At 39.7% G+C, this 178,884-nt stretch carries 160 protein-coding genes, 1 tRNA gene and 4 pseudogenes; 91 read left to right on the top strand and 74 right to left on the bottom strand.

The features are described from left to right. Positions 1-388 (bottom strand): photosystem II q(b) protein (locus tag KME09_18720; GenBank protein MBW4535974.1); only part of this gene is annotated, 388 nt, incomplete at its 3' end. Positions 389-584: 196 nt separating this feature from the next. On the opposite strand from KME09_18720, the gene KME09_18715 reads away from it, so the two are divergent. From KME09_18715 to KME09_18705, 3 genes are all read left to right on the top strand, one after another. Further along, the gene (locus KME09_18715; protein ID MBW4535973.1) at positions 585-1,490 is read left to right on the top strand and encodes a metal ABC transporter permease; all 906 of its coding nucleotides are present in this window, start codon (positions 585-587) and stop codon (positions 1,488-1,490) included. A 129-nt stretch (positions 1,491-1,619) separates the two neighbouring features. Next, entirely contained in the window at positions 1,620-2,645 is a 1,026-nt protein-coding gene (locus tag KME09_18710; protein ID MBW4535972.1) for an ABC transporter substrate-binding protein, read from the top strand. Then, entirely contained in the window at positions 2,632-3,849 is a 1,218-nt protein-coding gene (locus KME09_18705) for a substrate-binding domain-containing protein (GenBank protein ID MBW4535971.1), read from the top strand. The genes KME09_18710 and KME09_18705 overlap by 14 nt, the downstream gene beginning before the upstream one ends. Before the next feature lie 69 nt (positions 3,850-3,918). Here the strand turns inward: KME09_18705 and KME09_18700 are convergent, their stop codons facing one another. Together KME09_18700 and ccsB are read right to left on the bottom strand one after the other, a co-directional pair. Further along, positions 3,919-5,262: an APC family permease gene (locus KME09_18700; protein ID MBW4535970.1), complete on the bottom strand. Its 1,344-nt coding sequence runs from the start codon at positions 5,260-5,262 to the stop codon at positions 3,919-3,921. A gap of 317 nt (positions 5,263-5,579) precedes the next feature. Further along, positions 5,580-6,566, bottom strand: a complete 987-nt coding sequence (gene ccsB / locus KME09_18695; protein ID MBW4535969.1) for a c-type cytochrome biogenesis protein CcsB — start codon at positions 6,564-6,566, stop codon at positions 5,580-5,582. 260 nt (positions 6,567-6,826) lie between these two features. Between ccsB and KME09_18690 the strand changes: the two genes are divergently transcribed. The 5 genes from KME09_18690 to glmU all read left to right on the top strand — a co-directional run bounded on the left by KME09_18690 (position 6,827) and on the right by glmU (position 14,545). Beyond that, positions 6,827-8,452, top strand: coding sequence for an iron uptake porin (locus KME09_18690; protein ID MBW4535968.1), 1,626 nt, complete (start codon positions 6,827-6,829; stop codon positions 8,450-8,452). Between the two features lie 206 nt (positions 8,453-8,658). Next, positions 8,659-10,773 (top strand): HAMP domain-containing protein, encoded by a 2,115-nt coding sequence (locus KME09_18685; GenBank protein MBW4535967.1) that lies wholly within the window; start codon positions 8,659-8,661, stop codon positions 10,771-10,773. A gap of 261 nt (positions 10,774-11,034) precedes the next feature. Further along, a complete protein-coding gene (locus tag KME09_18680; protein ID MBW4535966.1) occupies positions 11,035-12,636 on the top strand; it encodes an FAD-dependent oxidoreductase in 1,602 nt (533 codons plus the stop codon). Positions 12,637-12,752: 116 nt separating this feature from the next. After that, a complete protein-coding gene (locus KME09_18675) occupies positions 12,753-13,109 on the top strand; it encodes a hypothetical protein (GenBank protein ID MBW4535965.1) in 357 nt (118 codons plus the stop codon). An 83-nt stretch (positions 13,110-13,192) separates the two neighbouring features. Beyond that, positions 13,193-14,545: a bifunctional UDP-N-acetylglucosamine diphosphorylase/glucosamine-1-phosphate N-acetyltransferase GlmU gene (gene glmU, locus KME09_18670; GenBank protein ID MBW4535964.1), complete on the top strand. Its 1,353-nt coding sequence runs from the start codon at positions 13,193-13,195 to the stop codon at positions 14,543-14,545. Between the two features lie 101 nt (positions 14,546-14,646). Here the strand turns inward: glmU and gor are convergent, their stop codons facing one another. The 4 genes from gor to KME09_18650 all read right to left on the bottom strand — a co-directional run bounded on the left by gor (position 14,647) and on the right by KME09_18650 (position 17,762). Next, complete coding sequence (gene gor, locus KME09_18665; protein ID MBW4535963.1) at positions 14,647-16,005, bottom strand: glutathione-disulfide reductase; 1,359 nt, start codon at positions 16,003-16,005, stop codon at positions 14,647-14,649. 115 nt (positions 16,006-16,120) lie between these two features. Next, positions 16,121-16,402, bottom strand: coding sequence for a DUF4090 family protein (locus KME09_18660; GenBank protein ID MBW4535962.1), 282 nt, complete (start codon positions 16,400-16,402; stop codon positions 16,121-16,123). A 113-nt stretch (positions 16,403-16,515) separates the two neighbouring features. Beyond that, a complete protein-coding gene (gene dps / locus KME09_18655; protein ID MBW4535961.1) occupies positions 16,516-17,019 on the bottom strand; it encodes a DNA starvation/stationary phase protection protein Dps in 504 nt (167 codons plus the stop codon). 215 nt (positions 17,020-17,234) lie between these two features. Continuing rightward, positions 17,235-17,762: a peroxiredoxin gene (locus tag KME09_18650; GenBank protein ID MBW4535960.1), complete on the bottom strand. Its 528-nt coding sequence runs from the start codon at positions 17,760-17,762 to the stop codon at positions 17,235-17,237. 432 nt (positions 17,763-18,194) lie between these two features. On the opposite strand from KME09_18650, the gene KME09_18645 reads away from it, so the two are divergent. The 4 genes from KME09_18645 to KME09_18630 all read left to right on the top strand — a co-directional run bounded on the left by KME09_18645 (position 18,195) and on the right by KME09_18630 (position 23,709). Continuing rightward, positions 18,195-20,210 (top strand): hypothetical protein, encoded by a 2,016-nt coding sequence (locus tag KME09_18645; GenBank protein MBW4535959.1) that lies wholly within the window; start codon positions 18,195-18,197, stop codon positions 20,208-20,210. 163 nt (positions 20,211-20,373) lie between these two features. Next, positions 20,374-21,804: a hypothetical protein gene (locus tag KME09_18640; protein ID MBW4535958.1), complete on the top strand. Its 1,431-nt coding sequence runs from the start codon at positions 20,374-20,376 to the stop codon at positions 21,802-21,804. Positions 21,805-21,889: 85 nt separating this feature from the next. Then, a complete protein-coding gene (locus KME09_18635; GenBank protein ID MBW4535957.1) occupies positions 21,890-22,975 on the top strand; it encodes a TIGR03032 family protein in 1,086 nt (361 codons plus the stop codon). A gap of 35 nt (positions 22,976-23,010) precedes the next feature. Continuing rightward, a complete protein-coding gene (locus KME09_18630; protein MBW4535956.1) occupies positions 23,011-23,709 on the top strand; it encodes a hypothetical protein in 699 nt (232 codons plus the stop codon). Positions 23,710-24,042: 333 nt separating this feature from the next. Here the strand turns inward: KME09_18630 and KME09_18625 are convergent, their stop codons facing one another. Then, entirely contained in the window at positions 24,043-24,924 is an 882-nt protein-coding gene (locus KME09_18625; protein ID MBW4535955.1) for a sugar ABC transporter permease, read from the bottom strand. A gap of 36 nt (positions 24,925-24,960) precedes the next feature. Then, positions 24,961-26,265: an ABC transporter substrate-binding protein gene (locus KME09_18620; protein ID MBW4535954.1), complete on the bottom strand. Its 1,305-nt coding sequence runs from the start codon at positions 26,263-26,265 to the stop codon at positions 24,961-24,963. Positions 26,266-26,812: 547 nt separating this feature from the next. Here KME09_18620 and KME09_18615 point away from each other — a divergent pair. The 3 genes and pseudogenes from KME09_18615 (at position 26,813) to rlmB (ending at position 28,581) form a co-directional block, all read left to right on the top strand. Next, entirely contained in the window at positions 26,813-27,154 is a 342-nt protein-coding gene (locus tag KME09_18615; protein MBW4535953.1) for an STAS domain-containing protein, read from the top strand. A 106-nt stretch (positions 27,155-27,260) separates the two neighbouring features. Then, complete coding sequence (locus KME09_18610; GenBank protein ID MBW4535952.1) at positions 27,261-27,662, top strand: ribonuclease III; 402 nt, start codon at positions 27,261-27,263, stop codon at positions 27,660-27,662. Between the two features lie 187 nt (positions 27,663-27,849). Continuing rightward, positions 27,850-28,581 (top strand): annotated as a pseudogene (rlmB, locus tag KME09_18605) (23S rRNA (guanosine(2251)-2'-O)-methyltransferase RlmB). A gap of 26 nt (positions 28,582-28,607) precedes the next feature. Here the strand turns inward: rlmB and KME09_18600 are convergent. Beyond that, positions 28,608-28,982 carry a four helix bundle protein gene (locus KME09_18600; protein ID MBW4535951.1) on the bottom strand — a complete coding sequence of 125 codons (375 nt, stop codon included), beginning with the start codon at positions 28,980-28,982 and terminating at the stop codon, positions 28,608-28,610. Positions 28,983-29,124: 142 nt separating this feature from the next. On the opposite strand from KME09_18600, the gene KME09_18595 reads away from it, so the two are divergent. The 5 genes from KME09_18595 (at position 29,125) to KME09_18575 (ending at position 34,001) form a co-directional block, all read left to right on the top strand. Further along, positions 29,125-30,111 (top strand): tyrosine-type recombinase/integrase, encoded by a 987-nt coding sequence (locus KME09_18595; GenBank protein ID MBW4535950.1) that lies wholly within the window; start codon positions 29,125-29,127, stop codon positions 30,109-30,111. Positions 30,112-30,391: 280 nt separating this feature from the next. After that, positions 30,392-30,739 carry a rhodanese-related sulfurtransferase gene (locus KME09_18590; GenBank protein MBW4535949.1) on the top strand — a complete coding sequence of 116 codons (348 nt, stop codon included), beginning with the start codon at positions 30,392-30,394 and terminating at the stop codon, positions 30,737-30,739. A 90-nt stretch (positions 30,740-30,829) separates the two neighbouring features. Beyond that, positions 30,830-31,909, top strand: coding sequence for a heat-inducible transcriptional repressor HrcA (gene hrcA / locus KME09_18585; GenBank protein ID MBW4535948.1), 1,080 nt, complete (start codon positions 30,830-30,832; stop codon positions 31,907-31,909). 186 nt (positions 31,910-32,095) lie between these two features. Continuing rightward, entirely contained in the window at positions 32,096-33,187 is a 1,092-nt protein-coding gene (locus KME09_18580) for a glycosyltransferase family 4 protein (GenBank protein ID MBW4535947.1), read from the top strand. Positions 33,188-33,191: 4 nt separating this feature from the next. Next, positions 33,192-34,001, top strand: coding sequence for a class I SAM-dependent methyltransferase (locus tag KME09_18575; protein MBW4535946.1), 810 nt, complete (start codon positions 33,192-33,194; stop codon positions 33,999-34,001). Positions 34,002-34,440: 439 nt separating this feature from the next. On the opposite strand, the gene ahcY is transcribed toward KME09_18575, so the two are convergent. Further along, a complete protein-coding gene (ahcY, locus tag KME09_18570) occupies positions 34,441-35,841 on the bottom strand; it encodes an adenosylhomocysteinase (protein MBW4535945.1) in 1,401 nt (466 codons plus the stop codon). Positions 35,842-36,364: 523 nt separating this feature from the next. Here ahcY and KME09_18565 point away from each other — a divergent pair. Then, entirely contained in the window at positions 36,365-37,816 is a 1,452-nt protein-coding gene (locus KME09_18565; protein MBW4535944.1) for a glutamate--tRNA ligase, read from the top strand. A gap of 279 nt (positions 37,817-38,095) precedes the next feature. Next, entirely contained in the window at positions 38,096-39,412 is a 1,317-nt protein-coding gene (locus KME09_18560) for a homoserine dehydrogenase (protein MBW4535943.1), read from the top strand. A gap of 179 nt (positions 39,413-39,591) precedes the next feature. On the opposite strand, the gene KME09_18555 is transcribed toward KME09_18560, so the two are convergent. Continuing rightward, positions 39,592-41,238 (bottom strand): MFS transporter, encoded by a 1,647-nt coding sequence (locus KME09_18555; protein MBW4535942.1) that lies wholly within the window; start codon positions 41,236-41,238, stop codon positions 39,592-39,594. A gap of 21 nt (positions 41,239-41,259) precedes the next feature. Between KME09_18555 and KME09_18550 the strand changes: the two genes are divergently transcribed. Continuing rightward, entirely contained in the window at positions 41,260-41,772 is a 513-nt protein-coding gene (locus tag KME09_18550) for a phosphoribosyltransferase (protein MBW4535941.1), read from the top strand. Between the two features lie 738 nt (positions 41,773-42,510). On the opposite strand, the gene KME09_18545 is transcribed toward KME09_18550, so the two are convergent. From KME09_18545 to KME09_18535, 3 genes are all read right to left on the bottom strand, one after another. Continuing rightward, positions 42,511-42,873: a DUF72 domain-containing protein gene (locus KME09_18545; GenBank protein MBW4535940.1), complete on the bottom strand. Its 363-nt coding sequence runs from the start codon at positions 42,871-42,873 to the stop codon at positions 42,511-42,513. 68 nt (positions 42,874-42,941) lie between these two features. Next, the gene (locus KME09_18540) at positions 42,942-43,112 is read right to left on the bottom strand and encodes a DUF72 domain-containing protein (protein MBW4535939.1); all 171 of its coding nucleotides are present in this window, start codon (positions 43,110-43,112) and stop codon (positions 42,942-42,944) included. A 31-nt stretch (positions 43,113-43,143) separates the two neighbouring features. After that, positions 43,144-43,464 carry a DUF72 domain-containing protein gene (locus KME09_18535; protein MBW4535938.1) on the bottom strand — a complete coding sequence of 107 codons (321 nt, stop codon included), beginning with the start codon at positions 43,462-43,464 and terminating at the stop codon, positions 43,144-43,146. Between the two features lie 87 nt (positions 43,465-43,551). Between KME09_18535 and cobA the strand changes: the two genes are divergently transcribed. Both cobA and KME09_18525 read left to right on the top strand, forming a co-directional pair. Continuing rightward, entirely contained in the window at positions 43,552-45,069 is a 1,518-nt protein-coding gene (gene cobA, locus KME09_18530) for a uroporphyrinogen-III C-methyltransferase (protein MBW4535937.1), read from the top strand. Between the two features lie 158 nt (positions 45,070-45,227). Then, the gene (locus tag KME09_18525; protein ID MBW4535936.1) at positions 45,228-46,064 is read left to right on the top strand and encodes a carbon dioxide-concentrating mechanism protein; all 837 of its coding nucleotides are present in this window, start codon (positions 45,228-45,230) and stop codon (positions 46,062-46,064) included. Positions 46,065-46,188: 124 nt separating this feature from the next. On the opposite strand, the gene KME09_18520 is transcribed toward KME09_18525, so the two are convergent. Together KME09_18520 and KME09_18515 are read right to left on the bottom strand one after the other, a co-directional pair. Beyond that, on the bottom strand, positions 46,189-46,410 hold the full coding sequence (locus KME09_18520; protein MBW4535935.1) for a hypothetical protein: 222 nt from the start codon (positions 46,408-46,410) through the stop codon (positions 46,189-46,191). A 276-nt stretch (positions 46,411-46,686) separates the two neighbouring features. Next, positions 46,687-47,184, bottom strand: a complete 498-nt coding sequence (locus tag KME09_18515) for a GNAT family N-acetyltransferase (GenBank protein MBW4535934.1) — start codon at positions 47,182-47,184, stop codon at positions 46,687-46,689. 290 nt (positions 47,185-47,474) lie between these two features. Between KME09_18515 and KME09_18510 the strand changes: the two are divergent. Further along, positions 47,475-47,636 (top strand): annotated as a pseudogene (locus tag KME09_18510) (tyrosine-type recombinase/integrase). On the opposite strand, the gene KME09_18505 reads toward KME09_18510, so the two are convergent. Then, positions 47,622-47,927: a helix-turn-helix domain-containing protein gene (locus tag KME09_18505; GenBank protein MBW4535933.1), complete on the bottom strand. Its 306-nt coding sequence runs from the start codon at positions 47,925-47,927 to the stop codon at positions 47,622-47,624. The pseudogene KME09_18510 and the gene KME09_18505 overlap by 15 nt on opposite strands. 239 nt (positions 47,928-48,166) lie before the next feature. Between KME09_18505 and KME09_18500 the strand changes: the two genes are divergently transcribed. Further along, on the top strand, positions 48,167-49,696 hold the full coding sequence (locus KME09_18500) for a glycosyltransferase family 39 protein (protein MBW4535932.1): 1,530 nt from the start codon (positions 48,167-48,169) through the stop codon (positions 49,694-49,696). Positions 49,697-49,935: 239 nt separating this feature from the next. Continuing rightward, positions 49,936-51,270, top strand: a complete 1,335-nt coding sequence (locus KME09_18495; protein MBW4535931.1) for a hemolysin family protein — start codon at positions 49,936-49,938, stop codon at positions 51,268-51,270. A gap of 16 nt (positions 51,271-51,286) precedes the next feature. On the opposite strand, the gene KME09_18490 is transcribed toward KME09_18495, so the two are convergent. Together KME09_18490 and KME09_18485 are read right to left on the bottom strand one after the other, a co-directional pair. Further along, on the bottom strand, positions 51,287-52,744 hold the full coding sequence (locus tag KME09_18490; protein ID MBW4535930.1) for a RecQ family ATP-dependent DNA helicase: 1,458 nt from the start codon (positions 52,742-52,744) through the stop codon (positions 51,287-51,289). Between the two features lie 149 nt (positions 52,745-52,893). Next, positions 52,894-54,081, bottom strand: coding sequence for an extracellular solute-binding protein (locus tag KME09_18485; GenBank protein ID MBW4535929.1), 1,188 nt, complete (start codon positions 54,079-54,081; stop codon positions 52,894-52,896). A 255-nt stretch (positions 54,082-54,336) separates the two neighbouring features. Here KME09_18485 and KME09_18480 point away from each other — a divergent pair, with 255 nt between their 5' ends. Next, entirely contained in the window at positions 54,337-54,714 is a 378-nt protein-coding gene (locus KME09_18480; protein MBW4535928.1) for a hypothetical protein, read from the top strand. Here the strand turns inward: KME09_18480 and KME09_18475 are convergent. Both KME09_18475 and KME09_18470 read right to left on the bottom strand, forming a co-directional pair. Next, entirely contained in the window at positions 54,691-55,797 is a 1,107-nt protein-coding gene (locus tag KME09_18475) for a TIGR00303 family protein (protein ID MBW4535927.1), read from the bottom strand. The two genes, KME09_18480 and KME09_18475, sit on opposite strands and share 24 nt — an antisense overlap. Positions 55,798-55,909: 112 nt before the next feature. Beyond that, entirely contained in the window at positions 55,910-56,659 is a 750-nt protein-coding gene (locus KME09_18470; protein MBW4535926.1) for a hypothetical protein, read from the bottom strand. A gap of 217 nt (positions 56,660-56,876) precedes the next feature. Between KME09_18470 and KME09_18465 the strand changes: the two genes are divergently transcribed. Further along, positions 56,877-57,104 carry a hypothetical protein gene (locus tag KME09_18465; GenBank protein MBW4535925.1) on the top strand — a complete coding sequence of 76 codons (228 nt, stop codon included), beginning with the start codon at positions 56,877-56,879 and terminating at the stop codon, positions 57,102-57,104. Between the two features lie 233 nt (positions 57,105-57,337). On the opposite strand, the pseudogene KME09_18460 reads toward KME09_18465, so the two are convergent. Continuing rightward, positions 57,338-57,526 (bottom strand): annotated as a pseudogene (locus tag KME09_18460) (DUF1493 family protein). A 58-nt stretch (positions 57,527-57,584) separates the two neighbouring features. Here KME09_18460 and KME09_18455 point away from each other — a divergent pair. Together KME09_18455 and KME09_18450 are read left to right on the top strand one after the other, a co-directional pair. Beyond that, positions 57,585-58,319: a hypothetical protein gene (locus KME09_18455; GenBank protein ID MBW4535924.1), complete on the top strand. Its 735-nt coding sequence runs from the start codon at positions 57,585-57,587 to the stop codon at positions 58,317-58,319. Then, on the top strand, positions 58,291-58,776 hold the full coding sequence (locus KME09_18450; protein ID MBW4535923.1) for a hypothetical protein: 486 nt from the start codon (positions 58,291-58,293) through the stop codon (positions 58,774-58,776). The genes KME09_18455 and KME09_18450 overlap by 29 nt, the downstream gene beginning before the upstream one ends. Here KME09_18450 and KME09_18445 read toward each other — a convergent pair. From KME09_18445 to KME09_18435, 3 genes are all read right to left on the bottom strand, one after another. Continuing rightward, the gene (locus tag KME09_18445) at positions 58,765-58,947 is read right to left on the bottom strand and encodes a DUF1493 family protein (protein MBW4535922.1); all 183 of its coding nucleotides are present in this window, start codon (positions 58,945-58,947) and stop codon (positions 58,765-58,767) included. The two genes, KME09_18450 and KME09_18445, sit on opposite strands and share 12 nt — an antisense overlap. A gap of 181 nt (positions 58,948-59,128) precedes the next feature. Beyond that, positions 59,129-60,262: a glycosyltransferase gene (locus tag KME09_18440; GenBank protein MBW4535921.1), complete on the bottom strand. Its 1,134-nt coding sequence runs from the start codon at positions 60,260-60,262 to the stop codon at positions 59,129-59,131. 158 nt (positions 60,263-60,420) lie between these two features. Then, entirely contained in the window at positions 60,421-60,795 is a 375-nt protein-coding gene (locus KME09_18435) for a DUF423 domain-containing protein (protein MBW4535920.1), read from the bottom strand. Positions 60,796-60,929: 134 nt separating this feature from the next. Between KME09_18435 and KME09_18430 the strand changes: the two genes are divergently transcribed. Together KME09_18430 and KME09_18425 are read left to right on the top strand one after the other, a co-directional pair. Beyond that, positions 60,930-61,835, top strand: coding sequence for an amino acid ABC transporter substrate-binding protein (locus KME09_18430; protein MBW4535919.1), 906 nt, complete (start codon positions 60,930-60,932; stop codon positions 61,833-61,835). A 56-nt stretch (positions 61,836-61,891) separates the two neighbouring features. Next, positions 61,892-63,301, top strand: a complete 1,410-nt coding sequence (locus KME09_18425; protein ID MBW4535918.1) for a VanZ family protein — start codon at positions 61,892-61,894, stop codon at positions 63,299-63,301. Positions 63,302-63,303: 2 nt separating this feature from the next. Here KME09_18425 and KME09_18420 read toward each other — a convergent pair whose 3' ends face one another. Beyond that, positions 63,304-63,720 carry a PPC domain-containing protein gene (locus KME09_18420; protein ID MBW4535917.1) on the bottom strand — a complete coding sequence of 139 codons (417 nt, stop codon included), beginning with the start codon at positions 63,718-63,720 and terminating at the stop codon, positions 63,304-63,306. Positions 63,721-64,113: 393 nt separating this feature from the next. Further along, a complete protein-coding gene (locus KME09_18415) occupies positions 64,114-66,120 on the bottom strand; it encodes a Cna B-type domain-containing protein (protein ID MBW4535916.1) in 2,007 nt (668 codons plus the stop codon). A gap of 565 nt (positions 66,121-66,685) precedes the next feature. On the opposite strand from KME09_18415, the gene KME09_18410 reads away from it, so the two are divergent. Continuing rightward, a complete protein-coding gene (locus tag KME09_18410; protein MBW4535915.1) occupies positions 66,686-67,612 on the top strand; it encodes an RluA family pseudouridine synthase in 927 nt (308 codons plus the stop codon). Between the two features lie 12 nt (positions 67,613-67,624). Here the strand turns inward: KME09_18410 and KME09_18405 are convergent, their stop codons facing one another. The 4 genes from KME09_18405 to KME09_18390 form a co-directional block, all read right to left on the bottom strand. Then, complete coding sequence (locus KME09_18405) at positions 67,625-69,445, bottom strand: EAL domain-containing protein (GenBank protein ID MBW4535914.1); 1,821 nt, start codon at positions 69,443-69,445, stop codon at positions 67,625-67,627. 83 nt (positions 69,446-69,528) lie between these two features. Continuing rightward, a complete protein-coding gene (locus tag KME09_18400; protein ID MBW4535913.1) occupies positions 69,529-71,829 on the bottom strand; it encodes a response regulator in 2,301 nt (766 codons plus the stop codon). A 665-nt stretch (positions 71,830-72,494) separates the two neighbouring features. Next, positions 72,495-73,253: a phycobilisome rod-core linker polypeptide gene (locus KME09_18395; GenBank protein MBW4535912.1), complete on the bottom strand. Its 759-nt coding sequence runs from the start codon at positions 73,251-73,253 to the stop codon at positions 72,495-72,497. Positions 73,254-73,405: 152 nt separating this feature from the next. Further along, the gene (locus tag KME09_18390; GenBank protein MBW4535911.1) at positions 73,406-74,005 is read right to left on the bottom strand and encodes a phycobiliprotein lyase; all 600 of its coding nucleotides are present in this window, start codon (positions 74,003-74,005) and stop codon (positions 73,406-73,408) included. A gap of 289 nt (positions 74,006-74,294) precedes the next feature. Between KME09_18390 and KME09_18385 the strand changes: the two genes are divergently transcribed. The 3 genes from KME09_18385 to KME09_18375 all read left to right on the top strand — a co-directional run bounded on the left by KME09_18385 (position 74,295) and on the right by KME09_18375 (position 75,722). Continuing rightward, a complete protein-coding gene (locus KME09_18385) occupies positions 74,295-74,462 on the top strand; it encodes an NblA/ycf18 family protein (GenBank protein MBW4535910.1) in 168 nt (55 codons plus the stop codon). 428 nt (positions 74,463-74,890) lie between these two features. Continuing rightward, on the top strand, positions 74,891-75,160 hold the full coding sequence (locus KME09_18380; protein MBW4535909.1) for an HTH domain-containing protein: 270 nt from the start codon (positions 74,891-74,893) through the stop codon (positions 75,158-75,160). Between the two features lies 1 nt (position 75,161). Beyond that, a complete protein-coding gene (locus KME09_18375; GenBank protein MBW4535908.1) occupies positions 75,162-75,722 on the top strand; it encodes a PD40 domain-containing protein in 561 nt (186 codons plus the stop codon). A gap of 9 nt (positions 75,723-75,731) precedes the next feature. Here KME09_18375 and KME09_18370 read toward each other — a convergent pair whose 3' ends face one another. Next, positions 75,732-76,313 carry a hypothetical protein gene (locus KME09_18370; GenBank protein MBW4535907.1) on the bottom strand — a complete coding sequence of 194 codons (582 nt, stop codon included), beginning with the start codon at positions 76,311-76,313 and terminating at the stop codon, positions 75,732-75,734. Between the two features lie 401 nt (positions 76,314-76,714). On the opposite strand from KME09_18370, the gene pyk reads away from it, so the two are divergent. Then, on the top strand, positions 76,715-78,472 hold the full coding sequence (pyk, locus tag KME09_18365; protein ID MBW4535906.1) for a pyruvate kinase: 1,758 nt from the start codon (positions 76,715-76,717) through the stop codon (positions 78,470-78,472). A 208-nt stretch (positions 78,473-78,680) separates the two neighbouring features. On the opposite strand, the gene KME09_18360 is transcribed toward pyk, so the two are convergent. From KME09_18360 to KME09_18345, 4 genes are all read right to left on the bottom strand, one after another. Continuing rightward, entirely contained in the window at positions 78,681-79,361 is a 681-nt protein-coding gene (locus tag KME09_18360) for a response regulator transcription factor (protein MBW4535905.1), read from the bottom strand. 568 nt (positions 79,362-79,929) lie between these two features. Next, positions 79,930-81,528: a circadian clock protein KaiC gene (gene kaiC, locus KME09_18355; GenBank protein ID MBW4535904.1), complete on the bottom strand. Its 1,599-nt coding sequence runs from the start codon at positions 81,526-81,528 to the stop codon at positions 79,930-79,932. 109 nt (positions 81,529-81,637) lie between these two features. After that, positions 81,638-81,946: a circadian clock protein KaiB gene (gene kaiB, locus KME09_18350; protein ID MBW4535903.1), complete on the bottom strand. Its 309-nt coding sequence runs from the start codon at positions 81,944-81,946 to the stop codon at positions 81,638-81,640. A gap of 111 nt (positions 81,947-82,057) precedes the next feature. After that, positions 82,058-83,020 (bottom strand): circadian clock protein KaiA, encoded by a 963-nt coding sequence (locus KME09_18345; protein ID MBW4535902.1) that lies wholly within the window; start codon positions 83,018-83,020, stop codon positions 82,058-82,060. 739 nt (positions 83,021-83,759) lie between these two features. On the opposite strand from KME09_18345, the gene KME09_18340 reads away from it, so the two are divergent. Further along, entirely contained in the window at positions 83,760-85,826 is a 2,067-nt protein-coding gene (locus tag KME09_18340; protein ID MBW4535901.1) for a hypothetical protein, read from the top strand. A 61-nt stretch (positions 85,827-85,887) separates the two neighbouring features. Here KME09_18340 and KME09_18335 read toward each other — a convergent pair whose 3' ends face one another. Both KME09_18335 and KME09_18330 read right to left on the bottom strand, forming a co-directional pair. Continuing rightward, complete coding sequence (locus KME09_18335; protein MBW4535900.1) at positions 85,888-86,754, bottom strand: metallophosphoesterase; 867 nt, start codon at positions 86,752-86,754, stop codon at positions 85,888-85,890. 173 nt (positions 86,755-86,927) lie between these two features. Further along, entirely contained in the window at positions 86,928-87,083 is a 156-nt protein-coding gene (locus KME09_18330) for a hypothetical protein (protein MBW4535899.1), read from the bottom strand. Positions 87,084-87,343: 260 nt separating this feature from the next. Between KME09_18330 and KME09_18325 the strand changes: the two genes are divergently transcribed. Next, positions 87,344-88,156 carry an SDR family oxidoreductase gene (locus tag KME09_18325; protein ID MBW4535898.1) on the top strand — a complete coding sequence of 271 codons (813 nt, stop codon included), beginning with the start codon at positions 87,344-87,346 and terminating at the stop codon, positions 88,154-88,156. Between the two features lie 82 nt (positions 88,157-88,238). Here the strand turns inward: KME09_18325 and KME09_18320 are convergent, their stop codons facing one another. From KME09_18320 to efp, 4 genes are all read right to left on the bottom strand, one after another. Beyond that, a complete protein-coding gene (locus KME09_18320) occupies positions 88,239-88,889 on the bottom strand; it encodes a GerMN domain-containing protein (GenBank protein ID MBW4535897.1) in 651 nt (216 codons plus the stop codon). Positions 88,890-88,935: 46 nt separating this feature from the next. Continuing rightward, positions 88,936-89,793: a DUF2993 domain-containing protein gene (locus KME09_18315; protein ID MBW4535896.1), complete on the bottom strand. Its 858-nt coding sequence runs from the start codon at positions 89,791-89,793 to the stop codon at positions 88,936-88,938. A 193-nt stretch (positions 89,794-89,986) separates the two neighbouring features. Next, positions 89,987-90,478, bottom strand: a complete 492-nt coding sequence (gene accB / locus KME09_18310; protein MBW4535895.1) for an acetyl-CoA carboxylase biotin carboxyl carrier protein — start codon at positions 90,476-90,478, stop codon at positions 89,987-89,989. Positions 90,479-90,589: 111 nt separating this feature from the next. Then, positions 90,590-91,150, bottom strand: coding sequence for an elongation factor P (efp, locus tag KME09_18305; GenBank protein ID MBW4535894.1), 561 nt, complete (start codon positions 91,148-91,150; stop codon positions 90,590-90,592). 284 nt (positions 91,151-91,434) lie between these two features. On the opposite strand from efp, the gene KME09_18300 reads away from it, so the two are divergent. The 5 genes from KME09_18300 to KME09_18280 all read left to right on the top strand — a co-directional run bounded on the left by KME09_18300 (position 91,435) and on the right by KME09_18280 (position 98,564). After that, positions 91,435-92,553, top strand: a complete 1,119-nt coding sequence (locus KME09_18300) for a peptidylprolyl isomerase (GenBank protein ID MBW4535893.1) — start codon at positions 91,435-91,437, stop codon at positions 92,551-92,553. A gap of 142 nt (positions 92,554-92,695) precedes the next feature. Then, positions 92,696-93,697 carry a thiamine-phosphate kinase gene (locus KME09_18295; GenBank protein ID MBW4535892.1) on the top strand — a complete coding sequence of 334 codons (1,002 nt, stop codon included), beginning with the start codon at positions 92,696-92,698 and terminating at the stop codon, positions 93,695-93,697. A 232-nt stretch (positions 93,698-93,929) separates the two neighbouring features. Continuing rightward, complete coding sequence (locus KME09_18290; protein MBW4535891.1) at positions 93,930-95,912, top strand: GAF domain-containing protein; 1,983 nt, start codon at positions 93,930-93,932, stop codon at positions 95,910-95,912. 102 nt (positions 95,913-96,014) lie between these two features. Continuing rightward, complete coding sequence (locus KME09_18285) at positions 96,015-97,715, top strand: AarF/ABC1/UbiB kinase family protein (GenBank protein ID MBW4535890.1); 1,701 nt, start codon at positions 96,015-96,017, stop codon at positions 97,713-97,715. An 81-nt stretch (positions 97,716-97,796) separates the two neighbouring features. Beyond that, the gene (locus KME09_18280; protein MBW4535889.1) at positions 97,797-98,564 is read left to right on the top strand and encodes a lipase family protein; all 768 of its coding nucleotides are present in this window, start codon (positions 97,797-97,799) and stop codon (positions 98,562-98,564) included. Between the two features lie 180 nt (positions 98,565-98,744). On the opposite strand, the gene KME09_18275 is transcribed toward KME09_18280, so the two are convergent. The 3 genes from KME09_18275 to KME09_18265 all read right to left on the bottom strand — a co-directional run bounded on the left by KME09_18275 (position 98,745) and on the right by KME09_18265 (position 103,659). Then, a complete protein-coding gene (locus tag KME09_18275; protein ID MBW4535888.1) occupies positions 98,745-101,948 on the bottom strand; it encodes an efflux RND transporter permease subunit in 3,204 nt (1,067 codons plus the stop codon). A gap of 96 nt (positions 101,949-102,044) precedes the next feature. After that, positions 102,045-103,379 (bottom strand): efflux RND transporter periplasmic adaptor subunit, encoded by a 1,335-nt coding sequence (locus KME09_18270; protein ID MBW4535887.1) that lies wholly within the window; start codon positions 103,377-103,379, stop codon positions 102,045-102,047. A 133-nt stretch (positions 103,380-103,512) separates the two neighbouring features. After that, a complete protein-coding gene (locus KME09_18265; protein MBW4535886.1) occupies positions 103,513-103,659 on the bottom strand; it encodes a hypothetical protein in 147 nt (48 codons plus the stop codon). 125 nt (positions 103,660-103,784) lie between these two features. On the opposite strand from KME09_18265, the gene KME09_18260 reads away from it, so the two are divergent. Beyond that, positions 103,785-104,420 carry a Uma2 family endonuclease gene (locus KME09_18260; protein ID MBW4535885.1) on the top strand — a complete coding sequence of 212 codons (636 nt, stop codon included), beginning with the start codon at positions 103,785-103,787 and terminating at the stop codon, positions 104,418-104,420. Between the two features lie 8 nt (positions 104,421-104,428). Here the strand turns inward: KME09_18260 and KME09_18255 are convergent, their stop codons facing one another. Beyond that, positions 104,429-104,803: a hypothetical protein gene (locus tag KME09_18255; protein MBW4535884.1), complete on the bottom strand. Its 375-nt coding sequence runs from the start codon at positions 104,801-104,803 to the stop codon at positions 104,429-104,431. A 189-nt stretch (positions 104,804-104,992) separates the two neighbouring features. Between KME09_18255 and KME09_18250 the strand changes: the two genes are divergently transcribed. Both KME09_18250 and KME09_18245 read left to right on the top strand, forming a co-directional pair. Continuing rightward, a complete protein-coding gene (locus KME09_18250) occupies positions 104,993-105,664 on the top strand; it encodes a response regulator transcription factor (GenBank protein ID MBW4535883.1) in 672 nt (223 codons plus the stop codon). A gap of 54 nt (positions 105,665-105,718) precedes the next feature. Then, positions 105,719-107,005, top strand: a complete 1,287-nt coding sequence (locus tag KME09_18245; GenBank protein ID MBW4535882.1) for a HAMP domain-containing histidine kinase — start codon at positions 105,719-105,721, stop codon at positions 107,003-107,005. Between the two features lie 20 nt (positions 107,006-107,025). Here the strand turns inward: KME09_18245 and KME09_18240 are convergent, their stop codons facing one another. Continuing rightward, positions 107,026-107,940, bottom strand: coding sequence for a LysR family transcriptional regulator (locus tag KME09_18240; protein ID MBW4535881.1), 915 nt, complete (start codon positions 107,938-107,940; stop codon positions 107,026-107,028). Positions 107,941-108,070: 130 nt separating this feature from the next. On the opposite strand from KME09_18240, the gene KME09_18235 reads away from it, so the two are divergent. The 6 genes from KME09_18235 to KME09_18210 all read left to right on the top strand — a co-directional run bounded on the left by KME09_18235 (position 108,071) and on the right by KME09_18210 (position 112,611). Next, entirely contained in the window at positions 108,071-108,670 is a 600-nt protein-coding gene (locus tag KME09_18235) for a short chain dehydrogenase (protein ID MBW4535880.1), read from the top strand. Between the two features lie 44 nt (positions 108,671-108,714). Further along, positions 108,715-108,879: a hypothetical protein gene (locus tag KME09_18230; GenBank protein MBW4535879.1), complete on the top strand. Its 165-nt coding sequence runs from the start codon at positions 108,715-108,717 to the stop codon at positions 108,877-108,879. Between the two features lie 21 nt (positions 108,880-108,900). After that, positions 108,901-109,008 (top strand): DMT family transporter, encoded by a 108-nt coding sequence (locus KME09_18225; protein MBW4535878.1) that lies wholly within the window; start codon positions 108,901-108,903, stop codon positions 109,006-109,008. A gap of 133 nt (positions 109,009-109,141) precedes the next feature. Then, on the top strand, positions 109,142-110,137 hold the full coding sequence (locus tag KME09_18220) for a zinc-dependent alcohol dehydrogenase family protein (protein MBW4535877.1): 996 nt from the start codon (positions 109,142-109,144) through the stop codon (positions 110,135-110,137). A gap of 77 nt (positions 110,138-110,214) precedes the next feature. Further along, complete coding sequence (locus tag KME09_18215) at positions 110,215-110,865, top strand: cysteine hydrolase (protein ID MBW4535876.1); 651 nt, start codon at positions 110,215-110,217, stop codon at positions 110,863-110,865. Between the two features lie 156 nt (positions 110,866-111,021). After that, on the top strand, positions 111,022-112,611 hold the full coding sequence (locus KME09_18210) for a glucose-6-phosphate isomerase (protein ID MBW4535875.1): 1,590 nt from the start codon (positions 111,022-111,024) through the stop codon (positions 112,609-112,611). 376 nt (positions 112,612-112,987) lie between these two features. On the opposite strand, the gene KME09_18205 is transcribed toward KME09_18210, so the two are convergent. Then, entirely contained in the window at positions 112,988-114,145 is a 1,158-nt protein-coding gene (locus KME09_18205; protein ID MBW4535874.1) for an LptF/LptG family permease, read from the bottom strand. An 85-nt stretch (positions 114,146-114,230) separates the two neighbouring features. On the opposite strand from KME09_18205, the gene KME09_18200 reads away from it, so the two are divergent. Next, positions 114,231-115,139, top strand: a complete 909-nt coding sequence (locus tag KME09_18200; protein MBW4535873.1) for a homoserine kinase — start codon at positions 114,231-114,233, stop codon at positions 115,137-115,139. A 36-nt stretch (positions 115,140-115,175) separates the two neighbouring features. Here KME09_18200 and KME09_18195 read toward each other — a convergent pair whose 3' ends face one another. From KME09_18195 to hemJ, 6 genes are all read right to left on the bottom strand, one after another. Further along, positions 115,176-115,892 carry a 16S rRNA (uracil(1498)-N(3))-methyltransferase gene (locus KME09_18195; GenBank protein ID MBW4535872.1) on the bottom strand — a complete coding sequence of 239 codons (717 nt, stop codon included), beginning with the start codon at positions 115,890-115,892 and terminating at the stop codon, positions 115,176-115,178. A gap of 136 nt (positions 115,893-116,028) precedes the next feature. After that, positions 116,029-117,261 carry an LL-diaminopimelate aminotransferase gene (locus tag KME09_18190; GenBank protein ID MBW4535871.1) on the bottom strand — a complete coding sequence of 411 codons (1,233 nt, stop codon included), beginning with the start codon at positions 117,259-117,261 and terminating at the stop codon, positions 116,029-116,031. 350 nt (positions 117,262-117,611) lie between these two features. Next, complete coding sequence (locus KME09_18185) at positions 117,612-118,124, bottom strand: hypothetical protein (protein MBW4535870.1); 513 nt, start codon at positions 118,122-118,124, stop codon at positions 117,612-117,614. A gap of 62 nt (positions 118,125-118,186) precedes the next feature. Beyond that, entirely contained in the window at positions 118,187-118,621 is a 435-nt protein-coding gene (locus KME09_18180; protein ID MBW4535869.1) for a hypothetical protein, read from the bottom strand. A 640-nt stretch (positions 118,622-119,261) separates the two neighbouring features. Next, positions 119,262-120,410, bottom strand: coding sequence for a DNA replication/repair protein RecF (recF, locus tag KME09_18175; protein ID MBW4535868.1), 1,149 nt, complete (start codon positions 120,408-120,410; stop codon positions 119,262-119,264). A gap of 60 nt (positions 120,411-120,470) precedes the next feature. Beyond that, positions 120,471-121,064: a protoporphyrinogen oxidase HemJ gene (gene hemJ, locus KME09_18170; GenBank protein ID MBW4535867.1), complete on the bottom strand. Its 594-nt coding sequence runs from the start codon at positions 121,062-121,064 to the stop codon at positions 120,471-120,473. Positions 121,065-121,777: 713 nt separating this feature from the next. On the opposite strand from hemJ, the gene psaK reads away from it, so the two are divergent. The 4 genes from psaK (at position 121,778) to KME09_18150 (ending at position 125,991) form a co-directional block, all read left to right on the top strand. Further along, positions 121,778-122,041 carry a photosystem I reaction center subunit PsaK gene (gene psaK / locus KME09_18165; protein MBW4535866.1) on the top strand — a complete coding sequence of 88 codons (264 nt, stop codon included), beginning with the start codon at positions 121,778-121,780 and terminating at the stop codon, positions 122,039-122,041. Positions 122,042-122,832: 791 nt separating this feature from the next. Beyond that, positions 122,833-123,459: an Hsp20/alpha crystallin family protein gene (locus tag KME09_18160; protein ID MBW4535865.1), complete on the top strand. Its 627-nt coding sequence runs from the start codon at positions 122,833-122,835 to the stop codon at positions 123,457-123,459. Positions 123,460-123,625: 166 nt separating this feature from the next. Then, positions 123,626-125,521, top strand: coding sequence for a molecular chaperone DnaK (gene dnaK / locus KME09_18155; GenBank protein MBW4535864.1), 1,896 nt, complete (start codon positions 123,626-123,628; stop codon positions 125,519-125,521). A gap of 23 nt (positions 125,522-125,544) precedes the next feature. Then, entirely contained in the window at positions 125,545-125,991 is a 447-nt protein-coding gene (locus KME09_18150) for a phosphate-starvation-inducible PsiE family protein (GenBank protein ID MBW4535863.1), read from the top strand. Positions 125,992-126,421: 430 nt separating this feature from the next. On the opposite strand, the gene alr is transcribed toward KME09_18150, so the two are convergent. Continuing rightward, complete coding sequence (gene alr / locus KME09_18145) at positions 126,422-127,600, bottom strand: alanine racemase (protein MBW4535862.1); 1,179 nt, start codon at positions 127,598-127,600, stop codon at positions 126,422-126,424. 192 nt (positions 127,601-127,792) lie between these two features. Between alr and KME09_18140 the strand changes: the two genes are divergently transcribed. The 5 genes from KME09_18140 (at position 127,793) to KME09_18120 (ending at position 133,342) form a co-directional block, all read left to right on the top strand. Next, positions 127,793-128,290 (top strand): HNH endonuclease, encoded by a 498-nt coding sequence (locus KME09_18140; GenBank protein ID MBW4535861.1) that lies wholly within the window; start codon positions 127,793-127,795, stop codon positions 128,288-128,290. Between the two features lie 124 nt (positions 128,291-128,414). After that, the gene (locus tag KME09_18135; protein ID MBW4535860.1) at positions 128,415-129,641 is read left to right on the top strand and encodes a bifunctional oligoribonuclease/PAP phosphatase NrnA; all 1,227 of its coding nucleotides are present in this window, start codon (positions 128,415-128,417) and stop codon (positions 129,639-129,641) included. 271 nt (positions 129,642-129,912) lie between these two features. Next, positions 129,913-130,410: a phosphohistidine phosphatase SixA gene (sixA, locus tag KME09_18130; GenBank protein MBW4535859.1), complete on the top strand. Its 498-nt coding sequence runs from the start codon at positions 129,913-129,915 to the stop codon at positions 130,408-130,410. 64 nt (positions 130,411-130,474) lie between these two features. Next, positions 130,475-130,915, top strand: coding sequence for a DUF29 domain-containing protein (locus KME09_18125; protein ID MBW4535858.1), 441 nt, complete (start codon positions 130,475-130,477; stop codon positions 130,913-130,915). 78 nt (positions 130,916-130,993) lie between these two features. Further along, entirely contained in the window at positions 130,994-133,342 is a 2,349-nt protein-coding gene (locus tag KME09_18120) for an ATP-dependent helicase (GenBank protein MBW4535857.1), read from the top strand. On the opposite strand, the gene KME09_18115 is transcribed toward KME09_18120, so the two are convergent. Next, positions 133,314-133,475 carry a hypothetical protein gene (locus KME09_18115; protein MBW4535856.1) on the bottom strand — a complete coding sequence of 54 codons (162 nt, stop codon included), beginning with the start codon at positions 133,473-133,475 and terminating at the stop codon, positions 133,314-133,316. The genes KME09_18120 and KME09_18115 overlap by 29 nt on opposite strands. Positions 133,476-133,971: 496 nt before the next feature. Between KME09_18115 and KME09_18110 the strand changes: the two genes are divergently transcribed. Both KME09_18110 and KME09_18105 read left to right on the top strand, forming a co-directional pair. Beyond that, positions 133,972-134,619 (top strand): DUF2834 domain-containing protein, encoded by a 648-nt coding sequence (locus KME09_18110; GenBank protein MBW4535855.1) that lies wholly within the window; start codon positions 133,972-133,974, stop codon positions 134,617-134,619. 413 nt (positions 134,620-135,032) lie between these two features. Beyond that, complete coding sequence (locus tag KME09_18105) at positions 135,033-135,251, top strand: hypothetical protein (protein ID MBW4535854.1); 219 nt, start codon at positions 135,033-135,035, stop codon at positions 135,249-135,251. 236 nt (positions 135,252-135,487) lie between these two features. Here the strand turns inward: KME09_18105 and KME09_18100 are convergent, their stop codons facing one another. Together KME09_18100 and KME09_18095 are read right to left on the bottom strand one after the other, a co-directional pair. After that, a complete protein-coding gene (locus KME09_18100; protein MBW4535853.1) occupies positions 135,488-136,300 on the bottom strand; it encodes a pentapeptide repeat-containing protein in 813 nt (270 codons plus the stop codon). A 285-nt stretch (positions 136,301-136,585) separates the two neighbouring features. After that, complete coding sequence (locus KME09_18095; protein MBW4535852.1) at positions 136,586-137,347, bottom strand: ferritin-like domain-containing protein; 762 nt, start codon at positions 137,345-137,347, stop codon at positions 136,586-136,588. 148 nt (positions 137,348-137,495) lie between these two features. Here KME09_18095 and KME09_18090 point away from each other — a divergent pair, with 148 nt between their 5' ends. From KME09_18090 to KME09_18080, 3 genes and pseudogenes are all read left to right on the top strand, one after another. Then, the gene (locus KME09_18090; GenBank protein MBW4535851.1) at positions 137,496-140,966 is read left to right on the top strand and encodes an amino acid adenylation domain-containing protein; all 3,471 of its coding nucleotides are present in this window, start codon (positions 137,496-137,498) and stop codon (positions 140,964-140,966) included. Between the two features lie 15 nt (positions 140,967-140,981). Further along, positions 140,982-141,806, top strand: a complete 825-nt coding sequence (locus KME09_18085; GenBank protein ID MBW4535850.1) for a biotin--[acetyl-CoA-carboxylase] ligase — start codon at positions 140,982-140,984, stop codon at positions 141,804-141,806. A 252-nt stretch (positions 141,807-142,058) separates the two neighbouring features. After that, a pseudogene (locus KME09_18080) lies at positions 142,059-143,420 on the top strand (IS4 family transposase). A 71-nt stretch (positions 143,421-143,491) separates the two neighbouring features. Here the strand turns inward: KME09_18080 and KME09_18075 are convergent. Beyond that, positions 143,492-144,916: a serine/threonine protein kinase gene (locus KME09_18075; protein ID MBW4535849.1), complete on the bottom strand. Its 1,425-nt coding sequence runs from the start codon at positions 144,914-144,916 to the stop codon at positions 143,492-143,494. Between the two features lie 91 nt (positions 144,917-145,007). After that, complete coding sequence (gene mgtE, locus KME09_18070; protein ID MBW4535848.1) at positions 145,008-146,381, bottom strand: magnesium transporter; 1,374 nt, start codon at positions 146,379-146,381, stop codon at positions 145,008-145,010. A gap of 310 nt (positions 146,382-146,691) precedes the next feature. On the opposite strand from mgtE, the gene KME09_18065 reads away from it, so the two are divergent. Beyond that, entirely contained in the window at positions 146,692-146,994 is a 303-nt protein-coding gene (locus KME09_18065; GenBank protein MBW4535847.1) for an RNA-binding protein, read from the top strand. A gap of 124 nt (positions 146,995-147,118) precedes the next feature. Here KME09_18065 and menB read toward each other — a convergent pair whose 3' ends face one another. Both menB and KME09_18055 read right to left on the bottom strand, forming a co-directional pair. Further along, a complete protein-coding gene (gene menB / locus KME09_18060) occupies positions 147,119-147,952 on the bottom strand; it encodes a 1,4-dihydroxy-2-naphthoyl-CoA synthase (protein MBW4535846.1) in 834 nt (277 codons plus the stop codon). A 146-nt stretch (positions 147,953-148,098) separates the two neighbouring features. Next, on the bottom strand, positions 148,099-148,743 hold the full coding sequence (locus tag KME09_18055) for a class I SAM-dependent methyltransferase (GenBank protein MBW4535845.1): 645 nt from the start codon (positions 148,741-148,743) through the stop codon (positions 148,099-148,101). Between the two features lie 197 nt (positions 148,744-148,940). On the opposite strand from KME09_18055, the gene KME09_18050 reads away from it, so the two are divergent. Beyond that, a complete protein-coding gene (locus KME09_18050) occupies positions 148,941-151,109 on the top strand; it encodes a DNA cytosine methyltransferase (GenBank protein MBW4535844.1) in 2,169 nt (722 codons plus the stop codon). Positions 151,110-151,387: 278 nt separating this feature from the next. Here the strand turns inward: KME09_18050 and KME09_18045 are convergent, their stop codons facing one another. The 4 genes from KME09_18045 to cysS all read right to left on the bottom strand — a co-directional run bounded on the left by KME09_18045 (position 151,388) and on the right by cysS (position 154,477). Further along, on the bottom strand, positions 151,388-152,029 hold the full coding sequence (locus KME09_18045; GenBank protein MBW4535843.1) for a PAP/fibrillin family protein: 642 nt from the start codon (positions 152,027-152,029) through the stop codon (positions 151,388-151,390). Between the two features lie 255 nt (positions 152,030-152,284). Continuing rightward, a complete protein-coding gene (locus KME09_18040) occupies positions 152,285-152,491 on the bottom strand; it encodes a hypothetical protein (GenBank protein MBW4535842.1) in 207 nt (68 codons plus the stop codon). A 251-nt stretch (positions 152,492-152,742) separates the two neighbouring features. After that, the gene (locus KME09_18035) at positions 152,743-152,958 is read right to left on the bottom strand and encodes a hypothetical protein (GenBank protein MBW4535841.1); all 216 of its coding nucleotides are present in this window, start codon (positions 152,956-152,958) and stop codon (positions 152,743-152,745) included. Between the two features lie 85 nt (positions 152,959-153,043). Continuing rightward, on the bottom strand, positions 153,044-154,477 hold the full coding sequence (gene cysS, locus KME09_18030) for a cysteine--tRNA ligase (GenBank protein MBW4535840.1): 1,434 nt from the start codon (positions 154,475-154,477) through the stop codon (positions 153,044-153,046). Positions 154,478-154,657: 180 nt separating this feature from the next. Here cysS and KME09_18025 point away from each other — a divergent pair, with 180 nt between their 5' ends. From KME09_18025 to KME09_18005, 5 genes are all read left to right on the top strand, one after another. After that, positions 154,658-155,035, top strand: coding sequence for a single-stranded DNA-binding protein (locus KME09_18025; GenBank protein ID MBW4535839.1), 378 nt, complete (start codon positions 154,658-154,660; stop codon positions 155,033-155,035). A gap of 93 nt (positions 155,036-155,128) precedes the next feature. Then, positions 155,129-156,712 (top strand): glycosyltransferase family 39 protein, encoded by a 1,584-nt coding sequence (locus KME09_18020; GenBank protein MBW4535838.1) that lies wholly within the window; start codon positions 155,129-155,131, stop codon positions 156,710-156,712. 21 nt (positions 156,713-156,733) lie between these two features. After that, entirely contained in the window at positions 156,734-157,879 is a 1,146-nt protein-coding gene (locus KME09_18015; protein ID MBW4535837.1) for a glycosyltransferase, read from the top strand. A 97-nt stretch (positions 157,880-157,976) separates the two neighbouring features. After that, positions 157,977-158,705 (top strand): sugar transferase, encoded by a 729-nt coding sequence (locus tag KME09_18010; protein ID MBW4535836.1) that lies wholly within the window; start codon positions 157,977-157,979, stop codon positions 158,703-158,705. Positions 158,706-158,802: 97 nt separating this feature from the next. After that, positions 158,803-159,648, top strand: a complete 846-nt coding sequence (locus KME09_18005; protein MBW4535835.1) for a lysophospholipase — start codon at positions 158,803-158,805, stop codon at positions 159,646-159,648. Between the two features lie 45 nt (positions 159,649-159,693). Here KME09_18005 and KME09_18000 read toward each other — a convergent pair whose 3' ends face one another. The 4 genes from KME09_18000 to KME09_17985 all read right to left on the bottom strand — a co-directional run bounded on the left by KME09_18000 (position 159,694) and on the right by KME09_17985 (position 162,598). Then, on the bottom strand, positions 159,694-159,933 hold the full coding sequence (locus KME09_18000) for a 2Fe-2S iron-sulfur cluster binding domain-containing protein (GenBank protein MBW4535834.1): 240 nt from the start codon (positions 159,931-159,933) through the stop codon (positions 159,694-159,696). 3 nt (positions 159,934-159,936) lie between these two features. After that, complete coding sequence (gene cobQ, locus KME09_17995; protein MBW4535833.1) at positions 159,937-161,427, bottom strand: cobyric acid synthase CobQ; 1,491 nt, start codon at positions 161,425-161,427, stop codon at positions 159,937-159,939. A gap of 64 nt (positions 161,428-161,491) precedes the next feature. Beyond that, positions 161,492-161,893, bottom strand: a complete 402-nt coding sequence (locus tag KME09_17990; GenBank protein ID MBW4535832.1) for a hypothetical protein — start codon at positions 161,891-161,893, stop codon at positions 161,492-161,494. Positions 161,894-161,953: 60 nt separating this feature from the next. Then, complete coding sequence (locus KME09_17985) at positions 161,954-162,598, bottom strand: phosphatase PAP2 family protein (GenBank protein MBW4535831.1); 645 nt, start codon at positions 162,596-162,598, stop codon at positions 161,954-161,956. An 89-nt stretch (positions 162,599-162,687) separates the two neighbouring features. Between KME09_17985 and KME09_17980 the strand changes: the two genes are divergently transcribed. Both KME09_17980 and ilvN read left to right on the top strand, forming a co-directional pair. Then, positions 162,688-163,029: a GNAT family N-acetyltransferase gene (locus KME09_17980; protein MBW4535830.1), complete on the top strand. Its 342-nt coding sequence runs from the start codon at positions 162,688-162,690 to the stop codon at positions 163,027-163,029. 108 nt (positions 163,030-163,137) lie between these two features. Then, entirely contained in the window at positions 163,138-163,665 is a 528-nt protein-coding gene (gene ilvN, locus KME09_17975; GenBank protein MBW4535829.1) for an acetolactate synthase small subunit, read from the top strand. A 75-nt stretch (positions 163,666-163,740) separates the two neighbouring features. On the opposite strand, the gene KME09_17970 is transcribed toward ilvN, so the two are convergent. Together KME09_17970 and KME09_17965 are read right to left on the bottom strand one after the other, a co-directional pair. Next, positions 163,741-164,547, bottom strand: a complete 807-nt coding sequence (locus KME09_17970) for an alpha/beta hydrolase (protein MBW4535828.1) — start codon at positions 164,545-164,547, stop codon at positions 163,741-163,743. 178 nt (positions 164,548-164,725) lie between these two features. Continuing rightward, a complete protein-coding gene (locus KME09_17965) occupies positions 164,726-165,448 on the bottom strand; it encodes a 1-acyl-sn-glycerol-3-phosphate acyltransferase (protein ID MBW4535827.1) in 723 nt (240 codons plus the stop codon). A 441-nt stretch (positions 165,449-165,889) separates the two neighbouring features. On the opposite strand from KME09_17965, the gene metG reads away from it, so the two are divergent. The 8 genes from metG to KME09_17925 all read left to right on the top strand — a co-directional run bounded on the left by metG (position 165,890) and on the right by KME09_17925 (position 174,586). Next, positions 165,890-167,482 carry a methionine--tRNA ligase gene (gene metG / locus KME09_17960; GenBank protein ID MBW4535826.1) on the top strand — a complete coding sequence of 531 codons (1,593 nt, stop codon included), beginning with the start codon at positions 165,890-165,892 and terminating at the stop codon, positions 167,480-167,482. A gap of 301 nt (positions 167,483-167,783) precedes the next feature. Further along, the gene (locus tag KME09_17955) at positions 167,784-168,377 is read left to right on the top strand and encodes an NYN domain-containing protein (GenBank protein ID MBW4535825.1); all 594 of its coding nucleotides are present in this window, start codon (positions 167,784-167,786) and stop codon (positions 168,375-168,377) included. 347 nt (positions 168,378-168,724) lie between these two features. Beyond that, on the top strand, positions 168,725-169,843 hold the full coding sequence (gene lptC, locus KME09_17950; GenBank protein ID MBW4535824.1) for an LPS export ABC transporter periplasmic protein LptC: 1,119 nt from the start codon (positions 168,725-168,727) through the stop codon (positions 169,841-169,843). A gap of 155 nt (positions 169,844-169,998) precedes the next feature. Further along, the gene (locus KME09_17945; GenBank protein ID MBW4535823.1) at positions 169,999-170,769 is read left to right on the top strand and encodes an SDR family oxidoreductase; all 771 of its coding nucleotides are present in this window, start codon (positions 169,999-170,001) and stop codon (positions 170,767-170,769) included. 11 nt (positions 170,770-170,780) lie between these two features. Further along, positions 170,781-172,106, top strand: a complete 1,326-nt coding sequence (locus tag KME09_17940) for a cytochrome P450 (GenBank protein MBW4535822.1) — start codon at positions 170,781-170,783, stop codon at positions 172,104-172,106. Between the two features lie 191 nt (positions 172,107-172,297). Then, positions 172,298-173,659, top strand: a complete 1,362-nt coding sequence (gene rlmD / locus KME09_17935; protein ID MBW4535821.1) for a 23S rRNA (uracil(1939)-C(5))-methyltransferase RlmD — start codon at positions 172,298-172,300, stop codon at positions 173,657-173,659. Positions 173,660-174,021: 362 nt separating this feature from the next. Then, on the top strand, positions 174,022-174,447 hold the full coding sequence (locus tag KME09_17930) for an anti-sigma regulatory factor (protein MBW4535820.1): 426 nt from the start codon (positions 174,022-174,024) through the stop codon (positions 174,445-174,447). Between the two features lie 67 nt (positions 174,448-174,514). After that, positions 174,515-174,586, top strand: a tRNA-Cys gene (locus KME09_17925). Between the two features lie 142 nt (positions 174,587-174,728). Here the strand turns inward: KME09_17925 and KME09_17920 are convergent. Further along, on the bottom strand, positions 174,729-175,787 hold the full coding sequence (locus KME09_17920) for a radical SAM protein (GenBank protein MBW4535819.1): 1,059 nt from the start codon (positions 175,785-175,787) through the stop codon (positions 174,729-174,731). A gap of 227 nt (positions 175,788-176,014) precedes the next feature. On the opposite strand from KME09_17920, the gene KME09_17915 reads away from it, so the two are divergent. From KME09_17915 to KME09_17900, 4 genes are all read left to right on the top strand, one after another. Beyond that, the gene (locus KME09_17915) at positions 176,015-176,380 is read left to right on the top strand and encodes a hypothetical protein (protein ID MBW4535818.1); all 366 of its coding nucleotides are present in this window, start codon (positions 176,015-176,017) and stop codon (positions 176,378-176,380) included. Positions 176,381-177,165: 785 nt separating this feature from the next. After that, positions 177,166-177,420, top strand: a complete 255-nt coding sequence (locus tag KME09_17910; protein ID MBW4535817.1) for a type II toxin-antitoxin system Phd/YefM family antitoxin — start codon at positions 177,166-177,168, stop codon at positions 177,418-177,420. A gap of 49 nt (positions 177,421-177,469) precedes the next feature. After that, a complete protein-coding gene (locus KME09_17905; protein ID MBW4535816.1) occupies positions 177,470-177,682 on the top strand; it encodes a type II toxin-antitoxin system YoeB family toxin in 213 nt (70 codons plus the stop codon). A gap of 135 nt (positions 177,683-177,817) precedes the next feature. Then, on the top strand, positions 177,818-178,726 hold the full coding sequence (locus KME09_17900) for a glycerol acyltransferase (protein MBW4535815.1): 909 nt from the start codon (positions 177,818-177,820) through the stop codon (positions 178,724-178,726). The last annotated feature ends 158 nt before the right edge of the window (positions 178,727-178,884 follow it).

The raw sequence follows: 178,884 nt of genomic DNA, 5'->3' as shown, positions 1-178,884 counted from the left end.
GACGACCGAGGTATGAGAATACACCGATCAAGAAGTGGAAAATAATCAACTGGTAAGGGCCACCGTTGTATAACCACTCGTCTAAGGATGCTGCTTCCCAAATTGGGTAGAAGTGTAGACCGATTGCGTTCGAGCTTGGTACTACTGCTCCAGAGATGATGTTGTTGCCGTAGATCAATGAACCTGCTACAGGCTCACGGATTCCATCGATGTCTACAGGAGGTGCTGCGACGAAAGCGATGAGGAAACAAGTTGTTGCTGCTAGGAGGGTGGGGATCATCAAGACGCCGAACCAACCGACATAGATACGGTTGTTGGTGCTTGTTACCCACTGACAGAAGCGTTCCCAGCTATTCTGGGATTGGCTTTGTTGTAGTGTAGTTGTCATTTGTTTATGATTGCGTTGTTTATATATGAGTGTTCTAGATTTAGAACAGGACTGGAAACTTTATGAGAATGATGTGTTTCTTTATCCATGTACACACCATAACTAATCTTAAAAACTTTGTCAAGTTATGTAACAAAAATCTTGACGATCTATATCTAAAGTAGTAAAAACATTGAAAATCACTACCATTAATCTAATGTTAGACACAATACTCGAACCATTGCAGTATGCTTTTATGCAGCGATCGCTAATTGTTGCGATTACCGTCGGTGTAATTTGTGCGGTGGTCGGGAGTTATTTGATGGTGCAGAGATTGGCCTTGCTGGGGGATGCCATTAGTCATTCGGTCTTGCCTGGATTGGCGATCGCTTATATAGTCGGTGCAAATATCTTTTTAGGAGCGTTCATTGCGGGAATTATTAGCACGCTTTTAATTAATTTAATCAGCACAAGATCGAATATTAAAGAAGATACGGCGATGGGAATTGTCTTTTCGGCATTTTTTGCTTTGGGAGTAACGTTAATTACAGTAGTGCAGAAAGATAACAAGATTGATTTGAATCACTTTTTATTTGGTAATATTTTGGCGGTCAATGGTAATGAAGTTCGGGATACTCTAATTATTGCGGGAATTGTTTTGACGGTAGTGAGCTTACTCTACAAAGAGCTACTATTTTATACTTTCGATAAACTAGGCGCTCAAGCTGTCGGTTTACCTGTGGGTTTATTAGATTTGGGTTTAATGGTTTTAATCGGCTTAACTATAGTTGCTAGTCTTAAAGCAGTGGGTGTCGTTTTAGTCTTGTCATTATTAATTACTCCTGCCGCCAGTGCCTATCTATTGGTAAATCGTCTGCATTTGGTGATGTTGCTAGGAACTCTCATCGGCGTGACATCTAGCATTACGGGAATGTATCTCAGCTACTACTTTAATTTGCCTTCTGGCCCAGCGATCGTTTTGGTGACATCAGGTATTTTTGTTTTAGCTTTATTATTTAGTCCTAGTCAGGGGTTACTAACCAATCCCAGTAGTAGCTTGGGTCAGTCTACTCTAATCAAAGAAATAAAAAGTTTACTTAGCGATCGCAAATTAAAAGATTAAATAAAGCTCAAGATATACGGTCTTAAATCTAGCTGTTTCCCTTTATAATTTTTAATCATAAACAGTTAATAAAAGCTATTAACCGACTTAGTAGGGAGTAGCCTAATGACGATTGACTTAGGAATGTAAATGGCGAAGAAGATCTGGTTATTGGCTATTTTACTGCTAGTAAGCTTAGCGATTACGACTAACTGGCACAAACTGCCTTGGATCTCTTTAAGCTATTCTGCTCAAACTTTAGAACGTCCGATTGTAATGGGCTACAGTAACTGGGCTGGTTGGTGGCCTTGGGCGATCGCTGAATCAGAAGGCTTGTTTCTCAAACATGGAGTAAATGTCAAACTTCGATGGTATGACAACTATACTCAATCGATTGAAGATTTAGCAGCGGGGCATATTGATGCCAACTGTCAAACTCTTAACGATACGATTAGCTTTATTGAAGATGCTGTAAAGGGAGAGGTTATTGTTTTAGTCAATGATAATTCTGCTGGTAATGACAAAATAATTGCCAGTCAGGAAATTAAAAGTGTTAAAGATTTAAAAGGTAAGCAGGTTGCCGTCGAAGCGGGGGTAGTTGATGACTTTTTACTGACTCTTGCTTTGGAACAGGAGGGTTTAGCCCGCAACGAAGTAAAAATAATCGATCTCGAGACGGGTGCAGCCGTAGCAGCTTTTGTTGCTGGTCAAGCAGATGCGGTAGGAGCATTTCCTCCTTTTTGGTTAACTGCGTTGAAAAAAGCAGGGGCGACAGAAATAATTTCTTCCAAGGCTTTTCCTGGTGCTATCCCCGATCTTTTGGTAGTTACAGAAGAGCTAATTGAGCAGCGTTCAGAGCAGGTTCAAGCCTTAATTAATACTTGGTTTGATATTTTAGACTTTATGTCTAATCAACCCGCTAAAGTCGACCAAATTATGGCAAAGCGGGCAGGAGTCAGTTATCAAGAATTACAGCTATTTAAGGCAGGAACAAAAATTTTTACAGTTGCCGAAAATATAGAAGCATTTAGTCAGGGAAATAATATGAAGTCAATGTATTATGCTGCTCATAAAATTACTGACTATTTAAAAAATGATCTTAAATCTATCGATAAAAATCCCGATTTATCTAGAATGTTTAATCAAAGTTTTATAAAATCTTATGCACTTCAGTAATCAAAATAAAAAAAATTCTATCGCTAAAAATAATAATATTTGTCCTCAATGTAGCTTTAACAATCATCCACCTGCCCTTTACTGTGAAATTTGTTTTCATCCCCTAAATGCGATTGAAGATCAATTTAAGCAATATCAACCTAAAAAATCTATTCCCATTGTCCCACCTCTCAAAGTCTTAGAGGAACAAGTCGTACAGAAAAAATCACCAGATCATCTTTGGCAAGAACTGCGATCGCCAAGTGTAATTAGTGGCTTGTTGGCTTTAGGTTTGGCGATCGCTTTATGGTTCAACTATTTTCTTGAGCGACGACCAAAATATATATCTGCCAATGGGGAAAACAAAATTGCTTTGTATGATTCTATAAGTCAGGTACGGAATGTCCCTTCTGGTTTATTTAACTATGGTGGCGCGCTTTATTTTGCTTCTTTAGTGGCTCATGGAATGAATGATACGATCGCCCAAGATTATCCTGAGTTTAACCTAAGATATACCAAGCCAACTAACCAAGATCCGACTTATGCCCATGGCATTAAAATGCTGCTAGATGGAGAACTGAGCTTTGCCTTTAATGGTCGCCCTCTCACCGATCGAGAATACGTTCAAGCAAAGTTGCGCAATATTGAACTATTGCAAATACCGATTGCGATCGATGGTATTGCCATTTTTGGTAATAATAACCTGGCAGTCAATAATTTAACTCTGGATCAAGTTCAAGATATTTTTACGGGCAAGATTACCAATTGGCAGCAAGTGGGAGGAGTCAATTTACCGATTACTCCCATACTTCTCACTCCAGAAAATCTCGAAATTTTAGCGCTTCACAATCTAAAAAATGTGTCAAAAAAGACTCAATATGCAGCCAACTATACTTTGGCAGTACGCAAGGTCATTGCCATACCAGGTACTATTTCTCTTGCCTCAACCTCTTTAATTCAAAATCAGCAAGGAATTAAGGTGTTTCGTTTAGCAGCAGAAGATTCAGCTAACTACATTGCACCTATGATTAAAAAACAACCAAATTTAAAGTTATTTGAAAATGGTGCTTATCCCTTAACTCGTCGTTTATTTGTAGTAATTCGCCAGGATGGAACTCCCGATCAGATTGCAGGCGAGGCTTATGCCCAAATGCTGTTATCAAATCAAGGTCAGGAAATAGTTGAAGCTTCGGGATTCGTTCCCCTTTACAACAGGAAATTATAAGCGTTGATGAAATATTTATCATTACTTTTCAGCAACGCCAGATTGATTAAATTGATTTAGCTCAACATCTCAAGTGTTTGACAAATGCCTTCTTTTCATCGCCCTTTGCAGAAAAATTAAGACTACTCCAATTGCTGTAAATACCAGTGCCAAAATGTGACTTGATAGAGAAGCGAAGGCAACCAAAATTATATTGAACAATAGTGCGATCGCTGGAATAATATAGGGAACTTTAAAACCGTTAGTTACAGGTTCTCGACGTTTGATCAGCAGCAGTGAAAGGTTAACCAGACAAAACATTGCCAAAATCAAGGTGGCTGTTGTTCCTGCTAAAAATTCTAGTGTCCCAGAAAGCGAGAGAAAAATGGCAATTGGTAAAATAACCAGCAGCGTACGATAGGGCGTAGCTCTACGGTGATGTAATCGTCCTAACCAAGCTGGTAGTAGACCTTCACGAGACATACCAAACAGTAGTCGCGAGGCTGTGACAAAGTTTAGCAGTGTCGTATTAAGTACGGCAAACAGAGCAATAATTGTAAAAACGATCTGAGGAAAATTGGGCTGCGCTCGACGCACTACATCTAGTAACGGAGCTTCTGAAGCACTAATTTCTATGGGATTGAGTACCTGAAGTGCCAGCCAGGAGACAAGTATATAAACTACACCAGCGATCGCTAGTGCCAATAAGATTGCTCTTGGTACATTGCGTTCAGGATTTTTGACTTCCTCCGCAACATTGACAATATCCTCAAAGCCAATGAAGGCATAGAAAGCGAGTGCTGCTCCCTGAATGACTGCCACCAAACCTATTGCTTGTCGATCGGGTACGGCAACAGGATTAGCTGTGCTACCACCACTGAGAAAGAAAAATGCCACCACAATCACAATCAACAGACCTGTCACCTCGACAAAGGTGCAAAAAATATTTAGCGCCGAGGACTCCTTCATGCCTCTAAAATTGATAAATGCCAGCGCGAAAAAGAGTGCTAAGACAATCAGCCAAGCTGGAATAGCTGGTGCAAAAGCATTGAGATAGCCAGCAAATGCTTTCGAGAGCGTCGCCATCGACACTAGGCAAGTACAAAACATTAACCAGCCGACTAAAACTGAGAGCCAGTCAGTGCGAAATGCCCTATGGACAAAGCAAGCAACCCCACCACTTTGGGGAAATCGACTGCCAAGCTCGGCATAACTTAAAGCCGTTAATGCTGCAACAACCATAGCGGTTAAGAAAGAAGCCCAAACCAAAGTGCCAGAAAGTCCAGCTATTTTGCCGATTACTGCATAAATTCCCGCACCTAGAATATCGCCAACTCCATAAATCACTAGGGTTGGTAAGCCAAATACTCGTTTGAGAGAATCTGCTTCAGCTGAATTTACATCTACATCCACATCTACATCATGGGTTTTCATATAACTTCTAATTCATCAGAATGGAAACTAAAATCACAATCCAACAACCTGTAAATTTGATAGATATAAAAAAATATTTACAGCCCATAACTCTTTGCTATCTTTATTGACAAGTAATAGCATCAAAGAATGTCTTGGACTAATCAATTAAAATGAAATAGCCCAATAAAATATTTCTTTATATAACCTTTTTAATTCACAACAATTTTAAATTCTGTAGCATTTGATATCACTTAGATGAAGATTTGTAAGGACAAGATCACAATTAAAGAAGTAAATCGATCAAAAGTTAAAAGCTTTTAAACTGTTCTTGTGGCTCATAAAAACCAACCGTAGGAATGTAAACCCTGCCCCAGTAAATTAACTCCTAAATAGCAAACCCAGACTACTACAAAGCCTACTGCTGCTAAGATCGCTGGTTTTCTACCCTGCCAACCGCGTGTAATGCGAGCATGAAGATAGGCTGCAAATACTAGCCAGGTGATAAATGCCCAGGTTTCTTTGGGATCCCAACTCCAGTATGAACCCCAAGCTTCGTTTGCCCAAACTCCTCCCGCAATAATGCCAATAGTTAAGAGAGGAAAACCCAGACCAATTACGCGATAGCTAATATTATCTAGAGTATCTGCCAGACTCAAACGCTCAGGCGAAAGAGTAACGGTTTCTGTTTGGGGTAAATCGATTACTGCCGTATTGCCAGTGCTGGCATAGACATTATCCGCAGCAGGACTTTTAGTGGTTTTTTGCTTAACGCGATCGCGAAAACTACCAGTCCCTACCGAACTTCCTTTCAACTCTACTTTCTGACCACGGGTAACAATTAAAAAGCCAATGGCGATCGCACTTCCTACCATCAACGTCGAATAACTTAACATCATTACGCTAACGTGCATCATTAACCAATTAGATTTTAAAGCAGGAACTAAGGGTGCTGATGCCTGCATTTCTACAGGTAAACTGAGGGCTGCAAAAGCGGTAATACACATCGCTACAGGGCTTGTTACGACACCCACCAAACGACTACGGCTCATTCTTTCTGCCACAAAGTGAATTGTGGTAACGCCCCAAGCTAAAAAGAATAAAGATTCATACAGGTTGCTCAAGGGAAAATAACCCGCTTCAATCCAGCGAGATCCCAACAGAGTAGCCATACATAAATTAGCGATCGCCATTCCTGTTGTACCCAAGGTAGCCAGAAAGGGCAAATTGGGAAAAGCAGCACCCCCCCAATAGATCAGCATGGTAACTAGCAACACCGCAAAAGAAGTATTGTCCAAAAAGCTTTCGAGTGCAATTAAATCCATAGTTTTTTGAGAGTTTTGCTTAAAATGGTCAAGATGCGATCGGTATATTTTTATATTTTTCTCTATTACTTCATTGTAAAAACAAATCGGTAATCTAAGCGACAATTTTTGCCTGGTGTTGTGCAATCTTGATCCAGCAACGCACATATGAAGATGACAATTTATGTAGTCTAGCAGTAGAAGCGATCGCATAGAAGACTATTACTGTTACTCTACTTTAATTATGATTGATGGAAAATGTCTATTAGGTACAAGAAATAATGTCTAATCGCTCAATTAAGTTGTTTTCTCAGGGAACAGCAATTTTCAGTTTCTTATTATTTTCTTGTAGTTATGCCAGCGCAACACCAATAAATAACTATCAAGATGATTTAGGGCAGGTTACCAACGTCACGACGGGAGTCCTAAAGGATACACCTTCGGATATGGAACATGCCGAAACAAGTTCGGCGTTTCCTCCCGTCAAGCAATTTAGGGATGTTTCTGCTACAGATTGGGCTTACGAAGCTTTCAGAAGCTTAGTTGAGCGCTATGGCTGTATAGCTGGTTTTCCTAATCAGACTTATCGTGGTAGTCAATCTTTAAGTCGCTATGAATTTGCAGCAGGATTAAATAGTTGCTTAAATCAGATCGAACGTTTAATTGCTAGCTCAGAATCAGTATCAGCAGATGATCTTGCTACCGTAGAGCGATTGAGTCAAGAATTTGCCGTAGAATTAGCTAGCTTAAGAGGGAGAGTCGATGAACTTGAAAGTCGCACTGCTATTTTGGAAGATAATTCTTTTTCCACTACTACTAAACTAGATACAGAGATTATTAATTACGTACTAGGAACTTTTGGTGACCAAAAACCAGACGGTAGCGATATTGATAACGAACTAACCTTCAGCAGTCGGGTTCGCCTTAATTTTAATACTAGCTTTACAGGAGAAGATCTTTTAATTGTTCGTTTAGAGGCGTCAAATATTACTAGTCCTGTTGATTCTGGCGGTACTAATTCCTTAGCGCTCAACTTTGAAGGAGACAGTAGTAATAATGTTGAAATAGATCTCTTTTCTTACACTTTTCCCATTACCGAGAAAATATCGGCTGTAGTAGGTACTAATGGTGTTCTAATCGATGATATTTTTGATGTTTACCCAACTATGGGCGCAACTTATGACTCTCTTAGTCTTTTTAGCGCCTACAATAACCTAATTTACGATAATGGTAATCAGGAGGGGGCAGCTTTAGGTTTAAATATCGAGATTTTAGAATCGGTAAATTTAGATGTTGGCTACTGGGCGACTAATCCCGCCGATTCCGAGCCTGGCAATGGACTATTTAACGGTAATTATGCTGCTGGAGCTAATTTGAATCTTTCTTTTTTAGAAGAACGTTTAAATATCGCCCTAGCCTATCTTAGGGCTTATCAAGGGGCAGGAAGTGAATATGATTTGGCTGGCTTTGTCGGTACTGATGCAGCGACAGATCCTTTTGAAGATAGAGCCAACTCTACTGATAATTATGGCTTGGCTAGTAGGTTTCAAGTTTTAGAAAAGCTAGCGGTGGGGGGATATTTTGGTTATGCTACCGCTGGGACAATTGATGATAATGCTGATGCTGACATCTTAACTTGGAGTGGTTACGCAACCTATAGCGATCTACTTAAAGAAGGCTCGACTTTTGTTGTCAGTTTTGGTCAGCCGTCAAGTTTAATTGATTCGAGTGGGGACGCTTTAGAAGAAGACGAGGATACACCCTATCTTTTAAATGTAGAGTATCAATACAACTTAAACGATAACATTCAGTTGACACCTGGTGGTTATGCTTTATTTAATTCTAACGGTGATTCAAATAACGACACTATTTATGTCGGAACTTTACGGACAATTTTTAGCTTCTAATAATGATTATTTTACGTACAATAACAATATTAGTTAACCTAATAATCTCGTTCTCGCTCTTTTCGCTCCTTTCAAAGCAGTACTAATAGACTAGAAAAGGATTATTACCAGTTACTACATTTATTTAGTAAGAGTTAAAAAAAAATTTAATCTCTTTTAAGATCCTTACTTCCCTTATTTATTAAGCCTTTGAGACCAATAGCTCTATGAACCATACTTCTTTAGAGAAAAATAGCCTTAAACTACCATTGCGCTTAATCTTAATTATTCCATTTGTCATACAAATTTTTGCTCTCGTAGGATTAACTGGATATTTATCTCTACGTAACGGGCAAAAAGCGGTCAATGATATAGCCAGTCAAATGCGCTCAGATGCAACCAATAATATCGATCGCCACTTGGATTCTTATTTATCCGTTCCCCATAAACTTAATCAAATTAATCTCCAAGCCGTTAGATTAGGTATTCTCGATCTAAACAATTTTGAGATAATTGGTCATTATTTTTGGGAACAGATGCAACAGTTTGATGTTGGTTATATCAATTACGCTAGTATAGCTGGAGAATTTATCGGCGTAGAAAGACTCGAAAATAATACTTTTGTCATTCATGAAATTCTTAAACCGAATATAGTTGCTTTAACCAGCTACGAAACAGACTCCCAAGGTAATCGTACCACTTCAGAATACGATCCTGAAAGTGGTGATACTCGCGAAGAAGGTTGGTATGCCGATGCAGCTAGAACTCTTCGTCCAGTTTGGAGTGAAATTTATCAATGGCAAGATAAACCAGAAATACTCTCAATTTCTTCTAGTTATCCAGTTTTCAATAGCGAAGAAAAATTTATTGGCGTGATTGGCGTAGATCTAATTCTTTCTCAGATCGGCGATTTTCTTAACCAAATTCAAATCAGCCCTTCAGCTAAAATATACATCATTGAACGAGACGGTTCTCTCGTGGCTGGTTCGGGAACAGACTTGCCATATCAGATGGTTAAGGGAAAACCGCAAAGGATTCAAACCGCTAACAGCTCCGATCCTGTAGTCAGAGCGACTACCCAACACTTGTTGCAAGAATACCAGTCGCTTGACAAGATCAAAAAAGCCAGGCAAACTGAATTTTTTCTTGATGGCGATCGCCAGTTTGTTCAAGTAACCCCTTGGCAGGATGAATTAGGTTTAGATTGGTTAATTGCCGTCACAGTGCCAGAATCAGATTTTACAGCCCAAATTAATGCCAACACTCAAAAAACAATTTTCTTGTGTTTGGGGGCTTTGGGTGTTGCCGTAGTATTAGGTTGGTATACTTCCCGTTGGATTACCCGACCAATTTATCTTTTGAGCGAAGCTTCTCAAGCGTTATCCCATGGGCAATTAGAACGACAGGTGGGCATCAGTGGGGCAAAAGAAATAGTTGTCCTGTCTACAGCTTTTAATCAAATGGCACAACAGCTCAAAAGCCAATTCGATTTTCTAGAAAATATCAATGAAGAATTGGAGAATAGAGTACAAGAGAGAACTATTGAGTTAAAAGCGGCAAAAGAAGCAGCAGAAATAGCCAATCACACCAAAGATCGGTTTTTAGCTAATATTAGCCACGAATTGCGTACTCCCCTCAAAGGAATTTTAGGTTATGCTCAAATTTCGCAACGTAGCATTAGTGAACTTAACTTAGGTGAAATTAATAATTCTGATTGGAAAAAAATTAAATATGACCAACTTCATAACTTAAAAATTATTGAACAGAGTAGCAATCATGTCTCTTCTCTCATCGGCGATATTTTAGATTTTACCCAAATCAAAGCCCATCAAATAGAACTTAGCCCTCAAGAGCTAGACTTTGCTAAATTTATGAATGGCATTATTGATATAGTTAAAATCAGAGCCTTAGAAAAAAATATCAACCTTGAATATCAGTCTTTAGGGGATTTACCTACTTATTTTTGGGCTGATGAAAAACGATTGCGACAAGTATTGATTAGTTTATTAGATAATTCCCTCAAGTTCACCGATCGCGGTCAAGTAATTTTAAAAGCCATTGCGATCGCCTACTCTCCCGCTGAGACTAATTGTCTGGCAAAACAGACTATTAGATTTGAAATCAAAGATACTGGTGTAGGAATTGCTAGAGATGAGCTGGAAAAAATTTTCCAGCCTTTTGAACAAGTTGGAGACAGAGCAAAATATCAAAGGGGTATTGGTTTAGGTTTAGCTATTAGCAAACAAATAATTCAGCTCATGAATAGCAAGCTTCAAGTAAAAAGTAAACTTAATGAAGGTTCTACCTTTTATTTCGATGCTACTTTTTTGGTCATAACATAACTAAGTAGGTGGGTGTAATTAAATTGGAAATGAGGTTAGGGAGTAACAAGTAACGAGTAACGAGTAACGAGTAACGAGTAACGAGTATCTCTAAGGGTAGGGGTTTGATTAATTATTTTGCCTACCTACTTAGCTGTGAATGATTAGACAATTGAAGCTTAATCGAGCTAGTTGTGTTGTCATAACGCAGAATTTTGGGAGTAGACGATATTCTACATATTCGTTTATTATTGCTTGGATCATCAGCATAATTCATTTGAAATGGCACATACGATTTCATTCCAGAAATTTAAACGCACTTTACACAAAGCTCATTGTCAAAATATTAATCAAAATCTTAATACTGTAGAAGCTTCTCGAACATCTCAGTATAAACGCAGAAAGTTTTTAAAAATGGGTGCTTTAGCTGGCAGTGCTGCGATCGCTACAACTGCACTTCCTTTAATCAAAGCAGCCGAAAGCCGAGCAATTCCACCAGAAATCGCTATTATTGGCGGTGGCATAGCAGGTTTAAATGCTGCTTATCAGTTACACAAAGCAGGGTTAGAGGCTACTGTCTATGAAGCTAAATCCCGTGTTGGTGGACGCATCCGTTCTTTTACGGGATTAGTAGGAGCGTCCTTAGTAACAGATTTAGGTGGTTCATTTATCAACAGCAATCATGCAGACATGTTGGCATTAGTCAAAGAATTTAACTTGACCTTGTTTAACCGCGCTGAAGCTACGGAAAATTCACTTTTTCCCGCAGAAGGATATTTCTTTGATGGTAAATTGTACCCAGAAGCAGAAGTAGCTGAGAAATTGCGTCCTCTTGCCCGACAAATTGTTAATGATGCTGGTTTGTTGGAGCAAGATTATGAAAAATATGCCCCTATTTTCGATCGTCTTTCCGTAGCTCAATATTTAGCACAGCACGCGGATAAAATCACCGAACCTTTTGTTCAAGCTTTACTAGAAAGTGCGCTACGAGCTGAATATGGTGCTGAACCCGAATCATCTTCAAGTTTGCAGCTACTTTTCATTCTTACTACTGTTGAGGACAATGAAGTGACAGTTGTTGGTAGCAGCGATGAAGCCTATGTAGTTCAAGGTGGTAGTGGTAAGATCATCGAATCTCTGGCAGCAGTATTTGCCGATCGCATTAAAACTAGCAAGCGCTTAGAAAAAATTATGCCAGATGGTGATGGTTATCGCTTACTTTTTAAAGATCGCTCAGTTATTGATGCAGATTATGTAATTATTGCTATACCTATTTCGATGCTGCGTCATCTAGATTTCCAAGTTGAACTAGAACCTAAATTCAAAAAATTTATTCAAGAAGTAAACCTAGGTCAAAACGACAAAGTAATTGCTGGTTTTAAAAATCGAGTTTGGCTACAAAAACAGGGATTTACGGAAACTGTTTGGTCTGATCTTGGTTTTTGCCAAGCTTGGGATGAAACTCAACGTCAATCAGATCGACAAAATGCTGCATTGACTTTTTTCCTTGGGGGTAATGAGGTAGACGCAATTCAGGCAAAATCTTTATCCACTCTGAAACAGGATTTTCTCGAACATTTTGAACAAATTATTCCCCAAGCAAAATCTACTGCAACAGGTAAGTTTTTTCGGACTAACTGGAGTCAAGATCCTTTAATCAAAGGAGGTTATACTAATTTTCAACCTGGACAATATACTGAATATAGTGAGTTTCGTTATATTGAATCAGAAGTTCCCCAAGAACGTCAAAACGTTGCTTTTGGTAATCTTATTTTTGCAGGAGAACATTTTAGTGATGAATTTTATGGCTATATGAACGGTGGCGCTCAAACTGGCAGGCTGGCAGCACAAGTTATTACCGCTAAAATCAGTGTTAGAAAATAAGTCTACTCAATTGAAAACTGCTGTAATTAGATTTGCTAGATCAACTTTTAAAGGCGCTTTTTTTGCGTTTTATATGTTAAAAACAGGGTGAACAAGTTATCTAAGGATATATTCTGATGTCGTTGGGAAATCCCAGAAGTATAGTAAAGCAGACAATCCTACTGTCTAGTTCTCTCCGTAATTTATTATTAATGATTTCTCCTCGCCACTGGTTTCTCGGCGCTGTTTGCTTAACTACAGCTTTCGGCACATTAATTATGCCATCGTTCTATATGGCGATCGCCCTAGTATTTTGCTTAATAGTTCAGTTGAGCAGCAACTTTAAATTTAACTGGCGTGTCAAAGGCGGAATTAAAGGTACACTTGTGCTGCTAAGTTTAATTGTCATGTGCTTAATAGTTCCCCAAGTAGAGACAAATACAGCGCTATTTACCAGTCCGATTGATAATTTAAAGAATTATCGTCTGAGTTGAACTTTGCATAAGCGCACCCATAAAAGCTATACTCCAATCGGATTTAATCAGTAATTTATTCAAATAATTAACCTCGAAAAAGCATGGTAGCGGTAGCAATCTTAGCAGCAGGACGCGGCACTCGCATGAAGTCCGATTTACCCAAAGTGTTGCATACATTAGCGGGGCGATCGCTAGTTGAAAGAGTACTTGATAGTTGTAGTCTACTCGATCTCGATCGCCAGATTGTGATCGTTGGCTACCAAGGAGATCGAGTTAAGCAAGCGTTGAGTCATCGTCAAGCTGTAGAATTCGTGGAACAAACCCAACAATTAGGCACGGGTCATGCGGTACAGCAGGTCATGTCTGCTTTGGCAGGATATCAGGGAGATTTATTGGTTTTAAATGGTGATGCTCCCTTACTGCGTCCAGAAACTCTACAAAAGCTAGTGGAAGCTCATCAAAGTAGGCAAAATGCGGCAACGTTATTAACGGCTAATCTACCTAACCCTCAAGGATATGGACGGGTTTTTTGTAATAGTGATAATTTAGTTAGTCATATTATTGAAGACCGTGATTGTAATATTGCGCAACAGCAAAATCGTCGGGTTAATGCAGGGATCTATTGCTTTAATTGGCAGAAGCTAGCGAAATCTCTCCCTGAACTATCGACCAATAACGATCAGCAAGAATATTACTTAACGGAAGTTGTTGATTATCTTGACCCTGTAATGGCTTTTGATGCAGAAGATTATCGCGAAACTAATGGTATTAACGATCGCCAGCAGTTATCCGCAGCCTACGATATTTTACAGACCAGAATTAAAGATAACTGGATGAAGGCGGGGGTAACCATGATTGACCCCAGCAGCATTACAATTGATGAGCATGTTGAACTTGAGCCAGATGTAATTTTAGAACCACAAACCCATTTGCGGGGTCGCACTAGAATAGCAACAGGAAGTCACATTGGGCCTGGTAGCTTAATTGATAACAGCCAGATTGGCGCTAACGTTACAGTTTTATACTCGGTGATTGGTAATTCTGAAGTTGCTGCTAATACCACAATTGGCCCTTATGCTCATCTGCGGGTTGGGGTTGAGCTGGGGGAAAGCTGTCGAGTGGGCAACTTTGTCGAACTTAAAAATACTACCGTAGGTGCAAATAGCAATATGGCGCACCTATCTTATTTAGGTAATGCTACTTTAGGCGATCGCGTTAACATTGGTGCAGGAACAATTACCGCTAACTATGACGGTAAGCAAAAACACCCCACTACCATTAAGCAGGGAACGAAAACAGGCTCGAATAGTGTCTTGGTTGCCCCCATCACCTTGGGAGAAAACGTCACCGTAGCAGCAGGTTCAGTAGTGACTCAGGACGTTCAGGATAATGCTCTAGTGGTAGCGCGATCGCGTCAAAAAGAAATCCCCAACTGGCATGAGGCAGAGAAGTAGGGAGATAGGGAGATAGGGAGATAGGGAGATAGGGAGATAGGGAGATAGGGAGATAGGGAGATAATTATTGCCCCAAGTCCCAAAGTCCCAAAGTTCCCAATCTATCTCATGGTGACAAATTCTTCGGCTGAACTTGGATGTATACCTACTGTGGCATCAAAATTAGCTTTGGTAGCGCCCATCTTAACAGCGATCGCCACTCCTTGAATAATTTCTGCTGCGCCGTCTCCTACCATATGTGCGCCCACTACTTTATCGGTATTGGTGTCTACAATTAACTTCATTAAAGTTTTCTCTTCTTTCCCCGCCAGAGTATAGTACATCGGGCGGAATTTACTCCGATAAACCTTAATTGCATCGCCATATTTTTCCTTGGCTTCAGCTTCGGTTAAACCAACTGTGGCTGCTTCAGGAGTAGTAAAAACAGCAGTAGGAATATTTTCGTAGCTCATTTTTCGCGATTGACCACCAAAGTGAGTATCGGCAAAGGCTCTACCCTCGTTGATAGCTACAGGAGTTAGATTAATGCGATCGGTACAGTCACCTACTGCATAGATATGATCTTCGGCGGTTTTATTATATTCATCTACCGCTACCGCATCTTTAACAATCTCTACTCCAGTGTTTTCTAAACCGAGATTTGATAAGTCAGGCTTTCTTCCAGTAGCTGCCAAACTTGCAGCATCCGCAACAATGGTTTCTGATTTACCGTCTTGAGTAGGAACAGTAATTTTTAAACCACTATCAGTTTTCTCAATTACCATGCGATCGCAATCACAATTAGTAACAAACTTAATCCCATGATTTTTCATGCCTGTTTGAATCTCGTCACGAATATCTTCGTCAAAACCGCGCAAGATTTTATCTCCCCGAATAACTACGGTAACTTCAGTACCTAAAGCATTCAAAATACAGGCAAACTCTACGCCAATATAACCGCCACCGATAATCACCATCCGTTTTGGTTGTTCTTGAACGTTGAAAATTTCTCTGGAAGTTATGGCGTGTTCAATTCCTTCAATGTCTGGTTTTACGGGTTTCCCACCCACGGCAATCAAAATCTTTTCCGCAGTAACCTTTTGCTCGCCAATTTCAATCGTATGAGCATCAACAAACTTACCATAACCCCGATAAAGCTTAACTTCGGAGTTATCTAACATTCTCTGATAAATACCGTTTAGGCGATCGACTTCATTATTTACCGCCGTAATCATCTTAAGCCAATCGAAACTGGTTTCACCTACTGTCCAACCATAACCCGCCGATTCTTCAAACTGATAGGGAAAATGAGAGGCATAGACCATCAGCTTCTTGGGGACACACCCGCGATTAACACAAGTCCCCCCCAGGCGATCGCTTTCCACAATCCCTACTTTGGCGCCATATTGAGCAGCACGCCTAGCGGTAGCAATTCCGCCTGAACCCGCACCAATGACAAATAGGTCAAAATCATAGCTCATAATTTTATATCTCCTTATATCTTTTTATTTAAGCTAAACTTCCAATAAAAAGACAGGTTCGCATTACCCTACTGCTCCCTGTCTCTATGTTCTCTTATCTTTTTGACTACTAGGGTTACTTACCAGCGTAATAAAAAGCGATCTCTTTAGCTTTTAAAGGAGGGAATTCCGCATCCAGCAGCATCTGATTGAGTTCAGCTTGAGCTAAGTGTTTTGCACCAATTCTGACGATTCTAGAGCGCATTGTATTGGTTACACCACTCCTTTGCCTTCCTGCTTCAAACCCCATGACTTTGTTATATAGTGACAATTTAGCCTCTGGAATTGGCGAGCCATCTAAATCAAGACCTTGAGCGATCGCCCGATCTACTGAATCTGCACCTTTGGTATCTGTCATAATTTTATTTCTCTATACTCAGTATTGCTTAGACTACAGTTTTATTCGTACAAACACAATCAAAGTCTTAATTGTGACTCTTTAATCTATACTCCAGCTTAGAGCGATTGAAACTAACCAACCAAATGAGCTTCTAAGAACCAAAGGCGCTTATCGATCGCCCGAGAAATTTCTGTGTAAAGATCCGCTGTATCTGCATCCCCCAGCTCAGCGGTAGTGTCAATTGCCTCCCGTAGATGTTTGGCATATAAGCTATAGCGATCGGCTAAAGCAGCAACGTGTTCGGCTCCCGAAACAGCATCAAAAGCATATTCAGGTAAGATAGACTCCCCAGCAGCAATTCTAGCTGTACCCATTGCTGTACCGGCTAAAGCAGTAACTCGCTCGGCAACTAGATCGGTATACTCTTCTAGTTCACCTGCCATCTCATCAAACAGCAAATGCAGCTGATAAAAGTCCATTCCTTTAACATTCCAATGCGCTTGCTTAGTTTGAGTTTTTAAATCTAGTGTTGCTGCCAGGGTTTGATTTAAAGTACTGACTACTTTTGCTCGAAGATCTTCTGGTAAATCAATTCGAGTTACATAAAGCTTTTGCTTAGAAACAGTAGAAACCATAATTTAATTTCCTTTAAGTGTTGATTAAGTGTAGAAAATTCAGTCCAAGATTTTCAACTAAGTAATTATTTGCGAAGCTTATCCTTGAGGAGTAATTACTAATTGTTGTTCATTGTGACGCGAAGCTTATCCGAAGGTGTATACCGCAAGGGTACTAACTCCGTGTCGCCCTTATGCGAAGCGGTACCCTTTAGGGTTAGGGAATCCTTTAGGACTCACTTTGCCCCTTTCAAATATGCCAGCATCGTACCAGCATCAGATACTTCAAACGGATCTGTCAAACAGTTATCGTCAAAGTCTGCTTCGATAAACATCTTTTCGATCTTCATATCGTTAACCAACATCGAATAACGCCACGATCGCATACCAAAACCTAAATTATCTTTGTTGACTAACATCCCCATCTTGCGCGTAAATTCTGCATTCCCATCAGGTAACAAAAAGACGTTCTTGACTCCCTGTTGTTTACCCCATTGGAACATCACAAAAGCATCATTAACAGATATACAGACAATTTTGTCTATCCCTAAAGACTTAAATTCGTCATAGAGCTTTTCGTATTCAGGCAAATGAGTTGAAGAACAGGTTGGAGTAAACGCACCTGGCAGAGAAAAGACGATGACTTTTTTGCCTTTAAAAATATCTGCTGTAGTCACATCTTGCCAGCGAAAAGGATTAGGCCCTTCAACCGACTCATCACGTACTCTAGTTTTGAATACTACGTTAGGTACTGTGTCTCTCATGATCCGTATTTCTCCTTAACTTATTGTGTTTTGATTAGGAATTTCACTAAATAAATCATACTCATAACGACTACGAGTTGTCAAGGTAAGTTGTCAAATAGCAAGATATTTTTTGAGGTTTTAGTAACCTATATGTAACAAAATAATACAAATTAATAACATGGCAAGTATAGCCGTTGCAGTAATCTTCAGCAAGAAAGAGACTTGTAGCATCATAAGTTTTCAACTCATTTAAGCGTTGTCATAATTTCCTGAATTTAGGGATTAAAATAGATGGTCTAAATTTATCTATGATCTGCCGAACAAGCAGATGGAGATCCTACCAAAAATATTTATTTACTAGGAAAACCTCTCTTAACTATTAGAGAGATTGATGTGACCGAATGACCGATTGCTCGATACAACACTATCTCATAAAAAACAATCAAACAAATGGATACCAATTTAGGTGAAGTTGTACTAGTTAAGGATATCAATCCTGGCGTTTTCGAGGGCTATAATGGGCCCGTTCGTCCCATAGATTTTTTTAGGCCTGATGAGGCTGAATCTAACGAAGAGCTTGATTCATCAGCAGACGAATCAACAAGGATTTCTGTCCCGTCTTCTCCCTACCCTGCAAGCTCTTTTCCCAGTAGCTTAGTTGAATTTAACGATAAGCTTTATTTCTCTGCTGATAATGGTGAAAATGGCAATGAGCTATTTGTCAGCGATGGTACTGCTGAAGGAACTCAATTAGTGGCGGATCTTCGCCCAGGGGAAGGCAACTACGGCTATAGTTATGGTTTTGCTCCTAATAATCTAGTTGAATTTAACGACAAGCTTTATTTCGTGGCGAATGATGGTGAAAGTGGTCGAGAGCTATTTGTTACTGACGGTACTGCTGAGGGAACTCAATTGGTAGCAGATCTTCGTCCAGGGGAAGATAATTATGGCTATATTTATGGTTCTAATCCCTACAATTTAATTGAATTCAATGACAAGCTTTATTTCGCGGCGAATGATGGTGAAAGTGGTAATGAGCTATTTGTCAGCGACGGTACTGCCGAAGGAACTCAATTAGTGGTGGATCTTGCTCCAGGGGAAAATAACTATGGCTATAACTATGGCTCTTTTCCGAGTAACTTGGTGGAATTTAACGACCAACTATATTTCACGGCGAATGATGGTGAAAGTGGCTATGAGCTGTTTGTCAGCGACGGTACTGCCGAGGGAACTCAATTACTCGTAGATCTTTATCCAGGGGAAGATAAGTATGGCTATAGCTATGGCTCTTTTCCGAGTAACTTGGTGGAATTTAACGACCAACTATATTTCACGGCGGATGATGGTAAAAATGGCTATGAGCTGTTTGTCAGCGACGGTACTGCCGAGGGAACTCAATTACTCGTAGATCTTTATCCAGGGGAAAATAACTACGGTTTCAACAATGGTTCTTTTCCGAGTAACTTTGTAGAATTTAACGATAAACTCTACTTCTCAGCGAATGATGGTGAAAATGGTAATGAGCTATTTGTCAGCGACGGCACTGCCGAAGGAACTCAATTACTCGTAGATCTTTATCCAGGGGAAAATAAGTACGGTTTTACCAATAGTTCTTATCCGAGTAGCATGGTAGAATTTGACGACAAAATCTATTTCACAGCGAATGATGGTGAAAGTGGTGCTGAGCTATTTGTTACTGATGGTACCGCTGAAGGAACTCAATTAGTGGCGGATATACGTCCAGGAGCCAGTCAATACGGCTATAGCTATGGTTCTGCTCCTTACGAATTAACTGTCGTTGGAGATGAATTATTTTTCAGTGCCAATAACGGTGAAACTGGAACTGAACTGTTTAAGCTAACCCTTGATGATTCAACAGGTGAAACACCAGCATTAATTAATGGTTCCGATGCTTCCGACAATTTATTGGGAGGCGATCGCTCTGAGCAAATTCAAGCTTTGAGTGGTCAAGATACTGTTGATAGCCGTGGCGGAAATGATACTGTTGATGGTGGTGACGGAGACGATCTCCTGAATGGTGGTGCAGGTAATGATAGTCTAATCGGCGGAAATGGTAACGATACCCTCAATAGCAGTAACGGTGATGATGTTCTTTTGAGTGGCAACGGTAGTGATGTCTTAAATGCAGGCAATGGCAACGATCGCCTAACTGGAGGTGGTGATAACGATCTGCTAGATGCTGGGGTTGGTAATGACACCCTTGATGGTGGTAATGGTGACGATGTCTTTGTCTTAAGCTCTAATGCTGGATCTGACACGATTGTTGACTTTAATTTAGGCGGCAACTTAAATATAGGTGGCGATCAGCTTGGTTTAGCTAATGGTTTGCAGTTTGATGACTTAAGTTTTGCTGGTCAGACTATTCTAGTTGGTGAACAAGTGCTGGTGACTCTTGATGGGATTAATACCGAACAACTAACATCTGGTGACTTTAAAACAATTTAAATAATCTGTAAGGGGTTGAAATCTCGACTCCTTTTCTTTATTGCAAGCAAAAAACAATAGACAAAATACTTAAAGTTACTGGCGAAACCTCTCTTGGCTGACGAAAGAAAAATATGACTATAAACCGACAATCAACTCTATCTCTTCAAAAACAATCAAATAAATGGATACCAACTTAGGTCAAGTCGAATTAGTTAAAGATATCAACCCTGATGTCAGCTCTGCTCCCGATAGCTTGGTTGAATTTAACGATAAACTATACTTCAGTGCTTATGATAAAGAAAATGGTTCTGAGCTATTTGTCACTGATGGTACTGCCGAAGGAACTCAATTACTCGTAGATCTTTATCCAGGAGGCAATCAAGACGGCCCTTATAGTTCTGCTCCTGATCAATTGGTGGAATTTAACGACAAACTCTACTTCAAGGCGAATAATGGCGAAAATGCCAATGAGTTATTTGTCAGTGACGGTACTGCCGAGGGAACTGGATTATTCGTGGATCTTTTTCCAGGGGAAGACCAATACGGCTCCAACAATAGCTCTTTTCCTAGTGAATTGGCGGAATTTCAGGACAAACTCTATTTCAGGGCGAATAATGGTGTTAATGGCGATGAGCTATTTGTCACTGATGGCACCGCCGAAGGCACCAAATTAGTAGCAGATATTTATCCAGGGGAAAATCAATACGGTTTTAGTAATGGCTCTGCTGTTAGTGAATTAGTGGAATTTAACGACAAACTCTACTTCAGAGCGGATAATGGCGAAAGTGGTCTAGAGTTATTTGTCAGTGACGGTACTGCCGAGGGAACTGGATTACTCGTGGATCTTTTTCCAGGGGAAGACCAATACGACGGTTTTAGTAATGGCTCTGATCCGACGAACTTTGTGGAGCTTAACGACCAACTCTACTTCACGGCAAATACTGCTGAAACTAATAATGGGCTATTTGTCAGTGACGGCACCGCCGAAGGTACTAAGTTAGTAGCAGATCTCAGCCCAGAAACCGATGAAAATGGCAATGTCATTAGCTATGATCTTAGTTATATGACCGAATTTAACGGCAAACTCTACTTTTCAGCGAATGATGGAGAAAATGGCAATGAGCTATTTGTCAGCGATGGCACCGCCGAAGGGACTCAATTATTTGCAGATATTTATCCAGGGGAAAATGACTTAGGCTACAACAATAGCTCTTCTCCTCGTGACTTTGTGGAATTTAACGATCATCTATATTTTGTAGCGAATGATGGAGAAAATGGCTATGAGCTTTTTGTTACCGATGGTACCACCGAAGGAACTCAATTAGTAGCAGATATTTATCCAGGGAAAGATAGTTACGGCTATAACTATGGTTCTGCTCCTAGTGGATTAACTGTCGTTGGTAATGAATTGTTTTTTAGTGCCGATAACGGTGAAACTGGAACTGAACTGTTTAAGTTGACCCTTGATGATTCAGTAGGTGAAACACCAATTTTAATTCATTGCTCTGATGGTTCAGAGAATTTATTTGGTGGTGAGGAAGTATCAACTACTCTTGATGGGATTAATGCCGAACAAGTAACATCTAGTGCTAGTGACTTTGAAATGATTTAAATAATCGGCAAGGGGTTGAAATCTCGACCCCTTTTCTCATAGTCATAATTAATGAGCTTTAATTTATATTAGACATAATTTATTAATGGTTCAACCTGCTAACAAAATCAATACTGAGGCTCAGGAAAATTTACGCGAAGTAAGTTACGAACACAGTAATAACCTGGCTGAGATTCTTAAACACCTTCAGATATCTCTCTTTTTCTCTACCTATCAAGCGGGTAAATTGGGAGTTGTCACCGTTAAAGAGCAGACGTTAAATATTGCCTTTCATAATTTTGAACGGGCGATGGGTATGGCGGTTAATAAGTCTCGGATGGCAGTCGGGGGAAAGGATTGGGTCTATTTTCTCAAAAACGACACTGACATAGCAGCGCAGATTGAACCTGCTGGTAGCCATGATGCTTGCTTTCTGACCAAAAGTGGACAGTATACAGGAGATATTTCAATCCACGATTTAGCTTGGGGAGGTCAGGAATTATGGATTGTGAATACGCGATTTTCCTGTCTTTGCACCTTAAGTAACAACTATAATTTTCTCCCCCAGTGGCAACCAAATTTCGTTACTGCGATCGCTCCTGAAGATCGTTGTCATCTTAACGGGATGGCGATGGTCAAAGGAATGCCCAAATATGTTACGGTCTTAGGTAAGACGGATACCCCTGGCGGTTGGCGATCGCAAAAAGCTCATGCAGGATGTGTTTTAGAAGTACCTAGTAGTAAAGTAATTACCGAAGGTCTATCAATGCCTCATTCTCCCAGAATGTATCAAGGTGTTTTGTGGGTGCTTAATTCGGGGAAGGGAGAACTAATTACCGTAGATCCTAACTCTGGTAACCAGGAAACGATCGTGGTGTTGCCTGGGTATACTCGGGGGATGGCAATTGTCGGCAAGTATGCTTTTATTGGCTTGTCTAAGATTCGTGAAACCGCTATTTTTGGTAATTTACCCATTAGCGATCACTTTGATCAACTCAAGTGTGGTGTCGCGGTAGTCGATTTACAGGCGAGGCAAATGATTAGCTGTTTGGAATTTAAATCAGGAATAGATGAAATTTTTGATCTGCAAACGGCAGCTTTTTCAAGTACCATAATTTCTGGCCCTTATGCTGTCACTGATGGTGCTAACCCAATTTGGTCGTTGCCAGCTAGCGCTGCGAAAAAATATTGATTTGATTTGAAATTTACAAATTTTTTATAATTTAAATGCCTTTGTTTAACTCTGTCGAGCAAATTATCCGTCGTAAACAGCACGCATTAGATTTTCAGGATTGTCAAGGACTACTAAAACTAAAATTACAGATTAGAAATAAGACTTTATTTAACAATATTTACACCAGAATTGACCAGGTTTTTGTTATTTGGGGTTTAATCACCGCAGTAATTTTTTTGACGGCCCAATTTGCGCCGATTGACTGGGTAATACAGGCTACTTTTTGGTCTGTACTAACGGTAATTGGTACGGCAATCATGACGGTTTTAACTCATTTCTGGGTCAAAGTTGAACGACTACGCTGGGTGCTGTATGTCTGGATAGTGCTGATGCTCAGTGGTGTAGCGATTACCAATTTCGGTATTTACTATGGTTCAGGAATAGTTTTAATGCACCTATGCCATTTATGGCTTGGTTTGAGTTCCGTGGGTTATTTTTGTACGGGAATTGGATTGCGATCGCGTGCCTTTATGATGTCAGGATTATTTCATCTCTTGGGAATAGCCATTTTACCTTTTTGCCTAGGTTGGCAGTTTTTCACAACAGGTTTAGTGATGACTATCAACTTATTGATGTTTGCCGAGACTCAATGGGATATGCGTTCACCAATTGATAATTACGGTGTTTTAACTGAAGAACAAAAAGAATTTAACCGTGAACAATATTTAATCCGTCAAACTGAATCTGTCTAGGATTTTCGTAGGGGCGAACAGCAGTTCGCCCTCTCTGGGTGATGATTTTATAGTTGGGGTTTGCTGAAAAAGTAGCATAAGAACAAGAGTTCTATTGACGAATAATTCGCTCAATTCGTTCAAATAATTTAGTGTTATATTTAGCCCATCAAAACATAATGGTTCATAATCATAGGTCGAGAAAACAGTATTGATTGGAAAAATTGACACAAAAAAGCGATCGAAGCCTCTTTAAGAAGCTGAGAAAGATTAATTACTAAGAAAGTAATCGCAATTGAAGTTAATAATAATCTTTTATATTATTAGTTTAATTTTATCTCAATCAATATAAACTTAAGCGCGAACTTTTTTTAGCAGCCCAGAAATAATTGCCACGGCAAATACTAGTAAGAGAAAAGTTACCACCACTAACGCTGCACCATAGCCAAAATCCAAATAGCGCATTACTGTCGAGTAGATATAGATCGATACGGTTTCCGTAGAACCAGCAGGGCCACCACCAGTCATCACCTGGATTAAATCAAAAATGCCGAAAGATTGAGCAAAACGAAAGAGTAAGGCAATCAAAATTTGGGGCATTAATAACGGGAGCGTAATCTGGGTAAAGCTTTGCCACGAACTAGCACCATCCAGACGATGGGCTTCATAAAGATCTTCTGAGATCGACTGCAAGCCTGCTAATAAGATGATGCTGATAAAAGGGGTGGTTTTCCAGACATCAGCAACAATTAGGGCAATCATCGCCAAAGTCGGCGTGCCTAACCAGTTGATACCTGTATCGATCAAGCCTAATCTGAGTAAAAGATCGTTGACTACGCCATACTGATCGTTAAAAATCCAAGCCCAAGCCAATCCCATCACCGCTGTGGGTAACGCCCAAGGAATGATCGCCACTGTTCGCACGACACCCCGTCCCCAAAAGGATTTATTTAAGACTAGGGCTACCCCTAAACCCAGCAGCAATTCTAAAAACACGCTGATTATAGTAAAGATCGCAGTATTCGAGAGGCTCTGCCAAAATCTGCCATCTCCCAACATCCTTTGATAGTTGCCCAACCCAGTAAAAACTGGTTGTAATTGCGTTCCCAAATTCTCCGTAAACCAACTCAGCCAGAATGCCCTAGCAATGGGATAGATAAATACTAAACCTAAAACTAATAAGGCAGGAAACAACATGATCCAGCCTGTAATTTTTTCTTGTCGATTAAATGCCATCTCTTACCTCTTGCTTTTTACTTTCCTGATGCTTGCTTATCTGCTTAACAAATTCCTCGTTTCTTTAGCTGCATTCTGCATCGCTGCTGCTGAAGTCATTTTGCCAGTAATGGCAGCACTGAGATAACGCTGAAGAATATCTGAGGCTTGAGCATATTGGGAAATGGGGGGACGTAGGGATGAATTTTGAATTACATCTAAGAGTTGAGGATAATAATTGTATTTGGCGACAATTGCAGGGTCATTAAATAACGCCACCCGACTGGGAAGAAAACCTGTTTCTAACACAAATTCTCGTTGAGATTCTTCGCTGCTGAGAAATTCTAATACCTGCCAAGCTGCCTCAAAATGTTTAGTCGTACTAGAGATTCCTAACCCCCAACCGCCAAGAGTAGCACCACTATTTTTGCCGACAGCATGAACCATTGGCTTGATCTCATACTTGCCAGCGATCGCCGAATCTTCTGCCAAACTATATACGAAGGGCCAATTTCTTAAAAAAGCAACTTTGCCATTTTGAAACAAAAGACGGGTTTCATCTTCAGCATAGGTTGTGACTCCAGGAGGAGAAATTTTTTTGGCGATCGTTGTACATAAAAATTCTACTGAGGCGATCGCTTCTGGTCGATCTAAACCCACTTCTAAGGTGTCTGGGTTAACCCAATAAGCACCATGTCCCTCTAAGATTTCCACAAACATGGCTGCCAAACTTTCAGATTGTTTACCCTGCCAGGCATAGCCCCAATCTATTAATCCCTGCTGTTGGAGATCCTGAGAGATAGTCAGTAATTGTGCAAAAGTTTCTGGAGGTTGATATCCTGCTTGCTCAAGCAAATCCTGACGATAATAAAGCATTCCCGCATCAGAACGAAAGGGTAGACGGTAAAACTTATCTTGATACATACCTCCTGCAATATCCTCTGCTAGATACTGTTGCGCTGCTTCTGGGGTAAGGCGATCGCTAATACCTCTCAACCATCCTGCTGCAGCAAATTTGGGAGTCCAAACAATATCCATGTAAACCAGATCATAAGGAGAGTTTCCCAGTAAAAAAGAAGATGTATACAAGTCTTCCACCTGGTTACTGTCACTGGGGGCTTCAATAATCTTAAACTTGATATCAGAATGCTGTTGATTAAATTTGGCGACCAATGGCTGTAGCTTTAGCGCTTCATCAGCCCGAACCAAAGTTGTAATAGCGATCGGCTGCTGTGTCCACACAGGAAGTATTGCTAGCCCGATAACTAAACCGAAAGTCAGCAATCCAATTAACCAACGGTTGATGCTAGAGGATTTAAAGGGATAGTAATTAAATTTGAAGTTTTTTTGAAAAATAGACATTACATTATTTATATTTGTTCATATTTTTGAGCTTTAATTTGCGCTGCTCAAGATATTTCCCAGAACCAAAGACTTATGCCTACTTTATAACGAAGCCTCCATATCTCAAAAAATGAGCGACAAAAAAGTATTTATAAATATCCAAAATATTGCTGGCGATCGCTATATCTCCGTGTTTACACGAATGTATTTATAGTTGGGAAACGATAATATTTCTTCAACCAAAAAAATCTAATCTAACTAATAGTTCATAAATACTAAAAAAACTCCTACAAATAATTCCTCTTGCTCTGCTACCCTGCTTTCACCAAAAAAGTGGGGTTTTTTATGGTCAAATATAAACTTGCTGTCGATCTACCTAAAATTAATCATCAGTAAGACAATTAATGATGTTCACTTTGATAGTTAACATTACCTGTAAAAATGGGCTATACTTTACCATTGATAAAGTTAACAGTGACATATCGTCCTTGTGGCGTAAAATTTACTGTGTAAAACCAAAGATACAGTTGAGGAGGAGATTATTCCTGAGCAGCTAAACCTGACTGTGAGCTTAAGAGGCACTCGTGAAGTCAGGGAAGATCACCAAATATTTCGTCTTACTGGATTACTAGATGCCTTTTCTGAACCAGCATTTCGTAAAGTCATTGGTAATTGTATAGACGAAGGGCCAAACAACATCGTTTTGGTTCTATCACAAATCGATTTTATTGATAGTTCTGGTTTAGGCGCTTTAGTGCAGCTCGTCAAAAAGGCGCAAACTGCTGGTGGAAGCTTGCAGGTTGTCACCAACCCACGAGTTACACAAACCGTAAAACTAGTTCGTTTAGAGAAATTTCTCTCTCTTCAGCCTTCTGTAGAGATCGCACTGGAAAATATCAAAAAATAACGTCCCTGATTGGATGTAGATTTACTAGAGGCAAATAGACAAATAATAAAATAATAGTAATAATGCGCCAACAGACACGGTTCAAACTTGGGCTAATTCAGGGAAAATGGCAGATCTTAGCGTAGCCGATCGCTTAATTGAAATTGAAAGGCTATCGCCGATCGCTTTGGCATATATTGGAGATGCTGTATTTGAACTATACGTTCGGACAAGATTTCTCATGCCTCCCAAACGTATGGCTAGTTATCATAGTCAGGTTGTTACCCAAGTGAGAGCCGAAAGTCAGGCGGTTCATTTGGCATCGTTGTTACCAGATTTAACCGATACAGAGAAAGAAATTTTACGTCGTGGACGCAATGCTTGTGTTACCAAGCCACGCCGTCTATCTCGTCAGACATATCAACAGGCGACAGGCTTAGAAGCATTGATTGGCTATCTCCACTTAACTAATAGCCAGCGGTTACAAGAATTGTTAGCCAAATTAGATTTTGATTCAGTTAGTAATTAAGCCACTTATTCTCTAAGATTAATTGGGGTTGTTCATCATCTTTGGTCATCAATCATCGATTAATTGTTTGTTTGATTCATTCTTGGAGATTATCGATACTGTGAAACCTAAAATTTCTGTTAAGAAAGGAAAAACCAGTAAACCGACATCAGCTTCTACTTCTGATCCAGCATCACAATCGACAATAGAAATCGATTTAACCTATGGTCGTCATGCTGTTTTAGCCGCCTTAAAAGGCGATCGCCAAATCAATCGGATCTGGCTCACGGATAAGTTACTCGCTCATGGACAGTTTTATCCTTTAGTTAAAGCAGCCAAAGCCAACGGTACCATTGTTGATGAGGTTAGTTCTCTGCGCCTGTCTCAGTTGACTCAAGGGGGAAATCATCAGGGTATTGCTGCTCAAGTTGCACCCTATGAATATTGGGACTTATCCGAGTTAATTAATCGGGCAAAACAAACTCCCGATCCTGTAATTGTGATTGCTGACGGTATTGAAGATCCCCACAATCTAGGGGCAATTATTCGTACCGCTGAGGCTTTAGGTGTTCAAGGGATAGTAATTCCTCAGCGTCGAGCAGTCGGTGTTACTTCCACAGTTATGAAAGTAGCAGCAGGAGCTTTGGAAAATATGGCGATCGCTAGGGTAGTAAATTTGAATCAGGCGATCGCTAAATTAAAAGAAGCTGGGTTCTGGATCTACGGTACTACTGCTGATACAGATCAAATGCTCCACAAAACCAACTTTAGTGGTGCTGTAGGCTTAGTTGTCGGCTCAGAAGGTAGCGGTTTGAGCGAGTTAACCGAAAAAAATTGCGATCAGTTGGTGACGATTCCTCTAGTGGGTAAAACCCCTAGTCTTAATGCTTCGGTGGCAGCAGCGATCGCTCTTTATGAAGTATTTCGGCAGCGACAATAATAGGTAATAGGTAATGGGTAATGGGTTTATTTTTCTTTCGCTTTTAGCTTATTAATGATCGAAGTAAGAATTTTAATTATTCTCTCAGTTTCTTCTAGGAGTAAAGTAAACTTTTTTGACGGAACAATATCAGATTTAACCATTATTTTGATCCAATATCTAGTTTCTGATGCCTCTTTTAAAGCAATTGAGTATTTATTAATAAAATCTTTATTTGATTGAGCATAAACTGCCTCAGAAACATTTGCTCCAATACTTGTACCACTTCTTAAAAACTGCTTGGACAAAATTACTGCTGAATCAGTAAAATGCTTTTTACTATTGATTTCACCATAAGCTTTAATAACTCTAATAGCAAAATCTTCTGAACGTTCTTGAATAGGAATTTCATCATAATTCATACATTTAAAATTGATAAGTGATTAATATTCAATTTTAACTTGTAATAAGTGATGTTCTAAGCGTTACCCATTACCCATTACCCATTACCCATTACCCATCATCCCTGTGTTATGATTGTGCGAAATTAGGCGTTCATTATCGATGCTAGCTGCTTCTAATGCCCCACAAATTAGCGCTATTACGACTAACAATTTACTCGTAGTTTTTGCCGAGTTTCTCGATATTGATGTGAGTGCGGGGGATGCTTCTGATGATACCCTCAAAACCTATACCAGACAGCTATATCAGTTTTTGCAATGGTGCGATCGCCGTCAGCTAAATCCTGTCATCGTCGTCAAAGATGATATCAAAAAGTATCGTCATTGGATGATTAAACAGCAACAATACAAGCCAGCTACCATTGCCCTCAAGCTAGCAGTAGTCCGTCGTTTTTACCAGGCTGCGGTAGAAAAGGGTCTAATTGCTATGAATCCCGCAGCAGGAGTTAAGCCACCGCGAGAGAAGTACGATCCTGCGGAAAAGATCACCTATTTGGAGGCAGAAGAGGTAGAAGTTTTATTCGGGACAGTACCTCACGATGGTTCGCTTAAATCTGCTAGGGATCGGCTAATGTTAGGGATCATGGCATTGGAAGGAACACGCACCGTTGAACTGCACCGTGCCGATATTGCCAGCGTTGTCAGACAGGGAAAGAACCTCGGTGTGCGAGTTGAAGGTAAAAGAAGTATTCGGGTTGTTCCCCTCACTCCCGATCTAGCTCATCTGCTGGTGGAATATCTCCATCAAAGGGAAACTAGCGGAGAAGTATTGCAACCGACAAAACCCTTATTTATCTCTACGGGTAATAATTCGCGGGGTCAGCGAATTTCTCGGCGGGGGATTAGAACTATTGTCGATACCTACCTTAAGCTAGCCGACTTAAAACATACTCCTGGTCGGACTATTTCCGCTCATAGTTTAAGACATACGGCGGGAACGTTAGCCTTGCGTTCGGGTGCAGATTTACGTCAGGTACAAGACTTATTAGGGCATAGCGACCCTCGTACCACCAGTATTTATACTCACGTTGGCGATCGCTGGGAAAATAATCCAGCACTCAAGCTCAAGATTGATATTCCTTCGATTTAAAACTGTTACCTTAAAAAGCTGTTAGCTGTTAGCTGTTAGCTTTTAGCTTCCATTCGATTACTTAAATAAAAGGCTAAGAGTTAAGAGCTTGGGCGAAGCCCTTTACTAATTCAATCTAGCCTTCAGATAGTAAGAGCGATGCCTCTGTTCGATCAATTACTTAGTCTTAACCTCTTAACCTAAGCGATCCGTAAAAAAATTAACAGTATATCAGGATCGAACTAAGGGAAGATGAATGATCGACAGAATTTTTTAATAATAGTTAAATAGTATTTAAGTAATCGTGTATTATTCTCCAATCCCCGAAATAGATGTTAATCAGTTGGCAACCTTGTTGGCTTCTAGTAACTCATTGCAGCTAATTGATGTGAGAGAAAGAAGCGAAGTAGATCTTGCCCATATTCCAGGTTTCGCCGTTTATTCTCTAAGTGAGTTTGAACAGTGGTCAGAGCAGATTTTGCTTGATTTGCAACCAGAAATAGAAACGATTGTTATTTGTCATCATGGAATGCGATCGGCTCAACTCTGCCAATGGCTTGCGATGAGAGGATTTAGCGAGGTTAAAAATGTGACGGGAGGAATTGATGCTTATTCATGTTTGGTCGATTCCAGCATCAGACGTTATTAATGAACTGTAATTAATATCTGGAACAGGCTATACTTTAGCCAAAATTTTAAAGTTATTTTAAATAATTATTAACTCAAATAAATATATTTAATGGTTAATCAATCAGAACTGACTGCTAGACATCAAGATATATTAAAAGCCACTATTAAACACTATATTGCCACTGCTGAACCCGTAGCCTCTAAAACTTTGGCACAGCAGTACGATTTTAATGTTAGTTCCGCCACTATCCGCAATGTCATGGGACGTTTAGAATCCGCAGGATTACTTTATCAACCTCATACATCTGCGGGTAGAGTTCCTTCTGATTCAGGTTATCGTACTTATGTCGATCATTTAATTGTTCCTAACGATAATATTGACCAAGCGATTCAAAAAATAGTCCAGCAAGAGTTACAAATTGCCAGAGCTAATTTTGAAGGATTACTACAGCGTGCAGCCAAAATTCTGGCTACTCTGAGTGGCTATATTGCCCTCGTGACTTTCCCGCAAAAACTTAATTGCACTCTGCGTCATTTGCAACTGGTGCGAGTTGCTGCTAATCAGGTGATGTTGATTGTGGTGACCGATTCTTATCAAACACAATCGATCTTAATGGAGTCGCCCCTCTCAGAAGCAGAAATAGACGAATCGAATATTAATCATGAACTACAGCTTTTATCCAATTTTCTAGATCGTGAGTTGAGAGGTTGCTGCTTATCAGATATTACGACAATTAAATGGACTCAAATAGACAATGAGTTTGCTCAATATAGTGACTTTTTAAAACTCCTCTTAGATCAGTTAAAACTGGCTCTACAAAGCAATAGCCCTAGTCCGATGGTAATTCATGGCGTAGCCGAACTTTTACGCCAGCCTGAATTTTCGCAATTACAACAGGTACAAACACTTTTATCTTTGCTAGAAGAACAGCAAGAACAGTTATCCCCGATCATTTTTAGCTTCCCTGAATTAGAATCCCTTAAACGGGTAAGCATTAAAATTGGGATGGAAAATAGCCTAGAACCGATGCAAACCTGTACCTTAGTTTCTGCCAATTACTACCAAGATCGTGTTCCCGTCGGTAGAGTGGGTATTTTGGGGCCAAAAAGAATGCTCTATGAAAATGCGATCGCTTTAGTGAAAAATACTGCTGATTATCTTTCTAATCCCTTTCAGGCTTTTGCCTAGCAGTAAATAGAGTCTAATTAATTTATCTTAAATTATCTTAATTTATCTTTTTGCAAAAAAGGCGATCGCCTATATTTTGCGGAAAGTCCAATGTAGAATTATCTGTGGAACTCAACAAAGAAGATGTGGCAATAGCAAGATCTTTAATTCTTGCTTAGTTTCGATCAACTGTTTTTCACAATCATCATGAAAGATCTACTTAATATACTCGTCGTCTCAACTCCCGTGGGTTCAATCGGTTCTGGTAAGGCGGGAGGTGTTGAGCTAACGATCAAAAATATTGTCAATAACTTATCCGCTAGGGGTCATGGAATTGATGTGGTGGCTCCAGCGGGTTCTAAGATTATCTGCCGCGATCTTCACTTAATCGAAGGAAACTTTTCTGCCCTAGCCCAAGATGATACGGAGCAAGATACCGTTGTAATTCCTGACAATTCGGTATTAGAAAACATGTGGGACTACGCCTATGCCGTGCAACATAATTACGATCTGCTGGTTAATTTTGCCTATGACTGGCTGCCTCTTTACCTAACCCCTTTCTTTGAACGCCCTATTGCTCATTGGATCAGTATGAGTTGTATTTCTCCCGTGATGAATCGCATGGTTAGTCAGACAACGGCAATGTTTCCCCAAACCTTAGCAGTGAATACCCGCGTGTCAGCTAATACTTTTCAAGCCAAGGAAGAGTTGCTCGTTATGGGAAAAGGGATCAATCTGCAACAGTACACTTTTGTTGAAAAACCTAAGACCCAAAATTTAGCCTGGGCTGGTCGCATTTCTCCAGAGAAAGGTCTAGCTGATGCCATTGAAGCAGCTATGCTAGCTGAACAAAAACTTGAGATATTTGGCGTGATTCAGAATCATGATTATTGGCAAGCTATTCAAAATAAATATCCTTCATCGGCTTATAATTACCATGGATTTTTGGCAACTGCGGATTTTCAAGCAAGGCTAGGTAACTGTGCTGGGTTATTAATGACTTCTCATTGGATTGAAGCCTTTGGCAATGTCGTAATTGAGGCTTTAGCTTGTGGAGTACCCGTTGTCGCCTATGATCAGGGAGGGCCAGGGGAAATCATTGACGATGGAGTTACAGGGTGGTTAGTTGAGCCTAAATCGATCGCAGCCCTGGCTGAAGGTTTGCAAAAAATTGAGCAAATCGATCGCTATAGCTGTCGCTTGTCGGTGGAACGAAAATTTTCCCTGAGTGCCTTTGCCGATCGCATTGAGTTTTGGTTTCAAGATGTTTCCCAATCAAAGTTAGCGAATAAAAAATAGATTTATGTTTGAAGGTATCCCTACTGTTGCGACTTTGATCTTAATTGCCTTAAGCTTCAATTTAATCTTGATGGTGAATTTAATTAAGGCACAAAAAAAACTGATTACTCAACAGGATGATTTTCAAGCTGAGGTGAAAAAATCTTTTCAGGCATCTACTCAACTGTTTAATGCTGAACTGAAAAGAGTGAATGAAGTTAGTGTGGCACAAATTGAGTCCCTCTTTTCGATCTTCGCCACCTTGAAACCCCAGTTTCCCCTACCCACCACCAGGGGGTGGGCTGCCTCGCCAGATCTGTTAAAAGAGATTATTTCCTTAACCCATAGCCAAAAACCGCAATTGGTGGTGGAAGCTTCTAGTGGTGTTTCTACCCTAATCATTGCTTATTGTTTGCAGCGACTTGGTACGGGCAAATTGATTTCTTTGGAGCATGAGGAAAAATTTGCTCAGACTACTCAAAATAATTTGTCCCTCCATGGTTTGAATGATGTTGCCACCGTTATTTATGCTCCCCTAGTGGAAGTAGAAATTAATGGCGCTAAATGGCTTTGGTACGATCTGACTAAGGTAGAAATCCCTGGGGCGATCGATCTGTTGATTGTGGATGGCCCCCCAGGAACGACTCAGAAACTGGCTCGATACCCAGCACTACCGATGCTACACGAGAAACTGAGTAAGAATGCAATGGTTCTATTGGATGATGGAGCTAGAGCTGATGAAGCAAAAATTGTTGAGCAATGGATGGAAGAGTTAAAAATGTCTCATGCTGAGTATCTGCCTTTAGAAAAAGGTGCCTACTTAATTCAGATGTGAAGTCTGATATTCGTTAGACTTGGTAGACTTGGTAGGTTGGGTAGAACGATAGTGAAACCCAACAAAATCTTTTAATCGTTGGGTTTCGTGCCTCAACCCAACCTACTAGCGCCTAGCGCGTCCACTCTAACTTGTTGGGTTAAAATAATTAAAATTGGTAGTCGGTAGTGCGAGGCACACCCCACGCTACTTAAATGAACCCAATATTTTAGCCTAGACGCGCTACTACTAAAGCATCTAGACTATTGAAAATTGGTATGAAGTCTAATATCCGTTAGCTAGCATTCAAGTGAAACCTAGAAGTATTTGAGTCGAAAATAACCAAAAAAAAAGGCGAGCTTGACTCACCTTAAATCTAGTAATGTATTTCGTAAAAGCTTAACTAGTTGAATTTAATTAACTTAACCAGCTAAACTAACGGGATTCTTACAACTACTGTTTAATATTTATAAGCATCGGTTTTGAAAGGCCCGTTCACAGGGACATTGATATACTTAGCTTGTTTTTCAGTCAACTGAGTAATCACACCATCAAAACCAGCAACCATATAGCGGGCTACTTCTTCGTCTAGGTGCTTAGGTAGTACTTCGACAGTGATAGCATTAGCTTTTTCTGCGGCTGACTTGTCGGCAAACTTGCGTTCATATAAGAACATTTGCGCTAATACTTGGTTGGCAAAAGAGCCATCCATAATTCTAGAAGGATGTCCAGTAGCGTTACCCAAGTTGACTAAACGTCCTTCAGATAAGAGCAGCAAGAAATCTTGAGGATCGTCACTACGGTATACCTGATGTACTTGAGGCTTAACCTCTTCCCAACGCCATTCTCTGCGCATGAAGGCAGTATCAATTTCGTTATCGAAGTGACCGATATTGCAAACTACTGCGCCTTTTTTGAGGCTAGATAGCATATTGGCATCACAAACGTTGAAATTACCAGTGGCAGTAACAACCATGTCTAAAGTACCCAAAAGGTCTTTGTTGATGCTGTTAGGAGTACCATCGTTGACACCATTGATATATGGAGATACCACTTCAAAACCGTCCATACAAGCCTGCATTGCGCAGATTGGATCGACTTCAGCAACTTTGACAATCATGCCTTCTTGCTTTAGGGAAGCAACAGAACCCTTACCGACATCACCGTAACCAATGACTAACGCTTTTTTACCAGCCATCAAGTGATCGACACCACGTTTAATAGCGTCATTTAAACTATGACGACAACCATATTTGTTATCATTCTTAGCCTTGGTAACCGCATCATTTACGTTAATCGCAGGGATTTTTAACTCGCCATTTTCGATCATTTCCCAGAGACGGTGAACTCCAGTGGTGGTTTCTTCAGTAACACCATGAATTTTATCCAGCATTTGAGGATATTTCTGATGAATATGACCAGTTAAGTCACCACCATCATCCAAAATCATGTTGGCATCCCACAGTTCGCCATTTTGGCTGTAGCAGGTTTGCTCAATACACCAAATATATTCTTCTTCAGTTTCGCCTTTCCAAGCATAGACGGGAATGCCCGCAGCAGCGATCGCAGCAGCAGCATGATCTTGAGTCGAAAAGATATTACAAGAAGACCAGCGTACTTCAGCGCCTAGTTCAATTAGGGTTTCGATCAAAACTGCCGTTTGGATCGTCATGTGAATACAGCCGATGATCTTAGCACCTTGTAAAGGCTTCGCTTGGCTGTACTTGGCTCTAATTGCCATCAATGCAGGCATTTCGCCCTCAGCAATTGAGATTTCTTTGCGTCCCCAAGCTGCTAAAGAAATATCAGCTACCTTATAGTCTTGTTTACTTGTTTCTTTGGTGATAACTTGCGTATTCATAAAATCCTTTAGTTAGCTAAATTACTATGGTCAAAGGGTTTGTACGAGCAATTTCGTCTAAGCTTAACTTAGCAACTCGTCAACTTAAATAGTTATAAACGAACGCTTGCACAGTGGCTATGTCTTGACTTACTCAGATAGCATTTTTGTTGAATCGTGCAGGACTTTACTTTTTCTCTGCTACGAATAACGGTAAACATAGACATGACTACGTCGCCCTAACAATCAATCAAAATGTCTAAATTGCAAACACGATATTGTTTTGCGCCCCATATTTTCTTCAGTAATATAACACAATTATTAAAATAGATTAAGCTGATTCGGAGTATTTACTAACAAATGCTGCAATATTTACCTAATCTTGATTTAACTGATTACTGATTTAGGGAATATTGGACAATTACTAAGAAAATCGAAAATCTGCTCTAAATTGCGAAACTACCTTTAAATGGCAGTTACCTAAATATCGCTACAATAAAGTACTGTCCACAGACAAACATTAGTTTCAGACAAGAGGTATTTTGTGAGTGTTAGAGTCAGGATTGCTCCTTCACCAACAGGTAATTTACATATTGGCACGGCAAGAACAGCAGTGTTTAACTGGCTATATGCCCACCATCATCAAGGAACTTTTGTTCTAAGAATTGAAGATACGGACGCAGCGCGATCGCGTCTTGAATATACGGAAAATATTAAGTCAGGATTAGAGTGGCTTGGTTTAAATTGGGATGAAGGCCCCTTTTTTCAGACTCAACGTTTAGACAAATACCAGCAAGCCGTACAAACTCTACTCGATAAAGGTTTAGCTTATCCTTGCTATTGCACTCCTAAAGAATTGGAGGAGATGCGGGAAACTCAAAAGGCAATGGGTAAAGCCCCTGGTTATGATAATCGTCATCGTCATCTTAGTACTGAGGAAAAACAGGCATTTGAGGCGCAAGGACGCAAGCCAGTAATTCGGTTTAAAATTGATAGCGATCGCACTATTATCTGGCAAGATGCTATTAGGGATTCTGTCAGTTGGCAGGGTAGCGATTTGGGTGGTGACATGGTAATCGCCCGTGCAGCAGAGAATGATGAGCCTTATGGACAGGCACTATATAACCTGGCGGTGGTAGTTGATGATATTGATATGCAGATCACCCACGTGATTCGAGGAGAAGATCATATTGCTAATACTGCTAAACAGATTCTGCTTTATGAAGCCTTGGGTGCAGAAATTCCCATTTTTGCTCATAGTCCTTTAATTTTGAATCAAGATGGGCGCAAGTTATCCAAGCGAGATGGCGTTACCTCCATTGATGATTTTCGTAAAATGGGTTTTCTCCCTGAAGCCTTAGTTAACTACATGACCTTACTAGGCTGGACTTTTCCCGATTCAACCAAAGAGATTTTTACTTTAGAGGAAGCAGCAGCAGAATTTGATTTGGATCGGGTGAATAAAGCTGGGGCAAAATTTGACTGGGATAAGTTAGATTGGCTTAATAGTCAGTATCTCCATGCAATGCCTACCGATCGACTAACCGATCTTTTGATTCCCTATTGGCAAGAAGCTGGTTATGACATTGATAGTAAAGATCGCTCCTGGTTGGAAGATTTGACTGCGTTGACTGCGCCGACTCTCAACCGTTTGACGGACGTAATTAAAGAAACCAGCGTATTTTTTACCGACGGAGTGCAATACAGCGATGAAGCAATGGATTTACTGCAGCAAGAAGGCGTAGCTGAGGTAGTTGGTGAAATAGTGGCAGGGGTTAATAGCACTGATACGGTTACGGCAGAAGATGCCCAAACCTTGATTAAACAGGTGACTAAAAGCCAGAAAGTCAAAAAAGGTTTAGTAATGCGATCGCTGCGGGCGAGTTTAACAGGAGAATTACATGGCCCCGATCTGACTCAAACCTGGTTACTACTCAATCAATTGGGTGCAGATAAAACTCGTTTAGAACAGACTCTGGCTAAAATCTCTGCTTAAATTAGCAGAAAAAAACTTAATTAAAATCGAGCGATCGCTAATTACGGCGATCGCTTTTATAGCCTTTTTTCGTCGTCATGGAATCATACTAAATCCGATTCTCAAAAATAACTTTGTGGTAAGCAGTTTAATTTCCCTGAAACTCTATTACCCATTACCCATTACCCATTACCCATTACCTTTGTTAAATGTTGTATACCAACAGAATTTAGTATTAAGCCCCTTCCTGATATGATAGACTGGCATTCACTTCATGCGGGTACAGTCAGGGTGTAAGTTGTGGCTTTTAAGATTGGTTTACTAGGTTACGGCACGGTTGGTACAGGTACAGCAGAAATTATTTTAGATCCCGAAGGGCGTAATAGTCTGTTGCAGGACATAGAGATAGCTAAGGTAGGAGTGCGATCGCTCGATCGGTCTCGAACGCCTGAATTACCCTCTGGCGTGTTAACTACGGATCTAGAAGCAATTGTTAGCGATCCTGAAATTAAGATTGTTGTCGAACTGTTGGGTGGATTAGAACCAGCGCGATCGCTAATTCTCCAGGCAATAGAACAGGGTAAGCATGTTGTTACCGCTAATAAAGCTGTCATTGCCAGGCATGGAGCAGAGATTTTTACCGCAGCTAACCAAGCAGGGGTATATGTCCTCTTTGAAGCAGCCGTAGGGGGAGGCATTCCTGTAATTAAACCCTTGAAGCAGTCTTTGGGAGTGAATCGGATTCAAACTGTGATTGGCATTATTAACGGCACGACGAACTATATTCTGACTCAGATGACTGAGGAAGGTGCAGACTTTGAGGAGGTGTTAGCCGAAGCACAGCAACTAGGTTACGCCGAAGCCGATCCCACGGCTGATGTGGATGGTTACGATGCAGCAGATAAGATTGCAATTCTCGCGGCGATCGCTTTTAATGGCAGAATTAAACGGGAAGAGATTGCCTGTGAAGGTATTCGTCAGATCAACGCCACTGATATTAGCTATGCCGATGACTTAGGATTTGTAATTAAATTACTGGCGATCGCGAAGCGTGGACAGAGTCCAATCGCTAAATCTAATGCTGACAATGATTCGCTTCAAGTACGAGTTCATCCCACTTTAGTTTCCAAAAACCACCCTCTAGCCAATGTTAACGGGGTCTATAATGCTATTTTGGTTGAGGGAGAACCATTAGGTCAGGTAATGTTGTTTGGCCCTGGTGCAGGCAAAGGAGCAACAGCTAGCGCGGTTGTCTCAGATATTGTTAATATCGTGGGATTTTTGCAGACTAGCAATACCACACGCAAGCTCGATCCGATGTTGAGCTGCCCCCACGAACACTTTAAGCAGCTTACTCCCATTGCTGAGATTAATAGCCGTTTCTATGCGCGTTTTCTCTGCCAAGACGTTCCTGGAGTGATCGGTCATTTAGGCACTAGTTTTGGTAAACATCAAGTTAGTTTGGAGTCTGTAGTACAAATAGGTTTCCGCGATAATTTAGCCGAAATTGTGGTGGTAACTCACGATGTCCAAGAAGGTAACTTCCGCCAGGCACTAGAAGAAATTAAAAGTCTGGCATCGATTGATAGTATTCCCAGTATTTTGAGGGTGCTTTAAATAAGTCTCGCGCAAAGACGGACGCGAAGCTGACGCGAGCTTGCGAGCTAACCCTTTAGGGAATCCTTTAGGACAAAGACGCAAAGACGTAAAGACGTTTATCCCCATCGCATTTGGGGGCAAAGAGGTCAAATCTGAAAATCTGATTTAATGCATTTTCATAGAGAATTGGGATTAGGTTAATTGTCTAATATTTCTTGTTTTCTCTCTTGCAGTTGTCGGCGAATATCCGCGTGGACTTCTTTGGTGATTGGATAGAAATAGGTTAGGACTACGCCAATGATCAGAAAGATAGTCGGTAGAGGCGCAACTGCAATTCTAATTGCTAATAAAGCACTGTCTGGTTGTACAGGAACTGCTCCTCCTGGTGGTTGGGAAATAAATCCAGACCACTCTAGTGCCTGTCCGACTAAAAATAAAGCAAAAGCTAGCCCAAATTTTTGTAATAGCACCATAAAGCTGTAAAAAATGCCTTCTCTTCTCTGGCTTGTGTTCAATTCATCTAAATCAACGACATCGGGAATCATTGACCAAGGAATCAAAAAAGCAACCGACACCCCAAACCCAGCCAAAATTGCGAGTAAATAAAGCTCTTTGATTTGACCTGGCTGAATTAGAAATAATCCGCCTTGAGCCACAATCCAAATGATACTGCCCAAAATAAATACGGTTTTTTTATCCAGCTTTCGACTAATAAAAGTCCAACCAAATAACATAATAAAGGCTGTTGCTTGAACAGTAAGTGGTACTGTTGGCGAGTCTGCTTCATTCATGCCCATCCAACTAACGGAGTAATAAATTAAAATTGAGGCTGTAAGTTGGAAAGCTAACCAAGAACAGAGATAAATGCCAATTACATAAAGAAATGGTTTGTTACTAAAAGCCATTTTTATTTGTTCTTTGATAGGCGTGGTGGGAACATTATTAGCTAAATCCCTCGCTGCCGTTGCTGCGGAATTGTTTAAATGAGGTTCTGTTTTAGCAAAAATTAAAGTCAGCCCAAAAGCAAGTATTTCTATCCCCAGAAGAATGCCCGTAACCCCATAAGAGCTATTACCTGAGCCATTGGTAAACTGAGTTATGCCATAAACCAAAATCACTGTTCCGACAACTCCCAAGCTAAAACCCAAAATCTTTTTGCCCAGTTGGTTGACAATTGGTAAGGCACCTCGTTCTTGAATCCGAATAGCACACCAGAACAAAGCAATAGTGGCAATAATACTGCTAATTACGCCCAAAATTAGATATTGCTGCTGTGGATCATCAGCATAAGTTTGAAAAATAAATCTGGCTAAGACTAAAGATAAAATACTACCCCCAATGGAAAAAGCAAAGCGAAAGCTAGTTAGACTAGTTCGTTCATCATAGTCTTGGGTCAATTCTGGAGTTAAAGCCGTGTAAGGTAAATTGACCGCTGTGTAAGCCAAATTAGATAAAATCCCAATAGCAACATAATAAGTAAATAAACTCCAAGTTTGAATTGTCGAGTCATTACTAAATTGCGGTACGATCCACTGAAGAAATAGCAAAATACCAAAGGGAATAGCACCATACAATATCCAAGGCATACGTCTACCCCAACGACTACGAGTGCGATCGCTTAAAATTCCCGTAATGGGATCGTTAATCGCATCACTGATTTTCCCAATCGCTAAAATACTGCCTGATAAACCCGCAGGTAATCCCGCAACTCGAGTAAAAAAATACAATAAGAAAAATGTCAACAGATTGGCGGCAATTGCTGGCCCTAGATCTCCCGCACCATAGGCAAGTTTGGTGGTAAAGTTAAGCTTTTCTCTCTCTCTGGGCTTCTCGCTAGTATCCAATTTTTTTAAGTTCCTCTTGCTATGACGAATTTATATGTCACCTGGTCAGAATATCATCATAAAATCGAAAGCCTCGCTGTCAAGATTTATCAATCTAATTGGCAGTTCGATCATATTGTCTGCCTGGCTAAGGGTGGCTTGCGCGTCGGAGATATTCTTTGTCGGTTATATGATAAACCTCTGGCTGTATTGTCTACTGCTTCTTATGGTGGAGAAAGTAATCAAGAGCGTGGGACAATTAAATTCTCGGATCATCTCTCAACAATTGCGCCAATCGGCGATCGCATTTTACTCGTTGACGATTTAGTCGATTCTGGCGTTAGCTTGAGCGAATCGATTAATTGGCTCAAAACTAAATATCCAGACAAGATTACGGAAATTCGTACTGCTGTAATTTGGTACAAAAGTACCTCGATAAAAACACCAGACTATTATGTAGAGTATTTGCCGAATAATCCTTGGATACATCAACCATTTGAAGCGTATGAACAGGTTGAAATCTCTGAATTTGCGACTCAGTTAGATGAGGTTTAGATAAAGTTTATGGGCTTAACCACGCAAAAAATCATCAAAGCTTTAAATATGAACAGTTAAAATAACAGTAAAGACTGGTATATTTACGGAGGACATAAGACGGTGTTTCCCACTAACCTATATCTTAGTTAAGTAGACAAGAAAACAAAAAATTAGGAGCGTTGTCAGCCAAACAACACCCCTAATGCCAACCATATAGAACCGTTAAGCAATACTTGAATCAAGTTGTAGACGTTGAGAACGTTAGCTGATCCCTAACTTCCTCATATAACCCCTACCTTGTAAGGTTATACTTAACCATTTTAAGTCCCTCCCAGTCCAAATTTGATTTCTTTGGAGTCTGCAAGCAACCTGTGTGCTGGAAATTGCCTCGGTTGCTAGCTTAAGTAATTGTTAATTTTTATGATGAGAGCCGTCTCAGGTCAAGGAAACTGTAGCTTTTAACCCGATCGATTTGATTAATTGTCGGAATTTTAACGCACTTTTGCCTACGCTTGTCAGACCTGGTAGATTTAATTTAGTACAGACAAAAAAACTGGGAACATAGTCAGCCAAACCATATCCCCACTATTTTTATAGAATTGTTAAGCAATATCTTAATTGAGTCGTATAGATAAGTAGAGCTTCTTCGTAAAATTGAAGTAAGTCGTTTTACCTGATTAAAATCATTATAAACTTAATCAAAATTTAATATTTGGTTTTGGGCAATAAGCTTTACATTTATTAACAATCATCATTTTAAAACAGACTTAGCTGCGTCGGATCGGTCTCTAGGTTATTCCACGGTAAGATAGCTGGGTTGAGGTTAGTATTTTGCTGTTGAAATAAAGAGTATAAATACTTGGCAGTATCAGGAGATCGCCCTTCTTGGGGGCAGTGGACAAAAAAGTAAACAGTTTTGCCTTGACTAAACCAGTAATGTAGTTTACTGACCCATTGTTCGAGGTAAGTTTGGTTATATTGGCGATCGGGGTGACTAATAAAGCGGATAAATGCTGTATTTCCTGTAATTATCTCCTGTAAAGGGACTTGCGGTTTTTTACGAGGTGAACCAATTTGGGGATCGTCGGGACAGTTATAAATTGGTCGTGTGTCGAGCAAAACCCTGGCAATATTTAGTTCTGTCAGCAGGGTATTAAGGCGATCCGAAGGCTACGCGCGACGCGAAGCTAGTCCTTTAGGGGAGCGTAATCGCCTACTTCGGTTTTGAACCAGTCTAGATGACGTACTTCTAGGGCTAAGGGAAGATTAAGCTGGCTACAGGCGTGCAGAAATTCGCTTAAGTCAGCTAGATATTCAGGGCTATAGCTAGGGGGTAGCTGGATGAAAGTTATTCCCAGGCGATCCGAAGGCTACGCGGAGCGTAATCGCCTAAACCTGATATTCTTTGGAAAAAAGCGATCCGAAGGCTACGCGGAGCGTAATCGCCTCAGAAATACGTGGAGTCAGTAAACCTTGATGGGTAATCTGGCGATGCAGTTTAGGACAGAATTTAAAGCCAGGGGGAGTTTGTTCGACCCATTTTTCTATTGTTTGGGCAGAGGGAATAGCGTAAAAAGTAGTATTGCCCTCAACGGTAGTGAATCGCCGACTGTATAGGTTTAAAAAATCTCGTGGTTGGCTTTTAGGCGGATACAAATTACCCACCCAGTCTTTGTATGACCAAACTGCACAGCCTAGATAAAAGTTCACTTGGTTTTTTTGGTTACCAGTTTGAAGTTTATGATTAATTAAGCTATCAGCTATTAGCTATTAGGCACAAGACATAGTTCAAAAGTTATGGTGCAGTCAGGCAAGGTTTATTTAGTTGGTGCGGGGGTTGGTAATCAGGATTATTTAACCGTCAGGGGGAAACAGTTGTTAACTACTGCCCAGGTGCTGATTTACGATGCTTTGGTGGATGAATCTCTGTTACAGTTAGTTCCCCTAAGCTGTCTACAAGTTTGCGTTGGTAAACGGGGAGGGCAAGCTAGTACGCCACAAGCGGAGATTAATCAGTTGTTAGTCAATTATTGTCTTCAGGGCAAACAGATTGTACGGTTGAAAAGTGGCGATCCGTTTATTTTTGGACGGGCTAACGAGGAAATTGCAGCCCTACAACAAGCTAACTGCGATTTTGCCTTAATTCCTGGCATTTCTTCTACTCTAGCTGCACCCTTGTTAGCAGGAATTCCCTTGACGGATAAAAACTTGAGCCGTAACTATGTGGTGTTGAGTGGACATCAACCCGAACACCAAGATTGGTCAGCTTTAGCCAGAATTGACACTCTGGTAATCCTCATGGGGGGAAAATCTCTACCGCAGATTGTGCAGAATTTATTAGCCAATGGGCGATCGCCTGCTGAACCAATCGCGATTATTCGTCACTGTGGTAGACCACAACAGCAGTTTTTTTGGGGTACATTAACCGATATAGTAGACAAAACCGCAAAAATCTCCCTTTCTCCCGCAGTTATTGTTATAGGTAAGGTTGTGCAGCTTAGTAATCAGAATTCATCTCCAACTTCTCTTTCTTTAACCAATAAAACTATCTTGGTAACTCGCGCTGCTGAACAATCAAGTAAGTTTACCTCCTTACTTCAACAACAGGGGGCAACAGTGGTGGAAATGCCTGCTTTAACTATTACGCCTCCCTCAGATTGGACAGCTTTGGATCGGGCGATCGCTAATTTAGCTCAGTTTCAGTGGCTGATTTTGACATCTGCTAATGGAGTTAATTATTTCTTTGAGCGCCTAGAGTATCTGGGCTATGACGCTCGCGCTTTAGGCAAAACTAAAATTGCGGTGGTGGGACGAAAAACGGCTGGGGTATTGCAAGCTTGGAAGCTAAATCCCGATTTTATTCCGCCGAATTATGTAGCAGATTCAATGGTGGAACATTTTCCTGGATCTTTGGCAGGACAAAAACTCTTGTTTCCCAGGGTAGAAACAGGCGGGAGAGACATTTTAGTTCAGGAATTAACCAGTCAGGGTGCTGAGGTGGTGGAAGTTGCTGCCTATCAATCTCAATGTCCAGCCCAGATAGATGAATCAGCATGGCAGGCTTTGAAGCTACAGCAAATTGATGTCATCACCTTTGCCAGTTCTAAAACAGTCAAAAATTTCTCTCAGTTATTACAGCAGCAATTGAAGTCATCAGGCATCACGGATCGTTTATTAGACAAGGTTTGCATTGCTTCCATTGGCCCTCAAACCTCGAAAACTTGTTACGAATTGCTTGGTAGAGTCGATTTAGAAGCAACAGAATATACATTGGAAGGTTTAACTGAGGCGATCGCCAATCATAAATTCAATTAATATTAAACATTTTAGATTTAAACCTGCGTTTCCTGTTTGCCCTCAAGGCGATCGGGTAAACTATAACTGACGCTATAATTCATTTTTCTAACTATATTAAATATAGGGAAATATATGCTTGCTCATCGTGGCACACTTGTAAAGAAAAGAGATACTGAATGTCTAACATAGAACGTAGAAAGGCACAATTAGGCAAAGTTGGCACACAACCAAGTTATGTTGGCAGAGAACCAATCTACCACAACGAACATCCTTTCAAAGACAGTGCGCTAGGTTTAGTATCGACCAAAAGTTTTCCTGCAATTGTCGGCACGGCTGACATGATGCTCAAGTCGTCAGAAGTGACCATGGTAGGCTACGAAAAGATTGGTGATGGATACTGTACAGCGATAGTTAGAGGCAACATTGCCGATGTCCGATTAGCGGTGGAAGAAGGGGCGAAAACCGCCGAAAAGTTTGGTCAGCTTGTGTCTAAGTTAGTAATTGCCCGTCCGATGCCTAATTTAGAAGCTATATTTCCCATTGGTAGTCAGTTAATTGAATTAGCGCAAAAAAGAAGGGGCTATAGTCGTCTAAGTAATCGTTCCATCGGCTTACTAGAAACCAGAGGTTTTCCCGCTATGGTTGGGGGTGCAGATGCGATGCTTAAATCTGCCGATGTGCAGCTAGCTTCTTATGAAAAGATTGGCGATGGCTTGTGTACCGCCATTATTCGGGGTTCGATCGCCAATGTCGCGATCGCGATCGAGGCAGGAATGCAGGAAGCCGAAAGAATCGGCGAACTTCATGCAGTGATGATTATTCCTCGATTACTCGAAGATCTCGAACATACTTTACCTGTGGCTAGCTATTGGCAAGATGAACAAGAGCCTCTACCTGTGTTGTTACCAAAAGAAGTTAAGCAGAAAGAGAAAGAATTAATCGAATTGCCTCAAGGAGAGACGCAACCGCTACGAGTTCCTCTCAAAAGAAAGTTAGAAATTGAGGAACTTTAAAATATACCCTTAATGTGAATTACCTTCGTTAGATCTGGTTTACAAGTTTAAGGCGATCGCTTTTCTAACTGCCTTACAAATTTCAAGCGATCGCGTTTTTAACTCTTATTTCTTCTTCAGAATCTTAACCAAAACCTTTTTCCTCAGTTTTACCTTCTCGTTCTTCAATTAATGCTTTTTGCGCCATTTCTTCGAGAATACCTAGCTCGACATCTGAATTAGACAAACTTTCTTGCCATTTCAACTCATTTTCAATATCTTCGAGTAATTGTTGTGCAAGTTCATCCTGAAGATAGTTTGAGAGCTTTTGTGCTTCTTTGAATGCTTGTTCCAATAATTCAGTCATAGATTCTTTTCTGACTTTCTAAACATATGTGTTTACTTTATCAGTAAGTTTTATTGTTTAGTATAGCGATCGCCCCATATATCTGATTTACAAGTTTAATGCGATCGCAGAAAAAGTTAAGCTTTGTCGATTATCAAAAGCTACTTTTTTTTACAATCGATGTTACTAATTTATGCTTAAGTTGTTTTATTTTCTCATTAACGTTCCAGATGAGCGGCTCGAAGCAACTCTATGCCAATGATAAATCAATATTGTAAGTCCACTCCATCTGGGTTGTTATGTAGCGATCTCTCGCAAATGCTTAACAAACAGTACACGATGCTCCCCCGATCCATCATAGTCTAGATGATACGGCACGCCATCTTCCTGTATTTCACTTGGTTCAGCCTCAAATCCCATCCGTACATGATAAGCAATAGAACTTTTATTAAGCGGAGAGGTGACGCACTTAACTCGGACACGATCAAACTCTTGAGCAACCCGAAAAAACTCCCTATACAAGATACTTCCAACTCCCTGCTTCCTGAAGTTTGGATGAATACCAACGAAATGAATGTAGGCTTCTTCTGGATTAGACTGCGATAAAAATCCAATTAAAAAACCAATAATTTTGCTGTCCAACTCTACAACAAAACTTGTGTCGCAAAAATGAGTAAAAAACAACTTGGGAAGCATAGCACTCATCTGCCTTCCTCCCCACCATTCATCAAGAACAGAAATGATAGAGCTGTAATCGCCTGGAGAAGTATGACGAATCTTAAAAGAGCTGCCCATTTTACTTTTACTAACAGTCTTCCAATATCGCCATGCCAACAATTGAAGCTACATAACTATTTATTAGACTGAAACTTTCTGGATATCCACCCTATGTAGAATGATATCAAAAAACGAGCGGTATATTCGTCGGTGATATCGAGAAACTTTCTGGATATCATACCAAATAAGTGTAATATCCAGAATTTTTCGGGATATCATTCCGTGGAAAAACCGACTAAAAAACTGCTTGAACAAGTCAATGAAGTCATTCGTCTTAAACATTATTCTTACAAAACTGAAAAAAGCCACGTTATAGTTTTGCAACTCATTTACTGCAAAATGGCTATGATATTCGCACAGTTCAAGAATTGCTAAGACATAAAGATGTAAAGATAACCATGATTTATACCCACGTACTAAATCGAAGCGGTAGAGGCGATCGCGTATCTAATTTATTATGCAGCAAGTGATAAAATTTCTACCTTGACTTCCATTCCCGCACGGGACAACATATTAATCAGCTTGTCTACGCTGAATCTGCTAATTTCACCGTTAATTAAATTACTAATTCTTGGTTGTGTTTCTTGAAAAAACTCTGCTGCTTGTTCTTGTGACCAATCTTGAGATTGAATATATTCTTTTAAAGCTAGCATTAAATCTGCTCTGATTTTTAAGTTAGCTGCTTCTGATTTTTCAAATCCCAAATCGTCAAAGATATTTTCGCTGCCATGGGTAACTATAAAATTTTGCTCTCGATCCATTTTTTCACCTGAAGTTTTTGTTTTGTCGATATTCGATTAGTTGTTTGTAACGTTGTTGTCCAACATTAATGTCTTACAGAAACTTTCGGTATATCTACCCCAGATAGAATAATATATCGAGGCGGTAGAGAAGATCGCTCAATTAATTTCAGTATAGACTTACTTAAATAAGGCGATCGCCGATTCGCCAGCTAAGTAGGTTTGATGTTTAATAGGTGAAACTACATAAATGTTTTGCGGTGTTAAACAAAAATATTTTAAATCAGGTAAACTGGACTAAATTTTGCCATTATCTAGCTTTATTCGGCATTGTTTTCGGCGTTTTAGTTCGTACTGTTCAATATCTCCATAATCGATCGCTTTGGGGAGATGAACTTAGTTTAGTTATTAATATTCTTGATCGCTCTTATGGAGAATTATCTCAAACACTAGATTATAATCAGTCGGCACCCTTGGGTTTCCTTTGGCTAGAAAAACTGGCGACGCAATTATGGGGTAATAGTGAATATGCTCTGAGGTTACTGCCGTTTATTTCCAGCATTATTTCTTTGGGGGTATTTTATATCTTGGTGCGCCAATATAGTTCAGTGATGGCTGCACCTATAGCGATCGCTTTGTTTGCCTGTACTCGTTATACGGTTTACTTCTCCACCGAATTAAAACCTTACTCTGGTGATGTTGCGATCGCCTTAATTCTATTTTGGTTAATCACTAAAACCCGACAGCGGATTTTAACAGTTAAAGAGATGCTGGTTTTTGCTGGTTTGGGTAGTTTAGCTATCTGGCTTTCTTATCCTTCTGTGTTAGTTATGGCGGGGATGGAAGGATGGAATTTATTCATAACGCCGAGAAGATCTTGGGGCAAAATTATCCTTAATCGTCTGGGAGTTTATTTAATCTGGCTGATTAATTTCGGTTTGTTTTACATAATTAATATTGCCGATGCTGTAAACAATGAAGATTTAAGTTCTTCCTGGGCAGGGCGATACCCAGATTCCTTCACTGATATCCTGTGGTTATTGGATGTTTTAGCCAAGTTTTTCTATCATCCGATGGGATTTTTGGGCATAACTGATGGCATTGGTATTTTTGCCTTTATCGTTGGCTGTATTGCCTGGTATCGACATAATCAGACGCTCTTTTTTGCCCTAATTGCTCCGTTTGTCGCTAACATAATTGCTGCTTATCTCCATCAATACCCTTTCCAAGATCGCCTGACTCTTTTTTTAGCACCTTTTGGCATGATGATCGTCGCGGAAGGAATTGTCTTGATGCTGTCGTACATTAAAAAGCTCCATCAAGGGGAAAACTCAACAGTAGCTCGGTTAATGGTCATATTGGGAATCATATCTCTGACTGCTTTAACGATCCCGCCAATTTATCAAGCTAGTAACTCCCTCGTAAAACCTGTATTAAAGCAGGAAGTCAAACCTGTTTTGGCATATGTTGCCGAGCAAAATCAACCAGGAGATAAGGTATATGTTTATGCAGAAGGTAATCTAGCTTTCACCTATTACATGAGGCTAAAAAACTATCAGAATCTAGACTATACTCTGGGGACAGTTAACTTTGATAGTGACGATCCCAAGCAAGACTTGCAACAGGATTTGGGTAAAGAGCTACAACCGTTAAGGGGGCGTAGAGTTTGGTTTATTCTGCGCGCCAATTCCGAAAAAGAATCAGAAATAATCGAATATTTAGAACGCATTGGTCAAAAAAGAGACTCGTTTCAGCAGACGGGAGCTTCTGCCTACCTTTATCTGTTATAAACTATTAGCCCGTTTTAACTAGCAATTATCACAAGATCCAAGTGTTTCTTAGAAGTTATGTAAGAGTAAGTAGAGGAAGCCCAGTAGCGATCGCCGATAATCCCTGAGTATGAGCTAAAGGAGCGGTAAGATAGTTAAAGATTCCCCCACTAATGAGCAAAATAAACAAAAGGTTAAACTTTACAAATTAATAGTATTTACGATAAGAAGATACATATCAAGAAACTATGGAACCAGGAATGTCTTCGATCGTCACCGAAATTATTGTAATTTTGATTTTAATTATTGCTAATGGTATCTTTTCAGGTTCAGAGATGGCGGTGATTTCTGCTCGTAAAGTTCGTTTGGAACAGGCGGCTAATCGAGGAAACCGAAAGGCACGAGTTGCACTCAAGCTAGCTAATGCTCCCAATAATTTTCTCTCCACCGTCCAAATTGGAATTACTTCAATTGGAGTTCTTAGTGGTGCTGTGGCAGGGGCAACTATTGCCGAACGGCTAGCATCGGTTTTTGAAAGCAATCCTGTTTTGAAACCTTATAGCGAAGGAATTGGTGTTGGGATTGTGGTCAGCGTAGTTACATACCTTTCCTTAGTAATTGGGGAATTAGTACCAAAACGGATTGCCCTGAATAATCCAGAGCAAATTGCTTGCTCAATCGCCAAACCGATGCGGTTTCTTTCTCGCTTTGTCGCCCCCCTAGTTCATTTACTCAGTATGTCGACGGATTTACTGCTCAAGCTAATAGGAATAAAAGCCTCAGAAGAACCAGCCATCACGGAAGAAGAAATTAAGGTGCTGATTCGCCAAGGGGCTGAATCTGGGATGTTTGAAGAGTCTGAACAGGAAATGGTAGAACGGGTTTTTCGATTGGGCGATCGCTCTGTTAAGTCGCTGATGACTCCCCGCACCAAAATTGTCTGGCTAGATCTTGACTCCCCACTGACAGAAACTATACAAAAGGTTGATGACAGTAGTTATTCTCGGTTTCCAATTGCACGTGGCAGTATAGATCAATGCGTAGGTATCGTTCGGGGTAGCAGACTTTTAGCAACTCAATTGTTTAACCAAAATGCTGAATTAGAATCCTTAATGCAGTCGCCTCTATATGTTGCAGAAAGTACTCGCGCTTTGAATGTCCTAGAACAGTTTAAACAAACTGGAATACATATAGCCTTGATAACGGATGAATATGGTGGAATTGAGGGTTTAGTTACCCTGACTGACTTAATGGAGGCGATTGTAGGGGATTTACCTTTGATAGAAACTGAAGAAGAACCAATGGCAATTCAAAGGGAAGACGGTTCTTGGTTGTTAGATGGGTTACTGGCAATTGATGAATTTAGAGGTATTTTTAGCGATCGATCACTTCCTGAAATGCAAATCCATGCGTATCACACTTTGGGTGGATTTGTGATGCACTCTTTAATGCATATTCCCCAGTCTGGTGAATATTTTGATTGGGGTGGATTACGATTAGAAGTCATGGATATGGATGGTACAAGAGTAGATAAGGTATTGGTTGCTCCAATTCAGCACCAAAACCCAGAGACAGAAAATATCGACAACGAATAAGTAGACAGAAATCAATTTATTTCTGGCAATTATCACAAGATTTGCAAGTAAATCCCTGGGCTGATTGGCTAAAACCAAAAGCCTGGAGCAAATATTGCCAGCGACAATGCTTGGTTCTTAGGTATTGTTGCATCTTTGTCTGATGGCATTTCTGGCTGTTAGCTAAATTATCTAGGGTGATGGACGATGACTGTTTACGGTAATTAAATGGATCTTGCCAGGAAACTATACCCAAACTATGTAAGATGCCTAAAGTGATTTCGCCTTCAGGAAACTGCTCTTTAATCGTGGCAATATTCCCTTGGTTGGGTATTTGTCTAACTAGCTGTTGTGCCTGACGATATTGTTGTGTCAATTTGCGAGTAAAAAACTGACTGCGCTGCTTGTCTTCGGGATCGAGTAATCCCGTGGGTTCACTAATCAAAGTTAGAGCCTGAGCTGGTTTACCGTCTCTTCCCGCTCTACCAATCTCCTGCACATATTCCGCTAATAATTCTGGTGCGTGATAATGGACGACGAATCTAACATTCGGTTTATCGATCCCCATACCAAAAGCAGAGGTGCAAATAACAAATTGAATTTTACCTGAAATCCAGCCTTGCTCAATGTTGCGTCTTGCAGTCGTGACTAATCCTGCATGATAAGCTGCGGTGGCATAACCCAATGATTTAAACCAGGTTGCCAATGTTTGACTATCTTGACGCGATCGCACATATACTAAACCTGACTGATGATTGTGAGCTTGGATAAACCTAAGCATCTGTTGTTTTCTGCCTCTGGGAGTCCAAACTGTCTCGATCTTGAGGCTGAGATTTTGCCGATAGGGACTAATTAAAAATTTTTCAGGCTGTTTTAACTCTAGAGCTTGGGTAATCTCCTGCTGTGCATCAGGATCGGCTGTAGCAGTAAAGGCAGCGATCGCAATTTTTGTGCCTGTTGGTTTATGCTCTAATAAACTACGACGTACTGCACCCAAGCGTCGATAGGCAGGGCGAAAAGTAGTTCCCCATTGAGTTAGACAGTGAACCTCATCTAAGATAATGCCCGTAATCTTAATTTCTGGTTGAATAATAATTGACCAGACGGGAAGACTGAGTAAAGTTTCAGGAGATAAATAGAGCAGACTTAATTGCTGTTTAGCGATCGCCTGTAGCGTCTTTTGTCTTTCACTTCTAGGCAACTCACTATGGAGTAATGCCCCAGATAAACCCAACTGCCGTAGCTGATTAACTTGATTCTCCATCAACGCTACTAAAGGAGAAATCACCAGGGTTAATCCCGTTTGTAACAGTGCTGGTAGCTGAAAACAGATCGACTTCCCACCCCCCGTCGGCAAAATGATTAGTGCATCTTGACCCGTTAAAAGAGTTTGTATAATTTCTCCTTGAGGTGGTCTAAAATCTTCATAGCCCCAAATCTGCTGAAATTTCTCTCTAGCTGACTGTTGTTGTGGATTAATCTCTTTTGAATTCATTAGTTTTTGTTTTTAGCTTTTAGCTCTTAGCTTTTAGCTTTTAGCTCAAGTTCGGATCAGGGCTTGAAATATAAATAGCACTACATAAAACGTTAGGATATCTTTGAAATACTACTTCCTATTTCCTATTTCCTATTTCCTATTTTCCATTACAAAGACTGTCTAACTTTAAGCCATAAATCCCGATATTGCTGCTCTGTTTCAGGCTTGAGGGGTAATAAAAACTCGCTTTTGTCGGAATTCAAAATTGCTGAATTAACAAAAACATTGTCTTGAAGATCTTGGGGTATTTCCTGGCGCGGTAAAGTAGCTAAGATGGGCGAAATGCCATCGGTGAATAAAGATATTTGTTTTGCTGTTTTCGGTTGCCAGCAAAAGTCGATCCATTCTGAGACAATCTTAAACTGCTCTGCGCGATCGCTGGTTAATAAAGCTTGAGGTAATTGAGGCTTAACCCAAAGATCTGCCCAGAGAGATGTTCCCGACTGAGGAATCACAAATTTAATCTCAGGATAACGTTTAAGTAAGGGCAAGATATCCGTTGACCAAGCCAAAGCAGCCCAAGTATCACCCAAAACCAAGGGTTCGAGATAGTGATCTGAACTATACAACTTTGTCTGTTTCTGAAGAGCTAATAATTCAGTTTTTAAATTACTTACAGTATCTAAATTATTTAGATTGTAAGACTGTCCTAGTTTCTTTAAAGTTAAGCCAATCACTTCTCTAGGTGAATCTAATAAAGAAATGCGATCGCGCAATTCTGGCAGCCAAAGATCTTGCCAATCTTTAATAGTGATATTTAATGATTCGAGTTTATCGCGGCGATAAGCAATTACCGTACTTCCCCAGCGATAAGGTGCGCCATAAATCGCACCATTATCTGCTAAATCTCCTTGAGCATTACGCTGTACTAATTTTTGCCAAGTTTTGGGTAATTTATGCCAATTAGGCAAAGATTTACTCGACAAAGGTTGAATCAAATTCTGTTTAATTGCTGTCGATAACCACGCATCTCCTAAAGTAGTCAAACTAGGATAAACTTCAACCTTGTTCAAGATTTTATCGAGAGCATTTTTAATTTTTTGATCTGGCTTTTTATAGTGCCGTAAAGTGTAAAGTGAATCAAAGATTTGGGAAATTTGGGTTTGAGGTTTGAATTCAATTTTTTGATTTTGAGATAATGATTTATTAAAATCTCTGATAGATTGTAAAGGTATAGAGTTTTCTAAAAGTAAGATTTGTGCCGTTGCTTGACCACCACAGCCTGAGAGTAATTGCGATAAAGCCAGAGTAGCACTAGAGCGGAGAAAATAACGGCGCGATAACTGGTAGTTCATTAAGTGTTCTGAACAAAAAAAATGAGAGTACATTTACTGGGAAAAATAGATACTTTTTTCTTCAACAATATACCTATTTATTCAGCGATTTAAGGCAATTATGCCTTGAAATTCATGGTTTTGACTAAGATTAAAATCTTTATCAAAATAAGTTGAGCAATTGTTAAATGAATCAGGAATAGTCGTGATTATTTAGAACAATTCTTCTAGCATGAGAGCAGATCAATTATCTGCCAATTAATTACTTAAAACTATATGGATACATTACAAATACAGATCAGCGAATTGCGTGAAAAGATAGATTGCTTACATCAGCTAATTGAGGAAATTGGGACTCAGGTTAAAGGTTTGAGTAGCCAGTCTCCCCAGCGCGTTCAACAAGAGTCTTATTCTTTGCCTAGTTTTACTTCAAGCTCCAATAAATTTGCCAGACAAGCTAATGAATCAGAATATCAGCTAACTCACAAAGATATTTTGGTGGATGACAATAGTAGTACTAGTAGTACAAGCTCTAACAGCGATAATCTTGCTCCAGATACTCAAATTCGCCGTCTAACAGCACAGCTTACCGCAGCATACAATCGGATCGCAGCATTGGAAGAACAATTATTAACCTATAGAATTCATTCTTAAACTACGATAACGAGCAAATGAACTTTCAATGACAGTGAGTAATTGAGTGGAAGTCCAATTTTGTTTGAGGTGAGTCGCGATCGCGCAGCCTCCTGCACCAACCCCTTCTTTAACATATCCCTGGGTATAAGCCCGTAAGCTGGGATATCTTGAAGTGGAGAAGCTTAAGCCAGTAGCAAGCAAGGGGACTCCACCAACAAGTTTTGCCAACCCTACCGTATTACCTGTGGGATCTTCGCTTACCCAACGAGTTGTCCCCACAACGATTTGAGATAGCCGAGTCGAGAGTTGATGATACTCAGCGATCGCTTTGATTAAGGCAAATACCGCGAGCATTTGCGTTCCCCCCGCCAACATCACACCAATCCGACGGCTAGCAGCGATCGCCATTCCCGCGACGACGATCTGCATCGGATCGCCAATGGCTGCCACTAAGGCTAAAGGATCATCAGATCGATCTAGATCTAGCTTTGATAAGCCAGTTTCCACGACTGACCATTTCTGCTGATGATTACAGCGAGGATGACTACTATTAACCATTCCTTGAGCTTCGATGCCTAAAGCGGTTAACAGAGCTAGGGCTGTAGTTGTCCCCCCAACGACACATTCTCCAATAATTAAATAATCAGCCGTCTGCGCTAGCTTATCGCCCCACTCTAAGCCTTGACTAAATAAATGTTGTACCTTCGGCAACGGCATTGCTTGACTAGAAGAAAGGCATTTAGCCACAACTCCTGATAGGTCGACTGTATCCACGGTAGGGGGGTGGGGTAAACCTGCGTTAAAAATATAGGTTGGGATATTTAAAGCTTCAACCACGGCGCGAGAAATAAAAGTAGGAGAGACTCCTGCTGTCAGAATTGGTAAAGGGTGCTGATAATCTGGCTGCACTCCCTTGGCTAAAAATTCCGCATCAGCGATCGCCGTATATTCACGAGCTTGTGGCGTTGCTCCTGCGGCGGAAATTCCTGGGATTAGTCCTGTCTCTGTAAAACCCAGAACACAAGCAAAACTGGGACTTGCACCGCTATACTGCCTTAACCAACGAAATCCTGACTGTAGCTCGCTATAGACGTAAATCATCAAAAGTCCGATGTAAACCGCTCCAGAATGATACTCCACTTCAGAATTGAAGCTACCACTGGCTGTACAGTCAAATCTTAGTCATGAATTAAGCAGTTAAATCGCTTTGCGTTCACGAACATTTGACTAATTTCATGGTACGCCTCCTCAGCACATCTTCAGGTCTGATTAAAGGGAAGGTTGTTTTCTCAGCTGGCATTGGTCTTTTTGGCAGACGGGCTGGCAGAATTAGGTCTAGAGCAATTAATTTATCTTCAGGGAAAATATCGCTCAAGTAGAAATCGTCTTGAGAAAGAATATCCCAGATATCAGCAAGACGGCGAAACTTACGGGCTTTGTCTCCCATCTTCAGAATCCAGCCACCGACGGTGCGTTTTACATCCATGCAGGCTTGATGGGCTAATCTCATGACTCGTTGGAGACTAAGGCGCATGATCGGCGAAATATCTTTTGCTCTACGAATGATTTGTTTGGCTTGTTCTAGGTCTTTTTTGATGATTTCGTTTTCTTGTCTCAGTTTATGGACTTCTGTTTTAAGGGCGATGATTTCTTTTTCAAGTTGCGAGATAGTTGCTTGGGGTTCATCGCCAAAGGGGATTTCTAGATTTGCCTCGATCGCACTTGATGACTGGGATTGGATTAGGGATATGCGTTCTAGGTTAACGGCTTCGTAACCGCCAGCATCTAGCTCTACTGTCCATTTCTGGGGATAGGTTCGCTCGATTGATCGAATTAGCGTTCCTGTGTATTCGGTGTCGCCGTGGAGGTAAACTTTTTGTCCTGCTTGAAGATTTGTTGGGCTTCGGTGCGATGGTTGTCTGCGTGAGCTTGTTTGGTTTAAACTTGATAGATAATTAGTCATGGTTAAATCTGTGATTTTTTAATGACAGGCGATCGCTTGAATTCCTCCAAGAATTTATAAGGAGCGATCGCTTCAACAAATTTATTTAATACTTACCTAGTTAATATACCGCGTTAACGTGGAAATAGAAAGCTATAAGTTACTTGTTTATAAAAATTAATCCAAAAAATTATCCCAATAAGTTTTAGTTACGACTGTGGAGAGTAGAGAGATAGAAATGCCAGCCAACAAAGGATTTGAACAAGTATCCAAATCGCCCAGAAACAAAGGTCAATTTACTTCTCCTAACAATGAACCTTTGGGGAAACCAATTGGAGTAAGATTGCCACTTAGTTTGGAAGCTTGGATTAGTCAAGAAGCAGAAAAGCAGGGAATTAATAAAGGTAATTTAATTAGACGTTTGCTTGCTGAAACGAAATCCTACCGAACTCAACAATCTGCTTGAAAATAAGCCATCAAAGTTAATACCCTAGCGATATAAATTACTATCATCACTAGTAGTAGCGCGTCTACATTAATTTGTTGGGTAAAAATATTGCGCCTCTTGAATGTAGACAAACATTTTAAGATTTTATTAACCCAGCATTTTAGTCTAGACGTGCTACTACAGATCGGCGATCGCACTAGAGGAATATATAAACAGACTTGTCATCATCTTCCCATTCAAGCTTAAGAAGTTTATTTTTCAATCCACCTTTTCGCCATTGCCGAATTAACTAAATCTTGAACGGTTAATGGTTCCAAGTTAGATATGGGAGCATTTAATAATACTGAAATAATCCATATAATCGGATTAAATCCAGCTTCCATACCAAAATATTTATTAAATTCAAATGTTGATAAATCTACTTGAAATCTTTGGGAGAAATCTCATGGGGTGACAAAGGACTAAAAAGGAAGATAAACAGTAGGGTGTAGCAGTGAAATGGTAGAAAAAAGGGGTCAAGATAAGTTGAAAGACCCCCAAATAAAAATGTTGCCAGAATTTTATCACAAATGCATCTCGCAATTATTAACTCCCAGACAGTATGCAACTCTAAGAATAATTGTTTTGATATTACAGAGCTATAGAACCATTCAAATAGAGAAATTAGCGGCTATCTTACCGATTCCAATCAAATATCAGAGTCGTCGTCGCCATATTCAAAGATTTTTAGTTTTACCACAGTTAACAACCAGATGTATGTGGTTTCCCATAATTAAAAAGTGGTTGAAAATCAATCAAAAAACAAAAAGAGTTTGCTATTTAGCTATTGATAGAACTAGATGGCAAGAACGAAATTTGTTCGTAGCTAGTCTAATTAAAAATAAAAGAGCCATTCCATTAAATTGGATGTTACTAGATAAGAAAGGGAATAGTAATATTGCTGAACAAAAGAGATTACTAAAGTCAACCTTGAGATTATTAAAAGGATATCAAGTAGTCGTAATTGGCGACCGTGAATTTGGGAATATCAATCTGGCTGACTGGCTATCAAAACAAGGTGTTAAATACGTTCTAAGAACTAAAAGTAATAAATACATCCAACCAGAAGGCAAAGATTGTCAGCAACTAATATCTTTAGGATTAAAGCCAGGAACATCTTTTTATTTGAAACAAGTTAAATTTACTAAACAAGTAGGTATGGCGCTTGGTAAATGTTGCTTTTTATTGGAGTAAAGCAACCAAAGGAAAGAAGAAAAATGAGGGGTGGTATTTAATCAATAATTTATCCTGCTTAAAACAAACAATTAAAGCTTATAAAAAACGTATGGGAATCGAAGCAATGTTTAAAGATTGTAAAACAGGTGGTTACAACTTGGAACAATGTCAAGGCAAAGATGAGCGTTTATTATCTCTAATTTTACTGATAGCTATTGCTTATACTTGTGCTGTCAAAAAAGGTCAAGTGATTGGCTTCAAGGGATTAACAAAATATATTTGTAGATTGAGAGAAAATTTGCGAAAAGACAAAAGGCACAGTAATTTCTGGATAGGTTTGTATGGCAGCTTGTGGGTTAAAGCTTTCCAAATGTGTGATAATTGGGTTGTGCAGTTAATGATACTTACTCCTAATAAGCTCCCTTTTTATCAACAGGGTATCAGGGCGAAAATGCTTATCCTTTCATCTTTTTGAACTGTTTGTCACCCCGTGAGGGGAGAAATTTTGCATTAGTTCAACTGCATCATCACCATCAACGCCGAAGTCTTTTGCTAATTCACTTTGCAGAGAAATTTTTTCTAATTTAGTTTCTGTTTTTTGCGATATAAACAACTTCACTTGTTCTTCAACTTCGAGAGACCTCATATTTAAATTAATATTTTTGTACAATACGCCTAATGTGAATTAAAAATTATCCTAAAGGACGACGCGAAGCTAGTGCTTTAGCATACACTCCGTTATAGTGATTTATTTTTAGCTAAAAGCTAGTTAATTTAAACGAAGCTAATTCACACCAAGCGTCTTACATTGAATAGCATTTTTCGCTTTAAGCAGCCGAAACTCCATATTCAGCTTGAAGAACGCTGCGATAGTAACTTTGTAGTTGTTGGGTGGCAGCAGCCCAACCCCACTGTTCAGCTTCATAACGAGCATTACGGCGCAATTCTTCCCGAGCTTGAGTGGCTGCTAATAAAGATTTAGTGGCGATAATTGCTCCCTGGGGATCGTCTGGTTCAAATAAATAACCGTTGACTCCATCAGTAACAATATCAGGAATACCGCCAGAGCGAGCAGCCACCACAGGACAACCCGCAGCCATAGCCTCTAGCAACACTAAGCCTAAAGTTTCGGTGCGCGAGGGAAAGACAAAGGCATCAGCCGAAGCAAACGCAGCAGCTAATTCTAGTCCTTCGAGATAACCGACAAAATTTGTTTTAGTCCCCGCAAAGTGAGCTTCTAAGGTTTCTCTGCTGGGGCCATCCCCCACAATTGCTAAACGAGCCTGGGGAATTGCTTCTAAAACTGGTTTGATTTGATCGATCTGTTTTTCGGCGGAAACTCGACCAACATAGAGCAACAGTGGATCTTGAGGATTTCCTTGAGTCAGACGCGATCGCATTGGCATCGAAGCCAAATGAGGTTGAAACATTTCGGTATCTACCCCTCTTTGCCAGAGATCTACTCGCTCAATACCATGATCTATCAATTCTTTCACCATGGCGCTGGAGGTGCAAAGATTTAACCGCGCTTTATTATGAGCCGCTTTTAATAATTCCCACAGCAGTCCTTCTAATGCCCCTAAACCGTAATGATGGAGATATTGTGGCAAATGGGTATGATAGGAAGCTACTAGAGGTATATTCATTGTTTTGGCATAGTAAATCCCTCCTACCCCCAGAAACGCAGGATTAACGACGTGAATCAAATCGGGCTGGAATTCCTCGATCGCATTTTTAGTCCCCAAAGGAGGTAAAGCCAACTTCAATTCAGGATATAACGGTAAAGGCATCCCTGGGATACCATAGACTTTTGCTCCCTTATATTCTGTTAATCCTCCTTCAGGAGCAACTACGAGGACGCGATCGCCATTACGTTCAAGATGTTCAATGGTGTGGCGTAAACGGGTAACGATACCATCAACCTTGGGCAAAAACGTTTCGGTAAATAAGGCAATGCGCATAATCTGGATTTGCTAAAAACTTTAGAGCTGATCGATTAAAAAGACTGAGAAAATACCTGATAAATATCTTGTTGGCTCGATAATCTATGTAAGATTCTACAGCTAGTTTTCACCATCCTGATGGATTATCTCTCTTTAGAGTTACCTTAACCATTTCTTCATTCAATTCTCCAGGTAGCAAGTGCCAAGCAAAGCCAACCAATAATCAATGCCATTCCCCCAATTGGTGTAATTGCCCCCAGCCACTTCATTCCCGTTAAAGTCAAAGCGTAAAGACTACCAGAAAAGATAAATACCCCAGCAATGAAGGCATATCCCGCTACTGTCAACAACGTCGAATTAGGATAACGAGAAATCAACAAGGCTACCAGCATCAAAGCCAAGGCATGATACATCTGATATTTAGTGCCTGTTTCCCAAATTGATAAAGAATTAGCGCTTAGACGATCTTTCAAAGCATGACTGGCAAAAGCACCAAATACTACTGATATACCGCCTGACATTGAAGCGATCGCTAAAAAGATTCGAGTCACAATTTTTCTTCCTCTAGTTATGAACAAATAATAATATTTTTGGCGAAAATTCTTAAATAACAGTGACTAAACTAGGCATTTTGGCATTTTTGATCTAACACTGTAACGAACCCAATTGAAAAAAGGCACTATTTATGTTGCGGTACTTGTGGGCAAAATCAACGGCGATTTGTTTTCTCAGTCTAGGTTTACTAACTTGGGCTACTCCTAATGCTGTAGCGGAATCAGTAGCGGAAAAAATAACTCGTACAGGAACGTTAACCGCAGGTACAAGTAAAGATGCCTTACCCTTTGCCTATCGTAATGAGCAAGGGGAACTAGTGGGCTATTCCGTCGATATTTTAGAATTAATTACCCGTCAGTTAGAACAAGAATACAAGCAAGAAATCGACCTAGAGTTAGTTGCCTTGGAGCCGAAAAAACGTATTCCTCAACTGATTTCAGGAGAAGTAGACATAGTTTGTGATGCTAGCAGCTTTACTTGGGAGCGCGATCGCATCATTGATTTTTCTTTTAGCTATGGTTCTACAGGAACTAGGCTTTTAACCAAAAGAGGCAATAAGTATTGGGATCCCCAGTCTCTAGTCAATTTACGCATTGGTGCTTTAGCTAAAACTACCAACGAACAGGTTATTAGAACCATTCAACCTCAAGCTGAGATTGTCTTACTTAAAGATCGCGCAGAAGGTTTTGCGGCACTGCGATCGGGAAAAATTGACGCTTTTGCTTCAGATGGAATTTTACTAGAAAGCTGGCTTCAAAACGCTCCAGATCGGCAAAATTGGCAAATTGTTGGCGATTATTCCTTTGAAGGGATTGCCTGTATGGTGCCAGAAAATAACTCTCAATTTCTCAACACAGTTAACTATACCCTCACCAAGTTTATGCAGGGGGTACTAGATGAGCAGCCAGAATACGTCGCCATTTTTGACCAATGGTTTGGTCCACAAGGAGCATTGCCTCTAACCCAAGATCTCAAAAATATTATGATTGACAATATGCAGTTGTTAATTGATTTTAAGGAGCGGATTGCCAATTAGTTGTTACTACTTGTCTCTACATTATTGACAATAGTAATGGGAATTAAATTAATTTAATGAATCTAAGAAATAGATCGCCACGCTGGGGCAACTTATTATTTATTGCCAGTCTTGCTGCGATTGTCATCGCCACAACATCTCCTTTTAACTTCCAGATTCCTGCGGGATTTTCTGGACAATTTCCATTTCTCCTCCAAAAGTTTGAATTTGGCGGCAGTGTTAAGGATTATTGGCAGAATATTTTGTTATTTATTCCTTTGGGCATTAGTTTGGCGAGCATTTCCGCTCGTAAGCAATTAAGCACTCCAGCAATTTTAGCGGTTGCCTGTTTGGGGAGTATCTTGACTTCAAGCGCCGTAGAAATAATTCAGCTCTCTTTATCTAGTCGTGTTTCTAATGTCACGGATATTATCTGTAATAGCTTAGGGGGAACTATAGGCGCATTGCTCTACTTTTGGCGGAGTAATCTTGCTCAGTTACTGAAGGGGATCATTTACAGAGATTCAAATCGCCTTAGTTTAAAATCCCTCTTAATTGCGATCGCCAGCTATTGCTCTCTAGTTCTGGTAATGGTTTTAACTTTACTCGCTAATGTTAATCTGGCGAACTGGGATGACAACTTCCATTTAACCATTGGTAATGAGGTTACAGGCGATCGCCCATGGAACGGACAGATTAGTAATTTATATATCAGCGATCGCGGTTTTAATCAATCACAAGTCCAACAGACATTGATCGAACCTGATACTTTTTTTGCTCAGTCTCCTGACTTGGTAACCTTTGTCAAGTTTACTGCTGGAGCAAGTTCCTACCAGGATCGTAGTCACCATCTCCCTAAGCTTTTGTGGCAAGGTCTTTCAGCTTCATCTGCTATAGAGCGATCGTCAAACGATCAGCAGAGATTAGAGATATTAGAAAATAGTGAAATCTTAGTAAATTCGAGACAATGGCTGAAAACAGCCCAGCCAGCAGCAGCTCTTAGCCAGAAATTAAAAAAAACTGGTGAATTTAGTCTTTATATGGCTGTTGCTAGTAACGATCCCCAGCAATTTGGCCCAGCGAGAATTATGTCATTATCAGCAGGAACGCAAAGTCACAATCTTTTAATCGGTCAAGAAGGAACAGACTTACACCTTCGTCTCAGAACTCCAATCACAGGTAGCGCTGCTTCTCAACCCAGATTTCGGATTCCTCGAATATTTGAAAATAATGATCTTGCTCGGATATTAGTGGTTTTTGCCGATAAAAAGCTTGATTTGTACATAAATAAGCCCGAAAATAAATACTCATTTGAATTTACCCCAGCAACTAGCTTTTTCAGCTATATTCCCTGGTCAAGAGTAGATTGGATAGTTAACCTTGAAGGATTTAGGTCTCTTAAATATCAGTTACTTTTTTATACAATTATCATTACTCCCTTGGCGATACTCGCTGCTTATTTATTTCTTTATTCAATTCGTCAATAAAGCTATTTACTCGCAGGTTTAAGCCGAGTCAGCTTGAGGGTATACTTTCCGCCACTAGTATCACCATAGGCTCTTACTCGCACAATATACTTTCCTGCTTCGGTAATGCGGGAAAAAAGCAAGGAGTTGGTCGAACCATCAGGCCCATCATCATTTTCGGCAACTTTAGCTCCATCTCCTGCAATCAACATGACCATCGCATCAAAATTGTCCGAGTTCAGATCGATAGTTACCTGATCGCCTTTCTCTAACTCCACTAAGTAGTCACGGGCAAATCCACCATCTCCCGTGGGAATATCATCTACCGTTAAGGTATCAGATACTTCTGTTTCTGAGGTGATTACTGTAGGATTATACATTTTCGATTCGGCTTGGGCTGGTAATGACTGTAATCCCAAGCTACATAAGACAATGCCCATTAATAACTTCTCGATTCCCACTGTAAAATTAAACCAATTGTAGGTAAACTGAATAACTATACCAAACCACATGAAATAGTTTTAGTAATTGAGTAACTTTATTATAAGTAGGTAAGCATAATTAGATCTCTTGTAGGAATTATCAATCTTGATAAAGTATGAAGTATGAAGCTGCAAGTCAGCAATTGTCAACTGGCATTAAAAAATATATTCATGTCAGAGGTCTATTGTTTATCAATCATTGCAGCAATTAGCAACTAAAAATGATGTTTTAGAGGATTACTTTCAACTAATCGCTAAATAAATATTAATCAAAAAAGAGTCTGCGATAAATCTACCACAGACCCTTTAATCAAAAATATTCTAAATAAATAATAATAAATCTACTATTATTTAACTCATAACATCAGGCATAACATAAAAGGCAATGCCTTCATCATTAAAGTTCTCTGAGTCAGCCATCATTTTTTCTATTTCGGCGTCACTATGAGTAAATACGTGGACATCTTCAATAGGATTATAGAAACGATGAACGTCAATTGAGCCTGCCACTTCTGCTTCTTCTGTATAAGCAAAAAACAGGTTGTCATCTAAAGTGTAATTATCAAGATTTTCCAAGATAGAATCTCTTTCAAATTCACTAGTTGTATAAAGATGCGATCCTGAAGAAGTATTGAATAAACGGTAGACTTCTTCCGACTCCGTTCCTGTTAGCGGATCGACTTCATCCTCAGTCAGCGTTCTGATAGCTTCTCCTGGTTGAATTTCTTGAAGCTCATAATTATCTAGGGTTTCAGCGATTACACTTTGCTCATACTCATCAACTGTATAAAAATAAGAGCCTAATGAAGGATTAACAAACTGGTATACTTTTGTTTCTTCGCCACCATCAACAGGGTCAACTGGGTCAACAGGATCAACTGGGTCAACAGGATCAACAGGATCAACTGGAGTCAGTTCTTCTAAAAAGTTGTTACCCAGAGAGTCCGCCCCAGCAATTGTGGCTAAAATTTGGTTGAGATCACCACCATCCTTATCAGCCACTGAATCATAACCAGCAGGTTGAGTCTCTTTGATTACATAATCACCATCAGCCAAGTCAGTAAACTCATAGAAACCATTGGCATTAGTAGTTGCAGTCTCAATGACAGTAGTACCATCAGCAGCCAATAGTTGGACTTCTACTCCAGCAATAGGTGCATCAGTATCTTCAATCGCATTACTATCGGGAGCATTAGTGTCGTTATAGACAGTACCTGAAAGTTTATAAAGTACAGGAGGTTCAACTGGAGTAACTTCTTCTAAAAAGTTGTTACCGATAGAGTCCGCCCCAGCAATTGTGGCTAAAATTTGGTTGAGATCACCACCATCTTTATCAGCCACTGAATCATAACCAGCAGGTTGAGTCTCTTTGACTACATAGTCACCATCAGCCAAGTCAGTAAACTCATAGAAACCATTGGCATTAGTAGTTGCAGTCTCAATGACAGTAGTACCATCAGCAGCCAATAGTTGGACTTCTACTCCAGCAATAGGTGCATCAGTATCTTCAATCGTATTACTATCGGGAGCATTAGTGTCGTTATAGACAGTACCTGAAAGTTTATAAAGTACAGGAGGTTCAACTGAATCAACTGGTAATTCGTTACCTGTTGAATCAACTATATTCCCTGCACTTAGAGAAACATTTCCATCTAGCTTAAGTATTGATTCACCGTTTAATAAAAGCTCTCCAGTTTCTGCGTCATAACTTAAAGCTGCATCCCCTTGTCCTGAGATAGAAATCTTATCTCCTACTGACTCAAAATCAGTGATTATGGGAGCATTGCTAGCATCATATTGTTGGGATAAGTCAAGGCGAAATGTATCTGATCCCAAAAGACCTGCAACACTATCACCAGCTCCCATCTCTATAACATCATCCCCATTACCACCGACCATGGTGTCATTGCCAGCTCCACCAACTATGGTGTCATTTCCATCAGCACCAAATATGTTGTCATTGCCAGCTCCACCAATTATGCTGTCATTGCCGATGCCACTATCAAGAGAGTCATTACCTATCCCAGCATCAAGAGAATCATCGCCTGCGCTGCCGAAAAGGGTGTCATCTCCATCACTACCAACAATGATATCGTCTCCTGCTTTACCATCAACATAATCGTTTCCAGCTTTACTATCAATATAATCATCGCCAAATTCACTATCTCCACCGATGATTGTGTCATTTCCTGTGCCAGTAAAAACGGAAATAGGATCGTCACTGACTAATGTTCTAACAGATACATCTTCATTTCGGGTGTTGATTACTAAATTGTTACCAGTAGCAGTTGATTCATCTTTACCGTTTTCGATTTCAACAGCCTCTGGTTTAGGATAATACGTTCTTACAGTTGACATTATATTTCCTCGTTTCAATATAAAATTAATCTATTAGCCATAAACAGTTACTATTAAGAACTTAATATTTACTAGTCAAACTTTTAATAAATATCAGTATTTTTAACTAGAGTAACTAAGCTTATAAACAGCTAAAAATAAAGCTTTCTTTATCAATTGTGTACGTAATAATTGAATTGTCAATCTGATTATATGAAGCTATAAATAATGATTGACTCACGATCTTTGCAACACCAAGTAAATAGCTGCAAAAAAATAATTTAACTATGTTAGTTTACTTAGTAAATTAACAGTTTAAGATAAATAGTTTCTACACGTTAATATAAATAAAACTGCTTATTTTGTATTTATATTATTAATTAACAAAATAAGTAAATAAACAAGTGTAATAAATTTGAAATTCTACTTCCTATTTCCTATTTCCTATTTCTTATTTAAGTAAGTATTAAGTACTAAATAAAAATACTGAGGTTGGGAGCGGAAATTGTCCCTCAATATGTACGGGAAGCTTTAAACTAATAAAATGAATGTTAGTCAAAACTTACCATAATTATCGGTCGAGGGTATTATTCAAGAAATTACACTACAGGTAACTAAGCAAGTCGATCGCCTTGATAGTTGGTTATCAACACAAATAACGGATATTTCTCGTTCTCGCGTGCAAAAGTTGATTGAAAATGGTCATGTAAAGTTGAACGATCGCATTTGTAGTAGCAAAAAAGTAAAAATAGCTCCTGGCGATCGCCTTTTGGTCACTATTCCCGAACCAAAACCATTAGATTTGACTCCTGAAAATATTCCTCTAGATATTCTGTTTGAAGATGAACATTTAATTATTGTCAATAAACCCGCAGGTATGGTGGTTCATCCTGCACCTGGACACTATACAGGTACTTTAGTTCACGCTCTTTTATATCACTGCAAATCTTTAGCTGGCATTGGCGGAGTGGAACGTCCTGGTATAGTTCACCGCATCGATAAAGATACGACAGGGGCAATTGTGGTGGCAAAAAGCGATCGCGCACATCAACATCTCCAGGCACAAATTAAAGCTAAAACTGCCCGCAGAGAATATTGGGGTGTGATCTACGGTTCATTTGCTGATGAGCTTGGGACAATTGATTTACCAATTGGTCGTCATCAAGGCGATCGCCAAAAGATGGGGGTAATTGCGATCGAACATGGTGGTCGAGCAGCCGTGACTCACTGGCAAACTTTAGAAAGAATCGGCAACTATAGTCTGATGCAATTTCTCCTAGAAACAGGACGAACTCATCAAATTAGAGTTCATTGCGCTCATTATGGACATCCGTTGGTGGGAGATAGTATCTACGGCTCAAATCGTTCCTTAAAAGTAAATCTTTCTGGTCAAGCTCTCCATGCCAGACAACTATCTTTAATTCATCCGCTTTCCGAAAAATTAATTACGGCGATCGCTCCTCTTCCCGCCGAATTTAGCAAACTTTTGCAAGTTCTGCGTAACCGAAACTAATTTCTAACACTATTAAAACTGAGGATATTTAGCTAACATTAATTCAATTTCTTTGGGAGCTAAGGGTATGGAAAACAAATATCCCTGAGCAAATTCACACCCTAGACCTTTCAATCGATCTAGCTGAAGAGCAGTTTCTACCCCCTCAGAAATCGTCTTCATACCCAAAGTTTTCGCCAAGGTAATAATTAACCGCACAATTTCAAAGTTCTCTGAATCCAAGTTCATTTGGTTAATAAAAGAGCGGTCTATTTTGAGATTGTCGATGGGAAAACGGCGTAAATAGCTTAAAGAAGAATATCCTGTGCCAAAATCATCAATACTCAATTTAATGTTTCTATTTTTAATCTGTTTGAGGGTGTTTTGGATAGTTCCTTCTGGTTCAATTAAGACACTTTCAGTAATCTCTAGCCTTAAAGAACTACCTTCTAATCCAGTTTCCAGCAGAATTTGATCGAGTTTTTGAATAAATTCAGGCTCTTGTAGCTGTTGACTAGCTAAATTGATACTCATTTTGAGCGAGTTAATCTGAGGAACGGAGGCAAATTGTTGTCGCCAAATTTGAAGTTGTTGGCAAGCCTCTTTAAGTAGCCATTCGCCAATATCTAAGATTAATCCAGTATCTTCCGCGATGGGAATAAATTCCACGGGAGAAATAGCACCCCGTTCAGGATGTTGCCAGCGAATCAAAGCTTCAAAACCCACCAAGTGATTATTATCCAAAGAGATAATTGGTTGGTAGTGCATGGTTAACTCGTTACGTTTGAGCGCAAAACGTAAACTATTCTCTAATTCAACTAACTTGAGAGTTTCATCGTACATCGTCTTGTCAAAAATTGTATAGCGTGCTTTTCCCTTGTCTTTGGCGCGATACATGGCAATATCAGCATCCCGCATCAAATCAGCAGGGTTATGATATTCGGTTGAGCCAAATACAATGCCAATACTGGCGCTGGTAAAAATATTCTGACCCTGTAAGTCAAATGGCGATCGCATTTTTTGCTGAATTCGCTCGCCGATTGAAGTTGCATCCTGAATGCTTTTGATCCCATCTAGCAAAATAACAAATTCATCTCCTCCCAAGCGAGCTACAAGATCGTTTTCTCTGACGCATTCTTGGAGTAGATTAGATACGGCAATTAACAATTCATCCCCAATTGAATGACCCAGACTATCATTGATCACTTTAAAGCGATCGAGGTCGATAAATAGTACTCCATACTTATAATCAGGATTGCGTTTGGCATGAGCAATGGTATATTGAATTCTTTCGATCAACAAAGTTCGATTTGGCAATCCTGTTAAGCTATCGTGCAGAGCATCGTGGATTAACTGCTGTTGTGCTTGCTCTAGTTTTTGCATCGCAGTTTCTAGTCCGATCGTGCGTTGATGAACTCTTCTTTCAAGATCTTGGTTTAGTTTTGTGATTTCAGCCTTGGCTAATTGTAGAGCAATTTGATTTTTGACCCGAACTAAAACTTCTTTAACTTGAAATGGTTTGCTAATATAGTCAACTCCCCCAACCTCAAAAGCTTTAACTTTATCTAAAACATCATCTAAAGCACTGAGAAAAATAACGGGAATATCGCAAGTTTCTTTATTCGCCTTTAACTGTTGGCAAACTTCATAACCATCAATATCAGGCATTTTAATATCTAATAAAATTAGATCTGGCAGAATTGTACTTGCACCCCGTAATGCTGTCGAACCATTTTTAGCACAGCGTACTTGATATCCTTGCTTACTTAAAGTATTTGCCAGAATCTGTAAATTATCAGCAAGATCGTCGACCACTAAAATACTAATATCTTGGCTTGAAGCAGAGATCGTCATTGTTCTTCTTTAGGTGTGTAAGGATGGACTGTCTTAAGGGAGTGAAAAACCCGATCATTTTAATGAGGGTAAGAATTCACTAGTTAATTGCTGTTACTTTTTTTTACTAGACTAATAATCTTATCGAAATCAAAGTCGTTAACCTGTTTTTGCAGGGATTTTTTTAGGTTGTCATGTTCTGGAGGAATTTCTTGTAATAACTGCGTCAGTAAATCTCGATCTAAAACTATTGCAGCCTGCTCTAGATGATTTAACCATTCGCGAGACATGACATTTAGAGTATCCGCTGTCAAGTTAAAATTGCTAGTAGCGGTTGGGGAACTAATTGATTCGTAAACGTATCGTATTCCCAAATGTTGAGCAATTTTGTCAAAAATAACTTTTTCGGAAAAGGGTTTGCCGACAAAATCGTCACACCCCGCTGCTTTAAACAGTGATTTATCTTCTTCTAAAGTGCTAGCACTTAAGGCCACAATCGGCGTGTAGCAGGTTTGGGAATAAGACTTAATTCGTTTTGTAGCCTCACAACCATTCATTACTGGCATTTTTAAATCCATCCAAATCATATGAGGTTGCCAACGCAACCAAACATCAATTGCTTCTTGACCATTAACTGCCTCTTGAATTTTAAAACCGACAGGCTCTAAAAATCTTTTCATAATTGCCCGATTAGTCTTAGAATCGTCCACAATCAAAATTCGATATTCAATTTGGTCTGATTCTAGACCGATAATTCTTCTCAAACTTGATTGAATTTGCAATTTCTGAGCAACAACACTCTCTGTTTGAATTTCTAAATTGAAAATTATGCCCGATTCTGAGAGTTTATTCTTGCTAACGGTAATATCCCCTCCCATTAATTGAGCTAGTTTACGGCTAATCGGTAGGTTTAGGGAACTACCTTCAGTCGATTTCAGTTCTTGTCGCACCGCAACTAGAGGATCGAATAAAGTAGCTAATTCTTGGGTGGTAAGTGATAAATCGGCATTTTCTACCTCAAAAACCAGATGGTACTTCTCAGGTGTATTTTGCTGACTGGTGGTAAGCGTCTTTTGGCGATCGCTACTAGAACTAACTCTAAAGCTGATGTCGCTAGTGGGGGTGGATTGGAGGCAATAATTAATTAAATTCCGCAAAATCTGGCGCAGTCTACGTTCATCTATACAAACCCCGTGAGGTAAATTGTGTTGTCTAATTACCGAAAATTCCCAACCTTGATTGCGAGCCTGAGACCTAAAATTTTGCTCTACATCATCCAGCCAAGCATGAAAGTCTACATGATTATCTTCTAAAGTTAATCGGTTTGTCTCAATTTTTGCCAGATCGACGACATCATTAATAATTGCTAATAGGCGTTCTCCACTACGATTAATAATTGCAATATTCTCTTGACTGGACTGGGTTGTTGGTAATTCTTGCTCCATAATTTGAGTAAATCCGAAGATCGCATTTAAAGGCGATCGCAGTTCATGACTCATATCCGCCAATAAAGTATATGGCTCACAATCAACAGTTGGAGCAGTTGGAGTAGTTGGAGCTATTTTTTCAACGGCTAAATCACTTTGATTGCTTGAGGATTCAGCTACTGTTTGGGGCTTCGTTTCGAGGGTGGTCTGGAAGTTGGGCAAATTATGCTGTTCTTTTTCTGAGTTGTGGTTTCTACTTAATAAGGTCAACCAACCATAGTTCAAGATACCCAAGACGATCGCTGATAATAAATAGATGACATACTGGTACTTGGATTGCCAATAATTTTCGTCTACCGAGCCTATCGCCAACTCCGATTGCGAAATAGTTACCACCAGCCAGCTAGATCCTAGTGTTTGGCTTTGCCAGGGTGTGACTTGTGCCAAAAAACGTTGCTGGTTAACTTTAAAACTGAAGTTACGAGGCTGATTCAGCTTTGAATTGGACTTTGAATTGGACAATGTATCTAATTTGGGTTGAAGATAGCTCCAAATATTTTGGTCAGTAATCACGGAATTAGTACCAGCTTTTCCCAAATTGCTACCAATAATTGAACCATCTTGAGAGATCACAGCAGTTTCGAGTGAATAGCCAAGATTGATTTTTGACAAATAATTATCCAGTCGCTGTTTAAAAGACTGAGCTTGAAGATCGTCAGAATTGGGTTTAATTGCTGATTCGGTGCTATTTAAATGTAGTAATATGCGATCGCTAACTTTTTGGGTGTAATTATTGCCAATCTGATTAATAATTTTGTTCTTATCTTGCGTCAAAGAGTATTCTAAGATACCAAACATAGCTAATGAATTAAAGCTAGTTGTCAGCACAATCAATAGATACAAAGATCGCTTGCTTCTCTTCATTTGTATCTTACTTTTAATATTTTCTAGTTGTTTAATTCTTTTGGTAAAATTCATGTATGCTTCTGCAATAAATGAAAAACAGACGCTTTAACCTGAAAAGTAGCTAATCAACAAATGTTAAAATTAAACTGCAACAGATTCTACAATTAATTAAACGCAATTTAGAAACTAAATAAAATTAATTAATTGTTATACCGATCGTCAAGTTGTATTTTTATTTACTACGGTAAATTTTATGGTGAATTTTTAAGTGCAACAAACCCTAAAGGACTAGCCCTAAAGGATTAGCTCGCAAGCTCGCGTCCTTCGCGTCGCAAAATCAATCGACCTTGATTTGGCAAATTTTGACTCAACCCATATCATAGTAATTTCAACAATTGATTTGATAACCACAAGCATAAGTAATTATAGACATAAATTAATTAGCTGTGACCGCAATTTGCGCAGATTATTATTAAAAAAAAGCAAGGAGTTAGTTGTTGCAAGTGTTTTTCTCCTTAAATACTCATGGTTTTATGCTGCTAGCTACCAAGACTATGATTAACAAAAGATAATTAAAAGGTAATCGACAGGTAATTAAAAAGAGGGAAGTTACAGATCAACAACACAATTCGTTAGAACTATGAAGCTAATTTATAACTTTCCCTCTTTAGTTTTTTAGTCAGACAATAATGTTGACTACAATTCCTGATTTTGCACTACCAATATTTAACGGTAAATTAGGTAGTTTTACGATAAGGAACTTTGGACAGATAGTTTATGTTCGACACAGAGGTTGAACTAGGCGCATTGGCTCTACTAGGTAGGCTACGAGCCATATCTAGATATAAAGCAGGACTTCCTGCTTTGGGTTTTTGTTCTTGAGGTTTGTAAGTACGAACTTCGCTTTGCCAAATAATTTGTGGGAAACCCAAAATGGCACGATAATATTCGTCATAACGAGGAGACGTAATGTTAAAAGGACGTTCTCCCTGATCGCGACTAGCAAGCACTCGACGACGTTGGTAAGGCACGATATCGTAACCAAAGTTCTCCATGTATTCGTCACTGTCTAGCAGTTCGTCAACGAAACCTTCAATACCTTTGGTGGCTACTTTAATCGACCAAGCAATCTTTTCTCTTTCGTTGTAAACATCACGTCCTAAAACTCTTTGGACACATTGTTCGACGAAGCGATAGTTGCTGTTTTTAACGTAGAAGCTATTGTAAAAAGTGTCTGAGAGTAAAAGTCCCCGAATAAAGTCACGTACAGTAATTTGACCATTACGTAACTGAGATTCTAAAAATCTTTCACGATCTGCGCGAAAAGCATGAAAAAAGATTTGACGATAAGCTACTTCGATCAAATCATTCATCTCAGACGAAGAAAGTAAGTTCTCTGCTGAATAAATTCTGGGTTGGTCATCTCCCCCGATCTCGTATCCTTCAACACGAACATTTTGGGAGCTGGGTTTATAACCCAATAAAGGAATAGACAAGTCAAAACCTCCGCCTATTGTAAATTATGTTAAAAATCTTAGTCCCAATCATACGTTAGACAGGGGTGCTAAATAAACAACAGTAACAAAATATTACAGAGTACTGCGTTACTTTTTGTTTGCTTACTGCTCTTTTGGTAATCAGTAATCAATTACCATCCAGAAATCGCAAATGACTTGGCATCAGTACTGGCTGCTGTTGAGGGAGCATCATCTGCTTCACTAACACGAGATTCAGCACAAAAAGTCGCTGTATTAAACCCACCAAACCTTTTAACAGTACTGCTACGTAGCCGTAGATCGGAATTGACAAACCAGAAGCGTTCGATAATGCTCATAGTTTCATATTCAGTAATTAAAACTAATCCGTCCTCATGATCCATGTGGTACTCTCCAGCCACAGGAACGATTTCGGCATAACCTCTTTCTCTGAGTAATTTTCCCTTGCGCAGATCCTCTGAGTCAGGAATTAAAGCAAATACAGTTGTTCCTTGATGATCTTCGTTTTCTTTATCCCAAGCCATTGAACCATCCCAGCTAACAAATGCACCGCCGATCGCACTTTGGGGATCTATTTCGTGCATCGCGCAAATGGCGGCTATCTTCTCATCGTCAGCATCTAGAAATTCGACGTTAATATCCGAGCTACCGCTTTCTGCTCGCCTAAATGGCAAATGATGGGTAGTACGTTGCGATCGCCATCTCCCCGCGCTCTGTTGAAAAAATTCTTTAGCGTCTTTGATTGAGTTCATCTTCGATCTAAACTTAAATTTATTTTTTATCTAGTTACTATTTACTATATCGATAAATTAGTTGCTATTACCTCTGTCTAGTCGATTTTAAAATTTTTTCCGCATCAAAATACACCAAAATTCTAGTTCTTTAATAAGTATTTTATAACTTTTTGTTACTTCGATTAATTATTACTTGACATTATGGACTATTTATAGGGTGGGTGTTAGATTAAGTGCAAATCAACACTTAGCTTCGTAAATAGAATTTCTACAGGCTGAGTACTTATTAGATTAAGGAGTGATGCCCATGGATTTATCAAGTCAACTGAGTATGGAGCAGCAGTTTAAGTTAAAAGTGCTTCAAGAACAAGTGCAGGGGTTAAGCAAAGAACAGGCACAAGAATATTTATTAGAAATGTTTCGTCAAATGATGGTCAAAGATAATTTGGTCAAAAATCTCTTGAAGAACGCCTAATATTTTTCCCTAAATTAATTAAGCAGCTGACTTGTTGTGGTGCAAAGTTAGCGATTGTAACCTTAAAATCATCGCCAATAGATGGTTTTACTTAAATAGCTCGATTCAGGTACTTGGGAACGACAGGAATCGAAACTTATTCAAACACAAGTAGATTTGCACCACCAAAATTTGCGCACCAGAATTTTTGCCTAATCTTGAGTAATCATCTAAAAACGTAGCTCGCTTAAATCCAATCTTATTACTTAAATTAAATACCTAAGTTGGTAACAAAATACTGGTATTTGGTAACTTTGTTTAGCAATTTATCATAAATTTTAATGTAATTATTACGGAATAATTCATTTACAACTTAAAATCTAATTAAGTGGAAACTTTACCTTCTACAATAGGTAAATGTAGTGAGTAAATATACTGGGTAAACCCAAATGGAAGCTGAGAACCTTAGTCAAGAAGCATTATTATCAGCTCGAGAACTAGAAATTGTCGAGCTGGTAGTAACTGGGTTGAGTAATCACAAAATTGCTCAGAGACTAGAAATCAGCAAGAGAACAGTTGACAATCATATTAGTAATATTTTAAAAAAAACTAATGCTGCCAACCGTGTTGAATTAGTCCGCTGGTCTTTACAATGGGGTAAAGTTTGTCTTGATAATGTAAATTGCTGTTCAATAACCGATCTCAAACCAAGTCTCTAAAATGAAGTGGTGTTTAAAACCGCCTTCACTTAAATTAATTCTGGCAATCACGACGTTACTTTTGAGTAGTTGCCAGTCTAGATACATTACCCCTGCTACCCAAGTCATCAACGCTTCCTTAAATTCTTTCGCCGCTGAAGGTGATCCCAATTTTTCCTATAATGGTCGTTATTTAGTTTACACTAGCGATCGCGCAGCTAAACGAAGTGTATATCTCTACGATCTTCAGCGACGGCGTTTAGTTTCTTTACCTGGATTAAATCAACCTGGAAGTATGCAGTCACAGGCAGATATTAGTGCCGATGGACGCTATATTGTCTATCGCTCAGAACAGTTAGGAAAATCTGATATTTACCTTTATGATCGCTCCACCGCAACTAGCAAAAATCTTACGCAAAACTTTATTGGCGAAGTTCGCTATCCTAGCATTAGCGGTGATGGACGCTTTGTCACTTTTGAAGGGAATCGTTCAGGACAATGGGATATTGAAATTTACGATCGCGGAACGGGAATTGATTTATCTGCACCGCCAATCTCCAGCATTGCTCCTGCACCACGATAATTATCGTAATTAATAACTGTTGATTGCCTTTTTTCCTGACTCAGAAAAAGCATAACCTAAGAATGCTTCTGTATCTGGATTGAGTGGTTGCTGGTAAACGTAATATAAAGCGGAATCAGTCTGATTATGCTTAACCTTTAATTGATCGATCTGAATGGCGGTTAAGCCTGCTGCTTGTTCTGCTTGGTTTAAAGGACGATCTAAGGCTAAGAGATCGATATTCCTCGAATACAAAAGATCTAAACCAACATCACTACCATCAGCTTTGGTAATAATTACAGTTCCAGGATATTGCTGGTGAAAACCTTTTCGTAAAGATGTATTAATCTGCGCTAGCTTGTCTGAGCCATTGATAATTACAGAAGTTCCTTGAGGGACGATAGCTGGTACGACAAAATTTGTTTGAGTAGCAATAGAGGGGGATGGATTTACTTGAACATTTGCTGCTTTAAGAATGCTATCTTTATTCAAATTACTTTTGCCAAACCCTGCAATATTGTTCTTGATTAACCAAAAAAAGCCCATGGAGACAATTAACCCGGTTGAAATCAAAGCCAAAATAAAAGGAAGAAGATCATTTTTTTTTAACATAGAGAAAATATTAAAATTGGCAAATAAACAGCTTTATTAAAGGTAGATAAAAGTCAACTAATTGAAAGTAAGTTTAGCTTAATATCTAAAGTAGAGTAAAGCGACTGAAGAAAGTGCAAAAACTGCATCTAAGTTATTAATTTAAGTCAAAAGCTAATTATATTTGAGCTTGCTAGTTAACCATCGATCGCAGCAGCACAATTGATAACGAAGTGTATCCTTTAGGATTAATCAGCGTCAAGTTTGGATCGGCAAAAATAGATCGGCGAAAAAATGTGCTTAGAACAATTAGTTGTGTTGTAAACTAGGCTGGCGACTAGAATTCCTGCATAGCCTCTTGGCTGAAGTCGCGAAGATGCAGCGAACTGAAATAAATCCAGAAAATCGAGAGCAGAAAAGTAATGTCATCGCTAAATAACCCGCGTCGGACAAAAATTGTTGCCACAGTAGGACCAGCCACCCTCAAGCCCGATATTCTAAGACAATTGATTACAGCGGGAGCAACTACCTTAAGAATCAATTTCTCTCATGGTACGCAACAAGATCATCAAAAGGCGATACGTTTAATCAGACAGACTGCTTTTGAACTAGATCAGCCCGTGGGTATTTTACAAGATTTACAGGGCCCTAAAATTCGTTTAGGTAAATTCGTAGCGGGGAAAATAAATCTCAAAAAAGGCGATCGCTATATCTTAACTAGTCGCCAAGTTGAATGTAACCAAGAAATTGGCTGCATCAGCTACCAGAAGCTAGCGTTAGAAGTGCCAGAAAACGCCACTATTTTGTTAGACGATGGCAAAGTAGAAATGCAGGTAGAAAGCATTGATAAAGCTAATCAAGACTTACACTGTAGAGTTGTCGTGGGGGGGGTACTTTCCAGTAACAAAGGAGTGAACTTTCCTGGGGTTTGTCTTTCGGTTAAAGCTTTAACTCAAAAGGATCGCGAAGACCTCATGTTTGGTTTAGATCAGGGAGTAGACTGGATTGCTTTAAGTTTTGTTCGTAACCCGCAAGATATTCTAGAAATCAAAGATTTAATTGTTAGTGCAGGTAAGTCTATTCCCATAATTGCCAAGATTGAAAAACATGAGGCGATCGAACAAATGGATGCCATCCTCTCATTATGCGATGGGGTAATGGTAGCACGGGGAGATTTAGGAGTTGAATTACCCGCCGAAGATGTGCCAATTTTGCAAAAGCGCCTGATTGCTACGGCTAATCGTTTGGGAATTCCGATTATCACGGCTACTCAGATGTTGGACAGCATGGTCAATAATCCTCGACCAACTCGTGCGGAAGTATCAGACGTGGCTAACGCGATTTTAGATGGTACAGATGCCGTGATGTTATCAAATGAAACTGCTGTAGGTAATTATCCTGTTGAAGCGGTGGAAACAATGGCAACGATCGCCTGTAGAATTGAACAAGAACAAGGTACAAACAAGCTTAAACGAACCAAACGCTCGATAACTCATGCTATTTCCGCAGCAGTAGGTGAAATCGCTTCCCAGCTAGACGCAGCAGCGATTATGACCTTAACTAAAACTGGCGCAACAGCTCGTAATGTTTCTAAGTTTAGACCAAAAACACCCATCATCGCGATTACCCCCCATGTCTATGTATCTCGTCGGCTACAGCTCGTCTGGGGAGTCAAACCGCTATTAGTACTAGATTTATCTTCTGCTACGCAAACTTTCCAAGCTGCAATTAATGTAGCGCAAGAAAAAAATTGGCTGGCTGCGGGAGACTTGGTGGTAATGACGGCGGGAACGCTTCAGGGAGTAGCAGGATCGACGGATTTGATTAAGGTTGAATTAGTTAAAGCAATTTTAGGGGAAGGTTCGGGCATCGGACAGGGAGCAATTAGCGGTCGCGCTAGAGTTGCTAAAAGTGCCGCCGAAATCCACGATTTCAATCCAGGCGAGATTTTAGTTACTTCTTCTACTAATGCTCAGTTTGTCGATATTATTCGTCAAGCATCAGGAATTATTACGGAGGAAGATAATATTACCAGTCATGCTGCGGTAATTGGTTTGCGTTTGGGCATCCCTGTCGTGGTGGGTTTTAAAAACGCTACCGAGATAATTCGAGAAGGCGCAATTCTCACTGTTGATGCTAAGCGTGGTGTAGTTTACTCAGGTACAGTTAATAAGCAGTAAGACTAAATCTTGTGGGATTTAGGGGATTTAGGAGATTTAGGAGACTTGGGGACTTGGGGACTTGCCCTAAAGGATATGCGTAGCGGTATCTCCAACTATGCGAGACAAGTGCTTTAGCACTAGCTTCGCGTCGGGGACTTGGGGCAATAATTATCTCCCTATCTCCCTACATAATTGTAATTACTAACTTTTCTGTGGGTAACGTCAGTTAATGATGTTCCATGGCATAGCAAATCAGTTCAATACGGTTATTGAGTTCGGATTTACGCAATAGGCTGCTAACATATTTTTCAATGGTGCGGGGGGATAAATGCAGTTGTTGACCGATTTCGATGTTTGAGCGGCCTTCAATCAGTAGTTTTAAAACTTCTGTTTCCCGTTGAGTTAATTGAAGTTTTTCATACAGCTTACTGAAATCATGATCTTTTTCTGCACTATGAAGTTCGGCGGGTCTAGCAATAACACTTGTTGGCTCAATCTGCTCGGTATGAGGAAATCTTAATTCCGAGTGGATTGCTTGCGATCGCTCTAGTAAATTACGAATAATTGCCCCTAATTCCTCCATTTCAAAAGGTTTTGGCAAATACATATCACAACCCACCTGATAACCGTGAATACGAGCCGTTGTCTCACTGTATTCACTCAATAAGATCACTGGTAATAAACGGTATTGGGGTAGCCGACGAATATTTGTGATTAATTCATAACCGTTTTTATACGGCATTTTAATATCGGAAATTAGCAGATGAGGATGATATTTTTCCAACATCGATAGAGCTTGTTCGCCATTTTCTGCCGTAATGACTGAATAACCATTCAATTCTAAATAATCATTGATTAACAAACGTATTGCTGGGTCATCTTCAGCAACCAAAATAAATAAAGGCATTAACTTTTAGCCTACTTCTGCATCTACCTATGCTTAATCTTAATCGTTATCAGGTTGAAACTGATCTTCTACTATTTAAAATGACTTAGTTCTCTGGTTGTGATTTGAGCTAAAAATTTTAGACTCACAATACACCTTGTGATAGAAGCTACCAGATTAAGTTTCCCATAATATATTTAATGTAATCAAAAACAAATATTGCACTGGATGGGAGTTGTACCGTTGTGACCCATTGCCAAAAGCCGAAGGAGAGCGAACTGGCAGGTTTTTGGACAGTCAAGTATAGCTAGTTAGGTGTGGAGTTTTTATCGCTTCCTCCACTTAGTTACTACCGAGGGAAGGCGCAATCCTTTATCAAAACGGTCTTAGGTAGTAGACGTAATATTAGCTTGCACGATTTAATCATCAATAAATACAGTTATGTGTGTTTTATGTGTTTTTTTCGTCAGGCGATCGCATTTTGATTCAGCTAAAATAACCTGAGTTTGACTTAGTTTGACAAAGCTAAAAAACTCGGAACTCATTTTAAAATAGATTTTTTATTGATTTTTTGATTTTTTATTTATCTTTATTTATCGTCTTTAGCGCCATCAAAATTATCAAAATTGATGTCTTTAACATTTCTGGCAATCCGAGAAAGTTCACTTTTCTCATTGATCGAAACACGGGATGGTGAGCCACTAATAATTCCTTCGTAATTGCGGAAGGATTCTTTGATGTAGGGAATTTCTGGGGCATCGGAGCTAATTTCATATTCCCGAATTCCCTTGTCATGCCAAGAACCACGCATTTTAAATACATTCAACGCCCTCGACATCTCACCACGAATTTCAACATACTGCAAGAGAATAATGGTATCCGTAATGGTGGAAATATGAGATTCCGTGATGGAATTAGCCCCCAAAAATTGATCGGTAGTATTGGTGAAGAAACCTGTAATTTCTTCCTGCTTGGCATAACCTGTAACGCCAATGACAAATTGACGGAAGGCATTATTGGTAACTCCGCGAGCCAAGGCGGAAAGAGAATCGATCGCAATTCGCGAGGGTTTAAAGTCGGTAATCTCTGACTTAATCATTTGCAGGTGATCTTCTAAACCAGCTGATTCTGGATAGCAACAGAGCAATTTTAATAGTCCCTTACGCTCCATTTCCTCAAAGTCCACACCCCAGGAAGAAGCATTACGAGATAGCTGCGCTCTCGACTCTTCATAGGCAAACAAGACCGATCTTTCCCCTTGACGACAACCTTCTTCGAGGAATTTACTGACCAATAAAGTTTTGCCTGTTCCTGTCGCTCCTGTGGCTAGGATAATTGAATCTTTGAAGAAACCTCCACCACATAGTTTATCTAAAGTTTTAACTCCAGAAGAACGACGTACGTTTGAAGAGCGTTGAGTCAGACGCATCGCCCCCAAGGGGAAGATATTAATCCCATCATTATTAATGGTAAAGGGATATTCTCCCTTCATATGGGTTGTTCCCCTCAGCTTAAGAATCTCAATTGTCCGACGGCGACGTTCCCCTTCTAAAACATTACGAATGACAATTACATTGTCAGAAACAAATTCTTCTACACCAAAACGAGCAATTGCTCCATATTCTTCCACTCTTTCGGTGGTCAAAATCGAGGTAACATCTAGCTGCTTGAGACGTGCGACTAAACGAAATATTTCTCGCCTAACTACCGAAGCTGCATCGTATTGCTGAAATACTGCCGTTACTGAGTCGATGGAAACCAACTTGGCTTTATATTTACGGATAGCATACTGAATGCGCTCAATTAGTGCTGATAGATCGAAGTTACCAACTACTTCTTGTCCTTCAGGATCGGGAGAAGCATCGAGAATAAATAGCTTACCGCGATCGATTAGGTTCTGTAGATCCCAACCAAAACTAAAGGCATTCTCAATAATATCTTTCGGCGATTCTTCAAAGGTAACGAAGATTCCTGGACAATCAAAAAATTTAATACCGAGATAAAGAAACTGTACCGCCAGCAGAGTTTTCCCTGTACCTGAAGTTCCACTAACTAAAGTAGTTCTGCCAATAGGTAAACCACCGTGAGTGATTTCATCAAACCCTTCAATCATCGTGCGGGTTTTCTGCACTCCCTGGGGAGCAAGTTCTTCTGGCTGAGGTGGCTCGGTGGAATTTGGTTCGTTCATCTAAAACAGGACTAGCGATGTTCCATGCTTAAAACTGACTAATAATAGCTAATATTAAGCAATATTTAATAATTAGTCTAATATTTTACATCTAATTAACCATTCGATTTTATAATCTTTGCTCGCGAATTTCTTCGTACAGCAAATCTAGACCAATTAATACTTTTTCGCGATCGCTTAAATCACCAATAATTTTGCGCACGGGGGGAGGTAAAACTTTGGATAATGTGGGAGTGGCTAAAATTTTGTCTTCTTCAGCTAACTGAGGATTTTTTAACACATCAATCACCTTGAGAGCATACACTCCTTGAAAATCTTTTTCTAAGATGTTTTTAAGCATCTTTAAGGCTCTGACTGAATTCGGCGTGTTTCCTGCTACATACAGCTTTAGTACGTAGGTTTTTCTAAATTGATCCATAATAACTAACAATTTATCAACTATCGTAAAGTGATAAATTGAAAAACTTGCTTAAGAAACACTAAAATATTGTGAACTACCAAACACTCACTTTAACTTAAAGTTTGGTATTTATTCCACTGTAAATAGCAAATTTAGTGGGGCATCCGATTCAGGAATGGAGCGCCGATAGATTTCGCATAAATGAGAGATGATATCAATCAAAGGTAAGCGATAGTCCAGCAAAATATCATCATTTCGACCCTCTATTTTTAACTGGTGTGAAAAGTCATCCATCAAATCCATGTGTATTTCCAGAATTTGCGAAGTGGAGATGTCGGCAAAAAAAGCGCGATCGACAAATTCATCAATTAACTTATTGATCTCTCCATCATGGGTAAAATACATCAGTAAGATTTGGCGATAGCTTTGACTAATTTTAGCTGCTAATTCTTCTTGCTCTGGTGGAGATAAATTAGGCCAAAAAGAATCAGGATTACGCTTGTAAAAAAAACCTAAATAACCCAGTCTTTCTTTTAGCTTGTCAGTCAAACGTCGTTGCTGGGTAATTAGAGATCTTGGTACTGTTGCATCCTGCTGTTCCTTGCAGGCAAAATATTTACTAGTTTTACTTTCAGGAGCAAGACTAATAAATTTATTAACTGCCAGATTGATGTAGGAGTTTATTTCCTTGAGCTGTTTTGGATACAGTCTAACCTCCGCCTGATGATAGATATTACTGGCTTCTAAATCAAGCAAACAACTAGCAAAATCATTTGCTCGATCGCTTTCTAGACTAATTGAATCTCCTTCCAAAATAACTGTCGGCAACAAAATTTCTGCTTGCCATAGTTGATTGAATAATAAATCTAGCTGTTCATTACAGCTCAATACGAGACAGTCAATCTGCTCATAATTATTAATGACAAAGTCAGTCAAATCTTCCATCAGACTAAGACACTTAAGCTCGTAGCGATCGCTGTTTAATAGTTTGCTGAACCAATCCCATAACTGTGACTGAGTAGAAAACAAGCAGATTTGTAACTTAGTTGGTCTGGTTTCTGACGATAAATGATTATCTTGATGGTCTGACATTGTACACGGCAAAGGTTAATACTTGTGGGAGCTTGTGGGAGAATAATCTTAATTTGATATTTAAGTCTAGCAACAGCTAATGTCAAGCTTGTATATTACTTTTATACAACAGAATGAGGTCACGGAATAAAATCACTATTCGAGTATTATTCTTTAATAGAAATTTAACATTTATTGCGTATTTTTGCAGATTGTAATAAAAAATTACGAAAAACCAATTTATTTTATTGGTAAAAAGTACTATTATGATGTGTATAAAGTTAATTTTTAATTGAAGCAAAGTTTAATTATTAAGAAAATTATTGATTTCAATTAAACTAAATGCTAAGTTAAAGTTCCAGTTTTTACTTAAAGTTACGGCTTAATTCAAAATCAGCAGCGCAAGCAGAAACTAGCGCCATGAAAGTCTATTGTTCATTTTGAAACTGGCTGAACATGGGACTATCTTTTTCAGAGGATAGCTAATTAATTTTAAATTTAATTGAATACTTATCAAGAATTAACTAGACAAGCCTTCAATATTTTTAGTATTGTAAGAACGCGGTTTGAACAAAAAGTAACCGAAGCTTAATGATTATACATCCTATGATTTCGTATGAGTCTGTGATGTTTAATTAATCTTAACTAACTAAAAAGACGATTAAGTCTTATCTAAATTTACTTGGTCAAAACTAAACATTAGTTGAATCTATCTTCAAAGCCAGAAACTCAAATAATATGTTTGATGTTTTAATTACCTATGTCTAATCATTCTTTCTCCCTCAAAGAATTTGTTGAGCCAGTGCCGATCTGTCAAGCAGAAACAGATTTAGGTAATATAATGAATATTTTTCAGCATTCAAATTGTAAAATGCTGGCAATTGACCAAGGTAAATTAGGTTGGGGAGTGATTAACTCCGAAGATTTATTATCATTAGTTACTGAAGTTTGGCTAGGCGATCGCTTAAGCGTAACTAGTCATCCCAGAAATTTCATGTATCAGCAACGCACAAGCTGTCGGTTGATTCCTGATGTAACAACCTTGATCGAACCAGCAATGGTCTACCAAGCTGATACTAAAGTAGATGAATTTTTTAGTCGGCTAAAGTATAGTTGGTTGAAAGAAGAAAGAGTCTGTTTAATTGTCAATCACCAAGGAGAGTTACTGGGAAAACTTGACAAGGACAAAATTATTAAGTACTTAGTCTCAAAACCTGTTGCGCCCGAAAATAGACAATTATCTCCTAGTCTGGATTATCTTACTAGTTTGCTTGAGGCGATCGCTTTACCGAGCAAAATTGAGACAGCAGAAGGACAGGTAATCTATACTAATCAACTTTGGCAGCAATTAATTGCAGAGAATCAAGACGCAGCTTCAAGATCTCCATTAGTATCCTCCCAAGTAGAGCTAAAGGAGATGACAAAATGGTTGATTGATAGGCAGCGAGCATCCTTAGCGCCTCATCCACAAGGGGATAATCGAGCTAATTATCGTCAACCTGATTTAACTAAAGAGTTAGAATTTCGCGAAGATTCTTTGAGCATTGACACACACAGATCGAGCTGGAATTACTTAAAAATACCTCTAATTAGCGATCGCCAGCAGACAGCAGTAGGTGAGTCACATCATTTACCACATAATTTAGTTTTAGCGACTCCGCAGATACAATCTCCTGCAACAACTGATAATCTCACATCAACTTCAGAAGTCTCGACAAATCAGCTTTTAGCTACCGTTAGTCATGAGCTTAAATCACCTTTAACAGGCATCGTCGGCTTAACTAGCTTACTCCAAGGACAAAAATTAGGTACTCTGAATCAGCGCCAGACTCGCTATGTAGAATTAATTTACCGTAGCGGCAAAAAAATGATGAGCGTGGTTGATGATTTATTACAGTTAACCGCCTTGACTAGTGAGCAGCCAAAAGATTTAGAATTGATTAACCTAGAGTCTCTCTGTCGCCAGCTTTACCGAGCAGTTTTGACTAAGGTTCACTCAATTGAAGGGAGATTAAACTCAAGCATCGATTTTGCTCAACCCAAGCTGAGTATTGAGCTAGGCAGTGAAATGGCGATCGCTAACAAATTAGTCCTATCCTCTGTGCTGTCCCATTTAATCTTAGAGGCAATAGCTGCTGGCGAGACTATTGAACCATTAAAGATTCAAATCAAAAGCTTATCAGAGGCGACGGCAATTATAATTACTGGTCAGCCAATTTCGGCGACAGTCAATCCAGGTTTAAACTTGATGATTGCCAAATGCTTATCAGAAATACTTGAGGCTAGAGTAAGTCATGCTTGCTCAACCACAAGTTGTCAATTTACCTTATTTTTACCCACCCAGAGTACTCAATCCTCTCATCAAACCGATACTATTGCACCCAATGCTGCTAATCCAAGCACGACTAAAAACCTAACTATTCTCTGTCTCTATCCAGAATTAGAAGTTATCGATCCTCAAGTTAGCCACAACCAAAGCTTAAACTTCGATCTCAAGAGTTGGTCAGATAGTTACGAAAAGCAAACTGGTTATCAACATCGCATTATTGAAGCCGATAGCTTAGAACAAGCACACAATCTAGCTCGTATTTGGCAACTGGACGCTATTATCTTAAACGGTCATCAAATTGCTCAACCAAGTCTTTATTTGCGATCGCTTCAAGAATCTGAACATCTTGCTACTTTACCCCTCATTACCCTAGACACTAGAATTACCGAAGCTGCCAATCAAATTGAAGGTCTAAATGTCTATCCTTGTTTACTTCCTGCTCAACAGTGTAATATTGCCGATTTAATCCAAGTTATTCAAATTGCCATCAAATCTTGAGCATGATTACTAATTACTGATTACTAATTATTTGCGAAGCTTATCCTTTAGGACTAAGTAATCAAGTTGAACTTTGGAGTGTAAAAACTGTAATTTCTGGACGGCTGCCAATTCGCATCGGTAAGTTAGTCATACCCAAGCCACGGTTAGTATAGACAATAGTATCTTCAACTTGATTTAATCCCGCAAAGTATTTTTGACTCCCAAAGGGTAATACTAAAGGAGCAAAAAAAGGAATTTTAATCTGTCCTCCATGAGAATGACCTGATAGTTGTAGAGCAAATTTATGAGTCGTGGCGCTTTTTTCAATATAATCTGGTTCATGAACCAAAAATATTGTCGGGACTCGATCGGGTAGATGGTCTATGATTTTCTCCAGATTTGGTTCACCCCAATAAGGATCGTCTAGTCCAGCAAAAGCTAGTTGTTTAAAGCCACGCTGGATAATATAGACTTGATTATCCAAATTATTGATTTTACTTTTGAGCAAAGTTTGTTTAAGCAATTTGATTCTTCTCGAATGATCGTGATTGCCTAAAACCGCTACTGTGGCTGATTTTGCCTGAAGCTGACTTAACTGCTGCTGGAGTTTTTGTGCCTGAAAACGGCTGCCTTTGCTGACAAAATCTCCCGTAATCGCGATCGCATCTGGCTGCTGCTGGTTAACTAGCTGAATAATTCTGGCTAACCGTGATTCTGGCATATATTTACCAATGTGCAGATCACTAATCTGAACCAGTTTGAATTGATCGAAGGCGCGATCTAAATGCGGAATTGTCAGTTGAATTGGTACAACCTGAATCCAATTAGGTTCTATTTTTGTTCCATAAATATAGCAACAAAGAAATAAAATAACTGTAGTTAATGCTGATTGTCTGAGCCATCTTCTAACTGTTCGCCGAAATTGAAGATGTTCCGTTACCAGCATGATCGATCGGGTTAAATAAAGAAAAGTGCTATTCCATATTAATCATTAATTTTTGTTTTTGAACTTTGGACAAACAGCAGCGCAAATTGAGCGGCAATAATTAACCTTTAACAGGTTATGCTTTTTCCGCAATGAGTAACGCTAAAAAAATATTACCAAATTGCAAATTTTAATCAACTTCTAGAATGACTAGATAAATTTTGTGAGGAATGTTTCCTCGCTATGACAACTTCCCACACTTCCGACCAACGTTCTTCAATTAAAGCTCTCATTTTTTCTGATTGCCATTGAGGAAGCTTATTTCGATTATTGTTATCAGATGTATTCATAATTGATTGAATTACATAATCTACAGATAAAGAAAAGATACAGAGCAAATTAATATCCTCTGCTATCACAAAACTAACCTATCATTTATCTCTAGTTATTGCAAATTATTATCAATAAACAAACTTAATCTTAAAAGAAGAGGCGACAGATATAGCCGTACAAAATTAGTAGGGGCGATTCGCGAATCGCCCCTACTGCTATATGAGAAAATTGATTGCAGTTTCTTTAAACAAATTTTGACTTTCAAGAAAATATAGCGATGAAATATCTCAATCAACACGCGATGATTACTGGTGGTTCGAGTGGGATTGGTAAAGCAGTCGCTAAGTTACTGGCACAGCAAGGATCAAACATTACTTTAATTGCTCGCGATCGCCAAAAGTTAATCCAAGCACAGCAGGAAATAAAGCAAGTCGTAGTTAATCAGACTCAGCAAATCAATATCGCCACTGCTGATGTAGCAGATCGAGCATCCATCACCTCTGTTTTAGAAGAGGCGATCGCTAATTTAGGCGCGCCAAGCTTATTAATTACCTCCGCAGGAATAGCTCATCCTGGGTATTTCTCAGAAATTCCCTTAGAGGTGTTTGAACAAACCATGGCAATCAATTATTTTGGTTCTCTATACAGTGTTAAAGCTGTCTTACCTGCTATGATTGAGCGCCAGCAAGGGCAGATTGTGCTGATCTCTTCAGGAGCAGGATTAATTGGTATTTATGGCTATAGTGCTTACTGCCCGTCAAAATTTGCCATTAGAGGCTTGGCAGAGTCGTTAAGGGGAGAACTCAAGCCAAAAGGAATTAACTTAACGGTGGTTTATCCTCCCGATACCGATACTCCCCAACTGGCTGCGGAAAATAAAATCAAGCCTCTAGAGACAAAGAAAATTACTGCCTCGGCTAAAATCTTGAGTGCTGAAGATGTAGCCCAACAGATCTTGCGCGGAGTAGCCAAAAAGCAATTTGCGATCGCCCCTGGGATGGAATTAAGAATTTTAAACCGTTGGCATAGTTTACTGTCTCCTTGGCTGAATTGGTACTTTGATAGAATTGTCGATAGAACTAATAAATAGTAAATAAGAGATGATTGATGATTAATAAAGGCAAAACAATAAATTGACGCAACTTGAGACAAGATAAACGCAATCAACCAGTCTAAGAATCAGACTTGTCTACGCTAAAACCTTCAAAATTTTGCTTAAATTTCTGTTTGGTCATTGGCTGACTAACCAGAATCCCTTCTTCTCCTAGGTTTTCTAATGGCTTACCTTCGACACTGATCCAAATGGGTTCATTGTCGCTTGAAGCACTGGCGGTATAAATAATCTGTGCCAGTCGGCTACTCATTGAGGCACTACCTCCTCCAGAAATAAATTCTTGAGATAAATTAAGATGAATTCCTTTTTTATCAGTGGATAAGTCTAGTAACTTAGTGCCTGGGGGTATAGCAGTCGTATATTTAGCATCTGCTGGTGGTTGAGCGAGGAGAGTTTCTAATTTTGCTTTTAAAACTCGCTCTGGCTTAACTGATTTTTGAAAAGTCATAGGTTGAGAAACCAATTCAATACTCTCTCCTGTAGGATTGAGCCAGTAAATTTCTACCATTAGATCTTGTGTAATTGCTGCTGGTGCAGGAATATCAGTTTCAGCTTTTTCAATGGGAGAAGGAACGGGTTGAACATTTTTTGTCTTTTGTTCCAGGTTAGATTTTGTCCACCAAGCAACACCTCCTCCTGCTGCTAAAATAAGTCCTGTGATGGCAGCCATCACGGTGATTGAAAGGCGATTTTTATTACGATCCTGCATGGATTATGCTCCTGATACAAGGAAATGTCTGGGTTGTAACTGAAGATTATGGCATCTTTGTTTCTAGTCTAACGAAACTAATTAGCTGTAATTTATCTTCATTGATTTCTAATTGTAGGATACGGGCTAGAATTCCGTCTTCTGACAAAGTATTTAGATTCAAGCGATCGCTAATTCCTGTGGCAAAACCATTAAGTAGTCTAGATGACATCGGACGACCATTGACAGTTCCTTGGGGATTGAGTATACGAACTTTTTTGCCATTTATAACTTTGAGGGTTAACTCTAGACTAATAGCTAATTCTCTAGAGGGATTTTTCGTCTGATAAGTTCCAGGAGTAGCATTTGATTCTAAATTAAGATTTTTTGGTCTAGGTCTACTTAACTCAAAACTAACCTGAAGGCGATTTTTGGGGCGCAGTTTAAGCTGGATATCTGCTAATTGATAATTAATGTTAGTTGAACCAGCTCTACTGGCTATCAGCCGATTAAGGGTGTTTTGGAGTTGAGCTTGAATCTCAGTTGATTGCAAAGCTTGATTGAGATCCTTTTCTGTTAATACTACCTTCACTGCACCAGCGGCAGGAACAGTTAAAGACTCTCTCAAGCGATCGATGTTGCTTAACTTTAGTTTGGCGAGTTTTACGGCTAAAGGATCGGTTTCTAAATCAACAGAGGCGATCCTAATACCAGGTTTGATTCTAACTCCTCGACTGGCAATTCGGACACGAGCTAATTTTCCCTCAGCTGCGCGATAGTTGGGTTGATTATCTATTCTCACTGCCTGCTGTTCGACACTAATCACCTGGGAGCGAATTTTGCCTTGAGTAATCTTATCCAAGACTATTCCTCCGCTAGAACCTATGCCCAGCAGTCCTGCAAGCACAATCGTCAGAATTTCCATCAGCTTAATTCCTCAATTTTGAGGGTTAAATATTTTCTGAAGTTAGCATTGCTCGATCTTAATGGCGAGGATAGAACTTTTGTTGGTATACAACATTTAAAAGTTGAGCAAAGGTAATGGGTAATGGGTAATGGGTAATGGGTAATGGGTAATAGAGTTTTAAATCTAGAACTTATGCTACATATTTGATATTTTAGCCAGGATTAACTCGCATCAAAACTTGGCCAAACTCTACTGGTTCGCCATTTTGAACCATGATTTCCATAACTTGTCCTGTAACTTCCCCCTCAATTTCATTCATCAGCTTCATCGCCTCAATGATGCATACCGTATCTCCTTTATTGATGCGATCGCCTACTGCGACAAAAGAATCCTCATCAGGAGCAGGAGCAGAATAAAACGTCCCCACCATTGGCGAGGTGATGTCCACCCATTTCTTATCATCCACCGTCAGCGCAGTAGAAGTTTCTGGAGGAGGGGATGTTTTGGTTTCGGGGGGTGTTAGTACAGTGGATGGTACAGCTTCAACAAGCTGAGGCGCAATCGCAGTCGGGGCAACTGCTACCAAGCCTTTTTCTTTACGTACCGTTAATTCAAAATCATCGTTTTTGAGAACCAACTCGGTGATGTCGGTTTGAGCGATCGCCCCTAACAGTTCACGAAGTTCTTGGAAATTTATAGACACAAACTATACAGCCGTTATTAAGAGTAGTTTTTTCTTTCTCAAAGATAGTTGTGTAGTATTTTACGTACCTAAGAGATTTCGGAGATTGCTGATGAATTTCAAGGTAAAAATTTAATTTTCTCGACCTAGATAAGAACCATCGCGAGTATCGACCTTAATCTTTTCACCAATGGTAATAAATAGAGGTACCATGACCTGAGCGCCTGTTTCGACAATAGCAGGTTTCGTGCCACCCGTAGCAGTGTCTCCTTTCACGCCTGGATCGGTGTCAGTGATTTCTAGGACGACGGAAGTGGGTAATTCGATTTCTAGCACCCTGTCGTCCCAAAAAATGACATTAACCTCCATTTCTTCTTTGAGGAAATTAATGCGATCGCCTAAATTGTCACTACTCATGCGCGTCTCTTCATAGGTTTGCATATCCATAAAGACAAATTCTTCTCCGTCTTTATAGGTATATTGCATGGTGCGCTTTTCTAAATTTGCTTGAGGAACGGTTTCTCCAGCACGAAAAGTTTTTTCGATGGTGTTTCCTGTTTGGACGTTTTTGAGCTTGGTTCTCACAAATGCTGAACCTTTACCTGGTTTGACGTGGAGAAACTCCACCACTCGCCAGACATAACCATCCATCTCAACAGTAACTCCTGTACGAAAGTCATTACTAGAAATCATGAAGCTAAAAATATGTGCTTAAAGATCGACATTTAATTGTACCTGATGGCGGGCTTTTGCAAAGGCGTGTCAGTAGGGAGAAAAGATAAAGTAATGATGATGGGATTAATTATTTTGGCGTATTAAAGTCTCTAATCACCTATTTTTCGTGTTCTTAAATTAGAAGCAATTGAGTACCAACAGAAGTAAAGAAATGTTGACAAGAGTGAGCAAATACTAAGAATATACACCTTAGTAGTTTTGGTTTGGCTTAATATTTTCGGGCGACTGTCAAGATTAAATTTATGAACATCAAGAAAAATACCTTTTTAAGAAGACATCAGCCTCTTCATCGTATTACCACCTTTGTTTTAGCAGTGATGATGATGGTTATCGGTTTGGTAGGCTGGCAACCGCAAGCATCGGCTATCCTGGCTCAGGGTGATGCTGTTACCGATCCCCAGGCTATTTTGCGCTATGCGCTACCCATTGATAATGATTCTGTCAGAAAACTGCAAAAAAGTTTAGAAGAAATCTCTAGTAAGCTTAGGGCTAAACGCTGGAAAAATATCGATCGCAACATTACAGATGCAAGTTTTGTCTTGTCTAGTCGGCGTGGACAGTTATTGGCGAGTATTCCTGATGAGCGTAAAGCTCAAGCAGAAGAACTAATTGACCAACTCACTACGGGAACGGCAGAACTAAAAGAGATCGTTAGTACTAAAGATCGTGAAGCAACCTATATCAAAAGACAAGAGCTGCTTAATTTGGTCACTAAATTAGAAGAGTTAATGGTAGTAGGTTATCCGTTTGAAGTTCCTGCCGAGTACTCTTCTTTACCGCAGCTTTTGGGTAGAGCAACCGTAGCAATTGAAACGAATAAAGGCGATCTTCAAGTCGTGGTGGATGGTTATAGTGCGCCCGTTAACGCTGGTAATTTCGTTGATTTAGTCAAACGAGGTTTTTATGATGGTTTAGACTTTAATCGTGCTGAAGACTTTTATATCTTGCAGGCGGGAGATCCACCAGGAGAAGCCAATGGTTTTATTGACCCCAAAACTAATAAATATCGAGCAATTCCCATGGAAGTCTTGGTTAAAGGGGACGATTTACCCGTATACGGTGAGACTTTAGAAGAATTAGGTCGCTACCTAGATCAACCAGTAATTCCTTTTAACTCATATGGTGCGATGGCTTTAGCTCGTCCTGGTGACGATCCTAATGGTGGTTCTTCTCAGTTTTTCTTCTTCAAGTTTGATACGGAAGTTACCCCCCCTGGATATAACCTCATGGATGGACGTTACTCTGTATTTGGCTATCTTACAGAGGGCAAGGAAGTTTTAGAAGAATTAACCGCAGGAGACAAAATTATCTCTGCTAAGGTGATTGAAGGAATTGAAAATCTGAAAGAACCTGAGCAATAAGCAATGAAACAGTAGGGTGGGTAAACGAGCAAATTATACTTGTGTGTTTTCAATGTTCTTTATGCCCACCTAATTAGTAAGATCACAAGGGTATATCCGAAGATGTATCCTTTAGGACAATATCAGTAATCAGTAATTAACCATGACTGACGAACTTCTGGTTAAAGATTTAGGTGAGCATGGTTTATTAGAGAGATTGCAGCGTTTTTGTCCTGCTGATGTGGTGGGGGATGATGGTGCGATTTTGGCGATCGCTCCCCATAAATCTATCGTGGTGACAACAGACGTACTGGTGGATCGAGTTCACTTTAGCGATCGCACTACTAGTCCTTTTGATGTGGGTTGGCGAGCTGTAGCGGCTAATCTTTCTGACCTCGCAGCAATGGGGGCAAAACCGCTAGGAATTACCGTTGGGCTATCTCTCCCAGGCACTAAGTTAGTCAGCTGGGTTGAATCGGTTTATCAAGGCATGAGCGCTTGTCTTCAAGCTTATCAAACTCCTTTAGTGGGGGGAGATATTTGTCGTTCGACGGTGGTGAGTTTGGCAATTACCGCCTTGGGTGAAGTGCTACCCCAGCGTGCTATCTGTCGTCATCAGGCGCGACCAGGAGATGTTATTTTAGTTACTGGCTTACACGGTTTGTCACGGGGTGGATTAGAGTTACTGCTAAACCCCGAGCGAGCAAATAGTTTAACCGCAGCAGAAAGAGAGCGCTTAATTGAGGCGCATCAACGGCCCCGACCGAGATTAGATGTTCTGCCCTATCTGAGAGAGATTCCTGAATCAATTGCAATCGCGGGAATGGATAGCAGCGATGGTTTGGCAGATGCGATCGAGCAGATTTGTCAACGTAGTGGGGTTGGCGCAATAATTGAGCGCTCTAGCATCCAAGTTTTTTCAGGCTTAAGCAAGTTAGCAGGAAATCAGACAGCCTGGTCATGGGTACTTAATGGTGGCGAAGATTTTGAGTTGGTTTTATGTCTTCCTGAGTCCTACGCAATAGAATTGGTGCAGATGCTGGATAATAACGCAGCAATAATTGGCACGATTACGGCAAATAATACCATCAAGATGGTAGATTCCTCTAATTTAGCCGATGAGCCAGAGATTTTAGCTAGAAATGAAGGATTTCAGCATTTCTAGTTGCTAGGGAAAATTTGATTCTGCCAGACATGGTTGAATTTTTTTAGCATAATAAGGCAAAATGAGCTAAATTGAAGCTCTTTTTATTCATTCATACCACGATTAAAATGGTTATCCTGTTATAGATTTGTTAGTTAATAATGGGAATGATAATGCTGTAAGAGAAGATTGTGAGCTATTAAATCAATAATTTTTTTCTCTCGATCATCGGGAGTAGCTCTGTAAAACTGTCATGAATCAACTCGATCGAGGTTCATTAAGATTAATGTCCCGTTCAATTTCTCACCCAAGTATAGAGCAGCGATTGCCTAAGATGATGCAACAAGCCCTAGGTAGCGATCAGTTGGCAAACGCTATTTTGCAGATTGCCCTGAACAATTCAGATGGTTCAAAAATTTTGTTAGATCTAGCAACAACGATTAGTCGCTCGTTTGCTGCGGACGGATGTATTGTCCTGTCGCGGGGGACTGATTCTGTTCAGGTCAATGAAATTGCCTATTGGCAAGAAACAGGCTTACTGATCGAGCCAGTGATTGAGCAGCTATCCCACTTATCAATCCCTCAGAATCACACCCAGTCTTTACTTGAGCCGAAATCTCCTCTATTTAAGACAATTAATTGCTTAATCCAAAATAGTTTACCGACTCAGACTTGGGTGGGGATTACAACCCAGTTTCAAGAGCGAACTAATGGCTTAGTATTGATGTTCAAGTCTGATTCATCATGGACTCATGATGAACATAAATTGCTCACTCAAAACTTAAATCCGCTGGCGATCGCTATTTCCCAAGCTCAACTTCAGCAACAATCTCGCACTAAATCTCGCTATCAAACTCTACTCCAAAATCTTAGTCGAGAAATTAGTCAGGGCTATCGACTCGAATTACTCTTACAAAATTGTCTAAGCGAGATTGGTCATGCTCTGGGGCTAGATCGCAGCCTGATTTTGATGTTTAAGTATCGTAATCCATTGAGAGCCAAAGATCGCGATCGCGACTTGGTTAAGGGTACTGCCAAAATTGATTATCAATGGAGTTCTGATTTGGCAGCTTCATTACCAGCAGAATCTTCATTTAGCCTTAATCATTCAGCTCTGTGTCAACAAGCCTGGCGTAATGCCCCCAACTGTTTGCACATTGACTCTGATGCTTCTTTCCCTGACTTGATTGTGGACTCATTTGCGACCAGAGGTAGCGCCCTAATGATGATGCCCTTGATGGGTAAAAAAACTAGTGAAACCGATTCAGCAATGGTTTTGGGTTTTCTAGTCTTGCAAAGTGATGTTGCGCGCAATTGGTCGCAGGATGAACTGGAGTTAATGAATTGGGTTGGAGTACAGATAAGTACGGCAATTATTCACGAGCAAACCCTTAATCGAGTCCAGCTAGTTGTTGAGGAAAGAACTGCGCAACTGAAATCTAGTATGGATATGCAGGGCAAGCTTTCGACTAAGATGCGTCAGCACATTAAACAGCTGCAAAAACTCAATCAGCTAAAAGATGACTTTATGAATAGCATGAGTCATGAACTCAAGACCCCTCTAACCAGCATGAAAATCGCGATTAAGATGCTGCGTCAGATAGAAATATCTCCACAAATGCGAGAGAAGTATTTAGATATTTTGGAGCAAGAATGGAATCGTGAATATAATTTGATTAAAGATTTGCTGACGCTGCGACAGGTAGAATCAGGAGAGTTAAGTTATCGACCCCAAGAACTGGATTTGGGTCAAACTATTGAAAATTTGCGGCAATCTTTCACAGCAAAATGGCAGTCAGAGCGAAATCTTAATTTAGTTTGTGCTGTCGATCCGCCAAAGTTAAAAATTCATACTGATGCGGAAAGTTTAGAATATATTTTACATGAACTACTTTTGAATGCTGGTAAGTATTGCGATACTCACACGACGATTGAACTATCTGCATCTCATCAGTTAGCTGCCCAACAATCAGAAATTGTCATTGCGGTGGCTAATGTTGGTGCGGGCATTACCGCCGAAGAACTGCCCCATATTTTTGATAAGTTTCGACGTGGCAAAGGAGTTACCGATCGCGCTGTGCCAGGAACAGGTCTGGGACTGACTTTAGTTCAGTATTTAGTGGAACATTTGAACGGTAAGATTGATGTTACCAGTAATCCTGTGGCTGAGGATGAGACAACATTCTTGACTACTTTTGTCTTGAGATTACCACAAATTCAACCATCTATTGGCTAGGCTGATGATCGGCTATTTGATATTAGTCGATCGGTTAATAGCTTGAAATGATCGCTTGAAAAATAATTTTAGTTCTAACTTGGTCGGCTCTCTGATATCTCTATGAAATGGCATAAAAGTAAACAGCCTGCTCCTCAAAAAAGACTGCTATCTCCTCCCGATGGCTATCATTATTCACCATTTCTCAGACAATTTAAAATTTTTGGCATTGCGATTAAACTAGTTTTTTCCCTCTGGTGGAATAAAGTAACGGGTAATAATTCTGCTCGAAGCAGACATCGAATCGCCAAATGGTTGGTTAAAAATATTTTAGAATTGGGGCCGACTTTTATCAAAATTGGACAGTCTTTATCCACCCGCGCCGATTTAATTCCCATCGAATATATCGAAGAATTTGGTCAGCTACAGGATCGAGTTCCGCCTTTTTCTTCCGATTTAGCGATCGCCGTCATTGAACAAGAATTAGGCAAGCCAATTTCGGTGTTGTTTGCCGAATTTAATCCCACACCTCTGGCGGCGGCTAGTTTGGGGCAGGTACACAAAGCCAGACTGCATACGGGAGAAGACGTAGTAGTTAAGGTACAGCGACCTGGGTTAGCTCGTTTGTTTAACCTCGATTTTGAGATTCTGCATCATTTAGTTAGATGGCTCAATCGACTGCTCAAAGGCATCCGCAAGTTTAATTTAGAAGCAATTTATCGCGAATTTTTCGAACTTTTATATCAAGAAATCGACTATATCCACGAAGGAAAAAATGCCGACCGCTTTCGCCAAAATTTTCAGGACTATCAGCGGGTTGCGGTGCCTCAAGTATATTGGCAATACACCACCTCAAAAATTCTCACTCTGGAATATTTACCAGGCATTAAAATTGATAATCGACCAGCCTTAGAAGCCAGTCAAATTGATACCCAAGCAGTGATTCAGTTGGGTATTACCTGTTATTTAAAACAGCTATTAGAAGACGGTTTTTTTCAATCTGACCCCCACCCAGGCAACATGGCGGTTAGTCCACGGGGAGACATTATCTTTTATGACTTTGGCACCATGGCAGAAGTTAAAACCATGGCCAAGGATCAAATGATCAAGACGTTTTTTGCCGTGTTAAAGAACGACACTGATGAAGTGGTAGAAACTTTGATCTATATGGGTTTGATTGAACCAGTTGCCGATATGACTCCAGTTAAGCGCATGATTGCTTTTATGCTGAAGGAGTTTCGGGATAAACCTGTGGATGTGAGAGCTTTTGAGCAGATCACCGAAGAAGTTTACTCTATTTTTGAACAGCAGCCATTTCGTTTACCTCCGCAGATGACTTTTGTGGTCAAATCCTTAACTACTCTAGACGGCATCGCCCGCGCCCTCGATCCGCAATACAATCTTCTAGCAGCAGCACAACCCTTTCTAAAACAGATAGCCTTTCAGCAGCAGCAGGGGAGTATGTTGGGGATCCTGGCTCGACAGACTAAAGACTTTATTCAGTATAAACTTAGACAGCCCAACCGCACCCAAACCTCGATCATGCGTCTCGAATCTCGTTTAGATCTAGGGGAGTTGCAGGTTAAGGTTAAATCCATTGAAAGCGAGCGATCGCTCAAGCAAATTCAATTGGGGATTAAAAGTCTGATCTATACCTGCTTATCGGGGTTTTGCCTCTTGTCAGGTTCAGTCTTGCTAGTTGGTCAAATTAAAGGAGTGGCGATCGCCCTGTTCTGTTTTGCCACCTTTTGGTTTATTCTGCTGATGCGATCTTTAACCAGTATGGCAGCTAGGGAAAAAATGTATAAGATGGCGCAAAAATAGGTAGTAGGTAAAAAACTCATTTTGCTTGTACTTGATCTAATATTTGTTTATTCAAAGCAAATCTAGAAGGAAGTTTTAGCAATGAACTACTCTCAAGCACTCAAATGTGCAATTCTTGCTCAAGAAGTTTATCAAGACTTCTCAGGGCTTAGATTTAGTGGATTTCCTAGCGTTACGCCAGAGCTGATTGATTTGGAAAATACGGGGACTCAATGCGCTATTTTTGCCGATGCTGGGACTTCCATCTATATTGTTTTTCGGGGTAGCGAAAACCGCATTGATTGGGACACTAATTTCAATTTAGAGCAAGAAGTCGTTGAATTTCAACAGGACGTGCTGGAAGAAAAAGTTGTTGGCGATCGCGAGCAAGTTTATCCTTATGATGATGAAAGTTCTTCTGGTACTAAAATGCACAGGGGATTTGCTTCTGCCTATATGTCAGTGCGAGAGCGAATTCATAATTATTTGAAGAATCATGCTGCCTCAAGTTTAATCATTACAGGTCACAGTTTGGGTGGAGCTTTAGCAACTTTGTGTGCTGTTGACGTTCAATACAATTTCTCCAATCAAGTCAAAAATATCGACATTTACACTTTTGGCGCTCCTAGAGTTGGCAATAATGGTTTTAGAGTATCTTTTAACCGCCGTGTTCCCAATAGCTATCGCTTTGTCTATGGAATGGATATCGTGCCAGCATTACCAAGACTTTGGCAAGGATACCGTCATGTGGATACTGAACACCGACTTGGTTCTCGTTTCAGCCTCAACTTTTTCTCTCAACGCTTTAAAGATCATGGGATTGTAAATTATATCGCTGCGTTAAAGAAACTAATAGTACAGGGCAGTTGATTGAGAGGAAGATAGTAATACTCTCTCTTAGCTTTTTTGGTAAAGTAGTAGGTCGTCAAATTTGTTTTGAGTAATGAGTAATGAGTTTTTAACCTACTACCTGTACGGGCGGTTCGCGAACCGCCCCTACTACCCACTACCTAATCTCAACCCATCAATTCAAACTTGACGATCTAGTAGTCACTTTCTCAGGCTTCGATCTGCACCATTATTAATAGCGATCGCTTTTTCGGCAATAAACTCCTTTGATGGTGAAGGATCTAGTTTCTTACCAGAGAAGTCCCTTAATAAGCCCATAATGGCTGGAACAACTGTAGGAGTAAGAATAGTTGAGAATGTTAAACCTCCCGTGAGGACGATTCCCAATCCTTGATAGAGTTCCGCACCTTGTCCTGGGATAACTGCTAGAGGTAGCATACCCAAAACGCTAGTTCCCGCCGACATAAAGATTGCCCGTAAGCGATCGCGTGTTGCTTGATAGAGAGATTTATCGTAATTCATCCCTTCTTGTTGTAGTTGTAAGGAGCGATCGACTAAGAGGATGGCGTTATTTACCACAACTCCTGTCAAAATAATAAATCCGAGTGCGGTAATCATATCCAAAGGTACGACTAAACCAGGGATACGGTTAGCAATTACTAAACATAACAACGCACCACTCAATCCCATCGGTACAGTCATCATAATCACCAAAGGATAGACAAAAGAACGATAAAGAGCAACTAATAGTAAGTAAGTAATTAAAATCGATAGGGAAAAAGCTCTTGCTAATTGAGCGACAGTTTCTGCCAAGCGATCCGCAGAACCAGCTAATTCTAAACGATAGCCAGCAGATAGACTATTACGCAAAGGTGCGAGAACTTCATTTTCTGCTTGCTCCACTAAAGAACTCAAAGGTGCATCGGGTGCTAAAGAAGTAGTTAAAGTAACCGATCGCTCTAAATCAACGTGATTGATCACATCGGCACCAGTTGTTTCTTTAATTTCGGCTACATCACTTAATTGAATTAATCCTTGACTTGTATATAAAGGTAATTGGCGCAATTGTTCTGGGGTTTCGACGAAGCTATTTTGCAACTCCACAGACACATCTAACTCTTCTTTGCCATCAAGATAGTCAGAGGCAAAACGTCCACCTAAAGCAGCTTCAACCATCGAGCCGATTTCTGCTTCGTCGATACCAACTTCTGCTAAACGTTCGCGGTTGGGAATGACTTGTAGTTCTCCCGCACCAAAAACAAAGTTAGAACGGACATTTTCTACTCCTGTGAAAGAGCGCAATTTTTCCGTAATTTCCCGATCCAACTGGTTTAATTCGGCTAAATCCGTGCCAATAATATCAATTTCAAATTCTTTACCTGGATCTTGGAAAATAGAGAGCCGAGTTGGCACTAAAAAGCGATAACCAGGAAAATTATTACTGGCAGCGCGCATCCGATCGACCATATCTGCAAGTCCCTGAGTTGTGGCGAATTCAGGCTTTAAAATTGTCGCAATACCCCTTCTTCCAGGTCGTTCTACATACATAACGCGATCGACTTCTGGTTGTTGACGTAAAAATTCTCTTGGTGCTGCTGAAAGCCTAATTGCTTCAGGAATACTCGTTCCTGGTAAGGGTTCTGCTGCCCAAAATACTAAATTGCGATTTCCTTCAGGTAAATAATCAGCAGGAGGTAGGAGAAAAATACAAGAAACTAAAAGAGTTAAAGGAATAGCCAGTAAAAATAATCTACGCCCGATCCTACCTCTGCCTAAAGACCAACTGACCGTATTAGCCAGAAAATTCTCCAATTTATCTTGAAATAACCTAAAAATAGCTGATGTTTTGGCAACCGATCGCTCTAGCCAATTACCATCGAGATATTCTCCTCCTTCGATCATTTGCATCGCTTCGGATTGTTTGAGAAATAAACCAGATAACATTGGTACTAGAGTTAAAGCAGCAAAAAGAGAAAATAAAGAAGAAGCAGATAAAGCGATCGCCATATCAAAAAATAATTGTCCCGCTTCGCCTGTCACCAGCACCAGAGGCAAAAATACCACCACGTTAGTCAGAGTCGAACCCAACATCGCCCCCCAAACTTCTTGCGTTCCATCAATTGCAGCCCGAACTGGTCTTTTTCCTTGTTGTAGATGGGTAAAAACATTCTCAATGACCACGATCGCATTATCGACTACCATACCCACAGCAAAGGCTAAACCTGCCAAACTAATAATATTTAAGGTTCTTCCTAGTAAGGACATAACGATAAATACAGTAATTAAAGTAGTGGGAATAGTTAAAGCAATAACTGCCACTGTTCGCAACGAACCAAGGAAAAGAATCAACACAACTGTAGCTAGCAGCGCGCCAGTCAGTAAATTTCCTTCAACTAAAGCGATCGATTGATTGATATATTCGCTCTCGTCATAGTTATAGACAAAGCGAATTCCTTCTCCATCTCGATCGAACTGAGTTTGAAATTCCGCGATCGTGGCTCGAACCCCTTGAGCTACCTCTGGTACATTCGCCCCGACTCGACGGATAATTGCAATAGCGACGGCGGGTTCGCCATTAAAAATCAAAGCACTCTCTTGAACTGTGCGCCCCATCTGCACTTGGGCGACATCTCTTAGATAGACAGTTCCCGAAGCATCTCGTCGCAGTACAAAGCCTTCCATTTGTTCCAACTGTTGCGATCGACTAACAGTTCTGACTCGATATTCTCTTCTACCCACTACTAAAGGGCCACCCCGAATATCGCGGTTATTATCTTGTAAGACTCCAACCACGTCGCTAATAGTTAAATTGCGCTCGGCGAGTGCTTGAGGATCGATCTTCACCTCTACCTCTCTTTCCCTACCACCAGGAATAATAAACTGTCCTACTCCTTCAATCCGACGCAATCTAGGCACGATGGTATCTTCAGCTAAATCTCGATAGCGATCGGGGTTACTTTGCTCCCCTTCCTTGGGTGCCAGAACGATCCACATCATCGGCGAACTATTGCCACCAACCAACTCTACATCCGATTCACTAGTCTCTTCTGGTAATTCCTCTACCTGCTGCAATTTATTCAGAACATCAACCAAACGTTCGTTGACATCGCTATCCCATTCAAATTCTAGAGTAATGCTACTAAGACCAGGACGAGAATTACTATCGATTTTTTGTACCCCTAGAACCTCCTCCATCCTTTCCTCAATCGGACGAGTTACTAAATCCTCCACTTCTGTAGGAGAAGCACCAGGATAAGGGGTAGTTATCGTGATTTCTGGGCGATCGCCTCCTGGTTGTAATTCTAGAGGCAAATTTAGCAGCGAAAATATCCCAAATACTGTCAGCAAACAAAACAAAACAAAAGTCCCATGTCGCCAACGCACCGCAGTTTCAATAAAATTCATAATAGTTTAATTTTTAGTGGTTAATTTTACCCATTACCCATTACCCATTACCTAATACCCACTACCTATATGCGAAGCGGTATCCTTTAGGACTACCTACCGAACAACCTTAACCATCGCCCCATCACTCAAACCATCTCCACCGCGTAAAACGATCGCCTGTCCCGATCGCAGTTGTTCGTCGAAAATAGCAACGCGATCGCCCATATCAGCAATCATTTCCACTTCAATTTCTCGAACTCGATCATCTGCTACGGTATAAACCAACCAACGATCTTGTCTCCTCGTAATCGCATCTCGCGAGATGACAAAACTAGGGCGATCGCTTTTTAATTGCAGATTGCCCATGACAGCCATCCCAGATAATAAACCCGCAGGAGGATTATCTAAACGCACTCTAACTCTTTGTCTTCTGGATGCCGTATCTGTTGTGGGAACTATCCCTGTAATCGTGGCGCGCCCTTGCCATTGAGGTAAAGCACGAGTATTCAAGGTTACTGGCAATCCTGGTTGAATGCTGCTTGCTAGTTCTTCAGGAACTTCTAAAAAGACATCTAAGCTATCGCTAGCAACTAAAGTCGCGATTTCATCAGCACTTTCGACGTAATCCCCCGCGCTGACGTGCCTTTGCTGCACTACTCCATCAGAGATTGCTTGAATTTGAGTACGCTCTAAATCTATTTCCGCCCGATTTACCGCTGCTTCGGCTGCTGCGACATTTGCTCTTTGTGCTTCAATTTCTTCTCGAATTGGCCCCGCGATCGCTTCTTGTAAAGATGCTTCTGCCTCTAAAGTATTTCCTCTAGCATCATCCACCGCAGAACGGGCTTCAATTAAGCTTCTTTGGGATTGCGCCCCTTGTGCGACTAAATCCGAAGTACGCTCCAAATTATCTCGTGCTTCTTGTTCTCTAGCTCGTGCAGAACTTAAAACGGCTTGTCTTTGAGCGATAATTTCGGGGCGCGTCCCCACTTCTAAACGGGCGAGATTACTTTGTGCTTGTGCCAAACGCGCCTCTGCCTGTGCAAGTGCCACTTCTCCGTCAGCATTATCCAGAATAGCGATCGTCGTTCCTCGCTCGACGCGATCGCCTGGTTCGACGAGAATTTCTTCCACTAAACCATCAATTCGGGAACGAATATTAGCCTGTTGTCTGGATTCTACTTGACCGAGAAGTTCTACTTCTCTAGTAGCATTACCAGTAGTTAAATTAGTTGTTGCGATCGGGCGAGGGGTCGTTGTCTGTTGCGCTACAACAGGTTGAGGTGGATTAGCGCCAGGTTTAAAAACCTGCCAGAGAGTTCCGCCAATAGCAGCGATCGCAATAAAGATAACAATCCAACGCCAAGAATTTTGATGATGAGGTGGCTTAGATAAGGATGGCTCTGATTCTGGCGATTCCTTAGTCACTTTAGGCTCAAAAGTTTTCATGTTGAGATAGTGTAGTGTTAAATAATCATCTAAATAAAAACCCTGCCCGAAATAGTTCGGGCGAAGGTTTAAGGAGCAAGATTTAAAGTCCTAAATTCTAAGATCTAGAAGTAAACTAATTGCGCCAAAAGTTTTATGTTTGAGGAAGATTACTCGGTTCTGTAGTATTGTCAGAATTGTTAGTATCCTTACTACCAGAGCAAGCTTGAGCGGGTAAAGGTAAGATTGTGGCAGCAAGCATTAAAACACCTGCTAACATTGGTATAAACTTGATTTTCATAGTCTTTTTTTCCCAAGTTTTGTTGTTTGTTATTCACCATTATGAAGAGAGAATGTGACAGAGAAATGTCAGCACAATTCAAAATTTAAAATTATCAACTAATCATTAATTAAGCTATCTATACTATGTATGCAGTCATTTCTTCAGAAAAAATAGAAATACCACCAGGAGCGTTATTTCAAATACCTGGTAGTTGGGATGACTATCAAACTTTAAGTCAACAATTAGGCGATCGCTCGATTCCTCGTCTTAAATATCGCCCTGGAGAGATTTGGTTTATGAGTCCTTTACCAGAACATGGACGCAACGCTAGTTTAGTTGCAGATGCGATTAAGGCTATACTCGATCACTTAGGAAAAGAGTATGATGCATTTACTCCTATTACGATGAAGCTACCCCAAAGGAGTGGTATCGAACCAGATTACTGTTTTTATATTGACAATTGGCAAGCAGTTTCGGGTCAAAAAAGAATTAATTGGGAAGTCGATCCAGCACCAGATTTAGTCATTGAAATTGATATTACTAGCTATACAGATATTAATGATTATTTAGCTTATAAAGTGCCAGAAGTTTGGTTGTTTAAGAGCGACCGCGTTACAATTTATCAGTTACAAAATGATAATTATCTAGTTAGTAATTGCAGTTGCTATTTTCCAGATCTCGATATTTTACAGCTAATAGCAGATTGTTTTCAGGTTGCCAGTAATCGCAATACCAGTGCAGCTATTCGACAATTAAGAGACAAATTAAAACAGGTTTAAAGCTTTTATTAATAATAAATTAATTCTCTTACTTGTTCTACAGATAAATCGAGTTTTTTGGCGATCGCAATTTCTAGACGATCTAATTCAGTTGTCGGTATTTTAAATTCTTGTTGTTGAATAACACTGGTAGTTTGGTTGACTTTGACTTGGGAGGAGTTGGATTGGCGATCGACTTTCACTTTAATTGATAAAATTTGCCCAGAGGGAGATGGTTGATTTTGGTTAACTTCTAATTGGCGATCGCTATAATTACTAAGACGTAAATTTTGAGTAGTAATAAATTGAATTATTAGCCAAAAACCCAGTCCAATCAAAGGCAAAGGTAGCCAAAATTCTACACCCAAAGAACCTAAAAAACGAAGCCATTGAAATCGACGCATTCAAAATATTGTAGAATTTGACAAATTTTCATTGTTGAAGTTTAAGTTATACCAATTCTCTATAACAATCCACTAACTTTAATTTAGCCCCTTTGCGTCTTTGCGTCTTTGCGCGAGATTTAAACTTAAAATACTAAGGCAACCCCAAGAAAAAATAGTATTACACAAGTACTCAATCGCGATTGACCCATGCTTATTTTACTTGTAGAAGACGATTTACTACAGTTAGAACCTTTACAAACAGCGTTATCTCAAGCGGGTCATATTGTAGATGGTATTGCAGATAGCGAAATCGCAATTTGGTTAGTGGAGGACAAAGAATACGATCTCTTAATTTTAGATTGGATGCTGCCAAAAATAAATGGCATCGATTTGTGTCGCCAGTATCGAAATCAAGGAAAAACAGCACCAGTATTAATGTTAACTGCCAAAGATACTATTGCCGATAAAGTAAAAGGTTTGGATGCGGGTGCAGATGACTATTTAGTGAAACCGATCGATGTATTAGAATTATTAGCTAGAGTCAGAGCTTTAGGACGGCGATCGCCATTTTGGCAGGGTGAAATTCTTAATGTTGCTGACTTACAATTAGATTTAACCACTTTTACCATCGCCAGAAGCCAAGAAACAATTCAATTATCGGTGCGCGAATTTCAACTTATGGAATATTTAATGCGCCATCCTCACCAAATTTTATCTCGTGAGCGAATTGAAAACTCTCTTTGGAGTTGGGGAAGCGAGCCAGAAAGTAACGCTGTCACAACTTTGGTAAGAAGACTCAGACAGCGTTTAGAAGTAGTAAATGCTAAAGATTGGTTAGAAACAGTCTACGGTATGGGTTATCGCTTAAATCCACAATAAGTAGTAAAAATAAACTTAAAAAGCTTACAGCTTAGAGCTTACAGCTTAAAAAAAATGTTCCATCATAGCCGTCGTCGTCTTGCCTATTGGTTTACCATCTCGATGGGTGGTATTCTGGCTTTGTTTGCTTTGACTCTTTACTACATTCAGTTGAGAGAGAAAATTCGCGTTGTCGATCAAGCATTATATATGCAAAGCAAATATGTCACTTCAAAAACACAATATCAGCTTCAGCAAGAACAATGGCAAATTGAAATTGAAGATATTTCCCTTAACGGCATGAAAGCTTTACCTCTGGGTATGGAAGTAGAGCTAGCTTACATTCGTTGGTACGATCGCCAAGGAAATTTACTGGAGTTTATCGGCAAAAATACAAGACAACAATTTCAAGCAATATCGAAATATCAAACTCTTAATCGCGATCGCTATTGTCAGTCAAGCGATCGCCAAGAATTAGTTCGTCAATTAACATTACCAGTTTATTATGACCAGGTGGCGATCGGTTATTTACAAGTTGCTAATTCTCTGTGTTCGATTCAAAAAGATTTGGCAAAAACTCAATTATTTTTAGCTTTAGGTATACCATTAACTCTGGGTTTGACTGGTTTAGTGGGTTGGTTTTTGGGAGGAGTAGCAATGAAACCAACTGAGAAAGCTTACGAACAATTACAACGTTTTACGGCTGATGCTTCCCACGAATTACGCGCCCCGATCTCGGCAATTTTAAGTAATGCTCAAGTCGGTTTATTATCTCCTGCGGATGATTCTAATCAGCCCCGTCAAAGATTGGAAAATATCGTGACAATTACCAAGTCAACCAGTAGCTTAATTAGTAATTTATTATTTTTAGCCCGTCATGAAGGGAGACTAAATCCTGATGATTTAGAGGCGATAAATTTACACGGTTTTTTGCAATCTTTGAGCAATGAATTTCAAACTTTAGCTAAAGAGAAAAACTTAAATTTTGTTAGTAACCTATCTACTTCAACAGTTGTTTTTCGAGGCGATCGCGAACTTTTACAACAGGCTCTGAAAAACTTAATTAATAATGCCTATAAATATACCCCTGCTGGCGGGAAAGTTTGCCTGACACTTTCAATCAAATCTCGTCAAGGAATTATTACCATCGAGGATAATGGTATTGGCATTCCTCCAGACGATTTACCCCGCATTTTCGATCGCTTTTATCGAGTAGATATCGCCCGCTCCAGAGAAACAGGGGGTTTTGGCTTAGGTCTGGCGATCGCCAAGCAAATTATTCAAGCCCATAATGGTCAAATTACCGTCGAAAGCTCTTTGGGGAAAGGTACGAAATTTAAGATCTTTTTACCTATAGTTTAATTTGACTAGATCGCTTTAAGTTAAATATGGCTTACAGCATCAATTACCTGCTGTCGTAGCCATTGATGTTGAGGACGATTAGTATTACGTTGATGCCAAATCATAGATACGGTAAAACCTTCCATCATCATCGGTGGGGGAAGTAATGTTAAGTCCATTGCCTTGGCACACTGTTGCGCCATACGCCCAGGTAGCAAAGCCACACAATCTGAATTAGCCAGCAGAAAAGGAATTGCCATAAAGTGAGGTGTAGACCAAATCACTTGTCGAGATTGCTGTTGTTGTTCTAGTATTTCATCTCCTGCTCCTTGAAAGTCATCCCGCATGGAAACTAAAAGATGCGATCGCCTAATATAATCTTCCATAGATAACTCTGTCAAAGCATCATCGCTTTTAAACACGCAGATAAACTCTTCTCGATATAAATTTTGCTCGACGTGCCAACTTTTAAGAGGTAATTTAGCACCAATAAATAAATCGATGCGGTTATCGTCTATGGCATCCATCACAGTTTCTTTATTCAAATTAGTAATCCGAATACGAATACCTGGTGCTTGAGTAGTGAGTTGTTGGATTAAATTAATACCGATGGTAGTTTCAACATAATCGCTAGCAGCAATGCTAAAAGTTGACTGGGTAGTAGCAGGGTTAAAAGTTGTTTGAGAAAATAGAGTTGATTCAATGTCGCTCAAAATTTGCCGAACGCGATCGCTTATTTGTCGAGCATAGGGAGTAACTTCCATCTCTCTAGAAGTCCGAATCAAAATATCATCATGCAAAATAATTCGTAATCTTTTCAAAGCATGACTCATTGCCGATTGACTCATGTTCAGCTTTTGGGCTGCCTTTGTGACGCTGACTTCTGCAATTAGAACATCTAAGGCGATTAACAAATTGAGATCGAGTTTACGGAGATTAGTATAGTCAATATTCACAAATCAAACTTGTAAAATCGATAGTATCGATAGTTATTATCTACGATATTTGTTTGACTAATATTATCACTTTTATTAGGGTGTAAATAGGCATTTGCAAGATCGAGCAAGATAAAACCAAAAAATCATCATGAAAATAGTAATTATCGGTGCTAGCGGTACAATTGGTCAGGCTGTTGTCCAGGAACTCTCCCCTAGACACGAAATTGTTAAAGTTGGTCGCCAAAGTGGTGATGTCAATGTTGATATTACCTCCACTGAGTCGATTACCAAGATGTATGAAACTATTGGTGATTTTGATGCTTTAGTGGCAACTACGGGAAATGTTCATTTTGGCGACTTTAACCAGATGAGCGAACAAGATTATTATCTTGGCATTAAAGACAAGTTGATGGGGCAAGTTAACTTAGTTTTAATTGGCAAAAAATATATTAATGAGGCAGGTTCTTTTACCTTAACTAGTGGTGTACTCAGTCACGATCCAATTAAATATGGTTCTTCTGCCAGTATGGTTAATGCTGCTATTGATGGTTTCGTAATTGGTGCTGCCATTGAATTACCCAGAGGAATTAGGATCAATTCAGTTAGTCCTGGTGTTGTTTTGGAATCAATGGATAGCTATGGTAATTTTTTTCGCGGACACGAACCAGTTGCAGTATCAAGAGTTGCTCTAGCTTTTAGTAAAAGTGTTGAAGGCTTACTAAGCGGTAAAGTCTTTCGAGTACTTTAGTAAAATCAAATAAAACTTTGTCAAGCAGCGAGAAAAATTTAATTATGGTCAAAATCATTGACTTTATAGCTAAAATTGTCAGCAATTTTAGCGAGGTTAGTTTTATTCCACCAACCGCTATCAGTAATGCAGTACGTTATGCGATCGCTCAACCCAAAGAAGTCGCAGTGAACGAAATTGTAGTACGTCCAGCTAACCAAGAATTATAAACTCTCATCCAGGTTAAATTAATGAAATTGTTGCTTGTACTCCTTGCTGTAATTGCTGGAGGACTTCTACCAACTCAAGCTGGAATCAATGCTCAATTAGCAAGGAATCTCGGTCATCCACTTTATTGATAGTTGGTGTGGGTCTAATTCAAAGATTTTAAAGCGATAAATTTTATTTTATACGGAGATCAAAATACAGCCTACGCTTCACTTTTCGCTCAAAGCTAACATCAAACTATTAATGTTGTAAGGAACTTAAATCATGGTAAAAATCGTTCGTTTTCATCAATTTGGCGACGCTGATGTACTTCAGCTAGAAGAATTACCCATAACTGAACCAGGAAAAGGAGAAGTGCGCTTAAAAGTCGAAGCGATCGGCTTAAATAGAGCAGAAGTTATGTTTCGCCAGGGAGCATATTTAGAAGAACCAGATAGTTTTCCCTCGACTCTGGGTTATGAAGCAGCAGGGGTTATTGATGCAGTAGGGGAAGGAGTAACTGAATTTAAGATTGGCGATCGCGTCTCGACTATTCCTGGTTTTTCGATGAAAAATTATGGTGTCTATGGGGAAAGTGCGCTCGCTCCTGTAGCGATGGTTGCTAAATATCCTGACAAGTTATCACCTCAAGAGGGAACGGCGATCTGGATGCAATATATTACAGCTTACGGAGCATTGATTGAATATGGACAGGTAAAATCGGGGGATTTTGTCCTAATTCCAGCAGCTAGTAGCAGTGTGGGTAATGCAGCTATTCAAATAACTAAAGCTCAAGGTGCAACTGCGATCGCTACCACCAGAGGAGCGAATAAAAAACAAACGCTGTTAGATAATGGCGCAGATTATGTAATTGTTACCAATGAGGAAGATTTACCTGCCAAGGTTATGGAATTTACCAACGGACAGGGAGCAAATATCATTTTCGATCCTGTAGCTGGTTCTTATATTGAAACTCTCGCCAATGCAGCAGCCAGAGGGGCAACAATTTTTGAGTATGGTGCTTTAAGTATGGAAACAACACCTTTTCCGCTATTTCCTGCATTACAAAAAGGTCTAAAAGTCCAAGGCTATACTTTATTTGAAATTGCTGGTGATCCAGTCAAGCTAGAAAAAGCCAAACAATATATCTATGATGGTTTAGAATCTGGCAAACTCGTCCCAATTTTAGATCGCAGCTTTCCCCTAGAACAAATCGCTGATGCTCATCGTTATATGGAATCTAATCAACAAAACGGCAAGATTATCGTTACAGTCCCCTAAGCTTTAATTAAGCTAAACAACCAAACTATGCAGATAGACCGACGTAAAATTTTTAATTTAAGGGAGTAAATATTTCAGTGGAAAAAGCTTACGGACTAGAAATACCTCAAACTTTAGCAGAAATATGTCATCCAGAACGCATGGCACTGTTAGTTTACGATTTGCAGGTTGGCATTATTAATCAGTTGCCCAAAGAGAAAGGAGAGTATATTACTAAACAAACATTACAAGTATTAGAAGCAGCCCGAAAGGGAGGATTTCGCGTTTTTTTTAGTCGTCATTTATCTTTACCCAAAGAAGCAGCAGGAGTTTTTCAACTGCGTCAGGCAATGATGTGGCAACGAACCAATAAAGTAAGCGAAGTCAAACCTTGGTTTTTGCGAGATGCCGATGGTTTTCAATTAATTCCAGAATTATCCCCCCTTCCCTCAGAGGTGATCTTCGACAAAATTACTATGTCAGCATTTGAAGGCACATTTCTCGATCTTGCTTTGAAAGATTGCGGGATTAACTCTTTTGCCATTGTGGGAATAGCCACAGAAATAGGAATAGAACCAACCATACGTCATGGTTCAGATCGCGGTTATATCCCAGTTATGGTGACTGATGCTTGCGGTGCAGGAAATGACCAAGCAGGAGAGCGATCGCTTGAAAGCATAAAGTTTATTGGCGATGCCATGTTAACCAATGTTGAAACTATTAGTGGTCTTTTTCTTCAACACAATTAATAGTCAAAATCTATTTGTGTAATTGTCGGAGTAAAGGTACGAAATTTAAGATTTTTTTACCTATTTATCTAAATTGACATAGAGAAAATCTAAAACAAATTTTAAAGCAGAGGGGGCTTCGACTAAACTTACAGATATTCGCGCTGAGAAATATTTATGGACAATCTAGCACTTTGGCAACGCTATCAAGACTGGCTTTATTTTAATGAAGATTTAGGCTTCTATTTAGATATTAGTCGCATTAGCTTTGATGCAGCCGAGATCGAACAATTACAACCTAAGTTTGACAGGGCATTTGAAGATATTGCAGCTTTAGAAGCTGGGGCGATCGCTAATCCTGATGAAAACCGCATGGTTGGTCACTATTGGTTACGAGATCCTGAACTAGCACCGACTCCTGAACTAAGACAAGATATTATCGACACCAATAATAGCGTGATCGATTTTCAACAAAAAATACATAGTGGAGAAATTCATCCTCCCAATAGTGCTAAGTTCACCGATATTCTTTCGATTGGGATTGGTGGTTCGGCTTTGGGCCCTCAGTTTGTGGCTCAGGCTTTAGCGCCTCATGAACCTCCCTTGAGGATTCATTTTATTGATAATACCGATCCTGCGGGAATCGATCGAGTAATTGCCGAGATTGGCGATCGCCTTTCCACCACTTTAGTCTCGGTGATTTCTAAGTCTGGTGGCACACCAGAAACTCGGAATGGGATGCTGGAGGTTAAGAAAGTTTATGCTGACCACAACCTCGATTTCGCTGCTCATGCTTTTGCAATTACGGGAAAAAGTAGTAAATTAGAGGCGATCGCTGAACGTGAAGGCTGGCTAGCTATTTTCCCCATGCGTGACTGGGTTGGGGGACGGACTTCGGAATTATCTCCCGTAGGTTTAGTCGCTGCTGCCTTACAGGGAATTGACATCAAGGCGATGTTGGAAGGGGCAAAGGCAATGGATGCGTTGACTCGTAAGCCTAGCCTTAAGGATAACCCCGCAGCACTACTAGCGATGGCTTGGTACTGTGCAGGACACGGTAGGGGCGAAAAAGATATGGTAATTCTGCCCTATAAAGACAGTCTCTTGCTATTTAGTCGCTATCTCCAGCAGCTAATTATGGAATCCTTGGGTAAGGAGATGGATCTAGATGGCAAGGTGGTCAATCAGGGGATTGCGGTCTATGGTAATAAAGGTTCAACCGACCAACACGCTTATGTTCAGCAGCTAAGAGAAGGAGTCAATAACTTTTTCCTCACCTTTATCGAAGTCTTAGAAGATCGCTCTGGTGAATATGTGGAAATTGAACCAGGTACTACTTCTGGGGACTACCTCAAAGGATTTTTATTGGGTACTCGGACAGCCCTGAACGACAAACAGCGCGATTCAATTACCATTACCATACCCAAGGTCAACGAGCGCATTGTTGGTGCTTTAATTGCCCTTTATGAACGGGGAGTTAGTATCTATGCTTCTTTGGTGAATATCAACGCCTATCACCAGCCAGGAGTTGAAGCGGGAAAAAAAGCAGCAGCGACGGTGTTAGATATTCAGAAAAAAGTCGTAGATACCCTCAAACAAACTGATACCCCTCTGTCTCTTGATGAATTAGCAGCCAAGGCTCAAATTAAAGACGAAGTGGAAACCGTTTATAAAATTGTGCGCCATTTAAACGCTAACCAGCGAGGTATTATCGTCCACGGTAATATTGGTCAACCCAAGACAGTTAAAGTTGCTTGGCAAAAATAATCCTGGCAACTATGTAAACGATAGTCAATTCCCCTAAAAAACATATGGTAAAGGGCTTTGCCCTAGCTATTAGCTTTTAGCTTTTAGCTATTTACTTAAGTAAGGCGGAAACGGTCAGGTTTTCAAGGGGCTGACTCTGAAGGAAATCCTTTAGGGCGTTTGCCCCTACGATGAACTATAGCCATACGTAAAAACGTTAGGACATTTTTGAAATCCTACTTCCGTCTTACGAAATTTCCTTATCCGAAGGTGTATCCTTTAGGACAACGCGGGTTCCCCGCGCGACGCGAAGCTAGTCCTTTAGGGCAACGGAATTTCGCGCTATTTCCTACTTCCTATTTCCTATTTACGAGTCGATTACTATTAATGTCCTAATCTAACTTTGTACGGCTATATCAGCTATCAGCAAGTAGCCTGCTACACCGAAACCGATAAAATTTGGCAACCAAGCAGCTAACCAAGGAGGAATCACACCTGTAATTCCTAATGAACCCAAGGCAAATCCTAAGCAGTAATAAGCAAAAACAATTCCTACACACAAGGCAAAACTTCTGGCACGATTTAGCTCAAAGTATTTGATTCCTATGGCTGAACCGATTGAGGCAAAGACCACACAGATAAAGGGAAAGGCATATTTTTGCTGTATTCGTACGGTAAACTGAGCAATCTTGGTTGGTTCTCCACTATCTTCGATCAAGTTCAAATATTCTTTCGCTTGGTGGATGTTCATATCTTCAGTACTGCGTCCTTGATTGACAATCTGGAAAAAAGTTTTTGGGAAAGACAGTTGTTTGGCGGTAAATTTTTCCTTATTATTGATTTTGGCTTTGCGATCAAAGCGAGCGATCGCTCCTTGAGCTAAATTCCAAGTCTGCTGTTGCTGATTCCATTGAGCCGATTGGGCGGTAATCATCTGGTCTAGATATTCTTGGCTAAAACTGAGAATAGTTACGTTAATTAACCTCGGTTGCTTATATTGTTCGGCAAAGTAGATTCGCTGGACTTTTTTAGTCCCATTCAAACCTGATGCATATTCGGCATAGTAGATGTTTTGATGTTGTAGATTTAATTCTGTCTTGATAATGTAAGGATTCTGGAGTAAATTTGCTTGATAGTTAGCAGCAGGAACAATTAGTTCATTGAGGAGAAATGTAATTCCAGTAACGATCAAACTAAATAAGAAGGCAGGTAAAATAACTCGATAGATGCTAATACCAAAACTAAACAGGGCGGTTAATTCGCGATCGCTATTTAATCGACCATAGATGCTCAAGCTGGTTAAAAGCATCGAAATTGCTAAAGCATAAGCAGCATACTCAGGAATCTTCAGACCAAAGATCGCCAGGGCAATCGGTATCGGTAGATGATATTCACTAACTTTATGGGATAGATCGGCAACTGTACCAATAGCGACTCCTAAAGCAGTTAATAAACTGACGCTAAAAAGAAAAAACCAGCTTAATTGCTGAACTAAATAGCGATCCATTAATGAGATTGGGCAGCTATGTTTAATACTTTGGTAATCGAATTTCATTAAATAAGCTGTAAGCTATAAGCTGTAAGCTGTAAGTTCTAGGCTCACTGAGATACATTACACTATTAACATCAAACTATAAGATATGAATCAGGTTACCGTTAGTGTCCCTGCGACCACAGCAAATATTGGAGTTGGCTTTGATTGTCTGGGTGCAGCTTTAACTATGGCAAATGAGTTTCAATTTGTGGTGGTTGATAGTGATACTAAATTAAAGATTATCGTTGAAGGAGAAGAGGCCCATAAAGTAGGATTGGGTGACAATAATCTAATCTATCGTTCTTTACTTCAGTTCTATCAACACATTCAACAAACACCACCTCATCTAGAAATTACTATTAAGCTAGGAGTTCCCCTGTCACGGGGTTTGGGTAGTTCTGCCACAGCAATTGTCGGCGGTTTATTGGGGGCAAATAGCCTAGCGGGAAATCCCCTCAGTCAAAAGGAAATTATGCAAATGGCGATCGCCATTGAAGGTCATCCAGATAATGTAGTTCCCGCTTTACTGGGTAACTGTCTGCTATCGGTGGAAGATCGAGGAGAATGGCAAATTAGTCAAATTCCTTGGCATCAAGATATTATTCCCATTGTGGCTATTCCTAATTTTGAATTATCTACTAGAGAAGCGCGTGAGGTATTACCCACAGAATATAGTCGCAGTGATGCCATTTTTAATATTTCTCGCATGGGACTATTAATTAGAGCCTTAGAAACTAACAACCCTGCCTGGCTCAAAACTGCCTTAGCCGATCAATTACATCAACCCTACCGCCAAAAACTAATTACGGGCTATCAGCAAGTAGAACAGGCTGCTATTGCTTCTGGGGCATATGGTCTGGTAATTAGTGGCGCAGGCCCGACTTTACTGGCTCTAGCTAATCCTGAACGAGTAGAACAGGTAGTTAAATCAATGACGGTAGCCTGGAATAAGATGGACATTGAATCTCAAGTGCGATCGCTGGCTATCAATCCCGCAGGCGCAAAAGTTGGGTAATGGGGAACTGAAATTCGCTGTAAAATCAAACTCTAACTAATCTGTCTTTGATTCTAAAATTGCTGTAACTATTGAACTAACTACAATTGGCGCAGTAATTGCCCGCAGAATACGCTTGCCTAAAGATACAGGTTGGAAACCCAAAGCGATCGCTTTTGCGACTTCTACATCTGTCCAGCCTCCCTCGCAACCTGTAGCAATAATTATTTCCGCTGGGGTTTGTTGCTGTAGACTACTCCAGAGAGTTGGTATATCTCCCCGCGCCACGCAGATATATTTATTCTGAGTTGCTTTAACTTGTTCTATTGCCGAGATATAGGTTACGGGTTCTAATATTTGCGGTACGATCTGTCTTTCTGATTGTTCGGCTGCTTCGGTAGCAATTTTGCGCCAACGTTGAACTTTGTTGGGGTTAGGCTTGAGGAGAGTGCGATCGCTAATTACAGGGATAAAGTTACTGACACCCAATTCTGTACAGCAACGGATCACCTGTTCGTAACCGCTACCTTTGGGTAAAGCCGTAATCAGACTTAGTGTAGAAGGCAACTCGGTTTTGATTTCAACTGATTCAATAATCTGTGCTGAGGATTCTGTAATTTCCGCTAACCAAGCATTACCCACACCATCTAATGCCAGAAAGCGATCGCCATTACCCAGTCGTAACACTCGCAAGAGATAATGCAACTGTTGAGCATCTAAAATGATTTGCTCTTGTTGGATTTGTGCCGAATTAATGACTAAACGATAGGTCAAATGATCTGAGATTATCTACTTTATTAATATTTATCTAGTTAAGCGATCGCGAAGCGTAGGCGGAGCCTAATCGCACTATTGTTTAAATAGTTTAAATTATAAAATGCGATCGCCATGTTTAACCTTGGCTAATTAACTAAGCTTGAAACTTCTCGGTAATTCGTTTCATTGCCTCGTTAACATTGTCCCGACTGTTAAATGCCGAGATGCGGAAATAACCTTCCCCTGCTGCACCAAAACCAGATCCTGGAGTGCCTACCACGTTACAGTTCAAGAGTAATTTATCGAAAAAGTCCCAGCTAGATAAGCCGTTGGGTGTTTTAACCCAAACATAGGGAGCATTTGTTCCGCCGTATACTTCAATTCCTGCTGCGGTTAGCTGTTCGCGGATGATTCTAGCGTTTTCGAGATAAAAGCTGACTAATTCCTTAATTTGCGCTTGCCCAGCTTCAGAATAGACTGCCTCTGCACCCCGCTGAACGATGTAAGATACGCCGTTAAACTTAGTACATTGACGACGATTCCACAATTGCCAAATTTTGACCTCAGAACCGTCTTTTGCTGTACCGAGCAAGTTTTGAGGAACTACGGTAAAGGCGCAACGAGTCCCCGTAAAGCCAGCATTTTTGGAGAAAGAACGAAACTCGATCGCACAGTCTTTTGCTCCTTCAATCTCATAAATTGAGTGAGGTAAATCGGGATCGGTGATAAAGGCTTCATAAGCTGCATCAAACAGAATTAATGAGCCGTGTTGCTTGGCATAATCTACCCAAGCTTGAAGATGTTCTCTGGTGGCCGTTGCTCCTGTAGGATTATTAGGGAAACAAAGATAAATTAGGTCTACTTTTTCGCGAGGAATTTCAGCCGTGAAGTTATTTTCAGCACTGATGGGAAGGTAAACCAAACCCTCATATTTACCATCTTGAGCTTCTCCTGTATGTCCAGCCATGACGTTAGTATCAACATACACGGGATAAACAGGATCGGTTACGGCAATCTTATTATCATTGCCAAAAATATCGAGGATATTGCCACAATCACACTTAGAACCATCTGAAATGAAGATTTCCGACGCATCTATGTCGCAACCACGGGATTGAAAGTCTTGTTGGGCAATTTTCTCTCTTAACCAAAGATATCCCTGTTCTGGGCCATAACCTTTAAAGGTTTGGCGATCGCCCATTTCTTTAGTCGCTTCAATGATTGCATCGCGACAGGCAGCAGGCAAGGGTTCGGTGACATCCCCAATCCCCAGCTTAATAATTGATGCATCAGGATTTTCGGCTGCAAAAGCACTAACTCGCCGTGCAATTTCAGGAAACAGATATCCTGCTTTAAGTTTGAGATAATTATCGTTGATAGTTGCCATTGATTTTTTGCTACGAACGCCATATATCAAGCTTACTGTTATCTGGCAAATTATAGCCGTACAAAATTAGATTAAGACATTATTATAGTAATCGGCTCGTAAGTAGGAAATAAGAAATAGGAAATAGGAAGTAGTATTTCAAAGATGTCCTAACGTTTTTACCTAGGGATGTGTATAAAATCCAAAAAATAATGATACAAATTAATTTCCTCTATTTCGCTACTTCCCCATCTATAGTAAACATTAAAATATTTCTTATTAGATCTAGAAGGTTTTTGGCAAAAAAAAGCGCTGGCGATCGCTAGCACTCTTAAAGTTATTACCGATAAATTATCATGTTACCAATAGCATTAACGACGTAACCATTTAGATGCAACTGCACCCAAGGCTGCACCCACAACAGGATTACTCAAGAATTTAATTAAAGCAGGCTGATCTGCCATTACTTCTTGGAAAATGTCAGGATGAGAATGATAGGTAAAGTTAGCCAGTTTACTCACATCATCAGCGTTCATCCGACTCGCATGATGAGTAGATAAACCCAGTTGACTTGCTACATCTCTTTCCTTAAGTCCTCTTTTGTCGAGGTGTTTTAAAAACTCTCTAGCTACATCATCTCTTTCATTCGGCTTAATTTGTGCGATCGCCTTTTGCAACTCAGGTTCCATTTGTTGTGGCGAAACGTTTTCGTGATGAAAAGCATTACGGAACAAACCGTGTCTTTCTTGTCTGCTAGAACGATTAGCAAAATCATCAAAGTTATCGTAACTATCTTCATTTATCTCTGAATTATCCAGAGATTCAACCTTACCACCAGCAAGGTCATTCATAACTTGTTTTTTATACTGGTCACTACTGGACATAATTATTGCTCCTAAGTTATTAAATTCTGATAAATTCTGACTACATGCGATTTAGCTTTCGACTATCCTTGATATTCGATATTATTGGAACGCGCATTATATTTAGCAGTCAAAACTCTTTCTTTATCTGGTGCATACATCAAAACAGTTAGATCTTGATTGGGGAAATTCTGATGAAAACCTTTAGTTAAAGCTTTAGCTAATGTTTTAACTTCTGTTGGTTTAACCTGTTCAGAAATCACTATGCCTAACTTATTGTTGTCCCTTACATAAGCATCCTTAACTAATCCTTGGCTAGTACTAATTACCCAATCACCAAATTTTTGTCCCGCAAGGCTATTTCCTGTCTCTAACTGTGAATAAGCTTGAGTTTTATTTATTGTTGGATTAGGAACAGTAGCAGTTGAACTAGAAGAACAAGCTGTAGTAGTTGCAACTATTAAAATTACTAAGGTTGTAATTAAAAAGCGGCGAATATTACTTAAACTTTTGATCATAAATGTAGCTCCTGATATTTACTATTGGTTAATAATCTTGAGCAAGAATTAAGCACAAAAAATTGCTAGCTAGACAATAATTATTTTTGACTAGTTGCTGTCAAAATATTTCTGCTCACTCTAATTTTTTTGTGTCTACTAGCTTATTTTTTCTAGTATTTACCTAAATTAGCTTACTCAGTTTTCTGTATTTATTGTTACCAATTACGATAGGCTGGATTCTATTAAAACTTCATCTATCTAAAGCAATAAACTAGCAAAATTATTACTCAAGCTAATTTTTAAATGAGACATTAATTATTGTTATGTGTATTTTTAATTATGGATTTTTTGACTATTGCTATGAATTTTACTCAGATACTTAATCTGTTTAAGCTTAAGAGAATGTCTGAGAACTCAATTCTGTTATACTTAGACCCTATCAGATCCCCCCTAGCCCCCCTTAACAAGGGGGGAATCGGAATCAAAGTCCCCCTTAACAAGAGGGGAATCGGAATCAAAGTCCCCCTTAACAAGAGGGGAATCGGAATCAAAGTCCCCCTTAACAAGAGGGGAATCGGAATCAAAGTTCCCCTTAACAAGGGGGATTTAGGGGGAGCTACCCACTGGAAACGTAGCAATTAGACTTTTTAGATATCCTCTAATGCCATAAAACCTCACTGATCTTTCCTGCTTCTACTGCGAGGATTTGGGAATCTTTAATCCAGTCGTGATTGAAAGTGTCGATATGGGTAGTAGTGATCATGGTTTGAAAGCGATCGCCGATTACTTCTAATAGTTGTTTTTGGCGATTGGGATCTAGTTCGGCTAATACGTCGTCTAACAGCAGTAAAGGTGGTTCTCCTACTACTTCTTCAATCAGCTTTAATTCCGCTAGTTTTAAGGCTAATACGAGGGTGCGTTGTTGTCCTTGAGAGCCATAGTAACGAGCAGGGGTTTGATTAATGACCAACTCGATTTCGTCGCGGTGCGTCCCCACCATTGTTTTACCCTGATATTGCTCCACCATACGGCGTTCTTTAATCTTGGCGAGAAAAGCCTGCTGCACAATTATGGGGTCATCTTCTAACCACTTAACGTTAGGCAGATAATTAACCTCTAGACGTTCTGTTTCGCCACTAATACGCTTGTGCCAAAATTCGGCAATGGGAGCAAGTCTAGCTATCACTCTAGCGCGTCGGCGTGCCACCCTCGAACCTGCTGCTGCTAGCTGTTCATCCCATAATCTTAGCTGTGGTTCAAATGTCGCTAGCTCTATCGACTCGTTTTCTTGCTTGACCGCACGAATCTTTTTCAGTAAGGCATTACGCTGTTTTAGCACCTGGTTATACTGCTGTAAAATGCTGGAATAAACAGGCTCTAATTGAATTAACAAGCCATCTAACCAACTACGCCGAGCATCTGGCGCACCCCGAACCAGATCTAAATCTAGACTAGAAAACTGGACTGCATTCAGCACCCCCAAAAAGTCTAGCTGACGGCGTAAATTTTCTTGGTTTACCGCTACGGTACGCCTTCCCTGCTTACGAAACACGACTTTTAATTCACTAGTGCCATAAGCTCGTTCAACGGTTGCGTCGATCTGTCCTGTCGTGGCAGAATCTAAAACCAATTCGCGATCGCGACTCGTACGATGACTCTTGAGGGATGCTAGTAACTCAACCGCTTCTAACAGATTAGATTTTCCTTGAGCATTATTGCCTACTAAGATCGTCTTCTGTGCCGTAAATTCAATCTGGCGATCGACATAATTCCGAAACGATCGCAGACGCAAGCTTTTTAAATACATTGATCGGGTTGCCGATTGAAAATATGGCGTACAGAATGCTATGTTTTTAGGTTTTGAAGATTATTCTCCTACGGAAGAAGCAAATTCGGGCTGTTGTTCGAGTTGAGCTTGCTTTTCTTTGTCTTTACGACGTTTTTTGGCATACAGTTGGATACTCGCCACCATGGTGATCACCAAAGCAGCTACCAGCCACGTTGCAGCATCAAGAGGTAAACTATTTTTAAATACAGCCAAAAGCACAATTAACACCAGTAAAATTGTCGGCGCTTCATTTAAGGCTCTAAACTGCTGTCCTGTCCACTGACATTCGTCCGCAGCTAGCTTGTTCATGATCCGCTTACAGTAGTGATGGTAGCCAATCAACAAAATAACAAAAGCTAACTTAATATGTAGCCAAGTTGATTTTAAGATTTCTGGTTCGGTAGAAATTAAACCAATTGCCATTGCTACCGTTAAAATCATCCCAGGAGTAGTAATAATGCTATAGAGACGTTGCTCCATAATGCCATATTGCTTCTTCAGGATGCTACGGGCTGGTTCGGGTTCTTGTTGTGCTTCTGCATGATAAACAAACAACCTGACTAAATAAAACAACCCTGCAAACCAGACTACAATCCCAATCAGGTGAAATGCTTTGAACCAGTAATAAGCCATAAATATTATTATTATTGCGATTAAAAACTTTTTTCCTATGTAAGTGAAGTGTATATTTTTTTGCCACTCACATCACATCTACGCAATAAAATTTTAAGGACTAGTTTGATTTTCGATCTTGCCTGAGGTTAAAGAAAATGAGATAACGGGACTGGCCAGATTTGAACTGGCGACCTAGCGCTTCAGATTAGTGTAGGTTTCCCTACTCTCTGGACTATCCCTTCACCATGGGCAAAATACCTTTAGGTGGTGGCCGTTATGTTGCAGACAGTTCTAGTAACTAGACTTAAAAATACACTGTTCCCTGTTTGTATACCTGCAACCAGTCTCTGCACCTTCTTTACCAGGAACTATAAAGCTTGGCTCAAGATTACCTTGGTTGTAAACTAACTTGTCAACAACTTTAGGCTTCCCTGAATTTGACCACATTCATTAATGAAGTTTCCCCCATCATGCCCGATGCTTCAGGAGGCACTTGCTCTATCCAACTGAGCCACAGCCCCTTGTATATCTCATATATATCTCATAGAGAATCTTCCTCAAGATAAACCAACAAGACAAAGGGAATCTGCATAAAGATATTTTTGTATATAAAACTTAACTAGATTAATAAATATTGCAACATCGATTCATACTTCTGTTATCCAAAGAAATAAATTTATTATCAGTTCAGGAAAAAAATCAAAATTTACCAAATTTAGGAGAAAAATACTATGACTTATTTAACTTTATTAGCTGCAACTGCACCTCATACCGTATCGTGGAGTCCTAAAGTGGCTTTTGTAATGATTGCCTGTAATATTGTGGCGATCGCTATTGGCAAATTCACTATTAAATATAAGAATGCTGGCCCTCAACTGCCTTCTCCCGCTTTATTTGGTGGGATGGGACTACCTGCTTTATTAGGTACTACTAGTTTCGGTCATCTTTTGGGTGCAGGGATGATTTTGGGTCTAGCTAATGCTGGTGCATTGTAAGTTAGAACAGCTTTAAACTTGTGAAGAATAAGTAGGGAGAAAATGAAATAACACAAAAATTCAAACTCTCCCTGCTATGAACTAGTAGATCGTTAAGTTTGAATTGATGGGTTGAGATTAGGTAGTAGGTAGTCCTAAAGGATACCGCTTCGCATATAGGTAGTAGGGTAAATCAATATGCAACTTTGGTTGATTTACTTAACAAATAAAATCCAAATCAGTAACTAACTAAAGTATTAATATTATTACTATCTTTTATCCCTCTTTAGAAAGATTTAATCAATATTTCTGCTTGATAAATTCTACATATAAGCCAGATGAGTTTGATAACCAATCGATAATTGAGTTCATTGAACTATCTGATATACGCTTATTAGCTTTGGTTTTAGTCTCATGTAAAGATAACTTTTACTCATCGGGACACTAAACACAGTTAGCTTTTTATAGGTAGCGTTTTTAGCTACTACTCTTTGAAGTCTTCAAAACTAAATTAGCACTAATTTAGGTGAATTTAGTGTCGGATGCTCTCGGATGCCTTTTGCTCGATCATTATTGAATCTAGATCTGTGCAGCATCAAAGTAAAGTATCGGCATATTAGTTTTGTTCTGTATCTAATCTGCTCGATCAAATAAAGAAAAATTTTGACACTTTGACACTTTTTTATTTTTTCATTGGCTTTTGCTGTGCGCAGAACAATTGTCAAACTGCTTTTGAGAGTGCTTTTAGTTTCAGGACATCGATCAAACAAAACACAATCCAAAACACAATATTATCTAGGAGGAAAAAGATTATGGCTTTAATTCGTTGGCAACCTTTTCATGAAATGGATGCTTTACAAAGAGATATGAATCGTATGTTTGAAGCTTTGGCATCAAACGAACAGACTTCAATGAGACAAGCATTTATGCCTTTGGCAGAAATGGAACAAACAGAGGATGCAGTACACCTCAAGGTGGAAGTACCAGGTATGAACGCCAATGATTTAGACGTGCAGGTGACTAAAGATGCGGTAATGATTACTGGTGAACGTAAATCTGAGTCTAAGTCAGAAAAAAATGGCATGAAACGTTCAGAATTCCGTTATGGTAGCTTTAGTCGTACCATTCCCCTACCTGTTCCTATTGATAATAATCAAGTCAAAGGAGATTATCAAGACGGTATTTTAACTTTAGAATTACCTAAAGTACAAAAGCAAGAAAATAAGGTTACCAAAGTAAACTTAGGCTCGCGTGACAGTAAAAACATCTCGGAATCTTCTCAATCAAACTCAAATTCGCAAATGGAAACTAGTTCTAATTCTATCAGCGAACCATCAACCGAAAAGGTTGTTGTCACATCTGAAACTGGTGGATATGGTAATCAAGATGCTTGGGATAATAGCCAACAAACTAATTCAGAGCAAGTCTCAGCTAGTTAATTCTTTTACTCCGTAATTGCCAAAAAAATGTAGATAAATTGTAGAGAGCGAGTAACGAGCAAAATATTTTTTGTTACTCGCTTCCTTTCTATTGCACTTAATTTTAATTAATTAGTTTTCAACAGTTTAAATCCCTTACTGTACATAGACTCAAAAAAATGAAATTATGGCAAAAGTTGTAGGTATTGATTTAGGAACAACCAACTCTTGTATAGCTGTATTAGAAGGTGGACAACCCACCGTAATTGCTAACGCCGAAGGACAGCGTACTACGCCTTCAGTAGTGGCATACAATAAAAATGGCGAGCAGTTGGTCGGACAAATTGCCAAACGGCAGGGGGTAATGAACCCTAGGGATACATTTTATTCTGTTAAACGTTTTGTTGGACGCAGATATGATGAAGTCAGGAATGAAACCAGCAGTGTTTCTTATGAAGTTGTTAGAGATAGTAAAGGTAGCGTTAAAATCAAGTGTCCCGTATTAAATAAACAGTTTGCACCCGAGGAAATTTCGGCTCAAGTACTGCGTAAACTAGCAGATGATGCTAGTAGTTATTTAGGGCAAAAAGTAACCCAGGCAGTCGTTACTGTTCCTGCCTACTTTAACGATTCCCAAAGACAAGCAACTAAAGACGCTGGGAAAATTGCTGGTTTAGAAATACTGCGGATTATCAACGAACCAACCGCAGCAGCATTAGCTTATGGCTTAGATAAAAAAAGCCAAGAAACTATTCTAGTATTCGATCTAGGTGGTGGTACGTTTGATGTTTCGATTCTAGAAGTAGGAGAAGGTGTATTTGAAGTTAAAGCCACAGCAGGGGATACTCACCTTGGTGGTAACGACTTCGATCGAGAAATTGTCGATTGGTTAGCGGCTGAATTTAAAAGCAACGAAGGTATCGATCTGCGTCAGGATAAACAAGCTTTACAAAGACTAACCGAAGCAGCCGAAAAAGCCAAAATGGAGCTATCAGGGGCGACTCAAACCAATCTCAACTTACCTTTTATTACCGCTACCCAAGATGGCCCAAAACATCTAGATATGACCCTAACGCGATCGCAATTTGAACAGTTATGCTCTGATTTATTAGATCGCTGTCGCATTCCCGTAGAACAGGCTTTAAAAGATGCTAGTCTGAGTAATTCCCAGATTGACGAGGTTGTTTTAGTTGGTGGTTCAACACGTATTCCTGCCGTCCAATCTTTAGTAAAACGTATTACTGGTAAAGAGCCTAACCAGGCAGTAAACCCAGATGAAGTAGTGGCTGTTGGTGCAGCAATTCAAGCTGGGGTGTTGGCAGGTGATGTTAAAGATATTTTATTACTCGATGTTACGCCATTGTCTTTGGGTGTTGAAACATTAGGCGGTGTTATGAGCAAGCTTGTTCCTCGCAATACTACTATTCCTGTGGAGAAGTCAGAAGTATTTTCTACTGCTGCTGACGGACAGACAAATGTTGAAATTCACGTCTTGCAGGGCGAACGCGAAATGGCAAGCGATAATAAAAGCTTGGGTACATTTCGCCTTGATGGTATTCCTCCCGCACCTAGAGGGATACCTCAAATAGAAGTTAAGTTTGATATTGATGCTAACGGTATTCTTTCTGTATCGGCAAAAGATAAAGCCAGCGGGAAAGAACAGTCGATTACAATTTCTGGCGCTTCTACCCTGGACGAAAAGACAGTAGAACAGATGGTCAAGGATGCGGAAACTAACGCCGAAGCAGATCGTCAACGTCGAGAAAAAATAGATCTTAAAAATAATGCGGATTCCTTGGCATATCAAGCCGAAAAACAACTCAAAGACTTTGGTGACAAAATGTCCGCCAACGACAAAGAACGAGTTGAAGGCATGGTTAAGAATCTACGGCAAGCAATACAACACGACAATTACGATCGCCTGAAGTCTCTAACCGAGGAGTTACAACAAGCTATGATGCAGATTGGCAGCTCGATGTATACGAATAATGACGGGTCTAATAACAATAGTTCTAGTCGTGCAGGTACCTCATCAAATAGCGATGGTGATGAAGTGATTGATGCTGATTTTGTCAGTCAGTAATTTAGTCGTTGCTGATTGAAACTATGAAATGGCAGCTTTGGTTTCAAAGAGACAAAATTGTCCACAATTTAGAGAAATTTCAAGATTTTATTGTTATTTCTCTATGTATCGATTTATTTTGCGTGATGCTGATTCGTTTAGGCGAAATGTTTTTGTCTTTGCTCAAACCGCTGAATTTTAAGGCAATTACGGCTGATATCCTATTTATTCTGATTTTGGTCGAGTTATTTCGCCTCTTAATCATTTATCTTCAAGAACAGCGTATATCCGTCGGCGCAGCAGTAAAAGTATCTTTGGTTTCAGCTTTACGGGAAGTGGTGGTAGAAGGAGTGCTAGAGATTCCTTTAGAAAAACTTCTAGGGGTATGTGCTTTTTTAGCTATCTTAGGCGGACTGTTGTATTTACGAGTTTGGATGTTTACTCAGTTTAATTCAGAGCAAATTATCACTACTAATAAAGTAAATCCGTAGCAAGAAGCCATTTAACCAGTGAAGCTGAAAGACTAATACCATTTCTCCTTAAAGTTGCACTTAATATTTTGATTGTAAATTTCGCGCCCTAAAGGATATGCGAAGCGGTATACCACAAGGGTACAATGTGCTTTAGCACTAGCTTCGCGTCGCAAAGACGCAGAGACGTTTATCCCGCTTAGTTTGAGCGCGAGATTCGGCGAATTCATTTCGCCTTGAATAATCGCGCTGTTGGGGCAAAGGGGTTAAATTTCATTTAGTGCATTTTCATAGAAAGTTGGTATAAAAGGTTTTTTCAGTGAGCAATTTCAGCAAGTTCAACATTTAGTTCAAAAATTTAGCCAAAAACGGCGATCGCCTTCGTTCCGCTAGAGCAAATGAATTCAATCTATCTACATATAATTAAATACAGCCTCAAGGAAAAATGGTATCAGACAAAGATCCTGGGTAAACGATGCTTAAACCCACAGAGAATTTCCCACGAGATCGTATTAAGTTTGTTTGCCCAATCGTCGGCAGTAATTTTGAACTGATTTTGTTGACCAATTAAAGTAACAATATCTCCTGCTTGAACATGAGGGAGATGATCTACCCGCAGCATAAGCTGATCCATCGTAATCGAGCCAATTTGTGATGCTAACTGTCCCGCCACGATCGCCTGTAGTCGATTGGATAAATTGCGTGGGACACCATCAGCATAGCCAATCCCCACCACTGCTATTTTAGTCTTTGCTTGAGTAATAAACTGGCGACCATAGCTGACTCCTTCTCCTGGGGGGATGGTTTTTACCTGGGTAATTTTAGCTTTAACCTGTAATACTGGCTTAAGTTCGAGTACCTGACTGAGATGAGCAGCAGGATATAAACCATATAAAGCCAGTCCAACTCGTACCATGTCGTAATGAGTGGAGCGATCGCTTAAAGTTGCAGCAGAATTTGCCAGATGAATTTGAGGTGGGTTGAATCCAACAGTTTTTAATTGAGCGATCGCTGTTTGAAAACGCTGATGTTGTAAATCCATGATCTGACGATCGCTTTCATCAGCCGTCGAAAAGTGTGAATAGACACTGGCAATCTTTAAATTAGGCAAACTTTTAACCAAAGTTACAAAAGCGACAGCCGACTGCCAATTGGTTCCCAGACGAGACATGCCAGTATCTAGCTTGAGATGAACTGCTAGTGACTTACCTAATCTAGCCAAAGTGTGCTGAAAAACCACTGCTTGTTCAGAATTACAAATTGTGACTTCCAAATCCCAAGCAGCCACCGCTTGAATATCTTCCACGGCATTAATCGCGCCCAAAATTAGCATCGGTGCGGTAATTCCTGAGTTACGTAATTCGACTCCTTCTGCTAAAGTGGCGATCGCTAAACTATCTGCACCATGAGTCAAAGCGGTTTGGGCAACAGTAACTGCACCATGTCCATAGGCATCGGCTTTAACTACCGCCATCAATTTGGTTTGCGGATTGAGCCAAGATTTGAGAGTCAGAACATTATGAGCTAGAGCATCTAGATCGACCTCAACCCAAGCGCGTTGACGATTTACCAACCGAGATAATGGGTCTTGAGGCAATTTTTGGGGCTTTTGCTGCTGCCAACTCACCATATCCAACATTTATGATCCAGAATTAGCTAATATTATTGACAAATATTAGTCTAGAAATAGATAAAGTCAAGAAGCTCATAAAAGTATAGTTTTTCGATTCCTTAAGCACCAAGCCAAAACAAGCTGCTTTAAAGTTACATCAACTAGTTCCTGTGTGTTACCATTCCTTGTAAATAATGATAAGTCTTTACTATGGGTAAGGTTTTAGTACTGAATGCTTCCTATGAACCCCTTAATATCACTAGTTGGCGCCGAGCAGTGGTGTTACTGATTAAAGGTAAAGCAGAACAGCTGGAACATCGAGGTGAGTTTGTTTATAGTGGCTTCCCTCTACCAACAGTAATCCGTTTAAGATATTATGTAAGAGTACCCTATAAAGAAATTCCGCTGACTCGTCGTAATGTTTTGGAACGAGATACCAACACTTGTCAGTATTGTAAAGCAAAAGGCGATCAATTAACAATCGATCATGTAATTCCGCGATCGCGTGGTGGTGGAGATACCTGGGAAAACCTCGTAGCAGCCTGTGTTAGGTGTAATGTAAAAAAAGGTAATCGTACTCCTAAAGAAGCGGAAATGTCGCTGCAAACTAAACCCCGTCGCCCTTATAGTAGTCTGCATTTTGAGCTAATAAAATACACTCAGGGCAACTCTAATCAAGAGTGGAAAAAATACGTAATCGGCATTTAATTTAGTTTCATCTAGCAGAGCGTTACAGAAGACATTGGTTGGTGATAAACTCGAAATTCTAAATAAAAATTAGTATACTTATTCTCTTACTCGGTAATTTAATATTACCCATCATAGTCTACATATGTCATCTAACCTAAACACTTCTCTAGAACATCGTTTAGCCCATAAAACTACGCCAAAAAAACAGTTTGAAGCTGTCGAGGGTAATAAATTTGGTAAAGAGAAAAAGGATAGCGATTTAGTTAAGATAGTTCATCAGTTGACCAAGGTTTTAGAGCAGCATCGAGGAGAAAGGCAAATTATCGTAATTCAGGATTTTCCTGACCCTGATGCCTTGTCTAGCGCCTGGGCATATCAACTTATTGCTGCCAATTATGACATTAGCTGCGATATTGTCTATGGAGGCACTTTGTCTCACCAAGAGAATATTACTTTGGTTAGATTGACTGGGTTACCTGCCACTAAATATATTCATACTGCCTTACAAGAACAAGATTTATCGGTTTATCAAGGCTGTGTGTTAATCGATAGTCAGGGAACAAATAGTCAGCTTTATGCGGTGGTAGAAGCAGCAGGTATACCCCTGCTGGTGGTAGTCGATCATCATAGTAAACAGGGAGAAATTAAAGCCGAATTTGTCGATCTGCGCCCGCAAACTAGAGCTACCGCCACCATTTTGACGCAATATATCCAGTCAGGAATGCTGGAATTTGACTCTAGTAACGAAAACCACGTTAAGTGTGCTACCGCGTTAATGCATGGCTTGCGTTCAGATACTAATCGTTTGATGCAGGCGAAGGAAGAAGACTTTATTGCTGCTGCTTATTTAAGTCGTTTTTACGATTCTCAGCTGTTGAATGCCGTATTACAGTCCGCGCGATCGCGTCGAGTTATGAACGTAATTGAACGAGCTTTACGCAATTGCGTGACCAAGAAGAATTTCTCGATTTCTGGAGTCGGTTATTTACGCTATGATGATCGCGATGCCATTCCCCAAGCAGCAGATTTTCTAGTAACGGAAGAGGATATTCATACCGCTGTAGTCTACGGTATTGTCCATAACGAGGACGATGATAATGAGCTGGTAATTGGTTCTTTGCGGACTACTAAACTGACCTTAGACCCCGACGAATTTATTAAGGAAACATTGGGTAAAGATATCCAGGGCAGATTTTTTGGTGGTGGTAGACATATGGCGGGAGGTTTCGAGATTCCTGTCGGCTTCTTAAATGGCTTCAACGATAATGCTGAATATACCAAATTAAAATGGGAAGTGTTTGACAGACAGATCAAACAAAAACTAATGCGCTTAGTTGAACCTGAAGATAATGTAATTGCTGCTGATTAAGCTCATTATGATGGTGTTGATTAATAGACCTCTATCATGAATATCGGACTAATATATTTTCCCTTCTTACGAAGTTTGCTCAACGGGGGGAACCCCCGCAACGCAACTTCGCGCTTTTCCACCAAACTATGCGGTGCGACACGAAGTTAGTACCACAAGGGTATAACATCCTTTAGGGCAAGCCCTTACCCTTTTCCCTCTTGGTAAGCTAGTTTTTTTGATTCGTGCAAGAAGTCTAATATAGGGGTAGTTGTTATTTGAGTTGCCTTAAATGGAAGCATATTTAATTCGTCATGGTATTGCTGGGGAAAAAGGAACTTATGCCGATGATGAACAGCGTCCTCTGGTAAAAAAGGGTCGAGATAAAACTGCTCAAGTGGCACAGCGTTTAGTAAGTGTCGGCTTAAAATTCGATCTACTCTTAACCAGTCCTTTAGTGCGCGCTGCTCAAACCGCAGAAATTTTGCAGCAAGCAGGTTTGGCTAAAACGATGGAAACTTTTACGCCCTTACAACCCGATGGCGCGATCGCCGAATGGTTAGAGTGGCTACAGCAATACCAACTGCAACATCCCGATGCCAAAATAGCCTTGGTGGGACATCAGCCAGATTTAGGCAATTGGGCAGAAATGCTGCTCTGGGGAGATATTAAAGGGCAAATTGAGGTTAAGAAATCAGGAGTAATCGGCTTGAAAATTCCTCAATTTGGCACTCCCATCGCCCGCAGCACTTTGTTTTTACATGTCTCGCCTAAGTGGTTGATTTGCTAGTATTAGATGCTTATTAAAGAGCTTTTGGCTTGATTCTCACGGCGGTTCTGGCAATTTAAATAAAATGACTAATCTACAGAAATTACATGAATCTGACTTCAACCTCTGGGTGGAAGAAATAAAGACAAAAATTCAGCGACGAGATCTTGAGGACATGGACTGGGATAATCTTCTGGACGAAATTGATGATATGGGGGCGAGTCAAAAAAGAGCTTTAGACAGCTATCTGCAAAGATTAATTGAACATGTTTTAAAGCTTCAATATTGGGAAGGTGAACGCGATCGCTGTCGTAATGGTTGGATGGCAGAGATAGCTAATTTTAGAGGCAGAATCAAGCGCATTCTTAAAAAAAATCCTAGTCTCAAGAACTACATGGTTAATGAATATGATGAAATCTATCAAGATGCTATAACAACAATGAAATTTCAGTTTCATTTGCCTGATGATTGTTTTATTTCATTGCAGGAAATTATGAGAGAGGATTTGTTTTTAGGTAGCAGGTAGTAGAAACTTCTCATTTCATTTAAGTACTGATGCACTAAACTAGTGACAATCGAGTATTGTTTTTCGGAAATAATTTAGATGCTACCTTCTCAGCAGCAGGATTCAATTAATTCTCCAAATTATTCAACTACAGAAAGATCGAAGTGGCTGGAAGTAGAGCTAGAACGGCTTAAAAAAAGCTTGCGCACGGGACAACAGGGCTTAGCCAACTGGCGGGGAGGAGAAATGGCGGTTTCTGCTGTACCTGGGGCGGGAAAGTCTCATAGTTTATCGGTAGCTGCGGCGATCGCCATTGCCCAAAATCAACTACACAGTAGGAAGCAGTTGGTAGTGGTTACCTATACTCGTTCGGCTGCTGCCAATATTAAAAGTAAGATCCGCGATCGCCTGAAAGATTTGATGCTACCTCCTGGGGGCTTTGTCGTATATACTCTTCACGGTTTGGCTCTCAATATTGCTAATTCTCGTAAAGAATTATCGGGACTAGATTTAGATCGGGTAACGATTGTAGTGCCAAATACGGGACATCGTATCATTCGTGGGGCGGTTGAAAAATGGATTGCTGGATATCCTCAGCAGTATCAGAGGCTTTTAGAGGGGGTACAGTTTGACGGTGAAGAGACAGAAAGAATGCGCCGTCAGTCGGTGTTGCGCACGGAGGTATTACCAGGGTTAACTAATACGGTAGTACGGGAAGCCAAAAGTTCGGGACTATTGCCTCAAGAGTTACAGGAGTTAAGTCAGAGTGCGACTGATGAGTATGGCATTCTTCAGATTGCCGCAGGACTATATACAGAATATCAACAGTCCATGCGATCGCAAGATCTGATCGACTATGACGATATGATTCTGGCTGCGCTTAAAGTCTTAGAATATCCCCCCATGCGGTTACTCTGGCAAAACCAGGTTTATGGTGTATTTGAGGATGAAGCCCAGGATTCTAGCCCCCTGCAAGAAAAGCTGATTTCTATTTTGGCGGGTAATGGGGAACAACCTAATGCTGCGCCCAATTTAGTGCGAGTAGGAGATCCTAATCAAGCAATTAACTCTACCTTTACCCCAGCCGATCCGCTTTACTTCAACTGGTTTTGTGAAACCTGCAAGCAGCAAAACAGCTTAACTACGATGAATCAGGCGGGGCGTAGCAGCAAGATTATTATTGATAGCGCTAATTTTGTCGTTCATTGGGTGAATCAGCAGTGGTCTAAATTTCCCGAACCTCAGCCATCACCACCTTTTCGCTTGCAGAATATAGTTATGGTAGAACCTGGCGATCCTCAACCCGATGCCAATCCTCAACCCACCGGTAGCGGTTTAGTTATCTGTAGCCCAGATGATGTTTATCAGACAGTAGCTTTAATTGCCAAACAGGCGATCGCTTTACTTACAGCCCACCCTCAAAGGAATGCAGCAATTTTAGTCAGAGAGAATCGTCAGGCGCGGTTTTTAGCCGAAGAATTAGCCTATCTCTCAAGAGAAAACGGGATTAAAATCTATGAAGTGGGAGAAAGTGAAAGGTATTCCCAAATACCTGCCGAAATTCTTAAATTACTGCAATTTATTGCTCGTCCACATTCTCCAGATAATCTTAAAGCAGCTTTAGAAGTGCTGGAGCAGCGCAGCCTGATACCCACTCAAGATCTTAATGCTCTAGCCACTTTTCCCGAACAGTTTTTATATCCTACTCTCTTACAGCCAGACCAAAAACCCCAAGTAGAGCAAGCTCGTCGCTACTGCGTTAATTTGCTTCGCGCCAGAATAGAGTTGCCCCATTATCAACTGATTCCTTTTTTAGGCATGACGCTTAAATACACTGGTTCAGAATTAGCCACGCTGCAAAAATTAGCCGAAAAAGTGAGCCAGCAAACTAGAACAGAAAGCTCACTCAAAACGGCAATTCAGACTTTAACCGAGATTGTCAGTGCCGAAAACTTTGAAGGAGTTGAAGAAGACGATGGCGATCGCTATACTCGTGCTAACCAGGTGACAATTATTACCATGCACAAGGCTAAGGGATTAGATTGGGACTATGTATTTATTCCTTTTCTGCACCAAGATATATTGCCAGGTGAACCTTGGATTCCCAATGCAGGTAAGTTTCTCGGCAGTTTTACTCTCTCAGAAGTTGCTCGCGCTCAGATCAGAAGTTTAGTACATCATCAGTACATATCCCCCGAACAACCCCATACTATTCCTGCACCTATGGCAGCTTGGCAAGAAGCAGTTAAGCTCAAACAAGCCGAAGAATACCGTTTGCTATATGTGGCGATGACTAGAGCCAAACGTCTACTGTGGATGTCTGCTGAGGAGTTAGGGCCATTTCGCTGGAGTGTATTCCGCTCCGATCAACCTGCTAGTCTGCAACAGAAAAAGCCTTGTCCTGTCTTGCCAGCTTTAATTAAATATTTACACAGTCGGAAAAATTAGGCAGATTTTCAATCTTAATCTTCTGGTTGGGAAGTTGAAGATCTTCTTGTTTTTCAGCTTCAAAAGTAGCTGTTACTCTCACATAACCCGATAATAAACCCGAACTATGTTGCACCCAGGCAAAATTTTCCAAACTAGCATTATTAAAATCGATAATTGGATAAATTGGCGTTGCTGGATCGATGTATAATTCGACTATTTTCTCTATGCAAGCAAATCAACTAAAAAGCTAATAGCTAAGAGCTAAAAGCTATATGCGTAGCAGTATCCTTTAGGTCGTACAGATTACTTTTTGGTTTCATACTTCAAATCAGCAATGCCGATAAATTTTGCCTATAATTAACAACAGTAATTACTCTGTAAAGATGTCTATTAATAAGTAAGTAGGTAGGCCAAATTAATTAGAAGATAGTCTGGTAGGGAATTAGGGAGAGATAACTAATTACCATTAAAATCTATCTTCTTTTTGGTTTTATATTTAATTCCGCCTAGCTATTTAAGTAAGAGCCAAACTGATAAAAAAGATTAAAGCGATCGCGTCGAATCAATCGAGTGACAGATACTTTTGATTTAATCTATTGCCTATCTTAAATTGAAACTCATTCCATTACAATACGCGATCGCACGTTATGAATTTCAAACCTGTTCTCTGGGTGTTATGGGCAAGCTTTATTATTTATCTTCTGTTACTCGCTCCCCCTTTTCATTTGGAGTTGACTAAATCCCTAATGATCAAATTATTCACCCTGCAATGGAACGCTATCAATCCAGTTATCCTTTCTCTGTTTGCTTTAATTGGAGTTTGGATACTAATTTATAGCAGCCTATTGTTTTTTGATGGCAGGATGCAGTCGATTCCTTTCTATCCATTTGCCATCCTTTCGTTAGGTACGGGTGTAGTTGGGCTAATTCCTTATCTAGCTTTGCGAGAACCCAATACAGAATTTGCGGGGGAGAAAGATGCATTGTTACAAATGTTAGATTCACGTTCGACTGGAATAGTATTAATGCTGTTTACGCTTGGTTTACTTATCTATGCCATGTTTGCTGGAGACTGGGGGGAATTTTGGCTACTTTTTCGAGGCGATCGCTTCATCAACGGCATGAGTTTGGCTTTTGGTTTGTTTTGCCTGTTATTTGCGACCGTTTTGGGAGATGACATGATTCGTCGCGGTTACTTGAGGGATTCCCAGTTGTTTTGGCTGATCTCATTAGTACCTTTGCTTGGACCTTTGGCTTATCTTTGCTGGCGACGGCCAATTAGGACAACATCGTGAACTACTCGTAGCGCGACGCATATCCTTTAGGGTAATTGCATTGTTTCTAGATAGATGCAGGAGTTTTTAAGAAACGCAGTTGTCCAGGATTTACGTACAAAAAAATCATCCATTGTCTAGTGTCTACGTTTTTACTTGATTAATTCATATTTACAATGATGTTGGATGAAGAATATTCGTCAACTTTCTCAGTTACAAAAGGAGAAGAATTGGAGATTTACAAAGAACGGTTCAACTTAAATTCTCCTGTCCTAAAATGATGACAACTGAATCGGAGAAAGTTAGTTGGTTTGCTCGTCGCCTTAAAAGATGGACAGAACACAATTTCGGTTGAGACTTTTTTCTTTCCTTAGAAGGATTAATACAATTGAAGCTTTTCCGATACTGTAAAGTGAAGCATTAACAATAAGGATATGACCGAGCAAAAACCCGAGCGATTTATCGATTTTAGAGATGCAAAGCAATCTTCTGACATCATGAAACGAGAAGCCCAAAAGGAAAGCTCTGCGGATGCAGCACAAATGGAGCAAGAGTTTACCCAGTCAAAGTCAGCAGAGAACCAACTCGCCCACGAACAAAATATTACCGCCCATATCCCTGGCGGTAGCATGATTGCCGATCTAGATAAGTAAAAGAGTTTAATTAATCAAAAAGCCAATTTACGTTTACGCGATCGCCTGTCTACAATGAGATAAATTCCCTAAGAGCGATCGCCTACAATTAGTTTGATTGGGGAATTAAAGCGATCGCTATACTACGATACAATAACTTTGCCAGTGCGATGCCTTTGGCTAGGCGGAGCCTAATCGCCATAAATTTAATGCCGATAGATTCGAGCCTTTACCCCGATAATTGAATAAACAGCTTACTACCTCAATTTAGTCAGCATTTTGGCATCATAAATACCTTCAGACCAATTTTTACCAGTTTTGATCTGTTCTACAGTTAGACTTTCGACACCAAAAAATTTAGTTTTCTGCAAATTAGCATCATTCAATCGGCAATCGTTGAAATTAACATCCCCAAAATAAGCTTGGGCGAGATTAGAACGAACAAAATTTGCGCCAATAATATTTGCGCCAACAAAATCTACTTCCTGTAAATTAGCTTCAATAAAATCGGCATAGCTGATGTTTGCCCCTGTCAGCTGGCTGTTAGTCAGATTAGCATTATTGAGCTTGGTTTCAACTAAGTTGGCGTGACTTAGGTTAGCATTACTCAAATTAGCATTGCTCAGATCTGCCCCTGATAAATAAGAATGGCTCAAATCTGCTCCCGATAGGTCAATACCGCGCAAATCTGCCTCTGGAGCAGTAAAACCTCTAAGGGGAACGCGATCGCTGTTAAGATCCTGTAATGCCTGTAATCTAGCGTAGCTATTTCTTAATCCGTGGGCGGAATCGATAGTTTTCCAAGCTTCATAGTGTGCTTGCTTATCTCTTTCAGGCGCTTCGAGGAAAAAGAGCCAGACGGCGACTAAGATGCTAAATCCTTCCAGAATATTTAACAGCACCGATTCCCTAATCTGGCAAAAAAGCCAAACTTCCTGCGGATGACAAGACTTAATTCCGCCTAAAACGGCTTCAACTAGCAAAATTAAGCCAATTAAAGTCGTAGTACCCCCAATAGCAATCAGAATGCGTTGAAAAGAACGTTGTTGTTGTTTACTACTCATCATCAATATTTATTGGAGGTTTTCAACCTTTCAGTCAATTGGCTTATAGCTTTTGGCGTTGCTGATTTAAAGTATACCACAAGGGTACAACGTGAAACCGAAAAGTAATCTGTACGTCCTAAAGGATACCGCTACGCATATAGCTTTTAGCTCTTAGCTATTAGCCTTTAGCTTTTTAGTTAATTTGCTTGCATAGAGAAAATAGTAGAATCATATATCGATCCAGCAACGCCTAGCTTTTCAATGATCATTGCTCATTGTTCATTGCTCACTGTTGAAAGCAAAGCTCTTTTATACTTCTACCAATTGTGGTGTAGCTTGCTCATCAACTTCAGTCAAAACACCATCTTTAACTAGCGAACGAGAATTACCACCAGTTTGAATCATGTCACCCACCATAGCAAACATGGCATCTATTTTGCGCTTTCTCCAGTCACTAACTAAAGCATCTACTTCTATTTGAGGTAATCTACGTTGCATTGCTGCATAAAGATATTCTGCATGTCTAGTTTCGTCTTGGGCTACGCTGAGAATACTTTGTCGAAGATTACGACTTTTAAGCTCATCATTTGGTAGGGCTGTCGCCATCCTGGCAAAATCTTTACTAGCATCAAATTCCAAGATGTAAGTACTTGCCATAAATACCAGCCAATCAATATTTTCCGCTTTCAAGGCTTCTGGTTCGTAATCGCGGTAAAACTTGCTATAGAAAGGACTAGAATTTTTAGCTTTGTTTGATTTAGTTTCTGACTGTTGCTTCATCTCAGCCGCAGTTTTCACCTCTTTACCCAGCTGTTTTAATCCATGAGCAAAAATTTGACCATGACGTTGCTCATCAGCAGCATGAATAGTTAGCTTTTCTGCTAGCCAGGTATCACCTTCGGCAGTTGCTCTTGCTGCTAATTTAGTTAGAAAGGGAACTGCTCCAGATTCAGCCATTTGGAAGCCTGCCAGAGTATTGGGGCGAGTTTGAGGATCGCGTAATCTGCTAGCCAGGATATATGCAGTTGCACCTGAGCCGATAGTATTGAGAATACTTGTAATAAAGTCCATGACAATGTTTGTTGCGTATATATTGCAGGTTAACTTTATTCTAATCAATATCAAGCAAAACATTCATTGGCAATTAGCAAAATATATTTTATTATTGATTAATTTCTAAAATTATCATTAGTTTAATCTTTAATAATATTTTAATTTGATGAACAGTGAAAATACTGATATACTATCAACTGCTTTGACGAATTATAATATAAATAATACGAGCAAAGCATCAGATCTTGATACATTAAGTCTACCAATCTTAAATAGTATTCAATCTAGACTCAGTTTTTTAGAGAAACTATTAACAGGTAAATTGCCTGTATTAGAAATTCCTGCCGCCAAGACCAGAGCAAAAATAAAAGAGTTTACTGCCGCCAGCAAATCTTTACTTTTACCTCAAGTACTGTGTGAATCTTTGAATGATCTTAGTATTAAAGAGAAAGTGTCTTTGGATTCCATCTTACTGACAACTCTTCAAATACTTCTCTATCGCTACACAAATCAAACTGAAATAATTGTTGGGACACCTGTTGTAGATCGAACTAACTTTACAATCCAGAATAAATTTGACATCTTTCAAAATATTACTTTACTACCTCTACAACTAGACTCTAAAAATAGTTTTAATGAATTAGTTCAAACTCTACAAATTACTTTGAATGCTCAAACAGAGCAAAGTTTGCTAATCAATTCAGAAATAGCTGAAATACTACTACGGAATTCTAAAAATACAGCTTTATTTCAGGTGCTGTTTGAACTACAAAATATTTCTCAAGCGCCTCTAGAAGAACCTAACTGGAAAGATTTTAATCTCGATTTAATTTTAAAAATTATTGAGCAGCCTGAAGGGCTATCTTGCGTATTTACCTACAATAGTAATCTACTTGAAACTGCTCAAATCGCGAGAATGATGAATCATTTTCAAGTTTTACTCGCAAGTATTGTGGCCGATCCCGATCGCCAAATTGCCACTTTAGATCTTTTAACTCCAGAGGAAAAAGCGCAAATCGCTACGTGGAATAATACTCAGAGCGATTATCCAGACGATCGGTGTATTCATCAATTATTTGAACAGCAGGTAGCTAAAACCCCAGATGCGATCGCTTTAATTTTTGAAGAACAACAGTTAACCTATCAGGAATTAAACCAAAGAGCCAATTCACTAGCTCATTACTTGCGAGAAATGGGCGTAAAAGCCGAAGTTTTGGTGGGAATTTGCGTAGAGCGATCGCTGGACATGGTAGTAGGTATTTTAGCAATCCTCAAAGCTGGTGGTGCTTATGTTCCTCTAGATCCCAGTTATCCGATCGATCGGATCGGCTATATGTTAGAAGATGCGCACGTTGCCGTATTGCTGACTCAACAAAGTTTAAATTTACAAGAGTTATTAGAAAAATTTCCCCAACAACAAACTCAAGTGATTAATTTTGAGCAGATCCCCTCAGCGATCGCTCTAGAAAATCATAATTTAACTGATACCGTAGAGCCTAGTAACTTAGCCTATGTAATTTATACATCAGGTTCGACAGGCAAACCCAAAGGAGTGCAAATCGAGCATCGTACTGCGGTTAACCTGTTAACCTCTATTGCCCGAGAACCAGGCATGGATGCTAGTGATACCCTTTTATCCGTTACGACTATTTCTTTTGATATCGCCGTTTTGGAAATCTTTTTGCCCTTAATTGTGGGCGCAAAATTAGTGATTGTTTCTCGGCAAACTGCGATGGATGGTTATCAACTATTACAAGCTTTAGAAAGGTTTCAAGCTACTTTGATGCAGTGTACGCCAATTACCTGGAAACTACTCTTGGGAGCAGGTTGGCAGGGTAGTAAAAACTTAAAAATGCTTTCGGGTGGAGAAGCTTTAGCCAAAGAACTAGCCAAACAACTAGTCAACAAAGGCGCTTCTTTATGGAATTTATATGGGCCAACTGAAACTACTATTTGGTCTTCAGTCCATCAAGTAAAAGCCGAGCAGGAGTCAATTTCGATTGGTCGTCCTTTAGCTAACGTTAAATACTACATCTTGGATGCGCACTTGATGCCCTTACCAGTAGGAATTCCTGGCGAGTTATATATTGGAGGGGATTGCCTAGCGAGAGGTTATTTCAATCGACCTGAATTGACCGCCGAAAGATTTATTCCCGATCCCTTTAGCGATCGCCCCCAGGCTAGGATGTACAAAACTGGAGATCTGGCTTGCTATTTTGCCGACGGAACGGTGAACTGTCTTGGTCGTCTCGATCGCCAAGTGAAAATTCGCGGTTATCGGATTGAGATTGAAGAAATTGAATCAGCTATCCTACAATATTCTGGGGTGGCAGCAGCAGCCGTAATTGTACAAGAAAACGCCACGGGTTATCAGCGGTTAGTCGGTTACATAGTTAATCAGCCCGACACTATAGTCGATCATGAAGCATTGCGTCGCTGGCTTCAGCAACAGCTTCCTACCCATATGGTGCCTTCTAGCTTTATGACGCTCAATGCCCTGCCTTTAACTCTTAACGGCAAAATTGACCCCAAAGCCCTGCCCCGAATTGATTTTGTCAATCAAACCGCCACTGAAAATTATGTCGCTCCCAGTAGCGAATTAGAGATCAAACTGACATCAATTTGGTCACAAGTTTTAGAAATTAAACCAGTCGGAATTAAAGATGATTTCCGAGCATTAGGCGGTAATTCTCTTTTGGCGATGACTTTAGTTAAAGAGATTGAGCAAACTTTGCAGCAAAAAATGCCCCTCAATGCTCTGTCAAACTTAACGACGGTTGAACAAATGGCTCGCTGTTTTGCTGAGGGACAGCCCACAATTCAAGACTTACCCACTCCAGATGGTATTAGTTCTGATGATTACCAGGCATTGTTAACCATTATGGCGGGTCGAAAAGGCGATCGCCCTCGACCTCATTCACTGATGGTAGCCATGCAAAACCAAGGTAGTAAAGCTCCTTTCTTTCTCTGCGCTAATGCTTGCGAAGAAGCAACAGGGCTAGCAAATTATCTAAGTGAAGAACAACCATTTTATTTAATGGAATCAGGTTATTTCACTTTAAAATGTACAGGTCGTCAAATTAAAGCTTTGGCAACTCACCATCTAGAAGATATTTTAGCTGTCCAACCTCAAGCTCCTTATCTAATTGCTGGTTATTCCACTGGGGGATTAATTGCCTGGGAAATTGCTCAACAGCTTAGAGCTATGGGTAAAGAGGTAGCTCTATTAGCTATTTTAGATACTGATGGCCCTCACCCATTTTATCAATTTTACCTACATTACAACTGTACTTTGCGTACCAACTGGGATAAGCTTGCCGAGCTGCAAATTAAAGATAAGTTGAGCTATTTAAGCAACAGAATCAAAAATAGAGACCAATTAAAGAGTGAGCAACACCTGGTTGACCCTTATATTATTCAACCTTACCCAGATCGAGTATCCCTATTTTTAGCTACCAAAGCCGATCGCGGTAACTTTTTTAGTAATAAAATTAAATTAGGATTATGTCCCCGTGTTGGTTGGCATCAAGAAGTAGCACCTCAATTAAGGATTGAGCATGTGCCAGGAGATCACTTTAGTATGCTTGAAGAGCCGAATGTAGAAGTATTGGCGGCAAAACTCAAACAGTACCTATAATAGAATTAAATTAAATTGAATTTTAGTTTAAAAACATACCAACAAGTTTGGCAGCAGATTAATCAAAGTCCAATAATTACTCATCAAATAGATCAAAAACAGCCAATTTCTTTGTTTATTTTTGATTGTATTTCCTCGACTAATAGTAAACTTTGGGAATTAATTGATAGTAGGATTAAATGTCCTCTAGGGGCGATCGCTCTGCAACAAACCGCAGGGAAAGGACAATGGGGACATAGTTGGATATCAGCAAGGGGCGGGCTATATCTCTCTGTTGGTCTAGATTTAGATCTCAAGAGCGATCGCTATCCTCATTTGGTCATGGCGACGGCTTGGGGAATAGCGACGGTTTTAAGACATTATCAATTACCCGTAACTATTAAGTGGTCGAATGATTTGATTTTGAGTCAGCGTAAGTTAGGGGGAATTAAAATTGAAACTCGTAATCATAAAAATAAACTAGTTAATGCTGTGGTGGGAGTTGGCATTAATTGGCATAATCCTGTTCCTGAAACTGGAATTAATTTAGCGTCTTATCAGCAAGAACAGGGGATTAAAAGTATTAATTCTCTAGAAGAATTAGCGGCGATCGCATCCTGGGGAATTTTATTAGGATATGAATATTATTTGGCAGTTGGGATTGAGAAGCTATTAGATCAATATTTGGAAATCCTGAGTAGTTTAGGACAACAGGTTAACTTTAATGGCTGTCTTGGCGAGGTTGTGGGGGTTACTACAGGGGGAGATTTGAAGGTAAAATTGCGATCGCCTGGAGCATCTACCATGATTACCTTATCTCCTGGACAAATTAGTTTGGGCTATATAGCCGTACAGAGTTAGATTAGAACCTTAATAGTAATCGGTTCGTAGGTAGTAGGTAGTGGGTAGATTGTTAGAGGATGTCTGAGAACTCAATTCTGTTATACTTAGACCCTATCAGATCCCCCCTAGCCCCCCGAATTTCGGCTACCGTGTACACACAAGTCAAAGTAAACTATCACAGAGGAGCTTAAAAAACATTTTAGGATAGATGGACAACCCAATACTGGTTCACGCAGAAAAATTCAAAGGCAAGACATTTGGAGACCCAAGATTGCTCAAAAGGGGGTAGCATTATATGAAGCATTACAGGAACATCAATCAGTCAAAATCCGCCAAATAAGTCGAAATAGAGCCGAACAAGTAGGATATTATCGCTTTTTGGAGCATGAAAACGTGACAGTATCAGAACAAAGACAAAGTATTGCCCAGCATTGCCAACAAAACTTAGAAGAACGTCACGTATTAGCAATAAGTGACAGCAGCGAAATTAATTTGCAGTCTCATGTAGGAAGACTGAAATCAGAAAACTTGGGAGTAGTAGGAAATAACATAGATGTCGGATTTTACATTCATCCAACATTAATTGTGGATAGTGAAAATGGATTTCCTTTAGGATTAAGCACTATACAGTTGTGGAGCAGAGATTTTAACCATCAAGACAAATACGAACGAAACTATCAAAAATTGCCTATAGAACAAAAAGAATCTTATAAGTGGTTAGCATCGGCACAAGTTCGTCAAAGATGCTTAAACGAAGGTGGTGCAAAAATGGTTACTCACTATTGCGCTCGCGAAAGTGATTTATACGAGGAATGGGCAAGTGTTCCCGATAGGTACAATCATTTATTAGTCAGAGTTCGTCAAGATCGTCGATTATTTGACCAGGAACAATCTCTTTATCGTTATTTGAGACAACAGCCTTGTCAAGGAACTTATACCATTAATGTTCCAGCCGACAAACGTATTGAGCGTGTAAGAAGACAAGCCTTGCTCAAAGTTCGTTTTGGTTGAGTGAAGATTAAGCGACCTGAAGCCTTAAAAGCTTTTGATTATCCTCCATCAGTTACTCTTTACGGTGTCGAAGTCGAAGAAGTTTGCCCACCTGCGAGTCAAAAGCCAATTCATTGGCGATTGTTAACCACTCATGATGTGATGTCAATCGAACAAGCACTACAAGTCATCGAATGGTACAAGTGGCGATGGCGTATCGAGGAACTGTTTGCAGCTCTCAAAAAAGCAGGATTAAATATTGAAGCTACTCAGTTAGAATCCCCTTTAGCCATTCAAAAACTAACTGTGCTGGCTCTATCGATTGCGGTGCGAACACTTCAAATGGTTGAAGGAAGAGATAATTGCGCTTTACCCGCTTGTGTTACTTTTAACTCCGAGCAACAACAATGCTTATCTCAAATTTCACCTTCTTATCAAGGAAAGACCTTAAAACAACAAAACCCATATCCTTCTAATTCTTTACCTTGGGCGACTTGGCTAATTGCTCGTTTAGGTGGATGGTCTGGTTATCGCTCCCAGAGACCACCTGGAATGCCTACTCTAGTTCATGGATTGAGGCGATTTGAATCTATTTTCTTAGGCTGGAAACTCTCTCAGAATCAACTTGTGTGTACACGGTAGCCGAAATTCGAGGGGCTAGGGGGGATCTGCTAGGGTCTAAGCATAACAGAATTGAGTTCTCAGACATCCTCTTAGCGTTGTCTTTCTTGTTTGGTTAACAAGCTACGGGCAATTCGATACCAGACTTCTCGATATTGCTGATGGTCGCGGCTTTTAGTTAGTTGTTTACCTGCCAGCTCAGGATACTGTTCATTAAAAATAAGGTCAACCTGTTTATAAAAAGCACTGGTATCTAACTCCTGAGATGCAATTTTTTGCTGTATTTGACGCTGTAAATCTAGTTCTTTTTGGCTAGTGGATGCGGATACGGATACTTGTGGAACATCAGCATTATCAGCATCAGCAGTATCATCCTTAAAATCAAGGGCGACTGTTTGACTCATTTGATAGTTGATTAGAGCAAAGCTAATTAGCCCAGGAATAATAATGATTGCCGAGGTAAAGATGCCCCATTGCCAAGGTTTAACCCTGTTAAAATTATGGTTAATCAACAGACGAGTTATTCTTTGAGGTATGCGCCTAATGCTGTAAGTAGCTTGGAACAGGGCGCTATTTGAGTAAGAGCGATTAGTGCCAGAAAAACGATCGCCAGGAGCCAGGATTAGGGTACGACAACGAGAAATAAAGTTACTAAAGTTACTCACAACCGATTTGTCTTCGAGAGAGAGAACTTGTCGAACTTGGTCAACAGATTGAAAGCGATCGCATGGTCTGTCTGCTAACATTTTCTTCAGGACTCTTTTGAGGTGAGGACTAGCTTCGATCTGATTCCAGTTCCATTTTCCTTGATAACTGTCGTATAGCTGATCTGGTTGTTTGCCTGTCAACAAAACTACTGAGGTGGCGGCTAGCGAATATAGATCGCTACAGGGCATAGTTAAACCACGGCGAATTTGCTCATCGGGAGCATAGCCTTTTTTGCCGATTAGCGTGATCGAATGTCCCGCAGATCTCGAAACAGCATTAGCAGCAAGTTTAACGCAGCCAAAATCAATCAATACTGATTTACGATCGCGATCGCGCAAAATTAAATTGTCAGGGGAAATATCGCGATGAATTAACTCAGAACTATGAATGTAGTCCAGTACGGGCAAAATATCCCAAATCATTTCGGTGACTTCTGTTTCGCTTAATTTGCCTCGACGCCGAAGCAATTGCCAGTAAGTTTCCCCTTTGATGTATTCTTGAACCAGAAACAGCGATCGCCGACCATCAATTCGAGTTCGCAAAAGTGCCTCAAACCTCGGAATCTGCTGATGATTTAGCTTATACAGTATGCCTGCTTCCCGTTCAAACAAATCTTCTGCCTGGCGCGATTCATGATTACTCTCTACTTGGGGGGCAAATTCTTTCAGCACACATAATTCTCGATAGCGCTGAGTATCTTCCGCTAAATAGGCTCGACCAAAACCACCCCGACCAATCTGCTTCACAATTCGGTAGCGATTGTTGAGAATAACTCCATCTCGTAGGGCAGAAGTAGCAGATCTAGCCATCAGTAACTTCTATATCTTCATAAAACAAACGCCATTCTAACAGTGATTATCCAACAGTCAAGTCAACAGTCAAGAATGAATAGTACACAGGTTATAAACCCAGGATAGTTCGAGCGATCCAGAAGTAGATCAAAACTCCTAGAACATCGACAGCAGTAGTAATGAAGGGAGCAGACATGAGGGCTGGATCTAAACCAAAATTACGAAACAAAAAAGGTAATGCCGAGCCAGCTACCGAAGCCAATAGAGCGATCGCAATCAGACTAATTCCGACAGACACAGCTACTGCCAAATTTCCCTGGAGTAAATAAGCCCAAACAGTTGCCATCCCGCCCAAGATTAAACCCAGCAACATACCTGCTGTCGCTTCACGGAAAATAACTTTGCCTGCACCCATGTTTTGAATTTCATCAGTATTCAAACCTCGTATGACCACTGTAGAAGACTGTGCGCCAACATTTCCCCCCGTTCCAGTTAAGAGGGGAATAAACGCTGCGAGGATGACTACCTGTTGTAAAAGATCTTCTTGCGATCGAATAATTGCTCCTGTTACTGTATTGGTGAGCAATAAAACCAATAGCCAGACAACACGACGACGAGCAACAGTCCATAAATTGGTTTGAAAGTAGTTATCCCCATCAGACTGTAACCCACCAAGAGCATAAATATCTTCTGTGGCTTCGCGCTCAATAATATCGATCACATCATCTACTGTTACTACCCCGACTAAACGGTCTTCACTATCTACTACAGGCAATGCTACAAGATCGTAACGTTGGATCGTGCGGGCAACTTCTTCTTGATCGGTATCAGTATGAACCAAGACCACATCACGGGTCATTATTTCTGCCAGACTAGTATCTGGTGCCGCGATGACCAAATCTCTCAACGAGACAATCCCTGTTAACTGACGAGAAGTACTCGTGACATAGAGATAGTAAACAATTTCCGAGGCATTGGCTAAACTTCTAATATGTTCTAATGTTTGGCTTACGGTTAGAGTCTCTTTTAGGGAGATATATTCAGGGGTCATAATCCGCCCTGCTGTATCTTCGCCATAACCCAAGAGAATAGCTGTAGCCTGTCGTTCTTTAGGGCTTAATTGAGCTAATAGACGACGCACCACTTTAGCTGGTAGCTCATCAAACATGCGTGCGCGATCGTCAGGAGACATTTTATCCACAACGTCTAATACTTCTTGCCGTTTAAATTCTTGAATTAAAGCCTGTTGAACATCGGTATTAAGATATTCATAAACTTCGATCGCCTCTCCTTTGGAAAGCAGGCGAAAAGCAATTAGTTGAATAGCTTCTGGTAAACCTTCAATTGCCTCGGCAATATCTACTGGCTGTACGGGAATTAAAAGAGATTTTGCTCCCTGTAGATTGCCACTTTCTAACAGTAATTCTAGCTGCGAGCGAACTAATTGCCGTAATTCATTATATTTAGTTCCATTGGGTGTCATACATCACGTCCATCAATCAGATTTTATTATTACTTATTTCATCTTCGCTATCAGCCTATAAAACACTCTTTATTCAACTATTAGCTATTAGATCTTATTCATTTGTTATTTTTTAAGATTATTTCCTTTTTTTAATGAATCCTTTTAATTTGGCTGTGTTAATCTACTAGAAAATAGAGATTTCAATTCGGTAGACACGTTTGTTTCAATTTGTCATAAGCTCTGGAGTATCTATAGATTGACGATAAATCGGCAAGCTTTCTTTCCCAATATTGATCTCAAAAAAATTTCGCAAATCAGGAGACAATCAATGTCAATCTATGTCGGCAACCTTAACTATGAGGTTACTAAAGAAGATCTTACGACTGTTTTTGAAGAATATGGTACTGTATCCAGGGTTTCTCTTCCCTCAGACCGTGAAACTGGTCGCCCTAGAGGATTTGGTTTTGTTGAGATGAGCAGTGAAGATGAGGAAACTAAAGCAATTGAAAATCTAGACGGTGCAGAATGGATGGGGAGAGAGCTAAGAGTAAACAAAGCCCGACCTCGCGACAATAATCGTGGTGGCGGTGGTAATCGTAGTTTTGAAGGTTCGTCGTCGCGCAATTACTAGACACAGTAAATGTCTCAAGCAATATTGTAGGATTTAGCATTCGATCATAAATCAACAAATGTTTGCGCCGATGCGCTCGCCAACTTTGGTAAGCGCCTTTTTTTATGTTTTTCCAGATCTTGGTTTAGGGTAGCCAAGGATATTGCTGAAAATCGGGTTGGCGTTTTTCCAGAAATGCTTGTTTGCCCTCTGTTCCTTCTTCGGTCATATAGTACAGCATGGTCGCATTCCCTGCTAACTCCTGAATACCTGCTTGCCCATCACAGTCGGCATTAAATGCTGCTTTAAGACATCTAATTGCCATCGGGCTTTTGGTTAATATTTCTTGAGCCCAGGTGATTCCTTCTGCTTCAAGCTGTTCAACAGGTACAACACAATTAACTAGACCCATTTTTTCGGCTTCTACTGCGCTATATTGACGACATAAAAACCAAATTTCTCGGGCTTTTTTCTGTCCCACAATTCGAGCTAAATAACTAGAACCAAATCCACCATCAAAACTACCTACCTTGGGCCCAGTTTGCCCAAAAATAGCATTGTCCGCTGCGATCGTCAAATCGCATAACACATGCAGCACATGACCTCCACCAATCGCATAGCCTGCCACTAAAGCGATCGTCACTTTAGGTATTGAGCGAATTAAACGCTGTAGATCTAAAACGTTGAGTCGAGGTGTACCCTCATCGTCGATATATCCCGCCTTACCTCTAATACTTTGATCTCCTCCTGCACAAAAAGCATATTTACCGTCTGTATGAGGGCCTGCGCCAGTTAAAAAAATTACGCCAATGGTAGGATCCTCGCGCGCATCAACAAATGCGTCATACATTTCAAATACGGTTTTAGGGCGAAAAGCGTTGCGTTTATGGGGACGATTGATGGTGATCTTGGCAATTCCCTGCCATTTCTGGTAAATAATATCTGCGTAATTTTTAGTCGTTTGCCATTCAACTTGCATAGGTCATTGCTACATCTAGCCAAATAATCTCATTACTTAAAATTAAATCATTGAATCTTCCAATTAAACTAAATGTCGTCCCCAGATCGACGGCTTAAATAGAACAAATTATTTAACCAACTACTTTTAAAAGCGATCGCCTCTTACTATTCAGACTTACGGGCGATCACTGCATAGAACGGATCACCACCACCTAAACCAAGCATCTGGAGAAAACCAGGTAAGGGAGGTTGATGTACTACAACTTTAGGTTCAGTGAAACCATCAACCGACTGAAAATATTTTCTCACTAAATTTACCCGATCTGTATCTGTCCCATCTCGCCAAACAGCGATCGCTTTTTGATAAAACATGCGATTAGAAAAACTGATAATTACCACCCCGTTAGGCTTCAGCACTCGATATATTTCCGATAAAACCGCTTCAGGATATTGTAGATATTGAATGGAAACAGTAATTAAAACAGCATCAAAATCAGCATCATCTAAAGGTAATTTGGGATTTTGATTGAGATTTTGCACAAAGTAATGATCTAAACGGGGATTTTTGGCTAATTCCGCTTCGTTCATCCCATGTCCTTCTACGTGGGCAAACTGCATTTCATCTGGTAAATGAGATACCCAACTGCTCATTAAGTCTAAAATACGACTATCTGGCTGTAGTTCTTGCTGATAGAGATCCTTCAGACGAGCAATAAAGCCTTCGTCTACATGGGTTACTAGTCGAGGAGAATCATAAAAATCAAGATCGTTGGTATCATCTAATTTCGCTCTTTGCTCTGGACGCAGCATAAATAATAAAGTTCTATAAAGTTTTGTTAAACATTATAAATTCTAGCAAAATCTCCAGATGTCCAGAATCAGGCGATCGCCAATTAGCTAGACTTACGTGCGATCGCTGTGGGAATTATTCTCTATCTGTAGGTAATTAATAAATTTATCTCTACCAAATCTTGTTATATTAGTTGACTGTTCTTTATTGTTCGGATGTGGATAAGTACCAAGCAAAGTTTATCGATCTTTTTGCTGGGATTGGAGGTTTTCGATTGGCGTTTGAACAGGCAGGATATGAGTGTGTGTACTCTAGTGAAATAGATTCTGCTTGTCAAGAGGTCTACTTTAATAACTTTGGAGACAAACCACAGAATGATATTACTCAAATAAATATTGAAGAAATACCTGACTGTAACATTTTGACCGCAGGTTTTCCTTGCCAACCTTTTAGTATCTGTGGCAAAAGACAAGGTTTTGAAGATACACGAGGTACGTTATTTTTTCACATTTGCGAAATTATAGCCGTTAAGCAACCTAGTGTTGTGCTTTTAGAAAATGTAAAACATTTAGTTCATCATGACAAGGGAAGAACGTTAGATACGATTCTTTATTCTTTAGAATATTTGGGATATTTAGTAGATTATAAAATATTAAATTCTAAAGATTTTGGTCTTCCTCAAAATAGAGAAAGAATAATTATCTTTGCCACTAAAAATAAAAAATTTGATTTTAATAAAATTGAAACGAATAAATCAATCAAAAAACTCGAAGATTATCTTTGTAAAAATGGAAATTTTGAATATTTAAAAACTCAAGACTACACCTTGATAGATAATCCTAAACAGCAACCTTCAGGTTTAATTTTTGCTGGATATAGAAATGATAAAACAACCTGGAAGAAAGGAGTAAGACCAAATACACAGCATCTTTCAAGAGTACATCATCAACCAAATCGTATTTATTCGGTAGAAGGAGTTCATCCCACAATTCCATCTCAAGAAACTTCTGGAAGATTTTTTATTTATATATCCAAGGAAAATAAAGTACGTAAATTAACAGTTAAAGAATGTTATAGAATTATGGGATTTCCCGATACATTTAAAATACATAATTCAATAGCAGAGTGTTATAAGCAAATTGGTAACTCTGTACCTGTCCCAATGATTTATCAATTAGCAATTCAAATCAAAAAGCAAAATTTATTAGCACCAAAACATAAATTACAAAAGAATAATATTAATTTTTATCAGCCAAAACCAAGACAACTTGATATTTCAGGGATTGTTATTATGAATCATAAGCAAAAACTATTAGATATATATAATAAATCTTCAGATATTAAAAATACATTATCAAATCAATTATTTATATACATTCAGACTATTGCTCAAAATTGTACTAAGCAAAAAGGAGTTTATACCGTATTAATAACTTTATTAATACATAAAATTATTGAACCTACTCAAGACATTCGATATCATCAATCAAATCTGCCTGGAGGATTTTCTGGTAGAACAATAGATACTCAATACATTACACCTACCCTCAAAGAACTAGGTTTGCCTGCTATGGCAGAAAGCGGTTGGTTGACTCGCTCTTTAGAACAGCCTTATCCTTATAATTTAGATTACAATGGCAAAATAAGTAACAAAATTGTAAAAGAAGCATTTTTAAATATCATTGATTTTGTAGAAAAAAATCCTAATCAAGCAGAGTTAATTGCTCAGTTATTAATTTTTCAAGTAATACAAGCTACACAAGCCAATCAAATTTCTATTATTAAGCTAATTAATCCTGAAAAACTAAATATAGCAACAGTAATAAACTGTTTGGAAGCTCACTTCAACCATAAATATAAAACTTTTGGTGCTTCTAAACTACCTGTAATAGCTTTTTATGCTATCTATTTAAGATTAGTTGAAGAAGTTGAAAGATATAAAGGTTGTAGTTTAAGAGATTTAGGTAGTCATACCGCATCAGATAGTACTTCTAAAACAGCAGGAGACATTGAAATTTTTGATAAAAAAAAGAGTGTTATTGAAGCTATAGAAATTAAATATGGCAAACCAATTAACTTACAAATGATTTTAAATGCAAAAGATAAAATATTAAAATATCATCCCAGAAGATACTATATATTTTCAACTACCCATATAGACAAAGCAGATGAAATAAAGATTCAAGATGAAATTGAACTTATTGCCAGAAATCATGGTTGTCAAGTTATTGTTAACGGTATTATCCCGACACTTAAATATTATCTACGCTTAATTACATCAGTAGAAAAATTTGTTGAGGATTATTCAAAACTTGTAGAACAAGATCAAGAATTACAAGCTATTCACAAAATTCAGTGGAATAATATCTTGAAAACTCTTGAATAATGTAAATGAACCGAACCAAAAATAACTGATAATTATAATTTTTGCTGTTTAACCTCGAACCTATTTAGTCTCACCTTTTTGGTCAATTAAAGTAATACCTTGAGCTTGTAATTCATCCCGAAGGCGATCGCTTTGGGCATAATTTTTATTGTTTCTAGCTTCATTACGCTGCTGGACTAAAGATCCTTAGGGTACACCCATTCTGGTGCGATCGCTTAGAACGCGACGCGAAGGACGCGAAGCTAATCCTTTAGGACTAGTCCTTTAGGGTAATCGCTTCAAGCTTTGGTCAAAATAAACAAACTACCATCACCACCTCGACCAATTCTCATTGTTTCATCAATATAAGTGAGATCTAAGCTGGGAGTTCTACCAATTGGGTTTTTTGCTTCTACGACTCTAATCGGATCGAGTAAATTTGTCTTAATCCCTAAAATTTGATTGATTCCTAAAAAACGTTGTTTAAAATCGATCTTAATCTTTTGGTTGGGAAGTTGAAGATCTTCTTGCTTTTCAACTTCAAAAGTAGCTGTTACTCTGACATAACCCGATAATAAACCCGAACTATGTTGCACCCATGCTTTATTTTCAAAACTAGCGTTATTAAGATCGATAATTTGATAAATTTTGCCTACCAAAAATCCTAAAGGTAAACGTTTTAAAGAACGAATTTCCCTGGCAGTTGAATATTGTAATAACCAAGCACCATTGAGTAGGTTACTAGCATACAACAGAGGACGTGGGAAAGGGTTTAACTTCTCCAAAGCCTGGGTTAATGTTTCGATTAACTGAACTTTCTGGGGTTGAATTTCTAAATCTGTAATGGGTGAATCGACAAGAGTTTTTTGGTTGTTCTTAAGTTGTTCGATCTCTTCGAGTAAATTTTGTTTAATCGCTAATCGATTCCGAACTTCTAGCATTTTTTTGAATACCTAAATTTTGTCCCTTTTTAAACATACTATTAATTAACAACAGTAATTACTCTGTAAAGATGTCTATTAATAAGTAAGTAAGAGCCAAACTGATGAAAAAGCTGATTAGCGATTAGGCTTCCCTAAAGGACTAGTCCTAAAGGATTCCCTAAAGGGCGACACGGAGTTAGTACCCTTGCGGTATACACCTTCGGATAAGCTTCGCGTCCTTCGCGTCGCGCCTACCCTTCGGGATCGCCAAAACTAATTAGTTGTATCTTTTACTGCGTCTCCTGCATCTTCTATCGCGTCTCCTGCATCATTAACACCTTCTTTGACAGCATTACCCGCATCTTCTCCAGCATTTTCTATCGCTTCACCTGCATCTTCAGTATTGTTTGATTCTTGGCAAGCTCCAAACAGGAGAGATAAACCTAAGATTAAAGGTAAAGTTAATTTTTTCAAGTTCATAATCGTTTAATAATTTTAGTTTAGTATAATTGTTCCCAGAATTATAAATTGCTGTTGGAGATTTTCGCATCTGTCTAAAGATGACTACTACGTTTGTTAAACAGTTTTAGTATTTCCAGATTCAATATTTCCCAATCCAAAAGCGATCGCCAAACAGAAATCTTGACTGGCTATGGAATGACAAAATATTTACCCGACGAAGAGGGTCAATTGTCGTTGTGGTAGGTGCGATCGCTAATCTCTAAAATTATTTAACCGACCAACTTAAAAATTACCGTAATTATCACACTTAACAAAATTAAGATAAAGCTTAACAACTCACCAAACAACCACTTAATCCATGTAGTATCGACTTCAATCCCAGCAAGTTCAATTCTAATGTCATTGATTTTCTCATCTTGCTTATCAAAGCGATCGCTAATTAGCTTTTTAATTTCTTTCAGTTCTAGTTGTTGTTCAATGGTCATTAAATTAAATTATTGTTCTGTATTTAAGTTTCCATCTTTTCTAATTAGTAAGCTTTATTATAATCAAGTTGCTCTACAGCAAAATTTAATCTCGATTCCAAATAGTTATTCCTCCAGGTTTATCGATTAAAGTAATACCTTGAGCTTGTAATTCATCTCGAAGGCGATCGCTTTGGGCATAATCTTTATTGTTTCTAGCTTCATTACGCTGCTGGACTAAAGCATCAATTTCTGAGTCACTTAAACCTGTATCACTACTATCTTCATCAGTACTGGCTGTAAAACCTAAAACAGTGGCTAATTGGGTCAAAGTTTGCCATTGTTGCTCTAATGATTGAGCGTCAGTTTTAGTTGTTCCTTCGTGAATTAGAATATTACCTTCCTTACTTAGGTTCTTAGCAATTTCAAACAGTACTGCTAATCCACCAGCGAAATTGAAGTCATCATCTACAGCGGATTTAAATCTGGTTACTAGTTCCTCGTTTAACAAATCTGTCCCAGAAAAACCTAGTTGTTTCCCATATTGATGACCAAACAGTAATCCTTCTTTGAGAGTTGACCAACTATGCGTCGCCGTAGTTAAGGCTTCATCGGTAAAATCTACAGGTTTGCGATATTGAGCCTGCAAGATAAATAAACGTACCGCCATTGGTTCATATTTATCTAACAATTCGCGGATCGTAATAAAGTTGCCTAAAGATTTAGACATCTTTTTCCCTTCGACAATAATCATGCCGTTGTGTAGCCAATAGTTAGCCAAGGGTTGACCCGTAACTGCTTCTGATTGGGCAATTTCGTTTTCATGATGGGGAAAAGTCAAATCCCCACCACCTACATGAAGATCGATAGTTTCTCCCAGTCTTTCGCGCACCATCGCCGAACACTCGATATGCCAGCCAGGACGACCATTTCCCCAAGGAGACTCCCAAGCTGGTTCACCCTCTTTAGCCGCCTTCCAGAGGGCAAAATCAAAGGGATATTGTTTTTTACTATCTGGATCTTCATCAACTCTACCGCTAGCACCTGCCTGCATATCTGCTAATTTCCTACCCGACAGCTTGCCATAATCAGGAAACTTCTGCACTGCATAGTAAACATCACCCTCAGCAGGATAGGCAAAACCTTTTTGTTCTAGTTCGGCGATTAAACGCTTGATACCATTCAAAGTATGGGTTGCACGAGGATAGGCATCTGCTTTTCCTACTCCTAAACGTTCCATATCTTCAAAGTAGGCAGCGATATACTTCTCCGAAACCGCCTCCATCGATGTTCCTTCTTGATTGGCGCGCTTGAGAATTTTATCGTCAATATCAGTAAAGTTCTGAATATAGTTAACTTCGTAGCCACTCCACTGTAAATAGCGACGCACCACATCCCAAACTAAACAAGTTCTAGCATGACCTAGGTGGCAATAGTCATAAACAGTTATGCCACAGCAATACATCCGCACTTTATGCTCTTCAATGGTCTGAAACGCTGATTTGTTGCGAGTGAGGGTATTGTATACGGTTAAAGTCATGACTAGGGGTTTATTGGATGATCTAAATAATCTTAATTGATGAACACGGATGATCGATCTGTTTAGCAACTAATTCTAGATTTTAGCTCTTTCACCTACGGACAATTTGTAGTGCTTGGCTATAATTTGCTAAACTAAAAAATCTTAATTTAGTTCTTTAGTACTATAATTATCAAATTTATGGCTCTTAATGTAGTTAATTTAGTCGGTCGTGCTGGTGCTAACCCAGAGGTAAAATATTTTGATTCTGGTTCAGTTAAATGTACTTTACCTTTAGCCGTCAGTCGCCCTAGTCGCAATAGCGAGCAACCAGATTGGTTTAATCTCGAAATTTGGGGCAAAACTGCCGAGATAGCAGGAAATTATGTCAGCAAAGGGAAACAAATTGCGGTGCAAGGTTCTTTTAAAATTGAAACCTGGACAGATCGTAATACGGGAGGATTGCGATCGCGCCCGATCATTAAAGTTGATCGTTTAGAACTATTAGGTTCCAAAAGAGATAATGACTCTAGCGAAGTGAGTGGCTACCCTGGTGGAGTCAGTGGTTACCCAGAATAGGGAATTGCGAACGGGCGCGGTCTTGGGGGTTTCCCCCATAAGCGACCCGTTCAAGAAGGGGAATTAGGGAATTAGGGAGAACCAGCAACAGGCATGAAAAACGAGGTGGCGTTTGGTTCAAAATTGTTTAAGAGAGATAGTCTATGGGTAATCTGTTTGCTTGTGGCTGCGGTAATGCTCTATACCTCTGGTTTAGGAGATTTGCCCCTCAGAGATTGGGATGAAGGAATTGTCGCGGGAGTTGCCCGCAATATCTGGCGCGCTGAACCAGGTAGTCAAACGTGGCTCTATCCCACCATTAACTATGGTGAACCTTACTGGAATAAACCGCCCTTAATTCACTGGTTAATTGCTGTTAGTTACAGACTATTTGGTGTCAGCGAATGGAGTACGCGCCTAGTTCCTGCGCTTTTGTCTGCCTGTTCTGTTCCATTGGTGTATTTAATTGCCCGAGAACTTTTTCTTCATCTTGCCACAGCAATTTTTAGCGCTTTAGTCTATTTAACTTTACTGCCTATAGCTCGTCATGGTCGCTTAGCAATGCTCGATGGCGCGATCGCCTGCTGGTTTTGTTTAGGGGTTTGGTGTTTGTTGCGCGGTAGACAACGTAATTCCTGGTTGTTGGGTGCAGGCATCGCCTTGGGCATGATCTGTCTGACTAAAGGCATGATGATGGGTGTCTTGTTGGGGGGAATTGTACTCCTCTTTACAGCTTGGGACAGCCCTAAGTTGTTGAAAAATCCTTATTTATGGGCGGGTTTACTGTTAGGGGTAATTCCTGCGATCGCCTGGTATTGTCTACAATATTTTCATTATGGAGCGCAATTTTTAGGCATCAGTTTAGGAGAGCAGACCTTCAAACGCATTTGGGCGCCCGTCAGCACCATTTCTGGCCCTCCTTGGTACTATTTGCTAGAAATAGCCAAATATAGCTTTCCCTGGCTCATATTTCTGCCACACGGAGTCAAATTAGCCTGGGCTAATCGTCATCTTAGTTGGGGAAAACTAACTTTAGTCTGGACGGGAGTTTATCTGCTGGCAATCTCTTTGATGAAAACTAAATTGCCCTGGTATGTAATTCCTCTTTATCCAGGATTATCACTGTTAATTGGCGCTAGTTTGAACAAAATTTGGCAAAAAAAACAGTTAGCTTACTTTTGGCAGGTATCCCTAAGTTTTATTACCCTAATTTGTTGGTTGGGCGGTGTTTATTATGGTTTTGTCGCGCCAGTACCACAAATCGATTTAGCCTTAATCTTATTAGTCGTAGCCATTAGCTTCACTGCGGCATCAGCATTAATCTGGCTACGCAATCGTCACTTTATTGTAATTATAGGAGTTGGGTTCTATCTGGCTCTATTACTGCTGTTTAATTCTCCTCATTGGCTGTGGGAATTAAATAATGATTTTCCCGTTCAACCTGTAGCAACGATGCTGCAAGCAAAAATTCCGAGTTTCCAGAAAATATATACCAATCATCCTTATTTCCGTCCGTCATTAGAATTTTACAGCGATCGCGTAGTAATTCCTCAGTCCAACGATCGGCTAGAGCAGCTTTGGCAAGAATCAAAACCCGCTTATTTTCTAATTAATTCAGATATACTACCTGCCCCCAAGCTAAAAGACCAAGAAGTTCTAGCAAGTGTTGTATCATGGCAACTGATCACCCAAAAATAGTAAATAACTCAATAACTAGCTGTGGAATTAAAATATGCTCTAGTCCACGAGTGGTTGACTCCTAAAGCGACTGGAGGCTCTGAGCTAGTAGTCCAAGAAATCTTAAATCATATTGATGCTGATTTGTACGCTCTGATTGATTTCGAGTCCACTAATCCTCAGAGTTACCTTTATCAAAGAGCAATCAAAACCACCTTTCTGCAAAATTTTCCCCAAGCTCGTAATGGTGTCCAGAAATATTTGCCCCTGTTACCCATCGCGATCGAGCAACTAAATCTAAATCAATATGATGTCATTTTATCTTCTTCTCATGCTGTAGCTAAAGGAGTTTTGACCAATCCTCATCAACTCCATATTTGTTACTGTCATACTCCAATGCGCTATGCTTGGGACTTAACTTTTGATTACCTACAAGGCGATCGCCAAGGTAGAGGAATAAAAGGATTGATCGCCCGATATATTCTCCATCGAATGCGCGAGTGGGATGTCATTTCGGCTAACCGAGTGGACTATTTTATTGCTAATTCTCAGCATACAGCCAAGCGTATTTGGCGCTGTTATCGTCGCTCTGCCAAAGTCATTTATCCGCCAGTTAACCTAGATAAATTTAATTTTCAGCCAGAAAAAGCCGACTTTTATCTGACAATTTCTCGATTGGTGAGTTATAAACAAATATGCTTAATCGTCAAAGCATTTAATCAACTAAAAAAACCGCTGGTAATTATTGGTGCAGGCTCACAATTATCAGAAATACGCCAACTAGCCGAGTCTCATATCCAAGTTTTAGGTTGGCAACCCGATCATATCGTTCAGGAGTATATAACTAAAGCCAAAGCCTTTGTTTACGCAGCCTGTGAAGATTTCGGAATTGCTCTAGTTGAGGCTCAAGCCTGCGGTACACCAGTAATTGCCTATGGAAAAGGAGGAGCCTTAGAAACAGTTAAAGATATTCGTCAATGTCCTCAAGATGGTACAGGTTTATTGTTTGATACTCAACAACCAGAAGCCTTAGTTGCTGCGGTTAAGAGTTTTGAACAGCTACAACCCCAAATTGAGCCAAAGAATTGCCGATTACAAGCGAATAAATTTAGTCCCGTGGTTTTCCAACAGTCCTATTTAAAATATATTGAGGATTGCTATCAAGAGTGGTCGCAATCGAAAACATAGAAAAGAGTCTATTCACCTTTAAATTGACAAATATCAGCCAATTTAAGCTTGATAGATTTATCATTGAACGGTGTGGTGTGATGTATGAAGGAGTAAGATGACTGCAAACAGCCAGCTTGTTTCCGTCAAGATAGTACAAGGGCTAATTAGAAAAAGCGGTCGAGCTTTATTCAATCCTCATCGATTGAGATTATCCTTCTTTATCTTAAACGGAAATTTTTACAAACGAATATTTGATATAGTTTTTGCCTTATTAGTATTGACTATATTTTCTCCCTTGTATTTAATTTTGGTGATTTTAGTTGCCTTAAATTCTCCAGGATCAATATTTTATGTCCAGAAGAGAATTGGCAAGAATCATCAAGCTTTCAACTGTATTAAATTTAGAACTATGGTTCATAATGCCGATCGAGCATTAGAGGCAATCATGCAAGATTCTGAGCAAATGCGTCAAGAATTTCAAGCCAGCTTTAAGCTTAAACAAGACCCGCGAATTACAAAGATGGGTCAATTTTTGCGCTTGACTAGTCTGGATGAATTACCTCAATTTTGGAATGTCTTAAAAGGAGAAATGAGCGTAGTTGGGCCAAGACCATTAGTACCAGAAGAGTTAGCAAAATACGGTCGTCAAATAAATATTGTACTTCAGGTGAGACCAGGAATTACTGGCTTATGGCAGGTTTCAGGTAGAAATGACATTCCTTATCCCAAAAGAGTACAGATCGATGTCTATTATGCTAACAACTATAATTTTTTCCTAGATTTATGGATTATCTTCAAAACTATTGGGGTGATGTTATTTCCGCGTAAAAATGGTGCTTACTAAATATTAATTGCTTTTTAATCAATTTCAAGAGAACACTCCTCTGGTTAAGCTAGATTATGGTCGTATTGTCTGAAACTAAATCCAATTGATTAAATTGATTAAAGTAGTTTCCAAATTAAGTGTAATTCTTTTAAGTGTCTTGGCAACATTATATATATCTCTCGGTTTATTGTTGCATTGGGGACAAACCAAATTAATTTTTTTCCCCGACAGCTATATTGAATCAACACCCCAAGACTATGGTTTAGATTATCAAGACATTTGGCTCAGTTTGGGAAAGGAGCGAGTTCATGGTTGGTGGATTCCTGCTGCACAAGCATCTACACCAGTATTACTTTATTTTCACGGTAACGGTAGTAATAATGGCGATTTAACCCAACTGGCAGCTATTTTACATCAGCTAGAAGTATCGGTACTGCTGATCGACTATCGGGGTTATGGCAAAAGTAGTCCAGTATTCCCTAATGAAACTAGGGTATATGAAGATGCAGAAGCTGCTTGGCAATATTTAACTCAGGAAAGGCAAATCAAACCACAACAGATCTTTGTTTATGGTCAATCCTTGGGGGGTGCGATCGCCATTGAACTAGCTACCAAACATCCAGATATGGCTGGTTTAATCACCGAAGGAACTTTCACCTCAATTCAAGATATGGCTGGCTTAATGCCTGGAATCAAGCTGTTTCCTTTAAGTTTGCTAATAACCCAACGTTTTGATTCGCTTACAAAGATTAAATCCCTACAGACACCAATTTTAATCCTGCATGGTACAGGCGATCGCACGATCCCCCTCTGGATGGCAAAGAAACTATATTCTGCTGCACCTGAACCCAAACAGCTCACAATTTTTCATCAGGCAGGACATAACAACCTACCCGAATTAGATCAGCAAAAATACCTGGGAATTCTCAGAAAATTTATAGAATCAATGAGCAATAATTAGTAATCAGTAATTAGTAATCAGTAATCAGTAATCAGTAATCACCAATCACCAAGTCGGATCTTCATAAACATTGATAGTCAACTCGGATCTATCTCCTGGAATAGAGCTAATACAGGCACAAACGGCTTCCCCATCGTCTAGTTCTACTTCACAAGCATGACAAGAACCCATTAAACAGCCTGTGGCAATAAATACCCCTGCTCGATTTGCCACTTCTAATATTGATTCTCCTGATTCTGCTAAAACAGTTATCTCATCTGGTAAAAAACAAACTTCTATACTCATACTTTAAAGATTGCTAGACAAAAATCCTTTTAAGTCTATGTTTTTTTCCACCAAGTCTGCCAGCTTATTCAAAGTAGACTCTCTTTGATCGCGATAATTAGAAATCCCCGTAGCCAAAGATGACATACCTCTTTGTTTGCGCAGTTGGTTGATCCATGAACGTCGCCAAGCACCATTATCAAACAGACCATGAAGATAACAGCCCCAAATCGATTGACTTTTATCCACTAATCCTAATCCTGGATCATCGAAAATAGGCTGATACTCATTTGCGCCTTCTTTCAAACTACGACTGATCCTACTACGCCCCTGATGTATTTCGTAGCCATCTACAGGTAATCCCGCTTGAGGGAATTGAGAAATTACCTGTCTTTGTCGAGCAACTTTATTAGGTGAAAGAATCGTGCTAATTGGTAACAGATTAAGCGCATTATACTCTCCTGCCTCTCCTTCCAAGCCTTCGGGATCGATGATCCGTTGTCCTAAAATTTGGAATCCGCCACAGATACCCAGTATAGTACCACCAGCAGCAGCATAGTTTCTGATTTGTTCAGCCATACCACTTCTTTCCATTGCCAACAGGTCAGGAATAGTAGTTTTTGTCCCAGGAATAATCACCGCATCAGGATGTCCTAAAGAGTCTTGAATATCAATATAATTTACCGCCACACTAGTTTCAGCCTCTAAGGGATCGAAGTCGGTAAAATTAGCAATTTTGGGTAGTCTAATTACATTAATATTGATGTCTTGGCTACTACGGCGACGATTTCTCTCTAATAAATCTAGGGAATCTTCGGCGGGAAAAGGTTGATCGCTCCAGGGAATAACACCTAAAACGGGAACTTGGGTTTTTTCTTCTAACCAGGTGATCCCTGAATCCAATAGTTCTTTCTGTCCTCTAAACTTATTAATCACTACTCCTTTAACTAGCGATCGCTCTTGGGGATCTAATAGTTCTAGAGTTCCGACCACATGGGCAAACGCGCCACCTCGTTCGATATCTACCACCAGGATTGTCGGCGCATTGAGGTGTTTTGCCACCCGCATATTAGTCAGATCGCGATGCTTCAGGTTGATTTCTGCTGGGCTACCTGCCCCTTCACAGACAACTAAATCAAATTCTAAGGAAAGACGATACAAACATTCTTGAACGACCTCCCAGCCCATGTCAAAATATTGCTCGTAATACTCCGACGCTTTTACTGTGCCGACTGCCTTACCTTTAATAATGATCTGAGAAGTCATGTTTCCTTGTGGCTTGAGTAGAATCGGATTCATTTCTACCCGAGGAGCAACCTTTGCTGCCCATGCTTGAACAGCTTGAGCATGACCTATTTCTCCCCCCGTGGCGGTGACATAAGCGTTGAGTGCCATATTCTGTCCTTTAAAGGGAGTGACGCGCCAACCACGTCTGGCTAAAATACGGCATAATGCAGCAGTCAGAAAGGATTTTCCTGCATGAGATGTTGTTCCGACTACCATGATCGCTTTCATCGATTGCTCCTGTGCTGGAAGATATACATGAAGATATACATTGTTATAACAGTAGTTTGCTATTTCACAGCGACAATTTTAACCAACGATTTAGCCAATGTGAAAGCCGATTGATTAAAGTCGCAGTCGGAATTTCGGTTTGTGCTGACCATTCTGCTACGATTTCTCTCCCTAAAGGAGTTAGGCGAAAACTATCGGTTAAACCCTGTCCATCAACTTCCCGACGTAGTAAGCCAACATTAATTAGCCACACCAATTTATCTTCTATTCTTGACTCGCTAAGTGCTTCCTTGACATAGCCTAGTTTAATTCCTGTCTCTTCAGCAATTTGTTGAATTGGGACACTTTGATTTCGCATCTCCTGAAATAGCTTGAGCCGAAAAGGTGAACAAGATAGAGCTATTTTGGCTCTGCGAACAGTTTTAGGGGCATATGTAAATGTTTTAGCTGGGGAATCTGTAATCATTTTGTTAGAGGTTGTATAGCAACTAAAATTAGTTAAATTATTTATCGTCCTAATAAACAATTATGGTTTTAATTGGCGATGATTGAAAAACTTTAATAGATTCAAGCTAATTAACAGCCAACAATAGCCAAAAACATAACCACCTAAAATGTCTGTTGTCCAATGAGCTTTGACGTATACGCTACTAAAGCCGATTAACAAGACTAAGCAAGTGGCAACCCCATAAACATATTTTGTCAGTTGGGGATATCTAGCAGCAATAATAAAAGATATATAGAAGTAGAAAACTAGGTTTCCCGCTGCATGACCACTAGGAAAACTGTCTGGACTTAAATCGCTAACTAATCTTGGTTTAGGTGGGCGATCGCGATCGAAAAAAGGCTTCAGCACCTTGTCTACTAGTAGTAAAATCCCCAAAGTGGCAAATACTAACGCCTTAACTTCTGACCAATAACGTTGGCGAATTAAAGTAATTAGAGCAACTAGCACGATCGCACCAGTAACATAGGTATTGCTTATGCGATAAACGTTGGTAAAAATAAAATCTGAAAGTAAATTGCGCTGATTACTTAAAAACTCTAGAACATCTAGATCGAGGGAATAATAGTTTTGCTTAAATGTTTGATAGCAAAGCTGTACAAACGGAAGCAACAGCAACAAAAGTAAGTAAAGGTTGTTTCGGCTTATTTTTGGGTATTTTGGCATTGACTAATTTCAGTACAAGCAGCTTCGCTTTGGCAATTAGCAATTATAGTTACTTTGAGTAAAAGTTGTACTTAGTCTGTAAAGTTGTCATGAACACTGCTCCAGAAATTCAGACCAAAACCGTTGAAGCTAGAGGAATTAAATTCTCGATCATCGAAGATCGACAGGAAGTTGCCAGAGCTTATCTTTACATCATGCACAATGAACTGCATCAAGAACCTTTCGGTCTCTTAGAAGATGTTTATGTTAACGAGAGCTGTCGGGGTTCAGGTTGGGGAACAAAATTAGTCCAGCAGGTAATTACAGTCGCCAAAGAACAAAATTGCTATAAGTTAATTGCCACGAGTAGAAAATCTCGTCCTAGAGTCCATCAGCTATACGAAAAATTGGGGTTTGAATCCAGAGGTTTTGAATTTAGAATCGATCTATAAAGCGATCGCTAAATACAGCTAAAAAGTATCTTGATAATCTGAATATCCACTACCAAATTCCTTTATGATAAGAGACTAACCTCACCAGAACTTTTTCATTTTTCAACTATGACCAAGCAAACTATTTCTGTCTTAGTAGAAGACGAAGCAGGAGTTTTAACCCGCATTGCTGGATTATTTGCTCGCCGTGGTTTTAATATTGAAAGCTTGGCGGTGGGCCCTGCTGAACAATCAGGTGTCTCGCGCATTACTATGGTTGTCCCTGGAGATGAAAAAATTGTCGAGCAGCTAATTAAACAGCTATACAAGTTGATTAGCGTCCTTAAGGTGCAGGATATTAGCCAACAGCCTTGTGTCGAAAGAGAGTTGATGCTGATTAAGATCAATGCTACTGCCTCTAATCGCGCTGAGGTCATTCAAGTGGCGCAAATCTTCCGCGCTCGTGTAGTCGATCTTTCTGAGGACGCTCTGACTCTCGAAGTTGTAGGCGATCCTGGTAAAATTGTGGCGATTATTCAGATGCTAACTAAATTCGGCATTCGCGAAATTGCGCGTACAGGAAAAATTGCTTTAGTTAGGGAATCGAAAGTAAATACTGAATATCTCAAGTCGTTAGAGGCAAAAGTTACTCTGTAGGCATATAGCTATAGTATTTTTGGCGTGTTTAAAGTTTTAATTAACTTAAAGCGATCGCCAGAATCAAAATGATCGTTACAGTTTCAACAACAGTTTAGTTTGAGCGGAGATAAAATTTTGCTGAATCAAGATTTGATATAGGTTGATCTCTGTTTCTAACAAGCAAGCATGACCACTTTGAGGTAGGATCATCATCTTTCCTTGAGGCAACAAATTTGTTAGCTTTCGTGCTTCGGCGACAGAAGGTAATAAGTCATCAGCTGCTCCTGCCACAATTAGACTAGGAATATTGAGGCTACGTAACTCTTCGTCTAATACCTTAAAATCTCTTAACAAAGACAGCCTCCAGCTAATCACATGAGGCGGGATCGACTTCATACTTTCAATTAGGCGATCGCGATCGCAATCATTAATCCGATTGAGGCGTACTAAAAAAGGTAATAGTCCAGCAGCAGAATAGCGATGTACCCAAGACGGTAGAAACCCAGTCAGATCTACTCCCCAACTGAGAATTGGTAGCTGATTAAAACTAGAAGCAGGATTAACTAAGATCAGCTTACTAATTAAATCTGGCGCAGCTAAAGCAGTTTTTAATGCCAGACAACCACCAAAAGATTCACCACATAGATAAACTTCATGATTGGTCTTTTTCGCTAACTCCGACCTAATTAACTGCACTGTATCTCTAGCTAAATCCTGCCAGGTACTATGATTATTAATGCGAATTGCCAGACATCGCAGGTCAAAATCAGCTGCTAAATGATCGGACTGAGTTTGGAGTAATTTTCCTGTTCCGTCCATCCCAGGAAGATAAACAAACAAAGGCGCATTGGGATTAACTTCCCTGGGATCGATAAAATCTACGCTAAGTTCAGAACTCATAGATATATGTAATAAAACAAAACTTAAACCTTCTTAATTATTATTCTCTAACATTTACTGCTTGAATTTTATTTCACCCTCATTTTCTTCATATTTCCCTGACTATGAGCAATGAACAATGAACAACCATCAGTAATTAGTAATTAGTAATTAGTAATTAGTAATTAGTAATCAGTAATTAATAACACCCTTCCTTTAATAACTCGGTGATTTGATCCTGGCAATAGTTAGTCAAATCGAGAGCGAGTCGTTTTGCCTGCTTACCTTTATATTCCTGCTTTTGAGTTGCATTAATCAAGTAGGGTCTGCCGATTAATACATGGACGCGATGATAAACTAACATCGGATGTAAACCCTGTCGTTCAAAGAAAGGTTCATTTTGGTCAAACTGCTTGAGCCAGCGGATAGGAATACTGGGATAGTTAGTTTCTGATAAAGAGGCGATCGCCACGGGTAAAACAGCCAAATTAGTCACTGGTACTTTCCAAGCCAGATGTGCGAAACCACGGTGAAATGGATTAATCTCATGGGGTGCAGTAGGTTCAATCATCGGTTTTGTTCCCTCGGGAAATAATCCTACCCACTGTCTGGAGGTTAAGAGATAATTTGCTTGCTCAAAAAATTCTTGTTGTCTGTGTTCCGCTGTTCCTAAAGGAAAACAACCTAGGGAATCAACAATTTCTCGCACAACTGGAGTCTGTCCCATGTAATGATGACAGGCAATTCTTAGTGTATTAGGAATCGTCTTAATTAGAATTGGCGCATCTAAAAAACTACGATGATTACTAATCACGATGGTGGGAATATCCTGGGGAATGCGATCGGTATAAGACTTAGTTAAATTGAGATTAACCGCTGATATTAAAGATTGAGCAAGCAGACGTGGTGTAAATGACAACATTCAATAAATTATTAGCATATTCAAACTAAAGTATTAATATCGCGCTTTTATTACTTAGATCGGGTTATTTACAGTATGAAGTAATACTTAACCTTTAACCAAGATTTGATTGAGAAAGATTTGCTGTAGCTCAAAGAGGTTCAGACAATTACGCTGCATTGCTGCTGAAAATTATTGGAAATTGCAAGGTCACTTTGTTAACGAAATCGAAAATTTATTAAGTATTACTCTTAACGTTATTTTAAAGCTCTGTTGTAATTGATACTGTAGTGATGAGGTTCCTCAAAATATAACAAAATTAGCTAAATTGTCTCTCATTTCCCAATCGAGAATCAACATCTAGATGGTAGATAATCTCCATCAATCTATAGAAAATTGCCCTTAGCTAAAAGGCTAGCAAAACTATATCCCTTTAGTTAGAGCAATTTCTCGCTAAGTCAAATGAATCATACTGATATTAACCATAAATTTTCTTTAACTACCCCCCTTTATTACGTTAACGGAGTCCCTCATATTGGCAGTGCCTACACTACCATGGTGGCAGATGCCCTAGCTAGATTCCATCGTTTACAGGGTAAATCAGTCTTATTAATTACAGGAACAGATGAACACGGACAGAAAATTCAACGCACTGCTGCTGAGGAAAATGTAGAACCCCAAGTTCATTGCGATCGCATTGTCGAAAGCTTTGAATCTTTGTGGACAAAGCTAGATATTAAATACGATCGCTTTATCCGTACTACTGCACCAAAGCACCAGCAGATCGTAAATGAATTCTTCGATCGCGTTTGGCAACAAGACGACATTTATCTCGATCGTCAGCAAGGCTGGTATTGCGTATCTTGTGAAGAGTTCAAGGAAGAGCGAGAGTTAATTGAAAACCATTATTGTGCCATTCATACTAATAAACAAGCAGAATGGCGTGATGAAGAAAACTATTTCTTTCGTCTCTCTAAATATCAGCAGCAGCTAGAAGAACTTTATGAGTCTCAGCCAGACTTTATTCAACCACCTAGTCGGCGCAATGAAGTACTTAACTTTGTTCAACAAGGCTTAAAAGATTTTTCTATCTCTCGTGTTGATGTAGATTGGGGTTTACCTGTCCCTATAGACGATAAACACACAATTTATGTCTGGTTTGATGCTCTCTTAGGCTATATCACAGCCTTGTTAGAGCCAGAACAAGCTCCCACCTTGGAGAATGCCTTAGCTCAATGGTGGCCGATTAATCTGCATCTAATTGGTAAAGATATATTAAGATTCCATGCGGTTTACTGGCCTGCTATGTTAGCTTCTGCTGGTTTACCTTTGCCAGAAAAAGTTTTCGGTCATGGTTTTCTAACCAAAGACGGACTTAAAATGGGCAAAACTTTGGGTAATACCATCGATCCGATTGAGTTAGTAGATAGATACGGTGCAGATGCCGTGCGCTATTACTTTCTTAAGGAGATTGAATTGGGCAATGACGGTGATTTTAATGAAACTCGTTTTATTAATGTGCTTAACAACGATTTAGCTGATGTGCTAGGAAATTCGCTGAACCGTACCTTGGGAATGTTGAAAAAATATTGTCAGAGTACTGTACCGCAATTATCTGGTGCTGACTTCAGTTCAGACCATCCTTTAAAAAGTATTGGTGTGACTTTAGGCGATCGCGTAAGCCAAGCTTATGAAAATCTTCAAGTTAGCCAAGCTTGTACAGCGGTTTTATCTTTAGTACGAGCTGTCAATAAATATATTGACGACAGCGCACCTTGGAAACTATTTAAACAGGAGCAGCAGACTGAAGTTGAGCAAATTTTATATGCAGTTTTAGAATCTATTCGCTTATCAGCTTATCTTCTATCCCCTGTAATTCCTAGTACCAGCAGCAAAATATATCAGCAGTTGGGTTTTAACTGGGATTTTAATCAAGATCGAGTAAAGCAAGGCGTATTTTCCAGTCACTCGAAATGGGGTGAGTTGTCAATCGGTAAAGCTTTGGGGCAAGCTAGTCCTGTTTTTTTAAAACTAGAATTACCGCCAGAAGATTAAATAATGGCGAGTAATTAGACTAAGTATATTTTTTTACTGATATAACTAAGGCATAAAAATCAGGGCGCTCAATGTTTTAATTAAGATAAGTATAAATACTCAATAAACATCCAACTCGCTCTGGTGATCTATTAGCTTAGACGGTCAGAATTTTAAAAGCTTCGTCGTCAATTAGACTAGAACACTAGCCTTGACTTCTTTAGTAGTTAACGTCACATCGCCTTTAATAAATAACTTGGGTTTAAAAGGGACTAATCCACCCCAATAGAATACTTTTTTCATAAAAACGAGGCTTAACATAATGCTAGACAATTTCGGCAGCGATCTTATTTTTACACCAGAACAAATTTTAGAAAACAGAGGGCGAGTCGCAATTTTTATCGACGGCTCTAATTTATTTTATGCAGCACTACAGTTAGGGATTGAAATTGATTACAGCAAACTACTGTATCGTCTGACTGGTGGATCGAGGCTTTTAAGGTCATTTTTCTATACTGGAGTAGATCGCACCAATGAGAAACAACAGGGATTTTTGCTCTGGATGCGTCGCAACGGCTACCGTGTAATTGCCAAGGATCTGGTGCAGCTACCTGATGGCTCAAAAAAGGCTAATTTGGACGTGGAGATTGCTGTAGACATGATGGCGCTGGTTGCTTCATATGACACAGCAGTATTGGTCAGTGGAGATGGAGATCTGGCTTATGCTGTAGATGCCGTGAGCTATCGAGGAGCGAGAGTAGAGGTTGTTAGTTTACGTTCGATGACTAGCGATAGTCTGATTAATGTAGCGGATCGCTATATAGACTTAGATCAGATTAAAGGAGATATTCAGAAAAGTAATAAGCACAGCGATCCCTACCATAGCTTTTCTGGTTTTGGCATTTTAGATGATTAGATAATATTGATTTAGTTGTTTGATTTTAAATACCTCTTAATTGAGCAAGATAGAAAATAAATTAATCGATAATCGATCATTAACATAGGGTTCAAAGCTTGTAGCTTTGAGCCTTTTTTGGTGGATGTATAGCCGTACAAAAAGTAAAAATTGATTAAAAGCCTATAGCTTATAGCTTATAGCTTATAGCTGCGAGCAGTAATCCTTCGTATAGCATTACTTAATCAGCAACGCCGAGAAAAGACTGTTTCTGAGACCAAAATGGTTAATTATTGGGTTGAGAGTATAGAGTAGATTTAACAATCTTTCCTGTTAATTGTCACTTGAACAGACCTAAATTAAAATTAATCGCCAATCAGCCAAATGTTTGGCTGTTAATAGTTCTGCTTAGTATTACTGGCTGTCAGTCATCAAGTCCTGATGTCGATCGCGCTTCAGAGGTTAGTCGTCTTGATACTCAGTTAGTTTTAAATAATGCTGTCTTAGAGCAATCGAACAGAAAATCTAATACTGTCTGGAAAATTAAAGCAGATAAGATTGTTTATAGTCAAGACAAGGAAATTGCTACTTTAAATAAAGTAGTTGGTAACTTACTCCAGAATGGTGCTGTTATTTTAAAAATTAGCGCTGAGTCTGGAGAAGTTAAGGAGCGGGGCAATATAATTTTGTTGAATAAAAAAGTTGTTGCTAGCGATCCGCGTAATGGCAGTGTTATTACTAGTGAGGCAGTGGAGTGGAGACCTCAAGCTAATTTACTGCTGATTAAATCCAAATTGACGGGAAATAACGCTAATTTGGAGGTTTTTGCCGAGTCAGGAAAATATTTTACCGATCTGGAAAAGCTAGAAATACAGGATAATGTAGTTGCCACTAGTAAGCAGCCTCCTTTACAGTTAACTAGCGATCGCCTGGAATGGAAGATCCCTCAAGAGCAAATTATCAGTCCAGGTGCAATAAAATTAGTCCACTATGACCAAAATAAAACTATCATCGATCGATTGGTCAGCGATCGCGCTGAATTACGTCTGGCGGAAAACCAGGCAATTTTAACCAAAAATATCGAGTTAGTCACCTCAAATCCTCAACTACAGATAGCTACAGATTCTCTGATTTGGAATTACCAAAATCGGCTCGGTAAAAGCGATCGCCCAATTCAAATTATAGACCGCGATCGCCAAATTAGCCTGACAGGTAACAAAGGTGAAATTAATCTTCCACAACAGCTAGCCAAATTAACAGACGGCGTAAAAGGTATTAATCAGGTAGAAGCATCAGAATTATATGCGCGGCAAATGAACTGGAAAATTGATACTGAAGAATTAGAAGCAATGGGAAGCGTCGTCTATGAACAAGTAGATCCTAAAGCTCGTTTGACGGGAGAAAAAGCGAGTGGCACTTTAGGAAATAGTAAGATCGTAGTCACTAGTAATGGTCAACAACCAGTCACTTCAGTGATTGATAATTAATGGGTAATGGGTAATGGGTAATGGGTAATGGGTAATGGGTAACTGAAATTCGCTGTAAGTAACAAGTAATTTTTAAAACTTGCCGTGTTTAACCATGTTCCAGCAATCTGTTAAGTTAATTATTAGTTATCACCACTAGCATTACTTAATAATTAATGTCTATCAAACAGGTACTAGTTACTGGCGCAACGGGGAAAACAGGCTCAATAGTCTATCAAAAACTTAAACAAGATCGGAACTTTAAGGTTAAAGGATTTGCGCGATCGCCAGAAAAAGCGCAAGAATTATTTGGTTCAACTGAAAACTTTTATTTTGGTGATATTAAAGATCCCCAAAGTTTGACAGAAGCGTTGAAAGGCTGTCAGGCGTTAGTAATTTTGACCAGTGCATCACCAAAAATGGTCGCGCCACCACAACCAGGAGAGCGTCCTCAGTTTTCCTATCCACCTGATGGGACACCAGAATTAGTCGATTATCAGGGACAAAAAAATCAGATCGATATGGCGATCGCTGCTGGCGTTGAGCAGATTGTTTTAGTTGGTTCGATGGGTGGAACGAATGAAAATCATCCTTTGAACATGATGGGTAATGGCAAGATCCTGATTTGGAAGCGTAAGGCGGAAGAATATTTAGTGAATTCAGGAATAAACTATACGATTATTCGCGCAGCAGGTTTGCTAGATCAGCCTGGGGGAGTTAGACAGCTCATAGTTGGCGACAATGACGAATTGTTGGTTAATCCACCTGATGATATTCCCACCTCAATTCCACGAGCAGATGTGGCAGAAATGGTAGTGCAAGCATTGAAAGAACCATCGGCGATTAATAAAGCTTTTGATTTAATGTCTTATCCTGAAGCTGATGCTGAATCTATCACTCAAGATTTTGCTGCCTTATTTGCTCAAACCACTGCGGCTAAATTCTAGTAATAATAAACATGACTACAAGCGATCGCCTTCACTCTTTGCCTGAACCTCCTGGTAGTGGAGGATTACTTCTTATCGGCGAAACAATTGCCTTTTTTAACGATCCTGACTTTAACAATAAGAGAATAGCTAAATACGGCAAGGTTTATAAAACTAATATCTTTGGTAGTCCTACAATCGTCATGATTGGTTCAGAAGCTAATACTTTTTTGTTTCGCAATGAGAATAAGTATGTTGTTTCTAGTTGGCCAAAAAGCACGAGAACTTTGTTGGGTAAAAAATCTTTGTCAGTTAATAACGGCAGTTTTCATACCTCACGCCGTAAGCTTTTGTATCAGGCATTTCAACCAAGAGCTTTGGCAAGTTATATACCGACGATGACACAGATAACTGATGCCTATCTAAACAAGTGGTCAGAGATAGGTACGCTTACCTGGTATCCAGAATTACGTGACTATACTTTTGACATTGCCAGTAATTTATTTGTCAGCACTGAGGTCGGTTCTCAAACTGCCATAGGTCATTATTTTGAGGATTGGTGTGCTGGGTTATTTACGCTGCCGATTTCTCTACCCTGGACTAAATTTGGGAAGGCTTTAAAAGCTCGTAAAAAGTTATTAAAAAGTCTGGAACAAATTATTCTCCAACGTCAACAAGCAGATGAGCCTGGGGAAGACGCTCTAGGGTTACTAATTCAAGCAAAAGATGAAGCAGGAAACGGTCTTAGCTTAGAAGAATTAAAAGATCAGATTCTCTTATTATTGTTTGCAGGACACGAGACTTTAACCAGTGCGATCGCCTCTTTTTGTCTCTTAACCGCGCAACATCCTGATGTTCTAGCCAAACTTAGAGCAGAACAAGCTGATTTAAATATCACGGGGACTCCCACTTTAGCAGACTTGCAAGCTATGACCTATCTCGAACAGGTACTCAAAGAAGTCATGCGTTTAATTCCCCCTGTGGGTAGTGCTTTTCGATCGGCGATCGCCACTTTTGAATTTGCTGGCTATCGTATCCCTAAAGGCTGGAATATTCAATACCAAATTGCGCAAACTCATCAAGACAAAGATCTTTATCCCGAAAGCGATCGCTTTAACCCCGATCGTTTTGCAGCGGATAACTCAATCGATAAATCCAGCTTTGGCTATATTCCCTTTGGTGGCGGTTTAAGAGAATGTATCGGCAAAGAGTTTGCTCGTCTGGAAATGCGTCTATTTGCCTCAAAACTGTTGCAGAATTATCAATGGGAATTAATCCCCGATCAAAATTTAGATTTAGTTACCCTACCAACTCCCCATCCCCGTGATGGTTTAAAAGTTAAATTTAGTCGCCGTTAATTCAATGAGCAGTGAGTCCTAAAAGATTCCCTAAAGAGATAGTAGGGTGGGCAAACGAGCAAATTATACTTGTGTGTTTTCAATATTCTTTATGCCCACCTAATCAGTATTAGTAATTAGTCCTAAAGGATAAGCTTCGCAAATAATTAGTAATCAGTAATCAATGACCATTTTTCTGCAACAATTTATTCATGAGTCAAAAATTACAGCAGGGTCAAGTAGTCGAACTAGAAATCACCGATCTCAATACTGATGGGGATGGAGTCGGTAGACATGAGGGAACAGTTGTGTTTGTGCCGAATACGGTCACAGGCGATCGCCTAACTGCCAAAATAGTTCAGTCTAAAGCTAAATTTGCTAAGGGGAAGCTGGAAAAATTATTAAACTCTTCTCCTCACCGTATTCGTCCTGGCTGTATTGTGGCGGATAAATGTGGTGGCTGTCAGTGGCAGCACATCGAGATAGATTATCAACGCGAAGCTAAACAACAGCAAGTAATACAGGCTTTTCAACGTATTGGAGGCTTTGCTGATGTGGAAATACAGCCGATCTTACATGCCGATCATGCGCTTAATTACCGTAACAAATGTACCTATCCTTTAGGGCGATCGAGTACAGGACAAGTACAGGCTGGCTATTATCGTCAGGGTAGCCATAAATTGATTAATCTCAATCAGTGTCCCGTACAGGATGAACGTTTGCATCCTTTATTACGGGAAGTAAAGCAAGATATCCAAGAGAGAGGCTGGTCAATTTATAACGAAACCAATCATCAAGGTAAATTACGTCATTTATCCTTAAGAATTGGTCAAAATACGGGTGAAATGCTGCTTACCCTAATTAGTACCGATCGCAATTTGGCTGGTATCGAAGAACAAGCACAGCTATGGTTGGATAAATACCCTGGACTAGTGGGAGTATGTTTAAATCTCAATCGCGATCGCACTAACGCAATTTTAGGTAAAACAACTCAGACGATTCTTGGTAAGCCTTATCTCAGAGAAATCTTTGCTGGAGTTGAACTACATATTGCTGCGGATACCTTTTTTCAGGTTAATACTAGTGCAGCAGAATTACTACTTCAGACAATTATTCAGCAATTAAAGCTTACGGGAAGCGAAAACATTATTGATGCCTATTGTGGTGTTGGGACATTTAGTTTGCCTTTAGCACAGAGAGTACAGCAAGTTGTTGGCATCGAACTAAACCATAATTCTGTTAGACAAGCACAAAGTAACGCTGCGTTAAATCAAATTAATAATGCAATTTTCTGGACGGGTAAAGTAAAAGACTGTCTCCAACAAATCGAATTTCAACCTGATATTTTGTTGCTAGATCCTCCCCGTAAAGGTTGCGATCCCCAAGTTTTAGAGACAATCCTCAAGCTCAAGCCTGAGCGCATTGTCTATGTTAGCTGTAAACCAGCGACTTTAGCACGAGATGTTCAGCTGCTGTGCGCATCAGGAACATATCAACTCAGCCAAATTCAACCCGCCGATTTTTTTCCGCAAACAACTCACGTTGAATGCTGCGCCATCTTGAACAAGCTGTAATTAACTAGTCAAAACCTTATTTTGTGAGAAAGTTTAGTATAATGTAGGTGTGAAACAAAAGCGTTTTTTCTAATCTAAAAAGAAACACTATGGTTTTAGATGTTGAATCAGTTATTAAATTAGTTCATATTATTGCTCAGACAAGATTGTTATAGCCAATCAATTATAGCTATGAATAATCTGCTACCAGCAGCAATAAATAGTTAGTTTTTGACTAAAAATATAGGTTAAATAACTTCGATTTATTGTAATCAATACAGCATAATTTGACCTTTAACACAGCACAAATCCTAGAGTTTAATAGAGGTATATATTAAGTGATTGCCATTCCTATTCCTTGGAATAGAAGCAAGTGGAGTACCATGAGCTTCACGTCAACACTCTATCTCTGTCCTGTTCTCGATTTACTTTTAGTAAACGTACCTCCAGCATGGCAGGCAGAAGTAAGATTAGGGCTACAAGAAGCGTTAGTTAATGCAGCCAAACATGGCAATAAGCTTGACCCCAACAAAACTATTATCGTCAGATTTTCTGCCACCAGTAGCGAATATTCTTGGATTATTGTCGATCAAGGAAATGGTTTTACCGAAGGGTGTAAGTGCCTTAACAAAATCGATAACAAAATCGATCAAGCTCAGATGCTTCCTATGGATGAAGCCGAAAATGGCAGAGGTTATTCAATTTTGCATGAGATATTTGACGATGTTCATTGGAATCGGGATGGTACTCAGCTAACTCTCTCCAAAGCAGTAGTCAGCAGTAAAGAAAGACAGCCAGCGATTTGTTGATCTGATCTTCTTATTTACTAAGGTTAATAGTGAATAAAGTTTGATATACTAGTTAAGCGTTATGCGCGGCGACATAGCCAAGTGGTAAGGCCGTGGATTGCAAATCCATTATCCCCCAGTTCGAATCTGGGTGTCGCCTTGGACAATGTTTTATAGTGATCGAAGTAAAGGTTAGGACAATAAAAATTTCATCTCGCGCAAAGGCGCAAAGGCGCAAAGAGACTAGGATATGTCTTAATCTATCGTTCGATGGCTATAAATTAGCATAGTTAACATTAATTTCAAGTCCAATAGAGAATTTTGGCTTGAGGAAAGTTAGTGTCTATTTGAGCTTCGATAAATTCTTGCAATTCTGCCATTGTATCTTTGTGGTAGACATATTTAACGCCACCGAACTTATTGCGCTTTTGACTGCGATTTTCTGGCTCAAGATCCAATTTACTCTTGGGATACCATGTCTCTAACACCTCTTTTGATTTAGGTGTAAAACGATGGGTAATTAATTCAAAGGTAAGATCGCAATCAAGATCCAAGGTTTGGGTAATCAATTGAAACAAATTAGCATAGTGTTGTTGCCAATCGGCGATCGCCATAATTGGTGCAATTACAATCCCAACAGGATAACCATGTGCAGCTAGTTTACGTAATGCCTGTAATCTTTGAATCACAGTAGCTGTTCCCCCTTCCATGCTGTGACTGACAGGATCGGCATTAACGCTAACACGACAGCGAGTATGTCCATTGTGGGGTAAATCTAGAAGTTGCTCGACATGATCGAACTTACTTACCCAACGCAAATATGCCGTTTCTCTTGTGCCAAAATAGCGAATACACTCCGCCAAGCTACCTGTTAAATGCTCAATTCCTAAAGGATCGGTATAGCAACTCACCTCATAGGTGGTATCTTGCCCTTCTTGTTCATAATTGCTCAAATTAGCCAAAATTTGCGGTAGATTACCATAAACTTTAACGACAGGAACACCAGATAGACTACCCGCCAAATAACAATATTGACAGTGTGCAGGACAACCCTGTGCCAAATGAAATTGCCAGTCAGCCGAAGGAGGGATCGGCGTTAATTGAAGCTGACTTAGTGGCGCATTAACTATAGCCAGAGTATTTTTAGCGATCGCATAGGTTTCTCTTTCATCTTTACCTCGCAACCCCGTAAGTCGATTTTGCGATAATTTGGTGACAGGAATACCAAAAGATTTAACTCGCTCAATAATTTGTTGTCCCCAATCTTCAGCGTAAGCAGCAGGAGTTACAAGTACTTGTTTTGGTAGCCACAGCTTTTGCGATCTGGCTTGAACTTGAGGCGTAACAGAGCTGGAGAGCATGATAATAATCGGTTTAAGAGAAAAGACCTACAATTAAAAGTTAGACAGAACATTAACCAATTCGTACCGACTAAAGATAGAGATCTGAAGATTTTATCTTGGTTAACAATAATTAATTAGATTGGCGATCGCACTGCAACTATGTGCAACTATCAAAAATGATGTACAACTTAGAAATGATAGATTTCCAAAGGTAACGTTCTTAGTAAACAGTAATATGCAAAAAAATGATCGAGAATCTAGCACCAGACATTTTTCGACAGAGATTACTACTTGAAGGTTTTTATACCATAGATATCAGCGAGGAGAGCTTAGAGAAATATCTTCTTACTGTTGCCCAGCATTTAGAACTGAGGACATATGGTAAGCCTATTATCTTTGCGCCTGCTTCGGGCATGGGTAAAGAGGAAAACGCAGGGTACGATGCATTTATTCCCTTAATTGACTCAGGTATCTCTGCCTACTTTTGGAGTAGTGCTAAGTTTTTTTCAATTGTGATGTATACCTGCAAGGGTTTTAATGAGCAAGCAGCAATTGACTTTACCAAAGAATACTTTGCTGTATCTAGTGAAATAGCCAGTGTCTCCTTTTAATTAGATAGATTTGCGATCGCATCCCAGCCATCAGAATAAAAAAGCGATCGCCATACAACAACTTTCTTTATTTTTAAGCCGATTTTTGATTAAAAAGCTGAAACAGTTTTTGCAGATCAAAATCATTCCAATTCAAAGCAACTGAAGTTTCAATCATTAATTCTCCCTGTTTTAGGCTAGTTATCAATGCTGACTCATTTTCCAGACTAGAAAAAAGAGCTTCTATAAGCTGTGATTGATTTCTAGGAAAAATATAGTAAACTTTATCAGCTTCAACTCTAACGCCTTCTGGTAACTTCCCGTTAGGAATTTTGCTACCTAAAAAGTTCTGCCAACCAGCGATAAGATAACGGTAAATAATAGAATCGGTGTAAAATTCAGGAGGTGTTAATAAACGAAGTTCTCCTTCAATACTTAGACCAACAGGAGGCTAAAAAATAATTCTATAAAAACAATATCGGCGGTTAATAACAACAGTAAAACCAATAAAATTTTACAAATATGGATTAGCTGAATAAGTGGCATCCATATTTGTTTTTCTATTGCTTAATTAATTGCTCATATTTGCAACCTTTTCTAGAGAAATTGTAATTGTATTCGCCATCTCAAAGTGCGATCGCCAGATCTATAAATTCCAGAAGATCGGCTAATTTTCAGCTTTTAACCAAAAATTGCTAAATATAGAAAAGGCGATCGCATTCAAAACCAGCTTACCGTCTATAGATGAAAAAGATGTGCTTTTGGAGACAGCATATAATTAAATAAGCAAGAAACAAAAAACTCCCATGTCATATCACGTTACAGCAGACTATGCCCGTAAAAACTTTAATGAAATTATTCAACGAGCCAAGATTGAAGCCGAAGGAGTAACAATCGTCAAAGACAATCAAAACTTTGTACTAATTGATCGAGAAGAATTAGAAGCCTTGATTGAAACTGCTGAATTACTTCAAATCCCTGACATATTGACAGATGTATCGCAAGCAAGAAAAGAATATCAACAGCAAGAAACTTTAACCATGGAGGATATATTTGGTTGAAGACACTCCTAAGTACCAAGTTTGATTTAGCAAAAAAGCTCAGAAAGATATTGCAGAATTAAAAAAGCAACAAAAAACCAAGCTCAAGCAAATTTTAGAACAAGTTATTGCTGTTAATCCTCATTGTGGAAAAGCCTTGAAGGGCAAGTTAAAAGGTTTAAATTCTTATAGATTGAATCGCCAAGATCGAGTTTTGTATGAGATTTACGAAAAAGACAAGATTGTTTTAATTATTAGGGCTAGAACTCATTACGGAGAATAAGGGAGAAAAATATAAGTAGCATAAATTTAGAAAATGCGATCGCTTTTTGTTTTTAAAGACGATAATGAATTAGCGATCGCGATACTGCCATCAAACATCAAAGTAAAATAGATATGTTCAGCTTTCAGTCAATTAATGAATTATCGACAGCCTCAAGATCCAGTTTCGACGATTGAATCAGCGAAAGTTCTTGCAGAATTATTTCTTAAAGCATCCGTAGCAAACGTTAATACTCTAACTGGTTGGTCGTTAGATGATCGTAACCCTCAGATCGTTGAACAGCTGATGCCGTTTGTTGGCTGGGTGTATCACAATTATTTTCGAGTGCAAACTGATGGCTGGGAGCATATCCCCAAAACTGGCAAAATGCTGTTGATTGGTTCTCACAATGGCGGATTGGCTGCCCCTGATACAATGATGATGACCTATGACTGGTTTCGACAGTTTGGGACAGACCGCTTAGCCTATGCCTTAATGGAACCTAAAGTTTGGCAAGCTTTGCCAGGAGTAGCTCGTTTAGCGGCACAAGTAGGTGCTATTCAAACCCATCCAGATGTAGCCAGGGCTGCTTTACGTCGAGATGCGGCTGTTTTAATCTATCCAGGGGGATCTAAAGATGTGTTTCGACCCCACTCTTTGCGCAATAAGATTTATTTTCATGGTCACAAAGGATTTATCAAATTAGCTTTGCAGGAAGAAGCGCCAATTATTCCCTTTATTTCTCATGGAGCGCATTCAACTTTAATTGTGTTGGCAGATATTTACCCCCAATTACAGCAACTACATAAGTGGGGAATGCCCTGGTTAGCAGGTTTTGACCCTGGAGTATTTCCTATTTATCTGGGTTTGCCTTGGGGTATTGGAGTTGGCCCTTTACCCAATATTCCCCTGCCTGTTCCGATCCACACTAGAGTTTGTCCACCAATTCTGTTTGAGCGATATGGGCAAGAAGCAGCACGCGATCGCCAATATGTCGAGCAATGCTATGATCGAGTCTGTCAACAGATGCAACAGGAACTAGATCGATTAGTTCAAGAGAAATAAAAATGCGATCGCATTCAAAAATAGCTTACAGTCTATAGAACCCATTTGAGATCTTTTATCAAGATGGATTAAAGTAAGAAAGACAGTTCAATCGAATCATCATGGCATATTCCAGCAGTCTTAGCGACCAAGAATGGGAAATCTTTGAACCTCTGTTG

It is taken from the genome of Pleurocapsa minor HA4230-MV1 (assembly GCA_019359095.1).
Classification (GTDB): domain Bacteria; phylum Cyanobacteriota; class Cyanobacteriia; order Cyanobacteriales; family Xenococcaceae; genus Waterburya; species Waterburya minor.
This window is presented reverse-complemented; position numbering and strand designations above follow the sequence as displayed.

What these genes read in the sequence shown, in the direction of transcription:
- KME09_18440 (MBW4535921.1), bottom strand. Translation starts at nt 60,262, where the DNA reads ATGCGCATTGCCTTATTTACCGAAACGTTTTTGCCCAAGGTTGATGGT.
- KME09_17965 (MBW4535827.1), bottom strand. Translation starts at nt 165,448, where the DNA reads ATGTTGTCATTTACACCACGTCTGCTTGCTCAATCTTTAATATCAGCG.
- dnaK (MBW4535864.1), top strand. Translation starts at nt 123,626, where the DNA reads ATGGCAAAAGTTGTAGGTATTGATTTAGGAACAACCAACTCTTGTATA.
- hemJ (MBW4535867.1), bottom strand. Translation starts at nt 121,064, where the DNA reads ATGGCTTATTACTGGTTCAAAGCATTTCACCTGATTGGGATTGTAGTC.
- KME09_18345 (MBW4535902.1), bottom strand. Translation starts at nt 83,020, where the DNA reads ATGTCAGACCATCAAGATAATCATTTATCGTCAGAAACCAGACCAACT.
- KME09_18035 (MBW4535841.1), bottom strand. Translation starts at nt 152,958, where the DNA reads ATGACCATTGAACAACAACTAGAACTGAAAGAAATTAAAAAGCTAATT.
- ahcY (MBW4535945.1), bottom strand. Translation starts at nt 35,841, where the DNA reads ATGAATACGCAAGTTATCACCAAAGAAACAAGTAAACAAGACTATAAG.
- KME09_18495 (MBW4535931.1), top strand. Translation starts at nt 49,936, where the DNA reads ATGTCTTCGATCGTCACCGAAATTATTGTAATTTTGATTTTAATTATT.
- KME09_18700 (MBW4535970.1), bottom strand. Translation starts at nt 5,262, where the DNA reads ATGAAAACCCATGATGTAGATGTGGATGTAGATGTAAATTCAGCTGAA.
- KME09_17955 (MBW4535825.1), top strand. Translation starts at nt 167,784, where the DNA reads ATGCTAGACAATTTCGGCAGCGATCTTATTTTTACACCAGAACAAATT.
- KME09_18445 (MBW4535922.1), bottom strand. Translation starts at nt 58,947, where the DNA reads ATGAGGTCTCTCGAAGTTGAAGAACAAGTGAAGTTGTTTATATCGCAA.
- KME09_18400 (MBW4535913.1), bottom strand. Translation starts at nt 71,829, where the DNA reads ATGAATTTTACCAAAAGAATTAAACAACTAGAAAATATTAAAAGTAAG.
- KME09_18325 (MBW4535898.1), top strand. Translation starts at nt 87,344, where the DNA reads ATGAAATATCTCAATCAACACGCGATGATTACTGGTGGTTCGAGTGGG.
- KME09_18380 (MBW4535909.1), top strand. Translation starts at nt 74,891, where the DNA reads ATGGAAGCTGAGAACCTTAGTCAAGAAGCATTATTATCAGCTCGAGAA.
- KME09_18120 (MBW4535857.1), top strand. Translation starts at nt 130,994, where the DNA reads ATGCTACCTTCTCAGCAGCAGGATTCAATTAATTCTCCAAATTATTCA.
- KME09_18340 (MBW4535901.1), top strand. Translation starts at nt 83,760, where the DNA reads ATGTCTAATCATTCTTTCTCCCTCAAAGAATTTGTTGAGCCAGTGCCG.
- KME09_18465 (MBW4535925.1), top strand. Translation starts at nt 56,877, where the DNA reads ATGCCAGCCAACAAAGGATTTGAACAAGTATCCAAATCGCCCAGAAAC.
- KME09_18220 (MBW4535877.1), top strand. Translation starts at nt 109,142, where the DNA reads ATGGTAAAAATCGTTCGTTTTCATCAATTTGGCGACGCTGATGTACTT.
- KME09_18710 (MBW4535972.1), top strand. Translation starts at nt 1,620, where the DNA reads ATGGCGAAGAAGATCTGGTTATTGGCTATTTTACTGCTAGTAAGCTTA.
- KME09_18295 (MBW4535892.1), top strand. Translation starts at nt 92,696, where the DNA reads ATGACTGACGAACTTCTGGTTAAAGATTTAGGTGAGCATGGTTTATTA.
- cysS (MBW4535840.1), bottom strand. Translation starts at nt 154,477, where the DNA reads ATGACTTTAACCGTATACAATACCCTCACTCGCAACAAATCAGCGTTT.
- KME09_18210 (MBW4535875.1), top strand. Translation starts at nt 111,022, where the DNA reads ATGGACAATCTAGCACTTTGGCAACGCTATCAAGACTGGCTTTATTTT.
- mgtE (MBW4535848.1), bottom strand. Translation starts at nt 146,381, where the DNA reads ATGACACCCAATGGAACTAAATATAATGAATTACGGCAATTAGTTCGC.
- KME09_18010 (MBW4535836.1), top strand. Translation starts at nt 157,977, where the DNA reads ATGACTGCAAACAGCCAGCTTGTTTCCGTCAAGATAGTACAAGGGCTA.
- KME09_18280 (MBW4535889.1), top strand. Translation starts at nt 97,797, where the DNA reads ATGAACTACTCTCAAGCACTCAAATGTGCAATTCTTGCTCAAGAAGTT.
- KME09_18370 (MBW4535907.1), bottom strand. Translation starts at nt 76,313, where the DNA reads ATGTTAAAAAAAAATGATCTTCTTCCTTTTATTTTGGCTTTGATTTCA.
- KME09_17920 (MBW4535819.1), bottom strand. Translation starts at nt 175,787, where the DNA reads ATGCTCTCCAGCTCTGTTACGCCTCAAGTTCAAGCCAGATCGCAAAAG.
- KME09_18485 (MBW4535929.1), bottom strand. Translation starts at nt 54,081, where the DNA reads ATGAACTACCAGTTATCGCGCCGTTATTTTCTCCGCTCTAGTGCTACT.
- KME09_18480 (MBW4535928.1), top strand. Translation starts at nt 54,337, where the DNA reads ATGGATACATTACAAATACAGATCAGCGAATTGCGTGAAAAGATAGAT.
- KME09_18185 (MBW4535870.1), bottom strand. Translation starts at nt 118,124, where the DNA reads ATGTCCAGTAGTGACCAGTATAAAAAACAAGTTATGAATGACCTTGCT.
- KME09_18160 (MBW4535865.1), top strand. Translation starts at nt 122,833, where the DNA reads ATGGCTTTAATTCGTTGGCAACCTTTTCATGAAATGGATGCTTTACAA.
- KME09_17985 (MBW4535831.1), bottom strand. Translation starts at nt 162,598, where the DNA reads ATGCCAAAATACCCAAAAATAAGCCGAAACAACCTTTACTTACTTTTG.
- KME09_18405 (MBW4535914.1), bottom strand. Translation starts at nt 69,445, where the DNA reads ATGACGATCTCTGCTTCAAGCCAAGATATTAGTATTTTAGTGGTCGAC.
- alr (MBW4535862.1), bottom strand. Translation starts at nt 127,600, where the DNA reads ATGGTGAGTTGGCAGCAGCAAAAGCCCCAAAAATTGCCTCAAGACCCA.
- psaK (MBW4535866.1), top strand. Translation starts at nt 121,778, where the DNA reads ATGACTTATTTAACTTTATTAGCTGCAACTGCACCTCATACCGTATCG.
- KME09_18330 (MBW4535899.1), bottom strand. Translation starts at nt 87,083, where the DNA reads ATGAATACATCTGATAACAATAATCGAAATAAGCTTCCTCAATGGCAA.
- KME09_18385 (MBW4535910.1), top strand. Translation starts at nt 74,295, where the DNA reads ATGGATTTATCAAGTCAACTGAGTATGGAGCAGCAGTTTAAGTTAAAA.
- KME09_18105 (MBW4535854.1), top strand. Translation starts at nt 135,033, where the DNA reads ATGACCGAGCAAAAACCCGAGCGATTTATCGATTTTAGAGATGCAAAG.
- KME09_18675 (MBW4535965.1), top strand. Translation starts at nt 12,753, where the DNA reads ATGTCGTTGGGAAATCCCAGAAGTATAGTAAAGCAGACAATCCTACTG.
- KME09_18640 (MBW4535958.1), top strand. Translation starts at nt 20,374, where the DNA reads ATGGATACCAACTTAGGTCAAGTCGAATTAGTTAAAGATATCAACCCT.
- KME09_18390 (MBW4535911.1), bottom strand. Translation starts at nt 74,005, where the DNA reads ATGAACTCAATCAAAGACGCTAAAGAATTTTTTCAACAGAGCGCGGGG.
- KME09_18045 (MBW4535843.1), bottom strand. Translation starts at nt 152,029, where the DNA reads ATGCTAGAAGTTCGGAATCGATTAGCGATTAAACAAAATTTACTCGAA.
- KME09_18255 (MBW4535884.1), bottom strand. Translation starts at nt 104,803, where the DNA reads ATGCGTCGATTTCAATGGCTTCGTTTTTTAGGTTCTTTGGGTGTAGAA.
- menB (MBW4535846.1), bottom strand. Translation starts at nt 147,952, where the DNA reads ATGCAAGTTGAATGGCAAACGACTAAAAATTACGCAGATATTATTTAC.
- KME09_18190 (MBW4535871.1), bottom strand. Translation starts at nt 117,261, where the DNA reads ATGGCAACTATCAACGATAATTATCTCAAACTTAAAGCAGGATATCTG.
- KME09_18095 (MBW4535852.1), bottom strand. Translation starts at nt 137,347, where the DNA reads ATGGACTTTATTACAAGTATTCTCAATACTATCGGCTCAGGTGCAACT.
- KME09_18715 (MBW4535973.1), top strand. Translation starts at nt 585, where the DNA reads ATGTTAGACACAATACTCGAACCATTGCAGTATGCTTTTATGCAGCGA.
- KME09_18260 (MBW4535885.1), top strand. Translation starts at nt 103,785, where the DNA reads ATGTATGCAGTCATTTCTTCAGAAAAAATAGAAATACCACCAGGAGCG.
- KME09_18285 (MBW4535890.1), top strand. Translation starts at nt 96,015, where the DNA reads ATGAAATGGCATAAAAGTAAACAGCCTGCTCCTCAAAAAAGACTGCTA.
- KME09_18245 (MBW4535882.1), top strand. Translation starts at nt 105,719, where the DNA reads ATGTTCCATCATAGCCGTCGTCGTCTTGCCTATTGGTTTACCATCTCG.
- KME09_18625 (MBW4535955.1), bottom strand. Translation starts at nt 24,924, where the DNA reads ATGGCATTTAATCGACAAGAAAAAATTACAGGCTGGATCATGTTGTTT.
- cobA (MBW4535937.1), top strand. Translation starts at nt 43,552, where the DNA reads ATGGTGCAGTCAGGCAAGGTTTATTTAGTTGGTGCGGGGGTTGGTAAT.
- KME09_18490 (MBW4535930.1), bottom strand. Translation starts at nt 52,744, where the DNA reads ATGAATTCAAAAGAGATTAATCCACAACAACAGTCAGCTAGAGAGAAA.
- KME09_17940 (MBW4535822.1), top strand. Translation starts at nt 170,781, where the DNA reads ATGACTACAAGCGATCGCCTTCACTCTTTGCCTGAACCTCCTGGTAGT.
- KME09_18235 (MBW4535880.1), top strand. Translation starts at nt 108,071, where the DNA reads ATGAAAATAGTAATTATCGGTGCTAGCGGTACAATTGGTCAGGCTGTT.
- KME09_18150 (MBW4535863.1), top strand. Translation starts at nt 125,545, where the DNA reads ATGAAATGGCAGCTTTGGTTTCAAAGAGACAAAATTGTCCACAATTTA.
- KME09_18335 (MBW4535900.1), bottom strand. Translation starts at nt 86,754, where the DNA reads ATGCTGGTAACGGAACATCTTCAATTTCGGCGAACAGTTAGAAGATGG.
- KME09_18135 (MBW4535860.1), top strand. Translation starts at nt 128,415, where the DNA reads ATGTCATCTAACCTAAACACTTCTCTAGAACATCGTTTAGCCCATAAA.
- KME09_17990 (MBW4535832.1), bottom strand. Translation starts at nt 161,893, where the DNA reads ATGATTACAGATTCCCCAGCTAAAACATTTACATATGCCCCTAAAACT.
- KME09_17970 (MBW4535828.1), bottom strand. Translation starts at nt 164,547, where the DNA reads ATGAGTTCTGAACTTAGCGTAGATTTTATCGATCCCAGGGAAGTTAAT.
- KME09_17915 (MBW4535818.1), top strand. Translation starts at nt 176,015, where the DNA reads ATGATCGAGAATCTAGCACCAGACATTTTTCGACAGAGATTACTACTT.
- KME09_18125 (MBW4535858.1), top strand. Translation starts at nt 130,475, where the DNA reads ATGACTAATCTACAGAAATTACATGAATCTGACTTCAACCTCTGGGTG.
- KME09_18315 (MBW4535896.1), bottom strand. Translation starts at nt 89,793, where the DNA reads ATGGAAATTCTGACGATTGTGCTTGCAGGACTGCTGGGCATAGGTTCT.
- KME09_18000 (MBW4535834.1), bottom strand. Translation starts at nt 159,933, where the DNA reads ATGAGTATAGAAGTTTGTTTTTTACCAGATGAGATAACTGTTTTAGCA.
- KME09_18630 (MBW4535956.1), top strand. Translation starts at nt 23,011, where the DNA reads ATGCCTTTGTTTAACTCTGTCGAGCAAATTATCCGTCGTAAACAGCAC.
- KME09_18635 (MBW4535957.1), top strand. Translation starts at nt 21,890, where the DNA reads ATGGTTCAACCTGCTAACAAAATCAATACTGAGGCTCAGGAAAATTTA.
- KME09_18420 (MBW4535917.1), bottom strand. Translation starts at nt 63,720, where the DNA reads ATGGGCATTGTCTTATGTAGCTTGGGATTACAGTCATTACCAGCCCAA.
- KME09_18660 (MBW4535962.1), bottom strand. Translation starts at nt 16,402, where the DNA reads ATGACAGATACCAAAGGTGCAGATTCAGTAGATCGGGCGATCGCTCAA.
- sixA (MBW4535859.1), top strand. Translation starts at nt 129,913, where the DNA reads ATGGAAGCATATTTAATTCGTCATGGTATTGCTGGGGAAAAAGGAACT.
- KME09_18515 (MBW4535934.1), bottom strand. Translation starts at nt 47,184, where the DNA reads ATGGGCAGCTCTTTTAAGATTCGTCATACTTCTCCAGGCGATTACAGC.
- KME09_18455 (MBW4535924.1), top strand. Translation starts at nt 57,585, where the DNA reads ATGGTAGAAAAAAGGGGTCAAGATAAGTTGAAAGACCCCCAAATAAAA.
- KME09_18610 (MBW4535952.1), top strand. Translation starts at nt 27,261, where the DNA reads ATGGCAGATCTTAGCGTAGCCGATCGCTTAATTGAAATTGAAAGGCTA.
- KME09_17980 (MBW4535830.1), top strand. Translation starts at nt 162,688, where the DNA reads ATGAACACTGCTCCAGAAATTCAGACCAAAACCGTTGAAGCTAGAGGA.
- KME09_18620 (MBW4535954.1), bottom strand. Translation starts at nt 26,265, where the DNA reads ATGTCTATTTTTCAAAAAAACTTCAAATTTAATTACTATCCCTTTAAA.
- KME09_18520 (MBW4535935.1), bottom strand. Translation starts at nt 46,410, where the DNA reads ATGACTGAATTATTGGAACAAGCATTCAAAGAAGCACAAAAGCTCTCA.
- KME09_18425 (MBW4535918.1), top strand. Translation starts at nt 61,892, where the DNA reads ATGAATCTAAGAAATAGATCGCCACGCTGGGGCAACTTATTATTTATT.
- KME09_18415 (MBW4535916.1), bottom strand. Translation starts at nt 66,120, where the DNA reads ATGTCAACTGTAAGAACGTATTATCCTAAACCAGAGGCTGTTGAAATC.
- KME09_18025 (MBW4535839.1), top strand. Translation starts at nt 154,658, where the DNA reads ATGGCTCTTAATGTAGTTAATTTAGTCGGTCGTGCTGGTGCTAACCCA.
- glmU (MBW4535964.1), top strand. Translation starts at nt 13,193, where the DNA reads ATGGTAGCGGTAGCAATCTTAGCAGCAGGACGCGGCACTCGCATGAAG.
- KME09_17930 (MBW4535820.1), top strand. Translation starts at nt 174,022, where the DNA reads ATGAGCTTCACGTCAACACTCTATCTCTGTCCTGTTCTCGATTTACTT.
- kaiC (MBW4535904.1), bottom strand. Translation starts at nt 81,528, where the DNA reads ATGAACGAACCAAATTCCACCGAGCCACCTCAGCCAGAAGAACTTGCT.
- KME09_17910 (MBW4535817.1), top strand. Translation starts at nt 177,166, where the DNA reads ATGTCATATCACGTTACAGCAGACTATGCCCGTAAAAACTTTAATGAA.
- hrcA (MBW4535948.1), top strand. Translation starts at nt 30,830, where the DNA reads ATGGTTAATCAATCAGAACTGACTGCTAGACATCAAGATATATTAAAA.
- KME09_18265 (MBW4535886.1), bottom strand. Translation starts at nt 103,659, where the DNA reads ATGAAAATCAAGTTTATACCAATGTTAGCAGGTGTTTTAATGCTTGCT.
- KME09_18075 (MBW4535849.1), bottom strand. Translation starts at nt 144,916, where the DNA reads ATGGCTAGATCTGCTACTTCTGCCCTACGAGATGGAGTTATTCTCAAC.
- KME09_18375 (MBW4535908.1), top strand. Translation starts at nt 75,162, where the DNA reads ATGAAGTGGTGTTTAAAACCGCCTTCACTTAAATTAATTCTGGCAATC.
- metG (MBW4535826.1), top strand. Translation starts at nt 165,890, where the DNA reads ATGAATCATACTGATATTAACCATAAATTTTCTTTAACTACCCCCCTT.
- KME09_18205 (MBW4535874.1), bottom strand. Translation starts at nt 114,145, where the DNA reads ATGAAATTCGATTACCAAAGTATTAAACATAGCTGCCCAATCTCATTA.
- KME09_18690 (MBW4535968.1), top strand. Translation starts at nt 6,827, where the DNA reads ATGTCTAATCGCTCAATTAAGTTGTTTTCTCAGGGAACAGCAATTTTC.
- KME09_18320 (MBW4535897.1), bottom strand. Translation starts at nt 88,889, where the DNA reads ATGCAGGATCGTAATAAAAATCGCCTTTCAATCACCGTGATGGCTGCC.
- KME09_17900 (MBW4535815.1), top strand. Translation starts at nt 177,818, where the DNA reads ATGAATTATCGACAGCCTCAAGATCCAGTTTCGACGATTGAATCAGCG.
- KME09_18090 (MBW4535851.1), top strand. Translation starts at nt 137,496, where the DNA reads ATGAACAGTGAAAATACTGATATACTATCAACTGCTTTGACGAATTAT.
- efp (MBW4535894.1), bottom strand. Translation starts at nt 91,150, where the DNA reads ATGATTTCTAGTAATGACTTTCGTACAGGAGTTACTGTTGAGATGGAT.
- pyk (MBW4535906.1), top strand. Translation starts at nt 76,715, where the DNA reads ATGTCATCGCTAAATAACCCGCGTCGGACAAAAATTGTTGCCACAGTA.
- KME09_18270 (MBW4535887.1), bottom strand. Translation starts at nt 103,379, where the DNA reads ATGAAAACTTTTGAGCCTAAAGTGACTAAGGAATCGCCAGAATCAGAG.
- KME09_18645 (MBW4535959.1), top strand. Translation starts at nt 18,195, where the DNA reads ATGGATACCAATTTAGGTGAAGTTGTACTAGTTAAGGATATCAATCCT.
- gor (MBW4535963.1), bottom strand. Translation starts at nt 16,005, where the DNA reads ATGAGCTATGATTTTGACCTATTTGTCATTGGTGCGGGTTCAGGCGGA.
- ilvN (MBW4535829.1), top strand. Translation starts at nt 163,138, where the DNA reads ATGACCAAGCAAACTATTTCTGTCTTAGTAGAAGACGAAGCAGGAGTT.
- KME09_18230 (MBW4535879.1), top strand. Translation starts at nt 108,715, where the DNA reads ATGGTCAAAATCATTGACTTTATAGCTAAAATTGTCAGCAATTTTAGC.
- KME09_18575 (MBW4535946.1), top strand. Translation starts at nt 33,192, where the DNA reads ATGTTTGAAGGTATCCCTACTGTTGCGACTTTGATCTTAATTGCCTTA.
- ccsB (MBW4535969.1), bottom strand. Translation starts at nt 6,566, where the DNA reads ATGGATTTAATTGCACTCGAAAGCTTTTTGGACAATACTTCTTTTGCG.
- KME09_18110 (MBW4535855.1), top strand. Translation starts at nt 133,972, where the DNA reads ATGAATTTCAAACCTGTTCTCTGGGTGTTATGGGCAAGCTTTATTATT.
- KME09_18040 (MBW4535842.1), bottom strand. Translation starts at nt 152,491, where the DNA reads ATGAACTTGAAAAAATTAACTTTACCTTTAATCTTAGGTTTATCTCTC.
- KME09_18290 (MBW4535891.1), top strand. Translation starts at nt 93,930, where the DNA reads ATGAATCAACTCGATCGAGGTTCATTAAGATTAATGTCCCGTTCAATT.
- KME09_18225 (MBW4535878.1), top strand. Translation starts at nt 108,901, where the DNA reads ATGAAATTGTTGCTTGTACTCCTTGCTGTAATTGCTGGAGGACTTCTA.
- KME09_18140 (MBW4535861.1), top strand. Translation starts at nt 127,793, where the DNA reads ATGGGTAAGGTTTTAGTACTGAATGCTTCCTATGAACCCCTTAATATC.
- KME09_18525 (MBW4535936.1), top strand. Translation starts at nt 45,228, where the DNA reads ATGTCTAACATAGAACGTAGAAAGGCACAATTAGGCAAAGTTGGCACA.
- recF (MBW4535868.1), bottom strand. Translation starts at nt 120,410, where the DNA reads ATGTATTTAAAAAGCTTGCGTCTGCGATCGTTTCGGAATTATGTCGAT.
- cobQ (MBW4535833.1), bottom strand. Translation starts at nt 161,427, where the DNA reads ATGAAAGCGATCATGGTAGTCGGAACAACATCTCATGCAGGAAAATCC.
- KME09_18650 (MBW4535960.1), bottom strand. Translation starts at nt 17,762, where the DNA reads ATGAGAGACACAGTACCTAACGTAGTATTCAAAACTAGAGTACGTGAT.
- KME09_18705 (MBW4535971.1), top strand. Translation starts at nt 2,632, where the DNA reads ATGCACTTCAGTAATCAAAATAAAAAAAATTCTATCGCTAAAAATAAT.
- KME09_18505 (MBW4535933.1), bottom strand. Translation starts at nt 47,927, where the DNA reads ATGGATCGAGAGCAAAATTTTATAGTTACCCATGGCAGCGAAAATATC.
- KME09_18475 (MBW4535927.1), bottom strand. Translation starts at nt 55,797, where the DNA reads ATGATTTACGTCTATAGCGAGCTACAGTCAGGATTTCGTTGGTTAAGG.
- KME09_18250 (MBW4535883.1), top strand. Translation starts at nt 104,993, where the DNA reads ATGCTTATTTTACTTGTAGAAGACGATTTACTACAGTTAGAACCTTTA.
- dps (MBW4535961.1), bottom strand. Translation starts at nt 17,019, where the DNA reads ATGGTTTCTACTGTTTCTAAGCAAAAGCTTTATGTAACTCGAATTGAT.
- kaiB (MBW4535903.1), bottom strand. Translation starts at nt 81,946, where the DNA reads ATGGATCAATTTAGAAAAACCTACGTACTAAAGCTGTATGTAGCAGGA.
- KME09_18275 (MBW4535888.1), bottom strand. Translation starts at nt 101,948, where the DNA reads ATGAATTTTATTGAAACTGCGGTGCGTTGGCGACATGGGACTTTTGTT.
- KME09_17945 (MBW4535823.1), top strand. Translation starts at nt 169,999, where the DNA reads ATGTCTATCAAACAGGTACTAGTTACTGGCGCAACGGGGAAAACAGGC.
- KME09_18430 (MBW4535919.1), top strand. Translation starts at nt 60,930, where the DNA reads ATGTTGCGGTACTTGTGGGCAAAATCAACGGCGATTTGTTTTCTCAGT.
- KME09_18580 (MBW4535947.1), top strand. Translation starts at nt 32,096, where the DNA reads ATGAAAGATCTACTTAATATACTCGTCGTCTCAACTCCCGTGGGTTCA.
- rlmD (MBW4535821.1), top strand. Translation starts at nt 172,298, where the DNA reads ATGAGTCAAAAATTACAGCAGGGTCAAGTAGTCGAACTAGAAATCACC.
- KME09_18300 (MBW4535893.1), top strand. Translation starts at nt 91,435, where the DNA reads ATGAACATCAAGAAAAATACCTTTTTAAGAAGACATCAGCCTCTTCAT.
- KME09_18600 (MBW4535951.1), bottom strand. Translation starts at nt 28,982, where the DNA reads ATGAATTATGATGAAATTCCTATTCAAGAACGTTCAGAAGATTTTGCT.
- KME09_18360 (MBW4535905.1), bottom strand. Translation starts at nt 79,361, where the DNA reads ATGCCTTTATTTATTTTGGTTGCTGAAGATGACCCAGCAATACGTTTG.
- KME09_18055 (MBW4535845.1), bottom strand. Translation starts at nt 148,743, where the DNA reads ATGCTGCGTCCAGAGCAAAGAGCGAAATTAGATGATACCAACGATCTT.
- KME09_18550 (MBW4535941.1), top strand. Translation starts at nt 41,260, where the DNA reads ATGACGAATTTATATGTCACCTGGTCAGAATATCATCATAAAATCGAA.
- KME09_18685 (MBW4535967.1), top strand. Translation starts at nt 8,659, where the DNA reads ATGAACCATACTTCTTTAGAGAAAAATAGCCTTAAACTACCATTGCGC.
- KME09_18595 (MBW4535950.1), top strand. Translation starts at nt 29,125, where the DNA reads ATGCTAGCTGCTTCTAATGCCCCACAAATTAGCGCTATTACGACTAAC.
- KME09_18180 (MBW4535869.1), bottom strand. Translation starts at nt 118,621, where the DNA reads ATGATCAAAAGTTTAAGTAATATTCGCCGCTTTTTAATTACAACCTTA.
- KME09_18020 (MBW4535838.1), top strand. Translation starts at nt 155,129, where the DNA reads ATGAAAAACGAGGTGGCGTTTGGTTCAAAATTGTTTAAGAGAGATAGT.
- KME09_18470 (MBW4535926.1), bottom strand. Translation starts at nt 56,659, where the DNA reads ATGACTAATTATCTATCAAGTTTAAACCAAACAAGCTCACGCAGACAA.
- KME09_18680 (MBW4535966.1), top strand. Translation starts at nt 11,035, where the DNA reads ATGGCACATACGATTTCATTCCAGAAATTTAAACGCACTTTACACAAA.
- KME09_18065 (MBW4535847.1), top strand. Translation starts at nt 146,692, where the DNA reads ATGTCAATCTATGTCGGCAACCTTAACTATGAGGTTACTAAAGAAGAT.
- KME09_18200 (MBW4535873.1), top strand. Translation starts at nt 114,231, where the DNA reads ATGAATCAGGTTACCGTTAGTGTCCCTGCGACCACAGCAAATATTGGA.